Below are 226,989 nucleotides of genomic sequence, written 5' to 3' on the forward strand. Positions count from 1 at the left end.
GGCCCAGCGAGACCAGCTGGTTGATAGGCCGGGTGTGGAAGCGCTGCAAGGCGTTGAGCTAACCGGTACTAATGGCCCGTGAGGCTTGACCATATAACCCCAAGGGGTCTGCGCATTGCGCGCGCAATTGACGGATACGCCCCGTGACCGAATGGCACGGACGAGACGATCGCGTCAGCATGATTCCAACCGTTTTCGCCTGACGACCATAGCGAGTGGGAACCACCTGATCCCATGCCGAACTCAGCAGTGAAACCGCTCAGCGCCGATGGTAGTGTGGGGCCTCCCCATGCGAGAGTAGGTCATCGTCAGGTACTTCTTCAGAAACCCCGAGTACGAAATGTGCTCGGGGTTTCGCCGTTTAGGCCCCTTATCTATCCAAACCCTGAGCTCAGCCGAGCTCGGGGTTTTTTCATGGGCACAGGGCTGAGCTTCCCTCTACTGTAGGCCAGCTTCAATGTGAGCAAGATGAAGAGTTTCGTTCCTTTTCGTGGAGCCTGGGAACGTGAGCGGAGAAAGGCGGTCGATTTAAGCAGCGCCACTCTAGGGGCGTGGCCAAGGACGATGACTGTGAAAAAAATCCTACTGCCGGTTTTACTCGTGTTGCTTGTTTTAGGCAATCTTGGTGGCTGTGACGCCCCCAAAGCCCCTGAAGCAGGCGATAGTACTGCGCGTAATATCGATCGCTCGATGGAAGGCCTGAAGGAGAGATTGGAAAAGGTGGGGGATGACATCGAAGAAGAGACCAGGAAGGATCTCAGTCCGAAAAGAAGAGCCCGGCACGAGGCCGGGCAAGTGGGAATAGGCACCTCAGGCACAACGGCTTGAAGCCGCTTAGAACTCTTCCCATTCGGCTACGGTGCTGCTGTTGGCGAGCCTGGGTCGGTGTGCCGGAGTAGCGTTGTGGCGAAGCGAGACAGACTGACCGCTTGCCTGTGATAGGCGGGTTTCGATCGCAGGACGGCGTTGAGTGTCGCTGGTGTCTTCAGCTAGACGGAAGGTCGCCACTGCGGCCTCGAGCTGAGCCGCTTGCTCCTCCAGCGAGGCGGCAGCAGCCGAGGCTTCCTGCACCAGAGCGGCGTTCTGCTGTGTGACTTGATCCATTTGCGAAACCGCCATGTTGACCTGCTCGATACCGCTGCTCTGTTCCTGGGAAGCTGCGGAAATCTCATCCATGATGTCGGTGACACGGCGCACTGATGCAACCACCTCGCGCATGGTCGTGCCGGCGTTCTCGACCAGGGTCGAGCCTTTGTGAATCTGCTCGGACGACGCTTCGATCAGTGCCTTTATTTCCTTGGCTGCTTCGGCGCTACGGCTGGCGAGGTTGCGTACCTCTCCGGCAACGACGGCAAACCCCCGACCTTGCTCACCGGCTCGCGCCGCTTCGACGGAAGCGTTGAGTGCCAGAATGTTGGTCTGGAAGGCAATGGAGTCGATGACGCTGATGATCTCGACGACCTTGCGCGAGCTTTCGGTAATGCCGTGCATGGTGTCGATTACTTCATCGACCACCTCGCCGCCCCGACCGGCGGTGGTCGAGGCATCATTGGCGAGGGTGCTCGCCTGTCTGGCGTTGTCGGCATTCTGCTTAACCGTTGCGGTCAGCTGGTCCATGCTGGCAGCCGTTTCCTGCAGCGAGGCGGCTTGCTCTTCGGTACGTGAGGAAAGGTCGGTGTTGCCCAGCGAGATTTCCCTGGCGCCGACGTGAATCGAGCCGCTGCTCGAGCGCACGGTGGCCACGGTCTGGCCGAGGCCGGTTTGCATGTGCTGCATGGCGGAAAACAGCTTGCCGATCTCGTTACGACCGCGATCGGCTATGCGATGAGAAAGATCGCTCTTGGCAATTCGCTCGAAGTGCTCTACGGCTTCCTGTAGAGGCAGCACAATCACCCGCACCATTGCAATGCGCACCAAGACGATGAGCAATATTGAAGACAATAAAGCGATGATTTCTATCAAGTCGAGAAACGCCACCGTAGATTCGTAATTATCGATTAACGCATCGACATGCTCGTCTGCGAAGTCGGAGAAACGCCTGCTTTCACTCCGAAAGGTATTCTTCTGCTCCTCGACTCTGGTGATCAGGGCCTGAAAAGCCACGCTATCGCCCATGGCGAGCGCGCTTCTCTGTTGCTCCAAGCTGGCCAGCAGAGTGGTAAGCGCTGCCTGAAGGCTGGTTTCGAAAGCTACGCTTTGGTCATCATCCTTAGGCGAGTCGAGATAGACGCTGAAGCGCTGCTCCGCTATATGCTTGGCAGCATCGTACTCTTCAAGCAGCATCGTGAGTCGTGTGGGCTCTTCGTCGCTCAAAGCCGTGGCAGCCTGAAGCAGATAGAGCTGCATGTCGCTAATGTTTGCACGTGTCAGTGACACGTTATTCAGCTGGTGTACGCTTGCCTCGTCCAACTGGCGGAGCGTCCTTTCCCCCAGATGGCCTGTGTACATACCCAAGGCTGCCAAACATAGGATGGCAGTAGCCAGAAGGGCCAGGGCAGCTGTCAGGCCCGTCTTGACGGACAGATTACGGAGCATTCGGGTCATTGATAGATCCTCCTCCATGGCTTCTTTGCGCCATGGCATACGAGTGGGAAGGCTTGAGAGCGGGATTGGGACACTCGTCAAGGAAGGCTCGTGGTGAGGGATCTTGTGGTGGTCTTGCCACGCGCCTAGACGCGTTATCGGCCGATGGGGGGGATTATAAAACGGCGTTCTTCTGAAGCTTCGTTCAGCCAGGCCCTTTGTGTTCCGGTATTTGCAACAGTTACATAGACTTGGATCATCTCTGGATGAGTATTGATAGTCTGGATTAATGAAAAGGCCTAAGTAAATGCGTAAAAATCATCGGCCTATGTTGTCTTTGGGATGACAAACAATAAGGCCGGCATTGCGCCGGCCATTTGCAACGGGGCTGTGCTCAGCTGTTCTGTTCGATGCCCTGCAGGTACCACGGGGCGCCGTCACGCATCTCGCGAACCAGGTGCCAGGTCTCGTTGAACTCGGTCTGCTCGCCGTTCTCGTCGAGGATACCGTGGAAGATAACGGTGGCCTCGGCCTGCTTGCCGATTTCACGTACGTCACCGAGCTCGGCGAACAGGCGCACGGTCTCTGTGCGATTGTTGGCCGGATGCTTGCTGCGCTCCTCGCGCAGAAGATTGTAGAGCTCGGGAGTGACGTACTCCTGAATGCCGCTGAAGTCATTGTTGTCCCAGGCGCGCTGCAGCGTCATGAAGTGCTCCTTGGCGCCGGACAGGAAGCGCTCTCGATCGAACCACTCCGGAAGGCTGTCGAAAGCGCCGCCCATGGTAGCACCCGGTGCCGGCTGGAAGGCCTGGGGAGCAGCGTGCGGCTGGTTATCGGCTGGCTGAGGGCCGCCAGCCACGGCGGTACGGCGACGCGCCAGCAGCCGGAACAGCAGGAAGCCGAGGCCGGCAATGAGCAGGATGTCCATCAGGCGCAGCTCATCGAAGGCACCACCGAAGAACAGCGCGGCCAGCAGACCACCTGCCAGCATGCCGCCCAGCATACCGGGCATACGAGAGCCGGCGGCCTGGCTGGGCTGAGCCTGTCGTGCCGGGGCGGCCTGGTTGGGGGCGGCTGCCGGGCGATCAGCGGATCGGGAGAAGCTGCCGACGTTACCGCCGCCGCCCATGCGGCGGGCTTCGGCATGTTCGACGGCCAGGCCGAAGCCCATTACGGCGACCATGAGCATGACCAGGAAGTGACGCATCGCTTGGTTCCTCTTCAGGATTGAGGGAAAAGTAGAATTTGGATGCTCCATTCTAGCGGCTATGCTGGGGAAAGTGCTGAAAAAATGGGGTAAAGCCATGCGCTTGAAGAGTGAAAACAGCTTGCTGCTGATCGTCGATCTGCAGGCGGGACTGCTGCCGGTCATCGATGGCGGCAACCAGGCCGTTGCCGAAGCACAGTGGCTTGGCGTGCTCGCCTGTGAGCTGGAGGTGCCGGTCTGGCTGACCGAGCAGTATCCAGAGGGGCTGGGCGGCAGCGAGCCGCGGCTGCTGGAAGCGCTACCGGACTATCGCCTATGGCAAAAGGTGCACTTCAATGCCCATGCCGAGTCGGATTTTGCCACCGCGCTGGAAAAAAGCGGCAGGCGTCAGATCGTGCTGTGCGGCAGCGAGGCGCACATCTGCGTGATGCAGACCGGCCTCGGGCTGCTGGAAGCGGGCTATGAGGTGTACTGGCTGAGCGAGGCGTCCGTCAGCCGGCGCGCCGAGGAGGCCAGCCTTGCCCGTGAGCGGATGACGGGGGCGGGCGCCACGCCGGTGACGGCCGATATGGTGGCCTACGAGTGGCTCGAGCGCTGTGACGACGAGCGCTTCCGTCAAATCCACCGGCGTTTTCTCAAGCCCCGCGCCTCGCGCCCGCTGCGCTTCTACTGATACATGGTGACTGATCGGGCTCAGTGTTGGGCTTCGCGTCGAGTGAAGACCAGCGTATCGCCCTCGGACATGGCGGGATTGAAGGCGTAGCCCGCCACGTCGAACTTCTTGAGGGCTTCGGGATCGTCCAGGCGCTGGCGAATCATCCAGGCGGCCATCAGGCCGCGTGCCTTTTTGGCATAGAAACTGATGATCTTGTAGCTGCCGTTCTTCTCGTCCTTGAATACCGGTGTGATCACCCGGGCGTCGAGCCGCTTGGTGTCGACGGCCTTGAAATACTCGTTCGAAGCGAGGTTCACCAGTACCTTGGAGCCGCTTTCGGCAATGGCCCGATCGAGTGCCTCGGTCAGCGTGCCCTGCCAATAGGCGTAGAGGTCCTTGCCAGCCGGATTGGCCAGCCGCGTGCCCATTTCCAGGCGGTAGGGCTGGATCAGATCGAGCGGCCGCAGCAGCCCATACAGGCCCGAAAGAATGCGCAGATGGCGCTGGGCGAACTCGTTGTCGGCGTCGCTGAAAGAGGCAGCCTCGAGACCCACGTAGACGTCGCCCTGGAAGGCCTGGGCCGCCGGCTTGGCGTTGTCGGGCGTGAAGCGCGGGTGCCATTCGGCGAAGCGGGCGGCGTTGAGGCCCGCCAACTTGTCGCTGATGCCCATCAGTTCGCTGAGCTGCTGTGGGGAGTAGTCGCGCAGGATCTCGATCAAGCGCTGGCTGTGGTCGAGAAAATCCGGCTGCGAGTGGGTGGCCGTGGTGGCCGGGGTCTCGAAGTCCAGCGTCTTGGCCGGCGAGATCACGCTCAGCATGGGGCACTCCTGTACCAGATGGGACGAATCGAACGAAGCGTGATTATATCAACCGCCGCGCGAAGACGGGGCTATCGATGCGATAGCCCTCGCCGATACCGGGCGAACCCCTCAGGGGCAGGGGTTGGGGATGCGCCGGTGCACCTCTTCGATGGCATCCAGCACGCTCTGCTCTAGCTTCAGCGACTCGCTGGCGAGGTTGGTCTCGAGCTGCTCCATGGTGGTGGCGCCAATGATGTTACTGGTCAGAAAGCTACGCGAATTGACGAAGGCCAGCGCCATCTGGGCCGGGTCGAGGTCGTGCTCGCGGGCAATGTCGACGTAGGCACGGGTGGCCTGTTCGGCCAGCGGCGAGGTATAGCGCTTGAAGCGCTCGAAGAGCGTGAGGCGAGCGTTCTCGGGGCGGGCGCCATCCAGATACTTGCCGGAGAGTACGCCGAAGGCCAGCGGCGAATAAGCCAGCAGGCCCACGTTCTCGCGATGGGCGATCTCGGCTAGACCGACCTCGAAGGAGCGATTGAGCAGATTGTAGGGGTTCTGGATCGAGGCAACCCGCGGCAGACCGAGCCGTTCTGCGAGCTGCAGCGCCTTCATCACCCCCCACGGCGTCTCGTTGGAGAGACCGATGGCGCGAACCTTGCCGGCATCCACCAGCTCCTTGAGCACAGCAAGGGTCTCTTCCAACGTGACGGCGCTTTCCTCTTCGTCGTGCTCGTAGCCCAGGCGTCCGAAGTAGTTGGTCGAACGCTCGGGCCAGTGGAGCTGGTAGAGATCGACGTAGTCGGTGCGCAGCCGCTCGAGGCTGGCATCGATGGCCTGATGGATGTGCTCCCTGTTCAGGCGTGGGCCGCCGCGGATGTGCTCGAGGCCCGGGCCGGTCACCTTGGTTGCGATGATCACGTCGTCGCGGCTTTCACGGCGCTTGAGCCAGCTGCCGATATAGGCCTCGGTGCGCCCCTGTGTCTCGGCTCGGGGCGGTACAGGATACATTTCGGCCGCGTCGATGAAGTTGATGCCGAAGGCTACGGCACGGTCGAGCTGATCGTGGGCTTCGGATTCGCTGTTCTGCTCTCCGAACGTCATGGTGCCCAGGCACAGGCGGCTGACCTCGATACCCGTGTCGCCAAGCGGTCGCGTCTGCATCATCGCTCCTGTTGAAAGTCGAATCGGTGGCGAGCTCGTTGCCTATCCAGAGCCATGCTAGCCGAGCACTACCAAGGCAGCAAATCTAGGGGTTGAGTCGCCGGCGGGGCGGGCGTATGCTGGCCACCCTCAAGCGGCCCCGGCGGAGTCCCGCGGCGAGTTCAGACAGGCCATGACGACGACCACAGGGTGGTGCCACGTCATCAGGCTGGTTTCAGACGAACCCAAGGTTGTTTGCACGATGACGCAGGCATCATCACTGTTCACCCGACTCGAATACCGTCTTGCCGAACAGCTGTTTCACACACGCTGGTTGCCACGCTCTCCGCGTACCCAGCGTTTGACCATGCACCTCTTCGAGCGCTGCGCCGATGCCGGTCATCCCGGTGCGCTTTCGCTCTACGGGCATATGCTCTTCCAGCGTGGGGTCAGCCCTCAGGACAAGGCGCGTGGCGCTCGCTACGTGCTCGAGGCTGCGCAGGCCGGCAACCTCAAGGCTCAATACCAGGCTGGGCGGATCCTCGAACACGGCTGTGCTCAGTATCCTCGCCGTGAGGCGAGTGCCGTGACCTGGTATGCCCGCGCCGCTGAGGCAGGGCATCCGCTTGCCGCCGTGCGCCTGGCGCAAGCCTATCGCCTGGGTGAGCTGGGGCTGCCGGTGGACAGAGTTCAAGCCGCCCATTGGCAGGCGCTCGCCGACCGGCATGCGGGTCTGGAGTGTGGCGAGCTGGACAGAGACGACACTCAAGCCCGACACTAACCCCACTTACCGCCGCTTCTGTACGCGGCTCTGCTTTCGAGGATACGTCCATTCGTGACGCTGCCGACACTGCTGGATATCGAGGCGTCCGGATTCGGGCGCGGTAGCTACCCCATCGAGATTGGCCTGGCACGGGCCGACGGTAGCTGCTGCGCCTTCCTCGTGCAGCCGCTGGACGAGTGGACGCATTGGGACCCCAAGGCCGAATTGCTGCACGGCATTTCCCGTGCACGTCTGCAGCGTGAAGGTCTACCCATCGCCCAGGTGGCGCGCTGGCTCAATGATGAACTGAGTGAGATCGGCGTGGCTTACAGCGATAGCTGGGGCTATGACAATACCTGGCTATCGCTGCTGTTTCACCATGCCGGCATGCTGCCCGCCTTTCGCCTCGAGGCACTGCGCATTCTGCTCAGCGAACGCCAGCTCGGTGCGTGGCACCGCACCCGGGAAGCCCTGGTGAAAGAGCTGGGGATACGGCGCCATCGCGCCGGAGACGATGCCCGCCTGCTGCAACTTACCTATCTGCGCACCCGCGAAGACGACGATAGCGCCGACACCTCTATCTCTCGCCGCTGACCGCAAGCAGCACCTTGCCGATATTGGCGTCCCGCTGCACATGGGCGTGAGCGGCTTCGACTTCGTCGATCGGCCAGGTACGATCGATCAGCGGTCGAATCTCTCCCTTGGCAAGGCGCGGCCAGACATGGGCTTTCAGCGCATCGAGGATGGCGCCCTTGGCCGCCGGTGGTTTGGCGCGCAGGGTCGAGCCGATCAGCCGCTGGCGTTTCATCAGCATGCGGCCCAGGTCGAGCTCGGCGTGTCGCCCACCCATCAGGCCGATCAGCACCAGACGTCCGTCGGCATTCAGCACGCGCTGATTGTCGGCCAGATAAGCGCCACCCACGGGGTCGAGAATCAGGTCGGCGCCGCCCCATGCCTTCACGGCATCCGCGAAGCTGCCCTCATGGCGATTGAAAACCGCATCGGCGCCCAACTCTCGGCAGACGGCAAGCTTGGCGTCACTGCCCGCCGTGACGAAGCAGGGGTGGCCGAAGGCCCGGCAGAGCTGAATGGCGGCAGTGCCGACACCGCTGGCACCGGCGTGCAGCAGGACCCGCTCTCCGGCCGCCAGCTGTCCCACCATGAACAGATTGAGCCAGGCAGTGGCAAACACCTCGGGCAGCGCGGCCGCCTCGCACAGGTTCAGGCCCTCGGGTATCGGCAGTACCTGCCGTGCATCGACCACGACCTCCTCGGCATAGCCGCCGCCCGCCAGCAGAGCGCAGACCCGCTCTCCCGGACGCAGCGTATCGACGCCGGGACCGACCTCGCTCACCGTGCCGCTGATCTCGAGGCCGAGCACGTCGCTGACCCCGAGCGGCGGTGGATAATGGCCGGCGCGCTGCATCAGGTCGGCGCGATTGACCCCGGCCCAGGCCACCGCGAGGCGCACCTCTCCGGCAGCGGGGCCTGGCGGGATGGGCTGTTCGCGCCAGGCCAGGCGCTCCTGATCGACGGCGATGGCGTGCATGGCAGCTCTCCTAGGTAACGGATACGGCGAGCCGAGCCTCCAGGGCATCCAGCAATGCGGCGGGCTCGGCGGCGTCGATCAAGCTGTCACGGGTGCGGCCGTTGAGAAAACCGTGCTCCACCGTACTGTCGAGAAACGCCAGCAGCGGGCTGTAGAAACCGGCAGTGTCGAGCACGCCGATGGGCTTGTCGTGCAGTCCCAGGTACTGCCAGGTCCAGGCCTCGAACAGCTCCTCCATGGTGCCGATGCCTCCGGGCAGGGCGATGAAGGCGTCGGCATGGGCGGCCATGCTGGCCTTGCGCTCGTGCATGTTGTTCACGCGGATCAGGGTCGGCAGCCCCTCGTGGGCCTGCTCGCGCTCCACTAGGTGGTCGGGCATCACACCGATCACGTTGCCGCCCTTCTCCAGCACGGCGTTGGCCAGCGCTCCCATCAAGCCGATGCGGGCGCCGCCATAGACGAGGCCGTGTCCGCGCGCAGCCATTTCGTGGCCGAGGGCTCGGGTGGCTTCCAGAAAGACAGGGTCCCGGCCATCGCGGGAGCCCAGGTAGACACAGAAATTCGACATGCGCTTCTCCTTGGCAAGCCCATATCGTAGCAGCTGCCGCCCGTCAGGGAGAGGCTGTGGAAGCGTCGAAGGAAAAGAATCAGGGCAGGCAGCCGGCCACGCCGAACTCGGCGTCGAGCCACTGGCCGACGACGTTGTTGCCGCACAGGTGGTGAGCATACTGGGTGTGCAGGCAGCGCACTTGATCCCAGTTGGCAATGCCGCCGATGCCGCGTTCGCGCATGACGTCCGCATAGCCGAGCCGCTCGACTTCGGCGCGCTGGACATCACTCATGTAACGCCAGCGCCTGTCCACGTAGTCGCGATGACTGGCGTGATAGGTGGCGAGAAAATCGGGCTCTTCCTGCAGTCTTGCCTCGAGCTGCTTGATGGCACCGCTGGCTTCGATCCGGGAAATCTCGACCTTGAGGCGCGCACAGCTCAGCCAGTACAGGGTGGGGAACGGCTTGCCGTCGACGATGGGGGCCATGCGCAGCACCAGCGGGGTGCCTTCGCCGTCCACGGCGGCGACGGCCTCGATGCCTCGCGGAGCGCGCCCCAGTTGCTCGGCGATGATCGCGAGCTGGCGGTCGTCAGGCATCTGGTCGGTCTGGATCACCATCGTTGCGGTCCCGGATGAACTTGTTGGAGCGGCCCACGGCGCGAAAGAAGGTCCGGTTGAGCTGCTCGGGCGTAGGCACGTAGCCGCGCCATTGGCGTTCGCAGTACTCGTTGGCCCGAGCCATCAGCACGTCGTAGAGGCGATTGAACGGCGCATCATAATCGTAGGGGTCGGCGCCGAACAAGCGGATGTGCGGGTAGTCGGCGAAACGCTCCATGAAGTAGCGCTCCAGGTCGGCTTCCACGGCACGATGCTGGGCGACGTTGTCAGGGTCGAGCCAGAGGTTGTAGCGGATGGCCATAAAGGACTCCTGCTGGCGATGAATGGCCCGTCTGACGGGTCATGGAAATTTGACTCCGGGAGAGCGACTTCGGCTCACGATGGAATCATATCCGGGCCAGCGGGGCCAGGCGTGCCTGACACAGACGGATCAGGTCGGCAGGAGCCAGGGCGATCTCCAGGCCGCGGCGACCGCCACTGACGTGCAGTCGCGCGAGGCCCTCGGCGCTGGCGTCGACAAAGGTCGGCAGGCGTTTCTTCTGCCCCAGTGGGCTGATGCCACCCAGCACGTAGCCGGTGGCGCGCTCGGCCTCGGCCGCCTCGGCCATGCCCGCTCGCCGGGCACCGGCCGCCTTGGCCAGCGCCTTGAGGTCGAGCTGGCCGGTCACCGGCACGATGCCCACCGCCAGGCGCCCATCGTCGAGACGGGCGATGAGGGTCTTGAACACGCTTTGCGGGTCGAGCCCCAGGGCGTTGGCGGCTTCTTCGCCGTAAGCCGGGGCGCGGGGATCGTGCTCGTAGACGAGCAGTTCGAAGGGAGCGCCGTCGCGCTCCAGCACCTTGACCGCGGGCGTCATGCGTCGGTCGGCTCCTCGAGCGGCTGCAGATGGGCCTCGAGTGCCTGGCGCAGTTCGCCCTCGATGGGCACTGCGCGCTTGGTGTCATGGTCGAAGTGCACCATCACGGTATGGCCCAGATTGGTCAGCTCGCCCTTCTGCCACGCCTCCTGGGTGACGGTGAAGGAGCTGTTGCCGAGGCGCGAGACGTAGGTGCGGATCTCGATCTCGTTGCCGTAGTGCAGCTCGGCGCGGTAGTCGACTTCCATGCGCGCCATGATCAGCTTCCACTTGCGCGGATCCAGGTCCGGCGTGAACAGGCGAAACAGGTCGTTGCGTGCCAGCTCGAACCAGGCCGGCAGGCGGGTGTTGTTGACGTGGCCGAGAGCATCGGTGTCGTAGAAGGCGGGTTCGACGGTACGCACGAACATGTGAGAGTCCCTTTGCTGTCTTGTGGTCTTGTAGCGTGTCGTTGGCAGGTGGACAGCATTGCCCCGAGCAAACGCTAGGTCAAGAGCCTGTCGCCCGTCTCGCGCCATACCAGGCCTGGAGTCGCATCCACCCGAGCAGCCACAGCGTAGCCACGGCGAAGCCCGCGAGAGTGCCCCACAGCAGACCCAGGGTGGCATAGGTGAGCGACACGCACAGGGCATAGCAGAGCAGCGCGCCGAGCCCGGCCGGATAGTGCTTGATCACCGTGGCGGCCGGCGCGGCGCCGTGGGTGAGGTGCAGGATCACCAGCAGGGGGTACATCGAGATCGGAAAGGCCGCCAGCATACCGGCCCAGGACGTTGGCAGCACATGGGCCAGGCCGGTGACCAGGAAGACGATGGCGGTGGCAAGGCCGGCGCGCAGTATCAGTGGCTGCCAGCGCGAGCCGCCAGAGCGTGCCTTGGTGCGGGTTTCCGGTACGTGGCGATAGAGCCAGGTAAAGATGAAGATGGCCGCAAGGGTCACCAGCGTGCCGCTCAAACGGTCGAGTTCGAAGCGCGTCAGCGTGAGGCTCGTCAGCCACCAGGCCACGAGGCCTCCCGCTGTGCCGGCGAGCACCCCCTTCAGGCCGTCGTGCCTGCCGCAAATGAGATAACCGGCCCCCAGCGCCATGGTGGCGGTGAAGCCCGCCAGGCTGTAAACGGCACTCTCGGCGGCAAAGCCCGGCGAGATCTCCAGACCGATGAAGAACAGGGCAATTGCCGTGCCCAGGGGGTAGCCGGAGAGCAGGCCGGCCATGCGCGTGCTGACACGCTCGGCAACCAGCGAGAGCCCGAGCACGATGCCAATCGATACCGCGAGCTTGGCCAGTTGCCAGCTCAAGGGGACGTCCATGGGTCTTCCTTGTGGTGAGGCTATACCAGGCGCAGGCCCTGGCGATCGGCCCAGGCGGCTCCCACCGCATGGGGCAGTTTCTCCTGCAGGTGATCAGGCAGGGCGGCGCGCGCGTCGTCCACGCTGGCGAAGTCACGGTTGCGCAGCCAGCAGTAGGCCCAGGCGCAGGCCTCGTCGTCACTCTGCGGTACCGGACGCGCCGGCATCTGCATCAGCAGGAAGGTGGCGGTACGGGCTGCCCACAGGGGGATGTCGTCGCCCGCATCGGATTGGCTCCACGCCTCCAGGGTCTTGCCGTCGGGAGTGGCTTCCGGGTCGCCCAGGCGAGCGACCCGCGCCGTCTCGGCCAGGATCAATGCGAGGCGGTCCGGGTCGCCCTGCCCCAGTCGCCGCCACTGCGCGATCGTTGCCGACATGCCTCGGCGTGCCTTGGCATAGAAGCCGCTTTGCGGCATGGTTTCGCTCATATCTGCTTCCGAGGAAAGAACATGGAGTTCGATTTTGCCACGCCCATCGAGCGACGCCACCCCGAGGGGGGTGATTGGCCTTCGCAGAAATGGCACCGCTATGATGCCAGCATCCTGCCGCTATGGGTGGCCGACATGGATTTTCCCTCGCCGCCTCAGATGATCGAGGCGCTACGGGCGAGGGTCGACCATGGCGTGTTCGGCTACGGGACGGTGCCCGACAGTCTCAAGCAGACGCTCTGCGAGTGGAGTTCTCGGGAGTACGGCTGGGCCATCGAGCCGGAGTGGCAGCTATGGCTTCCCGGCGTGGTCCCTGCGCTGCATCTGGCCAGCCTGGCGCTGACCGAGCCGGGTGAGGGCGTGCTGACGGTCACTCCCATCTACCCGCCGTTTCTCAAGGTGGCCGAGCGCACGGGACGCCTGCCTCAGCAAGTGGCTCTGGCCGAGCCAGCCGGCCCCGGCGAGCCATGGCGGCTCGACCTTGCAGCGCTGGAGGCGGCCATCACCTCCGAGACCCGGCTGCTGCTGTGGTGCCAGCCGCACAATCCCACCGGGCGGGTCTGGCGACACGAGGAGCTGGCCGGCCTGGCGGCGCTAGTCGAGCGGCACGACCTGCTGGTGGTCTCCGACGAGCTGCACTGCGATCTGCTGCTGGATGAAGACGCCCGGCACCGCCCGTTGGCGGCGGCTTTCCCCGAGCTTGCGGCACGCATCATCACGCTGTGGGCGCCCTCCAAGACCTTCAACCTCGCCGGCCTCACCGCCGCCTGTGCGGTGATTCCGAACGGCGAGTTGCGCCAGCGCTTCGCGGCGGCTGCACGTGGCCTGCTGCCGGACGTCAACGTGCTCGGGCTGGTGGCCGCCGAGGTAGCCTACGGGCAATGCAATGATTGGCGGCAGGCGCTGTTGCAGACGCTGCGCGGCCATCGCCAGACGCTGATCGAGCGGGTTGCCCAGTGGCCTGGCGTTGGCATGAGCGTGCCGGAGGCGACCTATCTGGCCTGGCTCGACCTGCGCCATGCTCAAGGGCTAGGCGGTCACCAGGGCTCGCCGCAGCAGGTGTTGCTGCAAGAGGCGAAGGTGGCGCTTTCGGATGGGGCCGACTTCGGCTGGCCGGGGTTCGTGCGGCTCAACTTCGGCACCACCGCATCTCAGCTCGAAGTGGGGCTGGCCCGCCTCGACGGCGTGCTGAAGGGCTGAAGAGGTGAGTGGCAGCGCCAGGGGATGTCCCTGGCGCTGGCCCGCGCAGGAAGGGGCGGTATCAGTAGAGCAGGGTGAACAGCTTGCGCCGGTAGGTGACGGTCAGCGGATGCTCGGCGCCAAGGGCGTCGAACACCCTCAGCAGGGTCTTGCGTGCCGCGTCGTCGTCGTAGGCGCGGTCCTTGCGCATCACCTCGAGCAGCCCCTCGAGGCCGCTTTCATAATCGCCATCGGCAATCTGGCGCATGGCGCGCTTGAAGCGAGCCTCGCTGTCGTCGCGTCCGGCCAGGGCGGCCAGCTCCTCGTCGCTTGGCGCCCCCTCGCGGAACTCGATGCTGGCGCGCACGCCACGTGCCGGGGCGGCGTCCCGCTCCTCGGGGGGGAGGTTGTCGAGCAGGGCGAGTGCCTCTTCGCCGCGGCCTTCCACCACCAGCGCCCGGGCCAGCTCTACCTGATAGGGGTAATGCTCGGGGTTCTGCTGCATCAGCTGTTCATAGATGGCACGGGCCGTGGCGGCGTCGCCCTGAGCCAAGGCCTCGGCGGCCTGCTCTTCAGGGCTGGCCGGCGCATCTTCCGGTGCCGGAAAGTAGCGCGCCAGCCACTCGCGGACCTCCTTCTCGGGCAGCGCGCCCTGAAAGTGATCCACCAGCCCGCCCTGGCTGATCAACTTGACGTCCGGCACCGAGCGCACGCCGAGCTGGGCGGCGATTTCCTGATTCTCCTCGATATTGAGCTTGGCCAGGATGAAGGTGCCGCGATATTCGCGAGTCAGCTTCTCCAGTATCGGCATCAGCACCTTGCAGGGCTGGCACCATGGTGCCCAACAGTCGAGCAGCACCGGCACCTGCATGGAGAACTCCAGCAGCTGCTGGATGTTGTTGCGGTCGACGTCGATGATCAACTGCTCATCGCTGGGCGCCGCCTGGGGCGAAGGTGCTGAGGTGTCTTGGGGCGCCGTCAGGGGGGCGCCGCTGCGAGGATCGACGATGGACATGGCGTTGGCCTTGCGCAAAGAGGTGAGTTCGTTCGAAAGATGCGGGTAAAGGCGTCGGGATTCAAGAGGCTGAGGCGTACGCTGGCTGCGCGTTGGTCAGTCTGCAACGGTGGGCGCGGCATCCCTGGCGGGGCTGTGATAGTCTCGTGTTCGTCCGGTCGAATCGGGGCCGGGCACCCCAGACATGAGGATCCATGGGATGGCAACGTACCGACTGAACGGCGATAGCGACCTGATCGACAACCCATCACCTCGCTGTGCATGCATGCTGGTGCTGGATACCTCCGCGTCGATGTTCGGCCCGCCGATCCGTGAACTGAACGCCGGCGTCCAGGCCTTCATCTCGGCCATTCAGGAGGACGACATGGCGGCCTGCTCCGTCGAGCTCGGCGTCATCACCGCCGGTGGCAAGGTCACCGAACAGTTGCCTTTCACCACGGCCATGAACATTTCCCAGTGTCGGCAGTTCACCGCCTCCGGCCTCACGCCGCTGGGCGGTGCCATGGAGCTGGCGCTCGATCGCCTCGAAGAGCGTACCGCGGCCTACCGCAAGGCCGGTGTCGCCTACTACCAGCCCTGGCTGGTGGTGATAAGCGATGGCGTGCCCACCGATCAGTGGCAGGCCGTTTCGGCCAGAGCACGGGCCCTGGCCCAGCAGCGCAAGCTGGTGGTGATGCCGGTGGGAGTCGAAGAGGCCGACCTCGAGGCGCTCAGCGCCTTCTCCACGCGCCCGGCCAAGCGCCTGGACGGCCTGAAGTTTCGCGAGTTCTTTCTGTGGCTGTCGGCCAGCATGAGCCGTGTCTCGGCCTCCTCTTCCACGACCGAGCAGGTCAAGCTGCCACCCACCGATAGCTGGGACAGCATCTGAACGGATATCGAGGCGCATGCGCGACGAGATGACGGCAACAGGCACTGACTTGACTACCGCCCGCCCGGCCAAGGTTCGATAATGATGGCAGGCATGGTGGCGAAGGAGGTCGAGTGGTGACGCCCGCTTTGGTGGTGAGGGATTCGCAGGGCAAGGAGCGCCGCCTCGGCAAGCGCCTGGAGCGCGGTGGCGAGGGCGAGATCTTCGCCCTGCGCGAGCGTCCCGACGTGATCGTCAAGTGGTACTACCCAGAGGTGCTCGACAGGCGCGGCGAGGAGCTGCACCGCAAGGTCGAGGCCATGCGCATCCTGCGCGACGCCCACATGACCCGCGACGTGTGCTGGCCGCTGATCCGCGTCTTTGACGAACGTCATCGCTGGATCGGTTTCGCCATGTACCGGGCGCGCGGCGTGAAGATGAGCTTTCTCGCCCACGCCTTGCTCTATCAGCGCTATTTTCCCGGCCTCGACCGGCGCCGGATCGTCGGCTACCTGATCCGTTTCGTCGAGATCGTGCAGCAGATGCACGAGGCCGGGGTGTGCATCGGCGACTACAACCTCAACAACGTGTTCTGCGTGCCCTCATCCGACCAGGTCACGCTGATTGACTGCGACAGCTACCAACTGCGCCTCGACGGTACCTTCTATCCCTGTCCCGTCGGCAGCCCCGACATGACGCCCAAGGAGCATCAGGGCGTCTCCTTCCGCCATACCATCCGCACGCCGCGCAGCGAGGCCTTCTCGCTGGCCATCGTGCTGTTCAAGTGCCTGATGCTGGGGCGCCATCCCTACGACATCGTCGGCGGCGACGACCCGGTGCGTAACCTGAGGCGCGGCAACTTCGCCTACGGCCGCGGACAGCGCGATGTGCCTCAAGGGGTCTGGTACGACCTCTGGCAGGCACTGCCCGACACCCTCCGCGACATGTTCGTGACCACCTTCACGGTGGGGGCCGACGCCCCCATTCAGCGGGCCACGCTGCCGCAGTGGCACGCGGCGCTGAGCGACTATCGCGAGGCGTTGGCAGCCGGCAAGCATGTCGTGCACCTGGCAACGCCCGGCCGACCCCAACGTTCGCAGGTACTGCATGCCCGCTGAGTTACCCGCCTTCCCGAGTGAGAGCACATCGTGCTGGTCGACTCTGGCCGTGGCCACGGCCGGACTGAGCCATGTGGAGAAAACGCCGCCCATGCCCTGCCAGGACGCCGCAGGCGGGGTGGCGGCGCCGCGCCCGGCGCTGGTGCTGGCCGATGGCGCCGGCAGCTCGCCGGCCTCGGATCTCGGTGCGCGCACCCTGGTCAGTGCCATGCTGCGGCTGGCCGATACGCTGGAGACCCAGCTGGCCTGGCTGCTCGATGGTCGCGAAGCGCCCACGGCCGATGCCGTGGCGCAGCTGGCCGGGCTGCTGGTGCGCCATGCCAAGGGCACGCTGCACGATCGGGCGGCCGAGCAGTGCCGGCCGGTGCGCGACCTGCGCTGCACGCTGCTGCTGGCGCTGATCGGCCGCGAGAGACTGCTGTGGCTCAAGGTGGGCGATGGCGAGCTGGTGCTGGAGCGCGCGGTGCCGGTGAGCGCTGCGCAAGAGACACAGGACGCTGTGGATGAGGAGGCCGAGCTGATGCCCAGACTCTGCACGCTGGGCGAGCGCGGCAAGGGGGAGTTTGCCAACCAGACCCTCTTCGTCGATGAACGCCTGGCCTTCGAGCAGGTGCAGTACGGCATCGAGACGACGACGGCTTTGACCGGCATCGCCCTGATGAGCGACGGCGCCGCCGAGAAGCTGGTTGCCTTCGACGGCGGGCAGGTCTCAGGACAGCTCAGCCACTGGCTCGACGATCTGCGCCGGGGCAAGCTGCGCCAGCGCGACCTGATTCGTCGCTTCTACAGCGAGAACTTCTGCCGCGGCACCAGCGGCGATGACCGCAGCATAGCGTTGGTAGCGCGTGATCTGCCTTGAAGCATCATGTTTTCTAACGGGCAATATAAAGCCGAGGCTTGTGGCCTCGGCTTTCGCATCGGGTAGCGGCGGCTGCTGACCCTGAAGGGAGAGCGAACCGACGGTCGTCGGTTCAGCGCCCGTGCGTGCAATGAAAAACCGAGGCTTATGGCCTCGGTTTTTTCGAACTTGGTTGCGGGGGCCGCTGACCTTGAATCGAGAGCGAGCCGACGCTCGTCGGTGCAGCGCCCGTGCGGGCAATAAAAAACCGAGGCTTTTGGCCTCGGCTTTTTCGAACTTGGTAGCGGGGGCCGGATTTGAACCGACGACCTTCGGGTTATGAGCCCGACGAGCTACCAGACTGCTCCACCCCGCATCAACGTGAGGCGAATTCTACGCTTTTTCTGTGCTGTGTCAAGGTGGGGGACGTTGTTAGTGCAAGCGCAGCGCATGTGTCCATAATCATTAGGGAGCAACTTGAAGGCGATGCCTTCTGCCAGCATCCTGTTGTGGCTGGCCTGCTGCGCCAGGCCAAGCACTGCGAATACAAGCGTCATGAATCAGGGAGGTGGAATATGACTCAATCAGCACCCGTAGCGTGGGTCACTGGCGGAACCGGGGGGATCGGTTCGTCGATTTGCCGCGCACTGGCGGCAGCGGGCTACCACGTGGTGGCGGGATACCACAACCCGGAGAAGGCCAAGACCTGGCTCGAGACCCAAAAGGCCGATGGATTCGACAACATTTCCTTGTCAGGTGTGGATCTCACCAGCTATCAGGCGTGTGAAGCCGGAGTCAGGGAGATCGAAGAGGCCCACGGGCCGATCAGCGTTCTGGTCAACTGTGCCGGCATCACGCGCGACGGCACGATGAAGAAAATGACGCCCGAGCAGTGGCACGAAGTCATCGATACCAACCTCAATACCGTATTCAACACCTGCCGCAGCGTCATCGAGGGCATGCTCGAGCAGAAGTATGGGCGCATCATCAACATCTCCTCGATCAACGGCCGCAAGGGTCAGTTCGGTCAGGTCAACTACTCGGCGGCCAAGGCCGGCATGCACGGCCTGACCATGGCGCTGGCCCAGGAGACCGCTACCAAGGGCATCACCGTCAATACCGTGTCGCCCGGCTACATCGCCACCGACATGATCATGAAGATTCCCGAGAACGTGCGGGAAGCGATTCGCGAGACGATCCCCGTGAAGCGCTACGGCACACCGGAGGAGATCGCCAGACTGGTGGTATTCCTGGCCGACAAGGAGTCGGGTTTCATTACCGGCGCCAACATCGACATCAACGGTGGCCAGTTCATGGGCTGAGGGAGTCGGCAGGATTGAGGGAGGCGTGGGCCTCCCTTTTTCGTGTCCGTGCGCAGCGGTCAGGGCGGCGGCAGGCGCGTCAGGCGTGCCAGCAGCGAATCGAACTCTCCCACCTCGCGCTGCCACTGCTCGGGGGAGACCGGCCCGGTGGCCAGCAGGTTGCGTAGCACGATGCGGACTTCTTCGGCCTGACTCAGGTCGCGCCCCAGGCCTTCATTGAGACGCTCGACCTGAATGGCCAGGCGCAGCGGTTCGTCATGCTGACTGACCCGCCCCATGGCCAGCAGTGAGAGGTGCACGCGCAGGCGCGCCAGCTGTTCCTGAACCTCTTCGGCGGAGGGCGGATTTCTCCTGGCGGCGTTACGCTGCTCATGCGCACGGCGCATGTCTTCGGGTAGCGATGCGGCGGAGTCGAGGGGGACCTCGGTCATGACGTCGTTCTCGAGCCAGTCGGCATCGGCGCTCAGGTGGGCATCGAGTAGCGGCCGGAAGGCCTGCCAGCGCTGTACTTCTTCCACCACGGCCAGGCGTGCCAGTCGCTCGCGCCGTGTGCGCACGATGCCGCTCCAGCGCCGGCGCATGCCTTCCGTGCGGCGCCCAGAAGGGAGCGGCTCCAGCGCCGTGGCATGCTCGATCGCCTGCTCCAGCACGTGGCCGTCGCTGGAGCGGCTGGGCTGCCAGGCGTCCAGGCGGTCGATGAGCACCTGCATGTCGTCCAGGCGCTGACGCGCCTGCTGGGCACGGTCATCGCGCTGAGCCTCACGCATGGCAAAGATCTGGTCGCAGGCTGTGCGGAATTCGCGCCACAGCGTCTGCTCCTCCCCGCGCGGCGCGCGACCGAGCTCGCGCCAGAGCTGCTGAAGCGCCTTGGCTTTCTCGGCCCGTGTGTCAGAAGGCATCTTTTGCTCGATGAGAGCGTGCGCCTCGTCGACGAGGGTGCGCTTGGCGTCGGCGACTTCCTTGGCGCGCTGGTCGATGAGTCCCTGCAAGGCGAAGCGAATGCGGCCGAAGCGTCGTCCGATGGCCTGCGCCTGATCGCGCGGCACCGGCGAATGGCGACGCCACTCTTCACGCGCCTGGTCGCGGATATGCCGCAGGGCATCCGGGTCGGCATCGTTGGCAGGGGCGTCGAGCAGGGCTTCGAGCTGTTCGCACAGGCTGGTACGCGCCTCGAGATTGCGTATCCGTTCCTCGGCCTGCCGTTCATGCCAGGGTGCCAGGCGCTCGTGTATGCGGTCGGAGGCGCTGCGGAAGCGCTCGGAGAGCTCGCGGCTGGCCGCGGCATCGCCCAGCTCCTTCCAGTCTCTCACCAGTTGACGGTGGCGGCGGTCGAGTTCGGCATCCGTGATGCCGTTGTCGTCGGCCAATTGGTCGATGGCCTGACACAGCTGCTCGCGCTTGGGGCCGGCAACGTAGCCACGCCAGTCGCGCAGTTCGGCCAGGCGAGCGCCGAGCCGCTTGAGCATCGCTTGATGCGGGTGCAGCTTCGCCGAAGGCAGGGTGTCGGCGCGGTGTTTCAGGCTCTGGTGCAGGCGACTGGCACCCTTGAACTCGCCGCGATCCAACAGTCTTTCGAGCTGCTCGAGGTCTTGGGTAAAGCGCGCGAGCCGCGCCTCCTGTCCCTCTTCCGTTGCATGCTCCTGGCCTGCCAGCAGCAGCCGGGCACGGGTCAGCGGCGGCGGAGGTGGCAGCTCGTTCGGCCATTGGCAGGCTTCGACGGCGCTGGTCAGAGATTCGACGTCCTGTTCCTGCAGCGCCCGTTCGATGTCGGCGGCATGCGCTTCGAAGCGCTCCCAGGTCCGCAGCACATGGTCATAGTCCGCCAGAATCGCGTCATAGCGCTTGCGCAGCGCTGCGTCGGTCACGTGCAGGTCCGAGAGGGTCTGCCAGCGATTGGCCAGCAGGATCTTCTGAGAGCGCAGGCTGGCGATGTCCTGGCTGGTAAGGCGGTCGCCGCGTGGCAGGCCGGCAAGGCTCTCTTCCAGCGCTTCGAGCAGCGACTCGCGTGCTTCGGCGGCCTGCTCGCGGCGTCGGTCGGTCGCAGCGTTGGCGTGCTCGCGGGCCTCGTGATCCGAGAGGGTCTTGCGGCAACCCAAGCTGGCATCCTGGAAGCGACGCTCCTGTGCGGCGTCGGGCAGGTCGCCGAGCGCTTCCCAGGCACGCACCAAGTGGCGGAAGCGGCCGGCATAGAGGGGCTCCCAGGGCGCGCGGGCGTGGGCCTCCAGCTTCATCAGCAGACTTTCCCGCTGCTCGCGTGCCGCTGCCAGCGTGGCCGCATCGTTACGTAGTCGGTTCAGGCGTTCACGCGCCTGGCGCATGACCTGACGATCCCGGCGCGCCTGCTGGGCCAGACGCTGAAGGCCCTCTTCGCTGGTCACGCGGGCGGCTGCGGCATGGCGTACGGCGGCAATGCCGTTCTCGCAGGCCTGTTCGACCAAGTCCTCTTCTGCCGATAAACGCTCCACGGCGGCCAGCCGCAGCTGCTGGTTGTCACCCTCCAGGGCCACTCGCGAAAGTAGGACGCGGTTGTCGATGGATGCCACGTAGCGCAGGCGCTGGGAGAGGTCCAGGCTGCCGGCCTGCCCGGTGATCAGAGCGACCAGGCGCCCCAGCAGCTCGGGCTGATCCGGCTGGCGCTGCACCAGGGCAAGCAGGGTGTCGACCGAGTCGATCCTGTCAAGCGCCGCCCGGCGGACCGAGGCGTCCGCATCGAGGCACAGCGCTTCCAGCGCCTGGCGCTGGTCGGGTCGAGCCGGGTCGAGCCGGGCGATGGCCTGTCGTCGAATCTGGGCATCGGGGTGCCGCCAGCGTGGGGCGAAGAGGCGGCTGAGGAATCCGGGCATGGGGCATCCTGAGATTGAGAGGCGCAGCGGCCAGGCTGCGCAGGCCGTTTTTATTGCTGTCGAGGTGGCGTCTTTCGACTAATGTATGTTATCTAAGCACGCGCCGCCGCTGTGGAAAAGTCCGTCGGAACAGCAGGGTGCGGGCAAGCATCGGTCAGTATCGGCAAATGTCGGCAGGCGCCGGAGGGCTGCGGCTGGCCGTATCACCAGTTGCAGGGGGGATGGGAGTCGCTTAGCTTTAGTCCCACGACCCGACAACACCCCAGTGGAGTCCGGCAATGAGCCTCAAAGTGGACAGGGCAGAGATGGCATTCACCTTCAAGGGGGGCATGCTGCCCATGACGGTCATGGAGTTGGCAAGCGCCGACCCCGAACGCATCCGTGAGCAGCTGTCAGGCAAGCTCAGCCAATCCCCCGCATTCTTTCAGCATACACCTGTCGTTCTCAGCGTAGAAAAGCTGGATGAGCCCCACCTGGCCCTGGAGCGAATCTGTGCCGTGTGTCGCACCCACAAGCTGTTGCCGGTGGCCGTGCGCGGTGGTGCCGATCCCGTCAAGCAGTCGGCCTGGGCGCTGGGGCTGGGCTGGTTCCCGCCCACCGATGCCACGCGGGCTCGCACGCTCGAGGAGGTGCCATCTACCGAAGCGCCGGCACCGGAGGCGGCGAAGCAACCCGGAGTGGCAAGCGGCGGTCGTATCTATCGCGGCACGGTGCGTTCCGGCCAGCAGGTCAGCGCTCCGGAAGGCGATTTGGTGGTCATCGGGGCCGTCAACGCGGGTGCCGAAGTGCTGGCAGCGGGCAGTATCCATGTCTATGGCGCCCTGCGCGGTCGTGCGCTGGCCGGCATTCATGGCGATACCGACGCGGGTATCTTCTGCCGTGAACTGCGCGCCGAGCTGCTCTCGGTGGCAGGCACCTACAAGCGTCTCGAAGACATCGACCCGCACCTGCTTGGCTCCTCGGTGCAGGTCGTGCTGCGCGATGCCCAGTTGGGCATCACCTCGCTGGTCTAGTCGCGCCGCGCTCTATTTTCGTCATCCATCGTCCATTCAAAGGAATGTGTAACTTGGCCAAGATCATCGTAGTGACCTCAGGCAAGGGAGGGGTCGGCAAGACCACCAGCGCAGCGGCCATCGCCACTGGGCTTGCGCTGCGAGGCAACAAGACCGTTGTCATCGACTTCGACGTGGGGCTGCGCAACCTCGATCTCATCATGGGCTGCGAGCGTCGCGTGGTTTACGACCTGGTCAACGTGATCCAGGGCGAAGCCGGACTCAATCAGGCCCTGATTCGTGACAAGCGAGTCGACAACCTGCACATCCTGCCGGCCTCCCAGACCCGCGACAAGGATGCGCTGACCTCCGAGGGCGTCGAGCGGGTGCTCGAAAACCTGGGTAAGGATTTCGACTACATCCTGTGCGATTCCCCGGCCGGCATCGAGCGCGGTGCCCAGTTGGCCATGTACTACGCCGATGAGGCAATCGTGGTCACCAACCCCGAGGTCTCCTCGGTGCGCGATTCCGATCGCATCCTGGGGCTGCTCGCCTCCAAGACGCGGCGCGCCGAGCGCGGCGAGGATCCGGTCAAGGAGCACCTGCTGATCACGCGTTACAACGCGGCGCGGGTCGATCACGGTGACATGCTCAACCTCGACGATATCCGGGAAATCCTGGCCATCGACCTGATCGGCCTGATTCCTGAATCCGAGGCGGTGCTGCGCGCTTCCAACCAGGGCGTGCCCGTGACCCACGATGACAACAGCGATGCGGGGCAAGCCTACATGGATACCGTCTCGCGTCTACTCGGAGAGGAAGTGCCGCTGCGCTTCCACGAGTTCCAGAAGAAGAGCCTGCTGAGCCGTATGTTCGGAGGAGGTCGCCGGTGAAGTTGCTGGAGTTTCTGAAGCGAGAACGAAAGAAGACCGCCTCGGTAGCCAAGGAGCGGCTGCAGATCATCGTCGCGCATCAGCGCAGCCAGCGTGGCCAGCCCGACTACATGCCGATGCTGGAGAAGGAGCTGCTCGAGGTGATTCGCCGTTACGTCCAGGTGGACGACGACGCCATCAACATCAGCCTGGACAGTGAAGACAACTGTTCGGTGCTGGAACTCAACGTCACGCTGCCGCGCAGTTAGACGGCGGCTGAACGAGTCCGGCTGCGACTCGCTAGTCGTACGAGCGGTGCCCGCTGCTTCCTCGGCTGAGTCGTCCGCGGGGCTGTGTTAGGCTGTGCCGCTCAGGACGCAGTCAGGAGACACCGCGCCCATGGCGAAGCCAGATGCCGCCCCGATGACCTTCCTGTGGCACGACTACGAAACCTTCGGCGCCGACCCGCGGCGCGATCGCCCTTCGCAGTTTGCCGCAGTCCGTACCGATAGCGATTTCAACGAGCTCGGCGAGCCGGTCGAGCTGTTCTGCAAACCGGCGGACGACTATCTACCCCACCCGCAGGCGTGCCTGATCACCGGTATCACGCCGCAGCAGGCGCGTCGCCGCGGTCTGCCCGAGGCGGAGTTCGCCGGACGTATCCACGCGCTGATGAGCGAACCCGGCACCTGTGCGTTGGGCTACAACTCGCTGCGCTTCGATGACGAGGTGAGCCGCTGCCTGTTCTACCGCAACCTGCTCGATCCCTACTCCCGGGAGTGGCAGAACGGCAACTCGCGCTGGGACCTGATCGATGCGGTGCGCGCTTTCCATGCTCTGCGCCCCGCGGGCATCGCCTGGCCGAAGCGTGAGGACGGCTCGCCCAGCTTCCGCCTCGAGGATCTGACCGCTGCCAACGGCATCGCCCACGAGGGCGCCCACGATGCGGTAGCCGACGTGCGCGCCACCATTGCCCTGGCGCGGCTGCTCCGACAGCGCAATGAACGCCTGTTCGATTACCTGCTGGCGCTGCGCAGCAAGCGCGAGGTGGCCAAGCGTCTCGATGTGCCGGGGCGCAAGCCGGTGCTGCACGTGTCGCGGCGCTATCCGGCCAGCCGCGGCTGCAGCGCGCTGGTGATGCCGCTGGCGGAGCATCCCACCAACCCCAACGGCGTGATCGTCTACGACCTCTCGGTGGAGCCTCAGGCGCTGATCGAGATGAGCGCCGAGCAGATCCGCCAGCGCGTGTTCGTCAGCAGCGACGACCTCGCCGAGGGCGAGGCGCGCATCCCGCTCAAGGTCATCCACATCAATCGCAGCCCGGTGATCCTGCCCGCGGCGGCGCTCAAGGACGTCGAGGGTCCGCGCCAGGGCGAATACGGCGAGATCGTCGAGCGTCTAGGGCTCGACCTGGCAGCCTGTCGGGCCAACTGGAAGCGCCTGATGGCCAGTCCCGAGGTTGGGGGCAAGGCCGCCGAGGTGTTCGCTCAGGCGCCGCCCGATGGCCCCCACGATCCCGACCTGATGCTCTACAGCGGCGGCTTCTTCTCCCCCGCCGATCGCCAGGAGATGCAGCGGGTGCGTGACGCCTCGCCCTGGGATCTGGTCGATGCGCGTTTTGCCTTTCAGGATCCCCGGCTGGAGGAGATGCTGTTCCGCTATCGCGCGCGCAGCTATCCCGACACCCTGAGCAGCGAGGAGCAGGCGCGCTGGGAGGCGTATCGCTGGGATCGTCTGAACGATGCTGCCGTGGCCGGTTTCACCCTGAGGGACTTCGCCCGTGAGATCGAGCGCTTCAATCAGGTGGCGCTGAGCGACCGCGACCGGGCGATTCTCGAGGAGCTGGTGATGCATGTGGAAGCGATGATGCCCGCTCAGGCCTTCGGCTGACGTACGGCCACACATGACTGCGCCCGGCCAATGGCCGGGCGCAGTGCGTTCTACGGTGCGTTTTCAGTCGTCGGCTTCCGGCAACGGCTCCAGGTGCCGGGTGAGGGCGGCAACGTCGCTGGGCTCGTCGCCCGGATCGTAAGCGATGGTGGCGATGGAGCGCTCGGTCAGGCTCGGCCAGGTCTCGCGCAGATCGTCGGCCGTCACCGTCAAGACGCGCTGAGCCAGCCGCTCGCGACGATCGAAGCCGGTATCGCCGAACGACAGCGCGCGCCACAGGCGGTTGGTCAGCCCTGCAAGGCTGGTGTCGCGCTGCAGCAGGCCGTCATGCACGGCCTGACGGTAGGCGGCCAGGTCGGCGTCATCCAGCTCCGTCAGGCGCTGGCCGAACTCCACCAGAAAGGCGTCGATGTGCTGCTTGATCTCGTCGCTGGTGACATCGGGGGACTGTACCAGCAGGCTGAGCCCCGGGGCGTCCAGCAGCGGCGAGTAGCCGGCGCTGACCACATAGCCCAACTGCTCCTCGGTACGCAGGCGCTGATAGAAGGGCGTGTCGATCAACTGCCCTAGTACCGCCAGGCGCGCCTGACTGTCGAGAGAGCGGTCGCTGCCCTGCAGATAGCGCAACACCAGCGACTCCTCGCGCGTCGTATGCGGGTGCAGGATGGGCAGCGCCTCATCGATGCGTAGCGGCGTCAGGTCCGGGATCGACTCTTTCTCCAGCGTGGGGGCCAGCATTTCGGCGACCAGCCGCCCCTCGCGCTTGGCCAGTTCGCCATCCAGGTTGCCGAGGGCCAGCGCCTGCAGGCGCAGCTCGCCGAGGAAGTTGTCGCGGAAGGTGCGCAGATCGTCCACCGTCAGCTCGCGGCTGGCGTCGAGCAGGCTCTGGGTCGGCCACTGAGGACGCATCAATGCTTCGGCCAGGGTGCGATGACCCTGGCGGAAGAGCGCCGCCTGCGGGGCATTGCGCCATTCGCGTTGCAGGCGGTAACGCACCCGCTCGAAGCTGGCCTCGTCGATGTCGCCGTCGCGCAGCTGCTCCAGAGTGCGACGCATCACCCGGTCCTGACGGTCGCGCCAGCCGGCAAAGGCCAGCGTGATGCCGCGGGCATGGGGATAGGCCTCGACATCGTGGCCGGCCAGTCGCGCCGCATAGAACTCCTCGTTGAGGCTGTCGTCCAGCCAGCCTGCCAGCAGGTGGGCCAGGACGGCATGCTGCGGGTCGCTGCTGGCCGTGGGGTTCTGCAGGCTGAAGCGCCACTCCACCTTGGGTGTGTTGAAGCTGGCATCGGCCATGTGCCAGAGCTCGAAGCCCGGCTCTTCCAGCAGCTGCGCGGGTCGCTCGTCCTGCGCGTCGAGCAGGGCCAGGTCCTCGGCGATGAACGGGTTCGCCGCCGGCAGGGCGAGGCCTGCCAGAGGCTGAGAGGTGCTCGCCTCGGGCTCTACTTCGCGCCAGGGCGTATTGAACCAGGGTGACGTCTGCTCGCCCTCCACCTCGGGGCCGCTGTAAACCCGCAGCAGCAGCTCGGGGCGCAGGGCGTCGAGATAGGTGGCGATCAGTTCGGGCTCGAAGCCGTCCATGCGATAGGCGGCGTACTGCACGTCTTCCACCGGGAAGCGTGCCAGGTTCATGGCCAGTCGCATGGCGCTCTGCAGCGGTGAGCCGTGCTGCTGGAAGCGGAACTGCTGCTCGGCGAGCTGGGCCTGCTCGTCGTAGCGCCAGGCCTCCAGGCCCTGCTCGCGGATCTGCTCGATGGCGGCAAAGAGCGTGGCCTCGATCTCGTCGATGCGCTCGGCCCCGGCCGGGGTCAGGCTGACGCTGACGGTGAACAGCGCGTGGCGCTCGTCGCCGCGTCCCACGCCGGCGGAAAGACCGTCGGCTAGGCCGGCGTCGCGAAGTACCGCGAACAGGCTGCCTTCGCCCTCGTGGCCGAGCAGATGGGCGAGGTAGTCGGCGGGCTTGTGGCGATAGTGCTGGAGCGAATCCGGCACCGGGAACATGAAGCGCACATGGCGGCTGTCACGCACCGATTGCAGCTCCACATGGCGCGGCAGCGCCGTCTCGTCGATCAGCGGCTCCTCGATCACCGGACGCTCCAGGCCGCGATCGGCAATCTCGGCGAAGCGCTCGGCCACCATGGCTTCCAACTCGTCCAGCGGCTGCGGGCCCACCAGCGTCAGGTGCATGACGTTGGCGTCATAGTAGCGCTCGTAGAACTCGATCACCCGCTCGCGCAGGGTCGGCTCGCCGGCGGGCGGGTCGGCCAGGGTCTCACGGCTGCCCACCGAGAAGCCCGTGGTGGGGTTGGCGGGGTTGAGCACCTGGTTGAGCACGTCGTTTTCGCGGCGGCCATCGTCGCGGATGCGCGCCATGTACTCCGAGTGCACGATATTGCGCTCGCTCTCCAACTGATCGGCATTGAACAGCGGCGTGAGGAAGAACTGGCTGAAGCGATCCAGAGCGCCGGGCAGCGCGGCGGGTTCGACCTCGAAGAAGTAGTTGGTGTCTTGCGGCGCGGTGAAGGCGTTGTGGCTGCCTCCGTGACGGCGCAGATAGCCCTGGTAGGCATCGGCTTCGGGGAAGGGCTCGGTGCCGAGGAACAGCATGTGTTCGAGGAAGTGCGCCAGGCCGGCCAGATCGTCCGGATCCTGGGCGCTACCCACGCCGACGTTCATCGAGGCGGCGGCGCGGTCGGCCGTCACGTCGCTGACCAGCAGGGCGGTCAGGCCGTTCTCGAGCGTCAGCACCCGGTAGTCACGGTCGTCATGGGGGCTGACGTGAGGCTCGACGACCTCCTCGATGGCCTCTTCGTAGCCATGTGCCGCTTCCTCGGCCTGTTGCGCCTGGGCCAGACCCGGGAGCAGCAGGCCGGTAAGCAGCAGGCCGGCAAGCCAGGGCAGAGGGCGCCGAGGGTCACGGTCTGGCAGAGTCGGTTGGGGCGTGAGCATCATGTCTCCTGTTCGTTCCAGCGCAACATGGGGCCTGTTGGGTGTGCGCAGGCGGGATCCTGGTTGTTGGGATCGTTGACCCTTCTTGATACCGGAAAGGCGCCCAACAGTTCCCTTGGCGCGGGACGCAGCAGTGCCCGCGCCGCTTCCGTCGGCGTGCCCGGGTCGAGCCAGCGCTGGGCGTCGTCGGCAGCGATCAGCGCCGGCAGCCGGTCGCCCAGCGGAGCCAGGAAATCGTTGGTCGACACCGTCACCAGCGCCATCGAGTCGGTGTGTTCGGTCAGCGTCGTATGGTAGCGGCACCAGATGCCCGCCAGCAGCAGCGGGGCGCGATCGACCCGGGTGACCAGAAACGGCTGCTTGAAGCGAGGCTGCATCTTCCACAGATAGATCCCACCGACCGGTACCAGGCAGCGGCGAGCGCCGAAGGCCTCGCGAAACATGGGGCGAGCGTCGAGGGATTCGGCGCGTGCGCAGTGGGGAGCGTGGTCGAGCACGCTCAGCCAGGCGGGGGTCAGCCCCCAGAACACTGGCCTCGTGCAGGTCCTGTCCGCTTCCAGACGAATGTGCGTCAGCGTGCGCCTGGGTGCCACGTTGGCGCCGGTCAGCAGGGGAGTCTCCTGGCGCAGCCCGGGTAGCAGTCGAGCGAGGTCGAGCTGAGGAATGTACAGGCGGCCGGCCATGGAATCTCCGGGTATCGGGGTGGCGTCAGGGTAGCCAAGTCGAGGGGTAGTGAACAAGGCTTCACTCGCAATGGTCGAAAACAGTGTTCGATGTGCGCTATCCTACGCTACCGTGCGAAGTAATCCGCTCACGAGATTGGTAACGTTCTGCGAGGAACTCGATGGCTCGTCCCCGACAGCATGCGCCCGAAGCGCTCCATGCCCAGGTCATGGCAGCATGCGATGACTGGCTGCAGAGCAATCCCGTACACGCGCTCTCGCTGCGAGCCCTGGCGCGTGAGGTGGGCTGTGCGCCGAGTACGTTGCTCAAGCTCTACGGCAGCTTCGGCAACCTGCTGCAGCATGTGAACATCGAGACGCTGGCGCGCCTGCGCATGGTCATCGAGCCGCTGACCGAGGGCGTGGCGCCGGAACGGCAGATGCGCTCCCTGGCGCTGGCCTACTGGCAGTTCGCCCAGCGCGAGCCGTTCCGCTGGCAGCTACTGTTCGATTATCCGCTGGCCCAGGAGGGCGAGCTCGACCAGCGCCAATCCGACATGATCGAGGCACTGTTCCTGCGCGTGGAGAACGGCTTGAAGGAGTATCAGCCGGCGCTTGGCGATCTCGAGGCCAGGCGCCTAGGGCGCACCCTGTGGGGCAGCGTGCACGGTCTGGTACAGCTTGGTCTCAATGAGCGTCTGGGCTATTGGCAGGGGCAGCAGCTCGAGGTGCCGGAGCTCCTCGACCAACTGCTCTCCACCATCCTCGCCGGCCTGAAGCATAGGTCCGATATCGCGTGAATCTCGTCCTGTACGGGCTGCTTGCCGTCATGCTGACCGCCGGCGGCTGGCACATGGTGCGCAAGCCGCGTCCGGTCATTCGCTATCTCATCTTTCTGCTGGTCCACTGCTGCTATCGGCTGCGCCTGCGCGGGCTCGAGCATATTCCCGCCAAGGGAGCGGCGGTGGTGGTGTGCAACCATGTCAGCTTCATGGATGCGCTGGTGATCGGCGGCGCGAGCCCACGCCCGTTGCGCTTCCTGATGGACCGCCCGATCTACGAGTCGCCATGGCTCAACTGGCTGTTCCGCCTGGTGGGAGCGATTCCGGTGGAGTCCGACCGGCGCGACCCCGGTAGCGTGCGTCGTGCGCTGGAGGAGGTCAGCCGGGCACTGCGCAGCGGCGAGGTGGTGATGCTGTTCCCCGAAGGCCGTCTGACGCCGGATGGCGAGGTACATGCCTTCCGACGCGGGCTGGAGACGATTCTGGCCCGGGACCCGGTGCCGGTGATTCCCGCCGGCCTGGCCGGCCTGTGGGGCTCGTGGACCTCCCATTGCAACGGCCCGGCACTGTCCAAACGGCCGCACCGCTTCCGGGCCCGGGTGGCACTCTATTTCGGCAAGCCGATTCCGCCCAGGCTAGCGCGGCGAGAGCGCCTGGAGGCGCAGGTGCGCGTACTCAAGGGCGAGGCGGACGGCTGGGCCTGCCGGCACAGCCTTGGCGCTCCCAGGCGCTGATCAGGGCTGACGCTGGCGGCTGCTTCGAACCGTCTGCCAGCAGCGCGCCGAGGTGATCAAATTGTCGCGTACCTCGATGATTTCCATGCGTACGCTACCGATCTGCAGGCAGGCTGGGCCGTCGGGGAAGGCTTCCAGGTGCTCGAGGATAAGGCCGTTGAGGGTCTTGGGGCCATCGGTGGGCAGCTTCCAGCCCAGGGTACGGTTGATGTCGCGGATGTTGGCGGTGCCGTCGATCACGTGGCTGCCGTCGTCCTGGCGATGGATCTCCTGGTCCTGCCCGGCCACGTCGGTGGTGAACTCGCCGACGATCTCCTCGAGAATGTCCTCCAGCGTGACCAGCCCCTCCACGTCGCCGTACTCGTCCACCACGATGCCGATGCGGCGTTTCTGCTTCTGGAAGTTGAGCAACTGGGTATGCAGCGGCGTCGACTCGGGAATGAAGTAGGGTTCGCGGGCCTCCTGCACGATCGAGGCCTTGGTCACCTCATCCCGGGACAGGAAGCGTGCCGCATTGCGCAGGTGCAGCATGCCGATGATGTTATTGATGTCGCCCTTGAACACCGGCAGGCGGGTGTGCTGGCTGGTGCGGATCTGGGTCAGGATGATCTCCAGCTCGTCGTCGAGGTCGATGCCCACCACCTCGTGGCGCGGCACCATGATGTCGTTGACGGTGACGTTCTCCAGATCGAGGATCGACAGCAGCATGGCCTGGTGGCGATGGGGGATCAGCGTGCCCGCCTCGTGCACCACGGTGCGCAGCTCGTCGCGGGTCAGGCTGTCGCCGCCGCCCTCGATGCTCTTGATACCGGTCAGCTTGAGCAGGCCGTTGGAGATCGCGTTGACCAGCCATACCAGGGGATAGAGCAGCTTGAGCAGCGGTTCCAGGATCAGCGAGGCGGGATAGGCGATGCGCTCCGGCTTGATCGCGGCGTAGGTCTTGGGGCTGACCTCGGCGAAGATCAGGATCACGATGGTGAGCAGCAGCGGGGCGAGGGCGGGACCGGTGACCTCGCCGAAGAAGTGGATGGCCAGCACGGTGGCGATGGCGGCGGCCAGGTTGTTGACCAGATTGTTGCCGATCAGGATCACGCCGATCAGCCGGTCCGGGCGCGCCAGCAGCCGCAGGACCCGGCGAGCTCGACTGTCGCCGCTGTTGGCTTCGTGATTGAGCCGATAGCGGTTGATCGACATCATGCCGGTCTCGGAGCTCGAGAAGAAAGCGGAAAGGCAGATGAGCAGGAAAAGCAGGCCGAACAGCAATCCCACTGGGAAGTCGTCGCTCAAGGTCGTTGGATCCTCGCTGGCGTGTCAGCCCCGTTTGTAGGGATTCGCTCCGGCAGTGTCAAGGCGACCTACGCTTCAGGTACGGTTGAGGATGACTTCGAGCACGAACTTGCTGCCGAAATAGGCCAGTAGCAGTACGGCGCAGCCGCCCAGGGTCCAGCGCACGGCGCGCATGCCGCGCCAGCCCAGTACGTGATGGCTGATCAGCAGGATGGCGAAGATCACCCAGGCCGCCAGCGAGAGGATGGTCTTGTGGGCCAGGTGCTGGGCGAACATGCTCTCGACGAAGGCGAAGCCGCTGACGATCGACAGGGTCAGCAGTGCCATGCCGGCCCAGATCAGCTCGAACAGCACCCGCTCCATGGTGGTCAGCGGCGGCAATACCTGCACCACGCCGCGGGTATGGTGGTGGCGCAGGGCATGATTCTGCAGCCCCAGCAGCACCGCCTGGCAGGCAGCAATGAAGAGTACGCCGAAGGCCAGTGCCGAGCTCATGGCGTGCAGGGCGATCCCCGGGGTCATGCCGCCGGTGCGCTCAGGGCTCGGCAGGCCCACGGCCAGCAGCAGGGCGATGCCGGAGATGGGAAACAGCCCGACGGCCACGCTCAGCACCGGCTTGGCCAGACTCACGCCGAGCAGCAGGATGACCATGATGGCGGTCAGCATCACCGCGCTGGTGGAGAGGCCGGGCATCAGGCCGGGGCTCTGATCGATCAGCTTGAAGGCCACCGGCAGATGAAACAGCAGACCCAGCAGGCCCAGCACGCGAACCAGGGCCGGGCGCTGCGGCACGCGCCGCAACAGCGTTAGCCCTTGCCAGGAGGCTGCGCCCAGATAAAGGATGAAGGCCATGAGGGCCAGGGGAAGCGCCTGCATCAGTGTCGTCCGTGCGCCGTCGCCAGCGTCAGTGCCTCTCGGGTGGATGGAGTCTGCCGAGGCCACTATACCCAATCCTCGCTGCGGCGCACAGCCGTGGACGGGGCGCGCATGCATGGAGACTGGCCGCCGCAGCGCGTATAATGTCGCCCAGACTCTTCAAACCGCTTTATCAGGGCTGTTTCCTCAGCGTGCGCCAGCGTGTCACCACCTGTGTGACCCCTTGTCGCAGACACCTCCCGAACGCCGTGAGGTATCGCCCCGAGCCGACAGCCTGACAGCCGGAGTGGCTTATGTTCCAGAATCTCAGTGAGCGCCTTTCCCAGACGCTCAAGTCCATCAAGGGTCAGGCGCGCCTGACCGAGGACAACATCAAGGACACGCTGCGCGAGGTGCGTCGGGCGCTGCTCGAGGCCGACGTCGCCCTGCCGGTGGTCAAGGCCTTCATCGAGCGCGTGCGCGAGCGCGCCGTGGGCCAGGAGGTATCGAAGAGTCTTTCGCCGGGGCAGCAGTTCGTCAAGATCGTCCAGCAGGAGCTCGAGGCGATCATGGGCGAGGCCAACGAAGGGCTCTCGCTCAAGGGGGCCCCGGCGGTGGTGCTGATGGCCGGCCTGCAGGGGGCGGGCAAGACCACCTCGGTGGCCAAGCTGGCGCGCTTCCTCAAGGAGCGTGAGAAGAAGAAGGTGCTGGTGGTTTCCGCCGACGTCTATCGCCCGGCGGCCATCGACCAGCTCGAGACCCTGGCCGGCGAGGTCGGCGTCGACTTCTTCCCCTCGCGCAGCGACCAGAAGCCGGTCGACATCGCCCAGGCGGCGATCAAGCACGCCAAGATCCAGTTCCACGACGTGCTGCTGGTCGACACCGCCGGTCGCCTGGCCATCGACGAGGCCATGATGGCCGAGATCGCCGAGCTGCACCGCGCCTGCCAGCCTCAGGAAACCCTGTTCGTGGTCGATGCCATGACCGGTCAGGATGCCGCCAACACGGCCAGGGCGTTCCACGAGGCGCTGCCGCTGACCGGCGTGATCCTGACCAAGGCCGACGGCGATGCCCGCGGCGGTGCCGCGCTGTCGGTGCGCCACATCACCGGCAAGCCGATCAAGTTCATGGGCGTGGGTGAGAAGATCGACGCCCTGGAGCCCTTCCATCCGGATCGGGTGGCCTCGCGCATCCTCGGCATGGGCGACGTGCTGTCGCTGATCGAGGAGGCGGAGCGCACGGTCGACAAGAAGAAGGCCGAGCAGCTCGCCAAGAAGGTCAAGAAGGGTGAGGGCTTCGATCTCGAGGACTTCCGCGACCAGCTCCAGCAGCTCAAGAAGATGGGCGGCATGGGCGGTCTGCTCGGCAAGCTGCCGGGCATGGGGCAGATGGCCGAGCTGGCCCAGGGGCCTGGTCCGGAGAAGGAGCTCGGCAAGCTCGAGGCGCTGATCAACTCGATGACGCCTCAGGAACGGCGCAAGCCCGAGATCATCAACGGCTCGCGCAAGCGCCGTATCGCTGCCGGTGCAGGCCTCCAGGTGCCCGATCTTAACCGTCTGCTCAAGCAGCACAAGCAGATGCAGAAGATGATGAAGAAGGCAGGCAAGAAAGGCGGCATGCAGAAGATGATGCGCGGCATGTCCGGCATGATGGGCGGTGGCGGCCCGGGTGGCCCCGGCGGCGGGATGGGCGGCATGGGTGGCCCCGGCGGCTTCCCCTGGCGCTGAGCCGCACTGTGGCTTACGCAGTGAGGGAGCAGAGAGGGGCGATTCCATGGGCAGTGCCCGAGAGGCTCGAAAAAGGGTTTCAAAGCGGGGCTGATTTCCGTAGAATGCTGCGTCTTCATGGCAGGACCGTGGCAATGCCCGGCTGCACGCTTGTAAAAGCACTTGCAAAGAAAGTGACCGAATGACGCGAAAGCGGGTCCACGGACCCGCTTTCCTGGCAGAAGCCGAGTACCCTGGCCGTTCGCCGGGGCCGGCGCATCGGTATTTAAACGTAACCTCAACCGAAGGATAGTCAACGCCATGGTTACCATTCGTCTGGCACGTGGTGGCGCCAAGAAGCGTCCCTTCTACCACCTGACCGTGACCGATTCACGCAACTCCCGCGACGGCCGTTTCATCGAGCGTCTGGGCTTCTTCAACCCGATCGCTCGCGGTCAGGAAGAGCGCCTGCGCGTCGATCTGGACCGCGTTGCTCACTGGCAGGACCAGGGCGCACAGATGTCCGACCGCGTGGCCGAACTGGTCAAGGAAGCCCGCAAGCAGGCCTGAGCCTGTGCAGTTCGGTGATGTCATGAGCGAGCAGGCCGCACGCAGCGAACGCGACGACCATGTAGTGCTGGGCAAGTTGACCAGCCCCTACGGCGTCAAGGGCTGGCTCAAGGTCTACTCCCATACCGGCCCGATGGACGGCATCCTCGAGTACTCCGAGTGGGTGCTGCGCCAGGGTGGCACCCTGAGTCGCCATCGTCTGCTGCAGGGGCGGCGTCACGGCAAGGGCCTGGTGGCCCTGCTGGAAGGCGTCGATTCGCGCGAGGCCGCCGAGCGCGTGTCAGGTGCCGAAATCCTGCTGCCCAAGACCGAGCTGCCACAGCTCGAAGGCGACGAATACTACTGGCACCAGCTCGAAGGGCTCACGGTCGTGACTCGCGAGGGTACGGTGCTGGGGCGTGTCGCTTATCTGTTCGAAACCGGCGCCAACGACGTGCTGGTGGTCAGGGGCAACCCGCAGGGGGAGCCGCCGGCCATCGACGATCGTGAGCGTCTGCTGCCCTTCCTGCCCGACGAGGTGATTGTCGAGGTGGATCTGGCGGGTGGCACCATGACCGTCGACTGGGACCCGGACTTTTGAGCCTCGAGACAGAGGCCGGGGCGAGCGCAGCACGGGACATGTGGGTCGGTGTGGTATCGCTGTTTCCCGAGATGTTCGAGGCCATCGCCCGGCACGGTGTCACCGGGAGAGCGGTCAGCCAGGGGCGAGTGGCGCTGGAGTTCTGGAACCCGCGCGACTACGCCAGCGACAGGCATCGCACCGTGGACGACCGGCCCTATGGCGGCGGCCCCGGCATGCTGATGAAGGTCGACACCTTGCGCGCGGCCATCCATGCCGCTCGTCAGCGGGCGAGCGAGGCCACCGGCCAGCGACCCAGGGTCATCTACCTGTCGCCCCAGGGGCGCAGGCTCGACCAGCAGGGTGCCCGCGAGCTGGCTTGCGGCCCACCGTTGGTGGTGGTGGCCGGGCGCTACGAAGGTATCGATGAGCGCATCGTGGAGAGCGACATCGATGAAGAGTGGTCGATCGGCGACTATGTGCTCAGCGGCGGTGAGCTGCCGGCCATGGTACTGATCGACGCCGCGGCAAGACTGGTGCCCGGTGTGCTGGGACATCAGGACTCCGCGGTCGAGGACTCCTTCAATGAGGGGCTGCTGGACTGCCCGCACTATACGCGCCCCGAAGAGATCGACGGGCGGCGGGTGCCGGAGGTGCTGCTCAGCGGCCATCATGGCGAGATCCGACGTTGGCGGCTCAAGCAGTCGCTGGGGCGGACCTGGCTGAGGCGCCCCGACCTGCTGGAAGGCAGGACGTTGAGCGCCGAGCAGCAGAAGCTGCTCGAGGAGTTTATCGAAGAATACGCCCTGTCAGGTGACAGGGCGGAGGTGCAGGACGCGAGGCGCTGAGCCCTGGGGGCCATGCATCGTGGACCTGCGTCACCCATCATCTCCCGCGCTCTCGAGCCAGGCTCGGGCGCCGGGATCACGCGCCGCCGTTTATTTGCAAGGAGCGGCGGCGCCGAATAGTGAGGAGTTTTGTCATGAGCAGCAAGAACAAGGTGATCCAGGCGCTCGAAGCCGAGCAGATGAGCAAGCAGGTGCCGGATTTCGCCCCGGGTGACACCGTGATCGTGCAGGTCAAGGTCAAGGAAGGCAACCGTGAGCGTCTGCAGGCCTTCGAAGGCGTGGTGATCGGCAAGCGCAACCGCGGCCTGAACTCCGCCTTCACCGTGCGCAAGATCTCCCACGGCGTGGGCGTCGAGCGTACCTTCCAGACCTACAGCCCGCTGGTCGACTCCGTCGAGGTCAAGCGTCGCGGCGACGTGCGCCAGGCCAAGCTGTACTACCTGCGTGAGCGCAGCGGCAAGTCTGCCCGTATCAAGGAAAAGCTGTCGTAACGAAAGCGTGCGCGGGTCGTGCCCGAGTCCGGCCCGCTCGTGGTTTCGTTATGCCGCAAGCCCCGCCACCGCTCACGCGGGGCGGGGCTTCGTCGTTTCAGGCCATGCCTGCGCATGGGTTCCAGGCCTGCGTATGGTTTCCAGATCTGTGTATGGAGAATAGGGCATGCCCCATGACGCCCGATCCCTGACCCTGATCGAGACCTTCATCGACGCTCTGTGGCTCGAGCGCGGGGCGAGCGAGCACACGCTCTCGGCCTATCGACGCGATCTCGAGGCCTGGGCGGGATGCTTGGACGAGGCGGGCGGCGACCTGCTGGCACCGGACCAGACGCTGTTGCCCGCCTGGCTCGACGAGCGGCGCAGCGCCGGCTACCAGCTGCGCAGCAATGCCCGGTTGCTCTCCAGTCTGCGCGGCTTCTATCGCTGGGCGCTGGCCGAGGGTCGCATCGAGCGCGACCCGCTGGCCGAAGTGCGCCTGCCGCGGGTACGGCCCAATCTGCCGGACACCCTCGACGAGGACGAGGTGGAGCGCTTGCTGGCGGCGCCGGATCTCGGTACCGATCTTGGTCTGCGCGACCGCGCCATGCTCGAGGTGCTGTATGGCTGCGGCCTTCGAGTGTCGGAGCTGGTGGGGCTCAGCGTGGATGCCGTCAACCTGCGTCAGGGCGTGGTGCGGGTGCGCGGCAAGGGCGACAAGGATCGGCTGGTCCCGCTGGGGGAGGAGGCCGTACACTGGCTGACACGCTACATGCGCAGTGCCCGTGGGGCGCTGATGAACGACGCGACACGCCCCGCGCTTTTTCCCGGACGTGGCGACAACTGCATGACACGCCAGACCTTCTGGCACCGGATCAAGGCCCATGCGCGCACGGCGGGAATCACGCGACCGCTGTCGCCGCATACGCTGCGACACGCGTTCGCCACGCATCTATTGAATCATGGAGCCAATCTGCGTGTCGTACAGCTGCTGCTCGGTCACAGCGATCTGTCGACCACGCAGATCTACACCCACGTTGCGCAGGCGCGACTCGAAGCCCTGCACGCCGACCATCATCCTCGAGGCTGAATCATGATCGCGTTAACCCATCGTCTAGCCGGCTCCCTGTTCGCCCTGGCCGTTCCTCTGGCGTCGCTGCTGCTGCCTGCCGCTGCCTGGGCCGGTGCCGCCGAGCGACTGGCCGAACGGCTGGAAGTCAACGGCCAGCCCATGCCGGTTGCCAGCGTGCACGAGACCCCGGTGCCGGGCTTCTATCTGGTGCGCCTGGAGACCGGCGAAGCCTTCTACAGCGACGCCGAAGGCAAATACTTCCTGGTCGGCGATCTCTACGAGAACGGCCAGGGTGGGCTGACCAATCTCACCGAGCAGTCACGCAACGTCGAGCGGACCGAGCAGCTTGCCAACGTGCCGGAGAGCGAGCGCGTCGTGTTCCGCGGCACGGCGGAAAAGCAGGCCGAGATCTTCGTCTTCACCGATACCACCTGCCCCTACTGCCGCCAGTTCCACGAAGAGGTGCCGACACTCAACGAGATGGGCATCGAGGTGCATTATCTGGCCTTTCCACGTGCCGGCATGAACTCCCAGGGCGCGCGGATTCTCGAGCAGATCTGGTGCGACGGCAACCCGACCGAGGCGATGAACGCGAGCAAGCGACAGGAAACGCTGTCGGGCGGCACCGACTGCGACAATCCGGTCGAGGCACAGTATCATCTGGGCATGACCGTGGGCGTGCAGGGAACACCGGCCATCGTGCTGCCCGATGGGCGGCTGGTGCCGGGCTACGTGCCCGCCGAGCGCCTGGCCGACATGCTCGGCCTGGCGGAATGAGGGCAGACCAAGAGCTGCCGATTAGGTAAACGCTGGACATTGACACCACATGGGAGCAGGACATTGAAACCGGTGAGAGTGGGAATCTGTGGTTTGGGTACCGTCGGTGGCGGCACCTTCAACGTGCTGACGCGCAACGCCGACGAGATTGCGCGGCGTGCCGGCCGCCCGATCATCATCGAGCAGGTGGCGCTTCGCAGCACCAACCCTGAGTGCGACCTCACCGGGATCAAGACCACCAATGACGTCTTCGAGGTGGCCCGTAACCCGGACATCGACGTGCTGGTCGAGGTGCTGGGTGGCTACGACGTTCCCCGCGAGCTGGTGCTCACCGCCATCGCCAACGGCAAGCACGTGGTCACCGCCAACAAGGCGCTGATCGCGGTACACGGCAACGAGATCTTCCAGGCCGCCCACGAGCAGGGCGTGATCGTCGCCTTCGAGGCCGCGGTGGCCGGTGGCATTCCGGTGATCAAGTCGCTGCGTGAGGGCCTGGGCGCCAACCGTATCGAATGGGTGGCGGGCATCATCAACGGCACCGGCAACTACATCCTGACCCATATGCGCAGCGAAGGGCGCGCCTTCGAGGACGTGCTGGCCGAGGCCCAGGCGCTGGGTTATGCCGAGGCCGACCCCACCTTCGACGTCGAAGGCATCGATGCCGCCCATAAGCTTACCATCCTGGCCTCCATCGCCTATGGCGTACCGCTGCAGTTCGAGAAGGTCTACACCGAGGGAATTTCCCGGGTCACCGCCGACGACGTCGAGCAGGCCGACAACCTGGGCTATACCATCAAGCACCTGGGTATCTCCAAGCGCACCGAGCATGGACTCGAACTGCGCGTGCATCCGACCCTGATCCCCAAGGAGCGGCTGCTGGCCAATGTGCACGGAGTCAAGAACGCCATCGCCATCATGGGCGACGCCGTGGGGCCGACCCTCTACTACGGCGCCGGCGCGGGCTCCGAACCCACCGCCTCGGCGGTGGTGGCCGACCTGCTCGACGTGGCCCGCGATATCACCACCGATCACCACTACCGCGTGCCCTACCTGGCCTTCAGCGGTATCGGCGAGGACGATGGCGGTCTACCGATCCTGTCCATCGAGGACATCGTCACTGCCTACTATCTGCGCCTGCTGGCGGTGGACCGCCCGGGCGTGCTGGCGCGGGTGGCTACCATCCTCTCCGAGCAGGGCATCTCCATCGAGGCGCTGGTGCAGAAGGAGGCCACCGAGGGCGAACTGGTGCCGATCATCCTGCTGACTCACAGCTGCCGCGAGAAGCACATGAACGAGGCGATCCGTCAGATCGAGTCGATGGCCGACATCGCCGGACCGGTCACGCGGATCCGCGTCGAGTCGCTGGACGAGCAGGAGTAAGGGCATGCGCTACATCAGTACCCGCGGGCAGGCGCCTGCGCTCTCTTTCGAAGAGGTCGTGCTGACCGGCATGGCCAGCGACGGCGGCCTCTACGTGCCGGAGACCATTCCGCAGCTCTCCCGTGAAGAGCTCGCTGGCATGGCCGGGCTCTCCTATGCCGAGATCGCCTTTCGCGTGATGCAGCCATTCGTCAACGGCGAGATCGACGACGAGACCTTCCGCGGCATCGTGCGTGACGCCTACGCCACCTTCAGTCACGACGCCGTGGTGCCGCTCAACCAGCTCGACGCCAACCACTTCCTGCTGGAGCTGTTCCACGGCCCCACGCTGGCGTTCAAGGACGTCGCCCTGCAGCTGCTGGGGCGTATCCTCGATCACTTCCTGGCCAAGCGCGGCGAGCGCGCGGTGATCATGGGCGCCACCTCCGGCGATACCGGCTCGGCGGCCATCGAAGGCTGTCGCCACTGCGACAACCTCGACATCTTCATCCTGCACCCGCACAACCGGGTCTCCGAGGTGCAGCGTCGCCAGATGACTTCGGTGCTGGCCGACAATGTCTTCAACATCGCCATCGAGGGCAACTTCGACGACGCCCAGGCGATGGTCAAGGCGAGCTTCGCCGACCAGGGCTTCCTCGACGGCACCCGCCTGGTAGCGGTGAACTCGATCAACTGGGCGCGCATCATGGCCCAGATCGTCTACTACGTGGCCGCCGGCGTGGCGCTGGGTGCGCCGCACCGTCAGGTCAGCTTCTGCGTGCCCTCGGCCAACTTCGGCAACGTCTTCGCCGGCTACATGGCCTACCGTATGGGGCTGCCGGTCCAGCAGTTCATCATCGCCACCAATGCCAACGACATCCTGCATCGCACCATTGCCGCCAACGACTTCTCCAAGCAGGAGCTCAAGGCGACCCTGGCGCCCTCCATGGACATCGTGGTGTCGTCCAACTTCGAGCGCCTGCTGTTCGAGGCCTACGAGCGCGACGGTGCCGCCGTGGCCGCACTGCTCGAGCGCTTCCAGTCCGAGCCGACTGCGCTGGCGGATGCGCCACTGGAGCGGCTGCGGGCGTTGTTCGCCAGCCATAGCGTCGACGATGCCACCATCCTCGAGGTGATCCGCGAGGCGCACCACCGTACCAAGGAGGTGCTCGACCCGCACACCGCTACCGGTTACCGTGCCGCCGAGCGGGCTCGGGCCGACGCCGAGACGCCGATGATCACCCTGGCCACGGCCCACCCGGCCAAGTTTGCCGAGGCGGTGGTCAAGGCGGGCTTCCCCGGTGTGCCGCTGCCGCCGCACATGGACGATCTGCTGGAGCGCGAGGAACGTTACACCGTGCTGCCGGCGGAGCTGGCGAAGGTGCAGGCGTTCGTGGCCGAGAACCGGAGGTAAGCACCTTCGTTGACCGTCGCTGGCTGGCTCGGAGCTATGCCGGCGACAGGTCTTCGAGGAGGCGCTGTGAACCCATCCCTGGGCGCTATATTTGCCATCCATGGCAAATAACCTCCTCTACGACCTGTCACCTGCGCTCCTCGCTTCGAGGCAGCCCGAGCGGTGGTCAGTGTCGGCGAAGATAGACCCGGCTCTCCTCGCATCGAGGCAGCCCGAGCGGTGGTCAGTGTCGGCGAAGATAGGCCCGGCGCCACTCGATGCCCATTAGCCGGCCGCAAAACCCGTCATGCAACAGGAGCCACGCTTGGACGCGACCGCGCCGCCCAATCTGCACGCCCGACTCAAGCCGCGGCTGTTGCTGCGCCCACGCAACGAGGCTCTCTACGCCCGCGCGCTCAGCGAGGGGCTGACCGAGCTGCAGGCCCGGGTGCTGGCCGGTCGCCTGACTGACTACGAGGGTGAGTTGGCACCGCTGACTCAGCCCAGCCTGCGCTATCTCGAACATCCGGAGCGCCTGGCCGACGGTCGTCGCGCCGCCGAGCGCATCGCTACCGCCGTGGCCGAAGGCGAGCACATCGGCATCCTCACCGACTACGACGTCGACGGCATCACCTCCCACGTGGTCATTCGGCGTACCCTGGTGGAACTCTTCGGCGTGCCGGAGTCACGCCTGCACAGTCTGATCGGCCATCGTATCCACGACGGCTACGGCATCAGCCTGCCGCTGGTGGAGCGCACGCTCGGGCTCTCGCCGCGGCCGACGCTGGTGATCACCGCCGACTGCGGCAGCTCCGACGAGCCGCGCATCGCCCGGCTCAAGGCGGAAGGCATCGACGTGGTGGTGAGCGACCATCACGCCCTGCCGGTGGAAGGGCCGCCGCCCTCGGCTCATGCCGTGGTCAACCCGACCCGCGACGACTGCCAGTACCCCGACCGCACCATTGCCGGCTGCATGGTGGCCTGGCTGGTGATGTCGCTGACGCGCAGCGTGCTGGTGGAGTGGGGCGTGATCCCCGAGGCCACGCCCAAACTCTCCGCCTGGCTCTCCTACGTGGCGCTGGGCACCGTGGCCGACTGCGTGTCGCTGGGCGCGAGCCCGGCCAATCGCGCCGTGGTCAGCCATGGCCTGACGCTGATCAACCGCATGGAGGCCGCCTGCTGGCGTGCCATGGCCGCCCGCCTGGGCGAGGACAGCGTGCCGTTCTCCGCCGAGACGCTGGCCTTCCAGATGGGGCCGCGCATCAATGCCCGCTCACGTCTCGACGATCCCTACGCGGCGCTGCACTTCATGCTGGCAGGAGACGATGCCACGGCGATACGCCACCTGCAGACGCTGGACGACGACAATCAGTCGCGCAAGACGATCGAGGCGGAAATGGTCGAAGAGGCCCGCGCCCTGGCCCTGCCTCAGCTCGAGGCCGACCGGCCGGCGCTGATCGTCCACCTCGAAAGCGGCCATCCCGGGGTGCAGGGCATCGTCGCCTCGCGCCTGGTGCAGGCCTTCGGCCGGCCGGCGCTGGTGCTCACGCCGGCGGCGGCGCCTGGCATGCTCACCGGCTCGGGGCGCTCCATCGAGGCGCTGCACCTGCGCAATGCGCTGCAGCGCGCCCATGAACTGGCCCCCGAGGCGCTGCCGCGCTTCGGCGGGCATCGCGGCGCGGCCGGGGTCGGCGTGCCGGTGGAGCAGTTGGAAACGTTCCGCTTGGCCCTGCTGCAAGCCGTGAGCGAGCAGTTGGGAGAGGCCGAGCTGTTCCCTCATGTACTCACCGACGGGGCACTTGCCCCCGACCAGCTGCGACTGACCACCCTGCTCGAACTCGAGGCGCTGGGTCCCTACGGGCGCGAATTCGATGCGCCGCTGTTCGAAGGCGAGTTCCTGATCGAGTCGATACGCGCCGTGGGCGCCGAGGGCAACCACCTCTCGATGCACCTCTCATCGGGCGCGACGAGCCTCAAGGCGATCTGGTTTCGCGCCCTCACGCCGGGAGAACTGCCCGCCTTCGGCCTGGGCGATTGGTTGCGCTGCGCCTATCGGCTCAATCGCAATCGCTGGCGGGGCCAGGAGTCGCTGCAGCTGATGATCGAGTATGCCGAGCCGCTCCACCATCCCAAGGAATCGTGAATGGATCCGCAAGATCTTCCCACCGATCCCCATCGCCCCTACGAGGACGTGATGGCGATGCTGGTGGGCACGCTGTTCGTCGCCCTCGGCGTCAGCTTCTATACCCAGGCGCTGCTGCTCACCGGCAGTACCGCCGGCATGGCCTTCTTGATGCAGTACGCCACCGGCTGGCGCTTCGGGGTGTGGTTCTTCCTCATCAACCTACCGTTCTACTACTTGGCGGTGAAGCGCATGGGTTGGTCGTTCACCCTGCGCACCTTCGTCGCCATCGCCCTGGTGTCGCTGTTCTCCGAGCTCACCGGCAAGTGGGTCGTTTTCGACAGCCTCGATCCACTCTACGCCTCGCTGATGGGCGGCAGCCTGATCGGCATCGGCATGCTGGTGCTGTTCCGCCACCGCACCAGCCTCGGTGGCATCAACATCCTGGCGCTCTATCTCCAGGCCCGCTACGGCCTGCGCGCCGGCTACGTGCAGCTCGGCATCGACGGGCTGATCATGCTCGCCGCCTTCCTGGTGCTGCCGGCCGACAGGGTAGCGCTCTCGGTGCTCGGTGCGGTGGCGCTGAACCTGATCATTGCCCTGAATCACAAGCCCGGTCGCTATATGGGCGTGAGCTAAAAAGAGGCTTCGCTCGCCGATTTTTCGGTGGGTATCGCTCTTGTCAGTAATTCGGCCAGACGCCCGGCGTAGCCAACTCGATGAGGTGCCCGTCGGGATCGCGGAAGTAGAGACTCTCGCCACCGCGGGGCCAGTGGGTGCGCCCTTCGATGGCCACGCCATGGTCATCCAACTGGCGCTCCCAGGCGGCTAGCTCCTCGGTGGCGATGGCGAAGGCGACATGCACCCGCCCCTTGCCGTCATGGGGCGGGATGGTGCCCATCTCGTTGGGCAGCACCACGGTTTGCAGCGTCTCGCCCTGCAGGAACAGCAGTAGCACCGAGCCGGCACCGGCATCGTAAGCGGTGAATCGATGGTCGGCGTTGAAGGGCACAAGGCCCATCACGCCTTCGAAGAAGACCCGCGCCCGGTCCATGTCGTCGACGTAGAGCGCGGTCTCCAGTACGCCGTTGAGCTTGGGCATGGCCATCACTCCCTCTGGCATATGCTTTCAGCTTAGCAGGTGCTGTCGACCGTCCGGCTTAGCGGCGCCACCAGAACCACCACACGATAAGAGCGATCAGCGCCAGGCCGGCGAGGTTGACGATCCAGCTCATGGCAGCATCTCCTCTGTTCGTGCCGGTGCTGCCTGACGCCCGGAGCGGATATCGCCACGGGTCTTGAGCAGCCGCAGCCGGTTGGCATTGCTGACTACCGTGATCGAGGAGAGCGACATGGCCGCCCCGGCGATCATGGGTGAGAGCAGCATGCCGGTGAAGGGGTAGAGCACCCCGGCAGCGATGGGAATGCACACCACGTTGTAGCCGAAGGCGCCCACCAAGTTCTGCTTGATGTTGCGCAGGGTCATGCGGCTGATCTCGATGGCATCGGCGATGCCATGCAAGGAGCTGCGCATCAACGTGATGCCGGCGCTCTCGATAGCCACGTCGGTGCCCTGGCCGATGGCGAAGCCGACATTGGCCCGGGCCAGCGCCGGGGCGTCGTTGATGCCGTCGCCGACCATGCCGACCACCTCGCCGGCCTGCTGCAGACGCTCGATCTCGGCGTGCTTGTCCTCGGGTAACAGCCCGGCGCGGAAGTCGTCGATGCCCACTTCGCGGGCGATGGCCGCCGCAGTGTGCTGGTTGTCGCCGGTGAGCATCACCACCCTGAGGCCGTCGGCCTGCAGCCGCTTGACCGCCTCCACGGTATCGGCCCGCAGCGGGTCGCTGATGCCGAACAGTGCGGCAAGCCTGCCCGCCACGGCGAGATAGACCACAGTGCGTGCCATGCGCTCCAGTTCGCCGGCAAACTCATTGCCAGCGGAGAGGTCGATACCGGCCTCGCGTAGCAGCCGGGCATTGCCCAGCAGCAGCGCTTCTCCATCGGGCCCGGTAGCCTTGACCCCGCCACCGGTGACGCTGTCGAAGGCGCTGATGTCGGCGGCCTCGGCGCCGGCCTGCTCGGCGTGCTTCAGCAGGGCGGCTGCCAGGGGGTGCTCGGAGCCGCGCTCCAGCGCCGCCACCAGTCCCAACAGCGTCGCCTCATCGTCAGAGCCCCTTGCGCCGGGGAAAAAGTGCGCCTCGGTAACGCGCGGCTTGCCCTCGGTCAGGGTCCCGGTCTTGTCCACCACCAGGGTGGTGAGGCGACTGGCCGTCTGCAGCGCCTGGCCGTTTCTCACCAGTACGCCATGCTCGGCGGCCTTGCCCACGCCGATCATGGTCGAGATAGGCGTGGCCAGGCCCAACGCACAGGGACAGGCGATGATCAGCACCGTGGTGGCGGTGACCAGCATGTGGATCAGCCGCGGCTCGGCGCCGAAGTTGAACCAGGCCAGCGCCGTGAGTACGGCGATGATCATCACCGCAGGCACGAAAATGCTCGATACCTTGTCGGCCAGCTCGCCGATGGGCGGACGCGAGTTCTGGGCCAGGGCCACCTGTTCGGTGATCTGACCCAGGCGCGTGTCGCTCCCCACGCGGGTGGCGCGATAGACCAGGCCGCCGCGACCGTTCACCGTGCCGGCGCTGACCTCGTCGCCTTCGCCCTTGGCCACCGGTAGTGGCTCGCCGGTGAGCATCGACTCGTCGATATGACTGCTACCACTGCTCACCACGCCATCCACCGGCAAGCGTTCGCCGGGGCGCACGCGAATGTGGTCGCCTTCGCGTACCGCTTCGATGGGCAGCTCGCGCTCGTCGTTGCCGCGGATGACCCGCGCCGTACGGCTCTGCAGGTCGAGCAGGCGCTTGAGCGCCTCGCTGGTGCGCCCGCGGGCGCGCAGCTCCAGGGCGTTGCCCAGCAGCACCAGGCCGATGATCATCGCCGAGGCTTCGAAGTAGATGCCGTGGGCCACCGCCGGCAGCCAAGGGGCGAAGGCCACCACCGCCATGGAGTAGAGCCAGGCGGTGCCGGTCCCCATGGCGATCAGGGTGTCCATGTTGGCCTGATGGTGCTTGAAGTTCTTCCAGGCGTTGACGAAGAAGTGACGGCCCGGGCCCACCAGCACGGCCAGGGTCAGCAGGCCGATCGCCAGCCAGTAGAGCCGTCCCATGCCCATCGGGTGAGGATGGTAGACGAACATGCTGGCCATCAGCGGCACCGCCAGTGCCAGCGACCAGAAGCTTCCGCGCAGGCGGCGCCGATAGGTCTCGGCATCCTTGGCGGTACGCGCCTCTTCGGCTTGGCGCAGGTCGAGAATGGGCTCGGCGTCGTAGCCCGCGGCCTGCACGGCCTTCACCAGTGCCTCGGCATCGATACGACCGTGCACCTGGGCCACGCGGGTGCCGAAGTTCACCGATGCCGTGGCCACGCCCGGGGTGCGCTCCAGCGCCTGCTGCACGCTCTTCACGCAGCTGGCGCAGGTCATGCCCGAGATCGCCAGACGGTAGGTCGTGCCGCCTTCGCGGCGGGGGGCGTTGACGCTATCGGCCAGCGGCGTGGCAGGCTCGGCTACCGGCCGTTCGTTGGCAGCCGCGCCAGCATCGCTGGCAGACCCGGCCTGGGGCGGGTAACCGGCCTGGGCCAGCGCGTCGTCGAGTCGTTCGGCATCCAGGGTGGAATTCACCACCAGACGCTTCTCGGCGGGAAAGCCGGTGACCTCGGCCTCGGGGTCGAGAGCCTGGATCGCCTCGCGCATGCGCTTCACGCAGTTCTGGCAGTTCATGCCCGGTACGCTGCGCTCGAGATGGAACTGACTCATGTTCATCGTTCCTCGCCGACTCGGGAGCAATGGGAGTGCGTCGCCTCGGGAAAGCTTTCGATCAGGCGGCACAGGCTGTGGCCGTCGGGGGTGCCGTCGGGCATCTCGGCCCAGGCGTCGAGTGCCTGCTCCATGCGCGAGGCCAGCGCTTCCAGCTCGCGGATGCGGGCACGGATCTGCGGCAGCCGGCTGGCCAGCAGGTCGCGCACCATGGGGCAGGGCGAGTCGCCCTGATCGGCATGGGCCAGGATGTCGCCGATCTCGGCTACGCTGAAGCCCAGTGTGCGGGCACGCTGGATGAAGCGCAGCCGTTCGAGATCGGCCTGGGTGAACAGCTGGTAGCCGTTGTCGGGGTCACGCCGCGGATGCAGCAGGCCTTCCCGGGTGTAGTGACGCACCGTCTCGGCGGTGACCTCGGCCCGCCGGGCCAGCTCGCTGACTTTCATGATGGATCTCCTGGGAGATAGGGATCATGTCAGCAGTGTAAAACCTTTGGGTTACACAAAGGTCAAGCGTGCACGCAGCGCCTCGAGAGGTGGGCTTGCTGCAACGCACAAAGGAAAAGTTCAATGGTTTACGCTAAAACTCAACTAAAGTATTACGCCATATGGCATTAAAACGAACGTTTGGCCTTGAATCGAACGGATGTTTGGCGAAAACTGGCTTGGTAGGGCACCGCTCCGCTGAGGACGGAACAATAACCAGCGCCAGCTCGTATCTGGAAGAGGACGTCGAGACATGCAGAACAAGTTCAACAGGATTACTTGGGCCGTGGCCATCGCCGCTGCCGCCTTCGCCAGCCAGGCCAACGCCGGCGGTTACCAGATCAACGAGCAAAGCGTCAGCGGCCAGGGCTATGGCCATGCCGGACGGAGCTCCAACGTCAATGATGCCACCATCGTCTTTGGCAACCCGGCGGGCATGTCGTTCCTCGACCGTGCCCAGCTCACCGCCGGTGGTACCTACCTGAACGTTAACAGCCGCATTCGCAACGCCGAGGCGACTCGGGATTTTGGCGCTGGTCCAGTGCCCATTGAGGGAACGTCGGAAGGCGATATGGTGCCTGGCACCCTGATTCCCTTCGCCTTCTACGCCCATCCGGTGAATGAGCAGCTGGCCTTCGGCTTCGGTGTCTATGCGCCGTTCGGTTCCAAGACCGAGTATGAGGACAGTTTCGTTGGGCGCAACCTGGGCAACTACACTGAGCTGCGCGTCATTAGCGCCCAGCCCACCGTCTCCTACCGCTTCAACGACCAGTGGTCTATCGGTGCGGGTATCACCTATAACCGTGTAGATGGGGAACTGCGTCGGCAGGTGGCCAACCCCTTTAGCCCAAACAATACCGACGCGGACATAGATGCCCGCATTGAAGGTGATGATGATGCTTGGGGCTACAACCTGGGCGTGATCTTCCAGCCGGTGCCGGAAACCACCTTTGGCCTGACGTATCGCTCCAAGGTGAGCTACACCCTGACGGGTGATTATCGTGCGACGGATCCCTCTGGGCTTGTTGATACATTTGCTCCCGAGCGTTTGAATCGGGATGCGCAATTGGATCTGACCACTCCGGAGACGATTAACTTCTCTATTACCCAGCAGATGAGCGACCGCCTGAAACTGATGGCGGGTGCCTCCTGGGTCCGCTGGAGTCGCTTCGATGAAATCCGTGTGATCGATCCCAACGATGCGGATGGCCCCCCCATTACGTTCGAGCAACAGGATTACTCGAACGCCTGGGCCTATGCCGTGGGTGGCGAGTACCAGCTTAATCCGCAGCTGGCGCTTCGCGCCGGTGTGACGCTGGATTTCACCCCCACCAGCGACCAGTACCGCAGCGCACGGATTCCTTCGGACGATCGCCGCATTTTCTCCATTGGCGCCGGCTGGACGCCGACGGACAATCTGACGCTGGATTTCGCCTACTCCTATTTGACGGAGCGGAGCACCCGGGTTGACCAAGAAAGAGGTGATTCAGTCTTCGTTCCCGGCGTTGGGCTAGTAGAAGGCGTAACTTCTACTTATTCCGCCGACTACAAAAACGAGGCCCACGGCTTCGGCGCTCAGCTGACCTATCGCTTCTAAGTCAAACGCTTGATGTAGGCCAAGTGTTCGTTCAAGGCCTGGCAGTTGATTGCCGGGCCTTGTTCGTAGGAGCTGGGAGGTGCCAGCAGTCCGGTCTGGCACTGGTCCGCCGGCCGGCGAGGATGCGCCCCTGCGCCGAGTTCGCTACAATAAGCGCCTTTTCCGCGCCGTCCGCCCAGGGTTCGTATCCTTCGGCGGCGTCGTTATTCCCTAGCGAATCAGGCGAGCGAGCCCCATGCTGGAAACCAACCCCATTCACAACCTCATTAAGGACCTGGCCGAACGGACAGACGTCCTGAGGGGGTATCTTTGACTATGCCGAACGCAAGGATCGGCTAGAGGAAGTCTCCCGCGAGCTGGAAGACCCGAACGTCTGGAACGACCCCGAGTACGCCCAGAAGCTGGGCAAGGAGCGCGCCGCGCTGGAGCTGGTGGTCGAGACCATCGACGAGCTGGACCAGGGGCTGGCGGACAGCCGCGACCTGCTCGAGCTGGCCGAGATGGAGGAGGACGAGGACACCGTCGCCGAAGTTCGCAAGGAGCTCGACGGCCTGCAGGCGAGCCTAGAGAAACTCGAGTTCCGACGCATGTTCTCCGGTGAGATGGACGCCAACAACGCCTACCTCGACATCCAGGCCGGCTCCGGTGGCACCGAAGCCCAGGATTGGGCCAACATGCTGCTGCGCATGTACCTGCGCTGGTGCGAGCACCACGGCTTCAAGGCCGAGATCACCGAGCTTTCCGCCGGTGAGGTGGCGGGTATCAAGTCGGCCACGATTCACGTGCAGGGCGACCACGCCTTCGGCTGGCTGCGTACCGAGACCGGCGTGCACCGTCTGGTGCGCAAGAGCCCGTTCGACTCCGGTGGCCGTCGCCACACTTCGTTCGCCTCGGTGTTCCTGTCGCCGGAGATCGACGACAGCTTCGAGGTCGACATCAACCCGGCGGATCTGCGCGTCGACACTTACCGCTCCAGCGGCGCCGGCGGTCAGCACGTCAACACCACCGATTCCGCGGTGCGTATCACCCACGAGCCCACCGGCATCGTGGTGGCCTGTCAGAGCCAGCGCAGCCAGCACGCCAACCGCGACTTCGCCATGAAGCAGCTCAAGGCGAGGCTGTGGGAACACGAGATGGAGAAGCGTAATGCCGCCAAGCAGGAGGCGGAAGACTCCAAGGCCGATATCGGTTGGGGCAGCCAGATCCGCTCCTACGTGCTCGACGACCAGCGCATCAAGGACCTGCGGACCGGTGTGCAGACCAGCAACTGCGACCGGGTGCTGGATGGCGATCTGGACGCCTTCATCGAAGCCAGCTTGAAGCAAGGCTTGTAAGCGGCACTAGCGTTTGCCGATACGGTAGAGCCCCTCGATTCGAGGCGTGAAATAACGCGCCTCTCTGGTCGAGGGGCGTCTTGTCTCGGTATCTTTCGAACGGATGAATCCAACAGGTAGCAACATGGCCAACCAGAGCTCCTCCCCGGAAAGCCCCCAGACCGACGAGAACCGTCTGATCGCCGAGCGTCGGGCCAAGCTGGCGGCACGCCGCGAGCGCGCCGCCGCCACCGGTGGCAGCGCCTTCCCCAACGACTTCCGCCGCGACAGCCTGGCGGCCGAGCTGATCGATGAGCTGGGCGAGAAGGACAAGGCCGAGCTGGAGGCGCTCGGCCGTCCGGCTGCGGTGGCCGGGCGCATCATGCGCAAGCGCGGCCCCTTCCTGGTGATCCAGGACCCCAGCGCCACGATTCAGCTCTACGTCGACAAGCAGGGCCTGCCGGAAGAGGTGCTCGAGGACATCAAGGGCTGGGACATCGGCGACATCGTCGCGGCCCGCGGCCCGGTGCACAAGTCGGGCAAGGGCGACCTCTACGTGATGATGGAAGAGGCCAAGCTGCTGACCAAGAGCCTGCGCCCGCTGCCGGACAAGTTCCACGGCCTGACCGACATGGAGGCGCGCTACCGCCAGCGCTACGTCGATCTGATCATGAATCCCGACTCGCGCAAGGTGTTCGAGACCCGTGCCGGGGTGATCAGCGCCATGCGTCGCTTCTTCGAGGAGCGCGGCTTCATGGAGGTGGAAACCCCCATGCTGCAGCCGATTCCCGGTGGTGCCACCGCGCGGCCCTTCATCACCCACCACAATGCGCTGGACATCGACATGTACCTGCGCATCGCACCCGAGCTCTACCTCAAGCGCCTGGTGGTGGGCGGCTTCGAGAAGGTCTTCGAGATCAACCGCAACTTCCGCAACGAAGGCCTCTCGACCCGCCACAACCCCGAGTTCACCATGGTCGAGTTCTACCAGGCCCATGCCAACCATCATGACCTGATGGATCTCACCGAAGAGATGCTGCGCACCATCGCGCTCAAGGTGCTGGGCACCACCACGGTGGTCAACACCGTGCGCAACGCCGAGGGGGAAGTGCTCGAGACCTTCGAGTACGACTTCGGCAAGCCGCTCAAGCGCATCAGCGTGTTCGACTCGATTCTCGAGTACAACCCGGACATTCACGCCGAGGCGCTGGCCGACGAGGCCGCCGCGCGGCAGATCGCCGAGCGGCTGGACATCGACGTCAAGGACGGCTGGGGCCTGGGCAAGATCCAGATCGAGATCTTCGAGAAGACCGTCGAGCATCGTCTCAAGGACCCGACCTTCATCACCGACTACCCCACCGAGGTGAGTCCGCTGGCGCGACGCAACGACAGCAACCCGTTCGTCACCGAGCGCTTCGAGTTCTTCGTCGGCGGGCGCGAGATCGCCAACGGCTTCTCGGAGCTCAACGACGCCGAGGACCAGGCCGAGCGCTTCCGCGCCCAGGCCGCGGAGAAGGAGGCCGGCGACCTCGAGGCGATGTACTACGACGCCGACTACGTGCGCGCGCTGGAGTACGGCATGCCGCCCACTGCCGGTGAGGGCATCGGCATCGACCGCCTGGTGATGCTGTTCACCGACAGCGCCTCGATCCGGGATGTATTGCTGTTCCCGGCCATGCGTCCTGAAGGGGAATGAAGGGGCTGCGCTTCGGCCAGGCGTTGTTGCTAGGGAATGAGGCGAACACCTGAGCGCCTAGCCTGGCCTTTGCTCGCCTCCTTCCGCTGGGAGCGGTGGCTGAGCAAGGGGCGCCGGGGGGAGGCCGGAGAGGAGGTCTTTTGCCAGGGATGGCAAAAGTAGCGCCCAGGGATGGGTTCACAGCGCCTCCTCGAAGGCCTGCCCCCCGGTAAAGCCCCGGACTTCTCTGTGTCGACCCGGCGGAAGTATTGGTAAGCGGCGGCGCTAGCGCCCATAATGATCACCGTTTCGACGTCGAGGAGACCGCGATGAAACTGCTCAACCGCTCCGCCCTGAGCGTCAGGCCGACCCGGCACTTCGTGGACTGGATCAATGCGCTGGAACCCACCATGGGGGAGGATGACCTCACCCTTGAGGACGTCGAACGTGAAAGCACGGTCTATCTGATTCCCGAGATGGACACCCCGGAGGCCCTGGAGGCCTTCGTGCGGGAGCGCTATCTCGAGATCCTCGAGACCGAACTACGCGCCTGGGAAGAGGATGAGCGGCAGTGGCCCGAGGCCCTGGACTGGGCGCTGTTCCAGCGCTTCCTGCAAGTCGAGCACAGCTATCTCGCCATCGATTTGGACGACGAAACGGCGCTGGAAATCTCCGAGGTCGACGATTCCCTACTGTTGGAAACCGACCAGGATTAACCGCCTTTTCTGAAGCATCACGAGAAACCGGCTGCGGCCGGTTTTCTCGTTACGAACTCCGCAGTGATGGAAACCGAATGAGCCGACTCTTTTCGACCCGGCCCGGCGACGATGGCCTGCCGGGTCCCGAGCGACGCCTGGCAGTGCTGGCGCTGATCCTCGGCACGCTGATGGCGGTGGTCGACGTCACCATGGTCAACATCGCGCTGCCGTCGATAGCGCGCGATCTACAGATTTCCGATGCCCGCGCGGTGTGGGTCACCAACCTCTACCAGATCGTCTGCGCCGCCTTCCTGCTGGTATGCGCCTCCTTCAGCGAGATGATCAGCCGCCGGCGCCTCTACGTGGCCGGGCTGTTCCTGTTCGTGTTCGCCTCGCTGGGCGCGGCGCTATCGCGCAGCCTGGAGTGGCTGCTGCTGTTTCGTGCCCTGCAGGGTCTGGGGGCGGCTGCCACGCTCTCCATCGGGCCGTCGCTCTACCGTTCTATCTTTCCCACCCGGCTGCTGGGCAGCGCGCTGGGGCTCTCGGCACTGGTGGTAGCGGGTGGCTATGCCGCCGGCCCGGCGCTCGGCGGGCTGATTCTCTCGGTGGCCAACTGGCCCTGGCTGTTCGCCCTCCACCTGCCCCTGGGGCTCATCTCGCTATGGCTGGCCTGGCGCGCGCTGCCGCGTGAGAAGGGGCGTCGCGGCGGCTTCGACGGGCGAGGGGCTCTGGGCTCGGTGATCATGCTGGGCAGCTTCTTCCTGGCCATGGACACCCTGGCCCACGGTGCGCCGCTGTGGCAAGCGCTGGCCTGGCTGGCCGTGAGCGTGGTGGTGGGCTGGCTGTTCCTGCGCCGCCAGCGCCGGGCCAGTCATCCGCTGCTGCCCCCGCAGCTGTTCCGCGTGGCACGCTTCCGCCTGGCGGTTTCCGCCTCGGGCCTGGCCTTCGTCGGCCAGGGGCTGGCCTTCGTCGCACTGTCGTTCCTCTATCAGCAGGAGATGGGCTTCTCGCCGCTGCACACCGCCTGGCTGTTCACACCTTGGCCGCTGGCCATCATGCTGGTAGGGCCGCTGGCCGGCCGCCTGGCCGACCGCGTCAATCCCAGCCTCATGGCCAGCACCGGGCTGGTGCTGCTAATGCTGGGGCTGGCCTCGCTGGCGCTGCTGCCCGAGGATGCCGGGTTGCTCGACAGCCTGTGGCGAACGGCGCTGTGCGGCATCGGTTTCGGCCTGTTCCAGCCGCCCAACAACCGCGAGATGATGACCAGCGCGCCGCGCGAGCTCAGCACCAGTGCCTCGGGAGTGCTCAGCACCACGCGCACCGTGGGGCAGTCTCTCGGCGTGGCCCTGGTAGGCGCCTTCATGGCCGCCAGCGCGCCGGTGCAGATCACGCTATGGGTCGGCTGTCTGGCCTGTCTGCTGGCGCTCGGTGCCAGCCTGGCACGGATGCCGCTTGCCGGTCAGGCGCTGTCGCAGGTGAAGTCGCCGGACAAGCGAGTACAATGACCCCATGTTTCATCATCGAGGAGCCACCATGAGCATTCAGGCCGTCATCGAAGAGAAGCTGCAGGCCCTCGAGCCCACCCACATAGCGGTGGAGAACGAGAGCCATCGACATGCCGTTCCGGCCAATTCGGAGACCCACTTCAAGGTCACGGTGGTGTCCGAGCATTTTCAGGGCTTGATGCCGGTGAAGCGCCATCAGCGCCTCTATGCGCTGTTGGCCGATGAGCTGGCAGGGCCGGTACACGCCCTGGCGCTGCACCTCTATACGCCCCAGGAGTGGGCGTCCCGCGGTGCGGCGCGGCCCGACTCCCCCGACTGCCGCGGCGCCAGCAAGTGACCACCGAACCGCAGCGCCTCCAATATCTGGAGGCGATGGGGCTGACCGCCTGGGTGGCGCGCTACCAGCTACCCAATGCCCGGCCGACCGAAGCCTGCGAGTGGACGCTGCCCGAGCGGGCGGTGCCCGCGCCGCCCGCTGAGCGGCTGCATGCGCTGCTGGACGAAGCCGAGGCTGCGCCCCGTCAGGCGCCACCGGCGTCGACGGCAGGCGAAAGTGCACGCCCCAGGCCGCCCCGTCGTGCCCGGCAGCTGCTGGGTATCGAGCCCGAAGGCGAGACACCTGAGACAGACACTGCCCCGCTCGGCGTGAAAACGGCGAACGCCGATGCACCCAGCCCGGAGACGACGCCCACGATGCCACGGCAGGCGCAGGAGCCACTGCGCTTCACCCTGCAACTGGCCTGCCTGGCCGGACGCTGGCTGGTGTTCTTGCCGCAGCCGTCGGCGCCGGATGCCGCCCAGAGCGAGCTGCTGAGCAATGCGCTGAAGGCCGCCGGGATCGACGTTCCCGTGCCGCTGGTCTTCGAGACCTTTCGCTGGCCGCCCATGGAGAACCTGCCGGTCGAGGCCCCCCTGGAAGAGGCGCGGGAAGGACTTGCTGCTTTCATTGACGGCAGCACGCAGAGGCGCGGATGGTCGCCCGAGCGGGTGCTGATCTTCGGCCGTGACGAGACCCTCATGCGGCTGCTGGAGACGAGTGAAGGCGAAGGCCGGGTCGAGCCGCTGGGTCTGCCCGGCTGGCAGGGGCCCGGCCTGGATGAGCTGGAGCAGAGCGCCGCGGCCAAGCGTTCGCTGTGGCCCACGCTGCTGGCGTGGCGGCAGGCCTGGTCGGTGAAGGACGCCGAGGCCGATGACTGAAGGCGAGGTGCGGTGCCTCTCGCTTGGCGATCTGGAGCGGCTGGCGGCACTGGAACGGCAGCAGCCTCGTCACTGGTCCGCTGGCCAGCTGCAGGCCGCGCTTGAGGATCGCGACTGCTGCGTGTTGGGTATCGAGGTCGAGTCGGCGCTCATCGGCCACGCCGTGGTGGCCCGGCTGCCTTTCGAGGCCGAACTGCAGGCCATGCTGGTCGCACCCGCCATGCGCCGCCGCGGTCTGGCGGCGGCGCTGCTGGAAGCGGTGGTGGAGCAGTGTCGGCGCTGGGGTAGCGAGAGGCTGTTGCTCGAAGTGCGGGCGGGTAATGTGGCGGCCATCGCGCTCTATCGGCGTGCCGGCTTCAGCGAAGATGGCCGGCGGCGCGGCTATTACCCGCCCTTGGACGAAGCAGCCGACGCGGCGCGAGAAGATGCCTTGCTAATGTCGCGCCGCTTGTAAAAGAAGTCAGGTTTCAGCTGCGCTCGGTTTCCACTTCGTCGAACTTGCCCAGCAGGGCGGTCAGACGGCGCTCCCACTCTTCGCGCTCCTGCTTCAGCCGGCTGTTTTCCTCGCGCAGCTCCTCTGCCTCCATTTTCAGCAATTCCAGGGCCTCGACGGCACTGGCCACTTTCTGTTCGAGCCGGTTGAAGAGTTCGGTGCTCATCGTGTTCTCCTGAAATAGGTCCTGGCGGGGCGGGCCCTTGCCCGCACTGAATCCGTTGCGCAGCGTAACGCCGAGGGCCGAGGCTCGGCAAGCGTAGCCGAACGGCGACGCAGGTCCTCAGGCGCCGGGCTTCGCCTGGCGTCGGTAGAGCCGGCCGGTGCTGTCGCCGGCGCGTACTTCGCGATGCAGCGCCCAGCTCTCGGGGACCTCGATGTCGAGGCCCGTTTCGGCCTCCAGATAGATCCACGCATCCGCCATGAGCCAGCCCTGCTCCAGCCGTTCAACGCAGGGGGGCGCCAGGCCTTGGCGGAAGGGCGGGTCGAGAAAGACCAGCGAGAAGGGGCCGAGGCCGGTCGGGCCGGCGGCGAGCAGCTCGAGGGCATCGGCGCACCGCACCGTGCCTCGTTCGCCGACGCCCAGGGTTTGCAGGTTGTCGCCGAGGGCCTGGGCAACCCGGGCGTCACGCTCGACGAACAGCGCCTCGGACGCGCCACGGGAGAGTGCCTCCAGGCCTAGTGCGCCGGTACCGGCGAACAGGTCCAGTACCCGTGCTCCCGGGGTGGCGGCCGTCAACCAGTTGAACAGCGTCTCCCGCACCCGGTCGGGGGTGGGACGCAGCCCGGGGCTGTCGAGCACCGGCAGTAGCCGGCGACGAAACTCGCCGCCGATGATGCGCAGGCGTCCGCCGCCCTTGGGCGAGTGGGCGCCGGAGCGGGGGTGGGGGCGGGTAGGAGTGCGGCGTCGGGTCATGGGGGCGAATTGTACCCGTCGCCTTGTCCACAGTCATGATGCGCGGTGTTAGGATGTAGCGATCATTCACCCGTGAGGCTGAATTCCCCCATGTTCGGTTTTTTCAAGCGCAAGAAGCAGCAGGAACAGCAGCAGGAAGAACAGCAGGATCGACGGCCGACGCAGCCCGAAGAAGAGGAAGCGGGCGAGGGGCAAACCGCCGAGGAAGCGCCAACAGACGCCACGGCTGACGAGACGGTCAGCCAAACGGCGCCTGCCGAGCCGGACGTGGTCGATGCCCCGCGCGCCGATGAGCGTGCCATGGCCGGCCCCGCAGCGGACGAGGCGCGCGAGCACACCGAGGCGTTCGGCGAGGTCGACCGGGAAGAGGAGAACGAGGTGCTGCGCGCTGAGGCGCTGGCTCCCGAACCCGAACCTGAGCCTGAGCCCGAGCCCGAGCCGGCACCTCAAACGACAGCTGGGCCTGAGCCGGAACCTCAGCCTGAGCCCGAACCGGAGCCCGTGCGCACGCCGCTGCAGGAGAAGCCGGTGGCCGAGAAGCAGGGCTGGTTCGCGCGCATTCGTTCCGGCCTGGGCAAGACCCGCGCCAACCTCACCGAGGGCATCGCCGGGCTGTTCCTGGGCAAGAAGCAGATCGACGACGAGCTGATCGAGGATCTCGAGACACAGCTGTTGATGGCCGACGTGGGCATCGAGGCCACCACCGAGATCATCGACCGCCTGACCGAGCGCGTCTCGCGCAAGGAGCTCAAGGACCCCCAGGCGCTCTATCGTGCCCTGCAGGACGAGCTCGCCACGATGCTCGATGCCGTGGCCAAGCCGCTGGCGCTGCCGGCCAAGGGCGAAGGCCCCTTCGTGATCCTGGTGGTGGGTGTGAACGGCGTGGGCAAGACCACCACCATCGGCAAGCTGACCCAGCGCTTTCAGCGCGAGGGGCGCAGCGTGATGCTGGCCGCCGGCGACACCTTCCGTGCCGCGGCGGTGGAGCAGCTCAAGGTGTGGGGCGAGCGCAACAAGGTGCCGGTGATCGCCCAGCACACCGGTGCCGACAGCGCCTCGGTGATCTACGACGCCGTGGCTGCGGCCAAGGCGCGCAAGATCGACGTGCTGATTGCCGATACCGCCGGCCGGCTGCACAACAAGGGGCATCTCATGGAGGAGCTCAAGAAGGTGCACCGGGTGATGGGCAAGCTCGACGATACCGCTCCCCACGAGGTGATGCTGGTGCTCGACGCCGGCACCGGCCAGAACGCGCTTTCCCAGGCCAGTACCTTCAACGAGGCGGTGCCGGTCACCGGCATCACCCTGACCAAGCTCGACGGCACCGCCAAGGGCGGCATCATCTTCGCCCTGGCCAAGCAGCTCGGTACGCCGATCCGCTTCATCGGCGTGGGTGAAAGCCTGGATGACCTGCGTCCCTTCGAGGCCCGCGACTTCGTCGACGCGCTCTTCGATCAGGGCGATGAGGGAGCCGCCGCCTCGTCATGATCCTTTTCGAGCATGTGGGGAAGCGCTACGGCGGACGTTTCGAGGCGCTGGCCAATATCGATTTTCGCGTAGAGCGCGGCGAGATGGTCTTTCTCACCGGCCATTCGGGCGCCGGCAAGAGCTCGCTGCTGCGCCTCATCATGCTGCTCGAGCGGCCGACCCGCGGCCGGGTGCTGGTTGCCGGTCACGACATCGGCCGTCTGCATCCCAGCCAGGTGCCGTTCTATCGCCGCCAGATCGGCGTGGTGTTCCAGGATCACCAACTGCTGCACGACCGCTCCATCTTCCACAACGTGGCGCTGCCGCTGGAGATCCGTGGCTTCGAGCCGCGCGAGGCGGCGCGGCGAGTGCGGGCGGCGCTGGACAAGGTGGGCCTGCTGCATCGCGAGAAGGCGCTGCCCATCGAGCTTTCCGGCGGTGAGCAGCAGCGCGTGGGCATCGCCCGGGCGGTGGTCTGCAAGCCTTCACTGCTGCTGGCCGACGAGCCTACCGGCAACCTCGACCCGCAGCTCTCGGCCGACATCATGGCACTATTCGAGGACTTCAATCGTATCGGCACCACGGTGATGATCGCCAGCCACGACCTGGCGCTGATCGCCCGCCTGCGGCATCGCGTGCTGCGCCTGCGTGAAGGCCGCCTGGTGGCCGACGAGGAGGCCGCATGAGCCCTCAGCCGCGAGAAGGCGGTGCGAGCCGCCGCCAGCCGCCTGCGCCGCCGCGCGGCGCCCGTACCCAGCGCACCCGCTCCTCGAGCCGCTTCCGCGGCTGGCTGCGTCACCATCGCGCCATGTGCCTCGACAGCGCCCGGCGCCTGCTGCGTGCTCCCATCGGCAGTCTGCTGACCATGCTGGCCATCGCCATTGCCCTGGTGCTGCCGGCGGCGCTGTGGCTGGCGCTGGACAGCGCGCGTCTGCTCGATGCCGAGCTGGAGGAGAGCGCTACCTTGACCGTCTACCTCGAGCATCAGGTCGACGAGGGCCAGGCCGGGCGCATCGACGAGGCGGTGGAAGCCCACGAGGGGGTATCGCGTACCCGGCTGATCAGCGCCGCCGAGGGCATGGCCGAGTTTCAGCAGGCGCTGGGACTGGCCGACGCCCTGGGCCGGCTCGAGGACAACCCGCTGCCGGCCAGTATCGTGGTGGTGCCGGTGGACCCGGCTCCCGAGGCCGTGCGGCAACTGGCCGGAGAGCTCGAGGCGCTGAGTGGCGTCGACGAAGTGCGCCTCGACCTGGCCTGGCTCGAGAGGCTGCGCCACTTGGCCGAGCTGGGCAGCCGCCTGGCGCTGGCGCTGGCGGTGCTGTTCGGCCTGGGCGTGCTGCTGGTGGTGGGCAACACCATTCGCCTGGCGGTGGAGAGCCGTCGCCAGGAGATCGAGGTGGTGATGCTGATCGGCGCCACCCACGGCTTCGTGCGCCGGCCGTTTCTCTACAGCGGGGCCTGGTACGGCCTCGGCGGCGGTCTGCTCGCCTGGGGGCTGCTGGCGCTGGGCAATCAGTGGCTGGCGCTGCCGGTCAGTGCGCTGGCAGCCAGCTACGGCGCCACCTTCACGCTTCCGCAGTTGGGGCCGGAGGGCTCGGCAACGCTGCTGTTGTGCAGTACACTACTGGGCTGGCTGGGTGCCTGGATCGCCGTGAGCCGCCACCTCGCGGAGGTTCGGCCGCGGTAAAGAGCAGAGGTTCGGCCGCGATAAAGAGCGGAGGTTCGGCCGCGATAGAGCAGAGGTTCGGTCGCGGTAAAAGGCCGCAGGGCCGAGGCCGCGCTAGCGACCGCGCCCAGCATCTGCCACGCTGTCGGCAGACAAGGGAACGTTATCGGCTTTTGCCCGTCTAAACGGGCGATTGAAGCGTATATTAGGTTTTCAAGGAGACAACCTGCAATGAGCACCAGTCTTCTGCCGGTGGGTCACCTCTCTCCGGGACATGACCTGAACGGGTACATCCAGGCGGTCAACGGCATTCCCATGCTCACCGCCGAGGAAGAGCGCGAGCTGGCCTTCCGCCTTCACGACGAAGGCGATCTGGAGGCGGCGCGTCGTCTGGTGTTGTCGCATCTGCGTTTCGTGGTGCACATCGCCCGCAGCTACTCCGGCTACGGTCTGCCTCAGGCCGACCTGATCCAGGAGGGCAACGTGGGCCTGATGAAGGCCGTCAAGCGCTTCGACCCCAATCAGGGCGTGCGCCTGGTTTCCTTCGCCGTGCACTGGATCAAGGCCGAGATTCACGAGTTCGTGCTGCGCAACTGGCGCATCGTCAAGATCGCCACCACCAAGGCCCAGCGCAAGCTGTTCTTCAACCTGCGCAGCGCCAAGAAGCGCCTGGCCTGGCTCAACAACGACGAAGTCGACGCGATCGCCCGCGACCTCGACGTAAAGCCCGAGGTGGTGCGCGAGATGGAAGGTCGCCTGGCGGCCCACGATGCCGGCTTCGACGCCTCGCCCAGCGAGGACGAGGATTCCGCCTATCAGGCGCCGGTGCATTACCTCGACGATGACGGCTCCGATCCTGCCGTGCAGCTCGAGGACAGCGACTGGGAAGACGACGCCAACCGGCGTCTGAAGATGGCGCTGGAGGCGTTGGACGAGCGCTCGCGGGATATTCTGCAGCAGCGCTGGCTGGCCGACGACAAGGCCACCCTGCATGAATTGGCCGATGTCTACGGCGTCTCCGCCGAGCGTATTCGCCAGCTCGAGAAGAACGCCATGAAGAAGATCCGCCAGCAGTTGGGCGACACCCTGGCCGCCTGACGCGGTGGCCTGCTTCCAGCGAACTCTGCTGAGGACATGAACAGCGAAGCCCCGACCAGTGGTCGGGGCTTCGTCGTTGGTGTGGCCTAGTCGTTGGCGTGGCCTAGGCGCTCTGGGTAAGCGGTTCGCGCATCAACTGCGCCGAGAGCAGCGCCCACTGGTCGTCCCAGTGCTCGGTGGGTCGGCGCTGGAAGTCGCTGCGCACGTACTGCGAGATGCGCCCCTCGGCTACGGCGATCAACAGGTTGGCGGTGGCCGATACCGGCAGCACGGTACGTCGTCTTTCGCGCAGTTCGGCCTCGCGCAGCACCTGCTTGAGCTGGGTCTCCACGCGTTCGAAGAGCTGGTGGATGCGCAGTCGCAGCCTGGCGGTCTCGCCGGTCAGGACGTCGCCTTCCAGCAGGCGCGAGAGCCCCGGGTTCTTCTCGGCGAAGGCCAACAGCAGGATGAGGATCTGGCCGCAGCGCGGTACCGCCTCGTGCACCTCTTCGAGAATGCGCGAGATACGCTCGAACAGGGTCTCCTCGATGAACGAGATCAACCCCTCGAACATGCGCGCCTTGCTCGGGAAGTGGCGATAGAGGGCGGCTTCGGAGACGCCCACCTGGCGCGCCAGCGCCGCGATGGTGATGCGTTTGCCGCTGTCTTCTTCCAGCATCAGGGCGAGCGCCTGCAGGATCTGCTCGCGCCGGCTGGTGATCTGTGTAGCCTGCGTCATGTGGGTCTTCTGTTCTTCATGGCCGGCGGATCCCCGCCCGGCATTGCCGGGCGGGGATCCGCTCAGGCGTTGTCGTTCCCTTGTCGGTCGGCATCGGTAATCAGGGTGCCGACCCCCGCGTTGGTGAATATCTCCAGCAGTGTGGCGTGGGGTACACGCCCGTCGATGATATGGGCGCTGCGCACGCCCCCCTTCACGGCATCGAGCGCGCAGCGGATCTTGGGTAGCATACCACCATGGATGGTGCCATCGGCGATCAGGGCGTCCACCTGGGCGGTGGTCAGCCCGGTCAGCACCTCGCCCTCGGCGTTCATCAGGCCGGCCACGTTGGTCAGCAGCATCAGCTTCTCGGCGCCCAGCGCCTCGGCCACCTTGCCCGCCACCAGGTCGGCGTTGATGTTGTAGCTGTTGCCCTTGGCATCGACGCCGATGGGCGCGATCACCGGGATGAAGTCGCGCTCGGCGAGCATCTCGATCAGATCGGTGGAGACGTGCTCCACCTCGCCCACGTGGCCGATGTCGATGATCTCGGGGGCGGTCATCTCCGGCGTCTTGTGCTCGACCTTGAGCTGACGCGCACGGATCTGGGCGCCGTCCTTGCCGGTAAGGCCGATGGCCTTGCCGCCGCACTGGTTGATCAGGTTGACGATCTCCTTGTTGACCAGCCCGCCGAGCACCATCTCCACCACGTCCATGGTCTCCGAATCGGTGACCCGCATGCCGTTGACGAAGCGCGACTCGATCTTCAGCTTGGCCAGCAGATCGCCGATCTGCGGCCCGCCGCCGTGTACCACCACCGGGTTGATGCCCACCTCCTTCATCAGCACCATGTTGCGTGCGAAGGAGTCGATCAGGGTGTCCTCGGTCATGGCATTGCCGCCGTACTTGACGACCACGGTCTTGCCGGAAAAGCGCTGGATGTAGGGAAGTGCCTCGGAAAGCACTTCCACTACCAGGCGCGGGTCACGAGTCGTTTCGGTCATGGTCCTTCCTTCAATGAACGAAGCGCTGCCGTCAGCTCGGCAGCGTCAGCGCCGGGTCGACCTGTTTCAGGGCGTCGGCAAACCGGTTGCGGATACGTTCGAGCGCCGCATCGCTCTTGCCCTCGAAGCGCAGCACCAGCACCGGGGTGGTGTTGGAGGCGCGGCACAGGCCCCAGCCGTCCGGATAATCGACCCGAATGCCGTCGAGGGTGGTCTTGACGCCATCGTCGCCGAAGTCGCCCTCGCGAGCCAGCTTCTCCACCAGCTCGAACTTGTTTTCGTCGGTGACGTGAACGTTGATCTCGGGGGTGCTGATATCCTGCGGATAACGGGCGAAGAAGGCGTCGGCATCCGTGCCCTGTGTGGAGAGATGCTTGGCGAGGATCTCCAGCAGCCTGGCGGCACCGTAGATGCCGTCGTCGAAGCCGTACCAGCGCTCCTGGAAGAAGATGTGGCCGCTCATCTCACCGGCGAGCTGGGCGCCGGTCTCCTTCATGCGCGCCTTGATCAGCGAGTGGCCGGTGCGCCACATCTCCGGCGTGCCGCCGGCCCGCTCGACCACGCCTGCCAGGTTGCCGGTGCACTTGACGTCGAAGATGACCCGGGCGCCGGGATTGCGCGACAGCATGTCCTCGGCGAAGGCCATCATCAGGTGGTCGGGGTAGATCAGCTTGCCGCTCGGCGTGACCACGCCGAGGCGGTCGCCGTCGCCGTCGAAGGCCAGGCCGATGTCGGCGCCGGTCTCCTTCACTGCGCGGATCACATCCTGCAGATTCTCGAGCTTGCCGGGATCGGGGTGATGGTTGGGGAAGGTGCCGTCGATCTCGGCGAACAGCGGCACCGTTTCGGCGCCGAGCTTCTCGATCAGCTTGGGTCCGAGCTCGCCGGCCACGCCATTGCCGCAGTCGACCACCGCCTTGAGCGGGCGGGCCAGTTCGATGTCGCCGACGATGCGCTCGAGGTAGGCGTCACGCACGTCCTCATGGAGCACGCTGCCCTGGCCCTCGGTCAGATCGCCGGACTCGATACGCCGGTAGAGCGCGGTGATCGCTTCGCCGGAGAGGGTCTCGCCGCCCAGCACGATCTTGAAGCCGTTGTAGTCCGGCGGATTGTGGCTGCCGGTGACCATCACCCCGGAGGCGGTGCCTTCGAGAATGTGCGTGGCGAAGTAGAGCACCGGCGTGGGTACCATGCCGATGTCGATCACGTCGCGGCCGGCGGCGGTCAGACCGCGCATCAGCGCCTCGCTGAGTCGCGGGCCGGAGAGGCGGCCGTCGCGGGCCACCACCACGGTGGACTCGTTGCGCGCCGCGGCTTCCGAGCCGATGGCGCGGCCGATCTTCTCCACGGTCGCTTCGGTGAGCGTGTCGTCGACGATGCCGCGAATGTCGTAGGCGCGGAAGATGGAGGCCGGTACGCTGCTGTTGGTGGCTTGGCTCATAACGGTTCCTTGTCGGACAAGTGTGAATTCATGTGCCTGGTTGCGAAGACCCTGCCGCAAGGCCCTCTCCTTGGGCCGTGTGCGGCAGCGTCGTGTCGGTCGTCAGTGGCGCCCCGAGCTGCCGAAGCCGCCTGCGCCACGCAGGCTGGCCTCGAAGTCGTCGACGACTTCCAGCTCGGCCTGGACCACCGGCACCAGGACATACTGGGCCAGACGCTCGAAGGGCTCCAGTACGAACGGGGTGTTGCCACGGTTCCAGGTCGAGATCATCAGCTCGCCCTGGTAATCGGAGTCGATCAGTCCTACCAGGTTGCCCAGCACGATACCGTGCTTGTGACCGAGGCCCGAGCGCGGCAGGATCACGCCGGCCAGGCCCGGGTCGCCGATGTGGATGGCGAGTCCGGTGCGCACCAGCTCGCACTGGCCGGGCTCGATGGTCAGCGGCGCGTCGAGCAGGGCGCGCAGATCCATGCCGGCGGAACCCAGGGTGGCATATTGGGGCAGGAAATCGCGCAGACGCTCATCGAGCAGCTTGACCTCGAGGCGCGGCTTTGGGGCTTGGCGGACTGGCTGGGACTCGGACATGGTCGTTCCGTCAGGTTGGCTGAATGTCTGGGTGAATCGCGTTAGTGAACGGGGTGCTCGGCCAGGCGGCTCAGGGCTTGTCTCAGCACGGCCCTGGCGAGTTCGAGCTTGGGCTGCGGCGGCAGGCTCTCGCCGCCTTCGCCCTGGCCGTCGCGCCACATCAGCAGGGCGGCGTTGTCGTCAGCACCGAAGCCGAGCCCCGCGGTCGAGACGTCGTTGGCCACGATCATGTCGAGCCGCTTGCGCTCGAGCTTGTCGCGGGCATAGGCCTCCAGGTCACGGGTCTCGGCGGCGAAGCCCACCACGAAGGGACGTCCACCTGCAGCGTCGCGTCGGTCGGCCACGGCCGCAATGATATCCGGATTCTTGATCAGCCTGAGCGTCAGGGTCTCCTCCCCCTCACGCTTCTTGATCTTGTGCTCCGCTGCCGTCTCGGCACGATAGTCGGCCACCGCCGCACAGCCGATGAAGATGTCGCACTCGCCGGCCAGTTGTTGGCTCGCCTCGTGCATCTGCAGCGCCGTCTCGACCTCAATGCGGGTCACGCCCGCAGGCGTCGGCAGGCTGACCGGGCCGCTGATCAGGCTGACCTTGGCGCCGAGCTCCGCAGCAGCGGCGGCCAGGGCGAAGCCCATCTTTCCTGAGCTATGGTTGGAGAGATAGCGCACCGGGTCCAGCGGCTCGCGGGTGGGGCCGGCGGTGATCACAATATGCAGCCCCTGGGCGGCTGCCTGTCCCTTGCCGGGCGCCGTAAGCAGTTCGGCCGCGATTGCCTCAGGCTCGAGCATGCGCCCAGGGCCAACGTCGCCGCAGGCCTGATCGCCGCTGTCAGGCCCCAGCAGCCGCCAGCCGTCCTGTGCCAGGCGCTCGGCATTGCGCTGGGTGGCGACGTGGCGCCACATGGCCTGGTTCATGGCCGGTGCCATGACCTTCTCGGCTTCGCTGGCCAGGCACAGGGTCGTGAGCAGATCGTCGGCCATACCCTGAGCCAGGCGCGCCATCAGGTCGGCGGTGGCCGGAGCGATCAGGATGATGTCGGCCCAGCGGGCCAGTTCGATATGCCCCATGCCCGCCTCGGCCTCGGGGTCGAGCAGCGAGGTGCGCACCGGTTCGCCGGTCAGCGCCTGTAGCGTCAGCGGTGTGATGAAGGCCTGGGCGCCCTCGGTCATGACCACGCGTACTTCGCAGCCTGCCTGCTTGAGCAAGCGGGCGAGCTGAGCGCTCTTGTAGGCAGCAATGCCAGCGCTGATGCCGAGCAGAATGCGCCGGCCGGCAAGCCGATTGGCGGACTGCGTTGCCATGAGAATTTCCTGAACTGAAACCCGACCGCCTACCTTACCACTGCCGTTGAAGTTGCGCAGCCGCCGCCTTCGGTGAAGGTCGGTTACAATGGCGGCCTACCGTTCAAAGGAAGCGTAGCAAGGAGACAGGGAATGTCGATTCGCGACTGGCCCGAGGGCGAGCGCCCGCGGGAAAAACTGCTGACGCTGGGGGCCGAGGCGCTCTCCGATGCCGAATTGCTGGCGATTTTCCTGCGCGTGGGGGTGGCGGGGCGCTCGGCGGTAGACCTCGCCCGCGACCTGCTCACGGCCTTCGGCGGCCTGCGCCAACTGCTCGAAGCCGACCAGACGCGCTTCTGCGCCGAGCGCGGCCTGGGGACGGCCAAGTTCGTGCAGCTACAGGCCACTCTCGAACTCTCCAAGCGCCACCTTGCCGCTCAGCTGGCCCGCGGCAATGCGCTGACCTCCCCCACCCTGGTGCGCGCCTACCTGGCCACCCAGTTGCGCCATCTTGGCCACGAGGAGTTCGCCGCGCTGTTTCTCGATACCCAGCACCGCGTGATCCGCTTCGAGTCGCTGTTCCGTGGCACCCTGGACAGCGCCTCGGTCTACCCGCGTGAGGTAGCGCGCCGGGCGCTGGAGCTGGGCGCCGGGGCGATCATCTTCGCCCACAACCACCCCTCAGGCGTGGCCGAACCCAGCGATGCCGACCGGCGCATCACCGAGCGGCTGCGTGAGGCGCTCTCGTTGTTCGAGATCCGGGTGCTGGATCACTTCGTCGTCGGCGATGGGGACGTGGTGTCTTTCGCCGAGCGAGGCTGGCTTTAGGTGGGGAACCGGCTGCGCTCGGCCATGCGGCGTTGAACCTTGCTTCGCAATGCCGATGCCACTCTCGATGACGCTGAGGGGCGCCGGTGGCAGGTCGGCGAGGAGGTCATTTGCCATGGATGGCAAATGTAGCGTCCAGGGATGGATTCACAGCGCCTCCTCGCCGACCTTTGCCGCCGGCAAAGCCCATAAGAGAGGAAAGCTTGCGGGAGAGGGGGTAAGGGAGTGTAGAATATGCGGCTACTTGTTGCCTGTAGGGGTGCACTCTGCTATAAAGTGCAGCCTTTGAATTCCCTTGGGTCAAATGACAACGGGGTCGTTCCCGGTTTGCCCGACAGGTTTTGAACACTCAGGTTTGACCACCTGGCCAAGCGGTTGGAGGCTCCCATGTCCAAAGTATGTCAGGTTACCGGCAAGCGCCCGGTGACTGGTAATAACGTTTCACACTCCCAGCGCAAGACCCGTCGTCGCTTCTTGCCGAACCTGCACACCCACCGTTTCTGGGTGGAGTCCGAGAACCGCTTCGTCAAGCTGCGGGTCTCCTCCAAGGGTATGCGCATCATCGACAAGAAGGGCATCGACGCGGTGCTCAGCGACATCCGCAAGCGCGGCGAAGCCGTCTAAGCGACCAGATCAGGGAGTAAGCAGCCATGCGTGACAAGATCAAGCTGGTGTCCAGTGCCGGTACCGGTCACTTCTACACCACCGACAAGAACAAGCGGAACACTCCGGACAAGCTCGAATTCAAGAAATTCGATCCGGTCGTCCGCAAGCACGTGATGTACAAGGAAGCCAAGATCAAGTAAGCCGATTCGGTGTCCGTCGCCAAGACGGGCGCCCTGGCGACTTGATGGCTTCCAGCCGCAGGTAGCAAGACCTGTCCTCCTGAACCCGGTTTTTACCGGGTTCAGGCGTATCTATTTCCGGGATTTTTCACCATGCCCGAGCTTCCCGAAGTCGAAACCACCCGGCGCGGCATCGCCCCCCACGTGGAAGGGCGCGAGATCGTCGAGGCGATCGTGCGCCAACCGCGGTTGCGCGTGCCGGTGCCCGAGGACTTCATCGAGCGCCTGGTGGGCTCGCGCATCGGCACTCTCTCTCGCCGCGCCAAGTACCTGCTGCTGCCGATCGAGGGTGAGGGAAAAGCGAGCGCCGGCAGCCTGATCTGGCATCTGGGCATGTCGGGTAGCCTGCGCATTGCCCGGCTGGGTGAGCTGCCGAAGAAGCACGATCACGTCGACCTGGTGTTCGACGACGGCGCCATCCTGCGTTACCACGACCCGCGCCGCTTTGGCTTCGTCGACTGGCTGGCCGGCAGCGCCGAGCGTGACCCACGGCTGGCGAACCTGGGGCCGGAACCGCTGTCCGACGCCTTCGACGGTGAACGCCTCTACCAACTCTCCCGGGGCCGGCGCATGGCAGTCAAGCCGTTCCTGATGGACAATGCCGTGGTGGTGGGCGTGGGCAACATCTACGCCAGCGAGGCGCTGTTCCTGGCCGGCATCGACCCGCGCCGGGCGGCGGGGCGCATCTCCCGCGATCGCTACGAGCGCCTGGCGGCAGCCATCCGCGAGGTGCTGGCCGCCGCCATCACCCAAGGCGGGACGACGTTGCGCGACTTCGTCAGCGGCACCGGCGAGCCGGGCTACTTCAAGCAGCGCCTCAACGTATACGGCCGCCACGGCCAGGGCTGCCTGCGCTGCAACGGCGAGCTGCGGCTGGTGACGCTGGGCCAGCGGGCCAGTGTCTTCTGCCCCTCTTGCCAAACATGATCCCCATTCCATGAGACCGACCATGACCCAGACCCTGCGCCTCAAGAAGAACGCCGACCGCCGCCTCAAGGCCGGCCACCTGTGGCTCTACTCCAACGAGGTCGACATCGAGGCCACGCCGCTCAAGGGCCTCGAGCCGGGCGCCCAGGTGGTGGTCGAAGCCGCCAACGGCAAGGCCATGGGCGTGGCCTACGTCAATCCCAACTCGCTGATCTGCGCCCGGGTGGTGTCGCGCGATCCCAACATGCGTCTCGACCGCTCGCTGCTGGTGCACCGCTTCAACCAGGCGCTGTCGCTGCGTCAACGCCTCTATGCCAAGCCGTTCTACCGGCTGGTGCACGGCGAGGGCGACCTGCTGCCGGGGCTAGTGGTGGACCGCTTCGACGATGTGCTCGTGGTGCAGCTCAACACCCTTGGCATGGAGCGCCTCGCCGAGGAGGTCGTCGCCGCACTGGACAAGGTGGTGTCACCGCGGGTCATCGTGTTCAAGAACGACTCCTCCGGGCGGCGCCAGGAGCAGCTCGAGCGTCAGGTCACCCTGGCCAAGGGCGAGCTCGACGGCCCGGTGCTGATGGAAGAGAACGGCGTGCGCTTCCACGCTCCGGTGCTCGACGGCCAGAAGACCGGCTGGTTCTACGATCACCGCGCCAACCGCGCCTGGCTCAACGGCCTGGTGGCCGGCAAGCGGGTACTGGACCTGTTCAGCTACATCGGCGGCTGGGGCGTACAGGCGGCGGCTCACGGCGCCAGCGAAGTGCTGTGCGTGGACGCCAGCGCCCAGGCCCTGGAGCGGGTGGCCGAGAACGCGGCCCTCAACGGCCTGCACGAGCAGGTGGCGGTGGGCGAGGCCGATGCCTTCGAGGCGCTGGCCGCACTCAAGGCCGACGGCGAGCAGTTCGATGTGGTGATCCTCGACCCGCCGGCGTTCATCAAGAAGCGCAAGGACATCCCCAACGGCGAACGCGCCTACGCCAAACTCAACCGCGATGCGATGCGCCTGCTGGGCCGCGACGGCCTGCTGCTGTCGGCATCCTGCTCCATGCACCTGGCCCCCGAGCGGCTGGTGGACGTGGTGCGCGGTGCGGTGCGCCACCAGGACCGTCACGGTCAGATCGTCTATCAGGGCCATCAGGCGGCGGACCACCCGGTGCATCCGGCGATCCCGGAAACCGCTTACCTGAAGGCTTTGGGCGTCCGCGTCTTCCGGGATTGAAATGAGCGGCTACGTGCGCGTCTTCGCCCACTCCAATGCGCTGCTGGTCAGCCACGTACGCAACGTGCTGGACGCGGCGGGCATCCCCGTGGAGCTGCGCAACATGGTGTTGGGCGGCGGCGCGGGCGAGCTGCCCCTGGGCGAATGCGAGCCCGAGGTGTGGGTGGCGGTGCACAACCGTGAGCGTGCCGAGGCGTTGATCCAAGCGGCCCTGTCCGGCGCTGCCGACGCACCGGTCTGGCGCTGCCCCCACTGCGGCGAAGCGCTGGAGGGCGTATTCGATACCTGCTGGCGCTGCGGCACGTCCAAGACCTGAACCTGCAAGGGAGTGCACCATGACACAGGAGTGGGACCTTCCCGATCCGTTCGTGATCGAACTCGAGGTGCAGGCCTCGGCCATCGACGAGTACTGTCACGCCAACAATGCCGCCTACCTGCGCTGGGTCGAGCAGGTGAGCTGGGCGCATTCGGAGCATCTCGGCCTCGATCTGGCGCGCTATCGTGAGCTGGACCGGGCCATGGCCGTGCACCGCCACGAACTCGACTACCTGGCGCCTGCCTTCGAGGGAGAGCGCCTGACGCTTGCCACCTGGATCGTCGGCTGCGACGGCCGCCTGACCCTGACCCGCCGCTTCCAGCTCGTTCGACCCGCCGACGGTCGCACTCTGCTGCGCGCTCGCACCCGCTTCGCCTGTATCGAACTCTCCAGCGGTCGGCCACGCCGCCTGCCCGAGGAGTACGTGGCGATCTACGGTGGCGCGCTGGTGGCCGAGTGAGGCGTGATTTTTTTGTCATCACGCTCTTAAAAATAACGATTTTCTGCTGCTCTGGCCTTGAGAATGGATTTTTGCCGTTCTTTACCGTTGGTACTTCGTGTATGGACTGACTGTGCTGTAATGGGCGTGACGATCCCCTGACAAGGACGATCCCTAACAAGACAGCGCCGTTGGAGGTACCCCATGAAGATCGCCGTGCCGAAGGAAATCAAGAACCATGAGTATCGCGTCGCCCTGACTCCCACCGGAGCGCGGGAGCTGGCGGCGCGTGGCCATTCGGTGACCGTTCAGGTGGGGGCCGGGGAAGGAGCGGGCTTCGCCGATACCGACTATGAAGCGGCAGGCGCCCGGCTCGAGGCCGACGTCGATACCCTGTGGGGCGAGGCCGAGCTGATCCTCAAGGTCAAGGAGCCGCAACCGGAAGAGGTGGCGCGGCTCTCCCGCGGCCAGACCCTGTTCACCTACCTGCACCTGGCGGCCGAGGAGAAGCTGACCCGCGGCCTGATGGAGAGCGGGGCCACCTGCATCGCCTACGAGACCGTGACCGACCGCCAGGGCGGCCTGCCGCTGCTGGCGCCGATGAGCACCGTGGCCGGTCGCATGGCCATTCAGGCCGGCGCTCACAGTCTGGAAAAGGCCCAGGGCGGCTCCGGTGTGCTGCTGCCCGGCGTGCCCGGCGTGGCGCCGGGCAGGGTGACCGTGATCGGCGGCGGTGTGGTGGGCGAGAACGCCGCGCGCATGGCATTGGGCCTGGGTGCCGAGGTCAGCGTGCTGGACAAGTCGATTGCGCGCCTCGAAGTGCTCGACGACCGCTACCAGGGGCGTATGAAGACCATCTTCTCCACCGCCGACGCCATCGACGAGGCGGTGCGCGAGAGCGACCTGATCGTGGGTGCCGTGCTGATTCCCGGCGCCGCCGCGCCCAAGCTGATCACCCGGGCCATGCTCGCCGACATGAAGCCCGGCAGCGTGCTGGTGGACGTCGCCATCGACCAGGGCGGCTGCTTCGAGACCAGCAAGCCTACCACCCACGCCGAGCCGACCTACGTGGTCGACGGTATCGTCCACTACTGCGTGGCCAACATGCCGGGTGCGGTGGCGCGTACCTCGACCCAGGCGCTGACCAACGCCACCCTGCCGTTCGTCATCGCCCTGGCCGACAAGGGCTGGAAGCGGGCGCTGGCCGACGATGCCCACTTCCTGCCCGGGCTCAACGTCCACGACGGGCAGATCACCTACCGCGCCGTGGCCGAGGCTTTCGGCCTGGAATCTGTCGATCCCGCCACTCTGGTGCGATGAAGACTGAGGTATGCGAGGGCGTCGAGGTAGGGTCCGGGGACAGGTCGAAGCGGAGATCATTCTTCATGGATGAAGAATGTAGCGCCCAGGGATGGGTTCACAGCGTCTCCGCGTAGTGCCTGTCGCCGGGACCCTTCCGGTCGTAGCAACGTCTCACGGCCATGAGGAATCTCTTTTCGGGGTGGTCTCTGCCAGGTCGCCTTGACCGCCCCCTCGCGTTACCATAGCGGGCATTTCCGACAAGCAGAGTCCGCTTTCCATGAGTGCAGCTTCCCAGAAGACACGCGTTCTCACCGGTATCACCACCACCGGTACACCGCACCTCGGCAACTACGTCGGTGCCATCAAGCCCGCCATCGCCGCGAGCCAGGACCCGAGCGTGCAGTCCTACTACTTTCTCGCCGACCTGCACGCACTGATCAAGTGCCAGGACCCGCAGCGGGTGCAGGAGTCGCGCCTGGAGATCGCCGCCACCTGGCTGGCGCTGGGGCTCGATACCGACAACGCCATCTTCTACCGCCAGTCGGACATTCCCGAGATCCCCGAACTCACCTGGATGCTCTCCTGCGTGTGCGCCAAGGGCCTGATGAATCGCGCCCACGCCTATAAGGCGGCGGTGGCCGAGAACGAGGCCGCCGGCAACCAGGACCCCGACAAGGGCATCACCATGGGCCTGTTCGGCTACCCGGTGCTGATGGCCGCCGACATCCTCATGTTCAACGCCCACAAGGTGCCGGTGGGGCGTGACCAGATCCAGCACATCGAGATGGCCCGCGACATCGGCGGGCGCTACAACCACCTGTTCAAGGGCGAATACTTCACCCTGCCCGAGGCGGTGGTCGACGACGAGGTGGCAGTGCTCAACGGTCTCGATGGGCGCAAGATGTCCAAGAGCTACAACAACACTATCCCGCTGTTCGTCTCCGAGAAGAAGCTTCTCAAGCTGGTGCGCAAGATCAAGACCAACTCGCTGGAGCCCGGCGAGCCCAAGGACCCGGAAGGCTGCACCCTGTTCCAGATCTACTCCGCTTTCGCCAGCCGCGAGGAGCGCGAAGCGATGCGTGCCGAGTACGCCAACGGCATCGGCTGGGGCGAGGCCAAGAACCGCCTGTTCGAGCAGCTCGACACTCAGCTGCGCGAACCGCGGGAGCGCTACCAGGCGCTGATGGAGGACCCCGGCCACATCGAGAGCGTGCTGCAGAAGGGCGCCGAACGAGCCCGCGCCGAGGCCGCGCCGTTCATGGACAAGCTGCGCCAGGCCGTGGGCCTGGGACGTTTCGTCTAACCTTCGAAGCTGACCTTGGAAGGGAGTTGAACGGGGCGCCTGCGGGCGCCCCGCTGCGTTGGGTGCACGCTGGCGGACTGCGGCCGAACTTGCCAAGCTGCAGGGGCAACTCGAAAGGAGAAGTTTCATGGCCACTGCATTGGAAGCGAAAGGGCCCCGGCAGACCTCCCTGGCACTGGGGGCTCTGCTGCTGGCTGGCGCTGTGTTGATCGGCCTGGCCTATGGTACCCGCCTGGGTCTGCTGATGATCGTCGGGGCACTGCTCGGCGTGTCGCTCTACCATGCCGCCTTCGGCTTCACTGCCGCCTGGCGGGTGTTCATCAGCGAGCGACGCGGGCGCGGGCTGCGCGCCCAGATGGTGATGCTGGCCATCGCCGTGCTGCTGTTCTTTCCCGCCCTGGGGGCGGGCACCCTGTGGGGCCAGAGTGTGACCGGCTTCGTCTCTCCGATAGGCATCTCGGTGGTGGTGGGCGCCTTCCTCTTCGGCATCGGCATGCAGCTCGGCGGTGGCTGTGCCTCGGGCACGCTGTTCACCGCCGGCGGCGGTAACGCCCGCATGGTCATCACCCTGATCTTTTTCATCGTCGGCTCGGTGATCGGCAGCGCTCACTTCACCTGGTGGATGGGCTTGCCGGCCTTTCAGCCGGTATCGCTGGTACAGACCTTCGGCGCCGGCGGCGGTATCGCCGTGAGCCTGACTCTGTTCGCTGCCATTGCCGCATCCACCATATTGCTGGAGAAGCGCCGTCACGGCGGTCTTGAGGAGGCGCCGCGGGCCAACTTCAGCCAGGGGCGTTGGCTCACCGGGCCCTGGCCCTTGCTGCTGGGTGCCGTGGCGCTGGCGCTGCTCAACTTCGCCACCCTGGCGCTTGCCGGGCGCCCTTGGGGCATCACCTCCGCTTTTGCCCTGTGGGGGGCCAAGGTCTACGAGTTCCTTGGCGGCGACGTGAGCCAGTGGGGCTACTGGCAGAGTCCCGACAATGCCGCGGCGCTGCGCGCCAGCGTGTGGAGCGACATCACCACGGTGATGAACGTGGGTATCATCCTCGGTGCCATGGTGGCCGCCACGCTGGCCGGGCGCTTCGCGCCGACCCTGCGCATTCCGTTTGGCTCGGTGATGGCGGCGGTGATCGGCGGGCTGATGCTGGGCTATGGCGCGCGACTCGCCTTCGGTTGCAACATCGGCGCCTACTTCAGCGGCATCGCTTCCGGCAGCCTGCACGGCTGGGTGTGGCTGGTGGCGGGTTTTGCCGGCAATGCGGTCGGCGTGCGACTGCGTCCGCTATTCTTCGGGCGCCCCAGCGAGGGATCCCGGGCCAAGAGCGGCTGAGTCGGTGCGCCATGGTGCGGGAGGCGTGGTAGAGTTACGCCAAAGCGCCACCAGAGCGCTCGGGAAACCCGCCTGTCGAGCGATTCCCTACGGCCCGGTTCCAGTCACCGTATCGAGACAAGAGATGCCTGAAAGCAAACGTCCACTTTACATTCCCTACGCTGGTCCTTCGCTGCTCGAGATGCCGCTGCTCAACAAGGGCAGCGCCTTCACTCGCGAGGAGCGGCTCGAATTCAACCTGGTCGGGCTGCTACCGCAGAACGTCGAGTCCATCGAGGAGCAGGCGGAGCGGGCCTACCACCAGTACCAGCAGTGCCATAGCGACCTGGAGCGGCATATCCACCTGCGGGCGATCCAGGACGACAACGAGACGCTCTACTATCACATGGTCATGGAGCATCTCGAGGAGATGCTGCCGATCATCTACACCCCCACGGTGGGGCAGGCCTGCGAGGAGTTCTCCAACATCTACCGCAGCCACCGCGGTCTGTTCATCAGCTACCCCGACCGGGAGCGGATGGATGACATCCTGCGCAGCGCCACCAAAGACAAAGTCAAGGTGATCGTGGTCACCGACGGCGAGCGTATTCTCGGTCTCGGCGATCAGGGTATCGGCGGCATGGGCATCCCCATCGGCAAGCTGGCGCTGTATACCGCCTGTGGCGGCATCAGCCCAGCCTATACGCTGCCGATCATGCTCGACGTGGGCACCAACAATCAGACGTTGCTCGACGATCCCATGTACATGGGCTGGCGTCACCCGCGCATCTCCCAGGAGGAATATGACGTCTTCCTCGAGGACTTCATCGCCGCGGTTAAACGGCGCTGGCCCAACGTGCTGCTGCAGTTCGAGGACTTCGCCCAGGCCAATGCGGTGCCGCTGCTGGAGCGCTATCGCGACCAGTTATGCTGCTTCAACGATGACGTGCAGGGCACTGCGGCGGTGGCCGTGGGCACCCTGATGGCGGCCTGCCAGGCCCGTGACGAGACCATCGCCGACCAGCGCGTGGTGTTCGTCGGCGCCGGCTCCGCTGGCTGCGGCATCGCCGAGCAGGTCGTCATTGCCATGCAGGCCGAAGGCCTCAGCGAGAAGGAGGCGCGGCGGCGGGTGTTCATGGTCGACCGCGAGGGGCTCGTCACCAGCGATCAGGAGTGGCTGCGCGACTTCCAGCGCCGCCTGGCTCACGATCCGGCGCTGGTCAAAGAGTGGCAGGACCAGTCGCTGCTCGAGGTGGCGCGTCACATCAAACCCACCGTGTTGATCGGTGTCTCGGGGCAGCCGGGGCTGTTCTCCGAGGAGGTCATCCGCGCCATGCATGCCGGCTGCGAGCGCCCGGTGATCATGCCGCTCTCCAACCCTACCTCCCGCGTCGAGGCCGTGCCGGCGGACGTGATCGAGTGGACCAACGGCCAGGCCCTGGTGGCCACCGGCAGTCCCTTCCCGCCGGTGGAGTACGAGGGCAAGATCTACCCCATCGCCCAGTGCAACAACGCCTACATCTTCCCCGGCATCGGTCTCGGCGTGGTGGCCAGCGGTGCCAAGCGCATCACCGATACCATGCTGATGACCGCGTCCCGGGCGCTGGCCCGCGAGGCGCCGCTGGTGAAGGAGGGCAAGGGGGCATTGTTGCCGCCGCTGTCCCACATCCGCGAGCTTTCCAAGGCCATTGCCTTCGAAGTCGCCGCCCAGGCCCAGCAGGAGGGGATGGCGCTGCGCACCGACGGCATCAAGCTGCGTCAGGCCATCGAGCGCAGCAGCTGGACGCCGGAGTATCGCAGCTATCGGCGACGCTCGTTCTGAACCAGAAGCACTAGCCCTGCAATGGCAAAGGCCCTGCCGGTTTTCCGGCAGGGCCTTTGCGTGAGGGCAGGTTGGTAGAGGCCTACGCCGCGCCGATCATCCGCCGCAGCACGTAGTGGAGAATGCCGCCGTGGCGGTAGTACTCCAGTTCGTTGGCGGTGTCGATGCGGCACAGGGCTTCGATCTTCTTCTCTCCCTTGGCGCTCTTCACCGTGACCGTGACCTGGCCACCCGGGGTGAGGTCGGCCAACCCCTCGATGGAGATCGTCTCGTCGCCGGTCAGGCCGAGTGTCTTGCGGCTCTCGCCCTCGGGGAACTGCAGCGGCACCACGCCCATGCCGATCAGGTTGGAGCGGTGGATACGCTCGTAGGACTCGGCCAGCACCGCGCGCACGCCGAGCAGCCGTGTGCCCTTGGCCGCCCAGTCCCGCGACGAGCCGGTGCCGTACTCCTTGCCGGCCACCACCACCAGCGGCGTGCCCTTCTCCTGATACTTCATCGCCGCATCGTAGATCGCCATCTGCTCGCCCGAGGGCACGTGGCGGGTCTCGCCGCCCACCACGCCGTCGAGCATCTCGTTGCGGATACGCACGTTAGCGAAGGTGCCGCGCATCATCACTTCGTGATTGCCGCGCCGGGAGCCGTAGGAGTTGAAGTCCACCGGCTTGATGCCGCGCTCCTGCAGATAGCGACCGGCAGGGCTGTCGGGCTTGATCGAGCCGGCCGGCGAGATGTGGTCGGTGGTCACCGAGTCGCCCAGGATGGCGAGGATATGGGCGTCTCTGACGTCCTCGATCGGCTCCGGGGTACGGCCCATGCCCTCGAAGAAGGGCGGGTGCTGGATGTAGGTGGAAGAGGGCGACCACTCGTAGACCTGGCTATGGGGCACCTGCAGCGCCTTCCAGGTCTCGTCGCCCTCGAACACCTCGGCGTACTCCTTGCGGAACATCTCGGTCTTGACCTTCTCCACCGCATTGGCGATGTCGGCCTGTGAGGGCCAGATGTCCTGCAGATAGACCGGATTGCCGTCCTGGTCCTCGCCCAGCGGGTCCTGGGTGAGATCCAGGCGCACGTTGCCGGCCAGGGCGTAGGCCACCACCAGCGGCGGCGAGGCGAGCCAGTTGGTCTTCACCAGCGGATGGATGCGCCCTTCGAAGTTGCGGTTGCCGGAGAGCACCGAGGCCACGGTGAGGTCGCCGTCTTCCACGGCCTTCTCGATGGGCGGCGGCAGCGGGCCGGAGTTGCCGATACAGGTGGTGCAGCCGTAGCCCACCAGGTTGAAGCCCAGCGCATCCAGATCGTCCTGCACGTCACCGGCGGCCAGGTATTCGGTGACCACCTTGGAGCCCGGCGCCAGCGAGGTCTTGACCCACGGCTTGGTGGTGAGCCCTTTGGCGCGGGCATTACGCGCCAGCAGGCCGGCGGCCAGCATCACGCTGGGGTTGGAGGTGTTGGTGCAGGAGGTAATGGCGGCAATGACCACGGCACCAGGGTTGAGCTTGAACTGCTCGCCGTCCAGCTCGACGTTCTGGCTGTCATGATGCTCGTAGCTGTCGTGGACACCGACGGCGGTCTGCCCGCCTTCGGAGAACAGGCGACCTTTCTCTTCGCTGGGCGGTGCCTTGCCGTTCTCTTCCCCCTGCATCAGCTTCTCGAAGGTGGTTTTCATGTCCTTGAGCGCCACCCGATCCTGAGGCCGCTTGGGGCCGGCCAGGCTGGCCTCGACGTCGCTCAGGTCGAGGTGCAGGGTGTCGCTGAAGATTGGCTCGTCGCCGGGCTCTCGCCACAGCCCCTGGGCCTGGCAATACTCCTTCACCAGAGCGATCAGGCTGTCGTCGCGGCCGGTCAGGCGCAGGTAGGCCAGGGTCTCGTCGTCGACCGGGAAGAAGCCGCAGGTGGCGCCGTATTCCGGCGCCATGTTGGCGATGGTGGCGCGGTCGGCCAGCGGCAGGTCGGCCAGGCCGTCGCCGTAGAATTCGACGAACTTGCCTACCACGCCGCGGCTGCGCAGCATCTGGGTCACCGTCAGCACCAGGTCGGTGGCGGTGATGCCTTCCTTGAGCCTACCGGTGAGCTTGAAGCCGACCACTTCGGGAATCAGCATCGACACCGGCTGGCCGAGCATGGCGGCTTCGGCCTCGATGCCGCCGACCCCCCAGCCGAGCACGCCGAGGCCGTTGATCATGGTGGTGTGGGAGTCGGTGCCTACCAGGGTGTCGGGGTAGGCAAAGGTCTTACCGCTCTCCTCCTTGGTCCACACCGTGCGGCCCAGGTACTCCAGGTTGACCTGATGACAGATGCCGGTGCCCGGCGGCACCACGCTGAAGTTGTCGAAGGCGTCCTGACCCCAGCGCAGGAACTCGTAGCGCTCGCGGTTGCGCTCCATCTCGATGGCGACGTTGTCCTTGAAGGCGGTGGGGTTGCCGAACTTGTCCACCATCACCGAGTGATCGATGACCAGATCCACCGGCGACAGCGGGTTGATGCGTGACGGATCCTCGCCGAGCTTTTCCACCGCGGCGCGCATTGAGGCCAGGTCCACCACGCCGGGAACGCCGGTGAAGTCCTGCATCAGCACCCGTGCCGGGCGATAGCCGATCTCGCGATTCGAGCGTCCGCCCTGCTGCCAGTCGATCAATGCCTGGATGTCCTCGCGCGCCACGCTCGGGTCGTCGGCGAAGCGCAGCTGATTCTCCAGCAGGATCTTCAGCGTCTTGGGCAGCCGGTCGATGTTGCCCATCTCCTCGGCCACCTTGGGCAGCGAGTAGTAGTGATAAGTGGTGCCGTCTGCGGCCAGGGTCTGCAGCGTATCCGGCATCTCGTCACGGCTCATGAAGGCCTCCTGTCACGGTTGAGAACGGTCCTTTTCGTACTCTCGTCTTTATCACATGGTCATGATAGGTCCCCCTTTCAAGCGCTGCCCAAGGTTTCTATGCTGAAGGAAAATCCGTTGCATGGCGCCGAGGCTCCGCCGGGGGAGGAGTTGGCGCCGGGAGTTTCGTCATGCATGAAGAACGCCTCGACAGCCATTCCGTTCACTGCCCCTACTGCAGCATGCCCTTCGACCTGCCGCTGGATCTCTCGCAAGGCAGCCACCAGACATGGGAAGACTGCCCGTTCTGCTGCGCACCGATCCAGGTGCGGGTCGACGTGTCGCCCATGGATGGGGAGCTGGAGAGCCTGATGCTGGGTCGCGATGACGAGGTGCTGTAGGCTGGCCCGTGCTCTGGCGGGCCGAGCTCGGAGGCACCCACCGCGAGCCATGGGCTGGTACAATGGCGGCAACCGTCTCTCCGGCGACAGGCAACGACCGTGCCCGGAGCGAGTCAACTCCCCCCCTCTTTGCGTTTTCGAACAGCGAGGATCTCTTCATGAGCGAAGCGCGTCACGAACGCCTGATCATCCTGGGCTCCGGCCCGGCCGGCTATACCGCCGCCGTCTATGCGGCACGGGCCAATCTCAAGCCGGTGTTGATCACCGGTATCCAGGCCGGCGGTCAACTGACCACCACCACCGACGTGGACAACTGGCCCGGCGACGATGCCGGGGTGCAGGGGCCCGAGCTCATGGAGCGCATGAAGCGCCATGCCGAACGCTTCGATACCGAAGTGCTGTTCGACCATATCCATGAGGTGGACCTGCGCAACCGCCCCTTCACCCTGAAGGGCGACAGTGGCAGCTACACCTGCGACGCCCTGATCGTCGCCACCGGTGCCAGCGCCCGCTACCTGGGGCTGCCCTCGGAGCAGCAGTTCATGGGCCAGGGGGTGTCGGCCTGTGCTACCTGCGACGGCTTCTTCTATCGCAACAAGGAGGTCGTGGTGGTGGGCGGCGGCAATACCGCCGTGGAAGAGGCGCTCTATCTCTCCAACATCGCGTCGAAGGTGACCCTGGTACACCGCCGCGACAGCCTGCGCGCCGAGAAGATCCTGCAGGACAAGCTGCGCGAGAAGGCCGAGAGCGGCAACGTGGTGCTCGAGTGGAACCACGTGCTGGAAGAGGTGCTGGGCGACGCCAGCGGCGTGACCGGCGTGCGTATCCGTTCCACCCTCGACGACAGCGTGAAGGAGATCGAAGCGCCTGGCGTGTTCATCGCCATCGGCCACAGCCCCAACACCGGCATCTTCGAGGGGCAACTGGAGATGCATGACGGCTACATCAAGGTGAAGTCCGGCCTCGAGGGCAATGCCACCGCCACCAGCATTCCTGGCGTGTTCGCCGCCGGCGACGTGATGGATCACGTCTACCGCCAGGCGGTGACCTCTGCCGGCACCGGCTGCATGGCGGCGCTGGATGCGGAGCGCTACCTGGACGATCTGTAAACAAACCTGGAAGCTGCTTGGCTATAAGCCCGCGGCTTCCTGGCGACAGGCCCGTTCGGGGGCGCTGTGAACCCATCCCTGGGCGCTACCGATGCCATCCATGGCATCGGACCCCCTCTCAGGCCTGCCCCCAGCGCCGCTTGTGTTGGTGGCGTCAATCTCTGGCCAGGCGGGTCAATAGTGCGGTGGCACCTCATCCTGCGGTGACGGTGCCGCCATCTCCGCTTCCTGCAATGCCTGCTGCTGATCGCGCAGCTTCTCCTGCATCAGCGCATTGATGCGCTCCAGCTGAGCCAGGCGCCGCTCCTGGCCGGCGACGGCCTGATCCAGCGTGTCGAGCCAGTGCTCCTGGTAGGCGATACGGCTTTCCAGCGCCTCCAGGCGTGCAGCGAGCGCATTCTCGGGGCTCATGCTAGAATCGTCGCGCTGCGTGTCGCTGTTCATCGTGACACCTTCATCGGTCGACGAGGCCTCGGGTCGTGTCGTCATAGATATCTCGTTTCAACATTCCACATAACAAGTGAGCAATACGGATCCATGAATCGCAAGGTTATCTTTCGCTGTACGTTGATCAGCCTATTATTGGCACTGCCGGCTCCACTGCTGATCGTTCTCTTTCTCTCGCTGTTCGGCGGCGAGCTGGCGGCTCAGCTGTTCCCCATTCTGGAGGGCGGCGGCGTGGCGCCGGGCTATCTTGCCGTGGCTGCCGCCGCCTTCGTGCTGCTGCTGATCGCCACTCTCACCCTTCACGCCTTCAGCCCCCGGCTTGCGGTACTCGCCGAGGTGGAAAACGACGACCGCGAAATCGGCGAAGTGAAGTGGTTCAACGTCAACAAGGGTTACGGCTTCATCAAGCGCGAGACGGGTGAAGACGTGTTCGTCCATTTTCGCGCCATTCGCGGTCGTGGCCACCGTACCCTGGCCGAGGGCCAGAAGGTGCGCTACCACGTGATCGAAAATGATCGGGGGCTGCAGGCCGACGACGTCACGGTAATAACTTGAACGAAGCGCCTGTGCTCGACCAGGCGTTGTTGGAGTGTGGAAAGAGAGCACTTCCGCCTAGCCTGGTCATCGCTCGCCAGCTTTCGCCAGCTGGTCAGGCTCAAGAACATCGCCCCGCTTTCGCGGGGCGATGTCGTTTCGGGTCACTGGCCGGAGTCGGGCCAGTCGATGGCGCCTTCGTTGCCGTCGGGGAGCACCTGCCAGAAGCGGTCGGGGTCGTCGCCGGGCTGCCAGCCGCCCAGCGAGCAGCGCACTTCGCAGCCGAGCCGGGCGGCGGCGTCGCGGGCGCAGTCGCAGTCCCGCGGCCAGGGCGTACGGTCGCTGTCGAACCACAGGCTGGCAAAGCCGTCGGCGGCTTTCTCCACCAGCAGTACCGGCACGACCTGCCCGTCGTAGTGGCCCCGGGTCTGCCACTTGTTGCGCCCGGCCGCACGCAGCGGGGCTGCGTCCAGCGCTTCGCCCAACCAGGCGTCGATGGCCTCGAGCGGCGCCTGGCGCAGGTAGACCTCGATGTCCGGATAGTGCAGTTGGCTGTCGTGCGAGTCGGGCATGGTGAACTCTTCCTTGGCGTATTCAGGGCTGGGCGGAGCCGTTGACGAAGAGCTTACCCAGAATCGCTTCGTAGATCCGGCTCAGGTCGTCCAGATCGGCGGCACGCACGCGTTCGTTGGTCTGGTGAATGGTGGCGTTACGCGGCCCCAGCTCCACCACCTGGCTGCCCAGGGTGGCGATGAAGCGTCCGTCCGAGGTGCCGCCGCTGGTGGAGAGCTTGGGACGCCGGCCGAGTACGGCTTCGACACCGTGCAGGGCGGCATCCACCAGTTCGCCTTCGGCGGTCAGGAACGGCTCGCCGTTGAGGGTCCAGTCAAGCTGATACTCGAGGCCGTGGGCGTCGAGGATGGCCTGGGTGCGCTCGCGCAGCTGCTCGTGGGTCACCTCGGTGGAGAAACGGAAGTTGAACACCACCTCCACGTCGCCGGGGATCACGTTGGTGGCCCCGGTGCCGGCGCGGATGTTGGAGATCTGAAAGCTGGTAGCGGGGAAGAAGTCGTTGCCCGAGTCCCAGTGTTCACGCACCAGGGCATCGAGCGCAGGCATGGCCTGGTGGATGGGATTGCGCGCCAGGTGCGGGTAGGCCACGTGGCCCTGGATGCCCCTGATGTGCAGCACGCCGCCCAGTGAGCCGCGGCGGCCGTTCTTGATCACGTCGCCCAGCACGTCGGTGGAGGAGGGCTCGCCGACAACGCAGTAGTCGAGGCGTTCGTTGCGCTCGCGCAGATGCTCGACCACGGCCCGGGTGCCGTCCACCGCCGGACCCTCCTCGTCGGAGGTGATCAGAAAGGCGATACGACCATGGTGGTCGGGGTGGGCGCTGACGAAGCGCTCCACCGCGGTGATCATGGCCGCCAGGCTGCCCTTCATGTCGGCGGAGCCGCGGCCTCGCAGCATGCCGTCGTCATCGATGCAGGGCTCGAAGGGCGGGTACTCCCAGTAGGTGTGCGGCCCGCTCGGTACCACGTCGGTATGGCCGGCGAAGGCCAGCACGGGACCGTGGTGGCCGTGGGTCGCCCAGAAGTTTTCCACGTCGCCGAAGGGCAAACGTTCGACGTGAAAGCCGAGCCGCTCCAGGCGCTCGATCATCAGCGCCTGGCAGCCCAGGTCATCGGGAGTGACCGAGGGCCGGCGGATCAGCTCCATGGCGAGCTGCAGGGTGGGGGAGAGCCCCTGTGGCTCAGTCGTTGGCATGCAGGGCCTCGTTGAGCGCGATGGCGCTCTTGTTGGTCAGGCACTCGATGCGGCCGTTCTGCGAGTTGCGGCGCAGCAGCAGGTCGCTCTGACCGGCCAGCTCGCGGGCCGCCACGGTCTTGACCTCCTGACCCTGGTCGTCGAGCAGGGTGACCTTGGCCCCGGCGGTGATGTATAGCCCGGCTTCCACGGTGCAGCGGTCGCCCAGGGGGATACCGATACCGGCATTGGCACCGATCAGGCAGCCTTCGCCGACCTTGATCACGATGTTGCCGCCGCCGGAGAGGGTGCCCATGGTGGAGCAGCCGCCGCCCAGGTCGGAGCCCTTGCCCACCAGCACGCCGGCGGAGATACGGCCCTCGATCATGCCGGGGCCTTCGGTGCCGGCATTGAAGTTGACGAAGCCCTCGTGCATCACGGTGGTGCCTTCGCCGAGATAGGCGCCCAGGCGTACCCGGGCGGTGTCGGCGATGCGCACCCCGCTGGGCACCACGTAGTCGGTCATCTTGGGGAACTTGTCGACGCAATCCACCGACAGCGCGCGGCCTTCGAGGCGCGCCTTGAGGCGCCGGGCGGGCAGCTCCTCGATGTCGATCGGGCCTTCGTTGGTCCAGGCCACGTTACGCAGCAGGCCGAACATGCCGGTGAGGTCGAGTCCGTGGGGCTTGACCAGACGGTGCGACAGCAGGTGCAGCTTGAGGTACACCTCGGGCACGCTCTGCGGCGGCACGTCGCTATCGATGAAGGTGGCAACCAGCGGACGCTGGCTTCCCGCCAGTGCCTCGGCCAGTTCGGCCTGGGCCACGTGGCCTGCGGCCTTGAGCGCCTCGGCGATGTCGCTGCAGTGTTCCGGCAGGAAGCTGACGGCGCCGTTGCCGTTGGGGATGTCGAGCACCTTGCCGACGGCTTCCACCAGGCTGGCATCCGGTTTGAACAGCGGAGCCGGATAATAGATCTCCAGCCAGTCGCCCTGGGTGTTCTGGGTGCCGATTCCGAAGGCAAAACTCAACATGGGGTGTCCTCGTTTCTTGATGGTAAGTCTTTATGGTAAGGGGGTCAGCCTTTGAGGTCGTCGTAGTCGCCGTCGCGATAGCCGACGCGAATCTCGTCGCCGGTATCGAGCAGCGGTCGCTTGAGCAGGGTGGGGTTGGCCATGATCAAGGTGCGGGCCTTGTTGGCGTCGAGATCCTGCTTGTCCTCTTCGGGGAGATTGCGCCAGGTGGTGCTGCGCCGGTTGAGCGCCTCCATCACCGGCACGCGCGCGAGAATGTGTTCGAGCAGGGCGGCGGAGAGGCCGTCCTCGCGCAGGTCGTGGACCTGATACGGCAGGCCCTTCTCGTCCAGCGTCTTGCGTGCCTTGCGGCAGGTGTCGCAGTTCTTGATCACGAACAGGGTTGCCATCATGCCCTCCTTTCGATGAAACGGCGAATCCGGCCGGCGGCTTCGGCGGTGGGCTCGAGTTCGGCCACCAGCGCTAGACGTATGCGTCCGGCACCGGGATTGGTGCCGTCGGCGCCCTGGCGCCCCATGCCGTCGCCGGCAGCGGGGCGACCCATCCCGTCGCCGGTAGCGGGGCGACCCATCCCGTCGCCGGTAGCGGGGCGACCCATATAGGAACCGGGCAGCACGCTGACGTGCTCGGCGGCGAACAGTTCGCGGGTGAAGGCTTCGTCGTCGCCGCCCGGTACCGCCGGCCATAGGTAGAAACTGGCTTCGGGCGCGGGAAATTCAAGCACCGGGGCGAGAATTTCGGTCACCGCGGCGAACTTCGCGCGGTAGGCATCGCGGTTGGCACGTACGTGGGTCTCGTCGTTCCAGGCGGTGATGGAGGCGTACTGCAGCGGCAGCGACATGGCGCAGCCGTGGTAGGTGCGGTAGCGCTTGAACGGGGCGATCAGATCGGCGTCGCCGGCGACGAAGCCCGAGCGCAGCCCGGGCAGGTTGGAGCGCTTGGAGAGCGAATGGAACACCAGGCAGCGACGGTAGTCGTGGCGACCCATCGCTGCGCAGGCCTCCAGCAGCCCCGGTGGCGGCGCGCTCTCGTCGAGATAGAGCTCGGAGTAGCACTCGTCGGAGGCGATGATGAAGTCATGCTCGTCGGCCAAGGCGATCAGCTTCTCGAACTCCGCCTGCGGCGTCACCGCGCCGGTGGGGTTGCCCGGCGAGCAGAGGAAGAGGATCTGCACCTCACGCCACACCTCGGCCGACACGGCGTCGAAGTCGGGGCGAAAGCCGCTCTCGGCCCGGCAGTCCAGATAGAGCGGCTGGCCGCCGGCGAGCAGGGTGGCGCCCTCGTAGATCTGATAGAAGGGATTGGGCACCGCCACCCGTGCCGGGCGGCTGCGGTCCAGCGCGGCTTGGACGAAGGCGAAGATCGCCTCGCGGGTGCCGTTGACCGGCAGCACCTGGTGCTCGGGGTCGAGCCCGTCGAGACGAAAGCGACGACGGGCCCAGTCGGCAATGGCGCCACGCAGCTCGGGGATACCGGCGGTGGCCGGATAGCGGGCGAAATCGAGCTGGTGCGCATGCAGCGTGGCCAGTGCCTCGGCGAAGGGCGCATGCTGCGGTTCGCCGATGGTCAGTGGGATGTGCGCGAGCTGCGCAGGCGGTGTCACACCGGCCTTGAGCGTGGCGAGCTTCTCGAAGGGATAGGGCTTGAGGGCGTCGAGATCGGGGTTCATCGGTGTCCAGGCGCCGGTAAGCGGCGTCGTTGTCGTGGCTGCGGGCAGACCGACGATTATAGGGAAGCCCCTGACTTGCCTCAAACCAATCGCGCCCGGCTTAAAGCAATCGCGCTCGGCGCGGACCAATAGCGCTCCTGGCGCTAAGCGCGGCGGGTCTCAGCCCGCCACGTCCAGCACTTCGATCAGCCTCGCGCGCAGGCGCTGCTGGCGCTCGGGGTCGGTCAGCGGTGCGCCCGACTTGTCGGTGATGAAGAAGACGTCCTCCACCCGCTCGCCCAGGGTGGCGATCTTGGCCGCCGAGAGCGAGATGTCCTGCTCCATGAAGATGCGCCCGACCCGGGCCAGCAGGCCGGGGCGGTCGGGAGCGGTCAGCTCCAGCAGGGTACGCTCGTTGGCCGGGTCCTGCTCGATCAGCACCTCGGTGGGCACCTTGAAGTGGCGAAGCTGGCGCGGCGTATGGCGGGTGACGATCTGCGGGTAGTCGTCGGGGTCGTCGAGTTCCTCGACCAGGTGCGCGCGGATCTCCTCGATGCGGGCCGGATCGCGAATGGCTCGCCCGAGATCGTCGAGCACGATGAAGGTGTTGAGCGTCCAGTCGTTGCTCGAGGTGGCGATGCGGGCGTCGTGGATCGACAGTCCGAGCTGCTCCATGGCGGCGGCGGTGGCGGCGAACAGGTCATCCACCGAACGGGTGTGGATGAACACCTTGGTGCCGCCGTCGGACATGTCGTCGGCGGGGGCGCTGATCAGGATCAGCGGCAGCTCGGAGCCGCCATGGGCGAGAATGCCCATGGTCTGCCACACGATCTCGCTGGGGGCGTACTGCAGGAAATACTCCTCGCCGAGCAGCTCCCAAAGACGCTCGACCTGCTCCAGGTCGGCGCCCACGGCCGCCAGCAGCGAGCGCGCCTCGTTGCGCGTCTCGGCGACCCACTCCTCGCGGTCGAGGGGATTGTCCAGACCGCGGCGCAGGGCGCGCTTGGTCTCGGCGTGGAGCTGGCGCAGCAGCGAGGCCCGCCAGCCGTTCCACAGCGTCGGGTTGGTGGCGTTGATGTCGGCCACCGTCAGCACGTAGAGGTAGTCCAGGCGGGTCTCGTCGCCGACGTGGGCGGCAAACTCGCGGATCACGTCGGGGTCGGTGATGTCGCGCTTCTGGGCCACCATCGACATCACCAGATGGTTCTCCACCAGCCAGCTCACCAGCCGCGTGTCGCGGCTCGACAGGCCGTGACGCTCAGCGAAGCGCTCCACGTCGTGGGCGCCTAGAATCGAGTGGTCGCCGCCGCGGCCCTTGCCGATGTCGTGATAGAGCCCGGCGATCCACAGCAGCTCCAGCTTGGGCAGCTGGTGCACCAGTTCCGCCACCACCGGGAACTCCTCGCGGGCCTCGGGCTTGCGAAACTGGTGAATGAACTTGAGCAGGCGCAGGGTGTGGGCATCCACCGTATAGATGTGAAACAGGTCGTGCTGCATCAGCCCTACCGCTTGACCGAACTCCGGCAGGTACTTGCCGAGCACGCCGTAGCGATTCATGCGCCTGAGCTGACGCGCCACGTTGCCGCTCGAGCACAGCAGCGACATGAACAGGTGCTGGTGCTGGGCGTCGTCGCGGTAGAGGTCGTCGATGAGATGACGGTTGTCGCGAATCAAGCGGATGGTGTCGGCGCGTACGCCCTCGATCTCGGGATGCTCCGCCATCAGCAGGAACAGCTCCAGCAGCGCGTAGGGGTGCTCGCGGAAGACCGAGCGGTGACGCGCCTTGATATAGCTCCCTTCGATCACGAAGCGCTCGTTGAGGCCGGTGATCTCGAGCTTTTCGCCGCCGCGCAGGATGGCCTCGTCGAAGTGCTGCAGCAGCATGTCGTTGAGCCCCGCCAGCGCCGTCACGTGGCGGTAGTAGCGCTTCATGAACTGTTCGACGGCCAGGCGCTCGGGAGTATCGCGGAAGCCGAACAGCTCGGCGATGGTGCGCTGGTGGTCGAACAGCAGGCGATCCTCGGCGCGCCCGGTGAGCATGTGCAGGGCATAGCGCACCTGCCACAGGAAGGCCCGGCCCTGGCTCAGGATGTGCAGCTCGGCGTCGTTCATGAAGCCGTTCGCCACCAGGTCGCCGTAACGCTGGCTGCCGAAGTGGCGCTTGGCCACCCAGCCGATCATCTGGATGTCGCGCAACCCGCCCGGTGAACTCTTGATGTTGGGCTCGAGGTGGTACTCGGAGTTGTTGAAGCGGTGATGGCGGCTGATCTGCTCCTGCCACTTGGCTTCGAAGAAGCGGTCGGCGGGCCAGATGCGCTCGGGCGCGATGCGCGCCTTCATCGCCTCGCGCAGCGACTCGGGGCCGGCCAGGGTGCGCGACTCCATCAGGTTGGTGATGACGGTGATGTCGGCACTGGCCTCACGTTCGCAGTCGGCCAGCGAGCGCACGCTGTGGCCGATCTCCAGGCCGATGTCCCACAGCAGGGTGATGAAGGCAGTCAGCGGCTCGCGATAGGGCGAGTCGTCGTCGTCCGCCAGCAACAGCATCAGGTCGATGTCGGAGCGGGGGTGGAGTTCGCCGCGCCCGTAGCCGCCCACGGCGAGCAGCGCCACGCCGTCGTCGGGCCACTCCTGCAGCGACCACGCCACGCCGAGCAGCTGGTCGAGGCACCAGGCCCGGCCGTGCACCAGGTCGCGAATGTCGGCGCCGGCACGGAAGCGCTCGTCCAGGCGCTGCTGAATGTCGCGCAGCGCCGCCTTGAACGGCGCTATCGGCGAGCGAGTGCCGGCGAGTTCGCTGCGGAAGGTGGCAGCATCGAACAGCGTCTCATCGGGAACGAAACGGTAGTGGTGCAGCAGCATGTTGGCTCGACTCAGTGGTCGAGGAAGGAGAAATCTTCCTCGTGGCGCGCCGTGAGCACCTCGACGCCGGTTTCGGTGACCAGCAGGGTGTGCTCCCACTGTGCGGACAGACTCTTGTCCCGGGTCACCGCGGTCCAGCCGTCGCGCAGCACCTTGGTCTGGTGCCCGCCGACGTTGATCATCGGCTCGATGGTGAAGCACATGCCGGCGGCCAGGGTGGCGTCGGCCTCGGGCGCGTAGCCGTCATAATGCAGCACCTGGGGGTCTTCGTGGAAGGTGGCGCCTATGCCGTGGCCACAGAAGTCGCGCACCACCGAGTAGCCGTTGACCTCGGCATGGCCCTGAATGGCGCGAGCCAGTTCGGAGAGGCGCGCGCCCGGCCGCACCAGGGCGATGCTCTTGTACAGGCACTCCTGGGTCACCCGGCACAGCCGCTCGCCCTGGATGTTCTCGCCGACGATGAACATCACGCTGGTGTCGCCGTGGTAGCCGTCGGCGGTCTTCACGGTGACATCGACGTTCATGATGTCGCCCTTCTTCAGCTTCTTGTCCGGATCGGGAATGCCGTGGCAGACCACGTGATTGAGCGAGGTGCAGATCGACTTGGGAAAGCCGTGATAGTTGAGCGGTGCCGGAGTGGAGCCCAGTTCGCCTACGATGTAGTCGTGGCACAGGCGATCCAGCTCGCCGGTGGTCACGCCGGCCTGGACGTGGGGGGCGATCATCTCCAGCACGCTGGCGGCCTGGCGACCGGCCTCGCGCATCTTCTCGATCTCGTCGGGCGTCTTGATGGCTATGTTCATGGAGTCTCGTATCGGAGGAATGGCAGTGCCGGCAGCATGGGATAAGGCGGCGGGCGACTTCATCTCGTGGATGAACTATGGTATAAAGCCGCGCGCTTTCCTGCAATCGTCAGGGTCCAGGCCAAACGGCCGGCCGGCGAGGCAGCGACGGCGTCGGCGGCGAGTCGCCCAAGCGCCTGGCGCAGCACGACTCGAGCCGTTAACTCAACAGCCTTGAAAACACACACGTACCGGCACATGGTCCCGGGTGCTGCCGCGGTTCTTCCCGGCGGTCGGATCCATGGGGTGCGTGGAGGCCTAACCCGATTTTCAGGAGTCATCCATGGCACACGTCAACATGCGTGACCTGCTCAAGGCAGGCGCACACTTCGGTCACCAGACCCGTTACTGGAACCCGAAGATGGGCAAGTTCATCTTCGGCGCTCGTAACAAGATCCACATCATCAACCTCGAGCACACCCTGCCGGCCCTCAACGAGGTGATCGACGTGGTCGAGAAGATGGCCGCTTCCAACAACAAGATCCTGTTCGTCGGCACCAAGCGCAGCGCGAGCAAGATCATCAAGGAAGAAGCCAATCGCGTCGGCATGCCGTTCGTCAACCACCGCTGGCTCGGTGGCATGCTGACCAACTACAAGACCATCCGTCAGTCGATCAAGCGTCTGCGCGACCTCGAGACCATGCGCGAGGACGGCACCTTCGACAAGCTGACCAAGAAAGAAGTCCTGATGGCGACTCGCGAGCAGGACAAGCTCGAGCGCTCCATCGGCGGCATCAAGGAGATGGGCGGTCTGCCCGACGCGCTGTTCGTCATCGACGTGGACCACGAGCGCATCGCCATCAACGAGGCGAACAAGCTCGGCATCCCGGTCATCGGCGTGGTGGACACCAACTCCGATCCGGACGGCGTCGACTACGTGATTCCCGGCAACGATGACTCCATTCGCGCCATCCAGATCTACGTCAAGGCGATTGCCGACGCCTGTGCGCGTGCGAAAGAAGGTCGTCCCGACGAGTTCGTCGAGGTCACCGAGGGTGAAAGCGGCGACGCTACTGCCGCCGCCGAGTAACGGCGCGTTGCTCGAGCCGGCAGTGCCGGCTCGGCAGGGCGGTCGCCCAGTGCGTCCGCCCGCTACCGTTCCGCCACGGCGGAGCGAGTGTTCACCGGGCCTTCGGGCCCGGCGCCCTTATTCCCAGGTCGAACCTGGATCAACCCGGGTTCCACTTACCAAGAGGTGAATTACCATGGCAGCGATCAGCGCTTCCCAGGTCAAGGAGCTGCGCGAGCGTACCGGGCTCGGCATGATGGAGTGCAAGAAAGCACTCACCGAAGCGGGTGGTGACATCGAACTCGCCATCGAGAACCTGCGCAAGAGCTCCGGCCTGAAGGCCGCCAAGAAGGCCGGCCGTACCGCCGCCGAAGGCACCGTGGTGACCCGTGTCGCCGCAGACGGCAGCTACGGCGTGGTGGTCGAGATCAACTCCGAGACCGACTTCGTCGCACGCGACGACAACTTCAAGGCCTTCGCCGACAAGGTCGCCGACGCCTTCTTCGCCGCCAAGAGCGAGGACGTGGCTGCCGTGATGGCCGGCGAGCTCGAGAGCGCTCGCGAGCAGTTGGTGCAGAAGATCGGCGAGAACATCGGTGTGCGTCGCTGCGCCGTCGTCGAGGCGCCGGCAGGCGCGCTGGTGGGCGAATACGTCCACGGCGGCCGCATCGGCGTGCTCACCGTGCTCAAGGGCGGTAACAGCGAAGTGGCCAAGGACGTTGCCATGCATGTGGCCGCGATCAACCCGGCCGTGGCGCTTCCCGAGGACATGCCTCAGGAGCAGCTCGACAAGGAGAAGGCGATCATCCTGGCTCAGCCCGACATGGCCGGCAAGCCCGAGCAGATCGCCGAGAAGATGGTCGAAGGCCGCCTGAAGAAGTACCTGGCCGAGAACAGCCTGACCGAGCAGCCCTTCGTCAAGGATCCGAACCAGTCCGTGGCCGAGTTCGTCAAGGCCGCCGGCGGTGAGGTGCTTGGCTTCACCCGCTTCGAAGTGGGCGAGGGCATCGAGAAGGAAGAGGTCGACTTCGCCAAGGAAGTCATGGAACAGGCTGGCCGTCGCTAAGGTCAGAGGTTCCAGCTCGAGAACGGCGTGCGCGAGAGCGCACGCCTTCTCGTATCCGGCTCCCGCGCCGGACGTAGTAGAGTAGCTTCATCCCCTTGACGCCAGGAGAGTTGCCATGCCCCCGACCGATCACGTCGACAGCCTCGCCAAGCCCCGTACCGACAAGTCGAAGTACAAGCGCATCCTGCTCAAGCTCTCCGGCGAAGCGCTGATGGGCGAGCACGATTTCGGCATCGATCCGCAGGTGCTCGACCGCATGGCGCTGGAGATCGGTCAACTGGTGGGTATCGGTGTACAGGTCGGTATCGTCATCGGCGGCGGCAATCTGTTCCGCGGCGCGGCGCTCAACGCAGCGGGCATGGATCGGGTCACCGGCGACCACATGGGTATGCTGGCCACGGTGATGAACGCCCTGGCCATGCGCGACGCGCTGGAGCGCTCCAACATCCGCTCACGGGTGATGTCGGCCATTCCCATGAGCGGCGTGGTCGAGCACTACGACCGCCGCACGGCGATTCGCTACCTCACCTCCGGCGACGTGGTATTGTTCTCCGCCGGTACCGGCAATCCTTTCTTCACCACGGACTCGGCCGCCTGTCTGCGCGGCATCGAGATCGACGCCAATGTGGTGGTCAAGGCCACCAAGGTGGATGGGGTCTACGACAAGGATCCGGTCAAGCACGCCGATGCAGTCAAGTACGATCATCTGAGCTACGATGATGCGCTCGACCAGAAGCTCGGCATCATGGATTTGACCGCTATCTGCCTGGTGCGGGACCATGACATGCCGGTTCGCGTCTTCAACATGAACAAGCCGGGCGCCCTGCTGAATCTGGTGGTGGGCGGCAAGGAAGGCACGCTGATAGACAGAGGTTGACACCGTGATCAATGACATCCAGAAAGATGCAGAAAGTCGCATGAAGAAGAGCCTCGAGGCCCTTCATGCCAACTTCAACAAGATTCGTACCGGGCGTGCTCACTCCAGCATCCTCGACTCAGTCACCGTGGACTACTACGGCAGCCAGGTGCCGCTCAACCAGGTCGCTTCGGTGAACATCGAAGATGCCCGCACCCTCTCCGTGGTGCCCTGGGAGCAGAACATGGTGCCCAAGATCGAGAAGGCGATCATGACCTCCGACCTGGGCCTCAACCCGTCGAGCGCCGGCAACGTGATTCGTGTGCCGATGCCGATGCTCACCGAAGAGACCCGCAAGGGCTACATCAAACAGGCCCGCTCCGAGGCCGAGAACGCCCGCGTGGCGGTGCGCAACGTACGCCGCGATGCCAACAGCGATCTCAAGGCCCTGCTCAAGGAGAAAGAGATCTCCGAGGACGAGCAGCACCGTGCCGAAGACGTGATCCAGAAGCTGACCGACAAGTACATCGGCGAGATCGACAAGCAGCTCGAAGTGAAGGAACACGACCTGATGCAGGTCTGAGCAGCGCCGGGTGGCCCTGCCTGGCCACCCGGATCTCCCACCGCCATTGCGAGACATCATGACGTCAGCGCAGACCTCTGCATCGAAGATGCCACCGAAGCCCCCCGGCGACGGCCTGCCGCGCCATGTGGCGGTCATCATGGACGGCAACAACCGCTGGGCGCGTGCGCGAGGGCTCTCCGGTATCCGTGGCCATCATGCCGGCGTCGAGGCCGTGCGGGCGGTGATCCGGCGCGCCGCCGAGCGCGGCATCGAGACCCTGACGCTGTTCGCCTTCTCCAGCGAGAACTGGCGTCGCCCCGAGGCTGAAGTGAGCGCTCTTATGGAGCTGTTTCTCCTCGCGCTCAAGCGTGAAGTGAAGAAGCTCCACAAGAACGGCATCCGGCTCTCGGTGATTGGCGACCGCTCCGCCTTCTCCAGCTCGATCCAGAAGCACATCGACAGGGCCGAGGCGCTGACCCGCGACAACCAGCGCATGCATCTGGTGATCGCGGCCAACTATGGCGGTCGCTGGGACATTGCCATGGCGGCGCGCCGTCTGGCCGAGCGTGCTGCGGCCGGGGAGCTGGATCCGGCTGCGGTCGATGAGTACGCCGTGCAGGGCGAGCTTTGCCTGGCCGATGAGGCGCCGGTGGATCTGTGCATCCGCACCAGCGGCGAACAGCGCATCTCCAACTTTCTGCTGTGGCAGATGGCCTATGCCGAGCTCTATTTCACGCCGCTGCTGTGGCCCGATTTCGATGGCGATGCCTTCGACCTGGCAGTGGACGACTTCCGCCGACGGCAGCGCCGCTTCGGTATGACCGACGAACAGATCGAGGCTGAAGGTGCTTAGACAGCGAGTCATTACGGCGGCATGGTTGGCGCCGCTGATGCTGGCCGGACTGTTCGGCCTTACGGGCGGTGCCTTTGCCCTCTTCACCGGCGGCATCGTGCTGCTGGCCGCCTGGGAATGGACCAATCTGGCCGGGGTGAGCGAGACGACCCGGCGGCTGGCCCTGGTGGCGGGCATGGCGCTGCTGATGCTCGTGCTGTGGGCAGCAGGCGCTGCGCTGTCGGTCGGGCTCCTGTGGCTGGCCGTGGCTGGCTGGCTGGTCAATCTCTATTGGATCGTTCAGTACCCTGCGCGAAGTGAGCAGTGGCAGTCCATGGCCATGCGCCTGAGCATGGGGCTGTGGGTGCTGCTGCCGACCTGGGTCGGCTTCAACGTGCTGCGCGATACCGGCGGCATCTGGTTGCTCTACGTGCTGCTGCTGGTATGGGGGGCCGATATCGGCGCCTATTTCAGCGGTCGCGCCTGGGGCAGGCGCAAGCTGGCGCCGGCGGTCAGTCCGGGCAAGTCCTGGGAAGGCGTGGCCGGCGGGCTGGTGGTGACGCTGATGCTGGCGCTGGTATTTGCCACCTGGCAGGGGTTGGGTGCGGCGGCTGGCTTGGGGCTGGTCGTGGTCACGGCGATCGTGACGCTGGTCTCGGTGATGGGCGATCTTTTCGAGAGCATGCTCAAGCGCTTCCGCGGTATCAAGGACTCCAGCAACCTGCTGCCGGGCCACGGCGGCGTACTCGACCGCATCGACAGCCTGACCGCCGCGGTGCCGCTGTTCGCGCTGCTCTCGCTCGGGGTCCTGTAGCGTGGATCGCCGTGAGATGAGCGACTCTCGCCGGCAACAGGGCGTGACGGTGCTGGGCGCGACCGGTTCCATCGGCACCAGCACGCTGGACGTGATCGCACGCCACCCCGAACGTTACCGGGTGCATGCGCTGACTGCCCACCGCTCCCGCGAGGCGCTGCTGACCCAGTGTTTGCGCCATCGACCCAGCCTGGCCGTGCTCGACGAGGAGCACGATGCCGCCTGGCTGCGTGAGCGCCTCCTGCAGGCGGGTCTGGCCACCGAGGTGCGGGCCGGGCAGCAGGCGCTCATCGAGGTGGCAAGCGACACCGAGGTGGACGTGGTGATGGCGGCCATCGTCGGCGCCGCGGGGCTGCTGCCGACGCTTGCCGCGGTGCGCGCCGGCAAGCGGGTGCTGCTGGCCAACAAGGAAGCCCTGGTGATGTCCGGGGCGCTGTTCATGGACGCCGTGTCGCGCCATGGTGCCACGCTGCTGCCGATCGATTCCGAACATAATGCCATCTACCAGTGTCTACCACCCGAGCACCGTGGCGGTCTGGCTCGTCACGGCGTCACCCAGTTGCTGCTGACCGCCTCTGGCGGGCCGTTTCGCGGCTGGTCGCGGGAGCGCCTGGCGGCGGTGACGCCGGAGCAGGCCTGCGCCCACCCCAACTGGTCGATGGGGCGCAAGATCTCGGTGGACAGCGCCACTCTGATGAACAAGGGGCTGGAGCTGATCGAGGCGTGCTGGCTGTTCGATGCCCGGCCGGAGCAGGTGCAGGTGGTGGTGCATCCGCAGAGCGTAATCCACTCCATGGCCGCCTACAGCGACGGCTCGGTACTGGCGCAGTTGGGCAATCCGGATATGCGTACGCCGATCGCCTACGGCCTGGCCTGGCCGGAGCGTATCGAAGCCGGCGTCGAGGCGCTGGATCTGTTCCAGATCGCCCGGCTCGATTTCGAAGCGCCCGACGAGACGGCTTTCCCCTGTCTGCGGCTGGCGCGCGAGGCGATGCGGGAGGGCGGTACGGCACCGGCGATCCTCAACGGTGCCAACGAAGTGGCCGTCGACGCCTTCCTGGCGGGGCGCTTGAGCTTTCCGGGAATCGGTGAGCTGGTGGGCGAGGTTCTCACGGCACTGCCGGCAGAGAGCGGCGATGACCTGGAAACCGTGCTCGGCGCCGACGCCCGGGCGCGGCAGGCGGCGCACACTTGGCTGGAGCGGGGCTGAATCGGGGTTGAAGAGAGGCTGAGCCGCTTTTCGCCGACGTAGTAGTCATTTCAAGGAGGCTGTATTGGGCCTGATCCAGAACGTGCTGGCCGTCATCGTGGTGCTGGGGCTGTTGATCACCTTCCACGAGTTCGGCCATTACTGGGTGGCGCGCCGCTGTGGTGTCAGGGTGCTGCGCTTCTCGGTGGGCTTTGGCAAGGCGCTCTGGTCCCGTACCGACCGTCACGGGACCGAGTTCGTCGTGGCGGCGATTCCCCTTGGCGGCTACGTCAAGATGCTCGACGAGCGCGAGGCGCCGGTACCCGACGATCAGCTCCACGAAACGTTCAACCGCAAGACGGTATGGCAGCGTATCGCCATCGTCGCGGCCGGGCCGCTGGCCAACTTCCTGCTTGCCATCGTCGCCTACTGGGCGCTGTTCGTCGCCGGCACCACCACGGTGGCACCGGTGGTGGGCGAGGTGGCGCCCGATTCCCCGGCGGCTCGCAGCGGTCTGCAGAGCGGCCAGGAGATCGTCTCGGTGCAGGGCAACGGCGTGCGCTCCTGGGACGAGATCAACCTGCGCCTGATCGCCCACATCGGTGCCAGCGGTGAGCTGACCATCGATGCACGTGACGACGCTGGCTCGAGCGCGCAGGAGTACCGCCTGCCAGTGGAGAACTACCTGGTGCGCCAGGATCCGCCCCAGCCGCTGGCCACGCTGGGCATCACGCCCTGGCAGCCGCGTATTCCCGCGGTGCTGGGCCAGGTGCTGGATGGTCAGGCCGCCGCCGAGGCGGGGCTGCAGCCGGGCGACGAACTCTTGTCCGTCAATGGGGCGCCCATCGCGGAGTGGATGGATTTCGTCAGCGTGGTGCGGGCCAACCCCGGCGAAACGCTGGAGCTCGAGGTGCAGCGCGACGGCGAGCCTGTAACGTTGACGCTCATTCCGGGCAGCCGCGAACTCGAGACGGGCGGTACCATCGGCTACGTGGGCGCCGGGGTGGAGCCGGTGGAGTGGCCCGAGGAGTTCCGGCGCGAGATCCGCTACGGCCCCGTGGCTGCGCTGGGGCAGGCAGTGAACCGCACCGGCGAGATGACGGTGCTGACGCTGGATGCGATCCGCAAGATGCTGGTGGGGCTGATCTCGCCGACCAATCTTTCCGGACCCATCACCATCGCCCAGATGGCGGGGGATACGGCCCGTACGGGGCTGGAGACCTTCGTCAGCTTCCTGGCCTATCTCTCCATCAGCCTGGCGGTGCTCAATCTGCTGCCGATACCGGTGCTCGATGGTGGCCACCTGCTTTATTATTTCGTCGAAGCCGTCCGCGGCCGGCCGGTATCGGAGCGGGCTCAGGCGCTGGGATTGCGAATCGGATTGGCAATGGTCGGCACTTTGATGCTGATGGCGCTCTATTTCGATCTGATGCGTCTCTGGTAGCGTGCGCCTCCAACGGGAGGCACAGGGAGGTGGAGCTGCGCTCCGCCTTGTCAGTCACCCGCACATATGTATATGGTGCCTGTCTGTACAGGCAGGCGGATCAACGCGAGCGAAGCGACTGCATGAATATCAAGACCCTTGGACTGGCGGCTCTGCTGCTGGCCGGTTCCGGTACGGTGCTGGCCGAATCCTTCGAAGTAACCGACATTCGCGTGGAGGGGCTGCAGCGGGTATCCGCCGCCTCCGTCTTCAACGCCTTCCCCATCAGCGCACGAGACCGAGTGGATGATCGCGAGCTGGCCGAGGCGGCGCGCAGCCTGTTCGCCACCGGTCTGTTCGACGACATTCAGCTTGCTCGCGACGGTGACGTGCTGGTCATCCAGGTCGTCGAGCGACCGACCATCTCGCGGCTGAACATCAGCGGCAACCGTCGGCTCTCCGAGGAGGACCTGCGCCGCGGTCTGCGCGAGGGCGGGCTGGCGGAAGGCCAGGTGCTTCAGCTCTCGACTCTCGAGGACATTCAGCGCGAGCTGGAGGGCGTCTACCAGGCCCAGGGGCGCTACAGCGCCCGGATCGAGACCAACGTGCGCGAGATCGACGAAGGCCGCGTCCAGGTCGATATCGAGATCAACGAAGGTGCCGTGGCCAAGATTCGCCAGATCAACATCGTCGGCAATCGTCAGTTCAGTGACGACGAGCTGCGTGACGTGTTCGAGCTCAACGACCGCCCCGGGCGCTTCTTCGGCTGGTTCTCCCGCGACGAGTACTCCCGCGAGGCGCTGGCCGGCGACCTGGAGCGTCTGCGCTCTTTCTACCTGGACCGCGGCTACGTCAATTTCGACATCACCTCGACCCAGGTCTCGATCAGCCCGGACAAGTCGCAGATCTTCGTCACCGTCAACGTCGACGAGGGCAGCCAGTATCGCCTGGGCGACGTGCGCTTCGTCGGCGATCTGCAGATCGGCGAGCGTGAGGCGCGCAACCTGCTGCAGGTGGAGAGCGGAGAGATCTTCTCGCGCAGCAACGTCACCGCTTCCACTGAGGCGCTGCGCTCGCGCCTGGGTGCCGAAGGCTTCGCCTTCGCCCGGGTCGACGGCATACCCGAGCCGCGCGCCGACGGTTCCACCGTCGACCTGACCGTGCGTGTCGACCCGGGTCGTCGTGCTTACGTGCGGCGAATCAACTTCATCGGCAACACCACCACCCAGGACGAGGTGCTGCGTCGTGAGATGATCCAGATGGAGGGGGCGCCGGCCTCCACCGACTCGATCAGCCAGTCGCGCCGTCGCCTGGAGCGTCTGGGCTTCTTCCGTCAGGTCGAGGTGGAAACCCAGCCTGTGGCTGGCGAGCCGGACAAGCTCGACGTCACCTACACGGTGGAGGAGCAGCCCTCCGGCTCGATCTCGGCGAGCATCGGCTTCTCGCAGAGCGCCGGGGTGATCTACGGCGCCTCGCTGGCCCAGAACAACTTCCTGGGTACCGGTAACCGGGTCAACATCGGCGCCCAGCGCAGCGACACCTTCACCAGTGTCAACTTCGGTTTCACCGACCCGTACTGGACTCTGGACGGCATCTCGCGCGGCTACAACGTCTTCTATCGCGAGACCGATTTCGAAGACTCGGATATCTCGACCTACTCCACCGACGCCTACGGCGCGGGGATCAACTTCGGCTATCCGGTCAGTGAGCTGTCGCGCCTCAACTTCGGCGCCAGCATCGAAGACCTGACGGTCAAGACCTATCGCGACACGGCGTCGGAAATCGTGCGCTACGTCGAGGACCAGGGCGACAACGCCCAGAGCCTCAAGCTCACCGCCAGTTGGACGCGCAACAACCTCAACCGCGGCATCATGCCCACCTCGGGCAACTATCAGCGCCTGTCGCTGGAGACCGCCGCGCCGGGCAGTGACGCCGACTACTACAAGCTGCGCGCCCGCGCCCAGCAGCTCTTCGCTCTCAACGAGGAGGAGACCTGGGCGCTCAAGTTCGGCACCACCCTGGGCTACGCCGACAGCATCGGCAGCGATCCCTATCCGTTCTACGAGAACTTCTTCGCCGGCGGTCTTGGCTCGGTGCGCGGCTTCACCGCCAACACCCTGGGCGAGCGCACCACCCCGCGCGAGGCCGGGCGCGACCGCACCCTGGGCGGCAACGTACTGATCGAAGGCAGCGCCGAACTGCTCTTCCCGCTGCCGTTCGTCGAGGATCAGCGCTCGCTGCAGACCGGCTTCTTCCTCGATGCCGGCAACACCTTCCTGACCAGTTGCTATGACATCATGGAAGGCGACGGGCCGTCGAACTGCTCCTCCGGCGTCGATCTGAGCGAGCTGCGCTACAGCATCGGTGTGGGGCTCTCCTGGCTGACGCCCGTGGGCCCGCTGACTTTCAGCATCGCCGAGCCGCTCAACGACAAGAGCGGCGACAATACCCAGTTCTTCCAATTCTCGCTGGGACAGACCTTCTGATCCGGCTCCTCAAGGAGTAATTTGAATGCGCAAGTTGACGCTCTTTTTGTGCATGGGTCTGTTCGCCGCGCTGTCTGCGCCGGCCTATTCGACCGAGGTGGCCGTTCTCGACTGGCGCGGGGCGCTGCTCTCTTCCAATGCCGCCCAGCGCTCGATGGAGCAACTGGAGAGCCGGCTTGCCGGCCAGCAGCAGGAGGCGCAGTCGCTGGGGCAGGAGCTGTCCCAGCTGCAGCGGCGCCTGCAGCAGGAGGGCGACAGCCTGCCCGATGATCAGCGTCGCTCGCTGATCCAGGAGTTCCAGCAGAAGGGCAGTCGCTTCGAACAGCTGCGTCAGCAGATCATGGAAGAGCAGATGCGCGCCGAGCAGAATTTCCTGCAGGAAGCCGAGCCCAAGCTGGAGCGGGCCGTGGAGCAGGTGATCTCGCGGCACAATGTGCAGGTGCTGGTGGAGCCCCAGGGCGTATTGCACTCCGAGCGGGACCTGCCCAACCTGACGGGTGAAGTGATCGAAATACTCAACTCGCTCAATTGATCCACTCGGCAGCGCGCTGCCGAAACGTTGTCGATACGGGTTTCCATGACGCACCCTGCTACTCCGCAATACACACTGACCGAGCTCGCCGAGCGGCTCGGTGCCCAACTGATCGGCGACGGCAGTCGCCGCATCAGGGGGTTGGCGACCCTCAAGGAAGCCGGCCCCGATCAGGTGGCTTTCGTCGCCAATCGCTCCTACATCAAGGACCTCGCCAACTGTCGAGCCGGGGCGGTGCTGCTCCACCCCGAGCATGGTGCCGCCTGCCCGGTGGCTCGCCTGGAGCTGGCGAATCCCTATCTCGGCTATGCCCACCTGTCCCAGCTGTTCGACCCGATCCTGGCCGCTCCCGTGGGCGGTATCCATCCCACGGCGGTAGTGGCGGAGGACGTGGTGCTCGGGGCGCGGGTCGAGATCGGCCCCAACGCCGTGGTCGAAGCCGGGGTGGAGCTCGGCGACGAGGTGGTGGTAGGGGCCGGCAGCTTCATCGGGGCGGGTTCATGCATCGGTGACCAGTCGCGGCTGCACGCCAACGTCACCGTCTGTCATGGCGTGATCATCGGCAAGCGTGCCCTTCTGCACAGCGGCTGCGTGATCGGTGGCGACGGCTTCGGCTTCGCCCACGACGGCGGGCGCTGGCACAAGATCGCTCAGCTGGGCGGGGTGGTGCTGGGCGACGACGTCGAGGTGGGCAGCTGCTCCAGCATCGACCGGGGCGCGTTGGACGACACCGTGATCGGCAACGACGTCAAGATCGACAGTCAGGTGCAGATCGCCCACAACGTGCGTATCGGCGACCACTCCGCCCTGGCCGGCTGCGTGGGCATCGCCGGCTCCACACGGGTCGGCAAGAACTGCATGCTGGGCGGTGGTGTGGGGCTCTCCGGGCACCTGACGATCTGCGACGGCGTGCAGGTCACCGGCATGAGTCTGGTGACCAACTCGATCCACGAGCCGGGGGTCTACTCGTCGGGTACCGGTGCCATGTCCAACGCCCAGTGGCGCAAGAATGCGGTACGTTTCAAGCAGCTCGACGACATGGCAAGGCGTTTGGCGCGTCTCGAGAAGCGCGATCAGCAGGGTTGAGGCAGGATCGGGCGGCGTTATAATTCCTCGCCTGCCGTTTGCAGGCTTTCGGGAAGCCGGGCGCGACGCTTGCTGGACGTTCGCCAAGGCTTCCCTACTTCATTTCAGAGGTCGCTACGATGGTAATGGACATCAACGAGATTCGTGATTATCTGCCGCACCGTTACCCTTTTCTGCTGGTCGATCGGGTGACGGAGCTGAGCCTTGGCGAATCCATCGTGGGCTACAAGAACGTCAGCATCAACGAGCCGTTCTTCAACGGTCATTTTCCTCACCATCCGATCATGCCCGGTGTGCTGGTGCTCGAGGCGCTTGCCCAGGTATGCGGTATTCTCGGGTTCAAGACCGTCAACAAGCTGCCTGCTGACGGTTACGTCTATTATCTAGTGGGTAGCGACAACGTGCGTTTCAAGCGGCCGGTGATGCCGGGCGATCGCCTGAAGCTGGAAGCTAAGGTCGAACGTGAAAAGCGCGGCATCTGGAAGTTCGCCTGTCGTGCTACCGTAGAGGGTGAATTGGCCTGCGAGGCCGACATCATCTGTGCCGAGAGGAAGGTTTCTTGATACATAGCACCGCCATCGTCGATCCTGGGGCTCGTCTTGCCGAGGACGTGGAAGTCGGTCCCTTCAGCGTGATCGGACCGGATGTCGAGATCGGTCCCGGCAGTCGTATCGGCCCGCATGTGGTGGTCAAGGGGCCGACCGTGCTTGGAGCCCGGACCCGGATCTTCCAGTTCGCTTCCGTAGGCGAGGATTGCCAGGACAAGAAGTACGCCGGTGAGCCGACCCGGCTGGTGATGGGCGACGACAACGTCATCCGTGAGGGCGTGACCCTGCACCGTGGCACCGCTCAGGATCGCGGCGAGACCACCATCGGCTCGCGCAACCTGTTCATGGCCTACGTGCATGTCGGGCACGACTGCGTCATCGGCAACGACTGCGTGCTGGCCAACCAGGCCACGCTTGCCGGGCATGTGACCCTGGGCAACTTCGTCATTCTCGGTGGGCTTTCGGCCATTCATCAGTTCTGCCATTTCGGCGACTACGCCATGGCGGGAGGCGGTTCGATCATCACCAAGGACACGCCGGCCTTCCTGATGATCAATGGCAGTCCGGCCAGGCCTCATGGGCTCAATCTGGTCGGCCTCAAGCGCCGGGGCTTCTCGACCGAGGCGATCAAGGCACTGGGCGAGTGCTACAAGCTGGTCTATCGTCAGGGCCTGACCGTGGCCCAGGCGCTGGAGGAGATCCGCAACCGCTACGCCCTGCCCGAAACCGAGGCCTTTGCCGCTTCCATCGAGGTCTCGACGCGCGGCATCGTTCGCTGAGCGGACGTCGAAACGGGTCCGATATGAGCCAGTTAGCGCGTGTCTACATCGTCGCCGGCGAGATGTCCGGCGACCTGCTCGGTGCCAGCCTGATGCGGGCGCTCAAGGCGCGTCACCCCGGTGTCGAGTTCCGCGGTATCGGCGGGCCGGGGATGATCGCCGAGGGCATCGACAGCCGTTTTCCTCTCGAGACGCTCTCGGTCATGGGGTTGGTCGAGGTGCTCAAGCATCTGCCGGAGCTGATTCGGGTGCGCCGTGCGCTGCGCGCCGATGCCCTGGCCTGGCAGCCGGACGTGATGATCGGTATCGATGCGCCCGACTTCAACCTCGGCCTCGAGCGTCAGCTGCGCGAGGCGGGGCTCACCACCGTGCACTACGTCAGTCCCACGGTGTGGGCCTGGCGTCAGGGGCGGGTCAAGGGCATCGTCCGCTCGGTGGATGCCATGCTCACCTTCCTGCCCTTCGAAGCCGCCTTCTACGAGAAGCATGATCTACCGGTGGCCTTCGTCGGCCATCCGCTGGCCGACGAGCTGCCGCTGGCCAACGACCGTGGTGCCGCACGAGAGGAAATCGGCTTGCCGCCCGACGGGCCGGTGCTGGCCGTGCTGCCGGGGTCCCGGGCCAACGAGATCCGCTTTCTCGGCGAGACGTTTCTCGACGCCGCTGAGCGGCTGTGTCGCGAACGCCCCGACTTGCGCGTCGTGATACCGGCGGCCACCCCGCTGCGCCGCGCCGAGCTCGAAGCGCTGCTCGAACACCGGCCCTTGTTGAGCGAGCGAGCCGTGTTGCTCGACGGACGTGCGCGACAGGCCATGGTGGCCAGCGATGCCGTGCTGCTCGCTTCGGGTACGGCGGCGCTTGAGGGCATGCTGTGTCACCGCGCGATGCTGGTGGGCTATCGCATGGCGCCGCTGACCCACTGGCTGGCCAAGCGCCTGGTCAAGACGCCGTGGATCTCGCTGCCCAATTTGATCGCTCAGGAGACCTTGATCCCCGAGCTGATCCAGGATGCACTCACGGCCGAGGCAATCGTCGCGCGCATCGGTCCGCTGCTCGATGACGGCGAGACGCGTGCCGCCCTCGAAGCGCGGTTCGCCGCCATGCATGCCGGGCTGCAGCGCAACGCCAGCGCTCGTGCGGTCGAGGCCATCGAGGCCGTGGTGGCGGGGCGGCCGCTGCCCGAGTCGGTGGCAAGCGATACCATGACAGCCGATCCCGAGGTAGAGGCCAGGAGAAGCGAGACATGAGCGAGTCTGCCTTTCCCCAACTGGTCATCGACTACCAGGGCCACTTGCTGGCCGGCGTCGACGAAGTGGGCCGCGGACCGCTGATCGGCGCGGTGGTGGCCGCGGCGGTGATTCTCGACCCGCTGCGCCCCATCGCCGGCCTGACCGATTCCAAGAAACTCACGCCGCAGCGTCGCGTGGAGCTGGACGCGGAGATCCGCGACAAGGCACTGGCCTTCGCCGTGGCCGAGGCGTGCCATGCCGAGGTCGACGAGCTGAACATCTACCATGCCACCCACCTGGCCATGCGCAGGGCGATCGATGCGCTGCCGTTGGTGCCGGAGTACCTGCTGGTGGACGGCAACCGACTGCCTGGGCATCATGTGCCCGGTCAGGCGATAGTCAAGGGCGACGCCCGGCATCCGGCCATCGCTGCGGCCTCGATCCTTGCCAAGGTGGCCCGCGACGCCCAGATGGTGGCGCTCGACGCGCTCTTCCCCGAGTACGGCTTCGCCCGCCACAAGGGCTATGCCACGCCCGAGCACCTGGACGCGCTGGAGCGCCTCGGGCCTTTGCCCGAGCATCGCCGTTCCTTCGCTCCGCTGAAAGGACAACTCGAGCTGCTTTAGTCCATGAGTCGCTCCCAATACAGCGAGGGCGCCGGGGATAGGTCGTAGCGGGGGTCTTTTGCCATGGATGGCAAAAGTAGCTTACAAGGATGTATTCACAGCGCCCCCGCGAAGGCCTATCGCCGGATCAGCCCGAGCGGATTTGAGTTATATCGCAGGCCCGATAGCCTGTTTTTCGTGTCGACCATTTACCGCCAAGCCCCGAGCCTCTTATGACCACGCCCTTCGTACACCTTCGCGTCCACACCGAGTACTCCCTGGTCGACGGTCTGGTACGGCTCAAGCCGCTGATCAAGGCCACTGCCGAGCGTGGCATGCCGGCGATGGCCGTGACCGACGAGGCCAACCTGTTCGGCCTGGTCAAGTTCTACCGCGGTGCCCAGGGCAGCGGGCTGAAGCCGATCATCGGCGCCGACCTGTGGCTCGCCAATCCGCATGACGAGACGCACCCTTACCGGCTGACCCTGCTGGCGATGAACGACACCGGTTATCGCAACCTCACCGAGCTGATCTCGCGGGGTTGGATGGAGGGGCAGCGCCAGGGCAGGGCAGTGCTGGAGAAAGCCTGGGTGCTGGCGCAGAGCGAAGGGTTGATCGCCCTCTCCGGCGGTCGCGAAGGGGAGATCGGTCGCCACCTGCTGGCCGACCATCGCGACGAGGCACGCACGCTGCTCGAGGAGTGGCAGGCGGCCTTTCCGGAGCGCTTCTACCTGGAGTTGACCCGCACCGGGCGGCCGCTGGAGGAGGAGTGCGTGCACCTCTCGGTGGAGCTGGCCGTGACCACGGGCACGCCGGTGGTGGCCACCAACGACGTGCGCTTCCTCGAGCGTGACGACTTCTGGGCCCACGAGACCCGCGTTTCCATCGGCGAAGGCAAGGCGTTGGACGACCCGCGCCGCGAGCGCAAGTACACCGAGGAGCAGTACCTCAAGAGCCCGGCGGAGATGGCCGAGCTGTTCGCCGACATCCCCGAGGCGCTCGAGAACAGCGTGATGATCGCCGCGCGTTGCAACGTCGACGTGCGTCTGGGCGAGATCTTCCTGCCGGAGTTCGAGATCCCCGAGGGCATGACCCAGGACGAATTCTTCCGCAAGGTCTCCCACGACGGCCTCGACGAGCGTCTCGACTTCCTCTACCCGGTAGAGAAATACCCCCGCGACGGCGCCGAGTACGCCGAGATCGACAAGCGCTATCGCGAGCGCCTCGACTTCGAGCTCGACATCATCATTCAGATGGGCTTCCCCGGCTACTTCCTGATCGTGATGGACTTCATCAAGTGGGCCAAGGACAACGACGTGCCGGTGGGGCCGGGGCGCGGTTCGGGTGCCGGCTCGCTGGTGGCCTACGCACAGAAGATCACCGACCTCGACCCGCTGGAGTACGACCTGCTGTTCGAGCGCTTCCTCAACCCCGAGCGGGTCTCGATGCCCGACTTCGACGTCGACTTCTGCATGGAGAAGCGCGACCGGGTGATCGATTACGTGGCCGACCGTTACGGGCGCAACGCGGTGTCGCAGATCGTCACCTTCGGCACCATGGCGGCCAAGGCGGTGGTGCGCGACGTGGCCCGCGCCCAGGGTAAGCCCTACTCGCTGGGCGACAAGCTCTCCAAGCTGATCCCCTTCGAGGTGGGCATGACCCTGGCCAAGGCCATCGAGGCCGAGCCGGCGCTCAAGGAGTTCATCGAAAACGACGAGGAGGCCGCCGAGATCTGGGAGATGGCGGTCAAGCTCGAAGGCATCACCCGCGGCACCGGCAAGCACGCCGGGGGCGTGGTGATCGCGCCGACCAAGCTCACCGACTTCTCGCCGCTGCTGTGTGACGAGGAGGGCAACGGCCTGGTCGTGCAATTCGACAAGAACGACATCGAGGAGGCCGGGCTGGTCAAGTTCGACTTCCTCGGCCTGCGTACCCTGACCATCATCGACTGGGCGCTGGAGATGGTCGACAAGGTGCGCGCGGTCAAGGGCGAAGGGCCGCTCGACATCGACAGCATCCCGCTCGACGACAGCCCCACCTTCGAGATGCTCAAGCGCGCCGAGACCACGGCGGTGTTCCAGCTCGAATCCCGCGGCATGAAGGAGCTGATCAAGCGCCTGCTGCCCGACTCGCTGGAAGACATGATCGCCCTCGTCGCCCTGTTCCGCCCGGGCCCGCTGCAATCGGGCATGGTCGACGACTTCATCAACCGCAAGCACGGCCGTGCCGAGCTCGCCTACCCGCACCCGGACTACCAGCACGAGTGGCTCAAGCCGGTGCTGGAGCCCACCTACGGCATCATCCTGTATCAGGAGCAGGTGATGCAGATCGCCCAGGTGCTGGCCGGCTACACTCTGGGTCAGGCCGACATGCTGCGGCGTGCCATGGGCAAGAAGAAGCCCGAGGAGATGGCCAAGCAGCGCAGCGGCTTCATGGAAGGCTGTGCGGCCAACGGCATCGACAAGGAGCTGGCGGGCAACATCTTCGACCTGGTGGAGAAGTTCGCCGGCTACGGCTTCAACAAGTCGCACTCGGCGGCCTACGGCCTGGTCTCCTACCAGACCGCCTGGCTCAAGACCCACTACCCCGGCCCGTTCATGGCCGCGGTAATGTCCACCGAAATGGATAACCTCGACAAGGTGGTGCCGCTGATCGAGGAGTCGCGGCGCATCGGCCTCACCGTGACGCCGCCGGACGTCAACATCGGCGGCTACAAGTTCACCGTCGATACCGAGGGTCGCGTGGTCTACGGCCTGGGCGCCATTCGCGGCGTGGGCGAGGGGCCCATCGGCGCCATCGTCGAGGCCCGCGAGGCCGACGGCCCGTTCAGCGACCTGTTCGACTTCTGCCGCCGGGTCGACCCCAAGCGCATGAACAAGCGCACCCTGGAGGCGTTGATCCGCTCCGGTGCGCTGGACAACCTGGGGCCGAATCGAGCGGTGCTCGCCGCCGCCCTCGAGGATGCCCTCAAAGCCGCGGCGCAGACCCAGAGCAATCAGAGCCTGGGCATGATGGACATGTTCGGCGAAGCCTTCGCCGACGACGAGGCCGAGAGCGATCCCTACGAGGCCTACCGCCGCGCCCGCGAGTGGACCGACAAGGAGCGCCTGGCCGGCGAGAAGGAGACCCTGGGGCTCTACCTCACCGGCCATCCCATCGACGAGTACGAGAAGGAGCTTGCCCGCTTCGTCTCCACCCGCATCGTCGATCTCAAGCCGTCGCGGGAGCCGCAGCGGGTGGCGGGTCTGGTGGTGGCGGTGCGCACCATGAAGTCCAAGCGCGGCGACACCATGGCCTTCATTACACTGGACGACCGTACCGGGCGCATCGAGGCCTCGCTGTTCGGCGAGATCTACGATCAGCTGCGCGGCCAGATCGAGGCCGATCAGGTGCTGATCGTCGAGGGCGAGGTCTCCAGCGACGACTTCTCCGGCGGGCTGCGCCTGCGCGGCAAGGAGGTCACGCCGATGGTGGCCGCCCGCGCCCGCTACGGCGAGGCGGTGGAGCTGTCGCTGGACGGCACCCGGGTCAACGGCCGGCTGGTGGAGAGCCTGCGCGAGAGCCTCGTGCCGCACCGCGACGACGGCGGCCTGCCGGTGCGTCTGCGCTACCGCAACGAAGCCGCCGCCGGCTGGCTGGAGCTGGATGCGCAGTGGCGCGTGGCCCCCAGTGACGAGCTGCTGATCGCGCTGCGCGAGGTAGAGGGGCAAGATGGCGTGCGCCTCAAATACCGCTAGACCTGCGAAAGTGTCTGCGCTCGGCCATACGGCGTTAAAAAACGGCTTAAAATGCTCATTTACTAAAGTAAACTCCGCTTTTGCGCCGTTTTTTGCCTTGTCTGGCCGTCGCTCGACGACTTTCGCGCAAGGCCTGAGCTCTAACCGCCAGTGCTGCGAGCGGCGCCGGGGACAGGTCGCAGCGGAGGTCTTTTGCCATGGGTGAGGAGCACTGCTCCGAACGGGCTGGCCATGGATGGCCAGCCCCGGTCCTGCAAGCGGAGCAGGATGCGAGAGCGAAGCAGGGCAAAAATAGCGCCCAGGGATGGGTTCACAGCGCCTCCGCAGAGACCTGTCGCCGGAAAAGCCGCTGTTCCGCGCCTTGCGCCGTGCGTTGAGGGTGCGATAATGCCCGACATTCGATTTTATGGCTTCCGGGGCGAACAGCGTTCATCATGCCCCGGCGACAGCAAAGACAAGGCGGCCCAGCCACTATGAATCCCAACTACCTCGATTTCGAACAGCCCATCGCCGAACTCCAGGCCAAGATCGAAGAGCTGCGCCTGGTCGGCAACGACAGCCAGCTCAACCTCAGCGACGAGATCAGCCGCCTGGAGGAGAAGAGCCGCAAGCTCACCGAGTCGATCTTCAAGGACCTGACCCCCTGGCAGGTCTCCCAGCTATCGCGTCACCCCCAGCGCCCCTATACGCTGGACTACCTCGAACACATCTTCACCGACTTCGATGAGCTGCACGGCGACCGTCGCTTCGCCGACGATCCGGCCATCGTCGGCGGCGTCGCCCGGCTGGACGATCGTCCGGTGATGGTCATCGGTCACCAGAAAGGGCGTGAGGTGAAGGAGAAGGTGCGGCGCAATTTCGGCATGCCGCGCCCCGAGGGCTACCGCAAGGCATGCCGCCTGATGGAGATGGCCGAGCGCTTCAAGATGCCGGTGCTGACCTTCATCGACACCCCCGGCGCCTACCCCGGCATCGATGCCGAAGAGCGCGGCCAGAGCGAGGCCATCGCCTACAATCTGGCGGTGATGTCGCGGCTCAAGACCCCGATCCTCTCCACCGTGGTGGGCGAGGGAGGCTCCGGTGGCGCCCTGGCCATCGGCGTGTGCGATGAGCTCGCCATGCTGCAGTACTCCACCTACTCGGTCATCTCGCCGGAAGGCTGCGCCTCGATCCTGTGGAAGAGCGCCGAGCGAGCCGCCGATGCGGCTCAGGCCATGGGCATTACCGCCGAACGGCTCAAGGAGCTGGGTTTCGTCGATACCCTGATCGAGGAGCCGCTGGGCGGCGCCCACCGTCAGCCCCTCGTCACCGCCGAGCGGGTCAAGGAGTCGCTGCTGGCGAGCCTGGATCGACTCGAGGCGATGGAGACCGATGCTCTTCTTGAAAGACGCTATGAGCGTCTGATGAGCTATGGCGCCCCGGCATAAGAGAGAATCGCTGCAAGCCCTGATCGACGACGCCCTGGCGGAGACCCCGCCGGGGCGTGTCGTCTGGGTGGCACTCTCCGGCGGGCTGGATTCGAGCCTGCTGCTTACGCTGGCGGCCCAGGCCTGTCGGCGTCATCCCCGCCCGCTGCACGCCCTGCACGTTCATCATGGCCTTCAGAGTGCCGCCGATGGCTTCGAGCGGCACTGCCGTCGGCTTGCCTCACGGCTCGGCGTGCCGCTCTTCGTCGAGCGCGTCGCGGTCGAGCGTGACGCCGGGCTGGGGCTCGAGGGGGCGGCGCGGGAAGCGCGTTACGCGGCGTTCGCCCGCCGTGTGGCACCGGGTGAGACGCTGCTGCTGGCCCAGCATCGTGACGATCAGGCGGAAACCTTTCTGCTCGCCGCCCTGCGCGGCAGCGGCGTACGCGGCCTGGCGGGCATGCCGGCGGAACGCGAGTGGCAAGGGCGACGCCTCGTGCGCCCGCTGCTGACACGCTCACGGAGCGAGCTCGAAGCCGAGGCGGCCCGGCTCGGGCTGCGCTGGGTCGATGACCCCAGCAATACCGATGAGGCGCTGGACCGCAACTTCCTGCGTGGCAGCGTATTGCCGCTGCTGCAGTCGCGCTGGCCCCAGGCGGCCACAGCCCTGGCCGGCAGCGCCCGGCTTGCCGGCGAGGCGGAGCAACTGCTCGAGGAGCTTGCCGCAGGCGACCTCGCTGCGCTGGGCGACGACCCGGGTTGCCTCGGCGTTGAAGCGTTGCTGAGGCTTTCTACGCCTCGGCGGCGCTCGCTGTTGCGTCACGCCTGTCGCCGGTTGGGTGTGTCCACACCGCCGGCGGGTCGTCTCGAAACGCTGCTCGAGCAGCTCGAGGCGCGCAGCGACGCCCAGGTCCGGGTGAGCTGGAGCGGCGCCGAGGCGCGCATCTGGCGCGGCCAGCTCTACCTGCTGCCCTCTTGTGAATCGCTGATGCCGGAATGGACCCTCGAATGGGACGGCAGGGCACCGCTGGTGTCGCCCTGGGGCGAGATCGGTGTCGGCTTGGCGCCCGTCGAGGGCCCCCCGGTGCGCCTGACGCTGAAGGCTCGCCAGGGCGGCGAGCGACTGCGCCTTGCCTGGCGTGGCAGCCGCGACCTCAAACGTCTGCTGCAGGAGGCTCTGGTGCCGCCCTGGGCGCGGGAGCGTGTCGCGGTGGTCTGGCACGAGCAGACCCCGGTAGCGGCGCTGCTGCTGCCGGAAGGGCGCTGGCTGGCCGTGGCGGCTGGGTGGTGTTCTGTGGCGAGAGCGTAGTCCGTAGCGAGAGAGTAGTGAGCGGCGCTGCGTTATGCCTGCTGCAACGGTGCACAAGCCAGCATGTCGTGCAGCACGCCCTCACGCAGTGCCCCATCGGCATAGTTCATCGTCGTCAGCTCGAATGTCTCGAAGATGGCTCCGAGAATGGCCACGCCTGCGGGAAAGATGCGCGAGCGGTCCGGCTTGAGTCCCTCCAGCGTGACGTTGTCCAAACGCTCGCATTCGATCAGGCGCTGGCGTAGCGTCTGCAAGCCGCTGCGGTTGACGATGCCCGGCTGGCCACCGCTTGTGGCAAGCACCGAAGCGGCCGCCTTGATGGTGCCGCTGGAGCCCAGCGCTTCGCTCCAGCCCAGCTCGCGATAGTTGGCCTCAATGGCCTCTAGCCGGGCCAGCACGTCCGCTTCCGCCCGGCGCATGTTGGTTTCGTTGACCGTACCGTCGCTGAAATGTCGGCGAGTGTGAGTGACGCAGCCAACGTCGAGGCTCTGCAGCAGCAGCGGCCCCGAGGGATCCCCGATGATGAACTCGGTCGAGCCACCGCCGATATCGACGACCAGGCGACGCCCGTTCGCGGCCAGCGTGTGGGACGCCCCCAGGTAGATCAGGCGGGCCTCCTCCTCGCCGGAGATGATCTCCACGCGGCAGCCCAGCAGGGCTTCGGCCCGCTCGACGAAGGATTGCCGATTGAGCGCCGTGCGCAGCGCACTGGTGCCTACCACACGCAGACGATCACGGGCCACTCCCGCCAGGTAGGGAAGGAAGCGGTCAAGACAGATCAGCGCACGCTGGATGGCGGCTTCGTCCAGATGATTGCGGCTATCCAGGCCGGCGGCCAACTGCACCTTTTCACCGCAGCGCGTCACCACCTGCAGCCGGTCGTCCTGATAGCAGGCAACCAACAGGTGAAAGCTGTTGGAACCCAGATCGATGGCTGCCAGTTGCCGTGGGTCTTGCCGTTGGAGCATGGCGTCATCGTTGGCGGTTTGAGGCCGATCCTTGGGTGCAGTCATCTAAGCGTCCTGATAGCGGATGGCTAAAGGTTGCGGCGCTGGCGCGAACGTGTCAATCGCACGGGGGTTGATCGATGGGGTTGCGTTCGTCGCCGGCCTTGACTAACATCGAGACGTTCGCCTGTTCCGAATGCTTTCCGACCGCGTCGCGGTCAACATCAAGTCGTCAGACAGCCCCTTCTTGTCGCTCGTTGTCATGTGCCGAAGCCATGGTGGCACTTGAAACGCACAGGCGATGAATCCATGCGACACGAAGCGCTGCTCCCTCTTACACGATACCGTGCCTCGACCTCTTGCGCAGAGTGGTCGTAGCGCAACGAGCATCGCTCATGAGCGGCAGCTCCATCGGGCTCTGAACGCACCCAAGCGGCGTACCGTTCTTTATCCGCACATTCCCACGGCCGCCGTGCCGCCACGCTGACATGAGCAACTTCCGAACACACCGATGAATCTTACCGAACTCAAGCAAAAAACCGTGCCAGAGCTCTTGGAGCTCGCCCGCGAGATGGGCATCGACAACCTGGCCCGCTCACGCAAGCAGGACATCATCTTCGCCATCCTCAAGAAGCACGCCAAGAGCGGCGAGGATATCTATGGCGACGGTGTTCTGGAAATTCTTCAGGACGGCTTCGGCTTCCTTCGCAGCGCCGACAGCTCCTACCTGGCCGGTCCCGATGACATCTACGTCTCGCCGTCGCAGATCCGTCGCTTCAACCTGCGCAAGGGCGATTCGATCTCCGGCAAGATCCGTCCGCCGAAGGAAGGGGAGCGCTACTTCGCGCTGCTCAAGGTCAGCCAGATCAACTTCGACAAGCCGGAAAACGCCAAGCACAAGATCCTGTTCGAGAACCTCACGCCGCTGTTCCCCCAGGAGCGGCTGCGCATGGAGATCGGCAACGGCTCCACCGAGGATCTCACCGCACGCATCATCGATCTCACCGCGCCCATCGGCAAAGGCCAGCGCGGCCTGATCGTCTCGCCGCCCAAGGCGGGCAAGACGTTGATGTTGCAGAACATCGCCACCTCGATCACACGCAACAACCCCGAGTGTCACCTGATCGTGCTGTTGATCGACGAGCGCCCGGAAGAAGTGACCGAGATGTCGCGCACCGTGCGCGGCGAAGTGGTCGCCTCCACCTTCGACGAGCCGCCGGCGCGCCACGTGCAGGTTGCCGAGATGGTGATCGAGAAGGCCAAGCGGCTGGTCGAGCACAAGAAGGACGTGGTCATCCTGCTCGACTCCATCACCCGTCTGGCGCGTGCCTACAACACCGTGGTGCCGAGCTCCGGCAAGGTGCTCACCGGCGGTGTCGACGCCCACGCCCTGGAGAAGCCCAAGCGTTTCTTCGGTGCCGCACGTAACATCGAAGAGGGTGGCAGCCTGACCATCATCGCCACCGCGCTGGTCGATACCGGCTCGAAGATGGACGAGGTGATCTTCGAGGAGTTCAAGGGCACCGGCAACATGGAAGCCCATCTGGACCGCAAGCTCGCCGAGCGCCGTGTCTACCCGGCCCTCAACATCCGTCGTTCCGGCACCCGCCGCGAGGACCTGATCGCCTCCGAGGACGAGATGCAGCGTATGTGGATCCTGCGCAAGCTGCTCAACCCGATGGACGATACCGCGGCCACCGAGTTCCTCATCGACCGCCTGAAAGATACCAAGACGAACCTCGAGTTCTTCGAAGCCATGAAGCGCCGCTAAGCGGGATCGGCGGTGCGCAAAGGGGCGGCATGCTATGCTGCCCCTTTCGTCGTTCCGGAAACGGGAATTGCAATGAAGTACAAGGATCTGCGCGACTTCATCGCCGCTCTGGAGGCTCAGGGCGAGCTGATACGAGTTTCAGCCGAGGTGGACCCCTATCTCGAGATCACCGAGATCTGTGACCGCACCCTGCGTGCCGGTGGCCCGGCGCTGCTGTTCGAGAACGTCAAGGGTCACGACATGCCGCTGCTGGGCAACCTGTTCGGTACGCCCAAGCGGGTCGCCATGGGCATGGGCCAGGACAGCGTCGAGGCGCTGCGCGAGGTGGGCGAACTGCTCGCCTTCCTCAAGGAGCCCGAGCCGCCCAAGGGCTTTCGCGACGCCTGGGACAAGCTGCCGATCTTCAAGCAGGTGATGAGCATGGGGCCGAAGACGGTGCGCAGCGCCCCGGTACAGGAGGTAGTGCTGGAGGGCGACGACGTCGACCTCGGCCGCCTGCCGATCCAGCACTGCTGGCCCGGCGACGCCGCGCCGCTGGTTACCTGGCCGCTGGTGGTGACCCGCGGGCCGCACAAGAAGCGCCAGAACCTGGGCATCTATCGTCAGCAGAAGCTGTCGAAGAACCGTCTGATCATGCGCTGGCTGTCGCACCGCGGCGGCGCGCTCGACTTCCTGGAGCACCAGCAGACGAACCCCGGCGAGCCCTTCCCGGTGGCGGTGGCGCTGGGCGCCGACCCGGCGACGATTCTCGGCGCGGTGACGCCGGTGCCGGACTCACTCTCCGAGTATGCCTTCGCCGGGCTGTTGAGAGGCTCGCGCACCGAGCTGGTCAAGTGCGGCCACGCCGATCTGGAAGTGCCTGCGTCTGCCGAAATCATTCTGGAAGGCTTTATCTACCCCGACGACACGGCGCCGGAAGGCCCCTACGGCGACCATACCGGCTACTACAACGAGGTCGACGAGTTCCCGGTGTTCACCGTGACGCGCATGACGATGCGCCGTGATGCCATCTACCATTCGACCTACACCGGGCGTCCGCCCGACGAGCCGGCGATCCTCGGCGTCGCACTCAACGAAGTGTTCGTGCCGATCCTGCGCAAGCAGTTTCCCGAGATCGTCGACTTCTACCTGCCGCCGGAGGGCTGCTCCTACCGCATGGCAGTGGTGACCATGAAGAAGCAGTATCCGGGCCACGCCAAGCGCGTGATGATGGGCGTATGGAGCTTCCTGCGCCAGTTCATGTACACCAAGTTCGTGGTGGTACTCGACGACGACGTCGACGCCCGCGACTGGAAAGACGTGATCTGGGCCATCACCACCCGCATGGATCCGGCCCGGGACACCGTCATGGTCGAGAACACGCCGATCGACTATCTCGATTTCGCCTCGCCGGTGGCGGGGCTGGGCTCCAAGATGGGGCTCGACGCCACCAGCAAGTGGCCCGGCGAGACCGATCGTGAATGGGGCACGCCCATCGTCATGGACGAGGCCGTCAAGGCCCGCGTCAGCGAACGCTGGGACGAATTGGGTATCCGCCTGCCCCCTACACCCTGACGACAAGAGGCCTGCATGACCCCCAGGACCCTGACCTGCCAAGTGATGGCAGTGGAGGATCTGACCCCCGACGTGTTCCGCGTGCGCCTGGAAGGGCGCGCCGAGGCCATGGCCCATGATCCGGGCCAGTATCTGGAACTCAAGCTCGATGACGAGACCTGGGTGCCGTTCTCCATCGCCAGCGCCCATAGTGGCGACGGCACCCTGGAGCTGCACATCCAGCACTGGCCCGAGCGCGAGAACTCCGCCCGGTTGCGCGAGCTGGTGGTGGTAGCCCACCACCTGACGGTGCGCCTGCCCGGCGGTGACTGTGTGCTCGATCCGACCAGCCAGCGGCCGCTGCTGCTGATCGCTGCCGGTACCGGCTTCGCCCAGATGAAGGCGATCGTCGAGGCTTCCCTGCACGAGACGCCTGAGCGGCCCATCGAGCTTTGGTGGGCGGCCCGCGAACGCCGTGATCTCTATCTCGAGAGCCTGCCTCGACAGTGGGCCGAGAACCACGAGAACCTGCACTTCCACGTGGTTACCGAGGTGGCGCCGCAGCCGCCAGTGGCCGGCGAGCGTGTTCAGGGCCATCTGGGTCGTATCGACCAGGCGCTGACCATGGGGCTCGACGACGTCAGCGGTCATGACGTCTACCTCTCCGGCTCGCCGGGCATGGTCTACGCCTGCGTCGACGTGCTGGCCTCGCTGGGGCTCGAGCCATCGAGGGTCTTCTCCGACGTCTTCGCCTATGCGCCGCGCCAGCCGCTGGTGCCCACTGCCGGGGTACTGCGCCGGGGGAGTGCGGGGTGAGCGCCTCGCCGATCCTGATCACCGGCGGTGCCCAGCGCCTGGGGCGCCACTGCGCCGAGCGGCTGGTCGACGACGGCCATCCGGTGATCGTCAGCTATCGGCGCGAGCGGCCGGAGCTCGAGGCGTTGCGCAGCCGCGGCATCGTCACCCTGCTGGCGGATTTCGCCACCGAGGCAGGCATTCTCGACTTCATCGCGCGCCTCAAGCAGCAGACGCCATCGCTGCGTGCCATCGTGCACAACGCCAGCGACTGGGCGCCGGACGGCCACGACGAGACGGCGGGCGCCACCTTCGAGCGGCTGTTTCGCGTACACATGCTCGCTCCTTACCTCATCAACCTCCACTGCCGCGAGTTGCTCGAGGCCTGCGGTGAGCCGCAGCGCGACATCGTGCACATGACCGACTACGTGGCACGGAAGGGCTCGAAAAAGCATGCCGCTTACGCCGCCACCAAGGCGGGGCTCGAGAACCTGACGCTGTCGTTCGCGGCCTTGTATGCCCCCCGGATTCAGGTCAACGCCATCGCGCCGGCATTGATCATGCTGGGCGAGGACGACGACGAGACCTATGCCGAGCAGGCCCGGGCCAAGTCGGCCATGGGCATGGTGCCGGGGCCGGGCGTGATCTATCAGAGCCTGCGCTACCTGCTCGACAACCGCTATGTCACCGGGATCACGCTGCCGGTCGATGGCGGGCGCCATCTTCGCTAGACTATTAGCCACTGGCATGAGCTGAAAGGAGACGAACATGGCACCGCCCAAGGAGTATCATGATGAAAGTGGCCCGCTGTGGCTGCTGGCCCTGTTGGCAGTACTGGCGCTGAACCTGCTGCCGCTGTTCCTCGGTGTGAGCCGCGCCGTGCTGGCCTGAATACGGGCTTGCCAAGCCTGCCGCGATGCGGCACGATGAATCCAGAACAGTGGGAGACGACCATGACGCTGACCGCGAATCTGACAGCAAGCGATGCGAACCGTGCCTTTGGCGCGATAATGTCGTTTGGCTTCGATGGACAGTCGCTTGGCTTCGACGGTCAGTATTGGTACTGGTTTAGCGCCGGTGTGCCGGCGGCCGGGTCCTGAATCGGACACAGCTGCAAGGGCACACCCAACCGGGTTGCCTTCCATCATGAAACCCCTGGTCGGCAACCCGACCGGGGGTTTTACGTTTTGTGCGTAATGTTGGTAGACCCCATAAACGGAATCGACTCGAGGAGACGCACCATGACTGCATACCGCGCCACTTTCGCCGCCCGTACCCGCCACGATTACTATGGCTGGGGCTATGGCTGGCGATTTAGCGCCGCGCGGTCGGTCCAGTGCGCCACCTCCGACCGTGAGATGACCGGTGGCATGACGACACGATGTTTGCCGACCTCACGGAGTTGACCATGAATGCCCCCGCGACACTTGCTGAACGCCTGACCGATGGCCATGCCGACATGGCCCCTGCCACATCCAGTCGGGTCGAGATGACGCTACCCACACCTGGCGAGCTCAGACGCCGTTTACCCCTGGCGCCGCCGGTGGCCGAGCGGCTCGCCGCGCAGCGCCGCGCCATCCGTGACATCGTGACGGGGCGCGACGACCGTATGCTGGTGGTGGTTGGCCCCTGCTCGATCCACGATCCGCTGGCCGCGCTGGAGTATGCCCGGCGGCTTGCTGAGCTCGCCCCGCGGATTTCCGACCGCCTGCTTCCCGTGATGCGGGTCTACGTGGAGAAGCCGCGCACCACGGTGGGGTGGAAGGGGCTGGCCTACGATCCCGACCTGGACGGAAGCGGCGACATGGCGCGCGGGCTGCACCTGTCGCGCCACATGATGCACGAGATCGCCGTCCTGGGCCTGCCGGTGGCCACCGAGGTGCTGCAGCCGATGCTGGCCAGCTACTTCGACGATCTGTTGGCCTGGGTAGCCATCGGTGCTCGGACCACCGAGTCGCAGCTGCATCGCGAGCTTGCCAGCGGCCTGGAGGCAGCGGTGGGGTTCAAGAACGCCACCAGCGGCGACGTGGGCGTCGCGGTGGATGCCATTCGCGCTGCCGCGCACCCGCACCAGCATTTCGGTCTCGATGACCAGGGCCGCCCCGCGCTGCGGGAGACATCCGGCAATCCCTATGCCCATGTGGTGCTGCGTGGCGGTCGACATGGGCCCAACCATGACAGCGGCTCGGTCGCCGAGGCGTGTCGGGCGCTGGAGCAGTCGGGACTGCCTGCGCGTTTGATGGTGGACTGCAGCCATGCCAATGCGCGCAAGGATCATCGCCGTCAGGGCGAAGTGCTGCGCGACGTGATAGCTCAGCGGATACGCGGCGAGACGGCCCTGATGGGGCTGATGCTCGAGAGCCACCTGGAAGAGGGGCGTCAGGAGCTCTCGCCCGGAGCCCTGCGCTACGGCGTTTCGGTGACCGACCCCTGCCTGGGCTGGCAGGCCACCGAGGCGCTGTTGCTGGAAGCGGCTGACCGGTTGCGCTGAGAAGAAGGGCACACGGCTGTACCTGAGCGAGGGATGCCGGGATAATTCCCGGCATTCTCGTTGCAACAGGAGTTGGGCATGCCGTTTTCCTTCGAATACCACGACCCCGAGACCTATCGCCGCAAGGCCCGGCTCATCAGTCTGGCCATGGCCGGTCAGCTCATCGTCTTCGGCCTGGTGTTCTCCCAACTGCTGGTGGCGGCCTTCGGCTCCAGCCTGTGGCTCAACGCTCTGGGCGTATTCCTGGGGTTGCTGGCCACCAGCCTGACCTTTGCCGTACTGCGTGAGCGCCCCTGGATGACCGAGATGCGCTATGTCTGGCAGCTCAAGCACCAGCTCTCACGGCTCAGCAGCTACCTTGCCACCCTGCGCCGGGAAATGGACCAGGGCAATCACGTGGCCCTGCACCTGATGACCGCCTACCACCAGGGCATGGTCCAGCTTGCCGAGCTCAACGGTCGCACCCTGGACGACGATGCCGAGCAGCTCGGCGAACGCGCCAGGATCCAGCGGCTGCGCGAAGAGCGCGGGCTGCCCGAGCGGGTCGATGGCTTCGACCCCAACGATCTGGCAGCCTTCAAGCGCAGTTAGAGGCTAACCGGCAAGCAGGCGGGCGGCGCGCTTGGCGAAATAGGTCAGGATGCCGTCGGCCCCGGCGCGCTTGAAACAGATCAACGACTCGAGCATCACCTCGTCGCCGTCGAGCCAGCCATTGTCGAAGGCGGCCATGTGCATGGCGTACTCGCCACTGACCTGGTAGGCGTAGGTGGGCACCTTGAGCTCGTCCTTGATGCGTCGCACCACGTCCAGGTAGGGCATGCCGGGCTTGACCATCACCATGTCGGCGCCTTCGGCAAGGTCCAGGGCCACCTCGTGCAGCGCCTCGTCGCTGTTGGCCGGGTCCATCTGATAGGTGCGCTTGTCGGCCTTGCCCAGGTTGGCGGCGGAGCCCACCGCGTCGCGGAAGGGGCCGTAGTAGCGCGAGGCGTACTTGGCGCTGTAGGCCATGATGCGTACGTTGTGCAGATGCTCCTGCTCGAGCACCTGACGAATCTCGCCGATGCGTCCGTCCATCATGTCGGAGGGGGCCACCACGTCGGCGCCGGCATCGGCGTGAGACAGGGCCTGCTTGAGCAACGTCTCCACCGTGCGGTCGTTGAGCACGTAGCCGGTGTCGTCGATGATGCCGTCCTGGCCGTGGATGGTATAGGGGTCGAGCGCCACGTCGGTCATGATGCCGAGCTCCGGCACGGCGTCCTTGAGCGCTCTCACGCTGCGCTGCACCAAGCCGTTGGCGTTGTAGGCTTCCTCGGCCAGCTCACTCTTCAGCGCCTGATCCACCACCGGGAACAGGGCCAGGGCCGGGATGCCCAGCTCGTACGCCTCGCGTGCCTCCTGAATCAGCAGGTCCAGCGACAGGCGCTCGACGCCCGGCATCGAGGGCACGGCCTCTCGGCGCTGTTCACCGTCGAGCACGAATACCGGCCAGATCAGATCGGCGGCGGTCAGGATCGACTCCCGCATCAGGCGGCGCGAGAAGTCGTCACGCCGCATGCGGCGCATACGCGTGGCGGGAAATTGGCGCATGGTCTGGAAACTCAAGGTTATCTACTCCGGCTGTGGCCACTGCCGCCCTGACGTCAGCTGGCGGCAGTGTGCCTGGAAAGAATGATGGTGCAATGACAAGCGAGTGTATGGAACGAGTATATCAGTGCCACCCCAAGCCGAAAGTCGCGCCTTGTCGCACCCCGCACGACTCTCTAAAGTGTTGGCTTCGGGAACCAAGGCTGAACCCTTCATTCGAAGCGCCTTCACAACAAGGAGAAAGGCATGAGCAAACAAGTGGCGGTCATCCTGTCGGGTTGCGGTGTCCAGGATGGCTCGGAAATCTACGAGACCACGCTGACCCTGCTGCGGCTGGATCAACTGGGTATCGGCCATCGTTGCTTCGCGCCGGACATCATGCAGCACCATGTGATCGATCATCGCAGCGGTGAGGTGGTCGAGGGTGAGGCGCGCAACGTGCTGACGGAATCGGCGCGCCTGGCGCGAGGCAATATCGCACCGCTCGACGAGCTGGACGTCGATGAGTTCGATGCCGTCATCCTGCCCGGTGGCTTCGGTGCGGCCAAGAATCTCTCCAACTTCGCCGAAGCCGGTAGTGACATGGAGCCGCTGCCCGAGCTGGTCGAGGCGCTGGCTCCCTTTTACCAGGCGCGCAAGCCCATCGGTCTGATGTGCATCGCCCCCGCCCTGGTGCCCAAGCTGCTGGGGCCGGGCATCGCCGTGACCATCGGCCACGACCCCGGCGTTTCCGGCGCCATCAGCTCCATGGGCGGGCTGCACCGCAGCTGCGGCGTGGAGGACATCGTGGTGGACTTCGAGAACCGTGTGGTGACCACCCCGGCCTACATGCTCGCCACCCGCATCGGCGAGGCCGCCACCGGCATCTTCAAGCTGGTGGAGCGTATCGACGAGCTGATGGATCTCTGAGCCAGTGCGGTAATGCGGTAATGAAAGCGCCCCGCTTCCTTCGAAGCGGGGCGCTTGCGTATCGGCTTTATGTTTTTCGGGCTCAGGCCTCGTCGCGCTCTTCGCTGGCCTCAGCCGTCTTGCGGCGCCGCCGGCGTACCAGGCGGCCGAACAGGATGCCCACCTCGTAGAGCAGATACATGGGAATGGCCAGCAGGCTCTGGGAGATCACGTCGGGCGGGGTCAGCAACATGCCGACCACGAAGCAGCCCAGAATGATGTAAGGGCGCTTCTTCGACAGGCTCTCCACCGTGGTGGCACCGGAGGCGATCAGCAGAAAGGTGGCGATGGGGATCTCGAAGGCCACGCCGAAGGCGAAGAACAGCTTGAGAACGAAGTTCAGGTACTGGTTGATGTCGGTCATCACCGCCACGTTCTCCGGCCCGGTCTGGGTGAAGAACTGGAACAGCAGCGGGAAGACGACGTAGTAGGCAAAGGCCGCGCCGGCATAGAACAGGCCCACGCTAGAGGCCAGCAGCGGCAGGGCCAGCGCCTTCTCGTTGTCATACAGCCCCGGGGCGACGAAGGCCCAGGCCTGGTGCAGCACGTAGGGGATGGCGATGAACACCGCCACCACCAGGGTCAGCTTGAAGGGGGCCAGGAACGGCGAGGCCACTTCGGTGGCGATCATCTGCGAGCCTTCCGGCAGCATCCCCATCAGCGGCTGGGCCACGAAGGTATAGATCTCGTTGGCGAACGGGTATAGGCCGAGGAAAATCACGAAGATCGCCAGCACCGCGCGCAGCAGTCGCGAGCGCAGCTCGATCAGGTGCTCGATCAGGGGGGCCTGGCCAAGTTCCTGCTTGTCGTCGGAGTCGCTCATCGGGAAGCGGCGTCCTTGTCATCGTCGGGGGGAGAGGAGGGCGCGTCGTCGCTTTGCCTGACCTCGGCCAGCGCCTCGTCTAGCCGCGCCGAAGCGGACGGCGGCGGCGCCACGTCGTCGGGCTTGTGCTCGGGTGTGGCTGGCGCGTCGTCGTCGCCCTTGCGCGGGGTCGAGGTGGAGTAGGGCTGGGCGATGCTCTCCACGTCGCGCTTGGCCTTGTTCAGGCTCTCGTCGAGCTTGCTCTGCTGCTCCTTGAGCTTCTGACGCAGCTCCTCCGCCTCGAGCTGCGAGTTGATCTCCCGCTGCATGCTCGACACGGTGCGCTTGATCTTGCCGACCCACAGCCCCGCCGTGCGCGCAGCCTTGGGCAGGCGCTCAGGACCGAGCACCAGCAGGCCCACGATTCCCAGAATCAGAAGTTCGAGAAAGCCGATATCAAACATGGAGGCTTACTTGCGCTCTTCTCGTTCCTCGACGCTGTCCGCCGCCTTTTTCTCTTCGGCGCGAACGTCATAGGTGTTGGGCTGCTCTTCGTGGCTCACTTTGGCCTGAGGCTTGCCATCCTTCTCTTCCTCATTGACGGCCTGCTTGAAGCCCTTGACCGCTCCGCCCAGATCGGTGCCGACGTTGCGCAGCTTCTTGGTGCCGAAGATCAGAATGATAATGCCGAGTACGATCAGCAGTTGCCAGATACTGATGCCACCTAACATGAAGGTTACCTCTGAGTCGGGATTCCGGAGGATCCGGAAGTCATTTTTACTTTGACCTTGCGGCCTTCTCTTCGTGCCCGGATATTCCGAAACGCCGGGCCAGCTCGTCGAGCACGTCCCGGTGGTCGAGTCCAAGATGCGACAGCATCACCAGGCTATGAAACCACAGGTCGGCGGTTTCGGCGACCAGCGCTTGACGTTCGTCTTCGCCACCGGTCTCGGCATCCTTGGCTGCCAGCAGGGTCTCCGTGGCCTCCTCTCCGACCTTTTCGAGTATCTTGTTAAGCCCCTTGTCATGCAAGGCGGCAACGTAGGATTCGGCGGGGTCGGCGCTGCGGCGGCTGGCCAGTACGTCGAAGAGTTCATCGAGAATATCACGCATGCGGGCAGCTCCGGTTGCGATGGGTCAAGTTCATTGCCAGGCCAGCAGCACGAGCCCGATGAGTCCGGCAGCCAGCACCGGCCAGGGCTGGTTCGCAGCCCATTCGGTGAGCGGCTGCCAGGCCAATGCCAGGGCCGCCAGCAGTAGTCCCAGGCGCAAACGCCTTCCCCCGCGCCGGCCGGCACGCAGGTGGCGCTGGATGCCGCTCAGGGCCAGGGCCTGGCGACGGCGCTGGCGATGCTCCTGTTCGAGGCGGCTCAGGGCCTGGTGGGCCACGCTGGGCAGTTCGGGCAGCTGACGCGAGAGCTCCGGCGCCTGGCGCTTGAGCGACTCCCACAGGCCCACGGCACCGGCGCGCTCCTGCATCCAGCGCTCCAGGTAGGGTTTGGCGGTGCTCCACAGGTCGAGGTCGGGATAGAGCTGGCGCCCCAGGCCCTCGATGTTGAGCAGGGTCTTCTGCAGCAGCACCAGCTGCGGCTGGACCTCCATGTTGAAACGCCGCGCCGTCTGGAACAGCCCCAGCAGCACCTGACCGAAGGAGATGTCCTTGAGCGGTTTCTCCAGAATCGGCTCGCACACCGTGCGGATGGCGGCGGCAAACTCGTTGGCTCGGGTCTCCTCGCCGACCCAGCCCGACTCGATGTGCAGGGCGGCGACCTGATAGTAGTCCTGATGGAAGAAGGCCAGCAGGTTGCGCGCCAGGTAGTCCTGGTCTTCGCGGGTCAGGCTGCCGACGATGCCGCAGTCGATGGCGATGTACTGCGGGTCCTGGGGCTGCTCGCGGGCGACGAAGATGTTGCCCGGGTGCATGTCGGCGTGGAAGAAATTGTCGCGAAACACCTGGGTGAAGAAGATTTCCACGCCGCGCTCGGCGAGGCGCTTGAGATCGGTGCCCTGGGCCTTGAGCGCGGCGATGTCGGCTACCGGGATGCCGTGGATGCGCTCCTGGACCATGACCCGCTTGCGTGTTAGCGACCAGTGGATCGCCGGCACGTAGAGCAGCGGGGAGCCGTTGAAGTTGCGCTTGAGCTGCGAGGTGTTGGCGGCCTCCTTGCGCAGGTCGAGCTCGTCGAACAGGGTCGCTTCGTAATCGCGCACCACCTCCACCGGACGCAGGCGGCGCGCCTCCGGAAGCAGCGTCAGCAGGCCGGCCACGCGGTACATCAGCGCCATGTCCTGGCGCATGACCCGGTCGATGGCCGGGCGGATGATCTTGACCACCACGTCCTCGCCGCTGTGCAGGCGGGCGGCGTGGACCTGGGCGATGGAGGCGGAGGCCAGCGGCTCGGGCTCGAAGTGGGCGAAGGCGACGTCGAGCGGCATGCGTAGCTCGCTCTCCACCAGTGCCCGGGCCTCCTCGCCGGGGAAGGGGGGCACCTGGTCCTGCAGGCGGCGGAGTTCGTCGGCGATCTCCTCGGGCAGCAGGTCGCGGCGGGTGGAGAGCAGTTGGCCGAACTTGACGAACACCGGGCCGAGCGATTCCAGCGCCAGGCGCAGGCGCTCGCCGCCCGTGCGCCGGCCCACTGGTACCACGCGCAGTGGTGAGAACAGAAAGGCCAGTCGCAGCCACCAGGGCAGGCGCTGCAGCGGCAGCAGAGTGTCGAGCCGGTAGCGGGTGACCACCCAGATGATGCGCAGCAGGCGAAGCAGCATCATGCCGTGGCCTCGCTTTCCAGCCGTCGCCGCAGGCGGTTCAGACGGGCTTCGAGGCGGTCGGCGGCCACTTCCAGCTCGGTGAGGTGATCGCGCAGGGTATCGAGCTGCTGGCGCCCGGGCAGCAGGCGGGCCTCCTCGAACACGTATTCTGCGATATCGGCACGCATCTCCTCATGAGCGCGTAGGCCCCAGCGGGCCATGCGCTTGACCCCTTCGGCCAGGCTGTGGGCCGGCACGTCGCCCAGCCAGCGGGCCAGTTCGCCCTCCCAGTCGATGTCGAGATCGAAGAACAGGTCGCGCACCTCCTCGAGCAGGTGCACGCGTCCGCGTACCGCCAGTCGGCCGCGGAACATCAGGCGCTCCATCGACTCGCCGCCCAGCAGTTCGCCCAGGGTTTCGGTGTCGAGTTCGACCACGGTGTCGACGGTGTTCTCGTCGGGATCGTCCTGACGCATCAGGTCGACGCCATGCGGGTGGAAGCCGATCAGCAGCGTCAGTGCCGGACGCTCCAGGCGCAGCAGCAGCCGGCTCCCGGCCAGCCGTGACAGGCGTGTGGGAGCGGCCATGTCGCGGGCGAGCAGGGCATTGAGGGTGCGCTCGATGCCGGCCAGCAGCAGGGTCGGGGTCAAGGTCATTGCGCCCTCAAAGCTTGATGCCGCGATGCAGGGCGACGATGCCCCCGGTGAGATTGGTGTACTCGACCCGTTCGAGGCCGGCCGCTTCCATCATCGCCTTGAGCGTCTCCTGGTCGGGATGCATGCGAATCGACTCGGCCAGGTAGCGATAGCTGTCGGCATCGCCCGCCACCATCTGGCCCATGGTGGGCAGCAGGCGGAAGGAGTACTCGTCGTAGGCGCGGCTCAGCACGGGGTTGTTGGGCTTGGAGAACTCCAACACCAGCAGGCGGCCGCCGGGCTTGAGCACCCGGGCCATGGAGCGCAGAGCGGCGTCCTTGTCGGTGACGTTGCGCAGGCCGAAAGCGATGGTGATGCAGTTGAAGCTGTTATCGGGAAACGGCAGACACTCGGCGTTGGCCTGCACGTATTCGACGTTGCCGCCGACGCCGTTGTCGAGCAGCTTGTCGCGCCCGACGCGCAGCATGGACTCGTTGATATCGGCCAGTACCACCCGGCCGCGGGGGCCGACCATGCGCGAGAACTTGAGCGTCAGGTCGCCGGTGCCGCCGGCAATGTCGAGCACGCTGTGGCCGGGGCGCACCCCGCTGCGCTCGATGGTGAGCCGCTTCCACAGCCGATGGATGCCGAACGACATGAGATCGTTCATGACGTCGTAGCGCGCCGCCACGGAGTGGAAGACGTCGGCCACGCGCGAGGCCTTCTCCTCGATCGGCACTTCCTGGTAGCCGAAGTGAGTCGTGCGCTGGTCCCCGGGGGTGGAGTGAGGGCTCATGCGTGAAAGGCTCCCGAATCGCTGCAAAAGGTGAGGCTGGGCCTCATGATGGGCCACATTGTAGCCTTCCCCCGGCTGCCTTGTCTTTGACCTGCTGGGGCTACTGGAGCTGCTTGCTCTCGATCAGAGCTGCTTGATCTCGATGCCCAGCGGTGCGCGGCTGGCCCCGGCCTTTTCCAGGCGCTGGAGATAATCGGCCCAGTAGGCCTCGCGGTGCTCGATCAGCTCATGCAGGTATTCCCAGCTGAAGATGCCGCTGTCGTGGCCATCGTCGAAGACGAGCTTGACGGCATAGCGGCCCACCGGCTCGATGTTCTTGAGGCCGACGTCCTTCTTGCCGACCTGCAGCACGGCCTGGCTGGGATGGTGACCGCGCACCTCGGCGGAGGGTGAGTAGACCCGCAGATACTCCACCGGCAGGCGGTGGCTCTCGCCATCGGCGTAGCTGAGCTCCAGCTCGCGGGCCTTCTTGTGGTAGTGAATCTTGCTGGGGATGGGGGCTGTCATGCAGGACTCCGCTTGCGTTGGTGAAGCGCAGCTGTCCGGCGACAGGCACTTCGCGGAGGCGCTGTGAACCCATCCCTGGGCGCTACATTCGCCATCCCTGGCGAATGACCTCCGCTACGACCTGTCCCCGGCGCTGCGCTCATGTAGGCCTCGCTGCTGCGACACTGGCGAACCGAGCAGTACCATCAACTACAGCTACAGCGCTCGTCTCAAAGGATATACCGCGACAGATCCTCGTCCATGGCCAGTTCGCCGAGCTGGGAGTCGACGTAGGCGGCGTCGATCGACAGCGGGCTGCCGAAATCGCCGCCCTTGAACGAGGCTTCTTCGAGCAGCCGCTCCATTACCGTGTGCAGGCGCCGTGCGCCGATGTTCTCGGTGCCCTCGTTGACCTTCCAGGCGATCTCGGCGATGCGCTCGATGCCGTCCTCGGTGAACTCGATGTCGAGCCCTTCGGTGGCCAGCAGTGCCTTGTACTGCTTGGTCAGGGCGGCGGAGGGCTCGGTGAGGATGCGCTTGAAGTCCTCTGGCGTGAGCGCCTCGAGCTCGACCCGGATCGGCAGGCGGCCCTGCAGTTCGGGGATCAGGTCCGAGGGGCGCGACAGGTGGAAGGCGCCGGAGGCGATGAACAGGATATGGTCGGTCTTGACCATGCCGTACTTGGTCGAGACGGTGGAGCCCTCGATCAGCGGCAGCAGGTCGCGCTGCACGCCCTCGCGGGATACCTCGCCGCCGCTGGACTGACCGCTGCCCTTGGCCACCTTGTCGATCTCGTCGAGAAAGACGATGCCGTTCTGCTCCACGGCGTCGATGGCGCGGTGCTTGATCTCCTCCTCGTTGACCAGCTTGGCGGCTTCCTCGTCGCGCAGCAGGGCGAAGGCATCCTTGACCTTGACCCGGCGGGTCTCGGTCTTGTGGCGGCCCATGTTGGAGAACAGGCTCTGCAGTTGGCTGGTCATCTCCTCCATGCCCGGCGGGGTCATGATGTCGATACCCGGGCCCTGGGGCGTGATCTCGATGTCGATCTCCTTGTCGTCGAGATCGCCCTCGCGCAATTTCTTGCGGAAGATCTGGCGCGTCGAGCTGTCGCTGCGGGGGTTGTCTTCCTGGCCGCGGGGCGGCGGCAGCAGGGCGTCGAGGATGCGATCCTCGGCGGCGTCCTCGGCGCGGTGGCGCACTTCGTCCTTGGCATGCTCGCGCACCAGTTTGATGGCGGCTTCGGTGAGGTCGCGGATGATCGACTCCACGTCGCGGCCGACATAGCCCACTTCGGTGAACTTGGTCGCCTCGACCTTGATGAACGGGGCGCGGGCGAGCTTGGCCAGGCGGCGGGCGATCTCGGTCTTGCCCACCCCGGTGGGGCCGATCATCAGGATGTTCTTGGGCGTGACCTCGGGGCGCAGCTCGTCGTCGAGCTGCATGCGCCGCCAGCGGTTGCGCAGGGCGATGGCCACGGCGCGCTTGGCGTCCTGCTGACCGACGATGTACTGATCCAGGGCGTGGACGATCTCGCGGGGTGTCATCTGGGACATGGTGGCGGCCTTCACAGCGTTTCGAGGGTGACGTGGTGGTTGGTGAACACGCAGATGTCGCCAGCGATCGCGAGCGACTTCTCGGTGATCTCCCTGGCCGAGAGATCGGTGTTCTCCAGCAGCGCGCGGGCCGCGGCCAGGGCGAAGTTGCCGCCCGAGCCGATGGCGATGATGCCGCGCTCCGGCTCCACCACGTCGCCGTTGCCGGTGATGATCAGCGAGGCGTTCTTGTCGGCCACGGCCAGCAGCGCCTCGAGACGGCGCAGAGCGCGGTCGGTGCGCCAGTCCTTGGCCAGCTCCACGGCGGCCTTGACCAGATTGCCCTGGTACTTCTCAAGCTGCGCCTCGAAGCGCTCGAACAGGGTGAAGGCGTCGGCGGTGCCGCCGGCGAAGCCTGCCAGCACCTGGCCGCGATAGAGGCGGCGCACCTTGCTGGCGTTGCCCTTCATCACGGTATTGCCCAGCGATACCTGGCCGTCGCCGGCCAGGGCAACCTGGTCACCGCGGCGTACGGAAACGATCGTGGTCATGGAGATAACTCCGTAACGGGGAGCCGGGGCTCCCGGTGACTTTCGGCGCCCCATGACAATCGGGGGCCGGACAAGAGCGTTCAGGGTAGGTGTGGGCGGCGGCAGGCGAATTCAAGCGCACCGATCAACCGCCCATGCCTGGAAGGTCCGTTGTCATGGACCGCGCAACGCAGCGATGCGTTCGACCAGGCATGGTGCCGTGTTTCCTCAGTTGGTGGCCCGGTGACGCAGCGGCGTGATGCCCTGGGTCGTCATCAGATCCTCGGCGCGATTCAGCTCGCGGGTGTCTTCATATGGCCCCACCATCACCCGGTGCCAGGTCTGACCGTCGGCGGACTGCACCTGGCTGACCTGGGCCATCAGACTCAAGTTGCGCAGACGCTGGCGCAGTTGCTCGGCATCGCCAGGCTCACGGAACGAGGCTGCCTGCAGCATGTAGCGCGTGCCTGCCGGGGCCGCCGCTTCGCTCTCCGGCGTGGCGTTGACCTCGTCGCGCAGGTTGGCGGCGATGACCTGGGCGATGGGATCGTCGGCCGGTGCCGGCTCGGCGGCGGCGCTGGGCTCGATCGGCGGCGGCACGTTGACCGTCGGTTCCGGCGGCGAGGCGGTGGAGGCCACCTCCCGCGGTGCTACCACCTCTTCAGGCAGCAGGGTGTAGAACTCGAAGGTCGGCATGCGCGGTTCCCGCGGCTCGACGCTCGGCGCCGGCTCGACGGTCTCGGTCGGCGTGCGTGGCATCAGCCTGGCCAGCGGCGAGTCGCTACCCTCCTGCCAGGGTGCGGTGCCGTGCTGGTGCTGAGCGAGCAGGAAGCCGGCGATGACGCCGCCCAATGCCCATAGCCAGCCGGGCAGGCGAAAGCCCTGGCCTCTGGCGGGGGCGCGCTTGCGGCTGGTGGTGGCGCCGCGTCTCTTGGGCGTGCGACGGGTGGCCATGACTTACATCTCCTCCGGGGCGCTGACCCCCATCAGATCGAGACCGTTGCGCAGCACCTGCCGCGTGGCCAGGCCCAAGGCCAGGCGAGCGTTGCGCAGCTCGTCGTCGTCGACCATGACCTTCACTGCGTTGTAGCAGGAGTGGAACTCGGCGGCGAGGTCGAGCAGGTACTGGGCCACCTGCTGCGGCTCCCGCGAGGCCGCGGCATGGGCGACCACCTCGGGGAAGCGTGCCAGGCGGTTCATCACCGCCTTTTCCTGATCCTCTTCCAGCTTGCCGAGGCTGACCATGGCCAAGTCGTGATCGAAGCCCAGGCCCTGGGCTTCGGCCTTGCGCAGCATGCTGCACACCCGGGCGTGGGCGTACTGCACGTAATAGACCGGGTTGTCGTTGGACTGCGAGCGGGCCAGGTCGATGTCGAAGGTGAGCTGCGAGTCGGCGCGGCGCGCGGCGAGGAAGAAACGCGTGGCGTCGCGGCCCACCTCGTCGATCAGGTCGCGCACGGTGACGTAGCTGCCGGCGCGTTTGGAGAGCTTCACCTCTACCCCGGAGCGGGTCACCATCACCATCTGATGCAGCACGTAGTCGGGCCAGCCCTGAGGGATGCCGGTTTCCAGCGCCTGCAGGCCGGCGCGCACCCGGGTCACGGTGGAGTGGTGGTCGGCACCCTGCTCGTTGATCACGGTCTCGAAGCCGCGCTGCCACTTGTTCAGGTGGTAGGCCACGTCGGGCAGGAAATAGGTGTAGCTGCCGTCGGACTTGCGCATCACCCGGTCCTTGTCGTCGCCGAAGTCGGTAGTGCGCAGCCACAGGGCGCCGTCCTGCTCGTAGGTGTGACCGCCGGCGATCAGGCGTTCCACCGCCTCTTCCACCTTGCCTTCGCGATAGAGCGAGGACTCCAGGAAGTAGACGTCGAAGGAGACGCCGAAGGCCTTGAGGTCGAGATCCTGCTCGCGGCGCAGCCAGGCCACGGCGAAGTCGCGGATGGCATCGAGGTCGTCCGGGTCGCCCTTGGCGGTGACGTGACGGTCGTCGGCGTGCACCGTCTCGCCGGCCAGGTAGTCGTTGGCCACCTCGGTGATGTAGTCGCCGCGGTAGCCGTCTGCGGGCCAGGCGTCGTCGTCGGGCGTCAGGCCCTTGGCGCGGGCCTGCACCGAGAGGGCCAGGTTGGCGATCTGAGCGCCGGCGTCGTTGTAGTAGAACTCGCGGGTCACGTCATAGCCGGTGGCCTCGAGCAGCCGGCTGATACAGTCGCCGATGGCGGCGCCACGGCCGTGGCCCACGTGCAGCGGGCCGGTGGGGTTGGCGGAGACGAACTCCACCTGCACCTTGTGGCCGCGCCCGGCCAGGCTGCGGCCGAAGGTGTCGCCGGCGTCGAGCACCTGGCGCACGATTTGCGCGGCGGCATCGGTGGCGGTGAAGAAGTTGATGAAACCGGGGCCGGCGATCTCCACCTTCTCCACGGCGTCGCTCTGCGGCAGCGCGGCGATCAGCGCCTCGGCCAGTTCGCGGGGTTTCTTGCCGGCCGGCTTGGCCAGCATCAGCGCCAGGTTGGTGGCGTAGTCGCCGTGGGCCTTGTCCTTGGTCGGGTCGACCTTGAGGGTCGGCGTGACGTCGGCGGGCAGGGTGCCCTGCTGCTTGAGCGTGTCGACGGCGTTCTCGAGCAGGGAAATGATCGTCTCTTTCATGAAGCGGTTATGTCCTGTAGCGGCTGGCGCACGAGAGGGCGACGGTGACAAGGCACTCGCGAAAAGGCGCGGCCACGAAAGTTTGGCTGGTCGGCCATTATCGGCAATTGTGCCGCGGCTTTAAAGGTCGTGCGTTCAGCCAAGCGTCTGTGGGTCGACGTCCAGCGACCAGCGTACCCGGCGGGCCTCGGGCGACGCCTCCAGCCAGGCGGTGAGCCGGGCACAGGCGGCGTGCAGCTGGCTGCGCCGGCCACCGCTCAGCAGTAACTGCATATGATAGCGGTTCTGGCGTCGCTCCATGGGCGCGGGGACCGGACCCAGGCAGCTCACGTCGGGCGCGTGCTCGCCGAGCCATTCGCGCAGCATTGCGGCCGCCTCGCGACCGAGTGCCGCGGACGTTTCTTCGCGCGGACTCTCCAGGCGCAGCAGGGCGAGAAAGCGAAACGGCGGCAGGGCGGCGGCGCGACGCTCGGCCAGCAGTTGGCTGGCCAGGGCGTCGTAGCCGTGCTCGGCGAGCAGGCGCAGGTGCGGATCGTCGGTGTGCAGGGTCTGGACCAGCACGCGGCCGGGGTGGGCGGCACGGCCGGCACGGCCGGCCACCTGGGTAAGCAGCTGGGCGCTGTGCTCCAGAGCGCGAAAGTCGCTGGCATAGAGCCCGGCGTCGGCATTGACCACGATCACCAGGGTGACGTGGGGCAGATGGTGGCCCTTGGCCAGCATCTGGGTGCCCACCAGCAGGCAGGGCTCACCGCGCCTGACCTCGGCGAGGGTGCGCTCGAAGGCGTCGCGGCGCCGCGTGCTGTCGCGGTCGATACGGTGCACCGGTACCTTGGGGAAGAGCGTGGCCAGGGTCTCCTCGGTGCGCTCGGTGCCGCTGCCCAGGGGGCGCAGGTCGGCGCTGCAGCAGTCGGGGCAGGCATCCGGCACTGGGCGGCGCTTGTCGCAGTGGTGGCAAGCCAGCATCGGCGGCTGGCGATGCAGGGTCATGCGCGCGTCGCAGGAGTCGCAGTCGGCCAGCCAGCCGCAGGCGTGACAGGCCAGGGTCGGTGCGAAGCCGCGACGATTGATGAACACCAGTACCTGATGTCCGGCTGCGAGGGTCGTGCGAATTGCTTCGATGGCCGGCGGGATGAGCCCGCCCTGACGCGGGCGGCCGCGCAGGTCGACCAGCTCCAGCCGGGCCGGGGCATGGCGGCTGGCGCGACGGGTCAGACGCAGGTGCCGATAGTTGCCGCGCTCGGCGTGATAGAGGCTCTCCAGCGAGGGCGTGGCGCTGCCCAGTACCAGCGGGATGGCGTGATGCTTGGCGCGGGCCACTGCCAGGTCGCGGGCATGGTAGCGCAAGCCCTCCTGCTGCTTGAACGAGCCGTCGTGCTCCTCGTCGACGATGATGGCGCCGGGGCGTGCCAGCGGCGTGAAGATCGCCGAGCGCGTGCCGATGACGATGGGCGCGCGGCCGCTGGCGACGGCTTCCCAGGCGTCCAGGCGTTCGTTGTCGGTGAGCCCCGAATGCAGCGCCACCACCGGCACCCGGAAGCGGCTCCGGAAACGTGCCAGGGTCTGCGGTGTCAGGCCGATCTCCGGCACCAACAGCAGCGCCTGGCGACCGCGGGCGACCACCGCCTCGATCAGCTGCAGATAGACCTCGGTCTTGCCGCTGCCGGTGACGCCGTGCAGCAGGCAGGGATGAAAGGCATCGAGGCGTTCGTGGATCGTTGCCAGCGCCTGGGCCTGTTCGCGGTTGAGCGGTAGCGCCGGCTCGGCAAGCAGTTGCTCGGTGGCGGGTTCGGCGGCGGTGAGGGGAATCTCTTCGCGCACGGCAAGGCGTTTTTCCACCAGCGTGGACAACTGTTCGCGCGAATAGCCCTGGGCCACTATCGCCTGGGTCGGCAGCCCATGGGGATGTTGGCGCAGCATGGCCAGCAGCTCGGCCTGGCGCGGCGCTCGCTTCAGGCGCGGGTCGTCGTCGCCGGGCTCCACCAGGGCCTGCCAGCGCTCGCGCATGCGGCCGGCCAAAGGGCGGCCCTGGCGCAGCAGCACGGGCATCGCCTGATGCAGGGTGTCGCCTAGCGAATGCTGGTAGTAGCGCGCGGTGAAGCGGCATAGCCACAGCCAGTCCTCCGGCAGCGGCTCGGCGTCCAGCCAGCACTCCACCGGCTTGAGCTGCTCCAAGGGGAAGTCGCTGCGCTCGCTGCACTCCACCACCACGCCGACCACCTGGCGCCGCCCGAACGGCACGCGTACGCGAATGCCGGGCTGCCAGCCGCAGGCAGGCGCCTCGCGGCACGGACGGTAGTCGAACATGCGTCGCAAGGGGCTGGGCACCGCGACGCGAAGCACGCGAGGCGGAAGCGAGGAGATGGAGTCGGGCAATTGGCCTCCGGCATCGACTCTGCTAGAATATCCGGCCGTCGTGGCGCCAGCTCATTGGCTCGGGCCCGCGGCTACCGGTTGGTTGAACGACTCAACGTTGTACGAAAAGACAACCCGTATGCGGTGCCTGGCAACGGATCAGGTGGCGGCATACCGCTCCATGAGGCTCAAGATGAAACAAGGTATTCACCCGGATTACAAGAAGGTCACTGCGACTTGCTCCTGCGGCGCAACCTTCGAGGTCGGCACCACCGTCGGCCATGACCTGTCACTGGACGTCTGCTCCCAGTGCCACCCCTTCTACACCGGTAAGCAGAAGCAGGCGACCACCGGTGGTCGCGTCGAGCGCTTCAACAAGCGCTTCGGAGCTGCCATCAAGCGCGGCTGATCCGGCTCGCCCCCAGGGCGACGATCGCAGCGCGAGAAAACCCGCCTTAACGGCGGGTTTTCTTTTGTCTGTCGTTTGCCGGGGAGATCGATAAGGTATCGGTTATGGTTGCCTTGCGAGGTATAAGTTGCAGCAAATGGTCAGCAACGTTCGCGAAAGCGCGTATAAAAAGCGCGAACGGGTGTTTCATTGAGATGTGGAAGGTTTTTCTATATGGTAGGTGGCCCTCCCCCAAGATGGATACCGGACTTTCAGCATGACAGACGCCAAGAAGCAGGCAGCGCTGGACTATCACGCCAAACCGATTCCCGGAAAGCTCTCCGTGGAGCTGACCAAGCCCACCGCTACCGCTCGTGATCTCTCCCTTGCCTACAGTCCAGGTGTCGCCGAGCCGGTACGGGAAATTGCCCGTGATCCGGAGAATGCCTACCGTTACACCGGCAAGGGCAATCTGGTCGCGGTGATCTCCGACGGCAGCGCCATCCTCGGCCTGGGAAATCTCGGGCCGCTGGCCAGCAAGCCGGTGATGGAAGGCAAGGGTGTGCTGTTCAAGTGCTTCGCCGGCATCAACTCGGTGGACGTCGAGGTCAATGCCGAGAGCCCCCAGGCCTTCATCGACACGGTGGCGCGCATTGCCGATACCTGGGGCGGCATCAATCTCGAGGACATCAAGGCGCCGGAGTGCTTCGAGATCGAACAGGCCCTGATCGAGCAGTGCAGCATTCCCGTGTTCCATGACGATCAGCATGGCACCGCCATCGTCACCGCGGCCGGCATGCTCAATGCGCTGGAGATCGCCGGTAAGCGGCTGGAAGATGCCAAGATCGTCTGCCTGGGCGCCGGCGCGGCGGCCATCGCCTGCATGAAGCTGCTGCTGGCCTGCGGGGCGCGCTCCGAGAATCTGGTGATGCTCGACCGTCGTGGCGTGATCCACGCCGGGCGCGAGGGGCTCAACCCCTACAAGGCGATGTTCGCGCTGGACACCGACAAGCGCACCCTGGACGATGCCATCGACGGGGCCGACGTCTTCATCGGCCTTTCCGGGCCCAACCTGATGACCGCCGAGCACATCCGCAAGATGGCGCCGAACCCCATCGTCTTTGCCTGCACCAACCCCGATCCGGAGATTCACCCCGACGTGGCACGCGAGGCGCGTCCCGACGTGATCATGGCTACCGGTCGCTCCGACTATCCCAATCAGGTCAACAACGTGCTGGGCTTCCCCTTCATCTTCCGCGGGGCGCTGGATGTGCGCGCCACGCGCATCAACGAAGAGATGAAAGTGGCCGCGGTACATGCGCTCAAGGATCTGGCGCGTGAGCCGGTGCCCCAGGAAGTGCTGGACGCCTACGAGCGCGAGCACATGGAGTTCGGCCCCGAGTACATCATTCCCACGCCGGTCGACGTGCGTCTGCTGGAGCGTATCCCGGCGGCGGTGGCCCAGGCTGCGGTGGACTCCGGCGTGGCACGGCGTCCTTATCCGGCCCACTACCCGCTGAAGACGGTGGATGACGTCTACGGCGCTTGATCGAGCGCGTTCGCGGCTTCGTCCCCATTACACTGCGCCGGCCCAAGGGCCGGCGCAGTGCGTTGCGTGGGTAGCGATTACCAGGTGTAGAGCAGCGTCACGCTGGTGGTATGGTCGGTGTTGGCATCGGCCGTTTCCGGCGGGCTCGAGTTGTGCCTCACCTCATGGGAGAGGCGCATCGACAGCCGGGAGTTGAGCCTGGCGGTCAGCGAGGAGACCGAGCGAGACGTGGTGTTCTCGTTGGCGGCTTCCACCGACATTTCCTGGCGTACGAAGGAGTGAGGGGAGAGCGTCCACATGTAATCGAGAGCGGCGTATAGCAATCCTAGATTGTCGTTCTCCTCATCCTTGATTTGGTCGTAGCGATAGCCCGGCCCCGCCTCCAGCGAGAGGCGGTGGCGCTGGGTATCGATCACGTCGCGTCCATAGCCGCCGATGGCAGTAAGCTGATGTTCGTAGCCGCTGAAGCGGTCCCTCTCCCAGCGGCCGAAGCCGAACAGGTAGTGAGGCCCGTAGAAGTCGTAGCGTTCACGCAGGGAGAGCAGGTACTGCTCGGCGCTGGTGGTGCCGTCTCGGGTCACGTTGCGCACTTCGCCACGTAGGGTGTGGCTCAGGCGCCCCGTCAGCCAGGTGAGCCGGCTCTTGCCGATCAGGGTCTGGCTGTCGGTATTGCCGGCGAGGTGGGTGTAGCCGAGCTCGGCTTCGCCGCTGAAGGTGGGGGAATCCTCTCCTGGCGGCGGCGGCGCATAGAATACACTGGCGGCAAGGGCGAGACCCGGAAAGAGCAGAAGCAGAAGTGCGAGTCCAATGGCACTCCATGGCCTGAGTCGTGGCCTGAATCGTAACATGGCAACGAACCTGTCCTGTTGTCCAAGGTAAAGCCGCCTCGAGGGCGGCATTCGTCAGTCGACAAGACGATGGCGGCATCCTTGCCGCCGGGAGCGGCGAGCTTGCTAGAAGATCGCCTCGTAGCTACCGGTGCCCTGCGAGCCGCTGCGCTGCTCGATCTCCTGCTCGACGCGGCGAGGTTCCATGTCGGGCAGATAGTCCGGATGGAAGATCTCGGTGATCCCGCCGGGCTGACCGTCGGTCAGACGGCGACCGGTCTGAGCGTCGACGCGGGCGGTGATGAGGCCGGCAGGCGGCTCGGGCCTGGCTTCCGGGCGGCCGTTGAGCGCATTGCCCATGAAGTCGATCCAGATCGGCAGGGCGGCATTGCCGCCGTACTCGGCGATGGTCTCGTTGTTGTCCTTGCCGATCCAGACGGTGACCACCAGATCGTCGTTGTAGCCGGCGAACCAGCCGTCGCGCTGGTTGTTGGTGGTGCCGGTCTTGCCCACCACGTCGTTGCGATTGAGCGACAGCGCGGAGCGCCCGGTGCCGCTCTCGATCACGTCGCGCAGCATGTCGCGCAAGATGTAGACGGCAGTGGGGTCGGCGACCCGGGGGGCGACGTCATAGGTTCTGCCATCGATGACGACCTCGGTCTGGCCCTCGTCGCAGCTACGGCAGGCGATGGTCGGGCGGGCCTCGTCGAGTACGTTGTCGTCGCTGCCGCGGGTGACGCGTTCGATGAACCACGGGGACACCCGATGGCCGCCGTTGGCCAGCACGGCATAGGCGTTGGTCATCTCCAGCGGCGTCAGGTCGGCGCTGCCTAGTGCCAGCGACAGGCCGTGAGGCAGGCGGCTGCGGCTGAAGCCGAAGCCTTCCAGGTACTCGATGGTACTGTCGAGGCCCAGGGTCTGCAGGATGCGGATGGTCACCAGGTTGCGTGAGCGGGCCAGGGCTTCGCGCAGCCGGGTCGGGCCGAGGAAGTCGCCGCTGGCGTTCACCGGACGCCACAGGCTGCTGCCGTCGTGCATGACCACCGGGGCGTCGTTGACCACGGTAGAGGCAGTCATCAGGCCGGTGTCCAGCGCGGCGAGGAATACGAACGGCTTGAAGATAGAGCCGGACTGGCGCTGGGCCTGCACCGCGCGGTTGAACTTGCTGGCGTTGAAGCTGAAGCCACCCTGGAGGGCGAGAATGGCGCCGGTATCGGGCTCCATGACCACGATGGAGCCTTCTGCATCGGGCCGCTGGGAGAGTCGCCAACTGCCATCGTCACGCTGCAGGATGCGCACCAGGTCGCCGCGCGAGGCGATCTCGCTGGCCGAGCTGGGCTCCGGTCCGCGGGCCCTGGGGCTGCGGTAGGCGCGGGCCCATGACAGGCCGTCCCAGTTCAGCGTGACGAGTTCGCCGCCGCGGGTCAGCACGCGCATCTCGCGGCCTTCGCTGGCCACCACGATGGCCGGCTGCAACGGGCCGAAGCCGGGGGTGCGCTCGAGCACTCGCAGCCAGTTGCTGACGTCGCCTTCGATGCCTTCCACGCGGGTCTGGCTGCGCTCGGCGGCCTGGCGGGCGGTCTGCATGATCTCCGGCGACTCGGCCAGTTCTTCCTCCAGGCCGCGGCGTTCGGTACGGGCCTGAGCCTCGGCGAGGCTCGAGGGGATTTCACGCTCCTCCGGGCCGCGCCAGCCATGGCGCGTATCGTAGTCGATCAGACCGCGCGCCAGGGCCTGGCGGGCGTAGGGCTGCAGTTCGCTGTCCAGGGTGGTGTGGATGCGGTAGCCGCCGGTGTAGGCTTCCTCGCCGAAGCGTTCCACGGCGTACTGACGCGCCATCTCCGCCACGTAGTCGGCGTCGACCTCGATCTGGGCCACGTGGCGGCGGGCCGTGACCGGCTCCTGCACGGCGGCTTCATAGGTGGCCTGGTCGATGTTGCCGAGATGACGCATGCGGTAGAGGATCCAGTTGCGGCGGATCAGCGAGCGCTCGGGATTGGCCAGTGGGTTGAACGACGACGGCGCTTTGGGCAGGCCGGCGATCATTGCCTTCTCTGCCAGGGTCAGCTCTTCCAGCGGCTTGTTGTAGTAGACCTCCGCGGCGGCGGCGATGCCGTAGGCGCGGTTGCCCAGGAAGATCTTGTTGACGTAGAGCTCGAGGATCTCCTCCTTGGTGAGGATGCGCTCCATTTGCAGCGCCAGCAGGATCTCGCGAATCTTGCGGGTAAAGGTGCGGTCGAGCGTGAGCAGATAGTTGCGCGCCACCTGCATGGTGATGGTGGAACCGCCCGACTGGATGTCGCCACCGCTGGAGACCAGTTCCACGGCGGCTCGCGCCAGGCCGCGGGGGTCCACGCCGCGATGCTCGAAGAAGGCGGCGTCCTCGGCGGCCAGCAGTGCCTGGATGAAGTCTTCGGGAATCTCGTCGAAGGAGACCGCCATGCGACGCTCCTCGCCGAACTCGCCGATCAGCTTGCCGTCACGGGTGAAGACGCGCAGCGGCGTGTGCAGCTCGAAGTCCTGCAACTGGCGCACGTCGGGCAGACCCGGGGCGAAGTAGAGGGCCGCCCCGGCCACGCTGAGCAGTGCCGCGGCGGTCAGCGATACCAATAGCCAGAAGGCCGAGAAAACCAAAGTCTTGATCCACTTCATGAAAAGGCGTTGTCCGTGGTGAGAGCGTGAAGAAATGGCGATGAAAGGGAGCCTTCACTGGCCTGCCCATTATAAGGAATCCGGACCTTCTACCACCAGCGTTGAGGGAGTGTCCGTCCAACTTTGTGTGGGCTGGCCAAATATCATGTAACCTCGGTCATGGAGAGCGAGTATGATTTCTGTCAGCCTTGTGGTTCCTGCTGCTTCAAGGCGCATAAGCATAATGTAGGACAGCCGCTCATCGCAGCACATACGCAAGGGCAACGATTGATGCGACTCAGACCCTCCGGTAAAGGGTTGATCGGTGTCGACATTACCTCGGCAACGGTCAAGCTGATCGAACTCAGGCGGATGGGTTCCCGCTACCAGATCGAAAGCTATGCCGTGAGGCCGCTGCGTGAAGGTGCCGTGGTCGAACGGCGCATACGCGACATGGGCGAAGTGGCCGACGCGCTGCGACGAGCCGTGGAGAGTGCACGTCCCACGTCACGCCTGGCCGTGGCAGCCGTTCCGGCCAGCGCCGCCATCACCAAGACCCTCACGCTTCCCGCCTCGCTCAACGACGACGAGATCGAGGCGCGCATTCAACTCGAATCAGACAAACACATTCCGTTTCCGTTCAGTGAAGTGGCCTTCGATTTTCAGCGGCTGGGGCTGAATGCCCGCTATGGCGATCAGCAGGACGTGTTGCTGGTCGCCTGCCGCCAGCAGGACGTCAACCAGCTCACCGATGCGCTGAACCAGGCAGGGCTGGTGCCCGCGGCGGTAGACGTCGAGACCTTTGCCATGGAGCGCGCCTTCGGCGAGCTGCGCCAGCAGCTGCCGCCCGCGGCGGGCGAAGACGACTGCGTGGCGCTGGTCGATGTCGGCGCCACCATGAATGCCTTCCATGTGCTGCGCGGCGGTCGCATCGTCTACAGCCGCGACACCGTCTTCGGCGGACGTCAGCTCACCGAGGAGATTCGCGCGCGCTACGGTCTGACCCTGGAGGAGGCGGGGCTGGCCAAGAAGCGCGGCGGCCTGCCCGAAGATTACCGCGCCAGCGTCCTGGCCCCTTTCATCGAGACCGTCGTGCAGCAGGTCGGCCGCTCGCTACAGCTCTACTACACCGCCGGGCGCAAGCATGAAGTGAGGCGCATGGTCCTTGCCGGTGGCTCCAGCGTGATTCCGGGGCTGGCCGAGCGGCTCGCCCAGGAGAGCGCCATGCAGGTGGTGATCGCCAATCCTTTCCTGCGCATGCGGATCAATTCACGTATCGACGTGCAGACCCTGGCCAGCGATGCGCCGGCCATGGTGACCGCCTGTGGCCTGGCGATGAGGTCGGTCTCATGAGCATCGAAATCAATCTCCTGCCCTGGCGGGAGCAACAGCGCGCGCGCCGCAGTCGGCGCTTCTATCTGGCCCTGGCGGCAATGGCGGTGCTCGGCGCCGCCGGTGGGCTGGGCATGACCCACTATTACGACATGGCAGTGAGTGCCCAGCAGCAGCGCAACGCCCATGTGCAGGCCCGCATGCAGCAGCTCGACGGCGACATACGTTCGATTCGCGAATACGAAGCCATACGCGAGCGCATGATCGGTCAGGTCCAGGTCTTCAGCGACCTGCAGCAGGGACGCTCCCAGACCGTGCGTGTGTTTCGCGACCTGACCCTGAGCCTGGTCGATGGTGTGCACTACACCCAACTGAGCCGGCAGGGCGATCAACTGCGGCTGTCGGGTCGGGCCGAGAGCAATCACCGGGTCTCCGAGCAGATGCGGGCCCTGGCGGCCGCGCCCTCGTTCTCCGAGCCGGTGCTGTCGGAGGTCGAGGCCGATGGCGGCGGTGAGCGCCGTCGCTTCAGTCTCGGTGTGGTGCAGCTCCTGGAGGGCGCTCAGGGCGCGGAAAACGGTGAAGCGGGAGACGAATCATGAACCTGCAGGCAGAGATTCGTCGTCTTCGCGAGCTCGATTGGCGCGAACTGGACCTCAAGGAGTCCGGCACCTGGCCGCTACTGCTGCAGTGGTTTTGCTGCCTGCTGGTGCTGGGCCTGACCTTCGCCGCCACACACTGGTACCTGGCGGGCCCCAAGGCCGATGAGCTGCAGCGTGCCCAGGCCGAGGAGGCACGCCTGCTGGCGGATTACCGCAACCGTGCCGCTCAGGCGGCCCAACTGCCGGAGATGCTCGAGCAGATGGCCCGGCTCGAAACGCGCATGGGCGAGCTCATGGCCATGCTGCCTTCCGGCGCCGAGATTCCCTCGTTGATAGACAGCATCAGCGAAAGCGCCCTCGACCACCACCTGTCGATCGATTTCATTCGGCTGCGCAGCACCGTGGAGCGCGACTTCTATATAGAGCGGCCCTTCGATATCCAGGTGGAGGGCGAATATCACCACATTGCCGGCTTCCTTGCCGGCGTTGCGGCATTGCCGCGCATCGTCACGCTGCACGACTTCGTGCTGGCGCCGGCGGAGGGCGGTGATCGTCTGCGCCTCTCCATGCTGGCACGCACCTACAGCTATCGGCCGCAGGGCGGGGAGGGTGCGCGATGAAAGTGCGCTGGCTGCCGGCCTTGGCAATCCTGCTGCTGGCCGGCTGCGCCGATCCCCAGTTGGGCGAGCTGGACCGCCGGCTGACCGACATTCGCAACGATCCCGGTACGCCGCGTCCGCTGGAAATGCCGGAGGTGCCCGACTACGAATCGGTGCCCTACCGGGCCAGCGATCGTCGCAGCCCGTTCAGGCCGCAGTTGCCGGAGCCGGACGCGGTGCCGCGGGGCAGTAGCGACCTGGCGCCCGATCCCGAGCGCTCCCGGGAGCCCCTCGAGGCATACGACCTGGAAGCGCTCAGGCTGGTGGGCATCCTGACCATGGGCGGCCAGACGAATGCCCTGGTGAGGGCGCCGGGAGGCGAGGTTCATCGCCTGCGCACCGGCAACCATCTGGGACGCGATCACGGCCGAGTGGTCGGCATCACCGATTCGTCGGTGCAACTGGTGGAGCTGGTGCCCACCGGCGGTGGTGGGTGGATGGAGCGCACGGCTCGCCTGGCGCTCGAAGAGCGTCGCTAGAGCAAAGCGACGGGAGCATTCCGATCGTGGCAGCAGGGTAGTGGTAACGGGCAGAGGGGAAAGGGAACGATGAGACAACTGATTGGCACATTGGCGGCACTCTGCCTGGCATTGACGGCGGCACCGGTCCTGGCGGCATCCACGCTGACCGATCTCGACTTTCGTCAAGGCGAGCGCGGCGAGCTGCTGATCGACCTGAGCTTTCGTGGCGGGGTGCCCGAAGTGCGCGGCTACCGGCTGGATGAGCCCGCGCGGCTGACCATCGATCTCGTCGATACGGCCAACGCCCTGGAGCGTCGCCGTCTCGACCTGGGTATCGGCGGCGTCGAGCAGGTCACGGCGCTCGAGGCCGGCTCGCGTACGCGGCTGGTCTTTCATATGGACCGCCCGCTGCCCTACGACACCGTGCAGCAGGGCGACCAGCTGCGGCTGACCATCGGTGGACCGGCGACTGCGCCGTCCACGGCCACGGCGCGCCCCGAGCCGGCGGCGCCTCAGGCCTCGGTGCCGGCAGCGGCTGCCCCCGGCGGCATGCCGAGTATCGCCGACATCGACTTTCGCCGCGGCGAGGGTGGTGCTGGGAGGTTGATCGTCACTTTCGACCGGGGCGGGGTCGACGCCAGGGTGCGCGAATCGGGCCGCAACCGCATCGTCGCCGAGCTCAGTGGCGTCGACCTGCCGGAAGCGCATAACCAGGTGCTCGATGTCAGCGACTTCGGCACGCCGCTGCGGCGCATCACGCCGAGGGTCGGGCGCGACGGCGTGACCCTGGAGATAGAAGGCAGCGGTGAGTTCGCCATGCTCTCCACCCAGAGCGGGCGCCAGCTCACCATCGAGGCACAGCCCGTCACCCAGCAGGAGCGCGAGCAGCGCGTGCGCCAGCAGTTTCCCTATACCGGCGAGCGCATCACGCTCAATTTCCAGGACATCGAAGTGCGTTCGGTGCTGGCGATCATCGCCGATTTCACCGGACTCAACCTGGTGGCCAGCGACAGCGTGACCGGCCAGGTCACCCTCAATCTACAGGATGTACCCTGGGACCAGGCGCTCGATCTGGTGCTCAAGAGCCATGGCCTGGCCAGTCGTCAGGAGGGCAACGTGATCATGGTGGCGCCGGCCAGCGAGCTGGCCAACATCGAGCGCCAGGAGATCGAGGCGCGGGCCCAGGTCGAAACCCTGGCGCCGCTGGTCTCCGAGTACGTTCAGGTGCGCTATGCACGCGCCGAGGATCTGGCGCAGCTGCTGCGCGGCGGCGACGGCTTCGGCCTGCTCACCGAGCGCGGTCGCGTGGCGGTGGATCAGCGTACCAACACCCTGCTGATCCAGGACACCGCCGATCAGATCCAGGAGATCCTGCGCACCCTGGACCAGCTCGACGTGGCGGTGCGTCAGGTGCAGATCGAGGCGCGTATCGTCATCGCCCGCGATGGCGTGACCCAGGAGCTTGGCGTCAACTGGGGAGCGTCGTCGCGCGGCAGTAGCCGCCTCAACCTGGGGGGTGCCTCCACCGGCGTGCCCACTGCCGTGACGGGTGACGGTTTCACCGGGCAGCGCGACCCGCGCGGCCAGTTCACCGGCGAGTTCGACACTCCACCCGGCAGCCGCTTCCAACGCGGCGGCCTGGCCGTCGATCTGGGCAGCGCCAACCCCATGACCAGCTTCGGCTTCGGCTACCTCTCCGGCGACATTCTGCTCGATCTCGAGCTGCGGGCACTGGAGAGCGAGAACAAGAGTCAGACCATCTCGCAGCCGCGGGTGATCACTGCCAACCAGCGCACTGCTCTCATCCAGCAGGGCGAGGAGCGGGCCTTCCAGACCGTCAGCGACAGGGGCACCGAGACCGACTTCAAGGAGGCACTGCTGTCGCTCGAGGTGACGCCGCAGATTACCCCGGACAACCGCATCATCATGGACCTGGTGATCACCAACGACAGCTTCCGTGAGGCCCTGCCGGGCCAGGCGCCGCCCATCGATACCAATCGCATCGAGACCCAGGTGCTGGTCGACAACGGTGAGACGGTGGTGCTCGGCGGCATTCTCACTACCGAACAGCTCAGTCGTCTGGCCAAGACGCCCTTCTTCGGCGACCTGCCTGTGCTGGGCAGGCTTTTCCGGTACAATGAGTCGAGCAATCAGAAGGTGGAGCTGCTGGTCTTCATCACTCCACGCATACTCGAGGACGGCCTGGCGATTCGCTGATGCAGGATTTGCCCAATCTGATATTGATCGGCCCCATGGGGGCGGGAAAGAGCACCATCGGCCGCCTTCTGGCGGCCGAACTTTCGCGTCAGTTCCTCGACAGCGACCATGAGATCCAGGCCCGCTGCGGTGCCGACATCCCGTGGATCTTCGACGTCGAGGGCGAGGCGGGCTTTCGCCAGCGCGAAGTGCAGATGATCGAAGAGCTGACCGAACTCGAAGGGGTGGTCATTGCCACCGGCGGCGGGGCAGTGCTGCGCGAGGAGAACCGTCGGCGCCTGCGCGAGCGAGGCAGTGTGATCTATCTGTTCACCACCGTCGAGCAGCAGCTCAAGCGCGTGGCCAAGGATCGCAACCGCCCTCTGCTGCAGCGCCCCGACCGCGAACAGGTGCTGCGCGAGATGTTCGATCTGCGCGACCCGCTCTATCGCGCCACGGCCGATATCGTAGTGCGCACCGACCGGCGCAGCCCCCGTGCGGTAGTCAACGAGATCGTGCGCCGCGTGCAGCGGCTGGTCGACCCTTTACAAGCCAAGGCATGAACCATGACCGTGAGTGACACCTCTACCGTCCCGCGCACGCTTCAGGTGGCGCTGGGTGAGCGCAGCTATCCCATTCACATCGGTGCAGGCCTGCTCGGCGATCCCGTCTGGCTGACCCCCTACCTGGCCGGGCGCCAGGTCATGGTCGTGACCAACGAAGCGGTCGCCCCTCATTATCTCGAGCGCCTCAAGGCGGGGCTACCGAATGACGCCGTGGTGCGCGAGCTGGTGCTGCCCGACGGTGAGGCGACCAAGACCCTGGCCAGCGTCGGCCTGATCTGGGATGCGCTGCTCGAGGCCGGCTTCAACCGCCGCTGTACCCTGGTCGCCCTGGGCGGCGGGGTGATCGGCGACATGGTCGGCTTCGCCGCCGCCTGCTATCAGCGCGGCGTGGCCTTCATTCAGGTGCCCACCACGCTGCTTTCCCAGGTGGACTCTTCGGTGGGCGGCAAGACCGGCGTCAATCATCCGCTGGGCAAGAACATGATCGGTGCCTTCTGGCAGCCTCGGGTGGTGCTGATCGACACCGATACCCTGCGCACGCTGCCGGCCAAGGAGCTCTCGGCGGGGCTGGCCGAGGTGATCAAGTACGGCCTGATCCGCGATGCCGAGTTCCTCGCCTGGCTGGAAGGCGAAATGGCCGCGCTGCGAGCCTTGCAGCCGGAGGCGCTGGCCAGGGCCATCGAGCGTAGCTGCCGGCTCAAGGCCGAGATCGTGGCCGAGGACGAGACCGAGCAAGGCGTACGGGCACTGCTCAACCTGGGGCATACCTTCGGTCATGCCATCGAGGCGCACCAGGGCTACGGCCAGTGGCTGCACGGCGAGGCGGTGGGTGTCGGCATGCTGATGGCGACCGAGCTGTCGCATCGGCTCGGCTGGCTGAATGCCGGTGACGTCGAGCGCACCGCCGCTATCATCACTGCCGCAGGCCTGCCGCTGGAGGCTCCCGCCGACATGGGCGTGGAGGACTTCCTCACCCGCATGCGTCTGGACAAGAAGAACGTCGATGAGCATCTGCGCCTGATCCTGCTCGAGACGCTGGGCCGGGCGGTGATCCACGACCAGACCCCTCGGGAGTTGCTCGAGGAATTGCTGGCTACGTTTCCCCGGCGCTGACGTTCCGCCGCTTTTTCCTCTCTCCAGTGCAAGAAGGCCGCACGAAGCGATTCGTGCGGCCTTCTTGCCGTTCGTCGAGCGCTGTTCTGAACTGTTCAGAGCAACCCGTGTTGCAGCTCAGGCATCAAATCCGTATGCCTCATGCCGTATCGGCATGGGGAAAACGGTCGTTTTTAGACTAAAGTCGTATTCTTGGTTTTGAGCGTTTGAAATCCGTTTATGGGATTCGCAAGTCTTTGAACTGGTGGTTTTTTTTGCTTTGGGTCATTCAGCAAGTTGCGGATTTGACGAGAGTTTTGGAGGCGGCGTGGCGGGCGGGAGATTGCACGGCGGGGCAGTAAGTGTCTATGCTGGGCGTCCTTTTCTCGCGACGGCAGCAGGCTGCTCCGGGCAGTCATAATAAGAAGAAAACAGATCAAAATACATAACTGCTGTTGTTTGGTCAATAGTCATTTTCTGAGGCACGCCCATGAACCGAGGCCTTCATCAACCAGGCGAGTTCCGTGACAACTGCGGTTTCGGCCTGATCGCACATATGGAAGGGCAGGCCAGCCACGATCTGCTGCGTACCGCCATCGAGTCCCTTACCTGCATGACCCATCGTGGCGGTATTGCCGCCGATGGCAAGACCGGTGACGGCTGCGGTCTGCTGCTGAAGATGCCCGAGGCCTTCATGCGCGAGGCCGCCGCCGAGGCGCTCGACGTCGAGCTGGGCGAGCTGTTCGCCGTGGGCGCGGTGTTCCTGCCCGACGACGACGCCAAGGAAGCTCGCGCACGCGGTATTCTGGAAGGTGAGCTGCGTGCCTGTGGCCTTGTCATCCGTGGCTGGCGCAACGTGCCGGTGGATCCCTCCTACTGCGGGCCCATCGCCCGCGCCTGCCTGCCGCGCATTCGCCATCTGTTCGTCGAGCCGGGCAAGCTCAGCGACCCCGAGCGCTTCGACGTCGACCTGTTCATGGCGCGCCGTCGCGCCGAGCAGATGCTGCGCGACGAAGAGGACTTCTACGTCAGCTCGCTGTCGTCCCAGGTGATCTCCTACAAGGGCCTGATGATGCCGGTGGATCTCCCCACCTTCTATCAGGACCTGGGCGACGAGCGGCTGCAGACTTCGATCTGCGTGTTCCACCAGCGCTTCTCCACCAATACCGAGCCGCGCTGGCCGCTGGCGCAGCCGTTCCGTTTCCTCGCCCACAACGGCGAGATCAACACCATCGAAGCCAACCGCGGCTGGGCCAACTCGCGCAAGGAGAACTTCGTCAACGAGCGGCTGCCCGACATCGCCGAGCTCGACGAGATCGTCAATACCGTGGGCTCCGACTCCTCGAGCATGGACAACATGCTCGAAGTGCTGCTGATGGGCGGCATGGAGCTGCATCGGGCGGTGCGCATGATGGTGCCGCCGGCCTGGCAGAACGTCGAGACCATGGGCGCAGAGCTGCGCGCCTTCTACGAATACAACTCCATGCACATGGAGCCTTGGGATGGCCCCGCCGGCCTGGTCATGACCGACGGCCGCCAGGCGATCTGCATGCTCGACCGCAACGGCCTGCGTCCGGCGCGCTGGGTGATCACCAAGAATGGCTACATCACCCTGGCCTCCGAGATCGGCACCTACGATTACAAGCCCGACGATGTGGTGGCCAAGGGGCGTGTCGGTCCGGGTCAGATCCTCGCCGTAGACACCCACACCGGCGAAGTGCTGCACACCGGAGACATCGACGAGCGGCTGAAGTCCGCGTATCCCTATAAGCGCTGGCTCAAGGAAGAGGCGCACTATCTGGAATCGGCGCTGACCGAGCTGGCCAGCTTCCAGAACATGGACTCCGATGCGGTCAATACCTGGCAGAAGATGTTCCAGGTCAGCTTCGAGGAGCGTGACCAGGTGTTGCGCCCGCTGGCCGAGAGCGGTCAGGAGGCGGTGGGCTCCATGGGTGACGACACCCCCATGGCGGTGCTGTCCGGCCGCAGCCGGCTGCTCACCGACTATTTCCGCCAGAAGTTCGCCCAGGTCACCAACCCGCCCATCGACCCGCTGCGCGAAGCGATCGTAATGTCGCTGGAGACCTGCATCGGCGCCGAGCTCAACGTGTTCAAGGCCACGCCCGAGCATGCCCACCGGATCATTCTGACCACGCCGGTGCTGTCGCCGCGCAAGTTCACCGCGCTGCTCGAGCAGGACGACCCGGCCTTCTCCCATCACCGCCTCTGCCTGGGCTACGACCCGGAGCAGATGGGGCTCAAGGCGGCCATCAACGAGCTGTGCCGTCAGGCCGAAGCCGCGGTGCACGAGGGCAGGGTGATCCTGGTGCTGTCGGATGCCAACCTCGAGAAGGGGCAGCTGCCGATCCACGCCGCGCTGGCGGTGGGGGCGGTGCACCATCATCTGGGCAAGCTGGCCCTGCGCCCGCGCGCCAACATCGTGGTCGAGACCGGCTATGCCCGCGACGCTCACCAGATGGCGGTGCTGTTCGGCGTCGGCGCCACCGCGGTGTTCCCGTGGCTGGCCTATCAGGTGATGGCCGACATGCACCGCACCGGCGAGCTCACTGGCAACCCGGCCGATGCCCGCGAGAACTACCGCAAGGGCATGCAGAAGGGGCTCTACAAGATTCTCTCCAAGATGGGGATCTCGACGCTGGCCTCCTACCGCGGCTCGCAGCTGTTCGAGGCGGTGGGACTCTCCTCCGAGGTGATCGAGCTGTGCTTCACCGGTATGGCCTCGCGCATCGAGGGTACCGGCTTCAGCGAGCTGCAGCTGCAGCAGGAGCTACTGGCCCGCGACGCCTGGACGCCGCGCAAGGGCATCGCCCAGGGCGGCCTGCTCAAGTACGTGCACGACCACGAGTATCACGCCTACAACCCCGACGTGGTGAAGGCATTGCAGGAGGCCGTGCAGGAGGGCGACTACGCCAAGTGGAAGAAATTCGCTCAGCTGGTCAACGAGCGCCCGGCCGCGACCATCCGCGACCTGCTCAAGCTCAAGGCCGCCGAAACGGCGCTGCCGCTCGAGGAGGTGGAGTCGATCGATGAGCTGATTCCGCGTTTCGACAGCGCCGGCATGTCGCTGGGAGCGCTCTCCCCCGAGGCCCACGAGGCGCTGGCCCAGGCCATGAACGAGGCCGGCGGACGCTCCAACTCCGGCGAGGGCGGTGAGGATCCGGCCCGCTACGGCACCATCCGCAGCTCCAAGATCAAGCAGGTCGCCTCCGGACGCTTCGGCGTCACCCCGACCTATCTGGTCAACGCCGAGGTGTTGCAGATCAAGGTGGCCCAGGGTGCCAAGCCCGGCGAAGGCGGTCAGCTGCCCGGCGGCAAGGTCAACGATCTGATCGCGCGGCTGCGCTACTCGGTGCCCGGCGTGACGCTGATTTCGCCGCCGCCGCACCACGACATCTATTCCATCGAGGACCTGGCGCAGCTGATCTTCGACCTTAAGCAGGTCAACCCCGAGGCGCAGGTGTCGGTGAAGCTGGTCTCCGAGCCCGGCATCGGCACCATTGCCACCGGCGTGGCCAAGGCCTATGCCGACCTGATCACCGTGTCCGGCTACGACGGCGGCACCGCGGCCAGCCCGCTGACCTCGATCAAGCACGCCGGCTCGCCGTGGGAGCTGGGTCTGCCCGAGGTGCATCAGGCGCTGCGCATCAACGGCCTGCGTGACAAGATCCGTCTGCAGACCGACGGCGGCCTGAAAACCGGCCTCGACGTGGTCAAGGCGGCGATCCTCGGCGCCGAGAGCTTCGGTTTCGGCACCGCGCCGATGGTGGCGCTGGGCTGCAAGTATCTGCGCATCTGCCACCTCAACAACTGTGCCACCGGTGTGGCCACCCAGCATCAGTACCTGCGCGACGAGCATTTCCGCGGTACCGTGGACATGGTCAAGAACTACTTCCGCTTCATCGCCGAAGAAGTGCGTGAGCTGATGGCGATGATGGGCGTGCGCAAGCTGACCGACCTGATCGGTCGCACCGACCTGCTCGAGGTGCTGGAGGGCGAGACCGCTTCCCAGCGCAAGCTCGACCTGACGCCGCTGCTGGTCAACGACTTCGTGCCCGCCGACGCGCCGCAGTTCTGCCAGGTCAGCCGCAATGTGCCGCATGACCCGGGCGCCAAGAACCAGGAGATACTGGCCGCTATCGAGCAGGCCATTGCCGACAAGAGCGGCGGTGAGTTCTCGTTCACCATCACCAACTGCGACCGTTCGGTCCCGGCGCTCTCCTCGGGTGCGGTGGCCAAGCACTACGGCGAAGCCGGCCTCGAGGACGCCCCGATCACGCTGCGCTTCACCGGCGTGGCCGGGCAGAGCTTCGGTGTGTGGAACGCCCGCGGTCTCAATCTCTACCTGGAAGGCGATGCCAACGACTATGTCGGCAAGGGCATGAACGGCGGCAAGGTGGTGCTGGTACCGCCCCGCGGCAGCCGTTTCGAGAGCCACAAGACGGCGATCATCGGCAACACCTGCCTGTACGGCGCCACCGGTGGCAAGCTGTTTGCCGCCGGCACTGCCGGCGAGCGCTTCGCCGTGCGTAACTCCGGCGCCCATGCAGTGATCGAGGGGGCCGGCGACCACTGCTGCGAGTACATGACCGGCGGCTTGGTCTGCGTCCTCGGCGAGACCGGGGTCAACTTCGGTGCCGGCATGACAGGTGGCTTTGCCTACGTGCTCGACGAGGACCGCTCCTTCGTCGATCGCTACAACCATGAGCTGGTGGAGATTCACCGTATCAACACCGAGGCCATGGAGGCCTACCGGCGTCACCTGCGGGAGATCATCGAGGAGTTCGTGAGTGAGACGAACTCTGCCCGCGGACACGAGATTCTCGACGACTTCAGCGAACACGTGCGTCATTTCTGGCTGGTCAAGCCCAAGGCGGCAAGCCTTGGCAGCCTGCTCGACGAATCGCGCAGACGTCCCGAGTGAGCCGGATTCCAGGAGATACGCAAATGGCCAACCGATTGACCAGAAACGACTTTCAATTCCTCGACGTGGGCCGTCAAGACCCGCAGAAGAAGGATGCCCGGACCCGCTCGCGCGAGTTCGCCGAGATCTACGAGCCGTACAAGCCCCAGGAGGCGGCCAGCCAGTCGCACCGCTGCCTGCACTGCGGCAACCCGTACTGCGAGTGGAAGTGCCCGGTGCACAACTACATTCCCAACTGGCTGCAACTCGTGGCCGAGGGCAACATCCTCGAGGCCGCCGAGCTGTCGCACAAGACCAACTCGCTGCCCGAGGTGTGCGGCCGGGTGTGCCCGCAGGATCGCCTGTGCGAGGGCGCCTGCACCCTCAACGACGGCTTCGGCGCGGTGACCATCGGTTCGGTGGAGAAGTACATTACCGATACCGCCTTCGCCATGGGCTGGCGCCCCGACATGTCTCAGGTCGTTTGGACCGACAAGAAGGTCGCCATCATCGGGGCCGGTCCGGCCGGGCTCGGCTGTGCCGATATCCTGGTGCGCAATGGCGTCAAGCCGGTGGTGTTCGACAAATACCCCGAGATCGGCGGCCTGCTGACTTTCGGCATACCCGAGTTCAAGCTCGACAAGACGGTAATGGAGCGGCGGCGTGCGGTGTTCGAGGAGATGGGCATCGAGTTCCGTCTCAATGTCGAGGTGGGCAAGGATGTCACCATGGAACAGCTGCTCGAAGAGTACGACGCGGTGTTCCTCGGCATGGGCACCTACAAGTACATGACCGGCGGCTTCCCCGGCGAGGACCTGCCCGGCGTGCACAAGGCACTCGACTATCTGATCGCCAACGTCAACCACTGCCTCGGCTTCGAGGAGGATCCGGCCGATTACGTCTCTCTGGAAGGCCAGAAGGTGGTGGTGCTAGGCGGCGGCGACACCGCCATGGACTGCAACCGCACGGCGATTCGCCAGGGTGCGGCCACGGTGACCTGCGCCTACCGCCGAGACGAGGAGAACATGCCCGGCTCCAAGCGCGAGGTGGCCAACGCCCGCGAGGAGGGCGTGGAGTTCCTGTTCAACCGTCAGCCGGTGGCGGTGGTCGGTGAAGGCAAGGTCGAGGGGGTCAAGGTGGTGCGCACGCGCCTGGGCGAGCCCGACGAGAACGGCCGTCGTCGTCCCGAGGTTGTGCCCGGCTCCGAGGAGATCCTGCAGGCCGATGCCGTGGTCATTGCCTTCGGCTTCCAGCCGAGCCCGGCGCCCTGGTTCGAGAAGTTCGGCATCGAGCTCGACGAGCGCGACCGTGTGCTGGCGCCCGAGAAGGGCGCCTACGCCTTCCAGACCACCAACGAGAAGATCTTCGCCGGCGGCGACATGGTGCGCGGCTCCGATCTGGTGGTCACCGCCGTGTTCGAAGGCCGTCAGGCCGCCGAGGGTATCCTCGATTACCTGAAGGTTTGAGGCTCTGCTGATGTGGGGCGGGCCTATGTGCCCGCTCCCACGGCTCTCCCGTCGACAGGTCTAGGCGGGAGCGCTGTGAAAACAGTCTGTCGTATCGCTACGGTGAGCGGCGCCGGGGGCAGGCCAAAGAGGAGGTCTTTTGCCAGGGAAGGCAAAAGTAGCGCCCAGGGATGGGTTCACAGCGCCTCCTCGACGGCCTGCCCCCGGTACAGCCGCGTTCGAGGCCGCCAAGACCACTCAAAGTCACTAAGTCGGCTGAAATTGAGCCATTGGTCGTAATCTGCTACGCTGTCGTCCCATCCTGGCGCGGCTTTCTGCCGGGCCTACCGATCACGTTTCGACAGGTTCTCCATGACACGATATATCTTCGTGACCGGCGGCGTTGTGTCCTCTCTTGGCAAGGGCATCGCGTCGGCCTCGCTGGCGGCGATTCTCGAGGCGCGTGGCCTCAAGGTCACCATGCTCAAGCTCGATCCCTACATCAACGTGGATCCGGGCACCATGAGCCCCTTCCAGCACGGCGAGGTGTTCGTCACCGAAGATGGCGCCGAGACCGACCTCGACCTGGGCCACTACGAGCGCTTCATCCGCACCAAGATGACCCAGGGCAACAACTTCACCACCGGCCGCGTCTACGAGCACGTGCTGCGTCGTGAGCGCCGCGGCGACTACCTGGGCGGCACCGTGCAGGTGATCCCGCATATCACCGACGAGATCAAGCGTCGTGTGTATGCCGGCGGCGAGGGCTTCGACGTGGCGCTGGTGGAGATCGGCGGTACCGTGGGCGACATCGAGTCGCTGCCGTTCCTCGAGTCGATCCGCCAGATCCGCAGCGAGCTGGGGGCGAGCCGGGCGATCTTCATGCACTTGACCCTGGTGCCCTACATCAAGACCGCCGGCGAGACCAAGACCAAGCCGACCCAGCACAGCGTCAAGGAGCTGCGCTCCATCGGTATCCAGCCCGACATCCTGATCTGTCGCAGCGAAGTCGAGCTGGAAGAGACCGAGCGGCGTAAGATCGCGCTGTTCACCAACGTCGAAGAGCGCGCCGTGGTGCCGCTGCAGGACGCCGACACCATCTACCGCATTCCGCTGATGCTCCACGAGCACGGCCTCGACGAGATCGTCTGCGACAAGCTGCGTCTCGAGGCGGCGCCGGCCGATCTCACCGAGTGGGTTCACGTGCTCGATGCCAAGCTCAACCCGCTGAAGTCGATCAACATCGCCATGGTCGGCAAGTACATGGAGTTGCTCGACGCCTACAAGTCGCTCAACGAGGCGCTGATCCACGCCGGCATCCAGACCCGGGTCAAGGTCAACGTCGACTACATCGACTCCGAGATCATCGAGCGTCAGGGCACCGAACGCCTGGCCGGCAAGGACGCGATCCTGGTGCCTGGCGGTTTCGGCGAGCGCGGCGTGGAGGGCAAGATCGCGACCGCCCGCTACGCTCGCGAGAACGGCATTCCCTATCTCGGTATCTGTCTCGGCATGCAGGTGGCGGTGATCGAATTTGCCCGCCATGTGGCCGGTTGGGAAGATGCCAACTCCACCGAGTTCACCCACGACACCCAGCATCCGGTGGTCGGCCTGATCACCGAGTGGATCAACGCCGAGGGCAAGATCGAGCTGCGTGACGCAGCCTCGGACCTGGGCGGCACCATGCGCCTGGGCGGCCAGGTGTGTCACCTTGCAGCGGGCAGCAAGGCGCGCGAGGCCTACGGCAGTGACGAGATCGTCGAGCGCCATCGCCACCGTTTCGAAGTCAACAACCAGTTCATCGAGCAGTTGGAGAAGGCCGGTCTGGTGGTCTCCGGCAAGAGCGTCGACAATTCGCTGGTGGAGATGATCGAGCTGCCCGACCACCCTTGGTTCGTGGCCTGCCAGTTCCATCCCGAGTTCACCTCCACGCCGCGCGACGGCCATCCGCTGTTCACCGGCTTCGTCAACGCGGCGCTGGAGCACAAGGCGGCGCGCGCTCGCGCGCTCTCCTCGCATCAGGAGTGAGACCATGTCTGCCATGACCCCGTCCACACCCGAACGTCATATCTCCTTTGCCGGCCTCACCGCCGGCAATTCTTTGCCGCTGATGCTACTTGGCGGCATGAACGTGCTGGAGTCCCGTGAGCTGGCCCTCGAGGTGGCCGAGACCTATGTCGAGGTGACCGACCGGCTCGGCATGCCCTATGTGTTCAAGGCCAGTTTCGACAAGGCCAACCGCAGCTCCATCCACTCCTTCCGCGGCCCCGGCCTGGAAAAGGGGCTGGAGATACTGGCCGAGATCAAGCAGCGCTTCGGCGTACCGGTGATCACCGACGTGCACGAGCCGTGGCAGGCCGAGCCGGTGGCCGAGGTGGCCGACATCATTCAGCTGCCGGCCTTCCTGGCGCGCCAGACCGACCTGGTAGTGGCCATGGCCCGGACCGGTGCGGTGATCAACATCAAGAAGCCGCAGTTCCTGGCACCCCACGAAATGCGCCACATCATTCGCAAGTGCGAAGAGGCGGGCAACGATCGCGTGTTGCTTTGCGAACGTGGATCGAGCTTCGGGTATAATAATCTGATCGTCGACATGCTCGGTTTCGGTGATATGAAGCAGACCGGCTGTCCGGTGTTCTTCGACGTCACTCACTCCCTGCAGCGCCCCGGCGGACGCGCCGATAGCGCCGGCGGGCGTCGTCAGCAGGTGGCCGAACTGTCGCGTGCCGGCATTGCCGTGGGCCTGGCCGGGCTCTTCCTCGAAGCGCATCCGGACCCCGACAATGCTCTGTGCGACGGCCCCTGCGCGCTGCCGCTGGACCAGCTCGAACCCTTCCTGACCCAGGCGAAGGCGCTCGACGATCTGGTCAAGGGCTTCCCGGCGCTGAAAATCGAATAAAGCCGAGAGAGAAAAAGCGATTCCCATGACTCAATCAACGCTGACTGAATGAAAGGACGATAGAGATGACCAAGATTGTCGATATCCAGGCCCTCGAGGTGCTCGACTCCCGAGGCAACCCCACCGTGCAGGCCGAAGTGCGTCTGGAGAGCGGCGCCGTGGGCGTGGCCTGTGCCCCGAGCGGTGCCTCCACCGGCTCCCGCGAGGCCCTGGAGTTGCGTGACGGTGACAAGTCGCGCTACCTGGGCAAGGGCGTGCTGAAGGCGGTGGAAGCAGTCAACGGCGCCATTCGCGAGCGGCTCGTCGGGATGGATGCCCGTGACCAGCGCGGTCTCGACAATGCCATGCTCGAGCTCGACGGTACCGACAACAAGGCCAAGCTGGGCGCCAATGCCATCCTCGCCGTGTCGCTGGCGGCGGCCAAGGCGGCAGCCAATGCCAAGGGTATGCCGCTGTATGCCCACATCGCCGAACTCTACGGCCAGCCGGGGCAGTACAGCATGCCGGTGCCGATGATGAACATCCTCAACGGCGGCGAGCATGCCGACAACAACGTCGACATCCAGGAGTTCATGGTGCAGCCGGTGGGCGCAGCGAACTTCCGCGAGGCGCTGCGGGTCGGCGCCGAGATCTTCCATGCGCTGAAGAAGGTGCTTTCGGCCAAGGGCCTCTCCACCGCCGTGGGCGATGAGGGCGGCTTCGCGCCCAATCTGGAATCCAACGCCGAGGCGCTCGCCGTGATCAAGCAGGCCGTCGCCGATGCCGGCTACGAGCTCGGCCGCGACGTGACCCTGGCGCTCGACTGCGCCTCTTCCGAGTTCTACAAGGACGGCCAGTACAATCTCTCCGGCGAGGGTAAGGCCTTCGATGCCAATGGCTTCGTCGACTATTTGGCTGAGCTGTGCGACCAGTACCCCATCGTCTCCATCGAAGACGGCATGGACGAGTCCGATTGGGATGGCTGGAAGGCGCTGACCGACAAGCTCGGCGACAAGGTGCAGCTGGTCGGCGACGACCTGTTCGTCACCAACACCAAGATCCTCAAGCGCGGTATCGACGAGAAGATCGGCAACTCCATCCTGATCAAGTTCAACCAGATCGGCTCCCTCTCCGAGACGCTGGACGCCATCAAGATGGCTCAGGACGCTGGCTTCACCGCCGTCATCTCCCACCGCTCCGGCGAGACCGAGGACACTACCATCGCCGATCTGGCGGTGGGTACCTCGGCCGGCCAGATCAAGACCGGTTCGCTATGCCGTTCCGATCGTGTCGCCAAGTACAACCGCCTGCTGGTCATCGAGCAGCAGCTCGGTGAGCGTGTCGGTTATCCTGGCCGCTCTGCCATCAAAGGGCAGTGAATGGGTCGTGATTGAGCGCTGAGCCGACGATATCGCTGACAATTTTGTAGGAAATTGCCTACATAGAGGCGACGATTCAAGCTTAGTCTACCTAGGAAAACCGACGCCTTGGGTGTCGGTTTTTCTTTATCTCATTGTTTTTAAAGAATTTGGCTTTTTCGCTGTCAACCGGTCAGATTCGGCGAGGTTGCCAGAGGCGCGTTTGCGTCTTTTGGAGGAAATGCCAGAATGCGTGTGGGACAAGGCAGAGCGGGAGGCTCTCCAGCAGGATGCAACGGGATGCTTGATTCGTGGCACGCCCGGTGTGACAGGAAGTCGCCTCCGGGCAGGGAAGCTTGCCATTGGAGAGAGGGCGGAAGGAGCCGCCCAAGGAAATGCTGGGAGCCGGGCGGCCTTAGGGCCGCCTTTTTTTGCGCTGGAAACAAGCAATGCCGAAGGCCGCTTGGCCCTCGGCCGGACTTACGCTCAGTCGGGCTGGTCGCCCGATCGGATTAATTGCACGATCGGACTAGTCGCACGAAAGAGCCCAGGTCGGGAAGAGGGCGCTCAGCGCTCCAGGTACTGCAGCTTGCCCGGCTTGCCATCCCACTCCTCGGCGTCGGCCGGCGGATCCTTCTTCTCGGCAATGTTCGGCCATACCTCGGAGAGTTCGGCGTTGAGCGCGATGAACTCCTCCTGGCCTTCGGGCAGCTCATCCTCCGAGAAGATCGCTTCGGCTGGGCATTCCGGCTCGCACAGGGCGCAGTCGATGCACTCGTCCGGATGGATCACCAGGAAGTTGGGCCCCTCATAGAAGCAGTCCACCGGGCAGACCTCGACGCAGTCGGTGTACTTGCACTTGATGCAGTTTTCGGTGACGACAAAGGTCATGCCTGTCTCCCTCATTCGCAGCCGGACCGTGGTTTGTCCGGCTGGTGATGTTCGGTATCTTTTTTAAGCCTAAAAGTTATAAAAAACTAACTTCTTATAATGGCGGAAAAATTGGACGCTTCATTCTAGACATGCCGTCCCGTGTGAGCAAGCGACACGCTACCTACAGCTGCTCTCGCCAGCTATAGATCAACTCCAGCGCCCGGCGCGGCGTCAGCTCATCCGGGTTCAGATCGGCCAGGGCGTCGAGCAGCGGATGCGCTGCGCTGGCGAACAGGTCGCTCTGCATCGGCTTGGCATCGTCGCCCCGCGGCAGGCCGCCGCCGCGACTGCTCTGGTCGACCTCCTGCTGCTCGAGCTGCGCCAGCTTGTCCCGCGCCCGCGCGATGACCGACTGCGGCACGCCGGCCAGCTGGGCCACCTGCAAGCCGTAGCTCTGGCTGGCGGGGCCCTCTTCCACCCGGTGCATGAAGACAATGCCGTCGCGATGCTCGGCGGCGGTGAGGTGTACGTTGGCCACCCCTTCGGCCTGTTCGGCCAGCGCGGTCATCTCGAAGTAGTGGGTGGCGAACAGGGTGAAGGCGCGGGTGCGCGTCAGGTGCTCGGCGCTGGCCCAGGCCAGCGACAGCCCGTCGAAGGTGCTGGTGCCGCGGCCGATCTCGTCCATCAGCACCAGGCTGTGGTCGGTGGCGTTGTGCAGGATGCTGGCGGTCTCGGTCATCTCCACCATGAAGGTGGAGCGCCCGCCGGCCAGGTCGTCCGACGAGCCGATGCGGGTGAAGATGCGATCCACCGGGCCGATGCAGGCCTCGTCGGCCGGCACGAAGCTGCCGGTGTGGGCGAGCAGGGTGATCAGCGCCGCCTGGCGCATGTAGGTCGACTTACCGCCCATGTTGGGGCCGGTGATCACCAGCATGCGGCGCTGCTCGTCGAGCACCAGGTCGTTGGGCACGAAGGGAGCGTCGCTGACGTGCTCCACCACCGGGTGACGCCCGCCGCGAATCTCGATGCCCGGCGCCTCGCCGAGCCGGGGCCGCGAGAAGCCCAGCGCCTGGGCGCGCTCGGCGAAGGCGCAGAGCACGTCCAAAGCGGCCAGCGCGCGGCCGGTGCCCTGCAGGGGGGCGAGCTCGGCGTTGAGCGAGTCGAGCAGGCCGTCGTAGAGCAGCTTTTCGCGGGCCAGAGCACGCGACTTGGCCGACAGCGCCTTGTCCTCGAACTCCTTGAGTTCGGGAATGATGAAGCGCTCGGCGTTCTTCAGGGTCTGACGACGTACGTAGTCCACCGGCACTTCACGGGCCTGGGCGCGGGGAATCTCGATGTAGTAGCCGTGTACGCGGTTATAGCCCACCTTGAGCCCGGCCAGGCCGGTGCGCTCGCGCTCGCGGGCTTCGAGCTTCACCAGGTAGTCGCCGGCGTGCTCGGCCAGGCCGCGGTAGTCGTCGAGTTCGGCGTCGAAGCCGTCGCGGATCACGCCGCCGTCGCGGATCACCACCGGGGGATTGTCGAACAGCCCCCGGGCGAGCATGGCGGCAAGCTCGGGATAGGGACGGATATGGTGGGCCAGTTCGTCCAGGGCGGTGCCTTCGCTATAATCTTGCAGTTCACCCTGAAGCTCCGGCAGGGCGAGCAGGGCGTCGCGCAGGCGGGCCAGATCCCGCGGCCGGGCGCTGTAGAGCGCTACCCGCGCCAGAATGCGCTCCACGTCGCCGATCGCCTTGAGCAGCTCGCGCAGGGCGACGAAGCCCTCCTGCTCCAGCAGCAGGGCGACCGCGGCCTGGCGCCCCTGCACCTGGCTGCGGTCACGCAGCGGACGGTTGAGCCAGCGCTTGAGCAGCCGCGAGCCCATGGCAGTGGCGGTGGTGTCGAGCACGCTGGCCAGCGTATTGTCGCCGCCGCCGCCGAGATTGATGTCGATCTCCAGATTGCGTCGGCTGGCGGCGTCGATCACCACAGCGTCGTCGCGGTTCTCCACCCCCAGCGCGGTGACGTGGGGCAGCGGCGAGCGCTGGGTGTCGCGGGCGTACTCCACCAGCACCCCGGCGGCGGTAAGTGCGGCCTCCAGATGAGCACAGCCGAAGCCGCGCAGGTCCTGTACCTGGAACTGGTCGCACAGCAGCCGCGTGGCCGATTCGAGATCGAACAGCCAGTCGCTCTGGCGGCGCAGGCCCGGCCGCCCTTCCAGGGCGGGAGGCAGCGACAGGCTCTCGGCGATGAGCAGTTCGGCGGGATCGAGACGCTGAAGCTCGGCGAGCATGTCGCCCTCGCCCTCCACCTCGAGCACGCTGAAGCGTCCGCTGGAGAGCTCCAGCCAGGCGATGCCCCAGCAGTCGCCGGCCGGGTGCACGGCCACCAGCAGGTTGTCGCGGCGGGCATCGAGCAGCGCCTCGTCGTGCAGCGTGCCGGGGGTGACGATACGCACCACGCGACGCTCCACCGGTCCCTTGCTCGTCGCCGGATCGCCGATCTGCTCGCAGATCGCCACCGACTCGCCGGCCTTGACCAGGCGCGCCAGGTAGCCCTCGGCGCTGTGGTAGGGCACGCCGGCCATGGGAATCGGCTTGCCGGCGGACTGACCGCGCTGGGTCAGGGTGATGTCGAGCAGGGCGGCGGCGCGTCTGGCGTCGTCGAAAAACAGCTCGTAGAAATCGCCCATACGATAGAAGAGCAGCACGTCGGGATGCTCGCGCTTGATCCTCAGATACTGGGCCATCATCGGGGTATGGGCCGGCATGGCCGTCTTGACCGCGTCGTTCATGCGTTCTCGGCTGGCTCGTCGATTGTGTGGGGCGTGGGAGGGCAAGGTTAACATGCGCGGCCCGGAGCCGACACGCTCGGGGTCTGCGGGATACTGTACAGATGGTCTGTCGCCGCGGGGAGGATGCGCTATGGTGGCAGGCAGTCCCACTCGATCAGGAGCGATACCATGCCGCATAGTGCTACCAGCCTGGCCAACCTCGATCTCACCACGCTGGCCGAGCGCCTCGGACGGCGCTGCCGCGAGCAGGGCGTCAGCGTGACCGCGGCCGAATCGTGCACCGGTGGTGGAGTGGCCAGTGCCATCACCGCGGTGGCGGGCAGTTCGGACTACTTCGAGACCGGCTACGTGACCTATTCCAATGCGGCCAAGGCCCGCCTGCTGGGCGTTGCCGAGGCGCTGATCGCCCAGCACGGTGCCGTCAGCCGTGAGGTGGTGGAGGCGATGGTGGCGGGTGCCTGCCGCGACAGCGGCGCCAAGCTGGGGGTGGCGATCAGCGGCGTGGCCGGCCCCGATGGCGGTACGCCGGAGAAGCCGGTGGGCACCGTCTGGCTGGCCTGGGGCAGCGAGCACGAGCAGCGCGCCGAGCGTTTCCAGTTTCCCGGCGACCGGCGGGCGGTGCGCGAGCGGGCGGTGCGCGAGGCCATCGTCGGGCTGATTCGCTACCTGGAGAACCCGCCGGGGCAATCACGTTGAACGAGTGACTAGGCGCGCGGCGTTTTTTTCGTCATACTACTGTCCAACCATACAGTGTCCGGGCGTGCTCCCCTTGGCGGCCCACCATTCATCATTTGTATTTGCAGCATTGTATTTGCAGCATTGCATTTGCAGCGTCTGCGAGTTCTGCGAGGAGAGCCTCATGGCACAGGATGAAAATCGTTCCAAGGCATTGAATGCCGCCCTTTCCCAGATCGAGCGGCAGTTCGGCAAGGGTACCGTGATGCGCCTGGGCGATGCGCCGCGGGTGGCGATGCCCTCGGTGTCCACCGGTTCGCTGGGGCTGGACATCGCCCTGGGCATCGGCGGCCTGCCCTTTGGCCGCGTGGTGGAGATCTTCGGTCCGGAATCCTCGGGCAAGACCACCCTGACCCTGTCGGTGATCGCCCAGGCCCAGAAGCAGGGCAAGACCTGCGCCTTCATCGATGCCGAGCACGCCCTCGACCCGAGCTACGCCGAGAAACTCGGCGTCAACCTCGACGACTTGCTGGTGTCGCAGCCGGACACCGGCGAGCAGGCGCTGGAGATCTGCGACATGCTGGTGCGCTCCGGCGGCGTCGACGTGATCATCATCGACTCGGTGGCGGCGCTCACCCCGCGGGCCGAGATCGAGGGCGAGATGGGCGACTCCCATGTCGGTCTGCAGGCGCGCCTGATGTCCCAGGCCCTGCGCAAGATCACCGGCCACATCAAGAACGCCAACTGCCTGGTGGTGTTCATCAACCAGATCCGCATGAAGATCGGCGTGATGTTCGGCAGCCCCGAGACCACCACCGGCGGCAACGCGCTGAAGTTTTATGCCAGCGTGCGCCTCGACATCCGCCGTACCGGTTCGGTCAAGCAGGGCGACGAGGTGACCGGCAACGAGACCCGTGTCAAGGTGGTGAAGAACAAGGTGGCACCGCCGTTCCGTCAGGCCGAATTCCAGATTCTCTACGGCAAGGGTATCTACCATGCCGGTGAGGTGATCGACCTCGGTGTACAGTGCAACCTGGTCGACAAGGCCGGTGCCTGGTACAGCTACAAGGGCAACAAGATCGGTCAGGGCAAGGCCAACGCCGCCCAGTTCCTCGAGGACAACCCGGCGGTGATGGAGGAGATCGAGAGCCAGATCCGCGGCCAGCTGCTGGCCACGGCGGCGCCCAAGGAGGAGGAGATCGCTGAGCCGCTGGCTGCCGAGGCCGAGCGCGAGGACGACCTGCTCTAAGCCAGGTCGCACTAAATCAGGTTGCTCTAAATCATGCCATTGCAGCCCGGCTCCGAGCGTGCGTCGTCCCCGCGGGACGACGCCATCCGCCTGCTGGCCCGGCGCGAGTACACTCGCGCCGAGCTGACACAGCGGCTCGCGGCGCGTGCCCACTCGGCAGAGGCGATAGCCGCCTGCCTCGATACCCTGGCCGACGAAGGGCTGCAGTCCGACGCCCGCTTCGTCGAGAGCTTCGTGCGCTCGCGCATCGCGCGCGGCCAGGGTCCGCTGAAGGTGCGGGCCGAGCTGGAGCGGCGCGGCGTCGAACGCGCCCTGATCGCGACCGCACTGGCCGAGGTCGAGCGGGAGGGCGAGGTCGATTGGTTCGAGCTCGCCGCCGCGACGCTGGCGCGGCGCTACTCCCTGCCGGACAGCACCCCCCGTGAGCGCGCCCGACGCGAGCGCTTCCTGGCGTCTCGCGGCTTCGAATTCGAGCATGTGCGCTACGCCCTCGAGCGTCTCGACTCGGTCGAATGACGTTCGCTTGGGCGCCTCCTCTTTAGTCGCTTGACAACTGCGTTATAATGCCTCCCTTTGTGAACGCCCTCGGTGGCGCTCCTGACACGCCAAGGCGTGCGAATTCGGCCATGTGAAGCGGCGCCGAGCGCGCCTGCCCGTCGGGTGACCACGCTCATCGCCACGGATATGCCATGAAAAGCGCAGACATCAGACAGGCCTTTCTGAATTACTTCGAGGAGCACGGGCATACCGTTGTGCCATCCAGCTCCCTGGTGCCGGGCAACGACCCGACGCTGCTGTTCACCAATGCCGGCATGGTGCCGTTCAAGGACGTCTTCCTCGGCCGTGACCCGCGCCCCTACGTGCGTGCGGCCTCGTCCCAGCGCTGCGTGCGCGCCGGCGGCAAGCACAACGACCTCGACAACGTCGGCTACACCGCACGGCATCACACCTTCTTCGAGATGCTGGGCAACTTCAGCTTCGGCGACTACTTCAAGCGCGACGCCATCCGCCTGGCCTGGACCTTCCTCACCGAGCGCATGGGGCTGCCGGCCGAGAAGCTGTGGGTCACGGTGTTCACCGAAGACGACGAGGCCTACGGCATCTGGGCCGACGAGATCGGCGTGCCGCACGAGCGCATCGCGCGTATCGGCGCCAAGGACAACTTCTGGCAGATGGGCGATACCGGCCCCTGCGGCCCCTGCTCGGAGATCTTCTACGACCACGGTCCCGAGGTGTGGGGCGGCCCTCCCGGCACTCCCGAGGAGGACGGCGACCGCTACATCGAGATCTGGAACCTGGTGTTCATGCAGTTCGACCGCGATGCGGCCGGCAACCTGAACCCCCTGCCCAAGCCCTCCATCGATACCGGCATGGGCCTCGAGCGGGTGGCAGCGGTGCTCCAGGGCGTGCACTCCAACTACGAGATCGACCTGTTCCAGAATCTGCTCAAGGCGGCGGCCGATGCCACCGGCCATGCGGATACCGACACGCCCTCGCTGCGGGTCATCGCCGACCATATCCGCTCCTGCGCCTTCTTGATCACCGATGGCGTACTGCCCTCCAACGAGGGCCGCGGCTACGTGCTGCGCCGGATCATCCGCCGCGCCATTCGCCACGGCCACAAGCTCGGCGCCAAGGAGCCGTTCTTCCACAAGCTGGTGGCGGCTCTCGATGCCGAGATGGGCGATGCCTATCCCGAGCTCCGTGAAGCCAGCAGCCAGGTCGAGCGCATCCTGCTCAAGGAGGAGGAGCAGTTCGCGCGCACCCTCGAACACGGCATGAGCCTGCTCGAAGAGGCCCTGGCCGGGCTCCAGGGCGACGTGCTGCCGGGCGAGACGGTATTCAAGCTTTATGACACCTACGGCTTCCCCTATGACCTCACCGCCGACGTCTGCCGCGAGCGCGGCGTGAGCCTGGACGAAGCCGGCTTCGAGCGTGAGCTCGAGGCCCAGCGCGAGCGCGCCCGTGCCGCCAGCCAGTTCGGCGCCAGTCAGGGCGTGGCGCTGGAGCTCGAGGGCGAGACCGCCTTCACCGGTTACGAGCGGCTCGAGGATCGCGCCACCGTCACCGCCATTGCCGACCATGAGGGCAACGCTCTGGTCGCGCTCGAAGCCGAGCAGCGCGGCATCGTGGTGCTCGACCGCACCCCCTTCTATGGCGAGTCCGGCGGCCAGGTGGGCGACACCGGCTACCTGACGCTCGACGGCGGACGCTTCCTGGTCACCGACACCCAGAAGCAGGGCGGTCATCACCTGCATCACGGCGTGCTGCTCGAAGGCCGCCTGAGCGTGGGCGCCGAGGTATCACCTCAGGTCGATGCCAAGCTGCGCGGCGCCACCATCCGCAACCACTCCGCCACTCACCTGATGCACAAGGCGTTGCGTCTGGTGCTGGGCGACCACGTGCAGCAGAAGGGCTCGCTGGTGACGCCGGAGCGGCTGCGCTTCGACTTCAGCCACTTCGAGGCCATGACCCCGGCGCAGCTCGCCGAGGTGGAGCGTCTGGTCAACGAGCAGGTCCTGGCCAATGCGCCGACCCGCATCGAGCAGATGACCCTGGACCAGGCCAAGGCCAAGGGTGCGGCGGCGCTGTTCGAGGCCAAGTACGCCGACAGCGTACGGGTGCTGACCATCGGCGCCGACGACTTCTCCATCGAGCTGTGCGGCGGCACCCACGTGGCCCGCAGCGGCGACATCGGCTGCTTCCACATCGTCAGCGAGCAGGGCATTGCGTCGGGCGTGCGCCGCATCGAGGCGATCACCGGCGAAGGGGCGCTGGCCTACTTCCGCGAGCAGGAAACGCGGCTGGCGCGCATCGGCGAGCGCCTCAAGGCCAAGCCGGAGCAGGTCGAGGAGCGCGTCGAGTCGCTGGTGGAGCGTAACCGCAGCCTGGAGAAGGAGCTCGAGCGGCTCAAGGCCAAGCTGGCAAGCGCCGCGGGCAGCGACATGCTCGCGCAGGCTCAGGAGATCGCCGGGGTCAAGCTGCTGGCCACCCAGCTCGAAGGCGTTTCGGCCAAGGAGCTGCGCGGCGTGCTCGACCAGCTCAAGAACAAGCTGGGCTCTGGCATCGTGGTGCTCGGCGTGGCCGACCGGGAAGCGGGCAAGGTGAGCCTGATTGCCGGTGTCACCGACGATCTCACCGGCAGGGTCAAGGCCGGTGAGCTGGTCAATCACGTGGCCACCCAGGTGGGCGGCAAGGGCGGCGGTCGCGCCGACATGGCCCAGGCCGGGGGCAGCGACGTGACGGCCCTGCCGGCGGCTCTGGAGAGCGTCTCCGCCTGGGTCGAACAGCAGTTGCATTGAGGACGGTCGGGGCCGTGACGTTGCGTTACGGCCCTTTTCGTTGACGACTTTCACTCATCCGAGCGTGCATCGCTCGACAAACGAGGGAAAACCGTAGATGGCACTTTACGTACAGAAATTCGGTGGTACCTCGGTGGGCTCCGTGGAGCGCATCAAGGCCGTGGCCGAGAAGGTCAAGGGCTTTCGTGACGACGGCCATCAGGTGGTGGTCGTGGTCTCCGCCATGAGCGGCGAGACCAACCGTCTGATCGGCATGGCCAACGAGATCAACGACGAGCCCACGCCGCGCGAAATGGACATGCTGGTCTCCACCGGCGAGCAGGTGACCATTTCGCTGCTGGCGCTCGCCCTGCACAAGCTGGGCGTACCGGCCACCTCCTATACCGGCTCCCAGGTGGGTATCCTCACCGACAGCGCCCACACCAAGGCCCGCATTCAGCGCATCGAGACCGACGAGATGCGCGAAGACCTCGACGAGGGCAAGGTGGTCGTAGTGGCAGGCTTCCAGGGCGTCGACGAAGAGGGCAACATCACCACCCTCGGTCGCGGCGGCTCCGATACCACCGGGGTGGCGCTGGCGGCGGCGCTGGGCGCCGACGAGTGTCAGATCTACACCGACGTCGACGGCGTCTACACCACCGACCCGCGGGTCTGCTCGAAGGCTCAACGCCTCGACACCATCACCGTCGAGGAGATGCTGGAACTGGCGAGCCTCGGCTCCAAGGTGCTGCAGATCCGCTCGGTGGAATTCGCCGGCAAGTACAATGTCCCGCTGCGCGTGCTGTCCAGTTTCCAGGATGGCCCCGGCACCCTGATCGTTGCTGAATCCGACCAAGACGAGGACTCCATGGAAGAACCGCTGATCTCAGGCATCGCCTTCACCGCCAACGAGGCCAAGCTGACCCTGCTCCATACGCCGGACGTGCCGGGCGTGGCCTCGCGCATTCTGGGCCCGATCGCCGACGCCAACATCGAAGTCGACATGATCGTGCAGAACGTGGCACCGGCTGGCGACTACACCGATTTCACCTTTACCGTGGCCAAGGGCGACTACAAGAAGACGCTCAAGATCCTCGAGGAACAGGTGATTCCCGAGCTGGGTGGCGGTGAGGTCAACGGCGACGACAACATCGCCAAGGTCTCCCTGGTCGGCGTGGGCATGCGCTCGCATGCCGGCGTTGCCGCCAAGATGTTCCGCGTGCTGGCCGACGAGAACATCAACATCCGCATGGTGTCCACTTCCGAGATCAAGATCTCGGTCGTCATCGACGAGAAGCAGATGGAGCTCGCCGTTCGTGCCCTGCACACCGCGTTCGGTCTCGACAAGAGCGATATCGAGAGCGAATAAGAACGTAACAAGAACATTAACAAGGTAGGACGACTTCAGCGGGTGCTTCTTCTACTCTGGGGAGGTCTGCCGCGATGAGCGGTCCGGCTTCCCTTCAACGCTGTCATCGTGTCATGGTGGGGTTGGGTGGTGGTGACGCACCTTTGGTGCATAGTAGTACTAATGTGTTACATAATGAGAGCAACCTAGCGTCGATGGGATCGACGCGTATCCCGTTGCAAGTCGTCTGAGAAGGAGATCAGTCATGCTCATCCTGACCCGCCGAGTCGGTGAAACGCTGATGATCGGTGATGACATCACCGTGACCGTCCTTGGCGTCAAGGGCAACCAAGTACGTATTGGCGTCAATGCCCCCAAGGATGTCGCCGTACATCGTGAGGAAATCTATCAGCGCATCCAGCGTGAAAAGTCAGACGAAGAGGGTGGGAGCGGTCAGGCTTAGTAGACGACGTTGTCTCCGCCGGTTTCGGCAACAGGAAACAAATGTCTGAATACGCTGGACAAAGCGCGGTAGAAAAGATAGGATATGCGCCGTGTCGTTGAGGGAGAGGTGGCCGAGTGGCTGAAGGCGCTCCCCTGCTAAGGGAGTATGGGGTTTATAGCCCCATCGAGGGTTCGAATCCCTCCCTCTCCGCCATACGACATGGATCCATTGTTCGATGCGTATCGTTAGATGCGTGATGGTTCGAAGTGTGATGATGCGCCCGTAGCTCAGCTGGATAGAGTACCTGACTACGAATCAGGTGGTCGGAGGTTCGAATCCTCCCGGGCGCGCCACGAAGCATGATGAAGCGGTCATGAAAATGAGCGTCGATCGTGTCTCCGCAAAGCGCATGATTCGAAGCAATGGTGACTACCTGCAGGACCTCGGTCTTGCAATCCGCGCCCGTAGCTCAGCTGGATAGAGTACCTGACTACGAATCAGGTGGTCGGAGGTTCGAATCCTCCCGGGCGCGCCAGATTCAAAAACCCGTCCTCCTGTGAGGACGGGTTTTTTGCTTTTGTCAGCCCCTTTCTTCAGACGTGGCAGAGCGTGCCTGCAGGCGCTCCTGGCGGCGTGAGCCCGGGCTTCTGCGGCGCGTGCCCGAGCCCGGCCAGCAACCCTTCGAGCAGCCCTTCGAGATCGTTGATGCGCTTCACCGCCTGGAAGCGTCGCTCCGCTTCGTCGTTCCTATAGCGCATGTGGTTCAGCCACTGTTTTACCAGAGACGTGACAATGCGTTCGGGAAGTGTGCTACGCTGCAATGCAGCATATTCGGCAAGGATGGCAGCCCGTTCCTGCCACTGCGTATCGGGCAGTCGCTCGCCGGTACTCAGCCAGTGGCGGATGCGAGGTGCCAGTAGCGGATCGGCAAGGGCGCCTCGGCCCAGCATGACGTCGCGGCAGCCGGACAGCGTGCGCGCCTTCCAGTAATCCTCCAGGCTCCAGATATCGCCGTTGGCGACCACCGGAATCTGGATGTGACGGCGAATGCGGCCGATCCACTCCCAGTGGGCCGGTGGGCGATAGCCTTCGTCGCGGGTGCGTGCATGTACCACGAGCTGCGTAGCGCCGCCGTCGGCTGCCGCCTGGGCGCAGGCCAGCGCCAGGCGGCGATCAGAGAAGCCGAGGCGGACCTTGGCCGTCACCGGTATCGAGTCGCCTACGGCGTTGTGAACCGCGGCCACGGCGGCCTGCACGCGACGTGGGTCGCGCAGTAGCGAGGCGCCGCCGTCGTGACGGTTGACCAGCTTGGCCGGGCAGCCGAAGTTGAGATCGATGGCGCGGGCGCCGAGGTCTCGCGCCTGCTCGGCGTTGGCCGCCAGCGCTTCGGGATCGCTGCCGAGCAGCTGTAGCGCCACGGGAACCCCCGCCGGCGTGACTACCCCGGTTTCGAGCTCAGGGCAGTGGCGCAGGAAGACCTTGGGTGGCAGTCGTGCATCGACGACGCGGACGAACTCCGTCACCGCCCAGTCGAAACCGGGGCGGCGGGTAAGCAGATCGCGGGCATGGGCATCGATCACGCCCTCCATGGGGGCGAGTCCGATCCTTCCTTGTAGTAAAACAACAACGTTGGCTTCCACCATGGGGTGCTTGCAATTCATCCGGAGTGTGGCAGTTTAGATGGCCAACTTTTAAACGCTTGGCGTCATGTTTGCGGCAATTTAGCTCAAGAACTCGGCTCAAGAACAAGGGGGAGTAAGCATGCAGGATGAGCAGTTGCTACTCGATGGCCTGGCCCTGATGGGGGTCGGCATGGGTTTCGTTTTTGTTTTTCTTACCATTCTGGTGCTGGCCACCACCCTGATGTCACTGGTGGTTCGCCGCCTGGCGCCGTCCCCTGCTTCCCCGGCCACTGCGCCGACCTCGACCACGCCATCCGCCAAGGATGACGCCGAAATCATGGCCGTCATCAGCACCGCCATCCATCGCTATCGTCAGCGCCGCTGACGGCTGGCAGCGAACGCAATACTACTACACAACACGTCATTCACGGGGTCATTGTCATGAGCGAGACCAATCGCCCGCTGGGCATCACCGACGTCGTCCTGCGCGACGCCCACCAGTCGCTGTTTGCCACCCGCATGCGGCTCGACGACATGCTGCCGATCGCCGAGAAGCTCGACCGGGTCGGCTTCTGGTCGCTGGAGTCCTGGGGCGGTGCCACCTTCGACGCCTGTATCCGCTACCTCGGCGAGGATCCGTGGGAGCGGATACGCGCGTTGAAGGAGGCCATGCCCAATACGCCGCAGCAGATGCTGCTGCGTGGCCAGAACCTGCTCGGCTACCGCCATTACGCCGACGACGTGGTCGACCGCTTCGTCGAACGGGCCAAGACCAACGGCGTCGACGTGTTCCGCGTGTTCGATGCCATGAACGACCCGCGCAACCTGGAGCGGGCCATCAAGGCCGTGCGCAAGGTGGGCGGTCACGCTCAGGGCACCATCTCTTATACCGTGAGCCCGGTGCACACCCTCGACAGTTGGGTCGAGCTGGCCGAGACAATCGCCGACATGGGCGCCGACTCGCTGGCGATCAAGGACATGGCCGGCCTGCTGGCCCCCTACGATGCCTATGAGCTGGTCACGCGACTGAAGAAGGCGCTGTCGATCCCGATCCACATGCAGTGCCATGCCACCACCGGCATGTCCACCGCCGCCATCCTCAAGGCGGTGGAGGCCGGTATCGACAACGTCGACACGGCCATCTCGTCCATGTCGATGACCTATGGCCACAGTCCCACCGAGTCAGTGGTGGCGATTCTCAAGGGTACCGAGCGCGACACCAATCTCGACCTCGAGCTGCTCGAGGATATCGCCGGTTACTTCCGCGAAGTGCGCAAGAAGTACGCTGCCTTCGAGGGCTCGCTCAAGGGCATCGATTCGCGCATCCTGGTGGCCCAGGTGCCCGGCGGCATGCTCACCAACATGGAGAGCCAGCTCAAGGAGCAGGGTGCCGGCGACAAGCTCGACGACGTGCTGGCCGAGATCCCCCGTGTGCGCGAGGACCTGGGTTTCATCCCGCTGGTCACGCCCACCTCGCAGATCGTCGGCACCCAGGCAGTGATGAACGTGATGATGGGCGAGCGCTACAAGTCGATCTCCAAGGAGGTTCAGGCGCTGCTCAAAGGCGAGTACGGCGCCGCGCCGGCGCCCTTCGACAAGGCGCTGCAGAGTCGCGTGCTGGAGGGTGGTGAGCCGATCACCTGTCGCCCTGCCGATCTGCTTGAAGACGAAATGGACCGGCTCGCCGCCGAACTCAAGGAGAAGGCCAAGACCGACGGCATTCGCCTCGCCGAAGGCGAGCGCGAGATCGACGATGTCCTCACCTATGCGCTGTTCCCGCAGATCGGGCTGAAGTTCCTCAAGAACCGCGACAATCCCGATGCCTTCGAACCGGCCCCCCAGGCGCCGGGGCAGGAGGCCAGCCTGCCGGTGACCGCTCAGAAGGGCGAGGACAAGCTGCCGGCGACGCGTGCGGCGGCGCCTGCCGGCCCCGAGACCTATACGGTCAAGGTCAACGGCAAGCAGTACGTGGTGGAAGTGGCCGAGGGCGGCGAGATCGGTGCCGTGTCGGAGTCGGCCGCCCAGTCGGCGGCTCAGCCGGCGGCGGGTGTCGCAGGCTCGTCGGGTGAAACGATCACCGCCCCGCTGGCCGGCAACATCTTCAAGGTCAACGTGCGCCCCGGCGACAGCGTGCAGGAAGGCGATGTGGTGATCATCCTCGAGGCAATGAAGATGGAAACCGAAGTGCGGGCCGCCAGCAGCGGTACCGTGTCCGAGGTCAAGGTCGGTGAGGGCGACAGCGTCGCCGTCGGCGACACGCTGATCGTGCTGTAAGGGCTTCTACCATGGAAAAGCTGTTGACCCTGTGGGAGGGTTCCGGCCTCTACAACCTGACCTTCGGCCAGGTGGTCATGATCCTGGTGGGCCTGGTGCTGCTCTACCTGGCGATTGCCAAGAAGTTCGAGCCGCTGCTGCTGGTGCCGATCGGCTTCGGCGGCATACTCGCCAACATTCCCGAGGCGGGCCTGGCGATCTCGGCGCTGGATCAGGCCATCGAAGTGGCGCGCCCGGCGGTGCTGCAGCAGATGGCGGCGGCGCTCGGCGCTACGCTCGATCCGCTGGCCGGCGAGGAGGCGTGGCGCGCCACGCTAAAGGCGCTAGTCGACAACGGTGCTGCACCGGATCAGGTCCGCGCCGCCCGGGACATCGCCCTGAACGTCGGCTACGGCGACGGGCTGCTCTACGTCTTCTACTCTCTGGCCGTGGCTTCGGGCATCGCACCGCTGCTGATCTTCATGGGCGTGGGGGCGATGACCGACTTCGGCCCGCTGCTGGCCAACCCGCGCACCCTGTTCCTGGGAGCGGCGGCGCAGTTCGGCATCTTCGCCACCCTGTTCGGCGCGGTTGGCATGTCGGCTCTGGGCTGGATGGACTTCTCCATCGAGCAGGCCGCGGCCATCGGCATCATCGGCGGTGCCGACGGGCCGACCTCGATCTACGTGTCGAGCGTGCTGGCGCCGGAGCTGCTGGGTGCCATCGCCGTGGCAGCCTACGCCTACATGGCACTGGTGCCGATGCTGCAGCCGCCGATCATGCGGCTGCTGACCACGCGCAAGGAGCGCGCGATAGCGATGACGCAGCTGCGTCCGGTCTCCAAGCTGGAGAAGATCGCCTTCCCCCTGCTGCTGCTGATGCTGGTGGCGCTGTTCCTGCCCGATGCCGCGCCGCTGCTGGGCATGTTCTGCTTCGGCAACCTGATGCGCGAGTGCGGCGTGGTGGAGCGACTGACCGATACCGCGCAGAACGCCCTGATCAACATCGTCACCATCGTGCTGGGGCTGGCCGTGGGCTCGCGGCTGATGGCCGAGAGCTTCCTCGCGTTGGAGACGCTGGGCATCATGGCGCTGGGCATGGTGGCCTTCGCCATCGGTACCGCGGCCGGGGTGCTCATGGCCAAGCTGATGAACCTGGTGAGCCGCATGCCGATCAACCCGCTGATCGGTGCCGCCGGGGTGTCGGCGGTGCCGATGGCGGCACGGGTCGCCAACAAGGTGGGGCTCGAGTCCAACCCGCACAACTTCCTGCTCATGCACGCCATGGGTCCCAACGTGGCCGGCGTCATCGGCTCGGCGGTGGCCGCCGGGGTGATGATCAAGTACCTGGGCTAGCAGGGCCTCGATGAGTAACGACTACGGCACCCGAGGGTGCCGTAGTCGTTCATGCAGGTCACGCTACCAGGGCAGCACGGCACCGTCGGTACGCGGCTCGGTGCCGCCGCACAGTACGCCGGATGCCGGGTCGCGCAGGATGATCTGGCCGCGACCGAAGCTGATCGTGTCGGCGAGCTTGACGATGTGGTGGCCGCGCCGTGCCAGGGCTTGCGCCAGGTGGTCGGGGAAATGCGGCTCCACCTCGACGGTCTTGCCCTTGGTCCACTTCCAGCGCGGCATGTCCAGGGCCGCCTGAGGATTGAGCCGGTCCTCGAGCATTGCGGTGATCACCTGCACGTGGCCCTGGGGCTGCATGTAGCCGCCCATCACCCCGAACGGCCCCATTGCTTGACCATCCCGGGTGATGAAGCCGGGGATGATGGTGTGATAGGTACGCTTGCCCGGAGCCAGGGCATTGGCGTGGTCGGCATCGAGAGAGAAGGAGGCACCGCGGTTCTGCAGGCTGATGCCGGTGCCCGGGATCACGATGCCCGAGCCGAAGCCGTGGAAGTTGCTCTGGATGAACGACACCATGTTGCCCTCGCCATCGGCGGTGGCCAGATAGACGGTACCGCCCATGATCGGGTTGCCGTGGACCGGGTCGACGGCTTTCTCCCCGATCAGTCCGGCGCGCTGTGCCAGGTAATCGCCGGCGAGCATCTGCTCGACGCTCGGCTGCATGGCGTCGCGCTCGGTGATGTAGTTCAGTCCATCCACATAGGCCAGCTTGGTGGCCTCGATACGCCGATGCAGCGTCTCTACCGGGTCGCGCCCCTCCGCCCCCATCTGCTCGAGCATGCCGAGGGCTTGCAGCGCGATCATGCCGGAGCCGTTGGGGGGAATTTCCCAGATGTCGTGGCCGCGGTAGCGCGTGGAAATGGGTTCGACCCATTCCGGCTGGAAGGCGGCCAGGTCCGCCTTGCGCAGCAGACCGCCGTGCTCGCGGAAGAAGGCATCGATCTTGTCGGCCAGCTCGCCCTCGTAGAAGGCGCGGCCCTTGGTCTCGGCGATGGCGCGCAGCGAGCTGGCGTGGCCTGTCGACGACCAGCGCTCGCCGGGCCTGGGCGCGCGACCCTCGATTGCAAAGGTATCGAACCACGGCTTGAAGGCAGCATCGTCATAGGCCGAGTAGGTGTGGAAGGACTCGTCCCACATCTGGTGGGCCACCGGGGTGACCGCATAGCCCTGCTCGGCCAGTGCCACTGCGGGGGCAAGCAGGTCGGCGAAGGGCAGCTTGCCGAAGCGCTCGGAGAGGGCCGCCCATGCCGCCGGCGCGCCGGGCACGGTGACCGGCAGCAGGCCGTGAAGAGGCATGTTGGCATGACCCAGTGCCTTCATGGTCTCGATGGTGGCGGCCTGGGGGGCCGGCCCGCTGGCATTCAAGCCGTGCAGCTTGCCGTCGATCCAGACGATGGCGAAGGCGTCGCTGCCGATGCCGTTGGAGGTTGGCTCGACCACGCTCAGCGCTGCGGCGCTGGCGATGGCGGCATCCACGGCATTGCCCCCCTTCTGAAGGATCTGCATGCCCACCTGGGCGGCCACCGGCTGGGAGGTGGCGACCATGCCGCGGGTGCCGAAGGCGGCCATGCGTCGTGAAGGGCTGGGGTAGTAAAGCGCATCGTGTTGCATAAGGGATCCTTGAGGGGCTTGTTGATGGCAGGCGGCGGGCGTCTCAGCCCAGGAACAGGCCACCATAAACCAGAGCGCCGAGTACCACGAAGGCCGGGTGGGTACGAAAACGCAGCAAGGCGACCGCGGCCACCGCACCGATCAGCAGCGTGTGGAGCAGACCGGCGTTATTGATGCCCTCACTGAAGAAGCTCCAGGTCAGCCAGGCCATCATCATGGCAATGACGGGGCGTACCCACTGGCTCATGCACTGAACCCGCGGCGAGTTGCGGTGACGATGGAGCAACCCCAGCGCACACAGCATCAGCAAAAGCGAGGGGGCCACTGTCGCCAGCACCGCCACCATGGCGCCGCTGATACCGGCGACGTCATAGCCCACGTAGCCGGCCATCTTGGTGGCGATGGGGCTGGGCAAGGCGTTGCCCAGCGCCAGGGTCTCGGCAAATTGTTGTGCGTTCATCCAGCCGTAGCGACCCACCACCTCGGCTTCGATCAGAGGGATGATGGCCGGCCCACCGCCATAACCGATGATGTTGGGAATGAAGAAGGCGAGGAACAGCTCCCCATAGATCATGATGCACCCGCCTTGCGAGGCATGGGCCTCAGTAGCGCCGCCGCCAGGATGCCGCCGATCACCAGGCCGGGATGCACGCCTAGCAGGTAGATCAGCACGCCGGCCGCCGCCGCCATCGCGAGACTGACCAGCCAGCCGAGCACCAACTGCGACTTGTCGAGGAAGTCCCAGGCCAATTGACCCATCATCACCATCACCACCGGTACCACCGCTTGGCCCATACCGCGGATCCAGGCGACGTCGCGGTAGCGGCTGAATACCGTGAGCAGAGCAATCATGGCCACGATCATGGGTATGATGACGGCACCCACGGCAACGATGCAGCCGAGCGTGCCGGCGACCCGGTAGCCGATATAGCCGGGCATCTTGGTGGCGATGGGGCCGGGTAGGGTATTGCCGATAGCCAGGATGTCAGCGAACTCCTCGTCGCTGAGCCAGGCATGGCGTTTGACTACCTCTTCCCGTACCAGGGGTATCATGGAGGGGCCGCCGCCGAAGCCAAGCAGGCCGATGCGTGTGAAGGCCCAGAACAAGGTGCCAAGGGGCGCTTTGCTGGGCGCCTTCATGCGGCTACCTCATGTACATCGGTAATGGGAGCGATGATTGATTTAGTGTTCATCTGTCTTCTTAATGATAAAAAATCGATTGTTTGGGCTAGAATATAGGTTGAGCCCGAAAGCCGCGTCAACCTTCGTTGCCCAAACGAGCTGAGGAGGGAGCATGGGGATACCCAAACGCCAGGTGTCGTCGACAGCATCCAGCCGCATCTACGACACCCTGCGACAAGACCTGATCAACGGTCGTTTTACTGCCGGCGAAAAGGTCGCTATCAGCGCGCTCAAGGAGCGCTATGAGATCGGGCTGAGTCCGCTACGTGAGGCGCTGAATCGCCTGGCGGCTCACGGTTTGCTGATCCAGGAGAACCAGCGCGGTTTCCGCGTGCCCAGCATGGAGCGCAGCGAGCTCGACGATATCGCCGAGATGCGTCGCGAACTCGAAGGCATGGCACTGGAGCGTGCCATCCGTTTGGGCGATGCCGAATGGGAGTCCGAGTTGCTGGCCGCTGCGCACCGCTTGAAGCGGGCCGACATGGCGCCGGACAAGGTCGAGGAGTGGGAGCATTTCCATGCCTGTTTCCACCGCACCCTGGTGGCACCCTGCGGCTCGGCTTGGTTATTGCGCTTCATTGCGCAGCTGCATGATCAGTTCGACCGCTATCGGCGCATGGCACCGGAGGCACCCGAGGTGCGTCGTGTGCTGGACGCTCAGCATGGCGAGTTGGTGGAGCTGGCGTTGGAGCGTGATATCAAATCGGCTCGAGCGCTGATGGACGACCACATTCAGCGTTCGTATCAGGTGGCTCTGCAAGGTGTGTTGTCACCGGCCTGATTCGTAGCAAGCAGGTCTCGCGTGCCGTGCAGCCATGCTTGCAGTCTCTTCCGCGGTCAGCGAGAAACCGATGGCGGCACAGGTTGCCAACGAATCGGTATTGGCTCGCCTGGCCGCCTGTCGCCGCTCATGAGGCCGTAACGCCACCGGCTCGGCTCGGCTGGCTGCTGCCGGCCGCACTGTCCTGAGCCAGCTCGAGATCCTCTTCCACCCACAGCTGGCAGGCGAGCCGGTAGCCCTGTTCCAGGCGCTCTCCCAGCATCTTCTTCTCCTTCCAGTTGGGCTCGGGCAATGCTTCACCTCCCTTGAGCACCTTGCACATGCACTTGGCGCACTTGCCCATACCGCAGCCGTAGCTCAGGTGGGGGTAGGGAAACTGGCGGATGCCGGCGCGCACCACCAGGTTGGTGTTGGGCTGGACTTCGCCTTCGAAGACCTCGCCGTTCTTGTGGATCGTGATCAGGGGCATGAGGGTCACCTAGTCGTTATCGTCAGATTGCGCATCGCGCTTCCATGTCGCTCTTCCATGTCTCTCGGGCGTAACGCGCGATGCCTGTCGTCTGCATTGCCTTTTGGCATATGGTATACCATGTGCCAGTTGTGAGGTTTCGTCAACCCTACATTGCGCTATTTTTTGCGGCCCAAAAAAACTCACCCGGCGTCGTGGACGCCGGGTGAGATGGCAATTGAGATGGCTACTGCCTGGACAGGCTCCTTGGGCGCTATATCAGCAGGAACACGGCAAGCAGCGAGGCCACGACGACACCCGAGATCACCGGGATGAAGTTGCGTCGCACCAAGGCGGCAGGGCTGACGCCAGCGATACCGGCATCGGCGGCCACGCCGAAGGCCCAGGCTGCCAGCGTGCCACCACCGGCGAAGATCGCCGCCACCTGGCCGAGGGCCGCCAGGACGTGAATGTCGACATTAGCCGCGGTACCCAGCGCGCCGGACAGCGAACCCACCAGCGGCAGGCCGGAGAAACCCGAGCCGTCCATGCCGGAGAGCAGGCCGATGAAGGCCATGCCGAAGGTCAGCAGGAAGACGTTGCCATCGATGTAGTGGCCGATGTTGTGGCCGATATCGAACAGGAAGCCTGACGCGCCGGCGCCGATTACCTCGGCGGAGTGCCCGGGGTGGCCGAGGAAGAAGAAGCCGGCGATGGGGATGATGGGGGCGAAGATCTTGATGGCGAAGAAGAAGCCTTCGCGGGTATAGGTGCTGATGCCATCCAGGGCATGGTGTCCGTGGGAGGCGAACGATGAAAGCACCAGCAGGATCGTTGCCGTGCCGCCCAGCAGCGCCGTGGCTCCGCCGCCGCGAATCGCCTGGTCGGGCATGAACACGGCGCGATAGATCATCAGCCCCGCGATGCCGAGCAGGATGACGGGAACGGCGATGGCGAAGATACGCGCGTAGGGGCCGGCCTCGGGCTCATCCTCTTCCTTGACGGTATCGGTCTGCACCGCGGCGGCACCTGCCGAGCGCGGAGTGAATACCTCGTCGGACTGGGGGGCTTCCAGAACGCCCGAGCGCATGTCGCGACGCAGGGCAAGGCAGGCCATGGTGATGGCAACACCGCCCACGACCAGGGAGAACAGCAGGGTATAGGGCACCAGGACGGTGGTATCGATGCCGGCGGCGCCGGCGGTCAGGCGGCTAGCCCCCTGGATGACCGGATCGGCGGAAAGCGCCATGCCGTGGCCGAACAGGTTGACCGCCATGGCGGCACCGATGGCCGGCAAGCCGACCTGCATGGCCACCGGAATCAGCACCGTGCCGACGAGTGCCACGGCCGGGGTCGGCCAGAAGAAGGCGGCGGCAACGTACATGGTGATGCCGACCACGAAGAAGGCGGTCCAGGGGCCGATCATCAGCTTCTTCATCGGCGCCACCATCATCCTGTCGGCGCCCTGGCTCTGTAGCGACTTGAGCATGGCAACCATCAGCGCGATGACCAGCATGATGTCGAAGAGCTCGGTGCCGGCATTGAGCAGGGCACGGAAGACCACCTGTACGGCGAAGATCAATTGATTCAACCCGCCCTCATGGGGGGCGTCGGCCAGCAGGCCGAGCATGAAGATACCGGCGATGGAGGGTACGATGACCCCCTTGCGAAAACCGATGGAAACGAAGATCGCCAGGATCACCAGCAGGAAGACCCAGTGCGAGGCGGTGAGTTGTATTTGCTCGAGTTGTTCCATTTTGCACCTGTCGTGTCGTCAGACTTGGCGATGGCGGCTCCGGTAGTGTCGAGAGAGCCATCGTCTACTTGTATTTGTCGGTTCTTGCACAGTCACGGTTGCGTGTTGCCTTGCATGTCACGAAAGCGGTGCTGACGTCTTTCGCACATGGGGGCTGCTCAGCTCAGGGGTCGTCGCATCGTTTTCTCCTGTCTTCGAGTATGGCTATCCATGAAGATTCGGTGGCCGGGTGCTCTAGCCCAGCAGTAAGCCTCCGTAGGCCAATGCTCCCACCACCACCAGGGCGGGATGCGCCTTGAAACGGAACAGCGCGATGGCCGCTAGCGCTGCAATGATCGCGGTATGCACGAGCCCGGCGCCGGCCATGCCTTCACTGAAGAAACTCAGTACCATGCCGGCCATCATGATGGCGATGACGGGGCGCACCCACTGGCTCATGCGCTTGACCCGCGGTGAGTCGCGGTAGCGATAGAGCAGGCCCAGAGCGCCCAGCATCAGCAGCAGAGTAGGTACCACCGTCGCCAGCACGGCGACCACGGCACCGCCGGCACCGGCCACTTCATAACCCACGTAGCCCGCCATCTTGGTGGCGATCGGGCTCGGCAGGGCGTTACCCAAACCCAGCACCTCGGCGAACTCCTGGGCGTTCATCCAGCCGTAGCGGCCCACCACTTCCGCTTCGATCAACGGGATGATGGCGGGGCCGCCGCCATAGCCGACGATGTTGGGAATGAAGAAGGCCAAAAAGAGCTGTACGTAGATCATTGCGCCGCCTCCTCGACCGACTTGCGTTTCGTGAGGGGAGGCAACATGGCGGCGACCAGCAGGGCGCCGATCACCAGGCCGGGATGGACGCCCAGCCAGTAGATCAATGCGCCGGCCACGGCGGCCATGGCCAGGCTGACGGCCCAGCCCAGCGCCAGGCGCGACTTGTTAAGGAAGTCCCAGGCAAGCTGGCCCATCATCACCATCACCACCGGTACCATTCCTTGGCTCATGCCGTGGATCCAAGCCACGTCACGATGGCGGCTGAACAGACCTAGCAGCAGGATCATGGCCACGATCATCGGCAGAATCACCGCAACCACGGCATTGATGCAGCCGAGCGTTCCGCCGACCCGAAAGCCGATATAGCCCGGCATCTTGGTGGCGATCGGCCCCGGCAGCGTATTGGCGATGGCCAGCACGTCAGCGAACTCCTCGTCCTTCATCCAGGCGTGCCGCTTGACTACCTCTTGGTGTACCAAAGGTATCATCGAAGGGCCGCCACCGAAGCCCAGCAGGCCGATGCGAAGGAAGGAGAAGAACAGCTTTCCCTGTTGCGATGCCGTCATGTCAGCGGATTTCCTCAAAAGGGGTCGGTCATATTTTCATTGAAAAACAACTTGTTGTGGCCATGTCCGTTGTATTTTTTCTGGAAATAATCGATTATTTGACTCAGATTAGATTGAAGCCTGGCGATTCGTCAAGTCAGGTATACCAAATTCCAAAAAAGAATGGAGCCACGCCATGACCGAAACCCTCAAGCAAGGCAGTGCCACCGCCGCCAGCAGGATCTACGAGACGCTGCGTCAGGATCTGCTCAACGGTCGCTACCGCGCAGGCGAGCGTCTGTCGATCACGCTGCTGCGGGAGACCTACGACGTGGGCCTGAGCCCGCTGCGCGAGGCGCTGAATCGTCTGGCCGCCTACGGTCTGCTGCGCCAGGAGAACCAGCGCGGCTTTCGGGTGCTGGAGCTGACACGGGAGGAGCTGGCCGATATCACCGAAATGCGTCGCCAACTGGAGGGCATGGCGCTCGAGCTCGCCATCCGCCATGGCGACGAGGAGTGGGAATCCCAGCTGCTGGCGGCCAATCACCGCCTGGCCCGGGCCGGTGAGCATACCCCGGTGGTGGAGTGGGAGAGCCTGCATTCGCGTTTCCACAGTGCCCTGGTGGCGCCGTGCGGTTCGGCCTGGCTACTGCGCTTCATTTCGCAGCTGCACGACCAGTTCGACCGCTATCGGCGGGTGGCGCCGCGCGCCCAGGAGCTGCGCCATCAGCTCGACTCCCAGCACCAGGAGCTGGTCGATCTGGCGCTGACGCGGGATGCCCGCCGAGCCAGGGCACTGATCGAGGAGCACATCACGCTTTCCAGTGAGGTGGCCAAGCGCAGCTGTCGCTAACGCCGCGGACGGCCGCTCAAAGGCTTTGCATGAATCGCCGGATTCGGCTAGTGTTGGCATATGGTATACCAAGTGTCTGTGTGACACTCTTACCCTCATGACAACAGGCTGCCTGCCGTCGAGGCTCCAGCGCGCAGGCACCGAAGGAGAGCGGGATGGAAAGTCAGTTGGCAGGTCAGACGGCAGATCAGATGAAAAGCTACGTACTGACGGAAATGACCTGGCCCGAGGTCGAGGAGGCGCTCAAGAGCGTCAAGATGGCCATCGTGCCGGTCGGGGCGCACGAGCAGCACGGGCCGCACATGAACGAGAGCTGCGATGCGGTGCTGGCCACCGAGATGGCCAAGCGGCTCGCCGCAGTGCTGTATCCAAAGGTTCTCGTCACGCCCACCGTGAACATGGGCGTTTCCCCGCACCACCTGAACTTCCCCGGCACCATCAGTCTGCGCCCGGAAACCCTGCTGGCCGTACTGCGCGACATGGTCGTCTCGCTCAAGCGCCACGGCATCGACAAGGTGCTGTTTCTCAACAGCCACGGCGGCAACCAGGGCACCCTGGGCCTGGCCTGCGCCAGCTTCGCCCAGGAGCTGGAGGTCGACTGCTATTACGCCAAGACCACGGCTTCCGCCAAGCAGGCCATGAAGGAGCACATCGGCTCGACGCTGTTCGGCCACAGCTGCGAGCGCGAGGTTTCAGAGGCGTACTACCTCGCCCCGCACCTGGTGCGTCCCGAGCGCCTGGAGAAGGGCGACATCGTGCATGGTGGGCGCTGGGAGCGGATGCGTCCGGGCAACCCCATCCAGGGTTTCTACCGCTATGAGGAGATGACCCGCAACGGCTGCATCGGCGATGCCACCCAGGCCAGCCTCGAGATCGGCAAGGCCATCGTCGAGGAGGCCCTGGCCGAGCTGTCGGCGGCGCTGCGCCCGCTACTGGCCGAGCCTGCCGACGTGCCGCCGGCACGGGCGGAGAGGGAGCTCGCCACCTGAAGTCCGCTAGTCGGCAAGGCTGCGGCAGGCGCTGGAGCATGCCGAACGCAAGACCATGACAAGACCATGACAAGCACAAGACCACGATAGAGAGGCACCGACATGTACATCATCCTGACGAGCAAGCTGGGCGAATACGATGCCAGGCCGGGGCAGGGCATCTCCCCGGTCGAAGCCTACGAGTACTTCTTCTACGGCAAGAAGAAGGCCGACTTCACCATCGCCGAAGTCGACGGCGATCAGGGTCGTGTCAGCATCGTCGAAACCGGCGAAGGCGGCACGACCAACAGCGTGCCGCTGAAATTCTTCGAGCGCTTCGATACGGTCGAGGCGGCCCGCGACGAGCTCAAGCAACTGGTGACCTTCGGCAATATCGATACGCGGCTGGAAAGGGTGACGCCCTAACTCGAACGTGACATCAGGCCAGCCATGACGCCCGTACCGTTCGGTGCGGGCGTTGATGTTTGCCTCGGCTCCCTGGCCCCTCGTGCACCAGATACCGTTGCCTTGTCCAGATATGGTAAAATGCGCCATTCGCCACCCCCGTTCCAAGACAGCCGAAGGTAGCCAATGATGGCCGAGACCTGGACCCAGGAAGACCTTTCACCGATCCGCGACAAGGTGTACGCCCACCTCAAGGACGCCATCCTGCGCGGCGAGTACAAGGCAGGGGATCGGCTGGTCGAGAGGGTGCTGGCGGAAAAGCTCAACATCAGCCGCACTCCCATTCGTGAGGCGCTGTTTCGCCTCGAGACCCAGCGCTTCGTGCGCACGGTGCCGCGCAAGGGGGTGGTGGTCAACGAGATCACCCAGTCCGAGATCCTCGAAGTCTTCATGATCCTGGCATCGCTGGAATCGCTGGCGGCACGCTTGGCGGCCCAGAAGGTCAACGACGAGATCGTGGCCGAGATCGACCAGCTCATGGCCGAGATCGAGGAGGCCTTGAGCAACGGCGGCGGCGACGAGGTCGAACTCAACGTCAAGTACAACGAGCTGATCGGGCGTGCCTCCGGCAATCCCAAGCTTCACGAGATGCTGGTCGACCTCAAGGATTACGTGCGTGCCTTCTCCAATCTGAGCAGCGCCCTGCCGGGGCGTACCAAGGAGGCGCTGCGCGAGCACCAGGACGTGCTGAGCGCGATTCGCAGCGGCGAAGAGGATCTGGCCGAGAGCTTCACCCGCATCCACCTCGAGAAGTCGCGCAAGGCCTACATGAGCCACTCCCAGGTCTGAGCGGTTGGGCAACAGTATGACAACGCAAACCGGGCGCCCTCGAGCGCCCGGTTTGCGTTTTCCTCCTCACACGCCTTCGACAAGCCGAATGTCTCTGATGGCGCCATCGCCGAGTGCATCAAGCGCAGCACCATAAGCTTCGCCATCGTGGGTTGCTCGGGCACTTTCCAAATCGGGAAACTCGATGATGATGGTGCGGTCTTGCTGACCATCCTCATAGGCGAAGGCTGCCACATCTCTAGCCAGGAAGATGCCGCCGCCCGCGGCGATAGCTGGGACAGCAAGCTTTATGTAGTTGGCGTACTTCGTCGAATCCGTTATCTCACGGTAGCAGGAGACCCAATATGCTTTGCTCACCTTTAAACTCCTTGCCCATGCTTCGCAGCCACTAGCCGATAACCAGCGGCGAGGAGAGATTCTTCAGCGCCCGGGCAACGCTCATGGCGACGATATAGCCGGTCTTGGGGTTGCTGGGGGAAGGGGTGTTGCGCACCTCGATGCGCACTTCGCCAAAAAGTCCCTTGGCCGACACCTCGTGCACGTTCTTGTCGATGGTGGGGTCTACCAGCACGCGAACCTGCGTCGCCTCGAAGCCCACCCCCGCCAGGCTCAGCGCCGCCGAGACGTTGACGCTCTCCGGAAACACTCGGGACGATTCGCGGGCGTTGCCCTCGAAGATCACCGTCGGCTGCGTGATCGCATCGAGACTCACCACTTCCTCGGCAAAGGTACCGCGCCACGCCTTGACCGGCTTGCGGGTAGTCAGCGTGACACGCTCCAGCGGCCCCTGGGCGGCGGCGGCGATGCGGTCGAGGCCGGCAATGGCCGCTGAAGGCACCAGCACCCGCTGGCCATTCCGCTCGGCGCTGGACATCACGCGGTCGAACAGCGCCTGGTCGCAGAAGGCACCCACCGAGACCACCATAAAATTGCAGCCGTGGGCGAGCGAGGTCTCGGCATAGCGCGCCACAGCCGCGTGGCCCGCCGTTTCCACCACCACATCGGGAGTGCAGGCGAAGAAGGCCTCCTCGCTGTCGGTGAAGTGACAGCCTTCCGGGGCAACGTCGGCATACTTGGCCATGTCGCGTACCAGCACGGCGACCAAGCGGCTGCTGCCCGCCTGGCCGCCGAGGATGGCCTCGGCGACGTCCTTGCCGGCGGTGCCATAACCGATGAGGCCGACCCGTGTCGTCTTTTCGCTGCTGGTCATGGTGCTGCTCATGCCTCCGCCTTGGGCTGAACCTGCCGTGCGCCGGCGGTGCCGCCCTTGGGGGTCTCCTCCCAGGAGACCTTGACGTCGCCCTTGAGGAAGGTCTGGCAGGCCAGACGATAGCCCTGCTCGAGCTCCTCGGCCGAGAGCAGCTTCTCTTCCTTCTTCTTCACCGCGTCGGTGTTCTCGCGGCCCTCCTCGACCAGGCACTTGCAGGTGCCGCACAGGCCGCCGCCACACTTGAACGGAATGCCGCCCTTCTCGCGCAGCGAGATGCGCAGCAGGTTGGAGTCCTCAGGAGCGCTGATGACCTTGCCGCCGTTGGTGATGAAAGTGATATCCGGCATGTCGATTACCTCGCTAGATCCGGTGAAGCGTCAAGCGACGCTGCCTTCGAGCTCATGGGTGAAGTTGAAGCTGTCGGCGTAGATCCGCTCGACGTCGAGGCCGCGCTGGGCAAAGCTCGTCTTGGCGGCGGCGATCATCGGCGGCGGGCCGCACAGGTAGGCATCGAAGGAGCTCAGGTCGTCGAAGTCCTGGCACACGGCCTCGTGCACGAAGCCGCGGCGGCCGCCCCACTCGGGATCGGGGTCCGAGAGCACCGGCACGTAGCGGAAGTCGGGCAGCGTTCTGGCCCAGTCGTTGAGCTGCTCGTCGAGATAGAGATCCTCGGCGCGACGCACGCCCCAGTAGAGCGTGATGCTCGGCCGGTTCGGCTCGTCCAGCAGCGATTCGATGATGCTCTTGAGCGGCGCCAGGCCGGTGCCGCCGCCCACCATCAGCAGGTCGCGGGGGCTCTCGGCGTCGTGACGGAAGTTGCCCAGCGGCAGCTCCACGTCGAGGGTGTCGCCGGCCTGGTAGTGCGTTTCCAGGCGGCCGGTAAAATGGCCGCCTGGCACGCGACGGATGTGAAAGTCGAACAGTTCGCCGCGGTGGGGCGAGGCCATCGAGAAGCTGCGCGGGCTGCCGTCGTCCAGCATCACGTTGAGATACTGGCCGGGATGGAAGACCACCTCGCTGGCGCTGGGAATACGCAGCACCAGGTGGGTCACGTCATGGCTCAACTTTTCCAGCCGCTCGATGGTAGCGACGTGGAAATCGGCCGGAATGTGGCCCGCCGGCAGCAGCTTGGCGCTGATGGTCAAGTCGCTCTGGGCGCAGGCCTGACAGGCCAGGGCGTAGCCCGCCTCGGCTTCCTCCTCGGTCAGGCCGAAGGGGAACTCGTCATACTCGACGCTGCCCTCGATCAGCTTGACGCGGCAGGCGCCGCAGCCACCGAAGCGGCAATCATGAGCCAGAGGGAAACCGGCTCGCTCAGCGGCCTCGAGCAGCGGCTCTCCCGGCTGGGCCTCGAAGCTTTCTGGCGTGTCGGCTGAAGTGTTGGCTGAAGTGTTGGAGAGGGTAATACGGTAGCTCATGGCAGCCTCCTCGAGCGCACCCGCCTAAGGCCGGGGCCTTGTCGTCGTCAGCGGGTGTCGGTGCTCGGCCGGTCGTCTGGGGCGTCGGCAGGCGCGCAAGCCGCCTGCCGAAGTCGCTCGCTTATTTCTTGATATCGGCCTCGACCACGACCTCGTGACCGGATTCGCGCAGATGGTCCTGCAGGGCCTGCAGCGCGGCCAGGCCGGCCTGGGTGTCCTGCTCGCCGTTGCCGCCGCTCAGACCGACCCCGCCGATCACCTCGCCGTCGACCACGATGGGAAAGCCGCCGACGAACACGGCAAACTTGCCCTCGAAGCTCCACTGGATGCCGAAGGCCTCGTTGCCGGGCAGGGCGGGGCCGTTGGGGGCGGTATTGAAAAGGTGGGTGGAACGCTTGTGGCCGGCGGCGGTGAAGGCCTTGTTCCAGGCGATCTGCGGGCCGGTGACGCGGGCGCCGTTCATGCGCTCCAGGGCCAGCGGATAGCCGCCGTCATCCACCACGCAGATGGTTTCCAGCACGCCGATCTCCTCGGAGCGCTTCTTGGCGGCTTCCACCATCAGCTTGGCTTCTTCCAGTTCCAGTCGGAATACCTGTTTCATGAGTCACCTATATCGTCAGGTTGTCGTTGTGTGTGGCGCGCTCAGCGGCCGAGATAGACGGTCTTGGTCTGAGTGAAGAAATCCAGCCCGGCGCGTCCCGACTCGCGGAAAGTCGAGGTGCTCGATTGCTTCAGCCCGCCGAAGGGGGCGTTGACCAGGTTGCCGGTGGTGGTGCGGTTGATCTTCACCGTGCCGGCCTGGATATCGAGCGGGAAGCGCTGGATGTACTCGAAGTTCTTCGTCACCAGGGCGGCGGCGAGGCCATAGGGCGTGTCGTTGGCCTTGGCGATGGCATCCTCGTAGCCGTCGATCTCGATCACCGCGACCACCGGGCCGAAGATCTCCTCACGGGCGATGCGCATCTCCTGGGTCACGTCGCTGAAGATCGCCGGCGCCACGTAGAAGCCCTTGGCGTAGTCACCCTCGGTGAGGTGCTCGCCACCATGCACGTGAGTGGCTTCCTTCTTGCCCGCCTCGACATAGCCGAGCACGGTGTCGAGCTGCTGGCGGGTTGCCAGCGGGCCGATCTGGGTGCCCTCGGTCATGCCGTTGCCGATCTTCAGCGTCTTGACCTTCTCCACCAGTTGCGTCAGGTACTCCTGCTTGCGGCTGCGAGCGATCAGCACGCGGCTGGTGCCGGTGCAGGCCTGGCCGGTGAGCGAGAAGCCGCCCTTAACAGTCAGGTCCACGGCGGTGTCGATGTCGGCGTCTTCCAGCACGATCAGCGGGTTCTTGCCGCCGAGTTCCATCTGGGTGCGGGTAGCCATGGCCGCGGCGCGGTGAATGCGCTCGCCGGCGGCGGTGGAGCCGGTGAAGGAGATTGCCTTGACGATGGGGTTGGCGGTGATCTCCTCGCCGATGGCCGAAGCGGCGCCGGTGATGAAATTGAACACGCCTGCCGGCACGCCGGCGTGATGCAGCGCTTCGGCCAGTCGATAGCCGATCAGCGGAGCATCGGAAGAGGGCTTGAACACCACGGTGTTGCCGGTGATCAGGGCCGGGGCGATCTTGCGCGCCGGAATCGAGATCGGGAAGTTCCACGGCGTGATGATGGTGGCCACTCCGAGCGGCTCGCGCTGGGTGTAGACCGTCATCTTGGCGTCGTCCTGGGGGAAGGTCTCGCCGGTGATGGTCTGACCTTCCACGGCGTAGAAGCGCAGGGTTTGGGCCGAGCGAGTCACCTCGTCGCGGCTGTTGGCCAGCAGCTTGCCCTCTTCGCGGGTCAGCTCCTCGGCGAACTGCTCGACGTTCTCCATCAGGTAGTCAGCGGCGCGGTTGAGAATCTTGGCGCGCTGCGAGATGGGCGTCTCACGCCAGGCGGCGAATGCACGGTCGGCGGCATCGATGGCGCGGCGCGCATCGTCGACGCTGGAAGCCTGGAACTGCCCTAGCAGGTCGTCCTGGTCGGCAGGATTGCGGTTCTCGAAGGTCTCCCCCGAGGCGCTGGCGACCCACTGGCCGTCGATATAGTTGAGAAACTGGGTTGCGTTATCCAAGACGCTTACCTCTTGTCGTCACTGGCTGTCGTCGCTGTCATCTTCGCGATTGGCGGCCATCTGCCGGTCCGATGCCGACAGATGGCTTTGGCTGCATCCCCTGGCGGGGCCGAGGCTGTCAGGCCGCCATGTCGAGCTCGGAGAGGGGCAGCTCGTCGGCGACGTAGTCGTAGTACAGCGCGGTGGTATAAAGCAGACGCATCTGGGCGCCGATCTCGCAGATCTTCAGGCAGCGCTGCTGCAGCTCGACGGTATCGGCGTGCTCCAGCACGATCTGGTAGCCGCGCTCGCCGTGGATCTCGTCGGAGACGATATGCAGATCGAAGAACTCGACCTCTTCGTCGGTAAAGCCGTACTTATCGCGCAGGGTCGGCGTTTGGCGGCGGTAGATCGAGGGCACCTGGGATTCCAGGCCGACCACCAATGCTGCCACGGCGACCACCGGGTGCTCGCGCATGGCCACGGCATAGCACCAGCTCTGCAGGCCGCGGGTGGTGGGCGACATGTTGTCTGGATCTTCGACGCGCTCGCGAGTGGTGCCGCAGGCCTCGGCGAAGCGAATCAGCAGATCGGTATGACGATCGCCGCCGAGCTCTTCCTCGTACATGTTCTGCAGCAGGAAGTCCTTGGCCTCTTTGAAGTTTTCCGGGGTGTTTGCATAGATGTAGGCCAGGTAATCAGCGAACGGACCCACGTAGTGATAGTGGTTCTCTGCCCACTTGGCCAGGTGCTCGCGGGACAGCTTGCCGCTGGCCCAGGCCACGCTGAACGGTGCCTTGTTGGCGCTCTTGCCCTTGATGGCTTCTTCCAGAGCGGTGCGGAATTCGTCGCGATTCATCAACTGTGCCATGGGGAGGACTCCTGATGGGTTACCCGTGCGCCGCCTGTTGCGACAGGCCGCGCTCTTGTTGTTTGGCGTCATGGTTCCGGCAGTGACCGGCTCTCTTGGATGGCTCTTGGTATACCAAAAGCCATGAATGCAGCCTAGATTGCCGCCGATATCTCTGTCAAGGCTTTTTCTGACCTGGATCAATTTTTCTCTTTCAACCAGGTTTTACGCTGTGACAAGAGCAATGAAGTTCACGTATCTTACTGAAAATAAAAAGATCGTGTGGGGGTGTGGAGCGGCTGGTTCGAGCTGGCAAGGCAGGCAGGTCTCGGTTTGCTTACGGTATACCATGAGGGTTGGTATACCAAGGTCGCAAGGGGATAGTCGTCGCTGGACCGACCTCGCCCGGCTTCAGCCAGGGGGAATCAGGTCGGCAGGGCAGTCGGGTTGGCAGAGATAATAAGAACAGCAGCTGGCAGGAGTCAGAGGGTGTCGAGACGGGTCAGGCGACCGCGCAGCCGGGCTTCCAGCGGTGACAGGTCCACTTCTACGTCGCTGGGCCAGGCTGCGGTGAGACGCACACCGTCGCTGACGTAGTCGGCGTGCTCCACCGGTGCGTCATGGCTCTCCAGCCAGGCACGGGCCTCGGCCTCGCCGGCGAAGTCGACGCCAAGTTTCAGCGTGGTGCGTTCCACCGCTTGCCGCTGCGGCAGCGCCTCGAGCCCCCGAACCACGGCCTGGGAGTAGGCGCGGGCCAGGCCGCCGGTGCCGAGCTTGGTGCCACCGAAATAGCGGGTTACCACGCAGCCTACCTGTCCCAGCCCGGCGCCTTCCAGCACCTGGAACATGGGGCGCCCCGCGGTGCCGCCGGGTTCGCCGTCGTCGGAGAAACCGATGGCCTGCTGCTCACCGGGCGGGCCGGCGATATAGGCACTGCAGTGATGGCTGGCGTTGGGGTGGGTGCGTCTCGCTGCCGTCAGTACAGCATCGAAGGCCGCCACGTCGGGCACATGGCAGAGCCAGGCGATGAAGCGGCTGCGTTCGACTTCGATGACGCTCTCCCGCCAGGCACCGGGAGCGAGGTCGGGTACCGGGTAGCGCATCAGTGGGTCAGCTCGGGGCCGTCCTGCCGGCGCACCACGCCCATGACCATGCCCAGTACCTGGATGTCGCTGTTCTTGAGATAGATCGGCGCCATGTTCTCGTTGGCCGGCTGCAGGCGCACGCCGTTCTTCTCGATATACAGCTTCTTCAGCGTGACCTCCTGCTGGTTGATCAGGACCACGGCAGTCTCGCCGTTCTCGGCGCTCTCCTGACGCTCGATGATGATCACGTCGCCATCGAAGATGTTGCAGTCGATCATCGAGTCGCCGCGTACGCGCAGGGCGTAGGTGTTGCGTCGCACCATGCAGGCAGGGGCGCGAATGGCACCGCCGCTGGGGCAGGCCTCGATGGGCAGCCCCGCCGAGACGTCGCCCAGCAGGGGCACCTCGATGAGGTCGGTGGCGTCGACGCTGGCCCAGGAGGTGGCGATGGGCAGGTTGGGACGTCGGTACAGGTAGTGCATGGAAGGCGTTGGCATTGGCGTTTCCCCCTCTGTGCGACCCTGTTGAAATGTACAGGTACTTCGAATCATATCAGGCGTTACGTTCCTGGCAAGTTTCTCTGTCATGCAGCTGCCTTGACCTGGGGCAAGGGTGGCGCCATGACGCACCCCGCTCGGTAGCGGCAAAAGGCCTTTCCGTGTAGCATTTCCGGCGTAATCACCCATTCCTGGAGAGTGCTGTTGAGCCTGCGTCTACAAGCGCAAAGCCTGGCCTGCGAACGTGACGACCGTTGGCTGTTCCGGGATCTGGACCTGGATATCCGTGCGGGCGAGATCGTACGGGTAGAGGGGCCGAACGGCAGCGGCAAGACCACCTTGCTCAAGATTCTCTCGGGTCAGCTGGCCGACTACGAAGGCGAACTGTTCTGGAGCGAGCGGCCGATGCGCGAGGCCCGCGAGTCCTTTCTCGCCAACCTGCTCTATCTGGGCCATGCCCCGGGGGTGAAGGCAGCGCTGACGCCGCTGGAGAATCTGGCCTGGTATCAGGCGCTCAGCGGCGAGAAGCCGAGCGAGGCGGCACGCTTCAGGGCACTGGAAGAGGTCGGCCTGGTCGGCTTCGAGGACGTGCCGGCCGGACAGCTCTCCGCCGGGCAGCAGCGACGCGTGGCACTTGCCAGGCTGATTCTGACACCGCGTGCGCTATGGGTGCTCGACGAACCTTTTACCGCCATCGACCGCGATGGCGTGGCGGCGCTGGAGCGGCGCCTGGTGGAGCACGCCCGCAGCGGTGGCTGCGTGCTGGTCACCACGCACCACGAGCTCACGCCGTGCGCCGAGCTGCGCCGTATCCGCCTCGGCGGGGGAGGGGCCGATGACGGCATCTGAAAACTCGTTGAACAGGGCAGCCGCTGCGCTGCGCGAGGAACCTGGCGACGGCCTCGCTGTCGCAGTATGGGCAACGCTCAAGCGGGACCTGCTGTTGATGCTGCGTCGGCGCAGCGAAGTGCTCAACCCGCTGGTGTTCTTCGCCCTCGTCATCACCCTGTTCCCGATCGGCATCTCCCCCGATCCGGCACTGCTGGCGGCCATTGCGCCCGGCCTGCTGTGGGTGGCGGCGCTGCTGGCGGCCCTGCTGTCGCTGGACAGTCTGTTCCGGGCCGATTACGACGACGGCTCGCTGGAACAACTGCTGCTGACGCCCCAACCGCTGGCGCTGCTGGCGCTGGCCAAGGTCGCCGTGCACTGGCTGCTGACCGGTCTGCCCCTGGCGCTGATGGCGCCGGTGCTCGGTATCATGCTGTCGCTGCCGGCTGGCAGCTATGCGGTGTTAGCCATTTCCCTGGCGCTGGGAAGCGCCAGTCTCAGCCTGATCGGTGCCATCGGAGCGGCGCTGACGGTGGGGCTTTCCCGCGGTGGCGTACTGCTGTCGCTGCTGGTGCTGCCCCTTTACATCCCGGTGCTGATCTTCGGTGCCGGAGCCGTCCAGGCGGCCATCCTCGGCGATGGCGTACTGGCGCATCTGGCGATTCTCGGCGCGCTTCTGGCGCTGGCCCTGAGTCTTGCGCCGCTGGCAATCGCGGCGTCGCTGCGCATCAGTATCAACGGTTGAGAGGTTGAGAGGCATGTGGGCCTTCATTAACAAGCTGCGTTCCCCCAAGTGGTTCTATGCCATCAGTGCCCGACTGCAGCCCTGGTTCTGGGCGGCAGCGCTGATCCTCATCGTCACCGGTACCATCTGGGGGCTGGCCTTCGCCCCGGCCGACTATCAGCAGGGCAACAGCTTCCGCATCATCTACGTGCACGTGCCGGCGGCCTTCCTCGCCCAGTCGATCTTCGTCTCCATGGCGATCACGGGGCTGGTGTTCATGGTCTGGAAGATCAAGATCGCCGACATGGCCGCCACCGTGATGGCGCCCCTGGGCGCCGCCATGACCTTCATCGCGCTGTTCTCCGGCGCGGTGTGGGGCGTACCGACCTGGGGCACCTGGTGGATGTGGGACGCGCGCCTCACCTCGATGCTGATCCTGCTGTTCCTCTACCTCGGCGTGATCGCCCTGCGTGGCGCCTTCGCCAGCCGCGACAGCGCCTCCCGCGCCGCTTCGGTGCTGGCCATGGTCGGCGTCATCAACATTCCGATCATCAAGTACTCGGTGGAGTGGTGGTACACCCTGCATCAGCCGGCCACCTTCACCGTCACCGGGCGTGTCGGCATGCCGATGGAAATGTGGCTGCCGCTGCTGATCATGGTGCTGGGCTTCTACAGCTTCTTCATCGCGCTGGTGCTGACGCGTACGCGCAGCGAGATCCTGCGCCGCGAAGCCAACAAGCGCTGGGTGCGTGAGCTGGCCGAGGAGGCGAACTGATGGCATTCGACACCTTCCAGGAGCTGCTCGCCATGGGCGGGCACGCGCCCTACGTCTGGTCCGCCTGGGGCGTGACCGCCGCCCTGATGCTGGGCATCGTCTTTCATGCTCGCGCCGAGCGCCGCCAACTGCTGAGGCAGCTGCAGCGTCGCGCTCGCCGCGAAGCGCGCCAGAGCGCACCCGCCGCTGCGGCGCAACCGATTCAAACTAGCAAGGGTGGATGCACCAATGACGCCTAAACGCAAACAGAAGCTGTTCATGTTCCTCGGCCTGGTGTCGCTTGCGGCCATCGCCGTGGGGCTGACGCTCTATGCCCTGCGGGCCAATATCAACCTGTTCTTCAGTCCGATCCAGATCGCCGCCGGCGACGCTCCCTACGAACGCCAGATTCGCGCCGGTGGCATGGTGAGGGAAGGCAGCGTGTCGCGTAACCCGGATAGCCTGGACGTGGAGTTCACCGTCACCGACTATGTCGAGGACGTGCGCGTTCACTACAGCGGCATCCTGCCCGACCTGTTCCGTGAAGGGCAGGGCGTGGTAGTGGTCGGACAACTGCAGCGCGACGGCTATATCAAGGCCGATCAGGTGCTGGCGCGTCACGACGAGAACTACATGCCCCCCGAGGTCGCCGAGGCGCTCGAAGCCGCCGGCTATTCCCCCGCCGACTTCCAGCAGAAGGCCGCCAAGGTGGCCAAGCGCATCGAAGAGAGCGAGGCGCAAGAAGGCGCAAGCCAGTACTGAGCGGAGTTTCCATGCAGATTCAGATGATTCCCGAAATCGGCCACTTCGCCCTGGTGATTGCACTGCTGTTCGCCATCGTGCAATCGGTGGTGCCGCTGGCCGGTGCCGCCCTGCGCCGGCCGCTGTGGATGGCCTATGCCCGGCCCATGGCGGCCGGGCAGTTCCTGTTCGTTGCCATCGCCTATGCCGCGCTGACCGCCAGCTACATGCTGGACGACTTCAGCGTGCTCAACGTGGCCAACAACTCCAACTCCATGCTGCCCTGGTACTACAAGTTCAGCGCCGTATGGGGCAACCATGAAGGCTCGGTGCTGCTGTGGAGCCTGATGCTGGCCGGCTGGGGCTACTTCGCCGTGCGCTACTCCCGCGAACTGCCGCGGGACATGGTGGCACGGGTCATCAGCGTGCTGGGCATGGTCTGCGTCGGCTTCCTGCTGTTCATCCTGGTCACCTCCAACCCCTTCGAGCGCCTGCTGCCCCAGATGCCTCAGGACGGCGCCGACCTCAACCCGCTGTTGCAGGACATCGGCTTGATCCTGCATCCGCCGATGCTCTACATGGGCTACGTCGGCTTCTCGGTGGTCTTCGCCTTTGCCATCGCCGCGTTGATCGGCGGTCGCCTGGATGCCGCCTGGGCGCGCTGGGCACGGCCCTGGACCAACCTGGCCTGGGCCTTCCTCACCGTTGGCATCGCGCTGGGTAGCTGGTGGGCCTACTACGAGCTGGGCTGGGGCGGCTGGTGGTTCTGGGATCCGGTCGAGAACGCCTCGCTGCTGCCCTGGTTGACCGGCACCGCGCTGATGCACTCGCTGGCGGTGACCGAGAAGCGCGGCTCGTTCAAGAGCTGGACCCTGCTGCTGGCGATCACCACCTTCTCGCTGTCGCTGCTGGGCACCTTCCTGGTACGTTCCGGCGTACTGACCTCGGTGCACGCCTTCGCCAACGATCCTTCCCGCGGCTTCTTCATCCTGATGCTGCTGGGCATCACCGTGGGCCTGTCGCTGCTGATCTTCGCCCTGCGCGCGCCGCGCGTGAGCCACAAGGTGGGCTTCGGCTGGCTGTCTCGCGACGCCATGCTGTTGATCAATAACATCATGCTGGTGATCCTGACCGTCACCGTGCTGCTGGGCACCGTCTATCCGCTGCTGCTCGACGCCCTCAATCTGGGCAAGATCAGCGTGGGCCCGCCCTATTTCAACGCCCTGTTCGTGCCGCTGACGCTACTCATGTGCGTGTTCATGGGCATGGGGCCGATCTCGCGCTGGAAGGACACCAGCAGCAAGCTGCTGATTCAGCGTCTGTGGCTCGCTGCCGCGGTGGCGGTAGTGCTCGGTATGGCGCTGCCGTTGATCTTCGCCGAGCGCTGGAGCGCCCCGGTGGCGATCGGTATCATCGCCGCGCTGTGGATCGTGCTGCCGATGCTGCGCGACCTCTACGACAAGACCCGCCACGCCAGCTCGGTGGGCGCGGGACTCAAGAAGCTGTCGCTGGCCTACTGGGGCATGCAGCTCGGCCATCTGGGCGTGGCGGTGACCATCGTCGGTGTGGCCGTGGTGTCGAACTACAACATCGAACGCAACGTGCGCATGAGCGTGGGCGACAGCGTCAGCGTGGCCGGCTACACCTTCACCATGACCGAACTCGCCAGCCGCCGCGGGCCCAACTTCCTGGCCGACCGGGCAGTGATCGAGGTGCAGCGCGACGGTAGCCGGCGCAGCTTCACCATGAACCCGGAGAAGCGCCTCTACATCGCCCGCGGCATGCCCATGACCCAGGTGGCCCTGCGTCCGGGCTTCTTCCGTGACCTCTACGTGGCCATGGGCGAGGACCTCGGCGACAACAGCTGGGCCATGCGCGTGCAGTACAAGCCCTTCGTGCGTTGGCTGTGGCTGGGTGGTCTGCTGATGGCCGCTGGCGGTGTGCTGGCCGTGGCCGACAAGCGCTACCGGCGCCTGGCCACCGCGCCAGACCCGGAAGATGTCGCCGCCAGCTCAGGCGCCAAGCCGGAAGGCGACCGACAGGAGGCGACCGCATGACCCGTCGTCTGATCCTGCTGCTGCCGCTACTCGGCTTCCTGGGGCTGTCGGTGTTCCTCTATCAGGGCCTGTCGCTTAACCCCTTCCATCGCGATTCGGCACTGATGGCGCGGGATTTCCCAGTGTTCGACATGGTCACTCTGGAAGACCCGGAACGCCGTGTCGACCGCTCGCTGCTGGCCAACGGCGAAGTCACCCTGGTCAACGTGTGGGGCGAGTGGTGCCCGGAGTGCAAACGCGAGATGCCGCAGCTGCTCGACCTGGCCGACCGCGGTATCCGCATGGTGGGCATCAGCTACAAGGATACTCGCGAGAAGGGGCTCGGCTTCCTGCAGGACTTCGGCAACCCCTTCGAGGTCAACATCTTCGATCCGGACGGCGAGTTGGGCTTCGAGCTGGGCGTCTATGGCGCCCCCGAGACCTTCCTGGTCGACCGTGACGGCATCATCCGCTATCACCACACCGGCTACATCTCGGCCCGTGACGTTCGTGAATACATCCTGCCGGAGGTGCAGAAATGGCAGTGATTCGATTGGCTCTCATCGGCATCCTGACGCTGCTGATGGTGGGCACCCTTCAGGCTGGCGGCATCGAGGTGCGTGAATTCGACGACCCGGTGATGGAGCAGCGCTACCGCAGTCTGACCGCCTCGCTGCGCTGTCCCACCTGCGAGAACCAGGCCATCAACGACTCCGATGCGCCGGTCTCCCGCGACATGCGCGACCGTGTCTACATGATGCTCATGGATGGCCGCGCCGACATGGAGATCCGCGACCACATGGTCGAGCGCTTCGGCAACTACGTGCTTTACAACCCCCGTCTGGAAGGGCGCACCTTCCTGCTCTGGGGCCTGCCGGCCGGGTTGGTGCTGGCCGGTGGCGTACTGGTGGGGCTGGTGGTGCGCGCACGGCGCAACGCCTCTGCCCGTGAGCTGAGCGCCGAAGAGCGCGCCCGCCTCGAGGTCCTGATCAACCGCGGGAGGTCCGAATGATCCAGCTATGGCTAGCCTTTGCCCTCCTGCTGCTGCCCGCGCTGTGGCTGCTGGTGGCGCCGCTGCGTCGGGCGCGTCTGGTGCATGATGCCCAGCGCGACTTCGAAGCCAACGACAAGTCCACCGAGCAGAACGTGGCGATCTATCATCGTCGCCTGGCGTCGCTCGAAGCTGCGCTCGAGCGCGGCGACATCGACCAGGCGCGTTTCGAAGAGGACCGTCTCGACCTCGACCGCAGCCTGCTCGAGGATACCGAGGGGCTGGTGCGCCGGCCGCTGCATGTGCCGGCCGCCGGTCGTCTCGTGGTGCCGCTGGTGGCGGTGGCCGTGGTGGTGGGCAGTGTGCTGTGGTATCAGCAGCACGGCGCCGAGGGCGATCTCGCCCTGTTCAACGCCTTCCAGGAGAGCGACTCGCTGCCCACGCTGCTGGCGCGGCTCGAGCAGCAGGCCGAGAGCCAGCCGCGCAATCCCAACGTGTGGGCCACGCTCTACCCGATCTATCGCGATTCGGGGCAGGGCGAGGCGGCACTGCACGCGCTGGACAACCTCATCGCCATCGAGGGGCGTGCCGCCTCGCTGCTGGCGCAGAAGGCACAGCTCAAGTTCTTCATGGCCGATCGCACTCTCACCGACGAGGTGCAGGGGCTGATCGAAGAGACCCAGCAGCTCAACCCCAGCGAGCCGACCATCTTCGGCATGCTGGGCGTGCACGCCTTCGACCGCGGCGACTACGAGCAGGCCGTGGACCATTGGCGCCGGGCCATCGCCGGCATGTCCGACTCCAGCTCCGCCCAGGCGCTGCGCGAGGGCATCCAGATCGCCCAGCAGCGCATGGGGGTGGCACCGGATGAGCAGGAGGCCGTGGCCCAGGGGCCCGGCATCCACGTCAGCGTCAGCCTGGAGGAGCGCCTGCAGGGGCTGCTCGACGACGACACCCGCGTGTTCGTCATCGCCCGCGACATGGAGGGCGAGCTACCGCCGCTGGCCGTGGCCCGGGTAACCCTTGGCGATCTGCCGGCCACGCTGATCATCGATGACCGCCATGCCATGTCGCCCGATGCCTCGCTGTCTCAGGTCAGCGAAGTGCGCCTGCTGGTGCGCGTCAGCAAGAGCGGCGGTGCCACACCGGAGACCGGCGACATGTACGGCGACCTGGAAGGGGTAAGAGTTGGTGACGTTGAAGGAGATCCCGTGGAGGTCGTGATCGACCGTGTCATAGAATAGCGGGATGCGACTCACCTCGATCCGCCTGAGCGGTTTCAAATCCTTCGTCGACCCGGTCACGGTGCCCTTCGATGGCAACATGACGGCCATCGTCGGCCCCAACGGCTGCGGCAAGTCGAACATCATCGACGCCGTGCGCTGGGTCATGGGCGAATCCTCGGCCAAGACCCTGCGCGGCGAATCGATGACCGACGTCATCTTCAACGGCTCCACCGCGCGCAAGCCGGTGGGGCAGGCCGCCATCGAGCTGCGCTTCGACAACAGCGATGGCACCATGGGCGGCCTCTATGCCCAGTACGCCGAGATCGCGGTGAAGCGCCTGGTCACCCGCGACGGCCAGTCTAGCTACTTCTTCAACGGCCAGAAGTGCCGCCGTCGCGACATCGCCGACCTGTTCCTCGGTACCGGTCTCGGCCCGCGCTCCTACGCCATCATCGGCCAGGGCATGATCTCGCGGCTGATCGAGGCGCGCCCCGAGGAGCTGCGCGCCACTCTCGAAGAGGCCGCCGGCATCTCCAAGTACAAGGAGCGCCGCCGCGAGACCGAGAATCGCATGCGCCGCACCCGCGAGAACCTCGAGCGACTCGAGGACATTCGCGACGAGCTCGACAAGCAGCTCGAACGTCTCCGGCGTCAGGCCGAGGCGGCGCGTCGCTATCAATCCCTGAAGGAAGAGGAGTTCCGCCTCAAGGGCGAGCTGGCGTTGCTGCGCGGTCGTGCCCTGCGTGCCCGTCAGGTCGAGGAGGAGCGCCGCGTAGGCGAGCTGGAAACCGCCGTGGAGCGCGAGGTCCTCGGCCTGCGCCAGTGCGAGACCCGCCTGGAGGAGGCGCGGGCCGGCCACGACGCCCTCGCCGAGACCCTCGAGGCGCGCCAGGCGCGCTTCTTCGAGACCAGTGGCGCCATTGCTCGCCTGGAACAGAACCTGGAGCATGCCCGCAGCCGTGAAGGGCAACTGGCCCGCGACCTGGAGAGCGCTCGCCAGGAGCTCACCGAGCTCGACCGCCTGGGCGAGCACGACCGCGAGCGCCTGATGCGTCTCGACGAGCGTCTCGAAACCCTGGTGCCGGAGCAGGAAGAGGTGGCCGAGCAGCTCGCCGAGCTGGAGGCGATGCTGGAGGAAGCCGAGCCCGCAGCCGAGGAGGCCGAGCAGGCCTTCGAGACCTTCAGCGAAAGCTGGCGCGAGGCCAGCCGCGAGGCCGAACGCAGTCAGGACCGCCTGCGCGAGCTGGAGAGCCGTCTGGCGCGGCTCGAAGCCGACGTTCAGCGCCGTCGTCAGCAGCAGCAGGAGCTGCCCGACCTGGCCGAGCTGATGGCCCGGCGCGACGAGTTGAAGGAGCGGCTGGCGGAATTCGATCTGGCTCAGGAAGAGGTCGAAGCCCGCCGCGAGCAGCTACAGGCCGGCCGTGACGCCGCCCGCGAAGCGGCGGCGACCCTCGAGCGCGAGCGCGAGGCCGAACGCGCCAGGCGCAGTGCGCTGCAGGGCGAGCTGGCCTCCCTCGAGGCCCTGATCCAGGCCGCTCTCACCGATCCCGACGAGGCCCTCACCGCACACCTGGCCGACCACGAGCTGGGCGAGCTGCCGCGCCTGGGCGAGTCGCTCGACGTCGACCCCGGCTGGGAGGCCAGCGTCTCCTGGGTACTGGCGCCCTGGCTCAAGGCGCGCCTGGCCGTCCCTGAAGCGTTCCGCGCCGCGAGTGCCGAACCGCCCGCCGAGCTGGGCGCCCTGGCGCCCCAGGTGGCGCTCGAATTCGGCTCTGACAGCCTCGCCGCCCGGGTGCGCGGCGCCGGTGCCGCCGCGGCCTGGCTGGCCCCGATACGCTGCGTTGAGAGCGACGAGCAAGCCTGGGCCGGGCGTGAAAGGCTCGGCGCCGGTGAAAGCCTGATCACCCCCCAAGGGCTATGGCTGGGGCGCGACTGGGTACGCCATCGCGGCCAGGGTGCCGGCCCCGATGCACTGCTGGTTAGCCGGCGCCGTTTAGAGGAGGCCGCGGCCGAGCTCGACGAACTCGAGACCCGTCTGGCCGCCCGCGATCAGGCCATCGAAGCCGAGCGCGAGCGCGCCGAGCAGGCTGAGCGCGATCTCGATGCCATTCGCCAGGAGGAGCGCCGTCTGGCCGGCGAGCAGCAGCAGCTGGCGGTGCAGGATAGCGGTCTCGCCAGCCGGCTGGAGCATTTACAAGGTCGCGCCGGGGAGCTGGCCGAAGAGCTGGCGAGCCTCGATGAGACCCGTGAAGAGACGCGGCTGAGCATCGAGGAGGCCCGCGAGCGTTGGCAGCAGGCCATGGCCCGGCTGGAGGAGGGCGCCGAGCAGCGCGAGCGCCTGGAGCGGGCGCGCAGCGAGGCTCGCGAGCGGCTGGCAGCCCTGCGTGCCCGGCAGCGCCCCTTGCAGGAGCGTGCCCAGCAGCTGGCGCTGGAGCATCAGCGTCTCTCGACCGAGCGCGCCGGCCTCAACGAGCAGCAGGGGCGCAGCGGCGATACCCGTGAGCGCCTGCTGGCGCGCTGCGAGGAGCTCAGCGAGAGCCTCGAACAGCTGCGTGAGCCCGACGAGGAGCAGCGCGAGAAGCTCGACGAACTGCTGCATCGCCGCGAGGGCGACGAGCGCTCGCTCAACGAGGCCAAGGCACAGGCCGCCGAGCTGGTGGAGCGCCTGCGCGAGGGCGAGCTGGCGCGGCAGGGCCACGAGCGCAACCTGGAGGGCATCCGCGAGCGCCTGCAGGAGGCGCGCATGCAGGTTCAGGCCCTGGCACTGAAGGCCGAGACCCAGGATGAACAGCTCGCCGAGCTGGGCCATCAGAGCGCCATCCTTGAAGAGGGGCTCGACCCCAATGCTACCGAATCGGCCTGGCAGACCCGCCTGGAAGAGGTCGGCGAGCGCATCCGCCGCCTCGGCGCCATCAACCTGGCGGCCATCGAGGAGTACGACCAGCAGGCCGAACGGCGCAATTATCTGGAAGCGCAGCAGGCCGAGCTCAACGAGGCCCTGGAGACCCTGGAGCGGGCGATTCGACGCATCGACCAGGAGACCCGAACACGTTTTCGCGACACCTTCGAGCGAGTCAATCAGGGGCTACAGTCGCTTTTTCCGCGAGTCTTCGGTGGTGGAACCGCATGGTTGACGCTGACCGGCGAGGATTTGCTCGATACCGGGGTGGCGATCATGGCACGGCCACCTGGCAAGAAGAACAGTACCATTCATCTTCTCTCGGGTGGGGAAAAGGCACTGACTGCTTTATCGCTTGTCTTTGCCATCTTCCAACTCAATCCGGCACCCTTCTGTATGCTCGACGAAGTAGATGCCCCACTTGATGATGCCAATGTAGGACGCTATGCCAAACTGGTGAAAGACATGTCCGAGTCGGTACAGTTCATTTATATTACCCACAACAAGATTGCCATGGAAGCGGCCGAAAGATTGATGGGTGTGACCATGCAGGAACCCGGCGTCTCACGCCTGGTGGCCGTTGGGGTGGAAGAGGCTGCGGCCTTGGCCGAGGCTTGAAAATTACTTGAAAGCGAGCGATAAACGCGATATCAGAAGACACGACATGGTCATATCGCATAATAGAATGGCGAATTCACAGGGAAAGGCGCGGGGACGATTTGACTCCCGAGCGATAATGCCAGGGCTTGACAAACAAAAAAAGTGGCCTTTTTTTCGGCAATCGCGCTATGCTGTTGACGAACATCCATCCGGCATGGCGCCCTAGTGATAGGCAAGACGACCCATGGAACTTAGAGAATGGCTGATCATTCTGGGGCTGGCCCTGGTGACGCTCATCGTAATCGATGGCGTGCGTCGCCTTAAGCGTCAGCGCCGAGTGCCCCGCCTGGACCAGGCAGGGGGTAACAACAACCACGTCGACAGCCAGGCAGAAGCCGATGACGATGACAACTGGGAACTGCCCAACGGCGGTGCTCGGGTCGTCAGGCCTGCGAGTTATTCGGAGGTCAAGTCGAAGCCCAAGCTGGAGCGCCAGGAGCACCCTGGGCCATCTCGGGTGCTGTCCGGCTTCCGAGAGGCCCCCGGCGACGCCAAGGCCGGCACGCCGAACCTGGCCTATCCCGCTGCCAGTGCCACCGACGCCTCGCGCCCGGTGGCTTCTGCTATTCGGGCGTCCGACACGGCGGCTAGCGAGGCTCGGTCATCCGAGGCTCAGACGGCATCCGAACGCGCGCCTCAGCCCGAGGTGAGCGCCCAGCCCGAGGTGAGCATAAAGCGGGCCGAGCCCGAGCTCGACCTAGGTCAGGCCGAGCGGGTGCAGGTTCAGCAGCAGGAGCCATCGGTCGCCCCCACGCCGAGCCGGGCCGAAGAGGCACCCGCTGCTGCGTCCGCGGCGAAAGCGCCTGTGTCCGAACCGGCCGATGCCGAATCCCAGGCTTCTCAAGCCCAAGCTTCCCAACCCCAGGCTTCCGAAACCGTCGCTGCCAAGCCCACCGTGGTGGAAAGGCCGACCGTGGAGGAAAGCGAGGAGCGCCGGGAGCCGACGCTTTCCGCCCTGGATGACGACGAGCCCGTTCTCGAGTCGGCTTCGGTCAGCGCCGAATCTGAACCGCTTGCCGCCGATCCTGACGATCACGACCTTCATCACGATGAGGACGAGCGCTACCGGCTGGTCGATCTCGAAGGCATGGGTAACTCGATCAAGAGCGGCTCACGCCGCGTGGGCGAATCGATGCACCGCTTCGGCGTTTCCATGCAGCAGCGGCTTGCCAAGCGCCGCGAGCAGAAGCGCGAGGAGCGGGCGCGCCGCGAGCAGGAGCGTGCCGAGAAGGCCGCTCGCGAGGCTCAGCAACGGCGCGAGGCCGCCGAGGCCCAGGCCGCCCGGGAGGCCGAGCTGCGCCGCCTGGAAGCCGAAGCCATCGAGCTTGCCGACGACGACGATCCGCTGTTCGCACCGCCGCGTGCGCGTGGCGAGCGGCATGTTGAGGCGACCTATGCCGCGCCGGCTGACTACGCCGAGCCGTATGCCGAGCCAGCCCATTACGCCGAGCGGGCCGAACCCAGCCTGTCGAGCGACGCCATCAACGACGATGACGACGTGGTACGCGCCCACCCGACCCTGGCCCGGGCGCTGCGTCACAACGTCAACGCCGAGCGCGCTCGCGAGACCTTGAGCCACGCCGACGAGATCATCGTCATCAGCGTGCTGTCGCGGGACGAAGAGGGCTTCTCCGGCGAGGCGCTGCTCAACCTGATGCTGGCTTGCGGCCTGCGCTACAGCAGCGACATGGGCATCTTCCACCGCTTCGAGACCGAGGACCCCGACAGCGAGCTGCAGTTCTCGATGGTCAACGTGCTCAAGCCGGGCACCTTCCCCATCGAGGCGATGGACGAATTCCGCACCCCGGGCATCACGCTGCTGATGCCGCTGCCCGGTGCGCTGGATACCGCCGCAGCCTTCGAAGCGATGGTCGAGACCGCCATGGTCATCGTGCGCAACCTGGGCGGCGAGCTGAAGGACGAGAACCACAGCGTGATGACCGCGCAGACCGTGGAGTTCGCCCGCCAGCGCGTGCAGGAGTTCGAGCGCCGCAATCGACTCAATCGCTATCAGGTGAACTGACGCCAGTTCGCGTGCCATGCCGCACCCGCCGACAACCCCGTGAGCGATCACGGGGTTGTCGTGTTCAGGGGCGGCGAGCCACCTTTCGAGACCCAAGAGACGCATGAGCCAGCCCGACCAGAAGATCCTCGGCGAAGTCGCCAAGCTGCGCGCCGAGCTCGATGACGCCAACTATCGCTACTACGTGCTCGATGAGCCGCACCTCACCGACGCCGAGTACGACCGCAAACTGCGCCGCCTGCAGGAGCTGGAGCAGGCGCACCCCGAGCTGGTGACGCCGGACTCGCCGACCCAACGGGTGGGGGCGCCGCCGGACGCCGGCTTCCCCGAGGTCGAGCACGCCGTGCCCATGCTGTCGCTGGACAACGCCTTGAACGAAGAGGAGCTCGAAGCCTTCGTCAAGCGAGTGGCCGAGCGGCTGGAAGCCGACCCCGAGACGATCCGCTTCTGCTGCGAGCCCAAGCTCGATGGCGCCGCCGTGTCGCTGGTCTACGAGCGCGGTGTGCTGATCAGCGGCGCGACCCGGGGCGACGGGCGCACCGGCGAGGGCATCACCTCCAACCTGCGCACGCTGCGTTCGATCCCGCTCAAGCTGCGCGGCGACGCTCCCGAGCTGCTCGAGGTGCGCGGCGAGGTGATCATGAGTCATGCGGGCTTCGAGCGGCTCAACGAGCGCGCCCGGGAAGAGGATGGCAAGGTGTTCGCCAACCCGCGCAACGCCGCGGCAGGCAGCCTGCGTCAGCTCGATCCCGAACTCACCGCCAAGCGACCGTTGGAGTTCAGCGCCTACCAGGTGGCGCGTATCGAACCGACACAGGGCGATGCCAGCCACAGCGAGCTGATGGCGCACCTCAAGGCGTTCGGCTTTCGTACCAGCAGCCTGCTGGAAGTGGTCAGCGGCAGCCAGGGAGTGGTCGACTACTGCCGCCGGCTGGGCGAGCGGCGCGACAGCCTCGGTTACGATATCGACGGGGCGGTGATCAAGGTCGATGACCTACGTCTCCAGCGCGAGCTGGGCTTCGTCGCCCGGGCGCCGCGCTGGGCCACGGCGTTCAAGTTCCCCGCCCAGGAGGAGACCACCCGGCTCAACGACGTCGAGTTCCAGGTCGGGCGCACCGGCGCGATCACGCCGGTGGCGCGACTCGAGCCGGTCTCGGTGGCTGGGGTCACCGTCTCCAATGCCAGCCTGCACAACGCCGACGAGATCGCCCGCCTCGACGTCAAGATCGGCGACAGCGTGGTGATCCGCCGTGCCGGCGATGTCATACCTCAGGTGGTGCGCGTGCTGCCCGAGCGGCGCCCCGCCGACGCCCGGGAGATCGTCTTCCCCGAGCGCTGCCCGGTGTGCGACTCCGAGGTCGAGCGGCTGGAGGGCGAGGTGGTAGCGCGCTGCTCCGGTGGGCTCTACTGCGCCGCTCAGCGAAAGGAGGCACTCAAGTACTTCGCCTCGCGCCGGGCCATGGATATCGACGGCCTGGGCGAAAAGCTGATCGACCAGCTGGTCGAACTCGATTGGGTCAAGACGCCTGCCGATCTGTTCCGGCTCAAGGCCGAGGATCTTGCAACGCTTCCGCGCATGGCGCAGAAATCCTCCGAGAAGCTGGTGGCTGCGCTGGAGAAGGCCAAGAGCACCACCCTGCCGCGCTTCATCTTCGCCCTCGGTATCCGCGAGGTGGGCGAGGCCACGGCGGCCAATCTGGCGCGCCACTTCGGCACCCTGGATGCGCTCATGGAGGCCGAGCAGGCCGATCTCGAAGCGGTGGAGGACGTCGGTCCGGTGGTGGCGGCTCACGTGCACACCTTCTTCCGTCAGGAACACAACCGCGAGACCATCGAGGCCCTGCGCGAGCTGGGCGTGAGCTGGGCCGAGGAAACCATCGGCGAGCGGCCCCAGCCGCTGGCGGGGCAGACCTGGGTACTCACCGGCAGCCTGGAGAGCATGACCCGCGACGAAGGCAAGGAGCGCCTGCAGGCGCTGGGGGCCAAGGTGGCCGGCAGCGTATCCAAGAAGACCACCGGCGTGGTGGCCGGCGAGGCCGCCGGCAGCAAGTTGGCCAAGGCGCAGGAGCTGGGCGTCGAGGTGCTCGACGAGGCCGCCTTCCTCGAACGGCTGGCGGCCTGGGAGCGCGGCGAGGGCGCGCCGGGCAGTGAAGGAGAGCCGTCATGAGCGGCCGTTTCATCGAGGTGCCCTATCGCATGCTGCCGGGGGAGACCCTCGATGCCCTGCTGGAGGCCTTCGTCACCCGTCAGGGCTACGACACCACCGACACCGGCGAGGGCATGCGCGGCTGGGTCGCCGAGCTCAAGCGCCAGTTGGAGCGCGGCGAGCTACTCATTGCCCACGACCTGCAGACCGAGACCACCGAGGTGATGACGCTGGCCCAGTGGCGCGCCTTCGGCCGCGATCTGGCCGACGACGAGGAAGAGGGCTAGGTTCGACCATCTCCAGGACGGGACGTCGGAGAAAGTTGACCCAAGTCAAACTTCACGACGCCTAATATGCAGAAAATACCCCTCTATTCGTTCGTATCCGCCGGCGACTCAGGGTCGAGGCTCGGCACCGTCTGTCCTGTTCATAGAGATCGAGATGCTGACTCGCGCCCGTGCCCTGTTCGCCTGCCTCAAGACCCTGCAAGGGTTCGTGCTGGTGGCGATTGTCTCCGCTTCGCTGACGGTCTTCATCGGAGTCACCCTGGCCTCCTCGCTGCTCTACGAGAACATCCTGGCACGCCAGGCTGAGCAGACCTCGGAAACCCTGGCGCGGCAGAGCTATAGCGCCATGCAGCAGGTGATGCGCCAGGGTTGGAACCGGGAGCAGATGGAAACCTTCATCGAGGAGGCCCGGCTGGCTCACGAAGCCTCCGGTTACCGCTTCACGTTCTACTGGGGCGACGGGGTCGCGGAGCGCCACGACGACATCGACCAGCCGGAGATGGACATCGTCATCCGCTCGGCGCTGGCTGCCGGGGGCGAGCGGGTGTGGCGCGAGAACGGCACCGTGCGACGCATCATGCCGTTGGTGGCCCGCGCCGAGTGCCTGGCCTGCGAGCAGTACGCGGCAGCCGGCGAAGTGCTCGGCGTGATCGACATTCAGCACGATCTGGCACCGATCAGCCGCGAGATGCGCTTCAACTACCTGGCCATGTTCATCGTTGCCGCACTGATGGTCCTGATGCTGGCGCTGGGCATCTCGAAGCTGTTCGCCGAGCGTATCGAAGCCACCCTAAGACAGTTTCGCAGGCGCCTGGCGGCGGTCAATTCCGTGGCCGACTTCCGCAACCTTAACCTCAGCGAGCGTGACGTAGGCTTCCAGGAGCTCAACGAGGCCATGCAGCAAGTCAATGCGCTGGTAGGCCGGCTCAGGAACGTGGCGGTGGACAAGGACATCCTCGAGTTCGAGATCCGCCTGCTGAGCAAGTTCATCATCACCTCCGAGGTAGTGCGTGACTGGCGTGAGTTCATCAAGGAGCTGCTGGCGGACATCAACACCATCATCCAGGCCCACACCCTGGTGACCATCTTCCAGGTGGAGGACGAGGGTTACGAACTGGAGGTGTTCTGGTACCGCGAGGTGGCGCCGGAGACCCGGGCGACCTTCGAAGCGCTGCTGACCCAACTGCTCGAAGGCAAGCACGAGGGCCAGCCCGCCTGCATCATCCTCAAGGTCTCCCACCACACCGTGATGAGCTCGGCAGAAAACGAGGCACTGGCCGACCTCACGCCGGAGGACATTCGCCTGCAGACCAAGTCGCTGCTGCTCGAGGCGCCCAAGATCGGCGGTATCGTCGGCATCGGCGTGCAGTCGGATCTGGCCCAGGACCCGATCCGCCACATCGTCATCGACGGCATCCTGTCGACGCTGCTCAACCTGGTGGGCTCGGTCAAGGCGATCTACAAGTACACCCAGGACCTGGAGTTCTACGCCACCCGCGATCCGCTGACCAACCTGCACAACCAGCGCATTTTCAAGGATATGCTGACTTATGAGGTAGGCCGGGCGACGCGTCACCAGGATCACTTCAGCCTGCTGATGCTCGATCTGGACAACTTCAAGACGGTCAACGACCGGCACGGCCACGCCTTCGGCGACCAGTTCCTCCACGCCGTGGCCGACACCCTCGCCCACTCCATCCGGCCGGGGGATTTCCTGGCCCGCTACGGCGGCGACGAGTTCACCGTGATCCTGCCGCAGACCGAGGAGGAGCAGGCCTACTCGGTGGCGCTGCGCATCGCCAGCAATCTCTCCGCCCAGGTGCTCACCGCTCCCGACGGCAGCACGGTGCGGGCCACCACCTCGATCGGCATCGCCTGCTACCCCAACCACGCCGGCAATCCCCACGACCTTTTCCTGATGGCCGACAACATGATGTACAAGGCCAAGCGCAAGGGTAAGAACTGCGTGGCCCTGCCGGAGCAGGAGGAGGTGGCGGCGGTATTCAAGGAGGTCGGCGAGAAGAACCAGATGGTGCTCAGCGCGCTGGAAGAGCAGCGCATCGTGCCCTACTTCCAGCCCATCGCCGACGTGCGCACCGGTGAGGTAAACATCCACGAGCTGCTGATGCGCATTCAGCTCGACGACCGTCTGGTGCCGGCCGGCGAGTTCATCGACATCGCCGAGAGCATCGGCGTGATCCACAAGATGGACTATCAGCTGATCGAGAAGGCCTTCGCCCAGGTCCGCGAGCAGGGCTACGAGGGCATGCTGTTCATCAACCTGTCACCCAAGTCGCTGATCATCGGCGAGTTCATTGGTCGTATTCACCAGTTGGCCATCGACTACGACATCCTGCCGGAGCGCATCGTCTTCGAACTCACCGAGCGCGAGACGGTGAGCAACCTAAAGCTGCTGGAGAAGTTCGTGCTCGACCTCAAGCTGGAGGGCTTCAATTTCGCCATCGACGACTTCGGCTCGGGCTACTCCTCGTTCCGCTACCTCAAGCAGTTCCCCATCGACGTGATCAAGATCGAGGGCGAATTCATCCGCAACATGCTCAGCGACGAGAAGTACATGGCCTTCGTCAAGAGCATCGTGACTCTGGCCCAGAGCCTCGGCGTGAGCACCATCGCCGAGTTCATCGAGGACGAAGAGGTGCTGGCCGCCGTCGAGGCGCTGGGTATCGACTTCGGCCAGGGCTACCACCTGGGGCGGCCGGGGCCATACTTCGTCAGCCGTCGGCAGGTCCTTGCCATCGAGTAGGCTTGTGCCTGGCCCGGCTGACAGCGGCTACTTGCCCTGAACCAGATCGCGGATGATTCGTCGCCCCGGGTGCAGGTGATCCACCAGCGGCCACTCCAGCGGCAGCGGCTCGTCGCACAGGCGCGAGGCAAGCAGCTCGGCGCACAGCGGGGCGCTGGCCATGCCGCGTGAGCCATGGGCGGCACTGATCCACAGCCCTGGGTGGTAGCGGCCGGGCACGTCGGGCACCCGGGTGGCGTCCTTGGCCAGCACGGCGTAATCCTCGCGCCAGGCTTCGACGTCGGGCAGTGGGCCACAATAGGGCGACTTGTCGGGGCTGGCCGCGCGTACCCCCACGCGGCCGGTGAGCCGCTCGGGCGAAAGCTCGGCGCCGGCCTCGCGCAGCGCCGCCACGAAGTGCGGCAGCCCCCGCTCGAGCTCCGCCAGGTTGGCGGCGTGGTCGGCCTCGCGCTCGCTCATGTCGGTCTCGCCGGGGCCGAAAGTGGCACCGAAGTTGAGTACCCCATCCTCTGCAGGCGGTACGTAGCCGCCGGCGCATACCACCCGGCCCAACGCAGGAGCGCCTTCGGGCAACGCCAGTTGACTGACCTGGCCGCGCACCGGTTGCAGCGGCAGGGCGCGGCTCTGTTCGAAGCGGGCCGCTTCGCTGGCGGTGGCGATCACCACCTGGTCGGCGTCGATACGCTCGCCATTGGCCAGGGTCAGGGTCCAGCCGCTCTCGTCGCTCTCGCCGCTATGCAGCGCTGTCACTTCACCGCGCCGGAAGCTGATGCCGGGCGTGGCGGCCAGCCTTATGCACAGCTCCAGCGGTTTGACCCAGGCGGCGTTGGGGTAGTCCAGCGCCGCTGCCTCGAGGCGGATGCCGGCGACGGCGCTGGCCTCTTCGGCGTCGAGCCCGCGCACCACGCTTGGCGGCAGCGGGTGGTTGGCCAGAAAGCGCGCCTGGCGCGCGCGCTCCTTGTCGTCCAGGGCCAGCTGCAGCACGCCGCTGGGCCGCCACAGAGCCTGCTTGGGGTCGAGCTCGGCCAGCCAGCGGCGGCTGTGCAACAGGCCGGCCAGATAGGTGCGGCTCTGTAGGTTGGTCTCCACGGCGAGCTTGACGTAGAGCGCCCCTTGCAGGTGCGTGGTGCCCAGCTCGGCGCGCTCGAAGCGGTCGATCAGGGTGACCTCGATGCCACGCCGGGCCAGGGCGGCGGCGGTGCTGGCGCCGGCAATGCCGGCGCCGATCACCGCCACGTGGCGCGGCGGAAGCGCCGGCGGCGGGCTGAACCAGGGCGTGTGGGCGCGGCGCTCATCGGCGAGCGGCGAAGCGATCTCGCCGCTGAGCATCTCGCGCTTGCGGCCGAATCCCGGCACCTTGCGCCAGGCAAACCCGGCGGCGGCCAGCCCGCGCTTGACCACTCCGGCGCAGGTGAAGGTGGCGAAACTCGCCCCCGGGCGTGAGCGGGCGGCCATGGCGGCGAACAGCTCCGGGCGCCACATCTCCGGGTTCTTGGCCGGCGCGAAGCCGTCCAGGAACCAGGCATCCACCTTGCCTTCGAGCAGGGCCAGGCGTTCGCTGGCATCGCCGAAGTGCAGATCCAGCGTCACCCGCTCGTCGAGCCACAGCCGATGCACGCCGGCCACCGCTTCGGGCCACTGGCGTACCAGCCGCTCGGCGCGTTCCGCCAGGTCCGGCCAGGCCGCAAGCGCACGCGCCAGGTCGTCGCGGCGCAGCGGGAAGCGCTCGGTGGAAATCAGGTGCAGGCGGGCCCCGGCCGGGGCGTGGGCGTCGAAGCATGCCCAGGCGCAGAGCATGTTGAGCCCGGTGCCGAAGCCGGTCTCGCCGATGATGAAGGGACGCCGCTCCTGCCAGGCGGCCAGGCGCCGCGGCAGGTCGTTACCCTGAATGAAGACATGCTCGGTCTCCGCCCGGCCATCGTGGCGCGAGAAGTAGACGTCGTCGAAGCAGGTCGAGAGCGGGGTGCTTTCGCCGTTCTCGTCATGCTGCCAGTCGAGACTGGCAGGCTCGAGCGCGGCCAGCGGCGGCAGCGAGGCATGGGGCAGGGACACGGACTTCTCCAGCGCGGGTCAGAACGAAAGCACGAACTCTACACGAACAGGCTGCTCAAAAATTGACCGTTGTCGCCGCGGCGGCGTGGCATGGCGAATTCAGAGAGCCATCCGCGGCGTTTCAACAGCGTTATCCACAGAAGCTGTGAGCAAAGTCTCTGTGGATAACCGGCAGGTCGAGGGGCGGGTTAGGGGAGTACCTTCTTGTACGGCTTGACGGTCACCTTGGCGTAGACCCCGGCAATCATGTAGGGGTCGGCGTCGGCCCAGGCCTTGGCGGTCTCCAGGCTGTCGAACTCGGCCACCACCAGGCTACCGGTGAAGCCGGCTTCGCCGGGGTCTTCGGCGTCTACGGCGGGATGCGGTCCGGCCAGCACCAGGCGGCCCTCATCGCGCAGCTTTTCCAGCCGGGCCAGGTGGTCGGGGCGGGCAGCCAGTCGGCGCTCCAGGCTGTTCTTCACGTCTTCACTGATGATTGCGTACAGCATCGCAGCGTTTCCTCGGTCGAGCGGTATCACCGCGGACTCCAACCGTGCGTTGACCGACTGTCGTCGGACGCGCACCATGGGCCATCATTTTGACAAAGTTGCCTGCCTGCGTCATGCCAATGCCCCCCCTACCCGAGCATTTTGCCGGCGACCCCGGCCCGCTCGGGGTCGATCTGCACATGCACTCCACCGCCTCTGACGGCGCCCTGGCCCCCGCCGATGTGGTCGCCCTGTGCGCCGAGCGCGGCGTGACGCTGATGGCGTTGACCGATCACGACACCGTGGCCGGGGTGAGCGAGGCCGCTGCGGCGGCCAAGCGCCTTGGCGTGTGTCTACTGCCGGCATCCGAACTCTCCACCCGCTGGCAGGGAATCGGCATTCACGTGGTGGCGCTGCTGCCCCAGGGCGCCCACGGTGCGCTGGCCGCAGGGCTCGACGCCCAGGTCGAGGCCCGTGAGGCCCGCGCGGCGGTCATTGCGCAGCGCATGGAGAAGCTGGGGCTCGACAACGCCCTGACCCGCGCCCGCGAGCAGGCCGGCCCCCACCGGCCTCTGGGGCGACCCGACTTCGCCCGTGCGCTGGTCGCGGCAGGCCTGGTGCCCGACGTGGCCACTGCCTTTCGCAAGCATCTGGGCAGCGGCAAGGCCGGAGACGTCAAGGCGCACTGGCCGGCGCTGGCCGATGTGGTGGGCTGGGTGGTGGCCGCCGGCGGCGTGGCGGTGCTGGCGCATCCGCTGCGCTACGGGCTGACCCGGCGCAAGCGCGGCCAGCTGCTGGATGACTTTGCTGCGGCGGGCGGGCAGGCGGCAGAGCTGATCAGCGGCTTCCAGAATGCCGACGTCACCCGCGACCTGGCGCGCCAGTTGGCCGAGCGGGAGCTCTACGCCTCGCTGGGCAGCGACTTCCATTTTCCCGGCGGGCATCTGGCGCCGGGCAGCATGAGCCCTGTGCCGCGCACCGCGGTGCCGCCGGTATGGACGCATCCGCGGCTGGCCGGCTTCATCGCCGACTGCGACGAGCCGACCGCCGGCGCGCTATAGTGGGCAGCAAGAAGCGCTAGTCAAGAAGCGTAGTGGGCAGCAATAATCGAATACAGCAGGGAATCGACCATGAGCCAGTTCTTCCAGATCCACCCCGAGAATCCGCAGAAGCGCCTGATCGACCAGGCGGTGCAGATCGTTCGCCAGGGCGGGGTGATCGCCTATCCCACCGACTCCGGTTACGCTCTGGGCTGCCACCTGGGCGACAAGAAGGCGATCGAGAGGATCAAGCGGCTGCGCTCGCTGGATGACAAGCACAACTTCACCCTGGTGTGCTCCGACCTCTCCGACATCGGCACCTACGCCAAGGTCGACAACAGCGTGTTCCGCCTGCTCAAGGCCAACACCCCGGGGGCATACACCTTCATCCTCAACGCCACCTCCGAGGTACCGCGTTTGTTGCTCCACCCCAAGCGGCGCTCCATCGGCGTGCGCGTGCCCGACCACCGCATCACCCATGCGTTGCTCGAAGCCCTGGGCGAGCCGCTGATGAGCGTGACGCTGATCCCGGTGGGCGAGGAGCTGCCGATGACCGACCCGGAGGAGATCCGCGATCGCTACATCAACCAGCTCGACCTGATCATCGACGGCGGCGCCTGCCATCTCGAGGCCACCAGCGTGATCGATCTGCGCGAGCTGCCGCCCACCATTTTGCGTGAGGGGCGCGGCGACCTGGCGCCATTCGGCGGTTGAGCCTCGGCAACGCGAGCCATCATGTTTCAGACGCCCGGTTGTTGGGGTCGGGTGTCTCCTCGTCCAGCCAGGTGCCGCATTTGAGGCAGTAGCGCGCGCGTTTCTCGTGGCGGTCGTGGCCGCAGCCGGGACAGGCCTGGTCGGAGTAGCGGTCGGCGCGGATCGAGCGGATCACCTCGGCGGAGAACACCCCGGTGGGTACGGCGATGATCGAGTAGCCGATCAGCATCACCAGGGTGGAGATCGCCTGGCCGAGCGGCGTTACCGGCACGATATCGCCGTAGCCTACCGTGGTCAGGGTGACGATGGCCCAGTAGATCGACATCGGAATGCTGGTGAAGCCGGCTTCCGCGGGCTCGATCATGTAGACCAGCGCGGCGAACAGGGTAACCAGCAGCAGTACGGTGAACAGGAACAGGAAGATCTGGTGCACGCTGTTCTTCAGCGCCTCCACCAGCAGGCGCCCTTCGCCGACGAACTGCATCAGGCGCAGCACGCGGAAGATACGCAGCACGCGCAGCAGGCGCACGATCACCAGGGTCTGGGTGCCGGGGAACAGCAGCATCAGCCAGGTCGGCAGGATGGCTACCACATCGATGATGCCGTAGAAACTGCGCAGGTAGCGCATTGGCTTGTCGAGGATGTAGATGCGCACCAGCAGCTCGATGGTGAAGACGAGGGTGAAGCCCCACTCCAGCCAGTAGAAGAGCCCGCCATATACCGCCCCGAAGCGCTCGACGCTGTCCAGCATCACCACCAGCACACTGGTCAGGATCATCGCGATCAGGACGATATCGAAACCCTTGGCCAGCGGCGTATCCGATTCGAAGATGATCTGAAACAGGCGCGTTCGCACGCCCTCGCCGGCTGGGCGAAACGGTTCGCTCATGCGCTCTCCCCTGTTCTGTTTGCCGATCCAGTCGTCGCGGCCCCGTGCGCGGGTGTCAGGCCGCCAGCCGGTGTGCCAGCCGCAGCGCCAGGCGGCCGAAGCCCCGCTCGAGCCAGTCGGGGCGCTCCAGCAGGGTGGCCAGCTGCCCGGCTTCGCTCTCGCCGGTGTCGGCCAGCGCCTGGAGCGCCTCTCTGGCCGTGTGCTTCCACTCATCCTCGCCGGTGTCGTCGTAGGCGTCCAATGCCAGCAGGGCGCGATGCAGCCGCTCGCCGGGAGCCGTACCGGCCGGCAGCGTCCAGCGGCCCGACAGCAGGGCACTGCCGCGTACCGCCTTGCTGGCATCGGCGGGGCGCAGCGGCACGCTCTCGGCCAGGGCCTGCGCCAGCTGCCACAGCGCCTGAGGGTCGCCGTCCTTGAGTTCCAGCTCCAGCTCGCGGATCGGCACCCGCCGTCCGGCGGCGCGAATTTCGCCTTGGTCCAGCGCCACCTCGATGCTGGCCTCGGCCAGCTCCAGGCGCCACAGGCGACGCTCGAAGTCGGTGGTGAAGCGCGGCTCTAGCCGCTCCAGAATATCGCCGCCCCGCTCGGCGAAGGGCGGCAGCCCGGCCAGCCCGACCAGATCGAGCGCGTCACCCGCTACCGGCCACTCCCACTCCCGGCGCCGGCTGAACCCGCCGCTGCCTTCGCCGCTGGTCTTCAGGGTCTGCACCCAGCTGTCGTTGCGTCGGCGCAGGCGCAGTGCCACCCGCGTCGCCTCCAGCTCTCCCTCAGGCGTATCGTAGTAGGTGTTGGCCAGGCGCTGGGCGCCGTCCACGCCGTTGCGCAACAGCGGATGCGCAAGCAGCCGCTCGGGCCCCGTCTCGCCCAGTGCCAGCTTCATCTCGATTTCGTGACTCATGCGGTTTCCTGCTCGTCGTGTGACTGCTCTTCGTTTCAAGGCGCGCCCGGGTGCGACGGGCATATCGTGTGACGGAAATATTTCCATGACGTGACAGGGTGCCATTCTTTATACTGGCGCCGCCATTTCACAAGCGCATCCTAGACATGGTCAAACCCAACCCGTTTTCGGCGATGTTCGGCCGTTCGCCGTTCCAGCCTCTTCTGGCTCATATCGGCAAGGCCAACGAGTGTGCCGACCAGTTGCTGCCGTTCTTCGAGGCCTCGCTCACGGGCGATTGGGAAGAGGCCGCCAAGATCCGCGAGACCATCACCGAGCTGGAGCACGAGGCCGACCGCCTCAAGACCGAGCTGCGGCTCAACCTGCCCAACACCATGTTCCTGCCCGTCTCCCGCACCGATCTGCTCGATCTGATCACCGTACAGGACAAGATCGCCAACAAGGTGCGCGACATCACCGGCATCATGCTGGGGCGCCGCATGCAGGTACCCGCCGAGCTGGCCCAGCCCATGCGCGACTACATGCACACCGCCGTAGCCTGCGTCGCTCAGGCACGCCAGGCCCTCGAGGAGCTCCAGGATCTGCTCGAATCGGGCTTCGGCCGTCATGCTTCCGACGTGATGCTCAACATGATCCGCGAGCTGCACATTCTCGAGCAGCAGGCCGACAACCAGCAGATCTCCATTCGCCGGTTGCTGTTCGATCTCGAGGATCGGCTCAAGCCGGTGGACGTGGTCTTCCTCTACAAGATCATCGATTGGGTCGGGGAACTCTCCGACCGTGCCGAACGCGTCGGCAGCCGCCTGCAGATTCTCACTGCCCGGTAGGACACCGCCCGGCGACCCCGGCACGGTGTGCCCATAACCCGACAGCCACATAGGAACCAAACCCCTATGTCGATCATTGCGCAGCACGGTGAAATCTTCATCATCCTGGCCTGCCTCTTCGGCTTCTTCATGGCCTGGGGCGTCGGCGCCAACGACGTCGCCAACGCCATGGGTACCTCGGTGGGCTCCAAGGCCATCACCATCCGTCAGGCGATCGTCATCGCCGTCATCTTCGAATTCCTCGGCGCCTGGCTTGCCGGCGGCGAGGTCACCGCGACCATTCGCGGCGGCATCGTCGACCCCGAACTGCTCCAGGCCAATCCGGAGTTGCTCGTCTACGGCATGCTCTCGGCGCTGCTGGCCGCCGCTCTGTGGCTGCTGATCGCCTCGGCCAAGGGCTGGCCGGTCTCCACCACCCACTCCATCGTCGGTGCCATCGTCGGCTTCGGTGCGGTGGGGCTGGGCATGGAGGCCGTGGCCTGGAACCGGGTCGGTACCATCGCCTCGAGCTGGGTCGTCTCGCCGCTGCTGGCGGGCGCTATCTCCTTCCTGCTGTTCAAGTCGGTGCAGCATCTGATCTTCGAGGCCAAGGACCCCTTCGCCGCGGCCAAGCGCACCGTGCCGTTCTACATCTTCCTGGTCGGCTTCATCGTCTCCATGGTCACTCTGACCAAGGGCCTGACCCACGTGGGGCTCGACTTCACCTTCGGCCAGAGCTTCATGCTCTCGGTGCTGCTGGGTATCGGCATCATGGGCATCGGCATCGTCATGGAGAACCGCGTGAAGCATGAGCGGCGCATCGGCGATCAGTTCGGCTACGGCAGCGTCGAGCGCGTATTCGGCGTGCTGATGATCTTCACCGCCTGTGCCATGGCCTTTGCCCACGGTTCCAACGACGTGGCCAACGCCGTCGGCCCGCTGGCGGCGGTGATCAGCGTGGTTCGCAGCGACGGCGTGATCGACACCGCTGCGCTGGTGCCCTGGTGGGTGCTGGTGCTTGGCGGCGGCGGCATCGTCGCGGGGCTGGTCACCTACGGCCACAAGGTGATTGCCACGGTGGGCACCGGCATCACCGAGCTGACTCCCAGCCGTGGCTTTGCCGCCACCCTGGCCGCCGCCACCACCGTGGTGCTTGCTTCGGGCACGGGGCTGCCGATTTCCACCACCCACACCCTGGTCGGGGCGGTGCTCGGCGTGGGTCTGGCCCGCGGCATGGCGGCGCTCAACCTGCGCGTGATCGGCACCATCGTGATGTCGTGGCTGATCACCCTGCCAGCCGGGGCGGGCCTGGCAATCATGTTCTTCTTCATGTTCAAGGGCATATTCGGCTGATTGACTGCTGCGCTCGCAGCTAGATCAGAGTTGCTCATACTAGGCGGCACCTTGGGAAGCGCAGGCATTTGTGCAGTCTTCCCTTGATGGTGCCGCCGTTTTCGTCGCCTGATATAGTCAAAGCCGATACACCCTTCTTTTTCACTTGCTGCCGGAGAGCGGCCTTGGACACTCGTTTCCCCTTCGTCGACTGGTTCCGCAATTCCTCCCCCTATATCAATGCGCATCGGGGCCGAACCTTCGTGATCCTGATCGAGGGCGAGGCCATGGCGCGAGGCCGAGGCGAGCAGCTGATCCAGGACCTGGCGCTGCTGCACACCCTGGGGGTGCGGCTGGTGGTGGTGTTCGGCATTCGCCCCCAGGTGGAGCAGGCGCTGAACGAGGCGGGTATCGTGCCGCGGCGCCACGACGGGCGCTGGGTCGCCGACGAGGCGATCATGGCCTGTGTCGAACGGGTCGCCGCCGAGCAGCGGCTGTGGCTGGAGGCACGGCTGTCGCTGGGCCTGCCCAACACGCCGCTGCACGGGGTCGAGCTCACTGCGGTCTCGGGCAATCTGGTGATGGCCAAGCCGCTGGGCGTGCGCGAAGGCATTGACTACGACCACAGCGGCGAGGTGCGCCGGGTGCGGGTCTCGGCGGTGCAGGGGCTGCTCGACCGCGGCTCGCTGGTGCTGCTGCCGCCGCTGGGCTTCTCCAGCACCGGTGAGGTGTTCGATCTGGATGCCGCCGAGGTGGCCCAGCATGCGGCCATGGCGCTGGCTGCCGACAAACTGATCCTGATGGGCGAGGCGCCCGGGCTCTACGACGAGAACGGCGCCCTGCAACGTCAGCTCAGCCCCGATGAAGCCGAGCCGCTGCTGAACCATTCCGAGCCCGGCAGCGAGCAGGCGCGCCATATCGCCGCCGCCTGTGCCGCGGCCCGGCACGGCGTGGCACGTACGCATCTGCTCTCCTGGCACGACCACGACGCCCTGCTCGGCGAGCTGTTCACCCGCGACGGGGTGGGCACCATGATCACCCGGCACCGCTACGAGCAGCTGCGTCCGGCGGAGCTTGGCGACATTGGCGGCCTGCTGGAACTGCTCGAGCCGCTGGAGCGGCGGGGCATGCTGGTACCGCGTTCGCGGGAGCGCCTCGAGCACGAGATCGACGACTATCTGGTGATCGAGCGCGACGGCATGATCATCGGCTGCGCGGCGCTGCACCGCTTCGCCGAGGCCGAGATGGGCGAGCTGGCTTGCCTGGCGATCCATGTCGGCTACCGCGGCGGCGCGCGCGGTTCGCTGCTGCTGTCGGGTATCGAACGGCGCGCACGCCGGCTGGGGCTGGCGTCGCTGTTCGTGCTCACCACCCACACCGCCCACTGGTTCGTCGAGCACGGCTTCAGGCCCTCGGACATCGAGTCGCTGCCGACGCTCAAGCGCGATACCTACAACCACGCGCGCAAGTCTAAGATCCTCGTCAAATCGTTGGTGTGAGGCCTGCCGCCGCCCGGATTCAGCACTCCGGGCGGCGGCTGTCGCTCTGTGGCAACGTCATCGATAATCTTGTCTCAAAAAGGCTACGCTATAACTTCATGTTTTTAAATTGCTTTCGTGGCGCCATGTGAATTGGTGTCGCCAAACGGTGACGAAATGCAGGCCTGCCGGGCCGGTTTTACCCTGTTTTTCTCGCCGAGTGGCAGTGTGCCAACTTTTTATCGGGTTTAAGCTATTGAAAAACATTGAGTCTCAAGTTTTTTGGCACGTTACTGGCAATACTTAGGGTGAGCAACGAAGAAGTGATTCAAACGGCTCGAATCACTTCGGATCGTCGAGAGGCTCGGGGAACCACCACCCCCCCATGCCCTGTGCTACCCGGGCATCGAGACGTTCGGCGTTCGCTCCGCGATGTGTAACTTAGGTTGCGATGAGACGGGTACCGCCGATTAGGCATGGAAGGGTACCAGAAGGGCAAGGATGCCCCGGCATGGATGCCTCATCCCCCTCGGGGGATCGAATTTCGGGCCAGCGCCGGCGAGAGATCTCGCGGCGGTGGCGCCAAGGATCGAAGCAGAGCGGTTCGCCGCTCGCCCAATCCGGCAGCTCCTGGTGGCAAAGGGCCGGTGCGGGGCTTCGGGACCCTCGGGTCCGCTGAAAGTATGGGACATGGCTCGACCAGGCGACCGAAGCCCATATTTTCAACCCCTTCAGTTCCCTGCGTACTTGGGCCGGCACCTGCCGGCCTCTTTTTTTTCGCAGCGATCTGTAACGGGGCGGAAGTCAGGCGCGTATCTCTGTTATCCTCTTCAGGAACGTACCATGGTGGTTTCTTACCCTCTCCTGAATAGAACATTGGTCATGACCAAACGGGTCTCGCGCCGCTGGCGTCCTCGCTCATTGCTGCAGCTCGTGCTGCTGGCATTTCTGGTGGTAATGCTACCGCTGGGAGTGCTGATGTATCAGGCCGGTCAGGCACTTTCCGAACTCTCTCACCTGGCCGACGTGAGCGCTCGTCAAGCCGTCGAAGAGAGCCGTCGTGCCCGCGTGCTGAGCAATCTCGCCGTGGAAATGGAGCGCAGTGCCCGCCAGTATGCGGTACTGGAGCAGGAGAGCCTGCTCGAACTCTATGCCGAGCGCCATGCCGAGTTCACCGAACTGCTGGCCCAGCAGCGCCGCTTCCTGCCCGGCGATTCCGATGTCTTGGCACTGGAAGAGCAATTGTTGCTGCTTTCCCAACTGCCTGAGTTGGAACCCGAGGCGCTGGAGGTATGGCTGGCGCTGTTCGTGCCCTTCGCCGAACACACCGAGGCGATGCGCCGAGCCACCAGCCAGCAGATCGATGCCAGCATCGAGATGATCAGCGCCCGGGCCGAGGCCGTGCAGTCGCGCCTGTGGTTGCAGACCACGGCGCTGGTGTCCGCCAGCCTGCTGCTGATCCTGGTGTTCAGCTGGCTGATCATTCGTCCGGTGCGCCAGCTCGAGCGTCGCATTCTCAGTATCGGCAGCGGCGTGGAAACCAACGACCGCGACACCATCCAGGGTCCGGCCGAGCTGGTTCAGCTCGGCGACAGGCTCGACTGGCTGTCGACCCGGCTCAGCGATCTCGAGGCGCAGAAGCAGCAGTTCCTGCGCCACATGTCCCATGAGCTCAAGACACCGCTGGCCAGCGTGCGCGAAGGGTCGGCGCTGCTGGCCGACGGCGTGGCGGGCGAGATCACGCCGCGCCAGCGCGAGATTCTGACCCTGATCGATGCCAGCGGCAGCGAACTGCAGCGGCTTATAGAGCAACTGCTCGACTACAACCTGCTGCAGCACAACCAGCGCGTCACCCTCGAACGGGTGGATCTGGCCACATTGGTCAAGACCGTGCTGTCCAAGCATCGCCTGGCACTGGAACACAAGGGCATGCGGGTGACCGCTTTCGATGGCCCCATGGAGTGGGTGGTGGACCGCACCGCCGTGGGCCGTATTCTCGACAATCTTGTCTCCAACGCCATCGCCTACGGCGAGGATGGCGGCGACCTGATGATCCGGGCCCACGCTGGGCGCGACCATCTGTTCCTCGACGTGGCCAACACCGGCGAGCCGATTTGCGAGCAGGACCGGCCGCTGCTGTTCGAGCCCTTCTATCAAGGGCGCTCGCGGCGCAAGGGGCCGCTCAAGGGCTCCGGAATCGGGCTCTCGGTGGCGGCTGATTGCGCGCGCATCCAGAGCGGTGGTCTGGCACTGGTCGAGGACCGTGAGTTTGACGTATGTTTCCGCCTGACACTGCCGTGGCAGGCAATACCTCTGACACAAGAAAAAACGGAGCCCGTAGCAATGGGCATAAACGCAAGGAGCGAGGAACGATGAAGGGTGAAGCATTCGATGTAAGAGTGCCAACGACTGAAACCAGACACATAAGTGCAATCGGATACATGAGCAAGGTGCTCGTGGCGGGTGGGGTGGCGGCCCTGCTGAGCGGCTGCGAACTGCTGCCTGAGCACGCCATGCTGGGTACGGAGCCGGAAGAGACGCCGGAAGCGGCGGAATGCTCTTTACAGCCCACCTTTGCCGACGAAGGCTGCCTGCTGCCCAACTGGGTGGCCTTCGGCCTGGCCTCGCAGCGGGGCGACAACGAATGGCGCAACCAGGCCGTCACGGAGATCGAATCCGCTGCCGGCAGGAGCGAGGCCGAACGTGAGCTGGCGCGTGCCGTGGCCCTGGCCTGGGGCAGCGAGCGCGAGTGGCGCGAGGCGGCAACGATCTATCAGGAGTACACCGCCGCCGCACCGGAAGATCTGAAACCGTTGCTGCGCTACTGGCGCAACGAGCTCGAGGGTCGACGTTCGCTGGCTGGCCACAGGGACAACGCCCGGGGGCAACTGACGAGCCTGCAGCGCGAGAATGCCGAGCTCTCCGAGAAGCTCGAGGCGCTCACTGCCATCGAGCAGAACATAAACTTGAGACAACAATCGCCCTGAGCGCTGTTCTTGGGCGATAAAGGGAGACAGACGTGATGGAAGCGGCTCGATTGTCCGATACACGCAAGAGTGAGGCTCGCAGGTCAGCGGCACGCACCTCGGGTGCGAAGTCAGCCGCTGCCCACGTTCTGCTGGTCGATGACGACGTTAGCCTGTTACGTCTGCTGGGGATGCGCCTGGAGAGCCGTGGCTATCGGGTCACCACGGCGGAGAGCGGTCCCGAGGCGCTGCGCAAGCTGGAAGCCGAGCGCCCCGACATCGTGCTCTCCGACCTGCGCATGGACGAGATGGACGGCATGGCGCTGTTCCAGGCGATCCAGCGTGAGGTGCCGGGCCTGCCGGTGATCATCCTGACCGCCCACGGCTCCATCCCCGACGCCGTGAACGCCACTCAGCAGGGAGTGTTCAGCTTCCTGACCAAGCCGGTGGACCGCGACAAGCTGTTCAGCGCCATCGACGAGGCCCTGGCCCACACCCCGGCGGGCAGCAGCGCCGAGAGCGACGCCTGGCGGGCCAGCATCATCACCCGCAGCCCGGAGATGGAGCGGGTGCTGGAGCAGGCGCGCATGGTGGCCTCTTCCGACGTCAGCGTGCTGATCACCGGCCCTTCCGGTTCGGGCAAGGAGCTGCTGGCGCGAGCCATTCACGATGCCAGCCCACGGGCCAGCAAGCCGTTCGTGGCGATCAACTGCGGCGCGCTGCCCGAGCAGCTGCTGGAAAGCGAGCTGTTCGGCCATGCCAAGGGCGCCTTCACCGGCGCGGTGAGCGATCACAAGGGCCTGTTCCAGGCCGCCGAGGGTGGCACTCTGTTCCTCGACGAGATCGGTGACATGCCGCTGCCGCTGCAGGTCAAGCTGCTGCGCGCGCTGCAGGAACGCCAGATCCGCCCGCTGGGCTCGACCCAGTCGATCCCGGTCAACGTGCGCATTCTCTCCGCCACCCACCGCGACCTGAGCCAGGCCATGCACCAGGGCGAGTTCCGCGAGGACTTCTTCTATCGACTCAACGTGGTGAACCTCAAGCTGCCGGCGCTGAAGGATCGCGCCGAAGACGTGCCGCTGCTGGCACGACACCTGGTGGCCCAGGCGGCGGAGCGGCATAAGCCGTTCGTCAAAGGGTTCTCACCGGAAGCGCTCAATCTGCTGGCCACCAGCGCCTGGCCGGGCAACGTGCGTCAGCTGGTCAACGTGGTAGAGCAGTGCGTGGCGCTGACCCGCTCACCGATGATTCCCGAGGCCCTGGTGGCCCAGGCGCTGGCTGCCGAAGACAGCGCGCTGCCGACCTTCAACGACGCCCGCGCCGGATTCGAGCGTAGCTACCTGGTCAAGGTACTCAAGATCACCGAGGGCAACGTGACCCAGGCGGCACGTATCGCCGGGCGCAACCGCACCGACTTCTACAAGCTGCTGGCACGCCACGAGCTCGAACCGAGTACCTTCAAGCCCGAGTGAAGCCGGTCTTGTCGCCTGACTTCGTTAGTTGTAAAGAAAGCGCCCGACGCCTGCCGCGTCGGGCGCTTTCGTCTGATTCCGTGAATTGCTTCACTTCAGGCGCCGCTTCACTTCCACCTGCAAGCGCCCTTCGCCCAGCCGCGCGGTCAGTGCCTGGCCGGGCTGGGTATCGTCTGCCCGCCGCACCACCTGGCCCTGCTCGTCCTGCAGGATGGCATAGCCGCGCCCCAGCACCGCCAGCGGGCTCACCGCCTGCAATTGACGCGCCAGGCCGACCAGACGCTCGCGCTGGCGCGCTACCTCACGCTGCATGGCCTGTTCGAGGCGGGCCTGGGCACGGCTCAGGCGCTGCTCGCCGCGTGCCAGCTCACGCTGAGGGTGGCAGGCGCTGAGCCGTCGTTGCAGATGGGCCAACTGGCGCCGCTCGGTGGCCAGGCGAACCTGCAGCGCACGCCGCAGGCGGGCATCCAGCTCCATCAACGTGCGCCGCTTCTGGCCCAGCACCTCGCCGGGGTGGCGCAGGCGGGCGCGTAGGTGGTCGAGACGCTGGCCTTCCCGCTCCAGCCGCGCCTGCATGGCGCGCTGCAGCTGGCGCTCCAGCCCGGTCAGGCGGCGTGCCAGCTCACGGCGGTCCGGCACCAGCATCTCGGCGGCGGCGGAAGGGGTGGGTGCGCGCACGTCGGCGGCCAGATCCGAGAGGGTGGTGTCGACCTCGTGACCCACCGCCGACATCACCGGTAGACGCGAATGGAAGATCGCCCGCGCCAGATGCTCGTCGTTGAACGCCCACAGGTCTTCCAGACTGCCGCCGCCACGGGTGATCAGGATCACGTCCTGGCTCGGGTCCAGCGCCTGTTGGCGATTGAGCAGCCCCAGGGCGGCGATCAGCGCCGGCGCCGCCTCGCGTCCCTGTACCGGCACCGCAATCAAGGTGACCTTGGCCTGGGGCCAGCGCGCCTGGAGTACCGCCAGCACGTCGCGGATGGCGGCGCCGGTGGGCGAGGTCAGCACCAGCAGATGCCGCGGCGGGCAGGGCAGGGGGCGGGCATTGGCGAACACCCCTTCGGCGGCCAAACGCTGCTTGAGCCGCTCCAGCGCCAGCAACAGCTCGCCTTCGCCGGCCTGCTGCACCGCCTCGGCGATCAGCTGATAGTCGCCGCGGGGCTCGAACAGCGACACCCGACCGCGCACCCGTACCCGGTCGCCGTCGCGCATGGGGGCGGCGACGAAGCGGGCGCGGTTGCGGAACAGCGCGCAGCGCAGCTGGGCCGAGCTGTCCTTGAGGGTGAAGTAGACATGCCCCGAGGCCGGGCGCGAGACCCCGGAAAGCTCGCCCTCGACCCACACCTCGCCGATACCCTGCTCGAGCAGCGCGCGAGCGCGTCGGTTCACTTCGCTGACGGAAAGGGCGCTATCGGTAGGAGGGGGCATGGGCCGGCGTTCCTGAGCCAATGAATGAGCCACCAAGGCTAGCATGGCGACACCGCGCTGGCATGGTGGCGGGCACGAAAAAGCGCCGGGGCGAGCCCGGCGCAAATAGCGTCATGGGAGGGGTACTTCGTTCGAACAGCGACGTATCAATCGAAATCGTCGACGACATCCTCGTCGGTGTATTCGGCATCGTCGTCGCCGTTGTCGTTCACGCCATCGGTGGCACCCACGGTGTCGCCATCGGCTTCACCGTCACGGAAGGCGGTGTCGCCATCGTCGCCCACGGCGCCGGTGCCGGTCGTGCCGGTGGTCTGCCATGCGCCTTCCTGGTCACCACGCTCGTCGGCACGGCGATCACGCTCATCGTCGAACCACTGCTCGTCATACTCGGGGAAGTTCTCGAGCTCATCCTCGGTGGCGTCGACCAAGATGCGGTGAGTCACCTGATCCTGACCGAAGATACCGTCGTCGTTGCGGTCGGTTTCCATGGTGAAGTGCTCGATACCGACCACCACGTCGTCGCCACCCATGCCCCACAGGCCGCCTGCATTCACGATCAGAGCGCTGACCTGACCTTCGTCATCAAGCAGGATGTTCTCGACGTTGCCGACTTCCTCATCGGGGTCATCGGCGTGGTAGACGTCGGCGCCGATGATGTCATTGGCGGAATAGAGACCCTGTGCCGCTTGCGGATCGTCCTGTGCAACGGCTTGGGTTCCGAAGGCGAGACCACCGGCGATGGCCGCTACTGCGATAGTCAGTGCACGCTTCTGCATTTTCACTCTCCTTGACCTGTCCTTAGACCTTGGATTTGCTTTGCTTCGCTGGGTAAAGGCTTGAGCTTGGCTCAGAGCTTGTTGGCCCAGTCGTCGACCTGGCGTTCCGCTTCCTCGCGCTCCAGGCCATATCGATGCTGGATCTTGCCGATCAGTTCATCCTTCTTGCCGCCGACCTGATCCAGCTCATCGTCGGTAAGCTCACCCCAACTGGTGCGGGCCTTACCTTTCATTTCTTTCCACTTGCCTTCAATCTGATCCCAGTTCATTTCCGTCACTCCTTTCCTTGAGTGGACCCGTCGTGCACTTCTCAAATTAGATCACGTTCTTGCCGCTGTAAGTCAGATTAGGTTTCGGACTGTTTCGAAGAGTAATTAGGAAATGGCGATAGGGTGGATCGATAGGGTGGATCGATAGGGTGGATCGATAGGGCGGAGCGACGGGGCGCAGTGATGGATGGACGACAGCCCTGCCGAAGGCCGCACTCGCATTGCCCGTGCCTTGGCCCGAGCGCTATAATGGTCGATTAACTTTTCCCCACTCCCCCACCAGCACTGGGTGTTGCCGACTATGCTACGTATGGCCCAAGAAGCTCTTACGTTCGACGACGTATTACTCGTACCCGGCTACTCGGAAGTCCTGCCCAAGGACGTCAGCCTGCGGACCCGCCTGACTCGCGACCTCTACCTCAACATCCCCCTCGTCTCCGCCGCCATGGATACCGTGACCGAAGCCCGCCTGGCCATCGCCATGGCTCAGGAAGGCGGCATCGGCATCATCCACAAGAACATGAGCGTTACCGCTCAGGCCGCCGAGGTGCGCAAGGTCAAGAAGCACGAGAGCGTAATCGTCAAGGACCCGGTCACCGTCGGGCCCAAGGCCAAGCTCGAAGACCTGCTCGCCATGGCGCAGGAGTACGGCTTCTCCGGCTTCCCGGTGGTAGAGGGCGAAACCCTGGTGGGGATCGTGACCGAGCGCGACATGCGCTTCCAGCCCAACCACGGCGACAGCGTTTCCGACATCATGACCCCGCGCGAGCGGCTGGTGACGGTGTCCGAGAACACCGGTCTCGACGTGATCAAGGCCAAGATGCAGGAGCACCGGGTCGAGAAGATGCTGGTGGTGGACGACGCCTTCCACCTGCGCGGCCTGGTCACCTTCCAAGACATCGAGAAGGCACGCACCTTCCCCAGCGCCGCCAAGGACGCCGACGGCCGTCTGCTGGTGGGCGCCGCCGTGGGCACCGGCCCGGAAACCCCCGACCGCGTCGCCGCGCTGGTGGAAGCCGGGGTCGACGTGATCATCGTCGACACCGCCCACGGCCACTCCAAGGGCGTGATCGACCGCGTGGCCTGGGTCAAGGAGCACTTCCCGCAGATCCAGGTGATCGGCGGCAACATCGCCACCGCCGCCGCCGCCCGTGCGCTGGCCGAAGCCGGCGCCGACGGCGTCAAGGTGGGCATCGGCCCCGGCTCCATCTGCACCACCCGCGTGGTGGCCGGCGTGGGCGTGCCGCAGATCACCGCGGTTTCCAACGTCGCCGAAGCACTCAAGGAGTTCGACATCCCGCTGATCGCCGACGGCGGCGTACGCTACTCCGGCGACCTGGCCAAGGCCATTGCCGCCGGTGCCAGCGCCATCATGGTGGGCGGCCTGCTGGCCGGCACCGAGGAAGCCCCGGGCGAGGTCGAACTGTTCCAGGGCCGTACCTACAAGGCCTACCGCGGCATGGGCTCCATGGGCGCCATGGCCCAGAGCCAGGGCAGCGCCGACCGCTACTTCCAGGACAAGGACGCCGGCGCCGAGAAGCTGGTGCCGGAAGGCATCGAAGGCCGCGTGCCCTACAAGGGCGTGATGAGCGCCATCGTCCACCAGCTGATGGGCGGCCTGCGCGCCTCCATGGGCTACACCGGCTGCAGCAACATCCAGGAGATGCGCACCAAGCCGGAGTTCGTGCAGATCACCGGCGCCGGCTTCGCCGAATCGCACGTGCATGACGTGCAGATTACGAAAGAAGCCCCGAACTACCGAGCCGGTTAACCGCCAGCTCGTAAGAGACAAACGCGGCGGGTATCATCCCGCCGCACGCTTTTTGCATCCGGCCCGCCGCCATACGCTGCCAGTAGAGACGCCCAGATGACCGACATTCACGCCCACAAGATCCTCATCCTCGACTTCGGCTCCCAGTACACTCAGCTGATCGCCCGCCGCGTGCGCGA

Annotated in this window: 211 protein-coding genes, 4 tRNA genes and 2 rRNA genes (1 of these 217 only partly in view); 136 read left to right on the forward strand and 81 right to left on the reverse strand. The window is 65.7% G+C overall.

Annotated elements, in window-relative coordinates; all coding sequences use genetic code 11:
• The 3 genes from HOP59_RS00005 to HOP59_RS00015 all read left to right on the forward strand — a co-directional run.
• Positions 1-93, forward strand: a 23S ribosomal RNA gene (locus HOP59_RS00005); the annotation flags it as partial.
• Between the two features lie 105 nt (positions 94-198).
• A 5S ribosomal RNA gene (gene rrf, locus HOP59_RS00010) occupies positions 199-314 on the forward strand.
• A 154-nt stretch (positions 315-468) separates the two neighbouring features.
• A complete protein-coding gene (locus HOP59_RS00015; protein ID WP_141638693.1) occupies positions 469-828 on the forward strand; it encodes a hypothetical protein in 360 nt (119 codons plus the stop codon).
• 6 nt (positions 829-834) lie between these two features.
• On the opposite strand, the gene HOP59_RS23540 is transcribed toward HOP59_RS00015, so the two are convergent.
• Both HOP59_RS23540 and HOP59_RS00030 read right to left on the reverse strand, forming a co-directional pair.
• Entirely contained in the window at positions 835-2,544 is a 1,710-nt protein-coding gene (locus HOP59_RS23540) for a methyl-accepting chemotaxis protein (protein WP_035592090.1), read from the reverse strand.
• 373 nt (positions 2,545-2,917) lie between these two features.
• Complete coding sequence (locus HOP59_RS00030; RefSeq protein ID WP_010630247.1) at positions 2,918-3,730, reverse strand: Tim44 domain-containing protein; 813 nt, start codon at positions 3,728-3,730, stop codon at positions 2,918-2,920.
• Positions 3,731-3,827: 97 nt separating this feature from the next.
• Between HOP59_RS00030 and HOP59_RS00035 the strand changes: the two genes are divergently transcribed.
• The gene (locus tag HOP59_RS00035) at positions 3,828-4,403 is read left to right on the forward strand and encodes an isochorismatase family protein (protein ID WP_010630246.1); all 576 of its coding nucleotides are present in this window, start codon (positions 3,828-3,830) and stop codon (positions 4,401-4,403) included.
• A gap of 20 nt (positions 4,404-4,423) precedes the next feature.
• Here the strand turns inward: HOP59_RS00035 and yaaA are convergent, their stop codons facing one another.
• Positions 4,424-5,203 (reverse strand): peroxide stress protein YaaA, encoded by a 780-nt coding sequence (gene yaaA / locus HOP59_RS00040; protein WP_010630245.1) that lies wholly within the window; start codon positions 5,201-5,203, stop codon positions 4,424-4,426.
• A 111-nt stretch (positions 5,204-5,314) separates the two neighbouring features.
• Complete coding sequence (locus tag HOP59_RS00045) at positions 5,315-6,346, reverse strand: NADP(H)-dependent aldo-keto reductase (RefSeq protein ID WP_010630244.1); 1,032 nt, start codon at positions 6,344-6,346, stop codon at positions 5,315-5,317.
• A gap of 241 nt (positions 6,347-6,587) precedes the next feature.
• On the opposite strand from HOP59_RS00045, the gene HOP59_RS00050 reads away from it, so the two are divergent.
• Together HOP59_RS00050 and HOP59_RS00055 are read left to right on the forward strand one after the other, a co-directional pair.
• Complete coding sequence (locus tag HOP59_RS00050) at positions 6,588-7,106, forward strand: tetratricopeptide repeat protein (RefSeq protein ID WP_010630243.1); 519 nt, start codon at positions 6,588-6,590, stop codon at positions 7,104-7,106.
• Between the two features lie 54 nt (positions 7,107-7,160).
• On the forward strand, positions 7,161-7,682 hold the full coding sequence (locus HOP59_RS00055; RefSeq protein ID WP_010630242.1) for a 3'-5' exonuclease: 522 nt from the start codon (positions 7,161-7,163) through the stop codon (positions 7,680-7,682).
• Here HOP59_RS00055 and HOP59_RS00060 read toward each other — a convergent pair.
• From HOP59_RS00060 to HOP59_RS00095, 8 genes are all read right to left on the reverse strand, one after another.
• On the reverse strand, positions 7,666-8,637 hold the full coding sequence (locus HOP59_RS00060) for an NAD(P)H-quinone oxidoreductase (RefSeq protein WP_010630241.1): 972 nt from the start codon (positions 8,635-8,637) through the stop codon (positions 7,666-7,668). The genes HOP59_RS00055 and HOP59_RS00060 overlap by 17 nt on opposite strands.
• Before the next feature lie 10 nt (positions 8,638-8,647).
• On the reverse strand, positions 8,648-9,205 hold the full coding sequence (locus HOP59_RS00065; protein WP_010630240.1) for an LOG family protein: 558 nt from the start codon (positions 9,203-9,205) through the stop codon (positions 8,648-8,650).
• Between the two features lie 79 nt (positions 9,206-9,284).
• Positions 9,285-9,806 (reverse strand): DUF501 domain-containing protein, encoded by a 522-nt coding sequence (locus HOP59_RS00070; RefSeq protein ID WP_026038345.1) that lies wholly within the window; start codon positions 9,804-9,806, stop codon positions 9,285-9,287.
• Positions 9,778-10,107 carry a hypothetical protein gene (locus tag HOP59_RS00075; protein ID WP_010630238.1) on the reverse strand — a complete coding sequence of 110 codons (330 nt, stop codon included), beginning with the start codon at positions 10,105-10,107 and terminating at the stop codon, positions 9,778-9,780. The genes HOP59_RS00070 and HOP59_RS00075 overlap by 29 nt, the downstream gene beginning before the upstream one ends.
• Before the next feature lie 85 nt (positions 10,108-10,192).
• Positions 10,193-10,663 carry a Cys-tRNA(Pro) deacylase gene (gene ybaK, locus HOP59_RS00080; protein WP_010630237.1) on the reverse strand — a complete coding sequence of 157 codons (471 nt, stop codon included), beginning with the start codon at positions 10,661-10,663 and terminating at the stop codon, positions 10,193-10,195.
• On the reverse strand, positions 10,660-11,073 hold the full coding sequence (locus HOP59_RS00085; RefSeq protein WP_010630236.1) for an acyl-CoA thioesterase: 414 nt from the start codon (positions 11,071-11,073) through the stop codon (positions 10,660-10,662). Before HOP59_RS00085 ends, ybaK begins: the two co-directional genes overlap by 4 nt.
• Positions 11,074-11,152: 79 nt before the next feature.
• Positions 11,153-11,968: a hypothetical protein gene (locus HOP59_RS00090; RefSeq protein WP_234252337.1), complete on the reverse strand. Its 816-nt coding sequence runs from the start codon at positions 11,966-11,968 to the stop codon at positions 11,153-11,155.
• Positions 11,969-11,988: 20 nt separating this feature from the next.
• Complete coding sequence (locus HOP59_RS00095) at positions 11,989-12,423, reverse strand: hypothetical protein (protein WP_234252785.1); 435 nt, start codon at positions 12,421-12,423, stop codon at positions 11,989-11,991.
• Between the two features lie 33 nt (positions 12,424-12,456).
• Here HOP59_RS00095 and HOP59_RS00100 point away from each other — a divergent pair, with 33 nt between their 5' ends.
• Positions 12,457-13,635 carry a MalY/PatB family protein gene (locus HOP59_RS00100; RefSeq protein ID WP_234252347.1) on the forward strand — a complete coding sequence of 393 codons (1,179 nt, stop codon included), beginning with the start codon at positions 12,457-12,459 and terminating at the stop codon, positions 13,633-13,635.
• Positions 13,636-13,696: 61 nt separating this feature from the next.
• Here HOP59_RS00100 and HOP59_RS00105 read toward each other — a convergent pair whose 3' ends face one another.
• Positions 13,697-14,629 (reverse strand): tetratricopeptide repeat protein, encoded by a 933-nt coding sequence (locus tag HOP59_RS00105; protein WP_026038343.1) that lies wholly within the window; start codon positions 14,627-14,629, stop codon positions 13,697-13,699.
• A gap of 199 nt (positions 14,630-14,828) precedes the next feature.
• On the opposite strand from HOP59_RS00105, the gene HOP59_RS00110 reads away from it, so the two are divergent.
• The 3 genes from HOP59_RS00110 to HOP59_RS00120 all read left to right on the forward strand — a co-directional run bounded on the left by HOP59_RS00110 (position 14,829) and on the right by HOP59_RS00120 (position 17,453).
• Positions 14,829-15,497, forward strand: coding sequence for a vWA domain-containing protein (locus tag HOP59_RS00110; RefSeq protein WP_010630231.1), 669 nt, complete (start codon positions 14,829-14,831; stop codon positions 15,495-15,497).
• A gap of 116 nt (positions 15,498-15,613) precedes the next feature.
• Positions 15,614-16,594, forward strand: a complete 981-nt coding sequence (locus HOP59_RS00115) for a kinase (protein ID WP_010630230.1) — start codon at positions 15,614-15,616, stop codon at positions 16,592-16,594.
• Positions 16,584-17,453: a protein phosphatase 2C domain-containing protein gene (locus HOP59_RS00120; RefSeq protein ID WP_234252348.1), complete on the forward strand. Its 870-nt coding sequence runs from the start codon at positions 16,584-16,586 to the stop codon at positions 17,451-17,453. Before HOP59_RS00115 ends, HOP59_RS00120 begins: the two co-directional genes overlap by 11 nt.
• Before the next feature lie 278 nt (positions 17,454-17,731).
• Here HOP59_RS00120 and HOP59_RS00125 read toward each other — a convergent pair.
• Positions 17,732-17,808: transfer RNA gene (locus HOP59_RS00125), tRNA-Met, on the reverse strand.
• Between the two features lie 199 nt (positions 17,809-18,007).
• On the opposite strand from HOP59_RS00125, the gene phbB reads away from it, so the two are divergent.
• Positions 18,008-18,754: an acetoacetyl-CoA reductase gene (phbB, locus tag HOP59_RS00130; RefSeq protein WP_234252349.1), complete on the forward strand. Its 747-nt coding sequence runs from the start codon at positions 18,008-18,010 to the stop codon at positions 18,752-18,754.
• 59 nt (positions 18,755-18,813) lie between these two features.
• Here phbB and HOP59_RS00135 read toward each other — a convergent pair whose 3' ends face one another.
• Positions 18,814-21,597, reverse strand: a complete 2,784-nt coding sequence (locus HOP59_RS00135; RefSeq protein WP_010630227.1) for a DUF349 domain-containing protein — start codon at positions 21,595-21,597, stop codon at positions 18,814-18,816.
• Positions 21,598-21,875: 278 nt separating this feature from the next.
• Between HOP59_RS00135 and minC the strand changes: the two genes are divergently transcribed.
• From minC to sbcB, 4 genes are all read left to right on the forward strand, one after another.
• Complete coding sequence (minC, locus tag HOP59_RS00140) at positions 21,876-22,610, forward strand: septum site-determining protein MinC (RefSeq protein ID WP_010630226.1); 735 nt, start codon at positions 21,876-21,878, stop codon at positions 22,608-22,610.
• Positions 22,611-22,663: 53 nt separating this feature from the next.
• Positions 22,664-23,482, forward strand: a complete 819-nt coding sequence (minD, locus tag HOP59_RS00145) for a septum site-determining protein MinD (RefSeq protein WP_010630225.1) — start codon at positions 22,664-22,666, stop codon at positions 23,480-23,482.
• Positions 23,479-23,730 (forward strand): cell division topological specificity factor MinE, encoded by a 252-nt coding sequence (gene minE, locus HOP59_RS00150; RefSeq protein WP_010630224.1) that lies wholly within the window; start codon positions 23,479-23,481, stop codon positions 23,728-23,730. The genes minD and minE overlap by 4 nt, the downstream gene beginning before the upstream one ends.
• Before the next feature lie 130 nt (positions 23,731-23,860).
• Positions 23,861-25,351 carry an exodeoxyribonuclease I gene (sbcB, locus tag HOP59_RS00155; protein WP_010630223.1) on the forward strand — a complete coding sequence of 497 codons (1,491 nt, stop codon included), beginning with the start codon at positions 23,861-23,863 and terminating at the stop codon, positions 25,349-25,351.
• Between the two features lie 63 nt (positions 25,352-25,414).
• Here the strand turns inward: sbcB and HOP59_RS00160 are convergent, their stop codons facing one another.
• On the reverse strand, positions 25,415-28,303 hold the full coding sequence (locus tag HOP59_RS00160) for an insulinase family protein (RefSeq protein WP_234252350.1): 2,889 nt from the start codon (positions 28,301-28,303) through the stop codon (positions 25,415-25,417).
• Complete coding sequence (locus HOP59_RS00165; RefSeq protein WP_234252352.1) at positions 28,300-28,983, reverse strand: SOS response-associated peptidase; 684 nt, start codon at positions 28,981-28,983, stop codon at positions 28,300-28,302. Before HOP59_RS00165 ends, HOP59_RS00160 begins: the two co-directional genes overlap by 4 nt.
• Positions 28,984-29,144: 161 nt before the next feature.
• Here HOP59_RS00165 and HOP59_RS00170 point away from each other — a divergent pair, with 161 nt between their 5' ends.
• The gene (locus tag HOP59_RS00170) at positions 29,145-29,762 is read left to right on the forward strand and encodes a TetR/AcrR family transcriptional regulator (protein WP_010630220.1); all 618 of its coding nucleotides are present in this window, start codon (positions 29,145-29,147) and stop codon (positions 29,760-29,762) included.
• Positions 29,759-30,478, forward strand: coding sequence for a 1-acyl-sn-glycerol-3-phosphate acyltransferase (locus HOP59_RS00175; RefSeq protein WP_010630219.1), 720 nt, complete (start codon positions 29,759-29,761; stop codon positions 30,476-30,478). Before HOP59_RS00170 ends, HOP59_RS00175 begins: the two co-directional genes overlap by 4 nt.
• On the opposite strand, the gene HOP59_RS00180 is transcribed toward HOP59_RS00175, so the two are convergent.
• Positions 30,479-31,765 (reverse strand): HlyC/CorC family transporter, encoded by a 1,287-nt coding sequence (locus HOP59_RS00180; RefSeq protein ID WP_234252354.1) that lies wholly within the window; start codon positions 31,763-31,765, stop codon positions 30,479-30,481.
• Between the two features lie 75 nt (positions 31,766-31,840).
• Positions 31,841-32,641, reverse strand: a complete 801-nt coding sequence (locus HOP59_RS00185) for a cytochrome C assembly family protein (protein WP_086508974.1) — start codon at positions 32,639-32,641, stop codon at positions 31,841-31,843.
• A 293-nt stretch (positions 32,642-32,934) separates the two neighbouring features.
• Here HOP59_RS00185 and ffh point away from each other — a divergent pair, with 293 nt between their 5' ends.
• The 11 genes from ffh to HOP59_RS00240 all read left to right on the forward strand — a co-directional run bounded on the left by ffh (position 32,935) and on the right by HOP59_RS00240 (position 44,135).
• A complete protein-coding gene (gene ffh / locus HOP59_RS00190) occupies positions 32,935-34,347 on the forward strand; it encodes a signal recognition particle protein (RefSeq protein ID WP_234252356.1) in 1,413 nt (470 codons plus the stop codon).
• 300 nt (positions 34,348-34,647) lie between these two features.
• Positions 34,648-34,896 (forward strand): 30S ribosomal protein S16, encoded by a 249-nt coding sequence (gene rpsP, locus HOP59_RS00195; RefSeq protein ID WP_010630215.1) that lies wholly within the window; start codon positions 34,648-34,650, stop codon positions 34,894-34,896.
• A 22-nt stretch (positions 34,897-34,918) separates the two neighbouring features.
• A complete protein-coding gene (gene rimM / locus HOP59_RS00200; protein WP_026038340.1) occupies positions 34,919-35,476 on the forward strand; it encodes a ribosome maturation factor RimM in 558 nt (185 codons plus the stop codon).
• Positions 35,477-35,514: 38 nt separating this feature from the next.
• Complete coding sequence (gene trmD, locus HOP59_RS00205) at positions 35,515-36,303, forward strand: tRNA (guanosine(37)-N1)-methyltransferase TrmD (protein ID WP_234252786.1); 789 nt, start codon at positions 35,515-35,517, stop codon at positions 36,301-36,303.
• 134 nt (positions 36,304-36,437) lie between these two features.
• A complete protein-coding gene (gene rplS / locus HOP59_RS00210; RefSeq protein WP_010630212.1) occupies positions 36,438-36,794 on the forward strand; it encodes a 50S ribosomal protein L19 in 357 nt (118 codons plus the stop codon).
• A 166-nt stretch (positions 36,795-36,960) separates the two neighbouring features.
• Entirely contained in the window at positions 36,961-37,863 is a 903-nt protein-coding gene (xerD, locus tag HOP59_RS00215) for a site-specific tyrosine recombinase XerD (protein WP_010630211.1), read from the forward strand.
• 3 nt (positions 37,864-37,866) lie between these two features.
• Positions 37,867-38,622, forward strand: coding sequence for a DsbC family protein (locus tag HOP59_RS00220; RefSeq protein WP_010630210.1), 756 nt, complete (start codon positions 37,867-37,869; stop codon positions 38,620-38,622).
• Positions 38,623-38,685: 63 nt separating this feature from the next.
• Positions 38,686-40,002: a homoserine dehydrogenase gene (locus HOP59_RS00225; RefSeq protein WP_010630209.1), complete on the forward strand. Its 1,317-nt coding sequence runs from the start codon at positions 38,686-38,688 to the stop codon at positions 40,000-40,002.
• Between the two features lie 4 nt (positions 40,003-40,006).
• A complete protein-coding gene (thrC, locus tag HOP59_RS00230; RefSeq protein WP_234252358.1) occupies positions 40,007-41,395 on the forward strand; it encodes a threonine synthase in 1,389 nt (462 codons plus the stop codon).
• Positions 41,396-41,681: 286 nt separating this feature from the next.
• The gene (locus HOP59_RS00235; RefSeq protein WP_234252359.1) at positions 41,682-43,517 is read left to right on the forward strand and encodes a single-stranded-DNA-specific exonuclease RecJ; all 1,836 of its coding nucleotides are present in this window, start codon (positions 41,682-41,684) and stop codon (positions 43,515-43,517) included.
• The gene (locus HOP59_RS00240; protein WP_010630206.1) at positions 43,518-44,135 is read left to right on the forward strand and encodes a YitT family protein; all 618 of its coding nucleotides are present in this window, start codon (positions 43,518-43,520) and stop codon (positions 44,133-44,135) included.
• A gap of 43 nt (positions 44,136-44,178) precedes the next feature.
• On the opposite strand, the gene HOP59_RS00245 is transcribed toward HOP59_RS00240, so the two are convergent.
• The 3 genes from HOP59_RS00245 to HOP59_RS00255 form a co-directional block, all read right to left on the reverse strand.
• Positions 44,179-44,598 carry a VOC family protein gene (locus tag HOP59_RS00245; protein ID WP_010630205.1) on the reverse strand — a complete coding sequence of 140 codons (420 nt, stop codon included), beginning with the start codon at positions 44,596-44,598 and terminating at the stop codon, positions 44,179-44,181.
• A gap of 129 nt (positions 44,599-44,727) precedes the next feature.
• On the reverse strand, positions 44,728-47,316 hold the full coding sequence (locus HOP59_RS00250) for a heavy metal translocating P-type ATPase (protein WP_234252360.1): 2,589 nt from the start codon (positions 47,314-47,316) through the stop codon (positions 44,728-44,730).
• A 2-nt stretch (positions 47,317-47,318) separates the two neighbouring features.
• A complete protein-coding gene (locus HOP59_RS00255; protein ID WP_234252361.1) occupies positions 47,319-47,762 on the reverse strand; it encodes a MerR family transcriptional regulator in 444 nt (147 codons plus the stop codon).
• 292 nt (positions 47,763-48,054) lie between these two features.
• Here HOP59_RS00255 and HOP59_RS00260 point away from each other — a divergent pair, with 292 nt between their 5' ends.
• The 8 genes from HOP59_RS00260 to rimI all read left to right on the forward strand — a co-directional run bounded on the left by HOP59_RS00260 (position 48,055) and on the right by rimI (position 56,240).
• The gene (locus tag HOP59_RS00260; protein WP_234252362.1) at positions 48,055-49,398 is read left to right on the forward strand and encodes an OmpP1/FadL family transporter; all 1,344 of its coding nucleotides are present in this window, start codon (positions 48,055-48,057) and stop codon (positions 49,396-49,398) included.
• 235 nt (positions 49,399-49,633) lie between these two features.
• A protein-coding gene (gene prfB, locus HOP59_RS00265) for a peptide chain release factor 2 (protein WP_141638690.1) occupies positions 49,634-50,732 on the forward strand; the annotation gives its coding sequence in 2 pieces (ribosomal slippage) (positions 49,634-49,708 and positions 49,710-50,732; 1,098 coding nt in all).
• A gap of 124 nt (positions 50,733-50,856) precedes the next feature.
• The gene (gene lysS / locus HOP59_RS00270) at positions 50,857-52,407 is read left to right on the forward strand and encodes a lysine--tRNA ligase (protein ID WP_234252363.1); all 1,551 of its coding nucleotides are present in this window, start codon (positions 50,857-50,859) and stop codon (positions 52,405-52,407) included.
• Positions 52,408-52,715: 308 nt separating this feature from the next.
• Positions 52,716-53,102 (forward strand): hypothetical protein, encoded by a 387-nt coding sequence (locus HOP59_RS00275; RefSeq protein ID WP_010630199.1) that lies wholly within the window; start codon positions 52,716-52,718, stop codon positions 53,100-53,102.
• 77 nt (positions 53,103-53,179) lie between these two features.
• Complete coding sequence (locus HOP59_RS00280) at positions 53,180-54,589, forward strand: MFS transporter (protein ID WP_234252364.1); 1,410 nt, start codon at positions 53,180-53,182, stop codon at positions 54,587-54,589.
• Positions 54,590-54,617: 28 nt separating this feature from the next.
• The gene (locus tag HOP59_RS00285; protein ID WP_234252365.1) at positions 54,618-54,926 is read left to right on the forward strand and encodes a BolA family protein; all 309 of its coding nucleotides are present in this window, start codon (positions 54,618-54,620) and stop codon (positions 54,924-54,926) included.
• Positions 54,923-55,786: an alpha/beta hydrolase gene (locus HOP59_RS00290; RefSeq protein WP_010630196.1), complete on the forward strand. Its 864-nt coding sequence runs from the start codon at positions 54,923-54,925 to the stop codon at positions 55,784-55,786. The genes HOP59_RS00285 and HOP59_RS00290 overlap by 4 nt, the downstream gene beginning before the upstream one ends.
• Entirely contained in the window at positions 55,779-56,240 is a 462-nt protein-coding gene (rimI, locus tag HOP59_RS00295) for a ribosomal protein S18-alanine N-acetyltransferase (RefSeq protein WP_234252366.1), read from the forward strand. The genes HOP59_RS00290 and rimI overlap by 8 nt, the downstream gene beginning before the upstream one ends.
• 13 nt (positions 56,241-56,253) lie before the next feature.
• On the opposite strand, the gene HOP59_RS00300 is transcribed toward rimI, so the two are convergent.
• Both HOP59_RS00300 and rsmD read right to left on the reverse strand, forming a co-directional pair.
• The gene (locus HOP59_RS00300) at positions 56,254-56,445 is read right to left on the reverse strand and encodes a cell division protein ZapB (protein ID WP_010630194.1); all 192 of its coding nucleotides are present in this window, start codon (positions 56,443-56,445) and stop codon (positions 56,254-56,256) included.
• Between the two features lie 117 nt (positions 56,446-56,562).
• Entirely contained in the window at positions 56,563-57,195 is a 633-nt protein-coding gene (gene rsmD / locus HOP59_RS00305) for a 16S rRNA (guanine(966)-N(2))-methyltransferase RsmD (RefSeq protein WP_010630193.1), read from the reverse strand.
• 90 nt (positions 57,196-57,285) lie between these two features.
• Between rsmD and ftsY the strand changes: the two genes are divergently transcribed.
• From ftsY to rpoH, 4 genes are all read left to right on the forward strand, one after another.
• Complete coding sequence (gene ftsY / locus HOP59_RS00310) at positions 57,286-58,683, forward strand: signal recognition particle-docking protein FtsY (RefSeq protein WP_234252373.1); 1,398 nt, start codon at positions 57,286-57,288, stop codon at positions 58,681-58,683.
• Positions 58,680-59,348, forward strand: coding sequence for a cell division ATP-binding protein FtsE (ftsE, locus tag HOP59_RS00315; RefSeq protein ID WP_234252377.1), 669 nt, complete (start codon positions 58,680-58,682; stop codon positions 59,346-59,348). The genes ftsY and ftsE overlap by 4 nt, the downstream gene beginning before the upstream one ends.
• Positions 59,345-60,349 (forward strand): permease-like cell division protein FtsX, encoded by a 1,005-nt coding sequence (gene ftsX / locus HOP59_RS00320; protein ID WP_234252379.1) that lies wholly within the window; start codon positions 59,345-59,347, stop codon positions 60,347-60,349. Before ftsE ends, ftsX begins: the two co-directional genes overlap by 4 nt.
• Positions 60,350-60,559: 210 nt before the next feature.
• The gene (gene rpoH / locus HOP59_RS00325; protein ID WP_010630189.1) at positions 60,560-61,426 is read left to right on the forward strand and encodes an RNA polymerase sigma factor RpoH; all 867 of its coding nucleotides are present in this window, start codon (positions 60,560-60,562) and stop codon (positions 61,424-61,426) included.
• 103 nt (positions 61,427-61,529) lie between these two features.
• Here the strand turns inward: rpoH and slmA are convergent, their stop codons facing one another.
• From slmA to coaBC, 5 genes are all read right to left on the reverse strand, one after another.
• The gene (gene slmA / locus HOP59_RS00330; RefSeq protein WP_086509006.1) at positions 61,530-62,144 is read right to left on the reverse strand and encodes a nucleoid occlusion factor SlmA; all 615 of its coding nucleotides are present in this window, start codon (positions 62,142-62,144) and stop codon (positions 61,530-61,532) included.
• Between the two features lie 62 nt (positions 62,145-62,206).
• On the reverse strand, positions 62,207-63,127 hold the full coding sequence (argB, locus tag HOP59_RS00335; protein ID WP_010630187.1) for an acetylglutamate kinase: 921 nt from the start codon (positions 63,125-63,127) through the stop codon (positions 62,207-62,209).
• Positions 63,128-63,158: 31 nt separating this feature from the next.
• Positions 63,159-64,568 (reverse strand): phosphomannomutase/phosphoglucomutase, encoded by a 1,410-nt coding sequence (locus HOP59_RS00340; RefSeq protein ID WP_234252382.1) that lies wholly within the window; start codon positions 64,566-64,568, stop codon positions 63,159-63,161.
• Between the two features lie 102 nt (positions 64,569-64,670).
• A complete protein-coding gene (gene dut / locus HOP59_RS00345) occupies positions 64,671-65,153 on the reverse strand; it encodes a dUTP diphosphatase (RefSeq protein ID WP_010630185.1) in 483 nt (160 codons plus the stop codon).
• A 41-nt stretch (positions 65,154-65,194) separates the two neighbouring features.
• The gene (coaBC, locus tag HOP59_RS00350; protein ID WP_234252383.1) at positions 65,195-66,454 is read right to left on the reverse strand and encodes a bifunctional phosphopantothenoylcysteine decarboxylase/phosphopantothenate--cysteine ligase CoaBC; all 1,260 of its coding nucleotides are present in this window, start codon (positions 66,452-66,454) and stop codon (positions 65,195-65,197) included.
• A 132-nt stretch (positions 66,455-66,586) separates the two neighbouring features.
• On the opposite strand from coaBC, the gene radC reads away from it, so the two are divergent.
• The 11 genes from radC (at position 66,587) to HOP59_RS00405 (ending at position 76,737) form a co-directional block, all read left to right on the forward strand.
• The gene (radC, locus tag HOP59_RS00355; RefSeq protein ID WP_010630183.1) at positions 66,587-67,261 is read left to right on the forward strand and encodes a RadC family protein; all 675 of its coding nucleotides are present in this window, start codon (positions 66,587-66,589) and stop codon (positions 67,259-67,261) included.
• Positions 67,262-67,648: 387 nt separating this feature from the next.
• Complete coding sequence (gene rpmB / locus HOP59_RS00360) at positions 67,649-67,885, forward strand: 50S ribosomal protein L28 (RefSeq protein ID WP_010630182.1); 237 nt, start codon at positions 67,649-67,651, stop codon at positions 67,883-67,885.
• A gap of 26 nt (positions 67,886-67,911) precedes the next feature.
• Entirely contained in the window at positions 67,912-68,067 is a 156-nt protein-coding gene (gene rpmG / locus HOP59_RS00365) for a 50S ribosomal protein L33 (RefSeq protein ID WP_086509014.1), read from the forward strand.
• A 132-nt stretch (positions 68,068-68,199) separates the two neighbouring features.
• Positions 68,200-69,033, forward strand: coding sequence for a bifunctional DNA-formamidopyrimidine glycosylase/DNA-(apurinic or apyrimidinic site) lyase (gene mutM, locus HOP59_RS00370; protein ID WP_234252385.1), 834 nt, complete (start codon positions 68,200-68,202; stop codon positions 69,031-69,033).
• A 22-nt stretch (positions 69,034-69,055) separates the two neighbouring features.
• Positions 69,056-70,246 (forward strand): class I SAM-dependent rRNA methyltransferase, encoded by a 1,191-nt coding sequence (locus HOP59_RS00375; protein WP_010630179.1) that lies wholly within the window; start codon positions 69,056-69,058, stop codon positions 70,244-70,246.
• A gap of 1 nt (position 70,247) precedes the next feature.
• Positions 70,248-70,562 carry a putative signal transducing protein gene (locus HOP59_RS00380; protein WP_234252389.1) on the forward strand — a complete coding sequence of 105 codons (315 nt, stop codon included), beginning with the start codon at positions 70,248-70,250 and terminating at the stop codon, positions 70,560-70,562.
• A gap of 19 nt (positions 70,563-70,581) precedes the next feature.
• Entirely contained in the window at positions 70,582-71,022 is a 441-nt protein-coding gene (locus tag HOP59_RS00385) for an acyl-CoA thioesterase (protein ID WP_234252391.1), read from the forward strand.
• 183 nt (positions 71,023-71,205) lie between these two features.
• A complete protein-coding gene (ald, locus tag HOP59_RS00390; RefSeq protein WP_010630176.1) occupies positions 71,206-72,321 on the forward strand; it encodes an alanine dehydrogenase in 1,116 nt (371 codons plus the stop codon).
• Positions 72,322-72,580: 259 nt separating this feature from the next.
• A complete protein-coding gene (locus HOP59_RS00395; RefSeq protein WP_234252393.1) occupies positions 72,581-73,606 on the forward strand; it encodes a tryptophan--tRNA ligase in 1,026 nt (341 codons plus the stop codon).
• 127 nt (positions 73,607-73,733) lie between these two features.
• Complete coding sequence (locus HOP59_RS00400; protein WP_234252395.1) at positions 73,734-74,936, forward strand: YeeE/YedE family protein; 1,203 nt, start codon at positions 73,734-73,736, stop codon at positions 74,934-74,936.
• A gap of 124 nt (positions 74,937-75,060) precedes the next feature.
• Positions 75,061-76,737, forward strand: coding sequence for an NAD-dependent malic enzyme (locus HOP59_RS00405; RefSeq protein ID WP_234252396.1), 1,677 nt, complete (start codon positions 75,061-75,063; stop codon positions 76,735-76,737).
• 82 nt (positions 76,738-76,819) lie between these two features.
• On the opposite strand, the gene acnA is transcribed toward HOP59_RS00405, so the two are convergent.
• Positions 76,820-79,570: an aconitate hydratase AcnA gene (gene acnA, locus HOP59_RS00410; protein WP_234252398.1), complete on the reverse strand. Its 2,751-nt coding sequence runs from the start codon at positions 79,568-79,570 to the stop codon at positions 76,820-76,822.
• Positions 79,571-79,740: 170 nt separating this feature from the next.
• Here acnA and HOP59_RS00415 point away from each other — a divergent pair, with 170 nt between their 5' ends.
• Positions 79,741-79,950 (forward strand): zinc ribbon domain-containing protein, encoded by a 210-nt coding sequence (locus HOP59_RS00415; RefSeq protein WP_010630171.1) that lies wholly within the window; start codon positions 79,741-79,743, stop codon positions 79,948-79,950.
• Between the two features lie 158 nt (positions 79,951-80,108).
• The gene (gene trxB, locus HOP59_RS00420) at positions 80,109-81,059 is read left to right on the forward strand and encodes a thioredoxin-disulfide reductase (protein WP_010630170.1); all 951 of its coding nucleotides are present in this window, start codon (positions 80,109-80,111) and stop codon (positions 81,057-81,059) included.
• 174 nt (positions 81,060-81,233) lie between these two features.
• Here trxB and HOP59_RS00425 read toward each other — a convergent pair whose 3' ends face one another.
• Positions 81,234-81,548 (reverse strand): SlyX family protein, encoded by a 315-nt coding sequence (locus tag HOP59_RS00425; RefSeq protein WP_010630169.1) that lies wholly within the window; start codon positions 81,546-81,548, stop codon positions 81,234-81,236.
• Positions 81,549-81,596: 48 nt separating this feature from the next.
• Between HOP59_RS00425 and HOP59_RS23545 the strand changes: the two genes are divergently transcribed.
• Positions 81,597-82,061 (forward strand): cold-shock protein, encoded by a 465-nt coding sequence (locus tag HOP59_RS23545; protein WP_026038334.1) that lies wholly within the window; start codon positions 81,597-81,599, stop codon positions 82,059-82,061.
• A 143-nt stretch (positions 82,062-82,204) separates the two neighbouring features.
• Here the strand turns inward: HOP59_RS23545 and HOP59_RS00435 are convergent, their stop codons facing one another.
• The 7 genes from HOP59_RS00435 to map form a co-directional block, all read right to left on the reverse strand.
• A complete protein-coding gene (locus tag HOP59_RS00435; protein WP_010630167.1) occupies positions 82,205-82,612 on the reverse strand; it encodes a hypothetical protein in 408 nt (135 codons plus the stop codon).
• A 22-nt stretch (positions 82,613-82,634) separates the two neighbouring features.
• Positions 82,635-83,807 (reverse strand): succinyl-diaminopimelate desuccinylase, encoded by a 1,173-nt coding sequence (gene dapE, locus HOP59_RS00440; protein ID WP_026038333.1) that lies wholly within the window; start codon positions 83,805-83,807, stop codon positions 82,635-82,637.
• Positions 83,794-84,819, reverse strand: coding sequence for a 2,3,4,5-tetrahydropyridine-2,6-dicarboxylate N-succinyltransferase (gene dapD, locus HOP59_RS00445; protein ID WP_234252399.1), 1,026 nt, complete (start codon positions 84,817-84,819; stop codon positions 83,794-83,796). The genes dapE and dapD overlap by 14 nt, the downstream gene beginning before the upstream one ends.
• A gap of 44 nt (positions 84,820-84,863) precedes the next feature.
• Positions 84,864-85,208: a Spx/MgsR family RNA polymerase-binding regulatory protein gene (locus HOP59_RS00450; RefSeq protein WP_234252400.1), complete on the reverse strand. Its 345-nt coding sequence runs from the start codon at positions 85,206-85,208 to the stop codon at positions 84,864-84,866.
• The gene (dapC, locus tag HOP59_RS00455) at positions 85,208-86,488 is read right to left on the reverse strand and encodes a succinyldiaminopimelate transaminase (RefSeq protein ID WP_234252401.1); all 1,281 of its coding nucleotides are present in this window, start codon (positions 86,486-86,488) and stop codon (positions 85,208-85,210) included. The genes HOP59_RS00450 and dapC overlap by 1 nt, the downstream gene beginning before the upstream one ends.
• Before the next feature lie 159 nt (positions 86,489-86,647).
• Positions 86,648-89,329, reverse strand: a complete 2,682-nt coding sequence (locus tag HOP59_RS00460) for a [protein-PII] uridylyltransferase (protein ID WP_234252403.1) — start codon at positions 89,327-89,329, stop codon at positions 86,648-86,650.
• Between the two features lie 11 nt (positions 89,330-89,340).
• Positions 89,341-90,132, reverse strand: a complete 792-nt coding sequence (gene map / locus HOP59_RS00465; protein WP_234252405.1) for a type I methionyl aminopeptidase — start codon at positions 90,130-90,132, stop codon at positions 89,341-89,343.
• 322 nt (positions 90,133-90,454) lie between these two features.
• Between map and rpsB the strand changes: the two genes are divergently transcribed.
• The 18 genes from rpsB (at position 90,455) to tilS (ending at position 111,639) form a co-directional block, all read left to right on the forward strand.
• Positions 90,455-91,201, forward strand: coding sequence for a 30S ribosomal protein S2 (gene rpsB, locus HOP59_RS00470; RefSeq protein WP_010630160.1), 747 nt, complete (start codon positions 90,455-90,457; stop codon positions 91,199-91,201).
• 175 nt (positions 91,202-91,376) lie between these two features.
• The gene (gene tsf, locus HOP59_RS00475; protein WP_010630159.1) at positions 91,377-92,246 is read left to right on the forward strand and encodes a translation elongation factor Ts; all 870 of its coding nucleotides are present in this window, start codon (positions 91,377-91,379) and stop codon (positions 92,244-92,246) included.
• Positions 92,247-92,361: 115 nt separating this feature from the next.
• Complete coding sequence (gene pyrH, locus HOP59_RS00480) at positions 92,362-93,123, forward strand: UMP kinase (protein ID WP_010630158.1); 762 nt, start codon at positions 92,362-92,364, stop codon at positions 93,121-93,123.
• 4 nt (positions 93,124-93,127) lie between these two features.
• A complete protein-coding gene (frr, locus tag HOP59_RS00485) occupies positions 93,128-93,685 on the forward strand; it encodes a ribosome recycling factor (protein WP_010630157.1) in 558 nt (185 codons plus the stop codon).
• A 58-nt stretch (positions 93,686-93,743) separates the two neighbouring features.
• Positions 93,744-94,520 (forward strand): polyprenyl diphosphate synthase, encoded by a 777-nt coding sequence (gene uppS / locus HOP59_RS00490; protein ID WP_026038332.1) that lies wholly within the window; start codon positions 93,744-93,746, stop codon positions 94,518-94,520.
• Entirely contained in the window at positions 94,513-95,313 is an 801-nt protein-coding gene (locus HOP59_RS00495) for a phosphatidate cytidylyltransferase (RefSeq protein WP_234252407.1), read from the forward strand. Before uppS ends, HOP59_RS00495 begins: the two co-directional genes overlap by 8 nt.
• Before the next feature lie 16 nt (positions 95,314-95,329).
• On the forward strand, positions 95,330-96,523 hold the full coding sequence (gene ispC, locus HOP59_RS00500; protein ID WP_234252409.1) for a 1-deoxy-D-xylulose-5-phosphate reductoisomerase: 1,194 nt from the start codon (positions 95,330-95,332) through the stop codon (positions 96,521-96,523).
• 64 nt (positions 96,524-96,587) lie between these two features.
• Positions 96,588-97,946, forward strand: a complete 1,359-nt coding sequence (gene rseP / locus HOP59_RS00505; RefSeq protein WP_234252410.1) for a sigma E protease regulator RseP — start codon at positions 96,588-96,590, stop codon at positions 97,944-97,946.
• 122 nt (positions 97,947-98,068) lie between these two features.
• On the forward strand, positions 98,069-100,411 hold the full coding sequence (bamA, locus tag HOP59_RS00510) for an outer membrane protein assembly factor BamA (protein WP_010630151.1): 2,343 nt from the start codon (positions 98,069-98,071) through the stop codon (positions 100,409-100,411).
• Positions 100,412-100,436: 25 nt separating this feature from the next.
• A complete protein-coding gene (locus HOP59_RS00515) occupies positions 100,437-100,943 on the forward strand; it encodes an OmpH/Skp family outer membrane protein (RefSeq protein WP_010630150.1) in 507 nt (168 codons plus the stop codon).
• Positions 100,944-100,988: 45 nt separating this feature from the next.
• Positions 100,989-102,029 carry a UDP-3-O-(3-hydroxymyristoyl)glucosamine N-acyltransferase gene (gene lpxD, locus HOP59_RS00520; RefSeq protein WP_234252412.1) on the forward strand — a complete coding sequence of 347 codons (1,041 nt, stop codon included), beginning with the start codon at positions 100,989-100,991 and terminating at the stop codon, positions 102,027-102,029.
• 119 nt (positions 102,030-102,148) lie between these two features.
• Positions 102,149-102,592, forward strand: a complete 444-nt coding sequence (gene fabZ, locus HOP59_RS00525; protein ID WP_035592045.1) for a 3-hydroxyacyl-ACP dehydratase FabZ — start codon at positions 102,149-102,151, stop codon at positions 102,590-102,592.
• Positions 102,589-103,356: an acyl-ACP--UDP-N-acetylglucosamine O-acyltransferase gene (gene lpxA / locus HOP59_RS00530; protein ID WP_010630147.1), complete on the forward strand. Its 768-nt coding sequence runs from the start codon at positions 102,589-102,591 to the stop codon at positions 103,354-103,356. Before fabZ ends, lpxA begins: the two co-directional genes overlap by 4 nt.
• Before the next feature lie 23 nt (positions 103,357-103,379).
• Positions 103,380-104,603, forward strand: a complete 1,224-nt coding sequence (gene lpxB / locus HOP59_RS00535; protein ID WP_010630146.1) for a lipid-A-disaccharide synthase — start codon at positions 103,380-103,382, stop codon at positions 104,601-104,603.
• Positions 104,600-105,211 carry a ribonuclease HII gene (gene rnhB, locus HOP59_RS00540; protein ID WP_010630145.1) on the forward strand — a complete coding sequence of 204 codons (612 nt, stop codon included), beginning with the start codon at positions 104,600-104,602 and terminating at the stop codon, positions 105,209-105,211. Before lpxB ends, rnhB begins: the two co-directional genes overlap by 4 nt.
• A gap of 212 nt (positions 105,212-105,423) precedes the next feature.
• On the forward strand, positions 105,424-108,927 hold the full coding sequence (gene dnaE / locus HOP59_RS00545; RefSeq protein ID WP_010630144.1) for a DNA polymerase III subunit alpha: 3,504 nt from the start codon (positions 105,424-105,426) through the stop codon (positions 108,925-108,927).
• A 473-nt stretch (positions 108,928-109,400) separates the two neighbouring features.
• Positions 109,401-110,354, forward strand: coding sequence for an acetyl-CoA carboxylase carboxyl transferase subunit alpha (gene accA / locus HOP59_RS00550; RefSeq protein WP_234252414.1), 954 nt, complete (start codon positions 109,401-109,403; stop codon positions 110,352-110,354).
• On the forward strand, positions 110,338-111,639 hold the full coding sequence (gene tilS, locus HOP59_RS00555; protein WP_234252415.1) for a tRNA lysidine(34) synthetase TilS: 1,302 nt from the start codon (positions 110,338-110,340) through the stop codon (positions 111,637-111,639). Before accA ends, tilS begins: the two co-directional genes overlap by 17 nt.
• A 32-nt stretch (positions 111,640-111,671) precedes the next feature.
• Here tilS and HOP59_RS00560 read toward each other — a convergent pair whose 3' ends face one another.
• Positions 111,672-112,652, reverse strand: a complete 981-nt coding sequence (locus HOP59_RS00560; RefSeq protein ID WP_338073316.1) for a Ppx/GppA phosphatase family protein — start codon at positions 112,650-112,652, stop codon at positions 111,672-111,674.
• Between the two features lie 445 nt (positions 112,653-113,097).
• Here HOP59_RS00560 and rho point away from each other — a divergent pair, with 445 nt between their 5' ends.
• From rho to HOP59_RS00595, 8 genes are all read left to right on the forward strand, one after another.
• Positions 113,098-114,357 carry a transcription termination factor Rho gene (gene rho, locus HOP59_RS00565; RefSeq protein WP_010630139.1) on the forward strand — a complete coding sequence of 420 codons (1,260 nt, stop codon included), beginning with the start codon at positions 113,098-113,100 and terminating at the stop codon, positions 114,355-114,357.
• A gap of 72 nt (positions 114,358-114,429) precedes the next feature.
• Entirely contained in the window at positions 114,430-115,911 is a 1,482-nt protein-coding gene (gene ubiD / locus HOP59_RS00570; protein WP_234252416.1) for a 4-hydroxy-3-polyprenylbenzoate decarboxylase, read from the forward strand.
• A gap of 15 nt (positions 115,912-115,926) precedes the next feature.
• Complete coding sequence (locus HOP59_RS00575; protein WP_010630137.1) at positions 115,927-116,706, forward strand: NAD(P)H-flavin reductase; 780 nt, start codon at positions 115,927-115,929, stop codon at positions 116,704-116,706.
• The gene (gene folM / locus HOP59_RS00580) at positions 116,703-117,416 is read left to right on the forward strand and encodes a dihydromonapterin reductase (protein WP_234252417.1); all 714 of its coding nucleotides are present in this window, start codon (positions 116,703-116,705) and stop codon (positions 117,414-117,416) included. Before HOP59_RS00575 ends, folM begins: the two co-directional genes overlap by 4 nt.
• 37 nt (positions 117,417-117,453) lie before the next feature.
• Positions 117,454-117,576 carry a hypothetical protein gene (locus tag HOP59_RS23430; protein WP_267965813.1) on the forward strand — a complete coding sequence of 41 codons (123 nt, stop codon included), beginning with the start codon at positions 117,454-117,456 and terminating at the stop codon, positions 117,574-117,576.
• Between the two features lie 62 nt (positions 117,577-117,638).
• Positions 117,639-117,785, forward strand: coding sequence for a hypothetical protein (locus tag HOP59_RS00585; RefSeq protein WP_158409672.1), 147 nt, complete (start codon positions 117,639-117,641; stop codon positions 117,783-117,785).
• Positions 117,786-118,093: 308 nt separating this feature from the next.
• Positions 118,094-119,176, forward strand: a complete 1,083-nt coding sequence (locus HOP59_RS00590) for a 3-deoxy-7-phosphoheptulonate synthase (protein ID WP_026038329.1) — start codon at positions 118,094-118,096, stop codon at positions 119,174-119,176.
• A 78-nt stretch (positions 119,177-119,254) separates the two neighbouring features.
• The gene (locus HOP59_RS00595; RefSeq protein WP_010630134.1) at positions 119,255-119,767 is read left to right on the forward strand and encodes a DUF3087 family protein; all 513 of its coding nucleotides are present in this window, start codon (positions 119,255-119,257) and stop codon (positions 119,765-119,767) included.
• Between the two features lie 3 nt (positions 119,768-119,770).
• On the opposite strand, the gene hemB is transcribed toward HOP59_RS00595, so the two are convergent.
• Positions 119,771-120,763: a porphobilinogen synthase gene (gene hemB, locus HOP59_RS00600; protein WP_010630133.1), complete on the reverse strand. Its 993-nt coding sequence runs from the start codon at positions 120,761-120,763 to the stop codon at positions 119,771-119,773.
• Between the two features lie 243 nt (positions 120,764-121,006).
• Here hemB and elbB point away from each other — a divergent pair, with 243 nt between their 5' ends.
• Entirely contained in the window at positions 121,007-121,669 is a 663-nt protein-coding gene (elbB, locus tag HOP59_RS00605; RefSeq protein WP_010630132.1) for an isoprenoid biosynthesis glyoxalase ElbB, read from the forward strand.
• A gap of 82 nt (positions 121,670-121,751) precedes the next feature.
• On the opposite strand, the gene tatC is transcribed toward elbB, so the two are convergent.
• The 13 genes from tatC to HOP59_RS00670 all read right to left on the reverse strand — a co-directional run bounded on the left by tatC (position 121,752) and on the right by HOP59_RS00670 (position 134,253).
• Positions 121,752-122,531, reverse strand: coding sequence for a twin-arginine translocase subunit TatC (tatC, locus tag HOP59_RS00610; protein ID WP_010630131.1), 780 nt, complete (start codon positions 122,529-122,531; stop codon positions 121,752-121,754).
• Complete coding sequence (gene tatB, locus HOP59_RS00615; RefSeq protein WP_010630130.1) at positions 122,528-122,974, reverse strand: Sec-independent protein translocase protein TatB; 447 nt, start codon at positions 122,972-122,974, stop codon at positions 122,528-122,530. The genes tatC and tatB overlap by 4 nt, the downstream gene beginning before the upstream one ends.
• A 6-nt stretch (positions 122,975-122,980) precedes the next feature.
• Complete coding sequence (gene tatA, locus HOP59_RS00620; protein ID WP_010630129.1) at positions 122,981-123,241, reverse strand: Sec-independent protein translocase subunit TatA; 261 nt, start codon at positions 123,239-123,241, stop codon at positions 122,981-122,983.
• A 46-nt stretch (positions 123,242-123,287) separates the two neighbouring features.
• Entirely contained in the window at positions 123,288-123,623 is a 336-nt protein-coding gene (locus HOP59_RS00625) for a phosphoribosyl-ATP diphosphatase (RefSeq protein WP_010630128.1), read from the reverse strand.
• Positions 123,624-123,653: 30 nt separating this feature from the next.
• Positions 123,654-125,276: a ubiquinone biosynthesis regulatory protein kinase UbiB gene (gene ubiB / locus HOP59_RS00630; RefSeq protein ID WP_026038327.1), complete on the reverse strand. Its 1,623-nt coding sequence runs from the start codon at positions 125,274-125,276 to the stop codon at positions 123,654-123,656.
• Positions 125,276-125,914, reverse strand: coding sequence for a ubiquinone biosynthesis accessory factor UbiJ (locus tag HOP59_RS00635; protein ID WP_010630126.1), 639 nt, complete (start codon positions 125,912-125,914; stop codon positions 125,276-125,278). Before HOP59_RS00635 ends, ubiB begins: the two co-directional genes overlap by 1 nt.
• 7 nt (positions 125,915-125,921) lie before the next feature.
• The gene (ubiE, locus tag HOP59_RS00640) at positions 125,922-126,689 is read right to left on the reverse strand and encodes a bifunctional demethylmenaquinone methyltransferase/2-methoxy-6-polyprenyl-1,4-benzoquinol methylase UbiE (RefSeq protein WP_010630125.1); all 768 of its coding nucleotides are present in this window, start codon (positions 126,687-126,689) and stop codon (positions 125,922-125,924) included.
• A 123-nt stretch (positions 126,690-126,812) separates the two neighbouring features.
• Positions 126,813-127,196, reverse strand: a complete 384-nt coding sequence (locus tag HOP59_RS00645) for a gamma-butyrobetaine hydroxylase family protein (RefSeq protein ID WP_010630124.1) — start codon at positions 127,194-127,196, stop codon at positions 126,813-126,815.
• Between the two features lie 209 nt (positions 127,197-127,405).
• Positions 127,406-128,728: an ATP-dependent protease ATPase subunit HslU gene (gene hslU / locus HOP59_RS00650; RefSeq protein WP_010630123.1), complete on the reverse strand. Its 1,323-nt coding sequence runs from the start codon at positions 128,726-128,728 to the stop codon at positions 127,406-127,408.
• An 11-nt stretch (positions 128,729-128,739) separates the two neighbouring features.
• Positions 128,740-129,258 carry an ATP-dependent protease subunit HslV gene (hslV, locus tag HOP59_RS00655; protein ID WP_010630122.1) on the reverse strand — a complete coding sequence of 173 codons (519 nt, stop codon included), beginning with the start codon at positions 129,256-129,258 and terminating at the stop codon, positions 128,740-128,742.
• 207 nt (positions 129,259-129,465) lie between these two features.
• Positions 129,466-130,191, reverse strand: coding sequence for an SPOR domain-containing protein (locus tag HOP59_RS00660; protein ID WP_010630121.1), 726 nt, complete (start codon positions 130,189-130,191; stop codon positions 129,466-129,468).
• A gap of 3 nt (positions 130,192-130,194) precedes the next feature.
• Positions 130,195-131,880 carry an arginine--tRNA ligase gene (argS, locus tag HOP59_RS00665; RefSeq protein ID WP_234252418.1) on the reverse strand — a complete coding sequence of 562 codons (1,686 nt, stop codon included), beginning with the start codon at positions 131,878-131,880 and terminating at the stop codon, positions 130,195-130,197.
• 135 nt (positions 131,881-132,015) lie between these two features.
• On the reverse strand, positions 132,016-134,253 hold the full coding sequence (locus HOP59_RS00670) for a primosomal protein N' (RefSeq protein WP_234252419.1): 2,238 nt from the start codon (positions 134,251-134,253) through the stop codon (positions 132,016-132,018).
• Positions 134,254-134,425: 172 nt separating this feature from the next.
• Here HOP59_RS00670 and rpmE point away from each other — a divergent pair, with 172 nt between their 5' ends.
• Both rpmE and HOP59_RS00680 read left to right on the forward strand, forming a co-directional pair.
• Positions 134,426-134,641, forward strand: a complete 216-nt coding sequence (rpmE, locus tag HOP59_RS00675) for a 50S ribosomal protein L31 (RefSeq protein ID WP_026038326.1) — start codon at positions 134,426-134,428, stop codon at positions 134,639-134,641.
• Between the two features lie 256 nt (positions 134,642-134,897).
• Complete coding sequence (locus HOP59_RS00680) at positions 134,898-136,169, forward strand: malic enzyme-like NAD(P)-binding protein (protein ID WP_010630117.1); 1,272 nt, start codon at positions 134,898-134,900, stop codon at positions 136,167-136,169.
• A 77-nt stretch (positions 136,170-136,246) separates the two neighbouring features.
• Here the strand turns inward: HOP59_RS00680 and HOP59_RS00685 are convergent, their stop codons facing one another.
• Both HOP59_RS00685 and HOP59_RS00690 read right to left on the reverse strand, forming a co-directional pair.
• Positions 136,247-137,017: a DUF481 domain-containing protein gene (locus tag HOP59_RS00685; protein WP_010630116.1), complete on the reverse strand. Its 771-nt coding sequence runs from the start codon at positions 137,015-137,017 to the stop codon at positions 136,247-136,249.
• Positions 137,018-137,122: 105 nt separating this feature from the next.
• Positions 137,123-139,648 (reverse strand): penicillin-binding protein 1A, encoded by a 2,526-nt coding sequence (locus HOP59_RS00690; RefSeq protein WP_010630115.1) that lies wholly within the window; start codon positions 139,646-139,648, stop codon positions 137,123-137,125.
• A gap of 270 nt (positions 139,649-139,918) precedes the next feature.
• Here HOP59_RS00690 and pilM point away from each other — a divergent pair, with 270 nt between their 5' ends.
• The 12 genes from pilM to eno all read left to right on the forward strand — a co-directional run bounded on the left by pilM (position 139,919) and on the right by eno (position 157,155).
• Positions 139,919-140,980, forward strand: a complete 1,062-nt coding sequence (gene pilM / locus HOP59_RS00695) for a type IV pilus assembly protein PilM (protein WP_026038324.1) — start codon at positions 139,919-139,921, stop codon at positions 140,978-140,980.
• Entirely contained in the window at positions 140,977-141,558 is a 582-nt protein-coding gene (locus HOP59_RS00700) for a PilN domain-containing protein (protein ID WP_234252420.1), read from the forward strand. The genes pilM and HOP59_RS00700 overlap by 4 nt, the downstream gene beginning before the upstream one ends.
• Positions 141,555-142,178, forward strand: coding sequence for a type IV pilus inner membrane component PilO (locus HOP59_RS00705; RefSeq protein WP_010630112.1), 624 nt, complete (start codon positions 141,555-141,557; stop codon positions 142,176-142,178). The genes HOP59_RS00700 and HOP59_RS00705 overlap by 4 nt, the downstream gene beginning before the upstream one ends.
• Positions 142,175-142,696, forward strand: coding sequence for a pilus assembly protein PilP (locus HOP59_RS00710; protein ID WP_010630111.1), 522 nt, complete (start codon positions 142,175-142,177; stop codon positions 142,694-142,696). The genes HOP59_RS00705 and HOP59_RS00710 overlap by 4 nt, the downstream gene beginning before the upstream one ends.
• Positions 142,697-142,765: 69 nt before the next feature.
• Positions 142,766-144,895 carry a type IV pilus secretin PilQ gene (locus tag HOP59_RS00715; protein WP_234252421.1) on the forward strand — a complete coding sequence of 710 codons (2,130 nt, stop codon included), beginning with the start codon at positions 142,766-142,768 and terminating at the stop codon, positions 144,893-144,895.
• A complete protein-coding gene (aroK, locus tag HOP59_RS00720; RefSeq protein WP_010630110.1) occupies positions 144,895-145,437 on the forward strand; it encodes a shikimate kinase AroK in 543 nt (180 codons plus the stop codon). The genes HOP59_RS00715 and aroK overlap by 1 nt, the downstream gene beginning before the upstream one ends.
• Before the next feature lie 3 nt (positions 145,438-145,440).
• Complete coding sequence (aroB, locus tag HOP59_RS00725) at positions 145,441-146,553, forward strand: 3-dehydroquinate synthase (RefSeq protein ID WP_010630109.1); 1,113 nt, start codon at positions 145,441-145,443, stop codon at positions 146,551-146,553.
• Between the two features lie 469 nt (positions 146,554-147,022).
• Positions 147,023-151,474 (forward strand): glutamate synthase large subunit, encoded by a 4,452-nt coding sequence (gltB, locus tag HOP59_RS00730; protein WP_010630108.1) that lies wholly within the window; start codon positions 147,023-147,025, stop codon positions 151,472-151,474.
• A gap of 23 nt (positions 151,475-151,497) precedes the next feature.
• Positions 151,498-152,919 carry an FAD-dependent oxidoreductase gene (locus HOP59_RS00735; RefSeq protein WP_276574308.1) on the forward strand — a complete coding sequence of 474 codons (1,422 nt, stop codon included), beginning with the start codon at positions 151,498-151,500 and terminating at the stop codon, positions 152,917-152,919.
• 351 nt (positions 152,920-153,270) lie between these two features.
• Positions 153,271-154,926 carry a CTP synthase gene (locus tag HOP59_RS00740; RefSeq protein WP_234252422.1) on the forward strand — a complete coding sequence of 552 codons (1,656 nt, stop codon included), beginning with the start codon at positions 153,271-153,273 and terminating at the stop codon, positions 154,924-154,926.
• Positions 154,927-154,939: 13 nt separating this feature from the next.
• Positions 154,940-155,797, forward strand: coding sequence for a 3-deoxy-8-phosphooctulonate synthase (kdsA, locus tag HOP59_RS00745; RefSeq protein ID WP_010630104.1), 858 nt, complete (start codon positions 154,940-154,942; stop codon positions 155,795-155,797).
• A gap of 65 nt (positions 155,798-155,862) precedes the next feature.
• Positions 155,863-157,155 (forward strand): phosphopyruvate hydratase, encoded by a 1,293-nt coding sequence (gene eno, locus HOP59_RS00750; protein ID WP_010630103.1) that lies wholly within the window; start codon positions 155,863-155,865, stop codon positions 157,153-157,155.
• 546 nt (positions 157,156-157,701) lie between these two features.
• On the opposite strand, the gene fdxA is transcribed toward eno, so the two are convergent.
• Positions 157,702-158,025, reverse strand: a complete 324-nt coding sequence (gene fdxA, locus HOP59_RS00755; protein ID WP_010630102.1) for a ferredoxin FdxA — start codon at positions 158,023-158,025, stop codon at positions 157,702-157,704.
• A gap of 163 nt (positions 158,026-158,188) precedes the next feature.
• Positions 158,189-160,780, reverse strand: a complete 2,592-nt coding sequence (gene mutS, locus HOP59_RS00760; RefSeq protein WP_234252423.1) for a DNA mismatch repair protein MutS — start codon at positions 160,778-160,780, stop codon at positions 158,189-158,191.
• A 168-nt stretch (positions 160,781-160,948) separates the two neighbouring features.
• Between mutS and HOP59_RS00765 the strand changes: the two genes are divergently transcribed.
• From HOP59_RS00765 to HOP59_RS00805, 9 genes are all read left to right on the forward strand, one after another.
• Positions 160,949-161,476 (forward strand): CinA family protein, encoded by a 528-nt coding sequence (locus HOP59_RS00765; RefSeq protein ID WP_010630100.1) that lies wholly within the window; start codon positions 160,949-160,951, stop codon positions 161,474-161,476.
• A gap of 163 nt (positions 161,477-161,639) precedes the next feature.
• Positions 161,640-162,704 carry a recombinase RecA gene (gene recA, locus HOP59_RS00770; RefSeq protein WP_010630099.1) on the forward strand — a complete coding sequence of 355 codons (1,065 nt, stop codon included), beginning with the start codon at positions 161,640-161,642 and terminating at the stop codon, positions 162,702-162,704.
• Between the two features lie 33 nt (positions 162,705-162,737).
• Positions 162,738-163,220 carry a regulatory protein RecX gene (locus HOP59_RS00775; protein WP_010630098.1) on the forward strand — a complete coding sequence of 161 codons (483 nt, stop codon included), beginning with the start codon at positions 162,738-162,740 and terminating at the stop codon, positions 163,218-163,220.
• A 173-nt stretch (positions 163,221-163,393) separates the two neighbouring features.
• Positions 163,394-166,006, forward strand: a complete 2,613-nt coding sequence (gene alaS, locus HOP59_RS00780) for an alanine--tRNA ligase (RefSeq protein WP_010630097.1) — start codon at positions 163,394-163,396, stop codon at positions 166,004-166,006.
• Positions 166,007-166,103: 97 nt separating this feature from the next.
• Positions 166,104-167,354, forward strand: a complete 1,251-nt coding sequence (locus tag HOP59_RS00785) for an aspartate kinase (protein ID WP_010630096.1) — start codon at positions 166,104-166,106, stop codon at positions 167,352-167,354.
• 244 nt (positions 167,355-167,598) lie between these two features.
• Positions 167,599-167,796, forward strand: coding sequence for a carbon storage regulator CsrA (csrA, locus tag HOP59_RS00790; protein ID WP_010630095.1), 198 nt, complete (start codon positions 167,599-167,601; stop codon positions 167,794-167,796).
• 102 nt (positions 167,797-167,898) lie between these two features.
• Positions 167,899-167,991, forward strand: a tRNA-Ser gene (locus HOP59_RS00795).
• A 63-nt stretch (positions 167,992-168,054) separates the two neighbouring features.
• Positions 168,055-168,131: transfer RNA gene (locus HOP59_RS00800), tRNA-Arg, on the forward strand.
• Between the two features lie 105 nt (positions 168,132-168,236).
• Positions 168,237-168,313, forward strand: a tRNA-Arg gene (locus HOP59_RS00805).
• Between the two features lie 58 nt (positions 168,314-168,371).
• Here HOP59_RS00805 and HOP59_RS00810 read toward each other — a convergent pair.
• A complete protein-coding gene (locus HOP59_RS00810; protein ID WP_010630094.1) occupies positions 168,372-169,367 on the reverse strand; it encodes a tRNA dihydrouridine synthase in 996 nt (331 codons plus the stop codon).
• 172 nt (positions 169,368-169,539) lie between these two features.
• Between HOP59_RS00810 and HOP59_RS00815 the strand changes: the two genes are divergently transcribed.
• Genes HOP59_RS00815 through HOP59_RS00825 form a run of 3 tightly spaced genes read left to right on the forward strand, consistent with a single transcriptional unit; the run spans position 169,540 to position 173,008 of the window.
• Entirely contained in the window at positions 169,540-169,785 is a 246-nt protein-coding gene (locus HOP59_RS00815; protein ID WP_234252424.1) for an OadG family protein, read from the forward strand.
• A 56-nt stretch (positions 169,786-169,841) separates the two neighbouring features.
• Positions 169,842-171,674 (forward strand): sodium-extruding oxaloacetate decarboxylase subunit alpha, encoded by a 1,833-nt coding sequence (oadA, locus tag HOP59_RS00820; RefSeq protein WP_234252425.1) that lies wholly within the window; start codon positions 169,842-169,844, stop codon positions 171,672-171,674.
• 11 nt (positions 171,675-171,685) lie between these two features.
• Positions 171,686-173,008 (forward strand): sodium ion-translocating decarboxylase subunit beta, encoded by a 1,323-nt coding sequence (locus HOP59_RS00825; RefSeq protein ID WP_234252426.1) that lies wholly within the window; start codon positions 171,686-171,688, stop codon positions 173,006-173,008.
• Positions 173,009-173,071: 63 nt separating this feature from the next.
• Here the strand turns inward: HOP59_RS00825 and HOP59_RS00830 are convergent, their stop codons facing one another.
• From HOP59_RS00830 to HOP59_RS00840, 3 genes are read right to left on the reverse strand one after another with little or no spacing between them, the layout of a single operon-like run.
• On the reverse strand, positions 173,072-174,679 hold the full coding sequence (locus HOP59_RS00830) for a gamma-glutamyltransferase family protein (protein WP_234252427.1): 1,608 nt from the start codon (positions 174,677-174,679) through the stop codon (positions 173,072-173,074).
• 43 nt (positions 174,680-174,722) lie between these two features.
• Complete coding sequence (locus HOP59_RS00835; protein ID WP_234252428.1) at positions 174,723-175,253, reverse strand: chromate transporter; 531 nt, start codon at positions 175,251-175,253, stop codon at positions 174,723-174,725.
• The gene (locus HOP59_RS00840; RefSeq protein ID WP_234252430.1) at positions 175,250-175,819 is read right to left on the reverse strand and encodes a chromate transporter; all 570 of its coding nucleotides are present in this window, start codon (positions 175,817-175,819) and stop codon (positions 175,250-175,252) included. The genes HOP59_RS00835 and HOP59_RS00840 overlap by 4 nt, the downstream gene beginning before the upstream one ends.
• 154 nt (positions 175,820-175,973) lie before the next feature.
• Between HOP59_RS00840 and HOP59_RS00845 the strand changes: the two genes are divergently transcribed.
• Entirely contained in the window at positions 175,974-176,642 is a 669-nt protein-coding gene (locus HOP59_RS00845) for a GntR family transcriptional regulator (protein WP_234252431.1), read from the forward strand.
• Positions 176,643-176,769: 127 nt separating this feature from the next.
• Here the strand turns inward: HOP59_RS00845 and HOP59_RS00850 are convergent, their stop codons facing one another.
• From HOP59_RS00850 to HOP59_RS00865, 4 genes are all read right to left on the reverse strand, one after another.
• On the reverse strand, positions 176,770-177,111 hold the full coding sequence (locus HOP59_RS00850) for a 2Fe-2S iron-sulfur cluster-binding protein (RefSeq protein WP_010630086.1): 342 nt from the start codon (positions 177,109-177,111) through the stop codon (positions 176,770-176,772).
• Between the two features lie 253 nt (positions 177,112-177,364).
• Positions 177,365-178,846 carry a hypothetical protein gene (locus HOP59_RS00855; RefSeq protein WP_234252432.1) on the reverse strand — a complete coding sequence of 494 codons (1,482 nt, stop codon included), beginning with the start codon at positions 178,844-178,846 and terminating at the stop codon, positions 177,365-177,367.
• Positions 178,847-179,080: 234 nt separating this feature from the next.
• The gene (locus HOP59_RS00860; protein ID WP_234252433.1) at positions 179,081-179,611 is read right to left on the reverse strand and encodes a chromate transporter; all 531 of its coding nucleotides are present in this window, start codon (positions 179,609-179,611) and stop codon (positions 179,081-179,083) included.
• Positions 179,608-180,180 (reverse strand): chromate transporter, encoded by a 573-nt coding sequence (locus tag HOP59_RS00865; RefSeq protein ID WP_010630083.1) that lies wholly within the window; start codon positions 180,178-180,180, stop codon positions 179,608-179,610. Before HOP59_RS00865 ends, HOP59_RS00860 begins: the two co-directional genes overlap by 4 nt.
• Before the next feature lie 175 nt (positions 180,181-180,355).
• Between HOP59_RS00865 and HOP59_RS00870 the strand changes: the two genes are divergently transcribed.
• From HOP59_RS00870 to HOP59_RS00885, 4 genes are all read left to right on the forward strand, one after another.
• Positions 180,356-181,012, forward strand: a complete 657-nt coding sequence (locus HOP59_RS00870) for a GntR family transcriptional regulator (protein ID WP_010630082.1) — start codon at positions 180,356-180,358, stop codon at positions 181,010-181,012.
• 191 nt (positions 181,013-181,203) lie between these two features.
• Positions 181,204-182,001: a creatininase family protein gene (locus HOP59_RS00875; RefSeq protein WP_234252434.1), complete on the forward strand. Its 798-nt coding sequence runs from the start codon at positions 181,204-181,206 to the stop codon at positions 181,999-182,001.
• Positions 182,002-182,103: 102 nt separating this feature from the next.
• Positions 182,104-182,406 carry a hypothetical protein gene (locus HOP59_RS00880; RefSeq protein ID WP_010630080.1) on the forward strand — a complete coding sequence of 101 codons (303 nt, stop codon included), beginning with the start codon at positions 182,104-182,106 and terminating at the stop codon, positions 182,404-182,406.
• A gap of 168 nt (positions 182,407-182,574) precedes the next feature.
• Positions 182,575-183,234 (forward strand): GntR family transcriptional regulator, encoded by a 660-nt coding sequence (locus HOP59_RS00885; RefSeq protein ID WP_191224151.1) that lies wholly within the window; start codon positions 182,575-182,577, stop codon positions 183,232-183,234.
• A gap of 66 nt (positions 183,235-183,300) precedes the next feature.
• On the opposite strand, the gene HOP59_RS00890 is transcribed toward HOP59_RS00885, so the two are convergent.
• The 9 genes from HOP59_RS00890 to HOP59_RS00930 all read right to left on the reverse strand — a co-directional run bounded on the left by HOP59_RS00890 (position 183,301) and on the right by HOP59_RS00930 (position 190,370).
• Positions 183,301-183,591, reverse strand: coding sequence for a DUF1330 domain-containing protein (locus tag HOP59_RS00890; RefSeq protein WP_010630078.1), 291 nt, complete (start codon positions 183,589-183,591; stop codon positions 183,301-183,303).
• Between the two features lie 31 nt (positions 183,592-183,622).
• Positions 183,623-184,444, reverse strand: a complete 822-nt coding sequence (nadX, locus tag HOP59_RS00895) for an aspartate dehydrogenase (protein ID WP_234252436.1) — start codon at positions 184,442-184,444, stop codon at positions 183,623-183,625.
• An 8-nt stretch (positions 184,445-184,452) separates the two neighbouring features.
• Positions 184,453-184,791, reverse strand: a complete 339-nt coding sequence (locus HOP59_RS00900) for a 2Fe-2S iron-sulfur cluster-binding protein (protein WP_010630076.1) — start codon at positions 184,789-184,791, stop codon at positions 184,453-184,455.
• 30 nt (positions 184,792-184,821) lie between these two features.
• Positions 184,822-185,862 carry a 2Fe-2S iron-sulfur cluster-binding protein gene (locus HOP59_RS00905; protein ID WP_234252439.1) on the reverse strand — a complete coding sequence of 347 codons (1,041 nt, stop codon included), beginning with the start codon at positions 185,860-185,862 and terminating at the stop codon, positions 184,822-184,824.
• 121 nt (positions 185,863-185,983) lie between these two features.
• Entirely contained in the window at positions 185,984-186,463 is a 480-nt protein-coding gene (locus HOP59_RS00910) for a GlcG/HbpS family heme-binding protein (protein ID WP_010630074.1), read from the reverse strand.
• 41 nt (positions 186,464-186,504) lie between these two features.
• Positions 186,505-187,959: an aldehyde dehydrogenase family protein gene (locus tag HOP59_RS00915; protein WP_234252441.1), complete on the reverse strand. Its 1,455-nt coding sequence runs from the start codon at positions 187,957-187,959 to the stop codon at positions 186,505-186,507.
• Between the two features lie 118 nt (positions 187,960-188,077).
• Positions 188,078-188,809, reverse strand: a complete 732-nt coding sequence (locus HOP59_RS00920) for an iron-containing redox enzyme family protein (RefSeq protein WP_010630072.1) — start codon at positions 188,807-188,809, stop codon at positions 188,078-188,080.
• 461 nt (positions 188,810-189,270) lie between these two features.
• On the reverse strand, positions 189,271-189,891 hold the full coding sequence (locus tag HOP59_RS00925; RefSeq protein ID WP_234252442.1) for an IMPACT family protein: 621 nt from the start codon (positions 189,889-189,891) through the stop codon (positions 189,271-189,273).
• Positions 189,891-190,370: a LexA family protein gene (locus HOP59_RS00930; RefSeq protein WP_234252444.1), complete on the reverse strand. Its 480-nt coding sequence runs from the start codon at positions 190,368-190,370 to the stop codon at positions 189,891-189,893. The genes HOP59_RS00925 and HOP59_RS00930 overlap by 1 nt, the downstream gene beginning before the upstream one ends.
• A 204-nt stretch (positions 190,371-190,574) precedes the next feature.
• On the opposite strand from HOP59_RS00930, the gene ccmA reads away from it, so the two are divergent.
• The 14 genes from ccmA (at position 190,575) to HOP59_RS01000 (ending at position 208,449) form a co-directional block, all read left to right on the forward strand.
• Positions 190,575-191,219, forward strand: a complete 645-nt coding sequence (ccmA, locus tag HOP59_RS00935; RefSeq protein ID WP_010630069.1) for a cytochrome c biogenesis heme-transporting ATPase CcmA — start codon at positions 190,575-190,577, stop codon at positions 191,217-191,219.
• Complete coding sequence (ccmB, locus tag HOP59_RS00940; RefSeq protein ID WP_010630068.1) at positions 191,206-191,943, forward strand: heme exporter protein CcmB; 738 nt, start codon at positions 191,206-191,208, stop codon at positions 191,941-191,943. The genes ccmA and ccmB overlap by 14 nt, the downstream gene beginning before the upstream one ends.
• Before the next feature lie 13 nt (positions 191,944-191,956).
• Positions 191,957-192,697 (forward strand): heme ABC transporter permease, encoded by a 741-nt coding sequence (locus HOP59_RS00945; RefSeq protein WP_010630067.1) that lies wholly within the window; start codon positions 191,957-191,959, stop codon positions 192,695-192,697.
• Entirely contained in the window at positions 192,697-192,936 is a 240-nt protein-coding gene (ccmD, locus tag HOP59_RS00950) for a heme exporter protein CcmD (protein ID WP_010630066.1), read from the forward strand. Before HOP59_RS00945 ends, ccmD begins: the two co-directional genes overlap by 1 nt.
• Entirely contained in the window at positions 192,926-193,438 is a 513-nt protein-coding gene (gene ccmE, locus HOP59_RS00955; RefSeq protein ID WP_026038316.1) for a cytochrome c maturation protein CcmE, read from the forward strand. Before ccmD ends, ccmE begins: the two co-directional genes overlap by 11 nt.
• Before the next feature lie 11 nt (positions 193,439-193,449).
• A complete protein-coding gene (locus tag HOP59_RS00960; RefSeq protein WP_276574309.1) occupies positions 193,450-195,474 on the forward strand; it encodes a heme lyase CcmF/NrfE family subunit in 2,025 nt (674 codons plus the stop codon).
• Positions 195,471-196,001 (forward strand): DsbE family thiol:disulfide interchange protein, encoded by a 531-nt coding sequence (locus tag HOP59_RS00965; protein WP_234252445.1) that lies wholly within the window; start codon positions 195,471-195,473, stop codon positions 195,999-196,001. The genes HOP59_RS00960 and HOP59_RS00965 overlap by 4 nt, the downstream gene beginning before the upstream one ends.
• A complete protein-coding gene (locus HOP59_RS00970) occupies positions 195,992-196,465 on the forward strand; it encodes a cytochrome c-type biogenesis protein (RefSeq protein ID WP_234252446.1) in 474 nt (157 codons plus the stop codon). Before HOP59_RS00965 ends, HOP59_RS00970 begins: the two co-directional genes overlap by 10 nt.
• Entirely contained in the window at positions 196,462-197,688 is a 1,227-nt protein-coding gene (gene ccmI, locus HOP59_RS00975; RefSeq protein ID WP_234252448.1) for a c-type cytochrome biogenesis protein CcmI, read from the forward strand. The genes HOP59_RS00970 and ccmI overlap by 4 nt, the downstream gene beginning before the upstream one ends.
• 4 nt (positions 197,689-197,692) lie before the next feature.
• Positions 197,693-201,187, forward strand: coding sequence for a chromosome segregation protein SMC (gene smc, locus HOP59_RS00980; RefSeq protein WP_234252449.1), 3,495 nt, complete (start codon positions 197,693-197,695; stop codon positions 201,185-201,187).
• Between the two features lie 226 nt (positions 201,188-201,413).
• Positions 201,414-203,252 (forward strand): cell division protein ZipA, encoded by a 1,839-nt coding sequence (gene zipA, locus HOP59_RS00985; protein ID WP_234252450.1) that lies wholly within the window; start codon positions 201,414-201,416, stop codon positions 203,250-203,252.
• A gap of 103 nt (positions 203,253-203,355) precedes the next feature.
• Complete coding sequence (gene ligA / locus HOP59_RS00990; protein WP_234252451.1) at positions 203,356-205,419, forward strand: NAD-dependent DNA ligase LigA; 2,064 nt, start codon at positions 203,356-203,358, stop codon at positions 205,417-205,419.
• On the forward strand, positions 205,416-205,685 hold the full coding sequence (locus HOP59_RS00995) for a YheU family protein (RefSeq protein ID WP_010630056.1): 270 nt from the start codon (positions 205,416-205,418) through the stop codon (positions 205,683-205,685). The genes ligA and HOP59_RS00995 overlap by 4 nt, the downstream gene beginning before the upstream one ends.
• Positions 205,686-205,839: 154 nt before the next feature.
• Positions 205,840-208,449 carry a putative bifunctional diguanylate cyclase/phosphodiesterase gene (locus tag HOP59_RS01000; RefSeq protein ID WP_234252453.1) on the forward strand — a complete coding sequence of 870 codons (2,610 nt, stop codon included), beginning with the start codon at positions 205,840-205,842 and terminating at the stop codon, positions 208,447-208,449.
• A 27-nt stretch (positions 208,450-208,476) separates the two neighbouring features.
• Here the strand turns inward: HOP59_RS01000 and mnmC are convergent, their stop codons facing one another.
• Both mnmC and HOP59_RS01010 read right to left on the reverse strand, forming a co-directional pair.
• The gene (gene mnmC / locus HOP59_RS01005) at positions 208,477-210,495 is read right to left on the reverse strand and encodes a bifunctional tRNA (5-methylaminomethyl-2-thiouridine)(34)-methyltransferase MnmC2/FAD-dependent 5-carboxymethylaminomethyl-2-thiouridine(34) oxidoreductase MnmC1 (RefSeq protein WP_267965823.1); all 2,019 of its coding nucleotides are present in this window, start codon (positions 210,493-210,495) and stop codon (positions 208,477-208,479) included.
• Positions 210,496-210,689: 194 nt separating this feature from the next.
• A complete protein-coding gene (locus tag HOP59_RS01010) occupies positions 210,690-210,989 on the reverse strand; it encodes a YciI family protein (RefSeq protein ID WP_234252455.1) in 300 nt (99 codons plus the stop codon).
• Between the two features lie 113 nt (positions 210,990-211,102).
• On the opposite strand from HOP59_RS01010, the gene HOP59_RS01015 reads away from it, so the two are divergent.
• A complete protein-coding gene (locus tag HOP59_RS01015; RefSeq protein ID WP_422675710.1) occupies positions 211,103-212,029 on the forward strand; it encodes a PHP domain-containing protein in 927 nt (308 codons plus the stop codon).
• Positions 212,030-212,098: 69 nt separating this feature from the next.
• Positions 212,099-212,722: an L-threonylcarbamoyladenylate synthase gene (locus HOP59_RS01020; RefSeq protein ID WP_234252457.1), complete on the forward strand. Its 624-nt coding sequence runs from the start codon at positions 212,099-212,101 to the stop codon at positions 212,720-212,722.
• Between the two features lie 19 nt (positions 212,723-212,741).
• Here HOP59_RS01020 and HOP59_RS01025 read toward each other — a convergent pair whose 3' ends face one another.
• Together HOP59_RS01025 and HOP59_RS01030 are read right to left on the reverse strand one after the other, a co-directional pair.
• Complete coding sequence (locus HOP59_RS01025) at positions 212,742-213,611, reverse strand: ion transporter (RefSeq protein WP_234252458.1); 870 nt, start codon at positions 213,609-213,611, stop codon at positions 212,742-212,744.
• Between the two features lie 55 nt (positions 213,612-213,666).
• Positions 213,667-214,509: a CYTH domain-containing protein gene (locus HOP59_RS01030; protein ID WP_234252459.1), complete on the reverse strand. Its 843-nt coding sequence runs from the start codon at positions 214,507-214,509 to the stop codon at positions 213,667-213,669.
• 146 nt (positions 214,510-214,655) lie between these two features.
• Between HOP59_RS01030 and HOP59_RS01035 the strand changes: the two genes are divergently transcribed.
• The 6 genes from HOP59_RS01035 (at position 214,656) to glrR (ending at position 222,563) form a co-directional block, all read left to right on the forward strand.
• Positions 214,656-215,336: a TIGR00153 family protein gene (locus HOP59_RS01035; RefSeq protein ID WP_234252460.1), complete on the forward strand. Its 681-nt coding sequence runs from the start codon at positions 214,656-214,658 to the stop codon at positions 215,334-215,336.
• A gap of 66 nt (positions 215,337-215,402) precedes the next feature.
• Positions 215,403-216,668: an inorganic phosphate transporter gene (locus tag HOP59_RS01040; protein ID WP_010630042.1), complete on the forward strand. Its 1,266-nt coding sequence runs from the start codon at positions 215,403-215,405 to the stop codon at positions 216,666-216,668.
• Positions 216,669-216,832: 164 nt separating this feature from the next.
• Entirely contained in the window at positions 216,833-218,146 is a 1,314-nt protein-coding gene (gene argA, locus HOP59_RS01045; RefSeq protein ID WP_234252461.1) for an amino-acid N-acetyltransferase, read from the forward strand.
• Between the two features lie 861 nt (positions 218,147-219,007).
• On the forward strand, positions 219,008-220,501 hold the full coding sequence (locus tag HOP59_RS01050) for a sensor histidine kinase (protein WP_234252462.1): 1,494 nt from the start codon (positions 219,008-219,010) through the stop codon (positions 220,499-220,501).
• 65 nt (positions 220,502-220,566) lie between these two features.
• A complete protein-coding gene (locus HOP59_RS01055; RefSeq protein ID WP_234252463.1) occupies positions 220,567-221,112 on the forward strand; it encodes a hypothetical protein in 546 nt (181 codons plus the stop codon).
• A gap of 170 nt (positions 221,113-221,282) precedes the next feature.
• Entirely contained in the window at positions 221,283-222,563 is a 1,281-nt protein-coding gene (gene glrR, locus HOP59_RS01060) for a two-component system response regulator GlrR (protein WP_234252790.1), read from the forward strand.
• Between the two features lie 90 nt (positions 222,564-222,653).
• Here the strand turns inward: glrR and xseA are convergent, their stop codons facing one another.
• The 3 genes from xseA to HOP59_RS01075 form a co-directional block, all read right to left on the reverse strand.
• Positions 222,654-223,994: an exodeoxyribonuclease VII large subunit gene (gene xseA, locus HOP59_RS01065; RefSeq protein WP_234252464.1), complete on the reverse strand. Its 1,341-nt coding sequence runs from the start codon at positions 223,992-223,994 to the stop codon at positions 222,654-222,656.
• 146 nt (positions 223,995-224,140) lie between these two features.
• Positions 224,141-224,770: a PRC-barrel domain-containing protein gene (locus HOP59_RS01070; RefSeq protein ID WP_234252465.1), complete on the reverse strand. Its 630-nt coding sequence runs from the start codon at positions 224,768-224,770 to the stop codon at positions 224,141-224,143.
• Positions 224,771-224,841: 71 nt separating this feature from the next.
• Positions 224,842-225,039, reverse strand: a complete 198-nt coding sequence (locus HOP59_RS01075) for a CsbD family protein (protein ID WP_010630035.1) — start codon at positions 225,037-225,039, stop codon at positions 224,842-224,844.
• A gap of 301 nt (positions 225,040-225,340) precedes the next feature.
• Here HOP59_RS01075 and guaB point away from each other — a divergent pair, with 301 nt between their 5' ends.
• The gene (gene guaB, locus HOP59_RS01080; protein ID WP_234252466.1) at positions 225,341-226,810 is read left to right on the forward strand and encodes an IMP dehydrogenase; all 1,470 of its coding nucleotides are present in this window, start codon (positions 225,341-225,343) and stop codon (positions 226,808-226,810) included.
• Positions 226,811-226,906: 96 nt separating this feature from the next.
• On the forward strand, positions 226,907-226,989 hold the 5' portion of the coding sequence (guaA, locus tag HOP59_RS01085; protein WP_234252467.1) for a glutamine-hydrolyzing GMP synthase. 1,492 nt of this gene lie beyond the right edge of the window; only the first 83 of its 1,575 coding nucleotides appear in the window; it begins with the start codon at positions 226,907-226,909; the stop codon falls past the right edge of the window.

It is taken from the genome of Billgrantia aerodenitrificans (genome assembly GCF_021404405.1).
Lineage (GTDB): Bacteria > Pseudomonadota > Gammaproteobacteria > Pseudomonadales > Halomonadaceae > Halomonas > Halomonas aerodenitrificans.

Coding starts and splice junctions, on each gene's coding strand:
- HOP59_RS00015 (WP_141638693.1), top strand. CDS start 469: ATGAAGAGTTTCGTTCCTTTTCGTGGAGCCTGGGAACGTGAGCGGAGA.
- HOP59_RS23540 (WP_035592090.1), bottom strand. CDS start 2,544: ATGACCCGAATGCTCCGTAATCTGTCCGTCAAGACGGGCCTGACAGCT.
- HOP59_RS00030 (WP_010630247.1), bottom strand. CDS start 3,730: ATGCGTCACTTCCTGGTCATGCTCATGGTCGCCGTAATGGGCTTCGGC.
- HOP59_RS00035 (WP_010630246.1), top strand. CDS start 3,828: ATGCGCTTGAAGAGTGAAAACAGCTTGCTGCTGATCGTCGATCTGCAG.
- yaaA (WP_010630245.1), bottom strand. CDS start 5,203: ATGCTGAGCGTGATCTCGCCGGCCAAGACGCTGGACTTCGAGACCCCG.
- HOP59_RS00045 (WP_010630244.1), bottom strand. CDS start 6,346: ATGCAGACGCGACCGCTTGGCGACACGGGTATCGAGGTCAGCCGCCTG.
- HOP59_RS00050 (WP_010630243.1), top strand. CDS start 6,588: ATGACGCAGGCATCATCACTGTTCACCCGACTCGAATACCGTCTTGCC.
- HOP59_RS00060 (WP_010630241.1), bottom strand. CDS start 8,637: ATGCACGCCATCGCCGTCGATCAGGAGCGCCTGGCCTGGCGCGAACAG.
- HOP59_RS00065 (WP_010630240.1), bottom strand. CDS start 9,205: ATGTCGAATTTCTGTGTCTACCTGGGCTCCCGCGATGGCCGGGACCCT.
- HOP59_RS00070 (WP_026038345.1), bottom strand. CDS start 9,806: ATGGTGATCCAGACCGACCAGATGCCTGACGACCGCCAGCTCGCGATC.
- HOP59_RS00075 (WP_010630238.1), bottom strand. CDS start 10,107: ATGGCCATCCGCTACAACCTCTGGCTCGACCCTGACAACGTCGCCCAG.
- ybaK (WP_010630237.1), bottom strand. CDS start 10,663: ATGACGCCCGCGGTCAAGGTGCTGGAGCGCGACGGCGCTCCCTTCGAA.
- HOP59_RS00085 (WP_010630236.1), bottom strand. CDS start 11,073: ATGTTCGTGCGTACCGTCGAACCCGCCTTCTACGACACCGATGCTCTC.
- HOP59_RS00090 (WP_234252337.1), bottom strand. CDS start 11,968: ATGGACGTCCCCTTGAGCTGGCAACTGGCCAAGCTCGCGGTATCGATT.
- HOP59_RS00095 (WP_234252785.1), bottom strand. CDS start 12,423: ATGCCGCAAAGCGGCTTCTATGCCAAGGCACGCCGAGGCATGTCGGCA.
- HOP59_RS00100 (WP_234252347.1), top strand. CDS start 12,457: ATGGAGTTCGATTTTGCCACGCCCATCGAGCGACGCCACCCCGAGGGG.
- HOP59_RS00105 (WP_026038343.1), bottom strand. CDS start 14,629: ATGTCCATCGTCGATCCTCGCAGCGGCGCCCCCCTGACGGCGCCCCAA.
- HOP59_RS00110 (WP_010630231.1), top strand. CDS start 14,829: ATGGCAACGTACCGACTGAACGGCGATAGCGACCTGATCGACAACCCA.
- HOP59_RS00120 (WP_234252348.1), top strand. CDS start 16,584: ATGCCCGCTGAGTTACCCGCCTTCCCGAGTGAGAGCACATCGTGCTGG.
- phbB (WP_234252349.1), top strand. CDS start 18,008: ATGACTCAATCAGCACCCGTAGCGTGGGTCACTGGCGGAACCGGGGGG.
- HOP59_RS00135 (WP_010630227.1), bottom strand. CDS start 21,597: ATGCCCGGATTCCTCAGCCGCCTCTTCGCCCCACGCTGGCGGCACCCC.
- minC (WP_010630226.1), top strand. CDS start 21,876: ATGAGCCTCAAAGTGGACAGGGCAGAGATGGCATTCACCTTCAAGGGG.
- sbcB (WP_010630223.1), top strand. CDS start 23,861: ATGGCGAAGCCAGATGCCGCCCCGATGACCTTCCTGTGGCACGACTAC.
- HOP59_RS00160 (WP_234252350.1), bottom strand. CDS start 28,303: ATGATGCTCACGCCCCAACCGACTCTGCCAGACCGTGACCCTCGGCGC.
- HOP59_RS00165 (WP_234252352.1), bottom strand. CDS start 28,983: ATGGCCGGCCGCCTGTACATTCCTCAGCTCGACCTCGCTCGACTGCTA.
- HOP59_RS00170 (WP_010630220.1), top strand. CDS start 29,145: ATGGCTCGTCCCCGACAGCATGCGCCCGAAGCGCTCCATGCCCAGGTC.
- HOP59_RS00185 (WP_086508974.1), bottom strand. CDS start 32,641: ATGCAGGCGCTTCCCCTGGCCCTCATGGCCTTCATCCTTTATCTGGGC.
- ffh (WP_234252356.1), top strand. CDS start 32,935: ATGTTCCAGAATCTCAGTGAGCGCCTTTCCCAGACGCTCAAGTCCATC.
- rpsP (WP_010630215.1), top strand. CDS start 34,648: ATGGTTACCATTCGTCTGGCACGTGGTGGCGCCAAGAAGCGTCCCTTC.
- rimM (WP_026038340.1), top strand. CDS start 34,919: ATGAGCGAGCAGGCCGCACGCAGCGAACGCGACGACCATGTAGTGCTG.
- trmD (WP_234252786.1), top strand. CDS start 35,515: ATGTGGGTCGGTGTGGTATCGCTGTTTCCCGAGATGTTCGAGGCCATC.
- rplS (WP_010630212.1), top strand. CDS start 36,438: ATGAGCAGCAAGAACAAGGTGATCCAGGCGCTCGAAGCCGAGCAGATG.
- xerD (WP_010630211.1), top strand. CDS start 36,961: ATGCCCCATGACGCCCGATCCCTGACCCTGATCGAGACCTTCATCGAC.
- HOP59_RS00220 (WP_010630210.1), top strand. CDS start 37,867: ATGATCGCGTTAACCCATCGTCTAGCCGGCTCCCTGTTCGCCCTGGCC.
- thrC (WP_234252358.1), top strand. CDS start 40,007: ATGCGCTACATCAGTACCCGCGGGCAGGCGCCTGCGCTCTCTTTCGAA.
- HOP59_RS00235 (WP_234252359.1), top strand. CDS start 41,682: ATGCAACAGGAGCCACGCTTGGACGCGACCGCGCCGCCCAATCTGCAC.
- HOP59_RS00240 (WP_010630206.1), top strand. CDS start 43,518: ATGGATCCGCAAGATCTTCCCACCGATCCCCATCGCCCCTACGAGGAC.
- HOP59_RS00245 (WP_010630205.1), bottom strand. CDS start 44,598: ATGCCCAAGCTCAACGGCGTACTGGAGACCGCGCTCTACGTCGACGAC.
- HOP59_RS00250 (WP_234252360.1), bottom strand. CDS start 47,316: ATGAGTCAGTTCCATCTCGAGCGCAGCGTACCGGGCATGAACTGCCAG.
- HOP59_RS00255 (WP_234252361.1), bottom strand. CDS start 47,762: ATGAAAGTCAGCGAGCTGGCCCGGCGGGCCGAGGTCACCGCCGAGACG.
- HOP59_RS00260 (WP_234252362.1), top strand. CDS start 48,055: ATGCAGAACAAGTTCAACAGGATTACTTGGGCCGTGGCCATCGCCGCT.
- lysS (WP_234252363.1), top strand. CDS start 50,857: ATGGCCAACCAGAGCTCCTCCCCGGAAAGCCCCCAGACCGACGAGAAC.
- HOP59_RS00275 (WP_010630199.1), top strand. CDS start 52,716: ATGAAACTGCTCAACCGCTCCGCCCTGAGCGTCAGGCCGACCCGGCAC.
- HOP59_RS00280 (WP_234252364.1), top strand. CDS start 53,180: ATGAGCCGACTCTTTTCGACCCGGCCCGGCGACGATGGCCTGCCGGGT.
- HOP59_RS00285 (WP_234252365.1), top strand. CDS start 54,618: ATGAGCATTCAGGCCGTCATCGAAGAGAAGCTGCAGGCCCTCGAGCCC.
- rimI (WP_234252366.1), top strand. CDS start 55,779: ATGACTGAAGGCGAGGTGCGGTGCCTCTCGCTTGGCGATCTGGAGCGG.
- HOP59_RS00300 (WP_010630194.1), bottom strand. CDS start 56,445: ATGAGCACCGAACTCTTCAACCGGCTCGAACAGAAAGTGGCCAGTGCC.
- rsmD (WP_010630193.1), bottom strand. CDS start 57,195: ATGACCCGACGCCGCACTCCTACCCGCCCCCACCCCCGCTCCGGCGCC.
- ftsY (WP_234252373.1), top strand. CDS start 57,286: ATGTTCGGTTTTTTCAAGCGCAAGAAGCAGCAGGAACAGCAGCAGGAA.
- ftsE (WP_234252377.1), top strand. CDS start 58,680: ATGATCCTTTTCGAGCATGTGGGGAAGCGCTACGGCGGACGTTTCGAG.
- ftsX (WP_234252379.1), top strand. CDS start 59,345: ATGAGCCCTCAGCCGCGAGAAGGCGGTGCGAGCCGCCGCCAGCCGCCT.
- rpoH (WP_010630189.1), top strand. CDS start 60,560: ATGAGCACCAGTCTTCTGCCGGTGGGTCACCTCTCTCCGGGACATGAC.
- slmA (WP_086509006.1), bottom strand. CDS start 62,144: ATGACGCAGGCTACACAGATCACCAGCCGGCGCGAGCAGATCCTGCAG.
- argB (WP_010630187.1), bottom strand. CDS start 63,127: ATGACCGAAACGACTCGTGACCCGCGCCTGGTAGTGGAAGTGCTTTCC.
- HOP59_RS00340 (WP_234252382.1), bottom strand. CDS start 64,568: ATGAGCCAAGCCACCAACAGCAGCGTACCGGCCTCCATCTTCCGCGCC.
- dut (WP_010630185.1), bottom strand. CDS start 65,153: ATGTCCGAGTCCCAGCCAGTCCGCCAAGCCCCAAAGCCGCGCCTCGAG.
- coaBC (WP_234252383.1), bottom strand. CDS start 66,454: ATGGCAACGCAGTCCGCCAATCGGCTTGCCGGCCGGCGCATTCTGCTC.
- radC (WP_010630183.1), top strand. CDS start 66,587: ATGTCGATTCGCGACTGGCCCGAGGGCGAGCGCCCGCGGGAAAAACTG.
- rpmB (WP_010630182.1), top strand. CDS start 67,649: ATGTCCAAAGTATGTCAGGTTACCGGCAAGCGCCCGGTGACTGGTAAT.
- rpmG (WP_086509014.1), top strand. CDS start 67,912: ATGCGTGACAAGATCAAGCTGGTGTCCAGTGCCGGTACCGGTCACTTC.
- mutM (WP_234252385.1), top strand. CDS start 68,200: ATGCCCGAGCTTCCCGAAGTCGAAACCACCCGGCGCGGCATCGCCCCC.
- HOP59_RS00375 (WP_010630179.1), top strand. CDS start 69,056: ATGACCCAGACCCTGCGCCTCAAGAAGAACGCCGACCGCCGCCTCAAG.
- HOP59_RS00380 (WP_234252389.1), top strand. CDS start 70,248: ATGAGCGGCTACGTGCGCGTCTTCGCCCACTCCAATGCGCTGCTGGTC.
- HOP59_RS00385 (WP_234252391.1), top strand. CDS start 70,582: ATGACACAGGAGTGGGACCTTCCCGATCCGTTCGTGATCGAACTCGAG.
- ald (WP_010630176.1), top strand. CDS start 71,206: ATGAAGATCGCCGTGCCGAAGGAAATCAAGAACCATGAGTATCGCGTC.
- HOP59_RS00395 (WP_234252393.1), top strand. CDS start 72,581: ATGAGTGCAGCTTCCCAGAAGACACGCGTTCTCACCGGTATCACCACC.
- HOP59_RS00400 (WP_234252395.1), top strand. CDS start 73,734: ATGGCCACTGCATTGGAAGCGAAAGGGCCCCGGCAGACCTCCCTGGCA.
- HOP59_RS00405 (WP_234252396.1), top strand. CDS start 75,061: ATGCCTGAAAGCAAACGTCCACTTTACATTCCCTACGCTGGTCCTTCG.
- acnA (WP_234252398.1), bottom strand. CDS start 79,570: ATGAGCCGTGACGAGATGCCGGATACGCTGCAGACCCTGGCCGCAGAC.
- HOP59_RS00415 (WP_010630171.1), top strand. CDS start 79,741: ATGCATGAAGAACGCCTCGACAGCCATTCCGTTCACTGCCCCTACTGC.
- trxB (WP_010630170.1), top strand. CDS start 80,109: ATGAGCGAAGCGCGTCACGAACGCCTGATCATCCTGGGCTCCGGCCCG.
- HOP59_RS00425 (WP_010630169.1), bottom strand. CDS start 81,548: ATGACGACACGACCCGAGGCCTCGTCGACCGATGAAGGTGTCACGATG.
- HOP59_RS23545 (WP_026038334.1), top strand. CDS start 81,597: ATGAATCGCAAGGTTATCTTTCGCTGTACGTTGATCAGCCTATTATTG.
- HOP59_RS00435 (WP_010630167.1), bottom strand. CDS start 82,612: ATGCCCGACTCGCACGACAGCCAACTGCACTATCCGGACATCGAGGTC.
- dapE (WP_026038333.1), bottom strand. CDS start 83,807: ATGCCAACGACTGAGCCACAGGGGCTCTCCCCCACCCTGCAGCTCGCC.
- dapD (WP_234252399.1), bottom strand. CDS start 84,819: ATGTTGAGTTTTGCCTTCGGAATCGGCACCCAGAACACCCAGGGCGAC.
- HOP59_RS00450 (WP_234252400.1), bottom strand. CDS start 85,208: ATGGCAACCCTGTTCGTGATCAAGAACTGCGACACCTGCCGCAAGGCA.
- dapC (WP_234252401.1), bottom strand. CDS start 86,488: ATGAACCCCGATCTCGACGCCCTCAAGCCCTATCCCTTCGAGAAGCTC.
- HOP59_RS00460 (WP_234252403.1), bottom strand. CDS start 89,329: ATGCTGCTGCACCACTACCGTTTCGTTCCCGATGAGACGCTGTTCGAT.
- map (WP_234252405.1), bottom strand. CDS start 90,132: ATGAACATAGCCATCAAGACGCCCGACGAGATCGAGAAGATGCGCGAG.
- rpsB (WP_010630160.1), top strand. CDS start 90,455: ATGGCACACGTCAACATGCGTGACCTGCTCAAGGCAGGCGCACACTTC.
- tsf (WP_010630159.1), top strand. CDS start 91,377: ATGGCAGCGATCAGCGCTTCCCAGGTCAAGGAGCTGCGCGAGCGTACC.
- pyrH (WP_010630158.1), top strand. CDS start 92,362: ATGCCCCCGACCGATCACGTCGACAGCCTCGCCAAGCCCCGTACCGAC.
- uppS (WP_026038332.1), top strand. CDS start 93,744: ATGACGTCAGCGCAGACCTCTGCATCGAAGATGCCACCGAAGCCCCCC.
- ispC (WP_234252409.1), top strand. CDS start 95,330: ATGAGCGACTCTCGCCGGCAACAGGGCGTGACGGTGCTGGGCGCGACC.
- bamA (WP_010630151.1), top strand. CDS start 98,069: ATGAATATCAAGACCCTTGGACTGGCGGCTCTGCTGCTGGCCGGTTCC.
- HOP59_RS00515 (WP_010630150.1), top strand. CDS start 100,437: ATGCGCAAGTTGACGCTCTTTTTGTGCATGGGTCTGTTCGCCGCGCTG.
- lpxD (WP_234252412.1), top strand. CDS start 100,989: ATGACGCACCCTGCTACTCCGCAATACACACTGACCGAGCTCGCCGAG.
- fabZ (WP_035592045.1), top strand. CDS start 102,149: ATGGTAATGGACATCAACGAGATTCGTGATTATCTGCCGCACCGTTAC.
- lpxB (WP_010630146.1), top strand. CDS start 103,380: ATGAGCCAGTTAGCGCGTGTCTACATCGTCGCCGGCGAGATGTCCGGC.
- rnhB (WP_010630145.1), top strand. CDS start 104,600: ATGAGCGAGTCTGCCTTTCCCCAACTGGTCATCGACTACCAGGGCCAC.
- dnaE (WP_010630144.1), top strand. CDS start 105,424: ATGACCACGCCCTTCGTACACCTTCGCGTCCACACCGAGTACTCCCTG.
- accA (WP_234252414.1), top strand. CDS start 109,401: ATGAATCCCAACTACCTCGATTTCGAACAGCCCATCGCCGAACTCCAG.
- tilS (WP_234252415.1), top strand. CDS start 110,338: ATGGCGCCCCGGCATAAGAGAGAATCGCTGCAAGCCCTGATCGACGAC.
- HOP59_RS00560 (WP_338073316.1), bottom strand. CDS start 112,652: ATGACTGCACCCAAGGATCGGCCTCAAACCGCCAACGATGACGCCATG.
- rho (WP_010630139.1), top strand. CDS start 113,098: ATGAATCTTACCGAACTCAAGCAAAAAACCGTGCCAGAGCTCTTGGAG.
- ubiD (WP_234252416.1), top strand. CDS start 114,430: ATGAAGTACAAGGATCTGCGCGACTTCATCGCCGCTCTGGAGGCTCAG.
- HOP59_RS00575 (WP_010630137.1), top strand. CDS start 115,927: ATGACCCCCAGGACCCTGACCTGCCAAGTGATGGCAGTGGAGGATCTG.
- HOP59_RS23430 (WP_267965813.1), top strand. CDS start 117,454: ATGGCACCGCCCAAGGAGTATCATGATGAAAGTGGCCCGCTGTGGCTG.
- HOP59_RS00585 (WP_158409672.1), top strand. CDS start 117,639: ATGACGCTGACCGCGAATCTGACAGCAAGCGATGCGAACCGTGCCTTT.
- HOP59_RS00590 (WP_026038329.1), top strand. CDS start 118,094: ATGAATGCCCCCGCGACACTTGCTGAACGCCTGACCGATGGCCATGCC.
- HOP59_RS00595 (WP_010630134.1), top strand. CDS start 119,255: ATGCCGTTTTCCTTCGAATACCACGACCCCGAGACCTATCGCCGCAAG.
- hemB (WP_010630133.1), bottom strand. CDS start 120,763: ATGCGCCAATTTCCCGCCACGCGTATGCGCCGCATGCGGCGTGACGAC.
- elbB (WP_010630132.1), top strand. CDS start 121,007: ATGAGCAAACAAGTGGCGGTCATCCTGTCGGGTTGCGGTGTCCAGGAT.
- tatC (WP_010630131.1), bottom strand. CDS start 122,531: ATGAGCGACTCCGACGACAAGCAGGAACTTGGCCAGGCCCCCCTGATC.
- tatB (WP_010630130.1), bottom strand. CDS start 122,974: ATGTTTGATATCGGCTTTCTCGAACTTCTGATTCTGGGAATCGTGGGC.
- tatA (WP_010630129.1), bottom strand. CDS start 123,241: ATGTTAGGTGGCATCAGTATCTGGCAACTGCTGATCGTACTCGGCATT.
- HOP59_RS00625 (WP_010630128.1), bottom strand. CDS start 123,623: ATGCGTGATATTCTCGATGAACTCTTCGACGTACTGGCCAGCCGCCGC.
- ubiB (WP_026038327.1), bottom strand. CDS start 125,276: ATGCTGCTTCGCCTGCTGCGCATCATCTGGGTGGTCACCCGCTACCGG.
- HOP59_RS00635 (WP_010630126.1), bottom strand. CDS start 125,914: ATGACCTTGACCCCGACCCTGCTGCTGGCCGGCATCGAGCGCACCCTC.
- ubiE (WP_010630125.1), bottom strand. CDS start 126,689: ATGAGCCCTCACTCCACCCCCGGGGACCAGCGCACGACTCACTTCGGC.
- HOP59_RS00645 (WP_010630124.1), bottom strand. CDS start 127,196: ATGACAGCCCCCATCCCCAGCAAGATTCACTACCACAAGAAGGCCCGC.
- hslU (WP_010630123.1), bottom strand. CDS start 128,728: ATGTCCCAGATGACACCCCGCGAGATCGTCCACGCCCTGGATCAGTAC.
- hslV (WP_010630122.1), bottom strand. CDS start 129,258: ATGACCACGATCGTTTCCGTACGCCGCGGTGACCAGGTTGCCCTGGCC.
- HOP59_RS00660 (WP_010630121.1), bottom strand. CDS start 130,191: ATGGCCACCCGTCGCACGCCCAAGAGACGCGGCGCCACCACCAGCCGC.
- argS (WP_234252418.1), bottom strand. CDS start 131,880: ATGAAAGAGACGATCATTTCCCTGCTCGAGAACGCCGTCGACACGCTC.
- rpmE (WP_026038326.1), top strand. CDS start 134,426: ATGAAACAAGGTATTCACCCGGATTACAAGAAGGTCACTGCGACTTGC.
- HOP59_RS00680 (WP_010630117.1), top strand. CDS start 134,898: ATGACAGACGCCAAGAAGCAGGCAGCGCTGGACTATCACGCCAAACCG.
- HOP59_RS00685 (WP_010630116.1), bottom strand. CDS start 137,017: ATGTTACGATTCAGGCCACGACTCAGGCCATGGAGTGCCATTGGACTC.
- HOP59_RS00690 (WP_010630115.1), bottom strand. CDS start 139,648: ATGAAGTGGATCAAGACTTTGGTTTTCTCGGCCTTCTGGCTATTGGTA.
- pilM (WP_026038324.1), top strand. CDS start 139,919: ATGCGACTCAGACCCTCCGGTAAAGGGTTGATCGGTGTCGACATTACC.
- HOP59_RS00700 (WP_234252420.1), top strand. CDS start 140,977: ATGAGCATCGAAATCAATCTCCTGCCCTGGCGGGAGCAACAGCGCGCG.
- HOP59_RS00705 (WP_010630112.1), top strand. CDS start 141,555: ATGAACCTGCAGGCAGAGATTCGTCGTCTTCGCGAGCTCGATTGGCGC.
- HOP59_RS00710 (WP_010630111.1), top strand. CDS start 142,175: ATGAAAGTGCGCTGGCTGCCGGCCTTGGCAATCCTGCTGCTGGCCGGC.
- HOP59_RS00715 (WP_234252421.1), top strand. CDS start 142,766: ATGAGACAACTGATTGGCACATTGGCGGCACTCTGCCTGGCATTGACG.
- aroK (WP_010630110.1), top strand. CDS start 144,895: ATGCAGGATTTGCCCAATCTGATATTGATCGGCCCCATGGGGGCGGGA.
- aroB (WP_010630109.1), top strand. CDS start 145,441: ATGACCGTGAGTGACACCTCTACCGTCCCGCGCACGCTTCAGGTGGCG.
- gltB (WP_010630108.1), top strand. CDS start 147,023: ATGAACCGAGGCCTTCATCAACCAGGCGAGTTCCGTGACAACTGCGGT.
- HOP59_RS00735 (WP_276574308.1), top strand. CDS start 151,498: ATGGCCAACCGATTGACCAGAAACGACTTTCAATTCCTCGACGTGGGC.
- HOP59_RS00740 (WP_234252422.1), top strand. CDS start 153,271: ATGACACGATATATCTTCGTGACCGGCGGCGTTGTGTCCTCTCTTGGC.
- kdsA (WP_010630104.1), top strand. CDS start 154,940: ATGACCCCGTCCACACCCGAACGTCATATCTCCTTTGCCGGCCTCACC.
- eno (WP_010630103.1), top strand. CDS start 155,863: ATGACCAAGATTGTCGATATCCAGGCCCTCGAGGTGCTCGACTCCCGA.
- fdxA (WP_010630102.1), bottom strand. CDS start 158,025: ATGACCTTTGTCGTCACCGAAAACTGCATCAAGTGCAAGTACACCGAC.
- mutS (WP_234252423.1), bottom strand. CDS start 160,780: ATGAACGACGCGGTCAAGACGGCCATGCCGGCCCATACCCCGATGATG.
- HOP59_RS00765 (WP_010630100.1), top strand. CDS start 160,949: ATGCCGCATAGTGCTACCAGCCTGGCCAACCTCGATCTCACCACGCTG.
- recA (WP_010630099.1), top strand. CDS start 161,640: ATGGCACAGGATGAAAATCGTTCCAAGGCATTGAATGCCGCCCTTTCC.
- HOP59_RS00775 (WP_010630098.1), top strand. CDS start 162,738: ATGCCATTGCAGCCCGGCTCCGAGCGTGCGTCGTCCCCGCGGGACGAC.
- alaS (WP_010630097.1), top strand. CDS start 163,394: ATGAAAAGCGCAGACATCAGACAGGCCTTTCTGAATTACTTCGAGGAG.
- HOP59_RS00785 (WP_010630096.1), top strand. CDS start 166,104: ATGGCACTTTACGTACAGAAATTCGGTGGTACCTCGGTGGGCTCCGTG.
- csrA (WP_010630095.1), top strand. CDS start 167,599: ATGCTCATCCTGACCCGCCGAGTCGGTGAAACGCTGATGATCGGTGAT.
- HOP59_RS00810 (WP_010630094.1), bottom strand. CDS start 169,367: ATGGAGGGCGTGATCGATGCCCATGCCCGCGATCTGCTTACCCGCCGC.
- HOP59_RS00815 (WP_234252424.1), top strand. CDS start 169,540: ATGCAGGATGAGCAGTTGCTACTCGATGGCCTGGCCCTGATGGGGGTC.
- oadA (WP_234252425.1), top strand. CDS start 169,842: ATGAGCGAGACCAATCGCCCGCTGGGCATCACCGACGTCGTCCTGCGC.
- HOP59_RS00825 (WP_234252426.1), top strand. CDS start 171,686: ATGGAAAAGCTGTTGACCCTGTGGGAGGGTTCCGGCCTCTACAACCTG.
- HOP59_RS00830 (WP_234252427.1), bottom strand. CDS start 174,679: ATGCAACACGATGCGCTTTACTACCCCAGCCCTTCACGACGCATGGCC.
- HOP59_RS00835 (WP_234252428.1), bottom strand. CDS start 175,253: ATGATCTATGGGGAGCTGTTCCTCGCCTTCTTCATTCCCAACATCATC.
- HOP59_RS00840 (WP_234252430.1), bottom strand. CDS start 175,819: ATGAAGGCGCCCAGCAAAGCGCCCCTTGGCACCTTGTTCTGGGCCTTC.
- HOP59_RS00845 (WP_234252431.1), top strand. CDS start 175,974: ATGGGGATACCCAAACGCCAGGTGTCGTCGACAGCATCCAGCCGCATC.
- HOP59_RS00850 (WP_010630086.1), bottom strand. CDS start 177,111: ATGCCCCTGATCACGATCCACAAGAACGGCGAGGTCTTCGAAGGCGAA.
- HOP59_RS00855 (WP_234252432.1), bottom strand. CDS start 178,846: ATGGAACAACTCGAGCAAATACAACTCACCGCCTCGCACTGGGTCTTC.
- HOP59_RS00860 (WP_234252433.1), bottom strand. CDS start 179,611: ATGATCTACGTACAGCTCTTTTTGGCCTTCTTCATTCCCAACATCGTC.
- HOP59_RS00865 (WP_010630083.1), bottom strand. CDS start 180,180: ATGACGGCATCGCAACAGGGAAAGCTGTTCTTCTCCTTCCTTCGCATC.
- HOP59_RS00870 (WP_010630082.1), top strand. CDS start 180,356: ATGACCGAAACCCTCAAGCAAGGCAGTGCCACCGCCGCCAGCAGGATC.
- HOP59_RS00875 (WP_234252434.1), top strand. CDS start 181,204: ATGAAAAGCTACGTACTGACGGAAATGACCTGGCCCGAGGTCGAGGAG.
- HOP59_RS00880 (WP_010630080.1), top strand. CDS start 182,104: ATGTACATCATCCTGACGAGCAAGCTGGGCGAATACGATGCCAGGCCG.
- HOP59_RS00885 (WP_191224151.1), top strand. CDS start 182,575: ATGGCCGAGACCTGGACCCAGGAAGACCTTTCACCGATCCGCGACAAG.
- nadX (WP_234252436.1), bottom strand. CDS start 184,444: ATGACCAGCAGCGAAAAGACGACACGGGTCGGCCTCATCGGTTATGGC.
- HOP59_RS00900 (WP_010630076.1), bottom strand. CDS start 184,791: ATGCCGGATATCACTTTCATCACCAACGGCGGCAAGGTCATCAGCGCT.
- HOP59_RS00905 (WP_234252439.1), bottom strand. CDS start 185,862: ATGAGCTACCGTATTACCCTCTCCAACACTTCAGCCAACACTTCAGCC.
- HOP59_RS00910 (WP_010630074.1), bottom strand. CDS start 186,463: ATGAAACAGGTATTCCGACTGGAACTGGAAGAAGCCAAGCTGATGGTG.
- HOP59_RS00920 (WP_010630072.1), bottom strand. CDS start 188,809: ATGGCACAGTTGATGAATCGCGACGAATTCCGCACCGCTCTGGAAGAA.
- HOP59_RS00925 (WP_234252442.1), bottom strand. CDS start 189,891: ATGCGCTACCCGGTACCCGACCTCGCTCCCGGTGCCTGGCGGGAGAGC.
- HOP59_RS00930 (WP_234252444.1), bottom strand. CDS start 190,370: ATGCCAACGCCTTCCATGCACTACCTGTACCGACGTCCCAACCTGCCC.
- ccmB (WP_010630068.1), top strand. CDS start 191,206: ATGACGGCATCTGAAAACTCGTTGAACAGGGCAGCCGCTGCGCTGCGC.
- HOP59_RS00945 (WP_010630067.1), top strand. CDS start 191,957: ATGTGGGCCTTCATTAACAAGCTGCGTTCCCCCAAGTGGTTCTATGCC.
- ccmD (WP_010630066.1), top strand. CDS start 192,697: ATGGCATTCGACACCTTCCAGGAGCTGCTCGCCATGGGCGGGCACGCG.
- ccmE (WP_026038316.1), top strand. CDS start 192,926: ATGACGCCTAAACGCAAACAGAAGCTGTTCATGTTCCTCGGCCTGGTG.
- HOP59_RS00960 (WP_276574309.1), top strand. CDS start 193,450: ATGCAGATTCAGATGATTCCCGAAATCGGCCACTTCGCCCTGGTGATT.
- HOP59_RS00965 (WP_234252445.1), top strand. CDS start 195,471: ATGACCCGTCGTCTGATCCTGCTGCTGCCGCTACTCGGCTTCCTGGGG.
- HOP59_RS00970 (WP_234252446.1), top strand. CDS start 195,992: ATGGCAGTGATTCGATTGGCTCTCATCGGCATCCTGACGCTGCTGATG.
- ccmI (WP_234252448.1), top strand. CDS start 196,462: ATGATCCAGCTATGGCTAGCCTTTGCCCTCCTGCTGCTGCCCGCGCTG.
- smc (WP_234252449.1), top strand. CDS start 197,693: ATGCGACTCACCTCGATCCGCCTGAGCGGTTTCAAATCCTTCGTCGAC.
- zipA (WP_234252450.1), top strand. CDS start 201,414: ATGGAACTTAGAGAATGGCTGATCATTCTGGGGCTGGCCCTGGTGACG.
- ligA (WP_234252451.1), top strand. CDS start 203,356: ATGAGCCAGCCCGACCAGAAGATCCTCGGCGAAGTCGCCAAGCTGCGC.
- HOP59_RS00995 (WP_010630056.1), top strand. CDS start 205,416: ATGAGCGGCCGTTTCATCGAGGTGCCCTATCGCATGCTGCCGGGGGAG.
- HOP59_RS01000 (WP_234252453.1), top strand. CDS start 205,840: ATGCTGACTCGCGCCCGTGCCCTGTTCGCCTGCCTCAAGACCCTGCAA.
- HOP59_RS01010 (WP_234252455.1), bottom strand. CDS start 210,989: ATGCTGTACGCAATCATCAGTGAAGACGTGAAGAACAGCCTGGAGCGC.
- HOP59_RS01015 (WP_422675710.1), top strand. CDS start 211,103: ATGCCAATGCCCCCCCTACCCGAGCATTTTGCCGGCGACCCCGGCCCG.
- HOP59_RS01020 (WP_234252457.1), top strand. CDS start 212,099: ATGAGCCAGTTCTTCCAGATCCACCCCGAGAATCCGCAGAAGCGCCTG.
- HOP59_RS01025 (WP_234252458.1), bottom strand. CDS start 213,611: ATGAGCGAACCGTTTCGCCCAGCCGGCGAGGGCGTGCGAACGCGCCTG.
- HOP59_RS01030 (WP_234252459.1), bottom strand. CDS start 214,509: ATGAGTCACGAAATCGAGATGAAGCTGGCACTGGGCGAGACGGGGCCC.
- HOP59_RS01035 (WP_234252460.1), top strand. CDS start 214,656: ATGGTCAAACCCAACCCGTTTTCGGCGATGTTCGGCCGTTCGCCGTTC.
- HOP59_RS01040 (WP_010630042.1), top strand. CDS start 215,403: ATGTCGATCATTGCGCAGCACGGTGAAATCTTCATCATCCTGGCCTGC.
- HOP59_RS01050 (WP_234252462.1), top strand. CDS start 219,008: ATGACCAAACGGGTCTCGCGCCGCTGGCGTCCTCGCTCATTGCTGCAG.
- HOP59_RS01055 (WP_234252463.1), top strand. CDS start 220,567: ATGAGCAAGGTGCTCGTGGCGGGTGGGGTGGCGGCCCTGCTGAGCGGC.
- glrR (WP_234252790.1), top strand. CDS start 221,283: ATGCGCCTGGAGAGCCGTGGCTATCGGGTCACCACGGCGGAGAGCGGT.
- xseA (WP_234252464.1), bottom strand. CDS start 223,994: ATGCCCCCTCCTACCGATAGCGCCCTTTCCGTCAGCGAAGTGAACCGA.
- HOP59_RS01070 (WP_234252465.1), bottom strand. CDS start 224,770: ATGCAGAAGCGTGCACTGACTATCGCAGTAGCGGCCATCGCCGGTGGT.
- HOP59_RS01075 (WP_010630035.1), bottom strand. CDS start 225,039: ATGAACTGGGATCAGATTGAAGGCAAGTGGAAAGAAATGAAAGGTAAG.
- guaB (WP_234252466.1), top strand. CDS start 225,341: ATGCTACGTATGGCCCAAGAAGCTCTTACGTTCGACGACGTATTACTC.